The 229508-nt window shown below is 64.8% G+C and carries 213 protein-coding genes, 4 tRNA genes and 1 riboswitch (1 of these 218 only partly in view); of the genes, 73 read left to right on the top strand and 144 right to left on the bottom strand.

Annotated features, from left to right (window positions below):
* Window positions 1–320, top strand: partial view of a DUF4383 domain-containing protein gene (locus AC3CD9_RS12535; protein ID WP_488364172.1) — the 3' portion only. It extends 139 nt beyond the left edge of the window; only the last 320 of its 459 coding nucleotides appear in the window; its start codon lies beyond the left edge, outside the window; it ends in the stop codon at window positions 318–320.
* Window positions 321–423: 103 nt separating this feature from the next.
* Here the strand turns inward: AC3CD9_RS12535 and AC3CD9_RS12540 are convergent, their stop codons facing one another.
* The 3 genes from AC3CD9_RS12540 to AC3CD9_RS12550 form a co-directional block, all read right to left on the bottom strand.
* Window positions 424–1437, bottom strand: a complete 1014-nt coding sequence (locus AC3CD9_RS12540) for an inorganic phosphate transporter (RefSeq protein WP_488364173.1) — start codon at window positions 1435–1437, stop codon at window positions 424–426.
* 3 nt (window positions 1438–1440) lie between these two features.
* On the bottom strand, window positions 1441–2106 hold the full coding sequence (locus AC3CD9_RS12545; protein WP_244195224.1) for a DUF47 domain-containing protein: 666 nt from the start codon (window positions 2104–2106) through the stop codon (window positions 1441–1443).
* Between the two features lie 295 nt (window positions 2107–2401).
* Window positions 2402–2989 (bottom strand): hypothetical protein, encoded by a 588-nt coding sequence (locus tag AC3CD9_RS12550; protein WP_488364175.1) that lies wholly within the window; start codon window positions 2987–2989, stop codon window positions 2402–2404.
* 175 nt (window positions 2990–3164) lie between these two features.
* Between AC3CD9_RS12550 and AC3CD9_RS12555 the strand changes: the two genes are divergently transcribed.
* From AC3CD9_RS12555 to AC3CD9_RS12565, 3 genes are all read left to right on the top strand, one after another.
* The gene (locus tag AC3CD9_RS12555; protein ID WP_488364176.1) at window positions 3165–4103 is read left to right on the top strand and encodes a hypothetical protein; all 939 of its coding nucleotides are present in this window, start codon (window positions 3165–3167) and stop codon (window positions 4101–4103) included.
* Between the two features lie 143 nt (window positions 4104–4246).
* Window positions 4247–4319: transfer RNA gene (locus AC3CD9_RS12560), tRNA-Lys, on the top strand.
* A gap of 221 nt (window positions 4320–4540) precedes the next feature.
* Entirely contained in the window at window positions 4541–5020 is a 480-nt protein-coding gene (locus AC3CD9_RS12565; protein ID WP_488364177.1) for an RDD family protein, read from the top strand.
* 20 nt (window positions 5021–5040) lie between these two features.
* On the opposite strand, the gene AC3CD9_RS12570 is transcribed toward AC3CD9_RS12565, so the two are convergent.
* The 5 genes from AC3CD9_RS12570 to AC3CD9_RS12590 all read right to left on the bottom strand — a co-directional run bounded on the left by AC3CD9_RS12570 (window position 5041) and on the right by AC3CD9_RS12590 (window position 9221).
* Window positions 5041–5271 carry a hypothetical protein gene (locus AC3CD9_RS12570; RefSeq protein ID WP_488364178.1) on the bottom strand — a complete coding sequence of 77 codons (231 nt, stop codon included), beginning with the start codon at window positions 5269–5271 and terminating at the stop codon, window positions 5041–5043.
* A gap of 47 nt (window positions 5272–5318) precedes the next feature.
* Window positions 5319–5570: a PspC domain-containing protein gene (locus AC3CD9_RS12575; protein ID WP_139468021.1), complete on the bottom strand. Its 252-nt coding sequence runs from the start codon at window positions 5568–5570 to the stop codon at window positions 5319–5321.
* Between the two features lie 10 nt (window positions 5571–5580).
* Window positions 5581–6150: a GNAT family N-acetyltransferase gene (locus AC3CD9_RS12580; RefSeq protein ID WP_488364179.1), complete on the bottom strand. Its 570-nt coding sequence runs from the start codon at window positions 6148–6150 to the stop codon at window positions 5581–5583.
* Window positions 6147–7424: an FAD-dependent oxidoreductase gene (locus tag AC3CD9_RS12585; protein WP_488364180.1), complete on the bottom strand. Its 1278-nt coding sequence runs from the start codon at window positions 7422–7424 to the stop codon at window positions 6147–6149. Before AC3CD9_RS12585 ends, AC3CD9_RS12580 begins: the two co-directional genes overlap by 4 nt.
* Before the next feature lie 156 nt (window positions 7425–7580).
* Window positions 7581–9221, bottom strand: coding sequence for a glycosyltransferase family 2 protein (locus AC3CD9_RS12590; RefSeq protein ID WP_488364181.1), 1641 nt, complete (start codon window positions 9219–9221; stop codon window positions 7581–7583).
* A 279-nt stretch (window positions 9222–9500) separates the two neighbouring features.
* Here AC3CD9_RS12590 and AC3CD9_RS12595 point away from each other — a divergent pair, with 279 nt between their 5' ends.
* A complete protein-coding gene (locus AC3CD9_RS12595) occupies window positions 9501–10019 on the top strand; it encodes a GNAT family N-acetyltransferase (RefSeq protein ID WP_488364182.1) in 519 nt (172 codons plus the stop codon).
* Window positions 10020–10026: 7 nt separating this feature from the next.
* Here AC3CD9_RS12595 and AC3CD9_RS12600 read toward each other — a convergent pair whose 3' ends face one another.
* The 6 genes from AC3CD9_RS12600 to AC3CD9_RS12625 all read right to left on the bottom strand — a co-directional run bounded on the left by AC3CD9_RS12600 (window position 10027) and on the right by AC3CD9_RS12625 (window position 17456).
* Window positions 10027–11136 carry a BadF/BadG/BcrA/BcrD ATPase family protein gene (locus AC3CD9_RS12600; RefSeq protein ID WP_488364183.1) on the bottom strand — a complete coding sequence of 370 codons (1110 nt, stop codon included), beginning with the start codon at window positions 11134–11136 and terminating at the stop codon, window positions 10027–10029.
* The gene (gene murQ, locus AC3CD9_RS12605) at window positions 11133–12200 is read right to left on the bottom strand and encodes an N-acetylmuramic acid 6-phosphate etherase (protein ID WP_488364184.1); all 1068 of its coding nucleotides are present in this window, start codon (window positions 12198–12200) and stop codon (window positions 11133–11135) included. Before murQ ends, AC3CD9_RS12600 begins: the two co-directional genes overlap by 4 nt.
* Complete coding sequence (locus AC3CD9_RS12610) at window positions 12197–13705, bottom strand: sodium:solute symporter (protein WP_488364185.1); 1509 nt, start codon at window positions 13703–13705, stop codon at window positions 12197–12199. The genes murQ and AC3CD9_RS12610 overlap by 4 nt, the downstream gene beginning before the upstream one ends.
* A gap of 116 nt (window positions 13706–13821) precedes the next feature.
* Window positions 13822–15045 (bottom strand): anhydro-N-acetylmuramic acid kinase, encoded by a 1224-nt coding sequence (locus AC3CD9_RS12615; protein ID WP_488364186.1) that lies wholly within the window; start codon window positions 15043–15045, stop codon window positions 13822–13824.
* A complete protein-coding gene (locus AC3CD9_RS12620) occupies window positions 15042–15818 on the bottom strand; it encodes a GntR family transcriptional regulator (protein WP_488364187.1) in 777 nt (258 codons plus the stop codon). Before AC3CD9_RS12620 ends, AC3CD9_RS12615 begins: the two co-directional genes overlap by 4 nt.
* A gap of 252 nt (window positions 15819–16070) precedes the next feature.
* Window positions 16071–17456, bottom strand: coding sequence for a GntP family permease (locus tag AC3CD9_RS12625; RefSeq protein WP_488364188.1), 1386 nt, complete (start codon window positions 17454–17456; stop codon window positions 16071–16073).
* A gap of 95 nt (window positions 17457–17551) precedes the next feature.
* Between AC3CD9_RS12625 and AC3CD9_RS12630 the strand changes: the two genes are divergently transcribed.
* On the top strand, window positions 17552–18214 hold the full coding sequence (locus AC3CD9_RS12630) for a VOC family protein (protein ID WP_488364189.1): 663 nt from the start codon (window positions 17552–17554) through the stop codon (window positions 18212–18214).
* Window positions 18215–18253: 39 nt separating this feature from the next.
* Entirely contained in the window at window positions 18254–19294 is a 1041-nt protein-coding gene (mgrA, locus tag AC3CD9_RS12635) for an L-glyceraldehyde 3-phosphate reductase (protein WP_488364190.1), read from the top strand.
* Between the two features lie 3 nt (window positions 19295–19297).
* Here mgrA and AC3CD9_RS12640 read toward each other — a convergent pair whose 3' ends face one another.
* The 9 genes from AC3CD9_RS12640 to AC3CD9_RS12680 form a co-directional block, all read right to left on the bottom strand.
* Window positions 19298–20437: an aminoglycoside phosphotransferase/kinase family protein gene (locus AC3CD9_RS12640; protein WP_488364192.1), complete on the bottom strand. Its 1140-nt coding sequence runs from the start codon at window positions 20435–20437 to the stop codon at window positions 19298–19300.
* Entirely contained in the window at window positions 20428–21693 is a 1266-nt protein-coding gene (locus AC3CD9_RS12645; protein ID WP_488364193.1) for a phosphotransferase family protein, read from the bottom strand. The genes AC3CD9_RS12640 and AC3CD9_RS12645 overlap by 10 nt, the downstream gene beginning before the upstream one ends.
* A complete protein-coding gene (locus AC3CD9_RS12650) occupies window positions 21690–23582 on the bottom strand; it encodes an ABC transporter ATP-binding protein (protein WP_488364194.1) in 1893 nt (630 codons plus the stop codon). The genes AC3CD9_RS12645 and AC3CD9_RS12650 overlap by 4 nt, the downstream gene beginning before the upstream one ends.
* Window positions 23579–24886: a glycosyltransferase family 4 protein gene (locus AC3CD9_RS12655; RefSeq protein ID WP_488364195.1), complete on the bottom strand. Its 1308-nt coding sequence runs from the start codon at window positions 24884–24886 to the stop codon at window positions 23579–23581. Before AC3CD9_RS12655 ends, AC3CD9_RS12650 begins: the two co-directional genes overlap by 4 nt.
* The gene (locus AC3CD9_RS12660; protein ID WP_488367550.1) at window positions 24883–26130 is read right to left on the bottom strand and encodes a glycosyltransferase family 4 protein; all 1248 of its coding nucleotides are present in this window, start codon (window positions 26128–26130) and stop codon (window positions 24883–24885) included. Before AC3CD9_RS12660 ends, AC3CD9_RS12655 begins: the two co-directional genes overlap by 4 nt.
* Window positions 26131–26236: 106 nt before the next feature.
* Window positions 26237–27577: a glycosyltransferase family protein gene (locus AC3CD9_RS12665; protein ID WP_488364196.1), complete on the bottom strand. Its 1341-nt coding sequence runs from the start codon at window positions 27575–27577 to the stop codon at window positions 26237–26239.
* Between the two features lie 75 nt (window positions 27578–27652).
* Entirely contained in the window at window positions 27653–28312 is a 660-nt protein-coding gene (locus tag AC3CD9_RS12670; protein WP_488364197.1) for a response regulator transcription factor, read from the bottom strand.
* Window positions 28309–29808: a sensor histidine kinase gene (locus AC3CD9_RS12675; RefSeq protein ID WP_488364198.1), complete on the bottom strand. Its 1500-nt coding sequence runs from the start codon at window positions 29806–29808 to the stop codon at window positions 28309–28311. Before AC3CD9_RS12675 ends, AC3CD9_RS12670 begins: the two co-directional genes overlap by 4 nt.
* Window positions 29798–30226 (bottom strand): hypothetical protein, encoded by a 429-nt coding sequence (locus AC3CD9_RS12680; RefSeq protein ID WP_488364199.1) that lies wholly within the window; start codon window positions 30224–30226, stop codon window positions 29798–29800. Before AC3CD9_RS12680 ends, AC3CD9_RS12675 begins: the two co-directional genes overlap by 11 nt.
* Window positions 30227–30355: 129 nt before the next feature.
* Here AC3CD9_RS12680 and AC3CD9_RS12685 point away from each other — a divergent pair, with 129 nt between their 5' ends.
* Window positions 30356–31207, top strand: coding sequence for a DedA family protein (locus tag AC3CD9_RS12685; protein WP_488364200.1), 852 nt, complete (start codon window positions 30356–30358; stop codon window positions 31205–31207).
* A 51-nt stretch (window positions 31208–31258) separates the two neighbouring features.
* Here AC3CD9_RS12685 and AC3CD9_RS12690 read toward each other — a convergent pair whose 3' ends face one another.
* Genes AC3CD9_RS12690 through AC3CD9_RS12700 form a run of 3 tightly spaced genes read right to left on the bottom strand, consistent with a single transcriptional unit; the run spans window position 31259 to window position 33365 of the window.
* Entirely contained in the window at window positions 31259–32119 is an 861-nt protein-coding gene (locus AC3CD9_RS12690; RefSeq protein WP_488364201.1) for a shikimate dehydrogenase, read from the bottom strand.
* Window positions 32116–32613 carry a type II 3-dehydroquinate dehydratase gene (gene aroQ, locus AC3CD9_RS12695; RefSeq protein WP_488364202.1) on the bottom strand — a complete coding sequence of 166 codons (498 nt, stop codon included), beginning with the start codon at window positions 32611–32613 and terminating at the stop codon, window positions 32116–32118. Before aroQ ends, AC3CD9_RS12690 begins: the two co-directional genes overlap by 4 nt.
* A gap of 2 nt (window positions 32614–32615) precedes the next feature.
* Window positions 32616–33365: an IclR family transcriptional regulator gene (locus tag AC3CD9_RS12700; protein ID WP_488364203.1), complete on the bottom strand. Its 750-nt coding sequence runs from the start codon at window positions 33363–33365 to the stop codon at window positions 32616–32618.
* 241 nt (window positions 33366–33606) lie between these two features.
* Between AC3CD9_RS12700 and AC3CD9_RS12705 the strand changes: the two genes are divergently transcribed.
* Together AC3CD9_RS12705 and AC3CD9_RS12710 are read left to right on the top strand one after the other, a co-directional pair.
* A complete protein-coding gene (locus AC3CD9_RS12705) occupies window positions 33607–34932 on the top strand; it encodes an MFS transporter (RefSeq protein WP_488364204.1) in 1326 nt (441 codons plus the stop codon).
* A complete protein-coding gene (locus tag AC3CD9_RS12710; protein ID WP_488364205.1) occupies window positions 34929–36830 on the top strand; it encodes a bifunctional sugar phosphate isomerase/epimerase/4-hydroxyphenylpyruvate dioxygenase family protein in 1902 nt (633 codons plus the stop codon). The genes AC3CD9_RS12705 and AC3CD9_RS12710 overlap by 4 nt, the downstream gene beginning before the upstream one ends.
* Window positions 36831–36854: 24 nt before the next feature.
* Here AC3CD9_RS12710 and AC3CD9_RS12715 read toward each other — a convergent pair whose 3' ends face one another.
* Window positions 36855–37652 (bottom strand): hypothetical protein, encoded by a 798-nt coding sequence (locus AC3CD9_RS12715; RefSeq protein ID WP_488364206.1) that lies wholly within the window; start codon window positions 37650–37652, stop codon window positions 36855–36857.
* A 269-nt stretch (window positions 37653–37921) separates the two neighbouring features.
* On the opposite strand from AC3CD9_RS12715, the gene AC3CD9_RS12720 reads away from it, so the two are divergent.
* On the top strand, window positions 37922–38239 hold the full coding sequence (locus AC3CD9_RS12720) for a transcriptional regulator (RefSeq protein WP_092010600.1): 318 nt from the start codon (window positions 37922–37924) through the stop codon (window positions 38237–38239).
* 223 nt (window positions 38240–38462) lie between these two features.
* Here AC3CD9_RS12720 and gap read toward each other — a convergent pair whose 3' ends face one another.
* From gap to AC3CD9_RS12785, 13 genes are all read right to left on the bottom strand, one after another.
* Entirely contained in the window at window positions 38463–39458 is a 996-nt protein-coding gene (gene gap / locus AC3CD9_RS12725) for a type I glyceraldehyde-3-phosphate dehydrogenase (RefSeq protein ID WP_488364207.1), read from the bottom strand.
* 242 nt (window positions 39459–39700) lie between these two features.
* The gene (locus AC3CD9_RS12730) at window positions 39701–40792 is read right to left on the bottom strand and encodes a GlxA family transcriptional regulator (RefSeq protein WP_488364208.1); all 1092 of its coding nucleotides are present in this window, start codon (window positions 40790–40792) and stop codon (window positions 39701–39703) included.
* 45 nt (window positions 40793–40837) lie between these two features.
* Window positions 40838–41206, bottom strand: a complete 369-nt coding sequence (locus AC3CD9_RS12735) for a carboxymuconolactone decarboxylase family protein (protein WP_488364209.1) — start codon at window positions 41204–41206, stop codon at window positions 40838–40840.
* 149 nt (window positions 41207–41355) lie between these two features.
* Window positions 41356–43275, bottom strand: a complete 1920-nt coding sequence (locus tag AC3CD9_RS12740) for a serine hydrolase domain-containing protein (protein WP_488364210.1) — start codon at window positions 43273–43275, stop codon at window positions 41356–41358.
* Between the two features lie 301 nt (window positions 43276–43576).
* Window positions 43577–45067, bottom strand: a complete 1491-nt coding sequence (locus AC3CD9_RS12745; RefSeq protein ID WP_488364211.1) for a YncE family protein — start codon at window positions 45065–45067, stop codon at window positions 43577–43579.
* Between the two features lie 194 nt (window positions 45068–45261).
* Entirely contained in the window at window positions 45262–45882 is a 621-nt protein-coding gene (locus AC3CD9_RS12750) for a response regulator (RefSeq protein ID WP_488364213.1), read from the bottom strand.
* Window positions 45879–47204 (bottom strand): sensor histidine kinase, encoded by a 1326-nt coding sequence (locus AC3CD9_RS12755; RefSeq protein ID WP_488364214.1) that lies wholly within the window; start codon window positions 47202–47204, stop codon window positions 45879–45881. Before AC3CD9_RS12755 ends, AC3CD9_RS12750 begins: the two co-directional genes overlap by 4 nt.
* A gap of 126 nt (window positions 47205–47330) precedes the next feature.
* Window positions 47331–49604 carry an MMPL family transporter gene (locus AC3CD9_RS12760; protein ID WP_488364215.1) on the bottom strand — a complete coding sequence of 758 codons (2274 nt, stop codon included), beginning with the start codon at window positions 49602–49604 and terminating at the stop codon, window positions 47331–47333.
* 138 nt (window positions 49605–49742) lie between these two features.
* Window positions 49743–50309 (bottom strand): isochorismatase family protein, encoded by a 567-nt coding sequence (locus AC3CD9_RS12765; protein ID WP_488364216.1) that lies wholly within the window; start codon window positions 50307–50309, stop codon window positions 49743–49745.
* Between the two features lie 108 nt (window positions 50310–50417).
* Entirely contained in the window at window positions 50418–51308 is an 891-nt protein-coding gene (locus AC3CD9_RS12770) for a siderophore-interacting protein (RefSeq protein WP_488364217.1), read from the bottom strand.
* A 147-nt stretch (window positions 51309–51455) separates the two neighbouring features.
* On the bottom strand, window positions 51456–52142 hold the full coding sequence (locus tag AC3CD9_RS12775; RefSeq protein WP_488364218.1) for a GrpB family protein: 687 nt from the start codon (window positions 52140–52142) through the stop codon (window positions 51456–51458).
* Between the two features lie 3 nt (window positions 52143–52145).
* Window positions 52146–52634 (bottom strand): DoxX family protein, encoded by a 489-nt coding sequence (locus AC3CD9_RS12780; RefSeq protein WP_139467985.1) that lies wholly within the window; start codon window positions 52632–52634, stop codon window positions 52146–52148.
* A gap of 69 nt (window positions 52635–52703) precedes the next feature.
* Window positions 52704–53852 carry a CPBP family intramembrane glutamic endopeptidase gene (locus AC3CD9_RS12785; protein ID WP_488364219.1) on the bottom strand — a complete coding sequence of 383 codons (1149 nt, stop codon included), beginning with the start codon at window positions 53850–53852 and terminating at the stop codon, window positions 52704–52706.
* Between the two features lie 209 nt (window positions 53853–54061).
* Between AC3CD9_RS12785 and AC3CD9_RS12790 the strand changes: the two genes are divergently transcribed.
* Window positions 54062–55609 (top strand): APC family permease, encoded by a 1548-nt coding sequence (locus AC3CD9_RS12790; protein ID WP_488364220.1) that lies wholly within the window; start codon window positions 54062–54064, stop codon window positions 55607–55609.
* Window positions 55610–55636: 27 nt separating this feature from the next.
* On the opposite strand, the gene AC3CD9_RS12795 is transcribed toward AC3CD9_RS12790, so the two are convergent.
* On the bottom strand, window positions 55637–56149 hold the full coding sequence (locus tag AC3CD9_RS12795) for a GNAT family N-acetyltransferase (RefSeq protein ID WP_488364221.1): 513 nt from the start codon (window positions 56147–56149) through the stop codon (window positions 55637–55639).
* Window positions 56150–56279: 130 nt separating this feature from the next.
* Between AC3CD9_RS12795 and argG the strand changes: the two genes are divergently transcribed.
* The 14 genes from argG to AC3CD9_RS12865 all read left to right on the top strand — a co-directional run bounded on the left by argG (window position 56280) and on the right by AC3CD9_RS12865 (window position 72407).
* Window positions 56280–57701: an argininosuccinate synthase gene (gene argG / locus AC3CD9_RS12800; protein ID WP_139467983.1), complete on the top strand. Its 1422-nt coding sequence runs from the start codon at window positions 56280–56282 to the stop codon at window positions 57699–57701.
* Window positions 57702–57959: 258 nt separating this feature from the next.
* Complete coding sequence (locus AC3CD9_RS12805) at window positions 57960–58766, top strand: DNA alkylation repair protein (protein ID WP_488364223.1); 807 nt, start codon at window positions 57960–57962, stop codon at window positions 58764–58766.
* 222 nt (window positions 58767–58988) lie between these two features.
* Window positions 58989–60173, top strand: coding sequence for a Gfo/Idh/MocA family protein (locus AC3CD9_RS12810; RefSeq protein ID WP_488364224.1), 1185 nt, complete (start codon window positions 58989–58991; stop codon window positions 60171–60173).
* Window positions 60170–61171 (top strand): sugar phosphate isomerase/epimerase family protein, encoded by a 1002-nt coding sequence (locus AC3CD9_RS12815; RefSeq protein WP_488364225.1) that lies wholly within the window; start codon window positions 60170–60172, stop codon window positions 61169–61171. Before AC3CD9_RS12810 ends, AC3CD9_RS12815 begins: the two co-directional genes overlap by 4 nt.
* A gap of 166 nt (window positions 61172–61337) precedes the next feature.
* Entirely contained in the window at window positions 61338–62105 is a 768-nt protein-coding gene (locus AC3CD9_RS12820) for a GntR family transcriptional regulator (RefSeq protein ID WP_181270821.1), read from the top strand.
* Window positions 62106–62389: 284 nt separating this feature from the next.
* Window positions 62390–63406, top strand: a complete 1017-nt coding sequence (gene iolC, locus AC3CD9_RS12825; protein WP_488364226.1) for a 5-dehydro-2-deoxygluconokinase — start codon at window positions 62390–62392, stop codon at window positions 63404–63406.
* Window positions 63407–63471: 65 nt separating this feature from the next.
* Window positions 63472–64362: a class I fructose-bisphosphate aldolase gene (locus AC3CD9_RS12830; RefSeq protein ID WP_488367552.1), complete on the top strand. Its 891-nt coding sequence runs from the start codon at window positions 63472–63474 to the stop codon at window positions 64360–64362.
* Window positions 64363–64366: 4 nt separating this feature from the next.
* Entirely contained in the window at window positions 64367–65353 is a 987-nt protein-coding gene (gene iolB, locus AC3CD9_RS12835) for a 5-deoxy-glucuronate isomerase (RefSeq protein WP_488364227.1), read from the top strand.
* Between the two features lies 1 nt (window position 65354).
* Entirely contained in the window at window positions 65355–67259 is a 1905-nt protein-coding gene (gene iolD, locus AC3CD9_RS12840; protein ID WP_488364228.1) for a 3D-(3,5/4)-trihydroxycyclohexane-1,2-dione acylhydrolase (decyclizing), read from the top strand.
* Between the two features lie 87 nt (window positions 67260–67346).
* Window positions 67347–68261, top strand: a complete 915-nt coding sequence (locus tag AC3CD9_RS12845) for a sugar phosphate isomerase/epimerase family protein (RefSeq protein ID WP_488364230.1) — start codon at window positions 67347–67349, stop codon at window positions 68259–68261.
* A 72-nt stretch (window positions 68262–68333) separates the two neighbouring features.
* The gene (locus AC3CD9_RS12850; RefSeq protein ID WP_488364231.1) at window positions 68334–69362 is read left to right on the top strand and encodes a Gfo/Idh/MocA family protein; all 1029 of its coding nucleotides are present in this window, start codon (window positions 68334–68336) and stop codon (window positions 69360–69362) included.
* 35 nt (window positions 69363–69397) lie between these two features.
* The gene (locus AC3CD9_RS12855) at window positions 69398–70282 is read left to right on the top strand and encodes a sugar phosphate isomerase/epimerase family protein (protein WP_488364232.1); all 885 of its coding nucleotides are present in this window, start codon (window positions 69398–69400) and stop codon (window positions 70280–70282) included.
* Between the two features lie 254 nt (window positions 70283–70536).
* A complete protein-coding gene (locus AC3CD9_RS12860; RefSeq protein WP_488364233.1) occupies window positions 70537–71952 on the top strand; it encodes a sugar porter family MFS transporter in 1416 nt (471 codons plus the stop codon).
* A 95-nt stretch (window positions 71953–72047) separates the two neighbouring features.
* On the top strand, window positions 72048–72407 hold the full coding sequence (locus AC3CD9_RS12865) for a universal stress protein (RefSeq protein WP_488364234.1): 360 nt from the start codon (window positions 72048–72050) through the stop codon (window positions 72405–72407).
* 94 nt (window positions 72408–72501) lie between these two features.
* Here AC3CD9_RS12865 and AC3CD9_RS12870 read toward each other — a convergent pair whose 3' ends face one another.
* From AC3CD9_RS12870 to AC3CD9_RS12880, 3 genes are all read right to left on the bottom strand, one after another.
* Complete coding sequence (locus tag AC3CD9_RS12870) at window positions 72502–73293, bottom strand: phosphotransferase (RefSeq protein ID WP_488364235.1); 792 nt, start codon at window positions 73291–73293, stop codon at window positions 72502–72504.
* Between the two features lie 66 nt (window positions 73294–73359).
* A complete protein-coding gene (locus AC3CD9_RS12875; RefSeq protein ID WP_488364236.1) occupies window positions 73360–74079 on the bottom strand; it encodes a hypothetical protein in 720 nt (239 codons plus the stop codon).
* Window positions 74080–74192: 113 nt separating this feature from the next.
* Window positions 74193–74265: transfer RNA gene (locus AC3CD9_RS12880), tRNA-Arg, on the bottom strand.
* Window positions 74266–74639: 374 nt separating this feature from the next.
* Here AC3CD9_RS12880 and AC3CD9_RS12885 point away from each other — a divergent pair.
* On the top strand, window positions 74640–76472 hold the full coding sequence (locus tag AC3CD9_RS12885) for a phosphoenolpyruvate carboxykinase (GTP) (RefSeq protein WP_488364238.1): 1833 nt from the start codon (window positions 74640–74642) through the stop codon (window positions 76470–76472).
* Between the two features lie 211 nt (window positions 76473–76683).
* Here AC3CD9_RS12885 and AC3CD9_RS12890 read toward each other — a convergent pair whose 3' ends face one another.
* The 5 genes from AC3CD9_RS12890 to AC3CD9_RS12910 form a co-directional block, all read right to left on the bottom strand.
* Window positions 76684–77346, bottom strand: a complete 663-nt coding sequence (locus AC3CD9_RS12890) for a hypothetical protein (protein WP_488364239.1) — start codon at window positions 77344–77346, stop codon at window positions 76684–76686.
* 512 nt (window positions 77347–77858) lie between these two features.
* A complete protein-coding gene (locus AC3CD9_RS12895) occupies window positions 77859–78092 on the bottom strand; it encodes a hypothetical protein (RefSeq protein ID WP_172171696.1) in 234 nt (77 codons plus the stop codon).
* A complete protein-coding gene (locus AC3CD9_RS12900; RefSeq protein ID WP_488364241.1) occupies window positions 78089–79468 on the bottom strand; it encodes an inorganic phosphate transporter in 1380 nt (459 codons plus the stop codon). Before AC3CD9_RS12900 ends, AC3CD9_RS12895 begins: the two co-directional genes overlap by 4 nt.
* 344 nt (window positions 79469–79812) lie before the next feature.
* Window positions 79813–81228, bottom strand: coding sequence for an aminotransferase class III-fold pyridoxal phosphate-dependent enzyme (locus AC3CD9_RS12905; RefSeq protein ID WP_488364242.1), 1416 nt, complete (start codon window positions 81226–81228; stop codon window positions 79813–79815).
* A gap of 78 nt (window positions 81229–81306) precedes the next feature.
* A complete protein-coding gene (locus AC3CD9_RS12910) occupies window positions 81307–82791 on the bottom strand; it encodes a CoA-acylating methylmalonate-semialdehyde dehydrogenase (RefSeq protein ID WP_488364243.1) in 1485 nt (494 codons plus the stop codon).
* 113 nt (window positions 82792–82904) lie between these two features.
* Here AC3CD9_RS12910 and AC3CD9_RS12915 point away from each other — a divergent pair, with 113 nt between their 5' ends.
* Complete coding sequence (locus AC3CD9_RS12915; protein ID WP_488364245.1) at window positions 82905–84602, top strand: PucR family transcriptional regulator; 1698 nt, start codon at window positions 82905–82907, stop codon at window positions 84600–84602.
* 70 nt (window positions 84603–84672) lie between these two features.
* Here the strand turns inward: AC3CD9_RS12915 and AC3CD9_RS12920 are convergent, their stop codons facing one another.
* The 3 genes from AC3CD9_RS12920 to AC3CD9_RS12930 all read right to left on the bottom strand — a co-directional run bounded on the left by AC3CD9_RS12920 (window position 84673) and on the right by AC3CD9_RS12930 (window position 87614).
* Entirely contained in the window at window positions 84673–86154 is a 1482-nt protein-coding gene (locus tag AC3CD9_RS12920; protein WP_488364246.1) for an alanine/glycine:cation symporter family protein, read from the bottom strand.
* Entirely contained in the window at window positions 86151–86594 is a 444-nt protein-coding gene (locus AC3CD9_RS12925; protein ID WP_488364247.1) for a universal stress protein, read from the bottom strand. The genes AC3CD9_RS12920 and AC3CD9_RS12925 overlap by 4 nt, the downstream gene beginning before the upstream one ends.
* A 474-nt stretch (window positions 86595–87068) precedes the next feature.
* Entirely contained in the window at window positions 87069–87614 is a 546-nt protein-coding gene (locus AC3CD9_RS12930) for a CGNR zinc finger domain-containing protein (protein ID WP_488364249.1), read from the bottom strand.
* 119 nt (window positions 87615–87733) lie between these two features.
* On the opposite strand from AC3CD9_RS12930, the gene AC3CD9_RS12935 reads away from it, so the two are divergent.
* Window positions 87734–89023 carry a diaminobutyrate--2-oxoglutarate transaminase gene (locus tag AC3CD9_RS12935; protein ID WP_488364250.1) on the top strand — a complete coding sequence of 430 codons (1290 nt, stop codon included), beginning with the start codon at window positions 87734–87736 and terminating at the stop codon, window positions 89021–89023.
* Window positions 89024–89065: 42 nt separating this feature from the next.
* Here AC3CD9_RS12935 and AC3CD9_RS12940 read toward each other — a convergent pair whose 3' ends face one another.
* Entirely contained in the window at window positions 89066–90103 is a 1038-nt protein-coding gene (locus tag AC3CD9_RS12940; RefSeq protein ID WP_488364251.1) for an Ldh family oxidoreductase, read from the bottom strand.
* Between the two features lie 258 nt (window positions 90104–90361).
* Here AC3CD9_RS12940 and AC3CD9_RS12945 point away from each other — a divergent pair, with 258 nt between their 5' ends.
* From AC3CD9_RS12945 to AC3CD9_RS12955, 3 genes are read left to right on the top strand one after another with little or no spacing between them, the layout of a single operon-like run.
* Window positions 90362–91204 (top strand): substrate-binding periplasmic protein, encoded by an 843-nt coding sequence (locus tag AC3CD9_RS12945; protein WP_488364252.1) that lies wholly within the window; start codon window positions 90362–90364, stop codon window positions 91202–91204.
* Between the two features lie 25 nt (window positions 91205–91229).
* Entirely contained in the window at window positions 91230–91961 is a 732-nt protein-coding gene (locus AC3CD9_RS12950) for an amino acid ABC transporter permease (RefSeq protein WP_420097605.1), read from the top strand.
* Window positions 91958–92806 (top strand): amino acid ABC transporter ATP-binding protein, encoded by an 849-nt coding sequence (locus AC3CD9_RS12955; RefSeq protein ID WP_488364254.1) that lies wholly within the window; start codon window positions 91958–91960, stop codon window positions 92804–92806. Before AC3CD9_RS12950 ends, AC3CD9_RS12955 begins: the two co-directional genes overlap by 4 nt.
* Before the next feature lie 99 nt (window positions 92807–92905).
* On the opposite strand, the gene AC3CD9_RS12960 is transcribed toward AC3CD9_RS12955, so the two are convergent.
* The 10 genes from AC3CD9_RS12960 to AC3CD9_RS13005 all read right to left on the bottom strand — a co-directional run bounded on the left by AC3CD9_RS12960 (window position 92906) and on the right by AC3CD9_RS13005 (window position 102273).
* Window positions 92906–93673, bottom strand: a complete 768-nt coding sequence (locus AC3CD9_RS12960; protein ID WP_488364255.1) for an SDR family NAD(P)-dependent oxidoreductase — start codon at window positions 93671–93673, stop codon at window positions 92906–92908.
* Entirely contained in the window at window positions 93670–94416 is a 747-nt protein-coding gene (locus AC3CD9_RS12965; protein ID WP_488364256.1) for an SDR family NAD(P)-dependent oxidoreductase, read from the bottom strand. Before AC3CD9_RS12965 ends, AC3CD9_RS12960 begins: the two co-directional genes overlap by 4 nt.
* Window positions 94417–94425: 9 nt before the next feature.
* A complete protein-coding gene (locus tag AC3CD9_RS12970) occupies window positions 94426–95517 on the bottom strand; it encodes a proline racemase family protein (RefSeq protein WP_488364257.1) in 1092 nt (363 codons plus the stop codon).
* Window positions 95518–95540: 23 nt separating this feature from the next.
* Window positions 95541–96443: a dihydrodipicolinate synthase family protein gene (locus AC3CD9_RS12975; RefSeq protein WP_488364258.1), complete on the bottom strand. Its 903-nt coding sequence runs from the start codon at window positions 96441–96443 to the stop codon at window positions 95541–95543.
* Window positions 96444–96548: 105 nt separating this feature from the next.
* A complete protein-coding gene (locus tag AC3CD9_RS12980; protein WP_488364259.1) occupies window positions 96549–97796 on the bottom strand; it encodes an NAD(P)/FAD-dependent oxidoreductase in 1248 nt (415 codons plus the stop codon).
* A gap of 356 nt (window positions 97797–98152) precedes the next feature.
* Window positions 98153–98866, bottom strand: coding sequence for a GntR family transcriptional regulator (locus AC3CD9_RS12985; protein WP_488364260.1), 714 nt, complete (start codon window positions 98864–98866; stop codon window positions 98153–98155).
* A 268-nt stretch (window positions 98867–99134) separates the two neighbouring features.
* A complete protein-coding gene (locus tag AC3CD9_RS12990; RefSeq protein ID WP_488364261.1) occupies window positions 99135–99728 on the bottom strand; it encodes a short chain dehydrogenase in 594 nt (197 codons plus the stop codon).
* Window positions 99729–99900: 172 nt separating this feature from the next.
* A complete protein-coding gene (locus AC3CD9_RS12995; protein ID WP_488364262.1) occupies window positions 99901–101277 on the bottom strand; it encodes an NAD-dependent succinate-semialdehyde dehydrogenase in 1377 nt (458 codons plus the stop codon).
* A gap of 193 nt (window positions 101278–101470) precedes the next feature.
* Complete coding sequence (locus AC3CD9_RS13000; RefSeq protein WP_488364263.1) at window positions 101471–101983, bottom strand: OmpA family protein; 513 nt, start codon at window positions 101981–101983, stop codon at window positions 101471–101473.
* 86 nt (window positions 101984–102069) lie between these two features.
* Window positions 102070–102273 carry a hypothetical protein gene (locus tag AC3CD9_RS13005; RefSeq protein ID WP_488364264.1) on the bottom strand — a complete coding sequence of 68 codons (204 nt, stop codon included), beginning with the start codon at window positions 102271–102273 and terminating at the stop codon, window positions 102070–102072.
* A gap of 1048 nt (window positions 102274–103321) precedes the next feature.
* Between AC3CD9_RS13005 and AC3CD9_RS13010 the strand changes: the two genes are divergently transcribed.
* The gene (locus AC3CD9_RS13010; RefSeq protein WP_488364265.1) at window positions 103322–103516 is read left to right on the top strand and encodes a hypothetical protein; all 195 of its coding nucleotides are present in this window, start codon (window positions 103322–103324) and stop codon (window positions 103514–103516) included.
* 9 nt (window positions 103517–103525) lie between these two features.
* Here AC3CD9_RS13010 and AC3CD9_RS13015 read toward each other — a convergent pair whose 3' ends face one another.
* On the bottom strand, window positions 103526–103795 hold the full coding sequence (locus tag AC3CD9_RS13015; protein WP_488364267.1) for a hypothetical protein: 270 nt from the start codon (window positions 103793–103795) through the stop codon (window positions 103526–103528).
* Window positions 103796–103817: 22 nt separating this feature from the next.
* On the opposite strand from AC3CD9_RS13015, the gene AC3CD9_RS13020 reads away from it, so the two are divergent.
* A complete protein-coding gene (locus AC3CD9_RS13020; RefSeq protein WP_488364269.1) occupies window positions 103818–105788 on the top strand; it encodes a glycosyltransferase in 1971 nt (656 codons plus the stop codon).
* Between the two features lie 100 nt (window positions 105789–105888).
* Here the strand turns inward: AC3CD9_RS13020 and AC3CD9_RS13025 are convergent, their stop codons facing one another.
* The 44 genes from AC3CD9_RS13025 to AC3CD9_RS13240 all read right to left on the bottom strand — a co-directional run bounded on the left by AC3CD9_RS13025 (window position 105889) and on the right by AC3CD9_RS13240 (window position 140249).
* A complete protein-coding gene (locus AC3CD9_RS13025; protein WP_488364270.1) occupies window positions 105889–106449 on the bottom strand; it encodes a hypothetical protein in 561 nt (186 codons plus the stop codon).
* Window positions 106450–106461: 12 nt separating this feature from the next.
* The gene (locus AC3CD9_RS13030) at window positions 106462–107505 is read right to left on the bottom strand and encodes a peptidoglycan recognition protein family protein (RefSeq protein ID WP_488364271.1); all 1044 of its coding nucleotides are present in this window, start codon (window positions 107503–107505) and stop codon (window positions 106462–106464) included.
* Between the two features lie 32 nt (window positions 107506–107537).
* Window positions 107538–108293, bottom strand: a complete 756-nt coding sequence (locus tag AC3CD9_RS13035) for a hypothetical protein (RefSeq protein ID WP_488364273.1) — start codon at window positions 108291–108293, stop codon at window positions 107538–107540.
* Window positions 108290–108577, bottom strand: a complete 288-nt coding sequence (locus AC3CD9_RS13040; protein ID WP_488364275.1) for a hypothetical protein — start codon at window positions 108575–108577, stop codon at window positions 108290–108292. Before AC3CD9_RS13040 ends, AC3CD9_RS13035 begins: the two co-directional genes overlap by 4 nt.
* 14 nt (window positions 108578–108591) lie before the next feature.
* Window positions 108592–110169: a right-handed parallel beta-helix repeat-containing protein gene (locus tag AC3CD9_RS13045; RefSeq protein ID WP_488364276.1), complete on the bottom strand. Its 1578-nt coding sequence runs from the start codon at window positions 110167–110169 to the stop codon at window positions 108592–108594.
* Between the two features lie 3 nt (window positions 110170–110172).
* Window positions 110173–110775, bottom strand: a complete 603-nt coding sequence (locus tag AC3CD9_RS13050; RefSeq protein WP_488364277.1) for a hypothetical protein — start codon at window positions 110773–110775, stop codon at window positions 110173–110175.
* Between the two features lie 80 nt (window positions 110776–110855).
* A complete protein-coding gene (locus AC3CD9_RS13055) occupies window positions 110856–111734 on the bottom strand; it encodes a hypothetical protein (protein ID WP_488364279.1) in 879 nt (292 codons plus the stop codon).
* Entirely contained in the window at window positions 111727–112878 is a 1152-nt protein-coding gene (locus AC3CD9_RS13060) for a DUF5047 domain-containing protein (RefSeq protein ID WP_488364280.1), read from the bottom strand. Before AC3CD9_RS13060 ends, AC3CD9_RS13055 begins: the two co-directional genes overlap by 8 nt.
* Before the next feature lie 10 nt (window positions 112879–112888).
* Window positions 112889–113761, bottom strand: coding sequence for a hypothetical protein (locus AC3CD9_RS13065; RefSeq protein ID WP_488364281.1), 873 nt, complete (start codon window positions 113759–113761; stop codon window positions 112889–112891).
* Window positions 113762–114360: 599 nt separating this feature from the next.
* Window positions 114361–120609 carry a phage tail tape measure protein gene (locus tag AC3CD9_RS13070; protein ID WP_488364282.1) on the bottom strand — a complete coding sequence of 2083 codons (6249 nt, stop codon included), beginning with the start codon at window positions 120607–120609 and terminating at the stop codon, window positions 114361–114363.
* A gap of 27 nt (window positions 120610–120636) precedes the next feature.
* Window positions 120637–120843: a hypothetical protein gene (locus AC3CD9_RS13075; RefSeq protein WP_488364284.1), complete on the bottom strand. Its 207-nt coding sequence runs from the start codon at window positions 120841–120843 to the stop codon at window positions 120637–120639.
* A 149-nt stretch (window positions 120844–120992) separates the two neighbouring features.
* Complete coding sequence (locus AC3CD9_RS13080; RefSeq protein ID WP_167199496.1) at window positions 120993–121532, bottom strand: hypothetical protein; 540 nt, start codon at window positions 121530–121532, stop codon at window positions 120993–120995.
* Window positions 121533–121630: 98 nt separating this feature from the next.
* Window positions 121631–122140: a phage tail tube protein gene (locus tag AC3CD9_RS13085; RefSeq protein ID WP_488364285.1), complete on the bottom strand. Its 510-nt coding sequence runs from the start codon at window positions 122138–122140 to the stop codon at window positions 121631–121633.
* A 9-nt stretch (window positions 122141–122149) separates the two neighbouring features.
* Window positions 122150–122434: a hypothetical protein gene (locus AC3CD9_RS13090; protein WP_488364286.1), complete on the bottom strand. Its 285-nt coding sequence runs from the start codon at window positions 122432–122434 to the stop codon at window positions 122150–122152.
* A gap of 62 nt (window positions 122435–122496) precedes the next feature.
* Window positions 122497–122919 (bottom strand): hypothetical protein, encoded by a 423-nt coding sequence (locus tag AC3CD9_RS13095; protein WP_488364288.1) that lies wholly within the window; start codon window positions 122917–122919, stop codon window positions 122497–122499.
* On the bottom strand, window positions 122916–123323 hold the full coding sequence (locus AC3CD9_RS13100; RefSeq protein ID WP_488364289.1) for a hypothetical protein: 408 nt from the start codon (window positions 123321–123323) through the stop codon (window positions 122916–122918). Before AC3CD9_RS13100 ends, AC3CD9_RS13095 begins: the two co-directional genes overlap by 4 nt.
* Before the next feature lie 11 nt (window positions 123324–123334).
* Window positions 123335–123730: a DUF6093 family protein gene (locus tag AC3CD9_RS13105; RefSeq protein WP_488364292.1), complete on the bottom strand. Its 396-nt coding sequence runs from the start codon at window positions 123728–123730 to the stop codon at window positions 123335–123337.
* The gene (locus AC3CD9_RS13110) at window positions 123730–124134 is read right to left on the bottom strand and encodes a Gp19/Gp15/Gp42 family protein (protein WP_488364293.1); all 405 of its coding nucleotides are present in this window, start codon (window positions 124132–124134) and stop codon (window positions 123730–123732) included. Before AC3CD9_RS13110 ends, AC3CD9_RS13105 begins: the two co-directional genes overlap by 1 nt.
* 18 nt (window positions 124135–124152) lie before the next feature.
* Window positions 124153–124515, bottom strand: a complete 363-nt coding sequence (locus AC3CD9_RS13115) for a hypothetical protein (RefSeq protein ID WP_488364294.1) — start codon at window positions 124513–124515, stop codon at window positions 124153–124155.
* Window positions 124515–125495 carry a major capsid protein gene (locus AC3CD9_RS13120; RefSeq protein ID WP_488364296.1) on the bottom strand — a complete coding sequence of 327 codons (981 nt, stop codon included), beginning with the start codon at window positions 125493–125495 and terminating at the stop codon, window positions 124515–124517. The genes AC3CD9_RS13115 and AC3CD9_RS13120 overlap by 1 nt, the downstream gene beginning before the upstream one ends.
* A gap of 19 nt (window positions 125496–125514) precedes the next feature.
* Complete coding sequence (locus AC3CD9_RS13125; protein ID WP_488364298.1) at window positions 125515–126114, bottom strand: hypothetical protein; 600 nt, start codon at window positions 126112–126114, stop codon at window positions 125515–125517.
* Between the two features lie 80 nt (window positions 126115–126194).
* Window positions 126195–127166: a hypothetical protein gene (locus AC3CD9_RS13130; protein ID WP_488364299.1), complete on the bottom strand. Its 972-nt coding sequence runs from the start codon at window positions 127164–127166 to the stop codon at window positions 126195–126197.
* Window positions 127117–128517, bottom strand: a complete 1401-nt coding sequence (locus tag AC3CD9_RS13135) for a phage portal protein (protein ID WP_488364300.1) — start codon at window positions 128515–128517, stop codon at window positions 127117–127119. The genes AC3CD9_RS13130 and AC3CD9_RS13135 overlap by 50 nt, the downstream gene beginning before the upstream one ends.
* 22 nt (window positions 128518–128539) lie before the next feature.
* Window positions 128540–129646 carry a hypothetical protein gene (locus tag AC3CD9_RS13140; RefSeq protein ID WP_488364301.1) on the bottom strand — a complete coding sequence of 369 codons (1107 nt, stop codon included), beginning with the start codon at window positions 129644–129646 and terminating at the stop codon, window positions 128540–128542.
* 522 nt (window positions 129647–130168) lie between these two features.
* Entirely contained in the window at window positions 130169–130645 is a 477-nt protein-coding gene (locus AC3CD9_RS13145; protein WP_423058696.1) for a hypothetical protein, read from the bottom strand.
* Between the two features lie 764 nt (window positions 130646–131409).
* Window positions 131410–132174 carry a hypothetical protein gene (locus tag AC3CD9_RS13150; protein ID WP_488364304.1) on the bottom strand — a complete coding sequence of 255 codons (765 nt, stop codon included), beginning with the start codon at window positions 132172–132174 and terminating at the stop codon, window positions 131410–131412.
* 2 nt (window positions 132175–132176) lie between these two features.
* The gene (locus AC3CD9_RS13155; RefSeq protein WP_488364305.1) at window positions 132177–132509 is read right to left on the bottom strand and encodes a VRR-NUC domain-containing protein; all 333 of its coding nucleotides are present in this window, start codon (window positions 132507–132509) and stop codon (window positions 132177–132179) included.
* Window positions 132506–133681: a hypothetical protein gene (locus AC3CD9_RS13160; protein ID WP_488364307.1), complete on the bottom strand. Its 1176-nt coding sequence runs from the start codon at window positions 133679–133681 to the stop codon at window positions 132506–132508. The genes AC3CD9_RS13155 and AC3CD9_RS13160 overlap by 4 nt, the downstream gene beginning before the upstream one ends.
* Before the next feature lie 526 nt (window positions 133682–134207).
* A complete protein-coding gene (locus tag AC3CD9_RS13165; protein WP_488364308.1) occupies window positions 134208–134501 on the bottom strand; it encodes a hypothetical protein in 294 nt (97 codons plus the stop codon).
* Between the two features lie 217 nt (window positions 134502–134718).
* Window positions 134719–135009 carry a hypothetical protein gene (locus tag AC3CD9_RS13170; RefSeq protein WP_488364310.1) on the bottom strand — a complete coding sequence of 97 codons (291 nt, stop codon included), beginning with the start codon at window positions 135007–135009 and terminating at the stop codon, window positions 134719–134721.
* Window positions 135002–135520 (bottom strand): hypothetical protein, encoded by a 519-nt coding sequence (locus AC3CD9_RS13175; protein WP_488364311.1) that lies wholly within the window; start codon window positions 135518–135520, stop codon window positions 135002–135004. Before AC3CD9_RS13175 ends, AC3CD9_RS13170 begins: the two co-directional genes overlap by 8 nt.
* Window positions 135521–135731: 211 nt before the next feature.
* Window positions 135732–135875, bottom strand: coding sequence for a hypothetical protein (locus AC3CD9_RS13180; protein WP_441450190.1), 144 nt, complete (start codon window positions 135873–135875; stop codon window positions 135732–135734).
* A 2-nt stretch (window positions 135876–135877) separates the two neighbouring features.
* The gene (locus tag AC3CD9_RS13185; protein WP_488364312.1) at window positions 135878–136231 is read right to left on the bottom strand and encodes a hypothetical protein; all 354 of its coding nucleotides are present in this window, start codon (window positions 136229–136231) and stop codon (window positions 135878–135880) included.
* The gene (locus AC3CD9_RS13190) at window positions 136228–136353 is read right to left on the bottom strand and encodes a hypothetical protein (protein WP_488364314.1); all 126 of its coding nucleotides are present in this window, start codon (window positions 136351–136353) and stop codon (window positions 136228–136230) included. Before AC3CD9_RS13190 ends, AC3CD9_RS13185 begins: the two co-directional genes overlap by 4 nt.
* Window positions 136354–136648: 295 nt before the next feature.
* Window positions 136649–137077: a hypothetical protein gene (locus tag AC3CD9_RS13195; RefSeq protein ID WP_488364316.1), complete on the bottom strand. Its 429-nt coding sequence runs from the start codon at window positions 137075–137077 to the stop codon at window positions 136649–136651.
* Complete coding sequence (locus AC3CD9_RS13200; protein WP_488364317.1) at window positions 137071–137595, bottom strand: hypothetical protein; 525 nt, start codon at window positions 137593–137595, stop codon at window positions 137071–137073. The genes AC3CD9_RS13195 and AC3CD9_RS13200 overlap by 7 nt, the downstream gene beginning before the upstream one ends.
* Window positions 137592–137819, bottom strand: coding sequence for a hypothetical protein (locus AC3CD9_RS13205; RefSeq protein WP_488364318.1), 228 nt, complete (start codon window positions 137817–137819; stop codon window positions 137592–137594). Before AC3CD9_RS13205 ends, AC3CD9_RS13200 begins: the two co-directional genes overlap by 4 nt.
* The gene (locus tag AC3CD9_RS13210) at window positions 137816–138028 is read right to left on the bottom strand and encodes a hypothetical protein (protein WP_488364320.1); all 213 of its coding nucleotides are present in this window, start codon (window positions 138026–138028) and stop codon (window positions 137816–137818) included. The genes AC3CD9_RS13205 and AC3CD9_RS13210 overlap by 4 nt, the downstream gene beginning before the upstream one ends.
* The gene (locus AC3CD9_RS13215; protein WP_488364321.1) at window positions 138025–138813 is read right to left on the bottom strand and encodes a phage antirepressor N-terminal domain-containing protein; all 789 of its coding nucleotides are present in this window, start codon (window positions 138811–138813) and stop codon (window positions 138025–138027) included. Before AC3CD9_RS13215 ends, AC3CD9_RS13210 begins: the two co-directional genes overlap by 4 nt.
* Window positions 138814–138930: 117 nt before the next feature.
* Complete coding sequence (locus AC3CD9_RS13220; protein ID WP_488364322.1) at window positions 138931–139200, bottom strand: hypothetical protein; 270 nt, start codon at window positions 139198–139200, stop codon at window positions 138931–138933.
* Window positions 139200–139553 (bottom strand): hypothetical protein, encoded by a 354-nt coding sequence (locus AC3CD9_RS13225; protein WP_488364323.1) that lies wholly within the window; start codon window positions 139551–139553, stop codon window positions 139200–139202. Before AC3CD9_RS13225 ends, AC3CD9_RS13220 begins: the two co-directional genes overlap by 1 nt.
* Before the next feature lie 41 nt (window positions 139554–139594).
* Window positions 139595–139819: a hypothetical protein gene (locus AC3CD9_RS13230; protein WP_487489311.1), complete on the bottom strand. Its 225-nt coding sequence runs from the start codon at window positions 139817–139819 to the stop codon at window positions 139595–139597.
* The gene (locus AC3CD9_RS13235) at window positions 139816–139995 is read right to left on the bottom strand and encodes a hypothetical protein (RefSeq protein WP_488364324.1); all 180 of its coding nucleotides are present in this window, start codon (window positions 139993–139995) and stop codon (window positions 139816–139818) included. Before AC3CD9_RS13235 ends, AC3CD9_RS13230 begins: the two co-directional genes overlap by 4 nt.
* Complete coding sequence (locus AC3CD9_RS13240; RefSeq protein ID WP_488364325.1) at window positions 139992–140249, bottom strand: helix-turn-helix domain-containing protein; 258 nt, start codon at window positions 140247–140249, stop codon at window positions 139992–139994. The genes AC3CD9_RS13235 and AC3CD9_RS13240 overlap by 4 nt, the downstream gene beginning before the upstream one ends.
* A 278-nt stretch (window positions 140250–140527) precedes the next feature.
* Between AC3CD9_RS13240 and AC3CD9_RS13245 the strand changes: the two genes are divergently transcribed.
* From AC3CD9_RS13245 to AC3CD9_RS13265, 5 genes are all read left to right on the top strand, one after another.
* Window positions 140528–141151, top strand: a complete 624-nt coding sequence (locus AC3CD9_RS13245; RefSeq protein ID WP_488364326.1) for a hypothetical protein — start codon at window positions 140528–140530, stop codon at window positions 141149–141151.
* A 31-nt stretch (window positions 141152–141182) separates the two neighbouring features.
* Window positions 141183–141611: a hypothetical protein gene (locus tag AC3CD9_RS13250; protein ID WP_488364327.1), complete on the top strand. Its 429-nt coding sequence runs from the start codon at window positions 141183–141185 to the stop codon at window positions 141609–141611.
* Window positions 141612–141626: 15 nt separating this feature from the next.
* On the top strand, window positions 141627–142412 hold the full coding sequence (locus AC3CD9_RS13255) for a DUF1828 domain-containing protein (protein ID WP_488364328.1): 786 nt from the start codon (window positions 141627–141629) through the stop codon (window positions 142410–142412).
* Window positions 142413–142487: 75 nt separating this feature from the next.
* Window positions 142488–142889 carry an ImmA/IrrE family metallo-endopeptidase gene (locus tag AC3CD9_RS13260; RefSeq protein WP_488364329.1) on the top strand — a complete coding sequence of 134 codons (402 nt, stop codon included), beginning with the start codon at window positions 142488–142490 and terminating at the stop codon, window positions 142887–142889.
* A gap of 31 nt (window positions 142890–142920) precedes the next feature.
* Entirely contained in the window at window positions 142921–143988 is a 1068-nt protein-coding gene (locus AC3CD9_RS13265) for a site-specific integrase (RefSeq protein WP_488364330.1), read from the top strand.
* 95 nt (window positions 143989–144083) lie between these two features.
* Here the strand turns inward: AC3CD9_RS13265 and AC3CD9_RS13270 are convergent.
* Window positions 144084–144172, bottom strand: a tRNA-Ser gene (locus tag AC3CD9_RS13270).
* A gap of 375 nt (window positions 144173–144547) precedes the next feature.
* On the opposite strand from AC3CD9_RS13270, the gene AC3CD9_RS13275 reads away from it, so the two are divergent.
* Together AC3CD9_RS13275 and AC3CD9_RS13280 are read left to right on the top strand one after the other, a co-directional pair.
* The gene (locus AC3CD9_RS13275) at window positions 144548–147070 is read left to right on the top strand and encodes an LCP family protein (protein WP_488364331.1); all 2523 of its coding nucleotides are present in this window, start codon (window positions 144548–144550) and stop codon (window positions 147068–147070) included.
* Window positions 147067–149439: an FAD/NAD(P)-binding protein gene (locus tag AC3CD9_RS13280; protein ID WP_488364332.1), complete on the top strand. Its 2373-nt coding sequence runs from the start codon at window positions 147067–147069 to the stop codon at window positions 149437–149439. Before AC3CD9_RS13275 ends, AC3CD9_RS13280 begins: the two co-directional genes overlap by 4 nt.
* Before the next feature lie 495 nt (window positions 149440–149934).
* Here the strand turns inward: AC3CD9_RS13280 and AC3CD9_RS13285 are convergent, their stop codons facing one another.
* A complete protein-coding gene (locus AC3CD9_RS13285) occupies window positions 149935–152325 on the bottom strand; it encodes a YhgE/Pip family protein (protein ID WP_488364334.1) in 2391 nt (796 codons plus the stop codon).
* Entirely contained in the window at window positions 152322–155282 is a 2961-nt protein-coding gene (locus tag AC3CD9_RS13290) for an MMPL family transporter (RefSeq protein ID WP_488364337.1), read from the bottom strand. Before AC3CD9_RS13290 ends, AC3CD9_RS13285 begins: the two co-directional genes overlap by 4 nt.
* Window positions 155283–155351: 69 nt before the next feature.
* On the opposite strand from AC3CD9_RS13290, the gene AC3CD9_RS13295 reads away from it, so the two are divergent.
* The 3 genes from AC3CD9_RS13295 (at window position 155352) to AC3CD9_RS13305 (ending at window position 157262) form a co-directional block, all read left to right on the top strand.
* A complete protein-coding gene (locus tag AC3CD9_RS13295) occupies window positions 155352–155489 on the top strand; it encodes a hypothetical protein (RefSeq protein ID WP_488364338.1) in 138 nt (45 codons plus the stop codon).
* A 2-nt stretch (window positions 155490–155491) separates the two neighbouring features.
* A complete protein-coding gene (locus tag AC3CD9_RS13300; RefSeq protein WP_488364340.1) occupies window positions 155492–156148 on the top strand; it encodes a TetR/AcrR family transcriptional regulator in 657 nt (218 codons plus the stop codon).
* 97 nt (window positions 156149–156245) lie between these two features.
* Complete coding sequence (locus AC3CD9_RS13305; RefSeq protein WP_488364341.1) at window positions 156246–157262, top strand: hypothetical protein; 1017 nt, start codon at window positions 156246–156248, stop codon at window positions 157260–157262.
* 15 nt (window positions 157263–157277) lie between these two features.
* On the opposite strand, the gene AC3CD9_RS13310 is transcribed toward AC3CD9_RS13305, so the two are convergent.
* The gene (locus AC3CD9_RS13310; RefSeq protein WP_488364342.1) at window positions 157278–158525 is read right to left on the bottom strand and encodes a C45 family autoproteolytic acyltransferase/hydrolase; all 1248 of its coding nucleotides are present in this window, start codon (window positions 158523–158525) and stop codon (window positions 157278–157280) included.
* Between the two features lie 44 nt (window positions 158526–158569).
* Window positions 158570–159652: an MBL fold metallo-hydrolase gene (locus AC3CD9_RS13315; protein ID WP_488364344.1), complete on the bottom strand. Its 1083-nt coding sequence runs from the start codon at window positions 159650–159652 to the stop codon at window positions 158570–158572.
* A 99-nt stretch (window positions 159653–159751) separates the two neighbouring features.
* Between AC3CD9_RS13315 and AC3CD9_RS13320 the strand changes: the two genes are divergently transcribed.
* The 3 genes from AC3CD9_RS13320 (at window position 159752) to AC3CD9_RS13330 (ending at window position 162195) form a co-directional block, all read left to right on the top strand.
* Window positions 159752–159985 (top strand): hypothetical protein, encoded by a 234-nt coding sequence (locus tag AC3CD9_RS13320; protein WP_488364345.1) that lies wholly within the window; start codon window positions 159752–159754, stop codon window positions 159983–159985.
* A complete protein-coding gene (locus AC3CD9_RS13325; RefSeq protein ID WP_488364346.1) occupies window positions 159964–161400 on the top strand; it encodes an APC family permease in 1437 nt (478 codons plus the stop codon). The genes AC3CD9_RS13320 and AC3CD9_RS13325 overlap by 22 nt, the downstream gene beginning before the upstream one ends.
* 255 nt (window positions 161401–161655) lie before the next feature.
* Complete coding sequence (locus tag AC3CD9_RS13330; protein WP_488364348.1) at window positions 161656–162195, top strand: MOSC domain-containing protein; 540 nt, start codon at window positions 161656–161658, stop codon at window positions 162193–162195.
* A gap of 10 nt (window positions 162196–162205) precedes the next feature.
* On the opposite strand, the gene AC3CD9_RS13335 is transcribed toward AC3CD9_RS13330, so the two are convergent.
* The 5 genes from AC3CD9_RS13335 to AC3CD9_RS13355 all read right to left on the bottom strand — a co-directional run bounded on the left by AC3CD9_RS13335 (window position 162206) and on the right by AC3CD9_RS13355 (window position 168461).
* Entirely contained in the window at window positions 162206–163315 is a 1110-nt protein-coding gene (locus AC3CD9_RS13335) for a phenylacetaldoxime dehydratase family protein (protein ID WP_488364350.1), read from the bottom strand.
* Between the two features lie 2 nt (window positions 163316–163317).
* Window positions 163318–164316, bottom strand: a complete 999-nt coding sequence (locus tag AC3CD9_RS13340) for a carbon-nitrogen hydrolase family protein (protein WP_488364351.1) — start codon at window positions 164314–164316, stop codon at window positions 163318–163320.
* A 207-nt stretch (window positions 164317–164523) separates the two neighbouring features.
* A complete protein-coding gene (locus AC3CD9_RS13345; RefSeq protein WP_488364353.1) occupies window positions 164524–165453 on the bottom strand; it encodes an AraC-like ligand-binding domain-containing protein in 930 nt (309 codons plus the stop codon).
* Between the two features lie 133 nt (window positions 165454–165586).
* Window positions 165587–165677: transfer RNA gene (locus tag AC3CD9_RS13350), tRNA-Ser, on the bottom strand.
* A 174-nt stretch (window positions 165678–165851) separates the two neighbouring features.
* Window positions 165852–168461, bottom strand: coding sequence for a maltokinase N-terminal cap-like domain-containing protein (locus AC3CD9_RS13355; RefSeq protein ID WP_488364354.1), 2610 nt, complete (start codon window positions 168459–168461; stop codon window positions 165852–165854).
* Between the two features lie 265 nt (window positions 168462–168726).
* Between AC3CD9_RS13355 and ilvA the strand changes: the two genes are divergently transcribed.
* The 5 genes from ilvA (at window position 168727) to AC3CD9_RS13380 (ending at window position 173105) form a co-directional block, all read left to right on the top strand.
* The gene (gene ilvA / locus AC3CD9_RS13360) at window positions 168727–169998 is read left to right on the top strand and encodes a threonine ammonia-lyase IlvA (protein WP_488367553.1); all 1272 of its coding nucleotides are present in this window, start codon (window positions 168727–168729) and stop codon (window positions 169996–169998) included.
* Between the two features lie 103 nt (window positions 169999–170101).
* Window positions 170102–171106, top strand: a complete 1005-nt coding sequence (locus tag AC3CD9_RS13365) for an NAD(P)H-quinone oxidoreductase (RefSeq protein ID WP_488364355.1) — start codon at window positions 170102–170104, stop codon at window positions 171104–171106.
* A gap of 3 nt (window positions 171107–171109) precedes the next feature.
* Complete coding sequence (locus tag AC3CD9_RS13370) at window positions 171110–171697, top strand: proteasome activator (RefSeq protein ID WP_488364356.1); 588 nt, start codon at window positions 171110–171112, stop codon at window positions 171695–171697.
* Window positions 171694–172266 carry a hypothetical protein gene (locus AC3CD9_RS13375; RefSeq protein ID WP_488364357.1) on the top strand — a complete coding sequence of 191 codons (573 nt, stop codon included), beginning with the start codon at window positions 171694–171696 and terminating at the stop codon, window positions 172264–172266. Before AC3CD9_RS13370 ends, AC3CD9_RS13375 begins: the two co-directional genes overlap by 4 nt.
* Complete coding sequence (locus AC3CD9_RS13380) at window positions 172263–173105, top strand: HAD family hydrolase (RefSeq protein WP_488364358.1); 843 nt, start codon at window positions 172263–172265, stop codon at window positions 173103–173105. The genes AC3CD9_RS13375 and AC3CD9_RS13380 overlap by 4 nt, the downstream gene beginning before the upstream one ends.
* A 68-nt stretch (window positions 173106–173173) precedes the next feature.
* On the opposite strand, the gene AC3CD9_RS13385 is transcribed toward AC3CD9_RS13380, so the two are convergent.
* A complete protein-coding gene (locus AC3CD9_RS13385) occupies window positions 173174–174034 on the bottom strand; it encodes an HAD family hydrolase (protein WP_488364359.1) in 861 nt (286 codons plus the stop codon).
* Window positions 174035–174145: 111 nt separating this feature from the next.
* Complete coding sequence (gene serS / locus AC3CD9_RS13390; RefSeq protein WP_488364360.1) at window positions 174146–175426, bottom strand: serine--tRNA ligase; 1281 nt, start codon at window positions 175424–175426, stop codon at window positions 174146–174148.
* 81 nt (window positions 175427–175507) lie between these two features.
* On the opposite strand from serS, the gene AC3CD9_RS13395 reads away from it, so the two are divergent.
* From AC3CD9_RS13395 to AC3CD9_RS13405, 3 genes are all read left to right on the top strand, one after another.
* Window positions 175508–176623 carry a diacylglycerol/lipid kinase family protein gene (locus AC3CD9_RS13395; RefSeq protein WP_253903879.1) on the top strand — a complete coding sequence of 372 codons (1116 nt, stop codon included), beginning with the start codon at window positions 175508–175510 and terminating at the stop codon, window positions 176621–176623.
* A 222-nt stretch (window positions 176624–176845) separates the two neighbouring features.
* Window positions 176846–179017, top strand: coding sequence for a hypothetical protein (locus AC3CD9_RS13400; RefSeq protein ID WP_488364361.1), 2172 nt, complete (start codon window positions 176846–176848; stop codon window positions 179015–179017).
* A gap of 241 nt (window positions 179018–179258) precedes the next feature.
* Window positions 179259–180587 carry a lipoprotein 17-related variable surface protein gene (locus AC3CD9_RS13405; protein WP_488364362.1) on the top strand — a complete coding sequence of 443 codons (1329 nt, stop codon included), beginning with the start codon at window positions 179259–179261 and terminating at the stop codon, window positions 180585–180587.
* A gap of 145 nt (window positions 180588–180732) precedes the next feature.
* On the opposite strand, the gene AC3CD9_RS13410 is transcribed toward AC3CD9_RS13405, so the two are convergent.
* From AC3CD9_RS13410 to AC3CD9_RS13440, 7 genes are all read right to left on the bottom strand, one after another.
* Window positions 180733–181608: a DUF1206 domain-containing protein gene (locus AC3CD9_RS13410; RefSeq protein ID WP_488364363.1), complete on the bottom strand. Its 876-nt coding sequence runs from the start codon at window positions 181606–181608 to the stop codon at window positions 180733–180735.
* Window positions 181609–181757: 149 nt separating this feature from the next.
* On the bottom strand, window positions 181758–182198 hold the full coding sequence (locus AC3CD9_RS13415) for a heat shock protein transcriptional repressor HspR (protein WP_101543907.1): 441 nt from the start codon (window positions 182196–182198) through the stop codon (window positions 181758–181760).
* 14 nt (window positions 182199–182212) lie between these two features.
* A complete protein-coding gene (locus AC3CD9_RS13420) occupies window positions 182213–183229 on the bottom strand; it encodes a DnaJ C-terminal domain-containing protein (protein WP_488364364.1) in 1017 nt (338 codons plus the stop codon).
* A 180-nt stretch (window positions 183230–183409) separates the two neighbouring features.
* Entirely contained in the window at window positions 183410–184084 is a 675-nt protein-coding gene (locus AC3CD9_RS13425; RefSeq protein WP_139467937.1) for a nucleotide exchange factor GrpE, read from the bottom strand.
* The gene (gene dnaK / locus AC3CD9_RS13430; RefSeq protein ID WP_139467936.1) at window positions 184084–185946 is read right to left on the bottom strand and encodes a molecular chaperone DnaK; all 1863 of its coding nucleotides are present in this window, start codon (window positions 185944–185946) and stop codon (window positions 184084–184086) included. The genes AC3CD9_RS13425 and dnaK overlap by 1 nt, the downstream gene beginning before the upstream one ends.
* Window positions 185947–186169: 223 nt before the next feature.
* Complete coding sequence (locus AC3CD9_RS13435) at window positions 186170–186820, bottom strand: AAA family ATPase (protein ID WP_488364365.1); 651 nt, start codon at window positions 186818–186820, stop codon at window positions 186170–186172.
* A 78-nt stretch (window positions 186821–186898) separates the two neighbouring features.
* A complete protein-coding gene (locus tag AC3CD9_RS13440) occupies window positions 186899–187927 on the bottom strand; it encodes an ABC transporter substrate-binding protein (RefSeq protein WP_488364366.1) in 1029 nt (342 codons plus the stop codon).
* A gap of 136 nt (window positions 187928–188063) precedes the next feature.
* Between AC3CD9_RS13440 and fepB the strand changes: the two genes are divergently transcribed.
* A complete protein-coding gene (gene fepB / locus AC3CD9_RS13445; RefSeq protein WP_488364367.1) occupies window positions 188064–189095 on the top strand; it encodes a Fe2+-enterobactin ABC transporter substrate-binding protein in 1032 nt (343 codons plus the stop codon).
* Between the two features lie 143 nt (window positions 189096–189238).
* Here fepB and AC3CD9_RS13450 read toward each other — a convergent pair whose 3' ends face one another.
* Together AC3CD9_RS13450 and AC3CD9_RS13455 are read right to left on the bottom strand one after the other, a co-directional pair.
* A complete protein-coding gene (locus AC3CD9_RS13450) occupies window positions 189239–190507 on the bottom strand; it encodes an alpha-hydroxy acid oxidase (protein ID WP_488364368.1) in 1269 nt (422 codons plus the stop codon).
* 88 nt (window positions 190508–190595) lie between these two features.
* On the bottom strand, window positions 190596–192284 hold the full coding sequence (locus AC3CD9_RS13455) for an L-lactate permease (RefSeq protein WP_488364369.1): 1689 nt from the start codon (window positions 192282–192284) through the stop codon (window positions 190596–190598).
* Window positions 192285–192523: 239 nt separating this feature from the next.
* On the opposite strand from AC3CD9_RS13455, the gene AC3CD9_RS13460 reads away from it, so the two are divergent.
* A complete protein-coding gene (locus AC3CD9_RS13460; RefSeq protein ID WP_488364370.1) occupies window positions 192524–193309 on the top strand; it encodes a FadR/GntR family transcriptional regulator in 786 nt (261 codons plus the stop codon).
* A gap of 81 nt (window positions 193310–193390) precedes the next feature.
* On the opposite strand, the gene AC3CD9_RS13465 is transcribed toward AC3CD9_RS13460, so the two are convergent.
* Window positions 193391–197050, bottom strand: a complete 3660-nt coding sequence (locus tag AC3CD9_RS13465) for an efflux RND transporter permease subunit (RefSeq protein WP_488367554.1) — start codon at window positions 197048–197050, stop codon at window positions 193391–193393.
* 335 nt (window positions 197051–197385) lie between these two features.
* Window positions 197386–198543, bottom strand: coding sequence for a CobW family GTP-binding protein (locus AC3CD9_RS13470; protein ID WP_488364371.1), 1158 nt, complete (start codon window positions 198541–198543; stop codon window positions 197386–197388).
* Between the two features lie 227 nt (window positions 198544–198770).
* On the opposite strand from AC3CD9_RS13470, the gene AC3CD9_RS13475 reads away from it, so the two are divergent.
* The gene (locus AC3CD9_RS13475) at window positions 198771–199172 is read left to right on the top strand and encodes a Fur family transcriptional regulator (RefSeq protein ID WP_488364372.1); all 402 of its coding nucleotides are present in this window, start codon (window positions 198771–198773) and stop codon (window positions 199170–199172) included.
* Between the two features lie 105 nt (window positions 199173–199277).
* Here the strand turns inward: AC3CD9_RS13475 and AC3CD9_RS13480 are convergent, their stop codons facing one another.
* On the bottom strand, window positions 199278–200324 hold the full coding sequence (locus AC3CD9_RS13480) for a GTP-binding protein (RefSeq protein ID WP_488364373.1): 1047 nt from the start codon (window positions 200322–200324) through the stop codon (window positions 199278–199280).
* A 69-nt stretch (window positions 200325–200393) separates the two neighbouring features.
* Between AC3CD9_RS13480 and ykgO the strand changes: the two genes are divergently transcribed.
* Window positions 200394–200516 carry a type B 50S ribosomal protein L36 gene (gene ykgO, locus AC3CD9_RS13485; protein ID WP_488364375.1) on the top strand — a complete coding sequence of 41 codons (123 nt, stop codon included), beginning with the start codon at window positions 200394–200396 and terminating at the stop codon, window positions 200514–200516.
* Between the two features lie 17 nt (window positions 200517–200533).
* Here ykgO and AC3CD9_RS13490 read toward each other — a convergent pair whose 3' ends face one another.
* Window positions 200534–201187 carry a GntR family transcriptional regulator gene (locus AC3CD9_RS13490; RefSeq protein WP_488364377.1) on the bottom strand — a complete coding sequence of 218 codons (654 nt, stop codon included), beginning with the start codon at window positions 201185–201187 and terminating at the stop codon, window positions 200534–200536.
* A gap of 520 nt (window positions 201188–201707) precedes the next feature.
* On the opposite strand from AC3CD9_RS13490, the gene AC3CD9_RS13495 reads away from it, so the two are divergent.
* Entirely contained in the window at window positions 201708–203378 is a 1671-nt protein-coding gene (locus tag AC3CD9_RS13495) for an APC family permease (RefSeq protein ID WP_488364378.1), read from the top strand.
* A gap of 102 nt (window positions 203379–203480) precedes the next feature.
* Here the strand turns inward: AC3CD9_RS13495 and mobA are convergent, their stop codons facing one another.
* Window positions 203481–204092, bottom strand: coding sequence for a molybdenum cofactor guanylyltransferase (mobA, locus tag AC3CD9_RS13500; protein WP_488364379.1), 612 nt, complete (start codon window positions 204090–204092; stop codon window positions 203481–203483).
* Window positions 204093–204235: 143 nt separating this feature from the next.
* Between mobA and AC3CD9_RS13505 the strand changes: the two genes are divergently transcribed.
* Entirely contained in the window at window positions 204236–205960 is a 1725-nt protein-coding gene (locus AC3CD9_RS13505) for an amidase (protein WP_488364381.1), read from the top strand.
* A 4-nt stretch (window positions 205961–205964) separates the two neighbouring features.
* On the opposite strand, the gene AC3CD9_RS13510 is transcribed toward AC3CD9_RS13505, so the two are convergent.
* Window positions 205965–206699, bottom strand: coding sequence for a DUF998 domain-containing protein (locus AC3CD9_RS13510; protein ID WP_488364382.1), 735 nt, complete (start codon window positions 206697–206699; stop codon window positions 205965–205967).
* 99 nt (window positions 206700–206798) lie between these two features.
* On the opposite strand from AC3CD9_RS13510, the gene AC3CD9_RS13515 reads away from it, so the two are divergent.
* The 4 genes from AC3CD9_RS13515 (at window position 206799) to AC3CD9_RS13530 (ending at window position 209445) form a co-directional block, all read left to right on the top strand.
* Entirely contained in the window at window positions 206799–207572 is a 774-nt protein-coding gene (locus AC3CD9_RS13515; protein WP_488364384.1) for an isocitrate lyase/PEP mutase family protein, read from the top strand.
* A 66-nt stretch (window positions 207573–207638) separates the two neighbouring features.
* Window positions 207639–208400, top strand: a complete 762-nt coding sequence (locus AC3CD9_RS13520) for a VOC family protein (protein ID WP_488364386.1) — start codon at window positions 207639–207641, stop codon at window positions 208398–208400.
* Between the two features lie 69 nt (window positions 208401–208469).
* On the top strand, window positions 208470–208955 hold the full coding sequence (locus AC3CD9_RS13525; protein WP_488364387.1) for a hypothetical protein: 486 nt from the start codon (window positions 208470–208472) through the stop codon (window positions 208953–208955).
* A gap of 193 nt (window positions 208956–209148) precedes the next feature.
* The gene (locus tag AC3CD9_RS13530; protein WP_139467910.1) at window positions 209149–209445 is read left to right on the top strand and encodes a hypothetical protein; all 297 of its coding nucleotides are present in this window, start codon (window positions 209149–209151) and stop codon (window positions 209443–209445) included.
* Window positions 209446–209447: 2 nt separating this feature from the next.
* Here the strand turns inward: AC3CD9_RS13530 and AC3CD9_RS13535 are convergent, their stop codons facing one another.
* Window positions 209448–211586 carry a RecQ family ATP-dependent DNA helicase gene (locus AC3CD9_RS13535; RefSeq protein WP_488364389.1) on the bottom strand — a complete coding sequence of 713 codons (2139 nt, stop codon included), beginning with the start codon at window positions 211584–211586 and terminating at the stop codon, window positions 209448–209450.
* Between the two features lie 51 nt (window positions 211587–211637).
* Window positions 211638–212111 carry a hypothetical protein gene (locus AC3CD9_RS13540; RefSeq protein ID WP_488364390.1) on the bottom strand — a complete coding sequence of 158 codons (474 nt, stop codon included), beginning with the start codon at window positions 212109–212111 and terminating at the stop codon, window positions 211638–211640.
* A gap of 148 nt (window positions 212112–212259) precedes the next feature.
* On the opposite strand from AC3CD9_RS13540, the gene AC3CD9_RS13545 reads away from it, so the two are divergent.
* Window positions 212260–212844 (top strand): TetR/AcrR family transcriptional regulator, encoded by a 585-nt coding sequence (locus tag AC3CD9_RS13545; RefSeq protein ID WP_488364392.1) that lies wholly within the window; start codon window positions 212260–212262, stop codon window positions 212842–212844.
* A gap of 37 nt (window positions 212845–212881) precedes the next feature.
* On the opposite strand, the gene AC3CD9_RS13550 is transcribed toward AC3CD9_RS13545, so the two are convergent.
* A complete protein-coding gene (locus tag AC3CD9_RS13550) occupies window positions 212882–213781 on the bottom strand; it encodes an ArgP/LysG family DNA-binding transcriptional regulator (protein ID WP_488364393.1) in 900 nt (299 codons plus the stop codon).
* A gap of 70 nt (window positions 213782–213851) precedes the next feature.
* On the opposite strand from AC3CD9_RS13550, the gene AC3CD9_RS13555 reads away from it, so the two are divergent.
* Complete coding sequence (locus tag AC3CD9_RS13555; protein WP_488364394.1) at window positions 213852–214451, top strand: LysE/ArgO family amino acid transporter; 600 nt, start codon at window positions 213852–213854, stop codon at window positions 214449–214451.
* A 63-nt stretch (window positions 214452–214514) separates the two neighbouring features.
* Window positions 214515–215234: an AAA family ATPase gene (locus AC3CD9_RS13560; RefSeq protein ID WP_488364396.1), complete on the top strand. Its 720-nt coding sequence runs from the start codon at window positions 214515–214517 to the stop codon at window positions 215232–215234.
* Window positions 215235–215551: 317 nt separating this feature from the next.
* On the opposite strand, the gene AC3CD9_RS13565 is transcribed toward AC3CD9_RS13560, so the two are convergent.
* On the bottom strand, window positions 215552–217729 hold the full coding sequence (locus AC3CD9_RS13565) for a YhgE/Pip family protein (protein ID WP_488364399.1): 2178 nt from the start codon (window positions 217727–217729) through the stop codon (window positions 215552–215554).
* A 40-nt stretch (window positions 217730–217769) separates the two neighbouring features.
* Window positions 217770–218627 carry an ATP-binding cassette domain-containing protein gene (locus AC3CD9_RS13570; RefSeq protein WP_488364401.1) on the bottom strand — a complete coding sequence of 286 codons (858 nt, stop codon included), beginning with the start codon at window positions 218625–218627 and terminating at the stop codon, window positions 217770–217772.
* 388 nt (window positions 218628–219015) lie between these two features.
* Between AC3CD9_RS13570 and AC3CD9_RS13575 the strand changes: the two genes are divergently transcribed.
* Window positions 219016–220095 (top strand): tellurite resistance/C4-dicarboxylate transporter family protein, encoded by a 1080-nt coding sequence (locus AC3CD9_RS13575; protein WP_488364402.1) that lies wholly within the window; start codon window positions 219016–219018, stop codon window positions 220093–220095.
* Between the two features lie 308 nt (window positions 220096–220403).
* Here the strand turns inward: AC3CD9_RS13575 and AC3CD9_RS13580 are convergent, their stop codons facing one another.
* The 3 genes from AC3CD9_RS13580 to AC3CD9_RS13590 form a co-directional block, all read right to left on the bottom strand.
* Window positions 220404–221003, bottom strand: coding sequence for a DUF805 domain-containing protein (locus AC3CD9_RS13580; RefSeq protein WP_488364403.1), 600 nt, complete (start codon window positions 221001–221003; stop codon window positions 220404–220406).
* 283 nt (window positions 221004–221286) lie between these two features.
* Window positions 221287–222600 (bottom strand): MFS transporter, encoded by a 1314-nt coding sequence (locus tag AC3CD9_RS13585; protein ID WP_488364405.1) that lies wholly within the window; start codon window positions 222598–222600, stop codon window positions 221287–221289.
* A gap of 88 nt (window positions 222601–222688) precedes the next feature.
* A complete protein-coding gene (locus AC3CD9_RS13590) occupies window positions 222689–223177 on the bottom strand; it encodes a MarR family winged helix-turn-helix transcriptional regulator (protein ID WP_488364406.1) in 489 nt (162 codons plus the stop codon).
* A gap of 126 nt (window positions 223178–223303) precedes the next feature.
* Window positions 223304–223432, top strand: a riboswitch (FMN riboswitch).
* Between the two features lie 114 nt (window positions 223433–223546).
* On the opposite strand from AC3CD9_RS13590, the gene ribD reads away from it, so the two are divergent.
* The 4 genes from ribD to ribH all read left to right on the top strand — a co-directional run bounded on the left by ribD (window position 223547) and on the right by ribH (window position 227289).
* A complete protein-coding gene (ribD, locus tag AC3CD9_RS13595) occupies window positions 223547–224641 on the top strand; it encodes a bifunctional diaminohydroxyphosphoribosylaminopyrimidine deaminase/5-amino-6-(5-phosphoribosylamino)uracil reductase RibD (RefSeq protein WP_488364408.1) in 1095 nt (364 codons plus the stop codon).
* 52 nt (window positions 224642–224693) lie between these two features.
* On the top strand, window positions 224694–225341 hold the full coding sequence (locus AC3CD9_RS13600) for a riboflavin synthase (RefSeq protein ID WP_488364410.1): 648 nt from the start codon (window positions 224694–224696) through the stop codon (window positions 225339–225341).
* Entirely contained in the window at window positions 225334–226755 is a 1422-nt protein-coding gene (ribA, locus tag AC3CD9_RS13605) for a GTP cyclohydrolase II (RefSeq protein WP_488364411.1), read from the top strand. The genes AC3CD9_RS13600 and ribA overlap by 8 nt, the downstream gene beginning before the upstream one ends.
* Window positions 226756–226818: 63 nt before the next feature.
* On the top strand, window positions 226819–227289 hold the full coding sequence (gene ribH, locus AC3CD9_RS13610) for a 6,7-dimethyl-8-ribityllumazine synthase (RefSeq protein ID WP_488364412.1): 471 nt from the start codon (window positions 226819–226821) through the stop codon (window positions 227287–227289).
* Window positions 227290–227484: 195 nt separating this feature from the next.
* Here ribH and poxB read toward each other — a convergent pair whose 3' ends face one another.
* A complete protein-coding gene (poxB, locus tag AC3CD9_RS13615; protein WP_488364413.1) occupies window positions 227485–229200 on the bottom strand; it encodes a ubiquinone-dependent pyruvate dehydrogenase in 1716 nt (571 codons plus the stop codon).
* Window positions 229201–229508 lie beyond the last annotated feature (308 nt).

Consider the following 229508-nt stretch of genomic DNA (forward strand, 5'->3'; position numbering starts at 1 on the left):
TCGGCTCGATCAGCTTCGCCGGACACCACACCGACGCGGCACTGCTCGGCCTCTTCCAGGTCACGGTGCTCCACAACATCGTCCACCTGCTCTTCGGAGTCGTCGGGATGCTCGGACTCCGCTCACGTGCACTGGCGAAGAACTACCTCGTCGTCGGCGGAATCATCTACGCGGTGCTGTGGATCTACGGAATGGTGATTCCGATGGAGTCGATGGGCAACTTCGTCGGACTCAACACCGCCGACAACTGGCTGCACTTCGTCCTCGCCGCGGCCATGATCACCACCGGCTTCGTCTTCGGGCGGAAGCCTCGGGGCTGATTCGTCGGCCCCGTGGTCAGCGATTTCGTCAGAGCCGAGCCCGGGCTCCCCGCGCTCTCGGACTCGGCTCAGGCGTCAGCGAACAGCAGGAACCGGGTGGCAGTCAGAGCCCGACGGAGGCCTTGACGATCCACCCGAGCACCACCGCCAGCAGAGCAGCGGCCGGGATCGTCAGGAGCCAGACGGCGAACATCGGCACGAAGTACCGGGCTCTGGCGTGGCCCTTGCGCCCGGTGTATTGGGTGCCGAGGATCGATGATCCGAGGACGAAGGTCAGCGACACCGGAACCCGCATGATCAGGGCTGCGGTGTACATGAGGATCGTGGCCGCGCCATCGGCGATGGAGGATTTGAGGGGATCGAGGCGGACCATGCGCACGGACAGCGTCTGGACCACTCGCCACCCGCTCAATCCGGTGCCCAGAGCCAGAGCCGCGGCGATGAGGAGGCGCACCGGCCAGGAGATGTCGACCACGGAGAGGACATCGTGCTGCTGCGTGTCGACGGCGAGGACGGCGACCATGACGAGTGCCGCGATCTTCTGCGCGTCCTGGACGCCGTGGACGAGCGACAGGGCCGCCGTGAGCACCGAGTCCACCATGCGCGCACCCCGGAACAGCGGCTTGGGCGGAGTGGACGCGAGCGACTTCGACAGGATGAGCGTGAGCACCCACGCGAGAATGAACCCGAGGATCGGTGAGAGCACCAGCGGCCACACCACGGAGTCCATTGCTTCACCGGTATTCACGGAGAACCCGAACACGACTCCCGCGCCGAGCAGACCGCCGATCAGACAGTGGGTCGATGACACCGGCAGCGCGAGATAGTAGGTGAACAGGCTCCATGTCGTCGCCGCAACGAAGGCGATGATGAGGCTGGTGAGGATGAGGTCGGCCGAACCGGAGAAGAGCACGATCTGGTTGGCCACGACGATGGCGATTCCCTCACCGAGGAGCGCACCGATGAAGTTGAAGATGACGGCCAAACTGAGCGCCCAGCCCGGACGCATCGCTCGTCCGACGATCGCGTTGCCGACGGTCAGGGCGGCGTCGTGGAATCCGTTCGAGCCGGCGAAGATCACCGCGGCGATGACGACTGCCGCCAAGAGCAGCTCCACGGACTATGATTCCTTGATCGCGATGGCTGCGACGACCTTGCCGAGTTCGGTGAACCCGTGGGCGGCCCGGACGAAGGCCTGCCCGAGTTGGGACACGGCCGCCATATAGGTCAGTCCCCGTTTGGAGTTCGGCACCGCGTCCGACATCCGCCACTGCAGGCTCTCGACCTGGTAGGTCAGCCGGTTGATCGCGTCGACGTAGTCCCACTGGTCGAGTTTGCCCGGCAGGCGGGTGATCATCCGCGAGGTGTGGTCAGTCTGATTCGACAGCACGGCCAGGGTCTCGGGGACTCCGGAGGGCAGCGGGTCGAAAGCTCCGGAGGCGAGAACGTATCCGACTCCGTGCAGCCGGTGGCAGATATCGCGCATGTGATGGCTGAGCAGGTAGAGATCGTTGCGGTCGAACGGGGTGATGTAGTTCTCGCGCAGTGCGCGGAGCATCGCGCCCATGTCCTCATCGGCCCTGTCCCCGATCTCGCGGAGGCGGTCGGCAACATCGCGTCGTTCGCTGATTTCGATTCCGGAGAGTTCGGCGAGCACCAGGTTGCACTGCCGCATCTGTGAGACGAGATCGGACAACCGCTCATAGAACACTTTGTCCTGCGGTACCCGCTTGAGCCGCATGCGCTCCTCCTGCCCGGGGCCCGGACAAGCCGGACGAATATGCATGATGCCTCAATGATATGTGCCGGACGCTGAACCGAGAGCGCCTCTCGGCGGAAGGCCGCTCGAAGCGGCTGAATTTGGAGCCCGGGGCTTCAGCGATCCAGCGTCCGGTGGCCCGAAGGCCACCCCCTACGATACTCGTTCATGCTCATGAATCCACCGCCGAGGCGGCTCTTCGTCCGTTGAGAATCTCACAGTCGATGTCGTGGTCGGGCGGGAATATCCCGTCCCGACGGGGACCGTGCTCATTCGGTCGGGCGGTGCCGTCTCGGCGAGGGGATTGCCGGCGGGCTGGGGATCAGTCGAGGCCGCCTCGGCGATGGGCGACTGCGGCGTCGGACAGGTCTTGGGAGAGTTGGCGCAGGCGGACGGCGGTGTCGTGGTCGTCGGTGCCTGCCGCGCAGATGCCGACGAAGGCGGAGGCGCGCAGCAGCGCGATGACGACGTCACCGCGGAAGGCGCCGACGAGGATCTCGTCGATGGCGTGGGCCACCTCGTCGGGTCCGGCGGGCAGTTCGACGCCGGCAAGGATCTCGTCATAGCCGATGCCCTCGGTGACGCGGCGTTGGCCGTCGGAGAACATCTCGGCGAGTTCGCGAGGTGAGGACTTGATCCATTGGCGCAGGGCGTAGAGGCGCCACAGTGCGCCGGGTGCGGAGACGGCGGGAGCGGCCGACCACATCTCGGCGATGATCTCGAAGCCGATGTCATCGGCGAGTTCGACGAAGCGACTGGTGGCAGCCTCGTCGCGGTTTCCCTCTGAATCGCCGAGCAGCAGTGCCGCGGTGGCGTGCGAGGTCTCCGACCGGGCGACAGGATCGTCGACGGCACCGACGGAGTCGAGGTCGGCCAGGGGAACGGGACGGTGGAATGCGCGCTGTGACATGGTCAGGGCAGTTTAGTCCCTGTCAGGGTGCGCGGACTAGGACGTGGAGCACATTCGGGTTTTCGCCGCACGGTCAGGTTCTGCTCCCGGGACTCACAACGGACGCTATTAAACTTGGGTCTGATTCGTGACTGCGACCGGCAGTCGCGAGTGACCGAAACGAGGAGGAACTCTCGTGGCAAAATCATCAGTGGCGAAGAAGGGTCTCGACAAGGCTGCGAAGTTGGCAGTCAATGACGATGGGACCCTCAATCCCCGCGCCCAGTCGATGTTGTCGCGTCTGCTGTCCGTGCAGCGGCCCGTCTCCCTGGCTTATGTGCGCAGTCTGCGCCGCCGGCATCCGGACGCGACCCCCGAAGAGCTCATCACGATCATTCGCCGGCACTATCTGACCCTGACGACCTCCGGCGGAGCCGCGGTCGGTGCGACCGCGGCCGTTCCGGGATTGGGCACGACGGCGGCGCTGGGTGTCGCCAGCGTCGAGACCGCGGGCTTCCTGGAAGGCACTGCACTGTTTGCGCAGGCCATCGCAGAGATCCACGGACTGCCGGTGGCCGACGCCAAACGGGCGAACGCCCTAGTCCTCGGCCTCATGCTGGGCAAGGACGGGAAGAACCTCATCCAGAAGTTCGGCAAGCAGAACGGCGGCGTGGAGTCGATGTTCGGCAGCTGGGGCGCCACCGTGACCAAGCAGCTGCCGGCCCCGCTGGTCGATCTGCTCGTGCGCAAGCTGCGCAAGACATTCATCCGCAAGTTCGCCGCCCGTGCCGGCGGTTCGCTGGTCGGCCGGCTGCTGCCCTTCGGCGTCGGTGCGGTCATCGGTGCCGTAGTGAATGCACAGATGGCGCGGAAGGTCGCCGGGGAATCGAAGGAGGCCTTCGGCGCTGCGCCGACGGTCTTCCCCATCGAGACAGACCCCGAGTACGTTGCGCCGAAGAAGGATCGGAAGCTGCTGTCGAACCTCAAGCACGTGTCGGCTCTGCTCGGGAAGGTCAAGAAGAACAAGGCCGTCGAATCCTCCGTCATCGAACCCACGGATCCCGAGGAGCTTGAGGCTCCGGACGGTCTGCCTCGTACCTACACCGCTGAGGATCGGCGCGGCCTGGAGAAGTGAGCCGCGGGGCTTCGTCGGGAGGGAGTCGACGGACTCCCTCCCGACGGCGGGTTCTGGTTTGAGTAATTCGGGCGCGAACCTCTACTATTGGTTCGTCTCCATCATGCGTCAGCAGGCCTGTGTCCTGCGTTTGTGATGAGGCGGGGCCTCTAGCTCAGTTGGTAGAGCAGCGGACTTTTAATCCGCGGGTCGTGGGTTCGATCCCCACGGGGCCCACCTAGCCTGACCAGGCATGATACATAGCACCCCCGAAGCTTCGGGGGTGCATCATTTTCAACAGAATTTCAGCAGACGATTCAGTTCTCCCTCCGACCGCGGACCGTCGGGAGAGCTGTACCGGGACTGACACAGGATGTTTCCTGACGAACACCCCTGCAGGCGGGCGACCGCATAGAGTCGGAGTCGTCGACCGATCAGCAGCGAGAAAGATATACACAATGAGTTCGAACTACCGTGCCCAAGCTGGGCTTGCCGTCCACGGCCCCGGGACCTGGCGCAACCGCGGTCCGCTGACTCCGGCTCCGTCCGGCAGGCGCTGGTGGGCGAGGGTCCTCGACGCGATCTTCGTCCTCTTCTGCACCGGTACGGTCGTCGGTGTCGCCATTGCCCTCGCCGGGATCAACATCATCTCGCTCGATGCTGCTACTGGAGTTGCTCTCGCCAGCTATCCGCTGATGGCATTGGTGTTCGGAGTCCTCTACCGCTGCACTGTCTCCCCCGGCCAGGCGCTGTGCGGAGTCGTCACGCTCAAGCACAGCGGCAGACGCGTCGGATTCTGGAGGGGCATGACCCGCTATCTAGCGGTCGCGTTCTTCCCGATCACGGTCGTTCTCCTCATCTGGACGATCCTCGACGCCCCGACGTTCGATCTGGATCCGATCGACGTCTACTACCGCAGGTCGCCGCAGGTCTGGTAGTTCCGGCTCTAGGGTACGGTTCACCGTCGTCGCGCGATGATGAGCCCGAGGAACGCTCCTTGGTTGGCTGTGACCTCGGCATTGGGCATTGACGTCGCAGCACCTGACCTGCGCGCTGCGATGAGCGCGTCGTCTTCACCGACGAGAGTGTCAGTGAAGTACCTGTCGACCGCCTGCCATTCGTCGGCGGCTGGATAGCAGTTAGCCGGTGCGGAGGATTCGCTTTCGCCCATGCCCTCATTCTTGCGCATCGAGCGATCGCAGTCAGGGAGTCAACCGAGCGACCGTCGACCCGCTGTCACTCGATCGAGCGACCGCCGAAGACCTGCTGCAGCGGGATCGAATTGTCCTGCCACGGTGTGAGGATCCATGCGACGAGGTAAGCGCCGATCCCAAGCACAGGGAGGAGGAACGAAGCGAGGACGATGAGCCGCATGATCCAGACGTTGATGCCGGTCACCTCGGCAAGGCCCCCGGCAATACCCCCGAGGATGCGGTCGGGACCGCGACGGAAACCGATTCTGCGGATGGAGTCGAATAGTGAGTTCATGTCTTCGACTCTACGGATCCGCCGTCACCGCGGCACTAGTGCTGACCGTCGAGGCCGATTGAGGAAAACCGGAATCCGCGCCGATCCAGTAACGCCGCTTCGGCGGTCCATCACTGTTCTCGCGCACGTCCTCGAGGACTCCCCCGCACCGTTCGATCACACTTGCCGAAGCAATGTTCGTGTCATCGCAGGTGACGAGCACGCTCTCGACTCCGGCCGATCGCAGACGTTCGACCGAACGTGACAGAATCTGCCGGGCGTATCCTCGGCGACGAAAATCCGGGGCTACCGCATATCCGACGTGCCCGCCGAGATCGAACAGGAAGTCGTTGAGTTCGTACCGGATGGAGGTGCGACCGACGGGTCGACCGTCCACCTCGGCGACGAGGAATTCCGCGCGTACTCGACCCGGTGGGAGATCGATTCCGCGGGCCTCGCGCTCGTGGGTGGCGATGATGTCGTCCCACGTGCCCTCGGCTTGAAGGAATGCGAAGTCGTCGGCGCGCAGCTGCTCATGGAAGTCCCTCATCACCGCTTCATCGGCGGGAGCCAAGGGTCGCAGTTGGAGGATCTGGCTCATCGTGCTCCTTCGAATGCCGGTTCCTCGCGTCTCGCGAAATCCGGGGCGTGTTCTGCGGTGATTCCCATGCCGAGGATACGCGCCGGCACCACGGTGAGCGCGGGAAAGGTCCTCAGCAGCCATTCCAACGGCGCCGGCGGGCGGACGTCGCCGCCGTGGTGGACGACGGGTTCGATCATCCGGTGGATGCCGCCCTGCAGCAGTTCGACGGCCTTCGTCGTCAACAGGCGTCTGCGCTGGACCCGTCTCAGCTGCCGTATCGGCACTTCACCGGTGCGCAGCGAGTCGGCGAGCAGCCGAGCCGTGGCCACGCCGTCCTGGACGGCGAGATTGACGCCGACACCGCCGAGTGGACTCATCGCGTGCACCGCGTCGCCGATGCACAGCAGACCGTCGACGAACCACCTCGGTGCCTCGTTTCGACGCACGTCGAGCAGCTTCACCTCGTCCATCTCGATTCCGGCGACATCCTCGGCGAGGACGGGGAAGGTTCCGGCTACAGCGCTGCGGAGCGCCTCGGCACCCTCCGCCCGGAATCGTGCGTCCTCACCCTTCGGAATGAGCCGGGCGATCTGCACGTGCCCGTCCCGCGGAATCGCGACGAAGACGCTGCCGTCGTGTGAGCGGGGTGCCACGGAATCGGGGAGCTCGGCCTCGGTGTCGATCCGGAACCACCACACGTCGATCCCGGAATGCAGTTCGCGGACCGGCAGTCGCGCCTCCTCCCGCGCCTTCGACCAGCGACCGTCGGCGGCCACGACGAGTGGCGCCCGGAACTCGATCTCGCCGTCGACCCCGACCGCGCGGACGCCGATGACACGGTCGCCCTCCCAGATCAGGGACAACATCTCTGTGCCCATCCGCAGGTCGAATCCCGGTTCGTCCTCTCCGGCCTCGGCGAGCAGGTTGAGGAAGTCCCACTGCGGGGCGATGGTCATGAAAGGGTGCGTGGTGTTCAGCCGCGACAGGTCGCCGAGGATGAAATCCTCACCTTTCCGATCCTGGAGGCAGATATTGCTCACTCGACGGTGGGTGATGCGGGCGAACCGATGGTAGAGGCCCAGCTCGTCGAGGAGGCGCAGAGTGGACGGGTGGATGGTGTCGCCGCGGAAGTCGCGGAAGAAGTCCCCGTGCTTCTCGAGAACGACGACTCTCACCCCACCCCGGGCCAGCAGCAGGCCGGCCACGATTCCGGCAGGTCCGCCTCCGCTGATGATGCAGTCGAAATGCTCGATGTCGTGTCGGGCGGCGGGTGTTCTGTCGGTGTCGGCCATGACACTCTCCTCGGCTCGACGGCACTGCGGCTCCGGGAACCGGCGGCACCGTTGACTCTGTGAACGCTGGGGCTCAGTTCCCAGCGTAGACCTCGAACCGGGCGACGGAAATGGGGAACGTGCTCCGGTCACCCGGCTGACTGCCTCGGCGACGGGTCAGTTGGACCGTCCGCCGGCCATCTTCTCCGTGACGTCGAAGCGCTCACGGTAGCGGCCGGTGAGCAGGCACCACTGCGAATACAGCGCCGTCGAGGAGTTGAACACGAGCAGAGTGAGCGGATAGAGCAGCCACTGCAGCCACATCGTCACCCGGCGTTCGCGCGGAACGTGGATCGGCCGCGGCGGCAGCAGCGCATTGAACACGACGATCGAGACGATGAGTCCGATCATGCCGATCTGCTGAATGATGCCCACGGTCATCGGCATCCGCTCCACCAACGAGGTGGCCTGCCCAGTCTGTGTGGCCACGACGAAGGGGATCCAGCCGCCGATGGCGATGATGATTGAGATCGAAGCGAGGCTGACGTGCCCTTCGAGCAGGGAGAAGAAGCGCAGCACGCCCGGCCAGAACGATGCGCGGGCTCCGGGAGCGAAGACGCGCACACCGACATAGGGAACGTCGGAGGCACCGTACGACCAGCGGCTGAGCTGTTTGAACTGGGCGACCATCGTGGCCTTGAACGTTCCTGCCTGCACAGCGTCCTGGAAGATCGGGACGTGGATGGGTACGACTCGGTAGTCCCCGTCGAAGTGGAACCAGCTGCGCCAGTACTGGTGACCGTCCTCGACGATGGTCCGCTTCGACCAGAAGCCCATCTCGACCAGAGCAGTCAGCGGCTGCGCATGGGAAGCGAAGTTGCGCAGAGCGAGCCTGCGGACAGTGGTCGTGAGATTCCAGAAGCAGTTCGCGCTGGCGACCACTCGCGATGGTGCGGGCACGTCCCAGATGTTCGTGATGTAGAGGCTGATCGGCTGAAACGACAGACGCTCTCGGTCCGGCGCGGTCGCATATTCGTAGGCGACACAGTCGAAGTAGGACTCGTGCGGAATGTTGTCGCAGTCGAGGCTCGTGACGATCACCCGGCGTGGGTCGATGGCCTCGTCACGGACCCATTCGGCCAGGCGGTGACCGGCGTACGTGATGTTCGCTCCCTTGCCGGCGATCTCGTCGGGCAATCCGGCTGGATGTTCGACGAGGACGAAGGCGCCGAAGCGGTGGCCGTACTCGGCTTCGAGCCGCCGAGCCGTCTCGGCCATGGCCGGGCCGCCGCGTTCCTCATGAGCAAAGAAGACGAGGACCTGTTCGGGCTTCGTCGAGGTGTGCAGCAGGGTCCGAATGGTGTCGGCGATGACCGGATAGGGCTCGTTGAACGCGGCCACGATGACCGCGTGGAGCAGGGTCGATGGACGCATGATCGAGGCCGGATCGGCGCTGACTTGAGCGACGAGAGCGGCGTGGTCGGCAGCACGGAACCCACCCCGAGGATGCGCCAGGGAAGGGCGACCGTCCAGGGCCCGCTCGAGGTCGGTCAGGCGTGCCGCCCAGTCGACGCGAGCGCTGCGTCGGTAGCGGACGAAGCCGCGGGCGACATCGATCGCGCCGAGCATCGCCCGGACGAACATCAGCCCGACGATCGAGAGCACATAGACCGCTCCGAGCATCGCGTCGACGAACGGGAGGATGAATACGAGCCCGACCGCGGTGAAGCTGATCGCCGCCGGCAGGGCTTCGAAGAATCGATACAGCCGGGTACGCGGGCCCATCGGCAGTTCGAGGTCAGCGGGCGGTGGTGCCATCGGCTCGAACGAGAAGGCTCCCCCTCCGGAGCTCCGAGGACCGGGTGGTGACGGCCGGAGCGGTTGCGGAAGTGGGTGGCCCGAGGTTGGTGATTCGACGGCGGTGACTGGTTCGCGGTTCGCTCTCACTCTCTCGATCCTGGGTGCCTCGACTGGACAGCTGTTTGTCGGCAGGTGCAGGTCAGGTGAATATTTCGTGCCGGCGGCCGATCCTCCAGCATGTGTTGTGAATGGTCGTAGGCCCGGCGAATGATCGGCACCCGGGGGTAGAGTCGGTTCATGACACTTGAAGTCCGCCCCGCAGTCATCGCCGACGTCGCCGGAATGGCGCGCGTCCACGTCGACACCTGGAATGAGACCTACCGCGGGATCATGCCCGACGAACTCCTCGATGCTCCCGACCTCATCGACCGACGCCGACAGATGTGGACGCAGATCCTCGACGAGGCGGCTCCGTCGAAGTACACCAGCGCCGTCGCCGAATCCGATGGTCGGATCGTCGGCATTGCGATGGCGGGCCCCCCGGAAACCGACGGAAGCGTCGAAGACCGGCACCTCTACGTTCTCTACGCCTATCGATCCATGCACGGCACGGGCGCCGGCCAGGGCCTCTTCGACGCCGTCATCGATCCGTCCGTGACGACTGCGCTGTGGGTGGCGGAACCGAATCCCCGTGCCCAGGCGTTCTACTCAAAGAACGGGTTCGTCGCCGACGGCACGGTCAAGACCGACGAGTACGACGGGGTGCGCGAGGTGCGGATGGTGCGAGAGGACCGGGCTGAGGATCGCGCCACCTGATGGCCTGTCAGGCCCAGATGACCCGGTCCTGCGCGCTGAGTTTCCCACCGGCACCGAGGTGACCGAGCGTGAGTGCCCCATCCAACGGTCCGACTGCGGGCTCGACGATGGTGATGGTCGGATCCAGTCGTGCGGCTTCGGCGCGGAATCCTTCGACGAGGTGATCGCCCGCGGCCGCGACTCCCCCGGTGAGTGCGATGCGCACGGACTTATCCGTGGCCCGGTTATCTTCAGATCTGACGGCAGAGGATGGGGTGCCGTCGGCAGGGTTCGAGGCCGACGAAGTGTCGACACAGAGGGCTGCTCGAGCCGCGACGGCGCTGCGGGCCGCTTCCTGACCAGCTTCGCGGAGCAGGTCGGCAGATGCTGTGTCGCCGGTTCGAGCAGTCTCGGCGATGTCGACGACGAATTCGGCAAGCAGGCCTGCCCGGTCATTGCGCGTATAGAACTGTCCCGGCCAGGAGGCCGGTGGTCCGAAGCGTCGGGTGGCTGCCTCGAGCAGCGCACGGCCGTGTTCGTCGATTCCGTCGTGAGAGCGCAAAGCGAGTTCGAGACCATGGCGACCCAACCACGCTCCTCCCCCGCGGTCACCGAAAAGGTGCCCCCACCCATCGGCTCGTGACCATTCGGCTGACCAGTGGCCGGCCTCGTCCGGACCCGGATGGGCGATGGCGATCGCTCCGGTGCCGAGCACGGTGATCGCTCCTCCGGTACCGCCGAGGGCGCCGAGGTGGGCCGTCACGGCATCGATGGCGGCGACCGCCGGCACGCCGTACTCGGCCGAGATCTCGGCGAGGATTTCGGCAGGATCCTCGGCGAGAGAGGCGATCCCGGTCGCACCGATGCCGATTCCGCCGACCTCGGAGAAGCGATCGGGCCACGTCTCTGCGGCAGATTTCACGAGATCGCGAACGATATGAAGGACGTTGCTGCCGCTCGGCCCGATCTCGATCCGCGGGCCGGTGAGTTGGTCGATGATGCGTGGGACGAAGCCCCCGCCGTCAGCGATGCCCGGTCTGCTGGCGGCATTGCCACGATGGTCAGCAGCATCGCCGACGTCACCGAGTGCGGCCCGGCTGCCGGTGCCGCCGATGTCGATGCCGAGGATCAGGCTCATGCGCCCACGGTACCCGGCCCGGGGTTGTCCTGGGCGGAGTCGTCCGGTCCGGAGCCGGCTCCAGCATCGGACGATGCACCCACCCGGACAAGCTCCGCGATCGCGGCTCTGACCGATCCGTCATGGGACTCCAGAGTCGACCCGGCCAGGGCGGGGGCCGCCTCGGTGAAGGAGACGACGATGGCGGTCTTGAGATCGCCCTCGCAGCGCTCGAGCAGAGCTCGCGCGTCGGCATCGTCGAGGTCGGCGGCCTCGCGGAGGATGCGCACGGTGCGTTCGCGCAGCTTTGCGTTCGTCGCGACGACGGAGACCATGAGGTTGTCCCAGGTCCGTCCGAGAGCGACCATGAGCGCGGTCGAGAATCCGTTGAGCGTGAGCTTCTGGGCGGTGCCGGCCTTGAGCCTGGTCGATCCGGTAATCACCTCGGGGCCGGTGTCGAGCACGATGTGGTCATCGGCCTTGTCGGCCAGAGAGGCGTGCGGGTTGTTGGAGATGAGCACAACGTGGGCGCCGTTGGCTCGCGCCGCGTCGAGCGCCCCGCCGACGTACGGGGTCGACCCGCTCGCGGCGATGCCGATGGCCACATCGTCGAGTCCGAGCTCGGCACCGGCCGCGGACCCGTCGGCCCCGGAGTCCTCGGCGTTCTCCACCGCATTGACCAACGCAGCCTGTCCGCCGGCGATGTGCCCGATGACCCGACCCGGCTCGAGGTTGAACGTCGGCAGGAGCTCGCTCGCATCGAGGACGCCCAACCTCCCCGAGGTACCTGCGCCGAAATAGTGGACGCGGCCGCCTCGGCGCATGCGGTCTGCGGCAAGGTCGACGAGTTCGGCCAGCTGCGGCAGGACCGCGGCGACCGCATCGATGACGGCGTGGTCTTCGGCGTTGAGGACCCGCAAGACTCCAAGCGTGTCGAGGTCGTCGAGTCCGGAGCTCGCCGAATTGCGCTGCTCGGTCGGCGATAGCGGCCGGCCGGCCGCCAGCGGTGCCGTTTCAGACGTCGGCGGGGTCGGTTCCGACGTCGGCGAGGTCGGGTGGGCTGAGCCCGGCTGGGAGGAGGTCATGGACGGGGGCTTCCTTCCGCCTCGGCGATGGTGGGTTCTTCGACTGTGGTCGTGTGGCGCAGACCGAGCAGGCCGCCGACGATGAAGGTGACGATGACGCCGAGCAGCGGGTACCACTGCCACGCCACCCACACCTCACCGGTGACGTACTTCTCCATGACGAAGAAGAACGCGTTGACGGCCACGGCCAGGGCGAAGGCGATGTTCGCGTCGACGGCCCGGGCCCTCTTGTTGACGATGCCGAAGACGAACGCACCGAGCAGACCGCCGTACGTGATGCCGGCGATGCCGAGCGCCAGGATGACGATGTTGCCGGAGTCGGATTCGAAGACCGTGGCGGGCAGGATGAACGCGATGCCCCAGCCGATCGTCGCCCAGCGACCGACCCTGAACCCCTGCTCGTCGGTCATCGGGGTGCGCTTGAGCTTCGCGTAGACGTCGTTGACCGTCGAGGACGACAGGGCCGACAGCGACGAGGACAGCGTCGACATCGCAGCGGCGAGGATGCCGGCCAGCAGCAGTCCGGAGATTCCCGTGGGCAGTCCTTCGATGATGAACAGCGGGAAGATCTCGTCGTCGCGGGTCAGGCCGAGGTCCGCGGGCAGCGCGTGATCGTAGTACGCCCAGAGAGCCAGACCGACGGCGAGGAAGATCGCGAACTGGACGACCACGACGAATCCGGAGGTGATGAGAGCCTTCTGCGCCTCGAGCTTCGACCGGCACGACAGCAGGCGCTGAACGATGAGCTGATCGGAACCGTGGGAGGCCATCGCGAACACTGCGCCGCCGAGAACCGACGGGATGAACGAGGTGTCCGCGGAGATCGGGTTGCCCTCGAAGACGAAGATGTTCGTCTTTCCGGCCTCGACCGCCTCGGCGAGCCACCCGCCGCCGATCGATGCGGAGATGATGATGATCGCGAGGATCCCGCCGAGGACGTAGAGGATCATCTGCGCGACATCGACCCAGACGACAGCCTTGATGCCGCCGATGAACGTGTACACGATCGTCACCAGCGAGAGGACGACGATGATGACGAAGTAGTTCGTGTGGATGCCGAGTCCGTCGAGGATGACCTTGAGCGGGATGGCCGCGGCGAGCACGCGGATGCCGTCGGCGAGCAGTCGGGTGAAGAGGAAGGTCACGCCAGCCGTGGTCTGCGTCGACTGGCCGAAACGTTTGCCCAGGTAGGCGTACGCAGTGATCATCTCACCGTCGTAGTAGCGCGGCAGCATGAAGTAGGCGACGATGACGCGGCCGAGGATGTAGCCGAGTCCGAGCTGCAGGTAGTTGAGGTCGCCGAGGTAGCTCATGACGGGGATGCCGATGACGGTGAGCGCGCTCGTCTCGGTGGCGACGACGGACAGGCAGACGGCCCACCACGGCAGGTCGCGCCCGCCGAGGAAGTAGCCCTTGAGGCTGCTCTGTTTGCCGCTCAGTGCCAGTCCCAGCCACGCCGTTGCGACGAGATAGGCGATGATCACCAGGAGGTCGATGATCTGCATTGGTCTCTCCTTGTTGGGGGTGTGAAGTGTGTCGGGTGGTCGGTGGTCAGGAGGTGCGTTCGTTTGTGTGGCCGGGCGGGCGCGGCGGGTGGCGGCCGCGGTTCAGTCGGCCAGTCTCAGTCAGCCAGTCTCAGTCGGGTGGGTCGTCGGTGGAGGGGTTCGGGCAGACGGAGCGGCCCGTCACCGGGAGTGAACCGGCCCGCGATGCGCGGTCCGATCGCCCCGGTCAGACTCGGCTGCGTGCCGTCGAGTCCGTGCCAGCTCAGCCACCCGAGGAGCGCCATGAGCAGCGCTTCCTTGCTGCCTTCCGGCAGCCCGAAGGCCTCATCTGTGCTCGTGAAAGCGATGCCCTCGCCCAGTTCCTCGCCGAGGCGGCGCATCAGCTCTGGATTCCTCGTCCCACCTCCCGAGGCGATGACGGTGGTGACATTGTGCTCCCGGACCGCCTCGGCGATGGTGCGCGCGGTCAGCGCGGTGACCGTGGCGATCTGATCATGCTCGCCGAGGTGGGGGTGGGATTCGAGGTATGAGTCGAGGTAGGAGGCGTGGAAGAGTTCCTTGCCCGTCGATTTCGGGGCGGGGCGCGTGTAGAAGGGTTCGGTGAGGAGCGCGGTGAGCAGGTCCTCGTCGACGGTGCCGGCAGAAGCGAGCGCACCGTCGCGGTCATAGCCCTGCCGGCCGTCGGTGATGCGGCGGGCGAGGATGTCGATGAGGGCGTTGGCCGGGCCGGTATCGAAGGCGATGGGATCGTGGCCAGGTGCGATGACGGTGATGTTCGCGATTCCGCCGAGGTTGAGCACCGCGGTCGGCGCCTCGGCGTCGGAGAGCAGGAGGGAGTCGAGCAGCCCGACGAGCGGGGCGCCCTGTCCCCCGGCAGCGACGTCACGGGAGCGGACGTCGGAGAGGACGGGCGCACCGAGTCGTTCTGCGATGAAGGCCGGCTGTCCCAGCTGGAGAGTCGAAGTGACCTGTCCGTCGGTGATGTCGTGGCGGACGGTCTGTCCGTGGGAGACGACGAGGTCCGGAGCCAGATCGTGGTCGGTGCAGAGTTCGGACAGGGCGTCGGCGCAGAAGCGTCCGAGCCGGGCTTCGACGCTGCTGACCAGTGACAACGGCAGATCTGCCGGTTCGAGGAGGCGAAGGATGTCAGCGGAGAGCCGGTCGTCGAATGGGGTTTCGCGTTCGGCGAGGATCCGCACGGTCAGGGTGGTGGGGTCCGCGCCGACGAGGTCGAAGCTGGGGGTGGGTTCCGTGTCGCTGATGGGGTCGGGTCGGAACTCGGCGATGACGAGGTCGAGGCCGTCGGCGGAGGTTCCGGTCATGAGTCCGGCGATGATCATGGCTGCACTCCTCCTGTGTGGTCGGGAACTGTGGTGGGAGCGGTGTCGGTGGGGGCGGCTCCGGATGCCGCCGGGGCGGGGACGGTTAGTTCGGTGCGGACCTTGTACCGGTCGCCTCTGTAGACCGAGCGGACGAACTCGAAGGGGCGGTCATCGGCACCGCGGGAGATGCGTTCGAACAGCAGCGCCGGTGAGAGCTCTTCGACGCCGAGGTGTTGAGCCTCGCCGGCGTCGAGGAGGGTCGGTTCGATCGTCTGCACGCTGTGGTTGAGGCGGATGCCGAAATTTCGGCGCAGCAGTTCGTAGAAGGACTGGTCCTCGAGGTCGCCTGGGCTCAGCCCCGGGACGAGAGCCGAGGGGACGTGGAGTTCTTCGAGAGCGATCGGTTCGTCATCGGCCAGGCGCAGGCGCAGGATCGCGATGACGTCGTCGTCTTCGGAGATGTGGAGTCGACGAGCGATGTGCGCGCCCGCCTCGGCGACGTCGAAGCTGAGGATATGGGACCCGGGACGCATTCCGCGGGCGAGCATATCCTCGGAGAAGGAACTCGCAGCCAGCGGTTGGTCGAGTTTCGGCCCGAGTGCGAAGACGCCCGTGCCGTGACGCCTGCGGACCATGCCCTTGGCGACGAGTTCGTCGATGGCGCGGCGCAGGGTCATCCGCGAGATGCCGAGAGTCTCGGCGAGCTGTCGTTCCGGAGGGAACTGCTCACCGGCGGCCATGTCCTCGAGGCGGTCGAGGAGCTGGTCGCGGATGGCATGGAATTTCGTCACACCACCATTGAGGCACAGGACACACTGCGAAATCAAGACCACTGGTCTATTTTGTGGTGCCCGGCCCCTCGGCCAGCGTTTCACTCGCGCCTTCGATCAAGCGTTCCCTCGCTTTCAAGCGCTCCCTCCCCTCGATCAAGCGGGGCCGCGAACATGGCGTCGTCGACCACGACATATCCGCGCCCCGGCTTGAATGGCGGAAACCGGGCGAGCTGAAGTCGGGCGGACGGAGACCGGGCGGGCGGAGACCCGTCAGACGAAGAGCAGTGAGAGCAGGAAGGCGAAGATCAGTCCGAAGACGCTGACGAGGGTCTGGACCATCATGTGAGTCTTGGTCGCCTGACCGATCGTCATGCCGAAGCTCTCCTTGACGAACCAGAATCCCGCATGGTTGACCCAGTTCAGACCGATCGATCCCGAGCCGATCGCAATGACGACCAGAGACACGTATGCCCCGGAGTGATCACCGATGAGCGGTGCGACGATTCCCGTCGCCGAGGTGATTCCCACCGTCGCCGACCCCGTGGCGAACGACAGCAGGATGCCGATGAACCAGCCGAGCAGGATGAGATTCATCTCCAGATGAGAGGTCGCGCCGACGACGGCGTCGCCGATGCCCGAGTCCTTGAGCACCTCGTTGAAGGCACCACCGCCGCCGATGATGAGGATGACTCCGGCGATCGACTTGAGGCTGTCGCCGAAGGAGCTGCGGATCCGCTCGCCGCCCATTCCCGAGGTCCATCCGAGTGCGATGGCGGCGAAGATGACTCCGGCCAGCATGGCGATGATCGGGTTGCCGATCACCTCGGCGATGGGTTCGAACGATGACTCCGGCGCCACGAGCTGAACGACGGTGTGCACGAGCATGAGCACGACGGGGACGAGGACGGTGACGAAGGCGAGCCAGACCGGAATCGTTCGCAGTTCCTTCTGGTCCACCTCGGCGCGGGCTCCGGTGTACTGGTCGATGAGGTCTGCGGTCGGTTCGAGTTTGACCCGTGGGGCGATCCAGCGGGCGTAGACCGGGCCGGCGAGGATGACGGTGGGAATCGCACAGACCAGTCCGAGGCCGATGGTCATTCCGACGTTCGCGTCGAGTCCGGACACGGCGATGAGCGGTCCCGGATGGGGCGGAACCATGCCGTGGAGGCAGGCGAGCGCAGCGATCGCGGGAACGAGGATGCGCAGGTACCACAGCTTCTTCTGCCCGGTCTTCTTCTCCAGCTGCGAGGCGACCGCGTAGATGACGGGGATGAGGACGACGAGCCCGACCTCGAAGAACATCGGGATGCCGATGATGAAGGCGACTCCCGTCATGATCCACGGCGCGGCTTTCGGCGAGGAGTGCTCGATGACGAGGTTCGCGATCCGCTGGATGGCTCCGCTGTCGGCCAGAAGCCGTCCGAGCATCGCTCCGAGGGCGACGACGACACCGGTCTCGCCGAGGGTGTCGCCGGCTCCGGCGGCGATCGTCTCCGGAATCTTGCCGATCTCCTCTCCGGCGGCCAGGGCCGTCACGGCGGAGGTGATGAGGAGAGCGAGGAACGGGTGCAGCTTCGTCTTCCAGTTGATGAGGAGGATGAGCAGCGCGATCGACGCGAAGAGAAGCGTCACGAGGTATGCGGTTGAGCCAATCACCGGGGCAACGTTACGCCCCTGACTGCTGGATCCGGGAACGAGGGGTTCGCACGCGAGGGGTTCACTCAGGACGGAGAAGTCCCTAGCATGAAGCCATGACTGCATATACCGGACAGAAGCTGCTCGACGCACTCGACTCCCAAGGGCTCGGCGACTGGCAGGGGCTGCCGGGCTGCATCGGCGCCCGTTTCCTCACCGGAGATTTCGCGACCGGCCTCGATCTCGTGGCTGAGATCGGGTCCCTCGCCGAGGCGGCCGGCCACCATCCGGATATCACCCTGACGTTCCCGCACGTCGACATCCGCCTGACCAGCCACGACACCGGTGCCGTGACCGAACGTGATCTCAACCTCGCGGGACAGATCAGCGAGGCGGCCGCCTCGGCGGGGGTGAAGTCGGACCCGAGCATTCCCGCACTTCTCGAGCTCGGCCTCGACACCGCGAACCAGGACGCCATCGCCCCGTTCTGGGCGGCGCTCCTGACCGGGGATGCGAGCAACGTCTCCGGACCCGATGTCATCGACCCTGCCGGACAGATGCCGCTGCTGTGGTTCCAGGACTGCGAGGAACATGAGGTGCCGCACCAGCGTCTGCACGTCGACGTCTCCGTTCCCGCGGCGGTCGCGCCGGAGCGGATCAGGGCCGCGGTCGACGCCGGAGGCACGATCGTCGACGAGTCTCAGGCACCGTCATTCACCGTCCTCGCCGACGCCGACGGCAATCGCGCCTGCGTGTGCACGCTGGCCGCTCGCCCGTAAGCTGGGACTCGACCTCATCCGCTCAGCCCAGGAGTCCGTGTGTACCTAGCCGCCGAGAACCGCTACGACTCGATGACCTATCGCCCCGTCGGTCGATCCGGGCTCGTCCTGCCTGCGTTGTCACTGGGACTGTGGCACAACTTCGGCGACGATGTCGCCTTCCAGAACCAGCGCGATATCGTTCGTCGCGCCTTCGACATGGGCATCACGCACTTCGACCTGGCGAACAACTACGGTCCTCCCCCGGGCTCGGCGGAGACGAACTTCGGTCGGCTGCTGCGCGAAGACCTCCACCCCTACCGCGATGAGCTCATCATCTCGACGAAGGCCGGTTGGAACATGCACCCCGGCCCTTACGGTGGCCCCGGAGGAAGCCGCAAATACCTCCTGGCCAGCCTCGATGCGTCCCTGCGCCGACTCGGCCTCGACTATGTCGACATCTTCTACTCCCACCGCCCCGATGCTTCGACGCCTCTCGAGGAGACCATCGGCGCGCTCGACTCGGCCGTGCGCTCCGGTCGCGCGCTCTACGCCGGGATCTCCTCATACTCCGCCGCCGATACGGCCCGGGCCTCGCAGATCGCCCGCGATCTCGGCACTCCCCTGCTCATCCACCAGCCGTCGTACTCGATGTTCAACCGGTGGATCGAAGACGACGGGCTGCTCGAGACCACGAACGACGAAGGGCTCGGCGTCATCTGCTTCTCCCCGCTGGCGCAGGGCCTGCTCACGGACAAGTACCTCGGCGGAGTGCCCGAAGATTCGCGCGCGGGCAAGGCGAAGCCATCGTTCAAGGACGGGTTCCTAAGCGCAGACAACCTCGCCCGGATTCGGTCGCTGGGCGACATCGCCGCCGCGCGCGGTCAGTCGTTGGCACAGCTCGCCCTGGCCTGGGCGCTGCGAGATGAGCGAGTGTCCTCGCTGGTCATCGGGGCAAGCCGTGTCGAACAGCTCGAGCACAATGTCGCGGCTCTCGATGCGGCACCGTTGAGCGATGAAGAACTCACGGCAATCGATGAATTCGCCGTCGATTCCGGTGTCGATATCTGGGGAGATGCTCGCCGCAGCACCGCGGAGTGAGATCTAGCGCGCCGCCTCGAGCAGCCATCCGATCCGGTCGCTCCACGCGGGGCGGAAAGCGTAGACGCAGGCGAGCCGAATGAGGGTGGCTCGTTCGTACACACTCACCCTGGCCGGTTCGATCCCCACCGCCGAGACGACCCGGGCGATCTCATCGATGACCGCGGCCGCCTCGGCGGGGGTCCACAGTCCCTGCTCGGTGCGCCACCGGGCATGCGCGCGGAGGTTGCCGAGGTCGAGCGCCCACTCACCCCGGCACGCCGTATCGACGTCGAGCAGCCCCGGCCCGGAGACCGGGTCCCACATGATCTGCTTATCGTGCAGATCCCGGTGGATGAGCCCGATCGATCCATCCCTCGCCGAGGCGGCCCCCTCGTCGAGTTCGGCCGCGACCTCTGCGATGAGTTCGTCCACGTCGGCGAGCAGAGTCTCCGCTTGTGCAGTCCGCGCGGTTTCGAGCAGGGGACGGGCGCGCTCACGCCATAAATGGAGGACCTTCACTTCGTCCGCGGCCCCATGAAACGGCATCGCGGTCGACAGTTTCGGCGCAGTCGCTGGCACGGTATTGGTCGGATGTGCCTTTGCCTGAGCCCAGGCGTCGAGGGACTCGGCCCAGGCGCGTGACCACTCTTCGCCGAGTTCGGCCGGATCGTGGAGTTCGACTCCGGGCACCACGCTGAGCACGACGGTCGAAGAATCCGAACTGAGCACCTGCGGGAGGGCGAAACCGGGAAGGAACCCAACCGCTCGGCGTTGTCCCGCGATGACGTTGGAGGCCTTTCCGTCGCGCACGCATTTGGCGAAGCTGCCGTCGCGCAGGCGGACGACGGCGCGTCTGCCCGGCCGATGGGAGACCAACCGGCCTCCGTCCTCGAGCAGCCTGGCAAGACCCGGCAACTTCGGGTCACGGTCAGCGTCGAGGACAGTCACGCCGCGTTCGTCGAGATAGCCGACCCGGATCCCCTGGCCAGGAAGAGAAGCCTCCCACGCGATTCGACTGTCTCCTGCGGGCCAGGCTCGGCGCACGTTCCAGTCCTGTCCGTCGATTGTGACTGCGTCGGGGATGTGCAGGGCTCCGCCCCACTTCGCTGCAGCCCTAGTCGCCGCAATCGGCTTCGTCACGGTCTGATTCGTCACGGCCATGGTGCGACCTCCGTCGTCGGGGCGTTCCGTTCCAGAGCGGAGCCCGCGAGGTCGATGATTCGCATCGTCTCGTCCCTCCAGCTCTCGGAGCAGCCGCGCCAGGGTTCCAGTCCGGCCACGAGCATCGCCCACGCCGTCCATACGCCCAGGTCGGTCGCCTCGCCGCCGGCGGAACGGTAGCCGTCGATGAAGGGTCGCTCGAGCTCGTGCAACCGGGAATCGATGCGGCAGGCCGCGATCCACCGCCCCAGATCCATCCCGATCGGCCCATACCCTGACCGATCCAGGTCGATGATCCGGCACTCGGAATTCGCCAGAAGCACCTGGTCGGGGCTGAGGTCCCCGTGGATCTCCCGCAGTTCCCGGCTCGGCCCGAGGCGTCGGCGCAGTTCTGAGAGCAAGCCGGCGATGTCCGCCTCTCGTTCCGGGAGCAGACGAACCAGCGACCGGCTGATGGTCTCGAGTTGGTCGAGCGGAGAGGCGAGCGAGCGGTCCGCCTTCGCCGAAGCGCTTACATTCTCTGCCGGTTCTCCGTCGGTCTCCGGCACACCGCTTCTGTGCAGTTCGGCGATGATCACGCCGACCTCTTCGGCGACGTTCGGATCCGGTCGATCGCTCAGGTCGCCGGTCCCCCACCACGGCGAACGCGTGGCGGTCTCACTTCCGCCGACGAACTCGACCGGCAAGCTCGGCAGCTGCGTGCGCTGCCAACGGTCGGCCGCCTCGGCGAGGTGGATCTGGGAGTCGGCGGCGATCCGCACGAATTCCGGCGCCCCATCGGCCGGGGTGTGTTTGAGCAGCAGCCGCCTGGCGGGGTTGTATCCGATGATCCGCAGATCCCCGCCGAGGTGGCCGAGTGTCCGTGCGGCGTGCTTGCCGATCCTGGGGTCGGCCAGCACACCGCCGGTGACCAGCACGGCACCGGTCGCACCTGCCGAACGCGGGTCGGCAGCCGCGTGGACGATCAGCTCCTGCCCGTGCCGGGCGGCCCGCCGCCGAGCGTTGGCGAGCTTGTCCGGGCTCGTCAACACCGCGGTGAATCCCCAACCATCGAATTCGCCGAGGTGACCGGGCTCCTCCCGCTGCCACGCGACGATGGCGCTCTGACCAGGTTTGACGCGGATACGCCGGGGCCGGACCGCAAAACCGAGGCGTCGGGAGAGACCGTCTGCCGATCGCAGTTCGTCGATATAGGGCAGCAGGGAGAATCGCTGGTCCACGACGTTGTTCACCGGGTCGGAAATCGAGACGGTCATGATGAAGCTCCTGCATAGGTGGGGGCGCTGCCGACGGTGGGCGGTTCGGACGGACGTGGCGCCGCCTTCACGGACCAGTTCGGCACGCTGTCGGCTTCGTCGGCCTGCGAACGGATCCACCGGGAGAAGCGCGAGTCCGCGGCTGCGGCCAGCTCGCTCGGTGTTCCGTCCTCGACGATCCGCCCGTCCTCGAGCCACACCACGCGGTCGAGTCCGCGGATCATCGCCACGTCGTGGCTGATGACGATGCTCGTGCGGCCCGTCGTCAGCGCGGACACTGAATCGGCCACCTCGGCGCGGGTCTGCGGATCGAGTCCTGTCGTCGCTTCGTCGAAGACGACGACCGGGGCGTGGCGGACGAGGGCGCGGGCGATGGCCAAACGCTGCCGCTGCCCGCCGGAGAGAGTGTCCCCTCGTGTGCCGAGCTCGGTGTCGTAGCCGTCGGGAAGAGAGCGGATGAACTCATCGGCACGGGCCGCACGGGCGGCGGCGACCACCTCGGCGTCGGTGGCGTCGAGCCGACCGTAGCGAATGTTCTCGCGCACGCTCGCGGCGAAGAGCACGGACTCCTGGAGGAGGACGGAGACGTTCTGCCGCAGGGAGGCGCGGGTGACGTTGTGGGTGTCGTAGCCGTCGAGGTAGATCGATCCGGAGTCCGGCTGCGACAGCCGCAGCAGGTAGCTCATCAGGGTCGACTTTCCGGCTCCGGAGGCACCGAGGATACCGACCTTCTGTCCTGCCGGAATGAGCAGGTCGAGTTCGTCGAACAGGGGCCTGCCATGCCCATCGGTCGAGGTGATGCGGTTGAAGACGACGTCACCGCAGACCGGGCCCATCGACACGGCGTCGGGGGCGTCGGCGATCTCGACGGGTTCGTCGAGGAGGTCGGCGATCCTCTCCCCCGAGGCGGCCGCGCGCGCGATCCGGCCGGTGTACTTGGCCATGTCCCGCAGCGGCTTCATCGCGATCTTCAAATAGAGGAGGAAGAGGACGAGGTCGCCCGGGGACATCGCCCCGCGCAGCACCTGCCACCCGCCGAAGGCGAGAACGAGGGCCTGCGAGATGCCGACGAGGACATCCGTGGAGCGCTCGAGCCCGGCGGCCAGGCGACGTGCCCTCACTCCCGCTTTGAGTGCGCGTTCGTTGCCATCGGCGAAGTCGCGGGCCACGGTCTTCTCGAGTCCATAGGCCTGGACGACGCGGATGGCACCGAGCGCCTCGGCGGCGGATCCGACCAGGCGGCCCTCGCCCTTGCGGGTGGACCGGGAGGCCTTCGTGATCTTCGGGGTCGCCACCTTCGACAGCAGTCCGTAGACCGCGGCGGTGACGAGCACGATGGCGCTGAGCACGGGGTCGAGGACGACCATGACTACGAGCAGGACGGCGAGGGTGATCACGTTGCCGACCAGCGGCAGCCCTGCGGTGACGGCGACTTCCTGCAGCCGTCCGATGTCACCGACGAGTCGCTGTGAGGTGTCTCCGATCGAGGCCTTCGAGTGGTAGCGCAGCGACAGGGATTGGACATGATCGAACACGCGTGAGCGCAGTCGGGTGGCCACACGGGCACCGACGAGAGCGAAGCAGATCGTCGAGGCGTAGTTCGCCGCTGCCCGTCCGCCGACGATGACGGCCATGCCGATGGCCACGACCGCAAGAGTCGTACCTACTCCGGCGTCGAGGCCGAACGTCGGGGCGATCTGGGCGCCCAGGGCCGCGGTGACGGCGTCGACGGCGATCTTGATCGGCCACGGTTCGAGGATGCGGAAGACGACGTCGGCCAGCAGTGCGGCCATCCCGCCGATGATCAGCCACGTGTGCCGACGCAGGTGCGGGCGGATGATCCGCAGGGTCCGCCGCAGCGCGGACGCCGTGAGCTTCTTGCCGCTCATGAGATCACCGCCGAGGCGGGGCGCCGTCCCGATCTGCCAGATCCCCTGTCGACGGGTGCGGCACTAGTGCCGACGCCGGCGGCTCCCGTCACCGGCGCGAGGATCTGTTGGCATCGACGCATCCAGGAGTGGTTGGTCAGGGCCTCGACGCGAGCGCGTGCTCCCATCGTCGTGCGCAGTTCGGCGTCGTCGATGAGTCTCTGCAGGGCCCGGGTGAGGTCCGCGGTGTCGGCCGGGTCGGTGAGGATCGCGGCTCCGGTTCCTGCGAGCACGCCGGGGATCGCCCCGACCCTCGATGCAACGACGGGCAGTCCGGCGGCCAGGTATTCGTAGACCTTGAGCGGTGAGAAGTAGTTCTCCCCTGCCGGGTACGGGGCGACAGCGATATCGAATTCGCGCAGCGCCTCCGGCACGGCTTCGGGTGCCAGCGCTCCGTGGAAGCGCACTCGCCCACCCAACCCGAGCGAGCGCACCTGGTTCTCGAGCGCCTCGGACTCGGGGCCATGGCCGACGATGTCGACGCGGAAGTCCCCGACAAGTCCGGCGCAGGCGGCGATGAGCCGATCCGTGCCGTGCCACGGTTTGAGCGTGCCGACGAACCCGATCTGCACCGGACCGTGAACACTCGGAGGTTCCCCACCGAGGCGGTCCTCACACATCGCGTCACCGCTGGGTGTCCCGATTCCTTCTCCGCCGACGCGGTCGTGATCTGGCCGTCGGGTGATCCGTTCCGTGTTCACTCCGTTCGGGACGACGCTCACGTCGTCGAGGCCGGGGTAGTCGGTGCGGACCCAGTCGGCGACGAGTTCGCTCACGCACACGATGCGCTCGGCTCCGGCAAAACTCACCGCCGTGGCACGGGCGGCGTGTTCGGCGTGGACGAGTCCGCGATGGGTCCGCTGCTCCTCCAGCAGAGGCGCATTGACCTCCATGATCAAAGGCACGTCGAGGCGCTGGCTGATCCGAGCACCGGCCGTGGAGAACAGCGAATACCGTTCGTAGACGAGGTCGAACCCCTGCCCCGAGGCGGCCACCGTGTCCGTGACCAGGTCGGCGAGCATGTCGGAGAGTCGCAGCAGTGCGATCTCACGCTGGGAGCGGTCGAGACCGCGCGGCACCTCGAGTCGGGTGATATCGAGGTCGGCGAGGTCGGAGGGCACGTCGTCATCGGTGCGGGTGCAGAAGACGCTGACCTCATGGCCGAGTGCTCGGAAGGTGCGCACGACCTCCTGGACGTGGACGCTGGCACCTTTCGTGCCGAAGACTCCGATGCCGGGGTCGAGAAGGACATAGGCGATTCTCATGACACTGACTCCATTTCACGGACTGTCGGAACGGCAGGGACCGCCCCAGGCACCGCCGCAGCGTCGGCCAGGCTCGCGAGCTGCCCGGCCTGGACGGCCGAGTCGTGCAGGCGGCACACCCGGTCACGGGCGGCATCGGTGACGGCACGGATACCGGCGGGATCCGTGCGGAGGGCGGCGGCCACCTCGGCGATGGTGGAGGCGATGCTCTGCTCATCGGTGCCGTCGACGAGCCACCCGGTCCGGCCGTGGTCGATGACCTCGGGCACGGCGGTGACGGCCCCGGCGATGCAGGGAATTCCTGTGGCCATGCCCTCGAGCAGCACGGTGGGCAGGCCGTCGGCGTTGCCGTCGGAGCCGATGACGAACGGGGAGACGAGGATGTCATGGTCGGTGAGCATGTCGCGGACCTCGGCCTGGGTCAGCGCTCCGTGGAAGGTGACGAGGTCGTCGAGTCCGAGTGTGTGGGACCGGGACCGCAGCACCTCCTCGAGGGGGCCGGTGCCCACGAGGTCCAGACGGCAGCTCATGCCTTCGGCCCGGAGGCGGGCGAGCGCGTCGAAGAGGTGGGCGAATCCCTTCTTCTCGACGAGGCGGCCGACGGCCAGCAGCGCGGGCATGTCTCCCGTCGCGCCCTGCTTGGGCCGGTAGGGGAAGCGGTCGATTTCGAGGCCGTTGCGCACGACGACGATCCGGTCGGCCAGCTCGGGGCCGAGCACCCGCGACAGGTAGCGGCGGTTGTAATCGCTGATCGCGATGACATGGTCGGCGTCCGCGGTCTTGCGGGCCAGATCGGTGAGCACGACATCCTCGTGGAAGATGTCCTTCGCATGCGTGGTGAAGGAGTAGGGAATCCCCGTCAGCGCCGAGGCGGCCCGAGTCACGGTCGTCGACACCGACGCGAAGTGCGCGTGCAGGTGGGTGACCTCGTGGTCGAGGGCCAACCGGGCGAGGGTGAGGGCTTGGATCGCATCATCGTGGCCAAGTTCCATAAGTTCGCCGAGGTGGTCCGGCACTGCCGCGGCCACGCGCGGTTCCGCTGCCGCCTCGGCGAAAGACTGCCAGAAGCTGCGGGCACTCGAGGGCCGGTCGATGTGGATGACCTCGGCGCGGACGCGGGCGAGTTCGGGGTGGAAGCGGGTGTCCGTGCTCGGGCGGAGGGAGAAGATGACGAGGTCCTCTCCGGCGGCTTCGCGGGCGAGGATCTCGGAGACGATGAAGGTCTCGGAGAACCGCGGGTACATCTTGAGCACGTAGGCGCGGCGGCCGGGATGTCTTTCCGGTGGAGCGGTCGGGGCTGCCGGTGGACGCGGTGTCGGTGTGGCCGGTGTTGAAAGGTTTGGTGTCTGTTCAGACAGCATGGCTGGTCTCCTCCAGGGTGATGGGCAGACGGGCGGACGGTGCTGTGCCGGCGGCCGCGGTCGCCGTCGCAGATGTTGACGCCGGTGCGGTTGTCGGCGTCGGTGCGGTTTCGGATCCGAGTGCCGTTGCCTCTGCGCGGACATCAGCGATGAGTTCGGCTGCCAGGCTGGGAACGTTGGCCAGTCCCGTGAGATCGATATGGGAGCGGTCTGTGGGTCGCCCGACCCGGCCGGCGAACCATTCGCTGAGCACATCGGCGTCGAGGCTGTCGATCGTCAGAGCGTCGACCGCTCCGACTGCGGCGAGGGCGAATGCCCGCCTGGGCTGTTCGGCCCGGTGTCCCTTGCGGGGGACGACAAGAGCAGGGGTATCGGTGGCCATGACTTCGGCCAGAGTGTTGTAGCCGCCCATGCACACGACCGCCTCGGCGGAGGCCACGAGTCCGGGGATGTCATCGCAGTGACGGATGACAGCAGTGGCCGCACCGGCACGCGCACGCAGTCGTTCGAACTCCTCGGTGTCCATCTGCGGACCGGTGACGACGAGGTGACGGTGGCCATCGGGCGGTTCGGCGTCCACAGCGATCGAGGCGAGGCTGCCACCGTCGGATCCCCCGCCGAGGCAGGTGAGAACGACGCGCTGGGTTCCGCCCCCTGCCGTCTCGACGTCTGCCGTCAGGCGACTCGCAGCCACGGTGCCCGCCGCCAGAACGCCGCCGTCATCGGGGCGGTCCTGTGACAGGTAGCCGGTGGTCACGGCCTTGACCGCCAAGGTCGCTGGCACTTCGCCTGTGGACCGGGGATCGTAGACGTCCGGGTCACCGTAGATCCAGACTTCGTCGAAGGATTCGGCCACGCGTGCGGGCCCGCCGACCTTCTCCCATTCGGCAGCGATGACGGACGGGGTGTCGAGGACTTCGCGCAGCCCGAGGACCGTACGGCAGCCGTAGCCGCGGACCTGGTCGATGGCCTCGGCGAGCTCGCCGCCGATGCCGAAGGGATGCCGGTCGACGATGAAGAGCTCAGGTCGCTGCTGATCGAGGATCGCCGAAATCGCCGCCGCCCGCAGTGCCCGCAGGCCCTGCATCGAGGAGGCGAGCGCCCGAGGCACGTAGCCGCCGGGGGCGGGGGTGACTCCGGGCAGGATCACCCAGTCCCACCCATCCGGCAGGTCGAATCGCGTGGCCTCAGGACTGCTGGCGATGAGCAGACCGGAGACCTCCCGGCCGGTCAATGCCGGCAGGTCCCGGGCCAGGGCAAAGGCCAGAGCCCTGTTGCGGCGGATGTGGCCCAGTCCCAGCGAGTCGTGGGAGAACAGTGCGATTCTCAATCGTCGTCTCATACATCTCAGCCTGTCGGCTGTGATTAAGATGAGGTTAAGACGCGGATGAGAAAGATCTTAGGTTCAGTCCACGCGGTACCCGAAGCCGCGGACCGTAGTGACGAAATCGGAGCCGAGCTTCTTGCGCAGGTACCCGATATAGACGTCGACGACGTTCGAGCCGGGGTCGAAGTCGAATCCCCACACGTGAGAGAGCAGCTGTTCACGTGAGAGGACGTTGCCGCGATTGCGCAACAGGATCTCGGCCAAAGACAGTTCCCGAGCCGAGAGTTCGACGAGACGGTCTCTGACCCACACCTGCCTCTTGAGCAGATCGATGCGCACCTCATCGCGGATGAGCTCCGTGACCTCCTGCTCCTGCGGGCTCTCCTTGAGCCGCAGGCGAACGCGAGCCAGCAGCTCCGCGAACCGGAAGGGCTTGATCATATAGTCGACCGCCCCGGACTCGAGAGCGTAGATCGTGTCGTCCGGGTTGTCCCGGGCGGTGAGCACGAGCACCGGCAGTTCGGGCCGCCGCTCACGCAGCTGTCCGAGTACGGTGAAGCCGTCGAGGACGGGCAGACCGATGTCGAGGATGACGAGCGCGAAGTCTCCCGTCAATGCCAGATCTCGCCCGGTGAGGCCGTCGGCGGCGGTCTGAGGACTGAACCCGGCGGCGGTCAGGCCCTTCGAGATGAAGGCGGAGATCCGCGCCTCGTCCTCGATCACGAGAATGCTCTTCACTTCTGTCCTTTCGGCAGGATCATGCGGAACTGTGCACCGATGGTGGTCCGGTCGAGCACGACCGTGCCTCCGTGCGCCTCGGCGATGGCGGAGATGATCGACAGTCCCAACCCGAACCCGGCCCCGTCGGTCGACCCGCGGCAGAAACGGTCGAAGATATCCTCGGCGATCTCGTCGGGCACCCCCTTGCCTTGGTCGCGGACCCAGATGTGCACGGATTCGGCGTCGTCCCGGGCACCGAAGACGATCTTCTGACCGTCCTCGGTGTGTTCGACGGCATTGGACGCCAGCTGCAGAAGCGCCTGCGTCAGGCGCTGTCGATCCCCGCGGAAGCTCAGCGATTCGGGCACCTCGAGGCCCCATTCCCGGTGGCCCAGTCCTTTGGCCTTCGCCAGGGAATCGGACACGACCCCGCTGAGGTCCACCTCCGCGAAACGCACGAAATCAGGGCGTCGGGCACGAGCCAGCAGGAGGAGCTCTTCGACGAGGCGGCCCATCCGATCCGTCTCGTCGAGGAGCATCGCCCGAGTCTCCTCGACGTCTCCGACGTCCTCGGCGTTCATCGTCTCGAGGTGACCGCCGAGGATGGTCAGTGGAGTGCGCAGCTCGTGCCCGACGTCGTCGAGGAAGCGCCGCTGAGCTTCGAAAGCCGCCTCGAGGCGATCGAGCATCTCGTTGAAGGTGTGCCCGAGTTCGGCGATGTCGTCATGGCCCTTCGTCTCCAGACGACTGCTGAGATCACCGCCGGAGATCGACTGCGCGGTCTGCCTCAGCTCGGTCACCGGTGACAGCAGCCGGCGCGCCAGAAGTGAGGAGAGTCCGGCGATGAGCAGAGTGGCGGCGAGCGCGACGACGACATAGATCTGCATGATCTGCACGAGGTCGGCATGGCTGGCCGAGACGTTGTGGACGACGACGAAGGCTCCCGCCCCGTTCGTCGCGGCCGCTCCGCCCGCCACCTCGCCGACGCCCTTCGTCCGGGACGTCGAATCGGTGGGCGCGGTCTGGGTGTCCGTGGCCGTGCCCGCTCCCGCCTCGGTGCCGGCGATGGACAGGACGAAGCCTTCGTATTCGACGTCACCGACGGTCAGGCGGATCTCCCCGCCTTTCTCGGCCGCCCCGGCGACGGCCTTCTCGAAGTCGCTCGAACTGCCGAGGAGGTCCTTCGGTTCACCCTGATAGAGCACGCGGCCGTCGGTGAGGAACGCGAACAGCACCTCGTCCTCGTCCGGCCTGTTCTGGGCGAGGAAATTGCTGAGGATCTCATCGACGGAGGCGAATGGTCTGCCGGTCTGCGGATCGATCCCGTTCTCGGAGAACGTCCGCATCTCGTCGACCTCTTGGGACATCGAGGCGGTGGTCCGGCTGGAGACGTTGTTCGACTCCACGGTGTAGAGGATGAGGCCGACGATGGAGAGCGTGAGCACGGACAGCGCGGCGACGGTGATGGTCAGCCGGTTCTGAACGGTCAGCCCGACGCGCCGTTCAGTCGTCATCGTCGTCCCCGTCATCGTCCTCGTCGCCGTCGTCGTCCCGGTCATCATCATCGTCGCCGTCGTCGTCCCCGTCATCATCGTCGTCGGGGACTTCGCGAGGCGGGTTGGGCACCGGTTCGTAGGAGTGCTCGATCTCCTCAGGTTCTCGCGAATCCTCGCCTCCGGAGCCCGCGGCACCTGAGTCCTCGGCAGCGGAGGCGCCGGCACCGGAGGCGCCAGTCGAGTCTTCGTCGGCAGAGCTGTCGGCGTCTGCATCCGACGTCTTGGACGTCTCCGTCGGTTCGGGAGTGACTTCCACCGGGCTGAGATCCGGCGGGTCCGTTTGGGTGGTGTTGCGCACGATGAGCACGGTCAGCAGTGCGAGCATGACGACGAGACCGGCCACAATCCAGCCGATGATCTTCGATCGTCCACCCATACCGTCCACATTGCCCAAGGCCTGCGGCAAAGTCGAGCCGGAGGCGATGAGAGTCTTCTTAGGTGGAGTGTTCGGGCGCCTGTGATACCGTAAGCGCCGACCGCCACGACGACCCGCAGGAGCCCACCGATGAGCGACGATCGCGCGGACCGCGACCAGGCTGAGCCCGTATCCGCAGACCCCTCATCGACGACGCCCGAGTCCACCGAGCCGGACGATGGTTCCGCGCAGGCAGACGGTTCCGCAACCACTGAGCCGGATGCCACCTCCGAGTCCGAGGCCAAGGAGAATCCGTGGGCGGCGATCAAACCCTGGCAGGGCAAGGCGGCCGGCCTCGACAAGCTGCTGCTGTTCATCATCATCGGCGTCCCGCTCATCTACCTCGGCCTCATGCCGCTGCGACCGTGGATGCTCGTCAATGTCCCGGTCGTCCAGGAATTCATCAACGGCGCGAAGACCTCGATCGTCGCTGCCGCCGCCTATGCCCGGGTCGGTGAGATCCCGCTGTGGCTGGTCATCGTCGCCGGCTTCGTCGGCATGGCCAAACTCGATTGGGCGTTCTGGCTGGCCGGGCGCCGGTGGGGCGACGGTGTGCTGCGGCTCTTCGCGCAGAACGAACGCCAGCTCAAACGCATCAACCAGCTGAAGAAGATCCCGAACTGGGCGCTGTTCCTCATGACGCTGATCTCGCGCTGCCCGGGAATCCCGGGCACCCTCGTCTACCTCGTCGCCGGGTGGACGCGGATGCGGTTGTCGCTGTTCCTCGTTGCCGACCTCCTCGGCTGCCTCATCTTCACGCTCATCTGGACATTCCTGGGCTATCAGCTCGGTGAGGCCGCCGTCGACATCCTCAAGGTCATCGACAAGTACGCCCTGTGGCTGACCCTGGCCCTGATCGTCGGCATCTTCGCCATCAGCTTCTTCAAGGAGTACCGCAAGCAGAAGAAGGCCGAAGCTGCAGGCGGCACCTCCGAGAACTGACCGTTTGCACCCGACCGAAAGCCGCTTCGGATCCCAGTCAGGGGCCTCGGATCAGGAACCGAAGGACAGGAAGGTCTCGCGCATGCGCTGCGGGTCGGCCTTCTGTCCGCTGAAGAGTTCGAACGCGTCGATGGCCTGATTGACCGCCATCCCCGATCCGTCGAGCGTGCGACACCCCTTGGCCCTGGCTTCCGCGAGCAGCTGCGTCTCGAGTGGGAAGTACACGACGTCGGCCACCCAGGTCTCCGACCCGAACACCGAGGTGTCGACAGGGGTACCCGGATACGCCTTCATCCCCACCGGGGTGGCGTTGACGATCCCCTGTGCCGAGGCGGCCGCCCCTTCCAGCTCATCGAGCCCGATCGCTCGCGCCCGGGTTCCGACCGATGACGTTTCGACGATGTCCGCGGCAAGTCCTTCGGCACGCTGCACATCGGTGTCAGCGATGATGAGGTCGCCGATCCCGAGTTCGGCGAGGGCGAACCCGACCGCACGCCCGGCACCGCCCGCACCGATCTGCACGACCTCCTCGGTGGCCGCACCGTCCAGTCCGGCACGGAATCCGGCGGCGAAACCGGTGACATCGGTGTTGTATCCCGTCGTCCGTCCGGCGCTGTCGATGACGACGGTGTTGACCGAATTGATGCGCGCGGCCACGGGATCGACCTCATCGAGGAGGCCGATGACCTGCTGCTTGAACGGGTGGGTGATGTTGAGCCCGTCGAAGCCGAGGCGGATCGCTGCGGTGAGCAGCTCCGTCAGTGTCGCCTCGGCGAGGCGGGGGCTGCTGATGTCGATGGTGCGGTAGATCGTGGGGATGGAATGTGCGGCACCTTCGTTCTCGTGCATCCGCGGGGTGCGGGAGGCGGAGATGCCGTCGCCGATGAGGCCGAGGAGGAGGGATGAGGTCATAGTCTCGCTTTCGCGTTCGTGAGGTAGTCGATGAGGATCTCGACCGCGTGGACGTAGCCTCTTGCACCGGCTCCGGCGATGACGGCTGCGGCCACGGGTGAGAGGTAGGAGTGGTGGCGCACGGCTTCCCGCGCATGCGGGTTGCTCAGATGCACCTCGATGATCGGGTGGTCATAGGATTTCAGCGCATCGTGCAGGGCCAGGGAGGTGTGCGTGTACGCTCCGGCGTTGATGATCGCACCGACCGTGGAGCGCCGGGCCGCATGGACGGCATCGATGAGCCCACCCTCATGGTTGCTCTGGATGCAGCGAACGCTCAGCCCCGCCTCGGCGGCGGTGTCGGCACACATGGCCTCGATATCGGCCAGCGTGGTGCGGCCGTAGATCTCCGGTTCGCGTTCCCCGAGGAGGTTGAGGTTGGGTCCGTTGAGGACGAGGATTTCGGGCCGGGGAGTCATTGGGTCAGGTGCAGCTTCGGCAGTGGTTGCGGGCATGGTCACCTCGGGAATCGGGCTGCGATGGAGGCCGCGGTCTCGGTCAGCTGGGGGACGAGCGCGACCAGTTCGTCGAGACTGCGGCGGAAGACCGGCGCGGCTAGCGCCAGTGAGGCCAGCAGACGGCCGTCGAGGTCGAATACGGGCACAGCCAGGGCGTTCATGCCGATGTCGTTCTCTTCGGACTGTCCCGCCCAGCCGTCGGCGCGTATCTGTTCGAGGCGTGTGTGCATCTGCGCCGGATCGGTGATCGAGTTCGGGGTGCGAGCGACGAGGTCGAGCGCGTCGACCGTGGCATCGACATGCGGATCATGGGCGAGCAGAGCCTGACCGATCGCCGAGGTATGCAGCGGAGATTCGTCTCCGGGGTCGGTAGTCGTGCGGAACTGCGGACCGTCGACGGTGAGCACGGTCAGTGCGGCATTGCCGCGGCGGATGGCGAGGATGCTCGATTCGCCGGTGGACTTCGTCAGTTCCTGCAGCAGATCCTTCGTCGCTCCGGACAGTCCCTGCCGGTGCGCGACCTTCTGCGCGAGGCGGAAGACCTCCATCCCGAGAGTGTAGATCTTCGTGCGCGCATCGAAGCTGGCATACCCGGATTCGACGAGCCCGCCGAGAAGGCGGTAAGCGGTCGAGAAGGGGTAGCCGGTCGTCTCGGCGGCCTGGGCGGCGCTGATCCCCTCGGGTGATTCGCCGAGGAGTTCGAGCATCTCGAAGGTCTTCGTCACCGAGTTCGAGCCCTTGGGCGGCATGCTTCGCCTCCTTGCGTTGCTGTGGCAGTTCGGTGGTGCTGGGGCAGTATGTGCGGGTGGTTCGTGAGTCCGGAAAGCAGAATTCGTGCGTTCCACGTTGACAGGCTATGTCATCTCAATCACACTGTAAACCACAATGTAACAATTATTGCCACACTATGGCAATGCAGTGTCGGTCCGATGAACGCGCGACAGCGCCGAGGCCGTTGATAAGTCCTGAGAGTGAGAAATGCGAGGAAGCATGAGCAACGCGATCGAGGAAGCTCGCCCCACGAAGAAGACACCGCTGCGCGCGGCCCTGTCGAGTTGGACGGGTTCGGCCCTGGAGTACTACGACTTCGCGGTCTACGGGACCGCGGCAGCGCTGGTGCTCAACACTCTTTTCTTCCCCGAGACCACCGCACCGGGGATCGCCATTCTGCTGGCGATGGGTACGGTCGGGGTCGCCTATGTCGTGCGTCCGCTGGGTGCGCTCATCATGGGACCGCTCGGTGACCGCTTCGGTCGCAAGTTCGTCCTCATGCTCACTCTGTTCATGATGGGCGTGTCGACGTTCGTCGTCGGCTGCCTGCCGACCTATGACCAGGTCGGAATGCTCGCTCCGATCCTGCTCGTGCTCTGCCGCATCATCCAGGGCCTGTCGGCTTCGGGTGAACAGGCGAGCGCAATCTCAGTCTCCCTCGAACATTCGGACGAGGAGAAACGGTCGTGGACGACGAGCTGGACCTTGCACGGCACTCAGGCCGGCACCCTGCTGGCCACAGCCGTGTTCATTCCATTCACTGCCTTCCTGCCTGACGAAGCACTCTTCAGCTGGGGTTGGCGTGTACCGTTCTGGCTGTCGGCACTCGTCGTGCTCACAGCCTGGCTCATCCGTCGCGGGCTCGAGGAGCCGCCGGCATTCAAGGAGTCGCGGGTTGAGAACCCACCGCTCATGCAGGTCTTCCGGTGGCACAAGGCCGCGGTCGTCCGCGTGGCCGTGTGCGCCATGGTCAACACCGTGAATATGGTCTTCACCGTCTGGTCGCTGTCGTTCGCCACGTCGATCGTCGGCCTCGAGCGTTCGACCATGCTGCTCGTCTCGGTCATCGCCAACGGTGTCGCCCTCTTCGCGATCCCGGCGGCCGCACTGCTCTCCGACCGATTCGGCCGGAAGCCGGTCTTCATCACCGGTGCCGTCGGCTCGGGTCTGATGATGTTCCCGTACCTGGGTGCGGTCTCGGCCGGGAACTGGCCGCTCATCTTCGTCTTCGGCGCCATCATGTCCGGCTGTGCGTACTCGCTGGCCAATTCCATCTGGCCCTCGTTCTACGCCGAGATGTTCCCGACGACGGCACGAGTGACAGGTCTGGCACTGGGCACACAGGTCGGATTCGCGGTCTCCGGCGGTCTGGCTCCGGTCCTCGCTTCCGCTGTCGCCGGCGCCGGAGGAGAGAATTGGGTCTCGGTCGCCGCGTTCACCGCGGGCGTCTGCATCGTCGTCGGCCTGGTCGCCATGACGGCGAAGGAGACGAAGGGACTGAGCCTGGAAGAGATCGATGTCGTCCATGAGGAAAGGTCACGATGAGAACTTCGATTGCCACGGTGTGCCTGTCGGGCACGCTCGAGGAGAAGCTGCAGGCTGCCGCAACGGCAGGATTCGACGGGGTCGAGATCTTCGAACAGGATCTCATCGTCTCGCCCAACTCGCCCGAGAAGATTGCCGAACTGGCCGCAGAGCTCGGACTGAGTCTTGACCTCTATCAGCCCTTCCGCGATTTCGAAGGAGTCGAGGAGGAGCAGTTCGCCGCCAATCTGGCCCGGGCCGAGGCCAAGTTCCAGCTGATGAAGCGAATGGGCATGACCACGATCCTGCTGTGCTCGAACGTCGCCACCGCAACCGTCGATGATGATGAAGTCGTCATCGATCAGCTGCGCCGCCTCGGCGATCTGGCTGAGAGATACGGCATCAATGTCGCCTATGAGGCACTGGCATGGGGTGGGTTCGTCTCCGAATACGATCGCGCCTGGGACCTCGTCAAGGCCGCCGACCATCCGCGAATCGGCACCTGCCTCGACAGCTTCCACATCCTCTCGCGCGGCACGGACCTCTCGCGCCTTGCCGAGATTCCGGGTGAGAAGATCTTCTTCCTCCAGCTCGCCGACGCCCCGGATCTGTCGATGGACGTGCTCAGCTGGTCCCGCCACCACCGAGTCTTCCCTGGCGAAGGCTCATGGGACCTCACTGACTTCCTCGCTCGCGTCGCCGGGACCGGTTATTCCGGACCGGTGTCGCTCGAAGTCTTCAACGACTCCTTTCGGCAGGCCGACACTCAGCGCACAGCCGTCGACGGCCTGCGTTCCCTGCGGTGGCTCGAGGCGGCGACCGCGGATCAGGTGTCTGAGGACAATGACCCGGGTTCGGCCAGCGGCACTCCTGCAGCCGCCGGTGCGGGACGAGTGCGTCTCGACCTGCAGCGACTGCCCGAGGTCGCCGAACCTCGCGGCGTCGACTACGTCGAGCTCGGCACCGACGACCTCGGGGCGCTGACCCGGCAGATCCACCAGCTCGGATTCCGCTTCGTCGGATTCCACCGCACGAAGCCGCACGTCCAGCTGTGGCGTCGCGGACAGGCACGCATCGTCGTCACCGAATCCGCTGGTGTCGACCCCGTGGAATCCGAGCCCTCTGGCGCACCCACCGGATCGGGAACCCATCTGCACGGCATCGGCTTCGCCGTGGCCGATGCCGACGCCGCGATCAATCGGGCGATTCTGCTCCAGGCGACCGAGGTCCCCCGCGACCAGGCCCATGACGAGGAGATCCTGCGCGGCGTCTTCGCTCCCGACGGGTCCGAGGTATTCTTCGGCAACGGAACCGGCATCGACCCCACGTGGACCGAGGAGTTCGGAAACGTCCCCGACGATCGCCGCTCGGCCATCGACCACGTCAACCTCGCACAGCCGGCCCACCACTATGACGAAGCGGTGCTCTTCTACACCTCTCTTCTCGCGCTCCACGCTCAGGTCTCGAACGATGTGCCCAGCCCCTCGGGTCTCGTCCGGTCGCAGGTGATGGCAAGCTCCGACGGGGCGATCCGCATGCCGCTCAACCTCGCGCCGCGTTCTGCCGAAACTTCGACGACCGGTGGCTACCCCGAGCACGTCGCTCTCGCCTGCGATGACATCTTCACGGCCGCAGAGACCGCGGTCTCACGAGGGTTGGACTTCCTGCCTGTTCCCGAGAACTACTACGAGGATCTCGAGGCTCGTTTCGATCTCGCCCCCGATCTGCTCGAACGGCTGCGGGCGAACAACATCCTCTACGACCGCGACGGCAGCGGCGAGTTCCTCCATTTCTACACCTCGACGATCGGATCGGTGTTCTTCGAGATGGTCGAACGCCGCAATGACTACCAGGGATACGGCGCCCCGAACGCGCCGGTGCGGCTGGCCGCACAGCACCGGCGCAACGTGGGTCGCTGAGCCGAGCGCACTGCTCGACTCGGTTCAGAAGGGCCTGCCCGCCACCGGTTCCGGGCTGAACTCCCAGACCGAACTGGACGTCTCAGGACCCTCGATCGGACCGTCAGCCGGCAGAAGGTCCTCGTCCTTGAGCAGTGAGAGGATACGGCCGTGCGAAGCCTGCCAGACGATCCTTCGGACGGCTGACACCCCGGTGTCGAGCACGCGGGCGACTGCGTGGATCTCATCGTGCACGTAGTCGACGGTGAGATCGGCTTCGGGGTCGGCCACCTCGGCGAGGTATCCGACCACCTTGTCGTCGACCTCGAACTGAGGGCACCCGGCGAGCATCAGCAGGTGGAGCCACGTGATGCCCGAGCTCTGGCTGGGCAGAGCTCGCCAGGCCTTCGAGACGTCGTTGGAGAACGCATCGTTGCCGACTCCCTCGCCAACCGCTTCAAGCAGATCACCGACATCATCGATCCCATAGTCGGCCATGACTCGGGTGGCGTCGTCGACGACCTCGGCCTTGAGCACCGCCCCCGGGCGGGTGCTGGCCGGTTTGAGGTTGCACGCCTCGAACTCAGCCCACGGACGTGCCCCACCTGCGGCGGCGATCGAGTAGCGCAGCGACTTCGCTCCATGGGCTTCTCCGTGCTGGGCGATGTACCGGGCGACGACTTTATCCACCGCCGTCGGGTGGGAGCCCGTCGAATAGATTGCGTCGAGGATGCACAGCGCGAGGCTCGCCGGGTAGCTCGGTGTCATCGTCTGGCCGAAGTCGCCGAGGAACTCTCCGCACCTCTGCGCCAAACGAGCGACGCTGTTGGTCGTGATCATCATTGTTCTGACCTTCCGTCGTGCGCCGCACCCTGCGACGCGTCACCTCCGACTCCGATGTCGGATGCGTGGACAGAACATTAGACCGCGGCACTGACATGACTTGCTCGGGAATGAATAGAACACCATTGGTCCGCAGTTTCACCTGCTTCTACGCACTGCACCAGGCTGAGATGTGCGCAGCGATCCCAATCCGCCGCCGGCGGCGAATCAGGTCAAGAGGCCGGTCGCCCGTCCTTGGCAGCCATCATGGCCTCTGGCAAGGTGGAGCCATGAGCACAGAAGAGATCATCATCGACGGCCCCCTGGCGCGCGCAACGCGGATCCTCTGCCAGGTCTCGGCCAAGCACGTGGCAGACAAAGCTGAGATCGACAAGTCCGAACTCAAGGACTACGAAAAGGGGACAGCGGACCTGACCGCCGAGCAGGAGCGTCGACTCATCCTCGCCCTCGAACAGTACGGCGCGCGGTTCATTCCCGACGGCAAGGAAGGCGGCTACGGCATCCGCCTGAAGTTCAGCCGCGCAAAGGTCCGCGCCATCGAACGCTGGGAAGACGAAGGCGGCACCCCCGGCGCCGACGACGTCTGAGCGCCGCGCGCAGACGCAGGGCCTCCTCGGTGAGGCGAAGCCCTGCCAGGGAGTCCCCTTGTGACTTCCGGGAATTCCGTTGCGACGACTGTGGCCTCGAATCCGCGCGGAGCGGATTCGAGGCCACAGGTGCATCCGTCGGCGCCGAGCAACCACCTCGGCGACGTTCGAAGTCACCGGCGGATATCGCCGATGAAGATCAGGCGAGTATCAGCGGAGAACGTCAGTTCTTGCCGATGAACTCGAGGTTGTCGACGACACGATTGGAGAAGCCCCACTCGTTGTCATACCAGGCAACGACCTTGACGTGGTTGCCGACGACGCGGGTGAGCGCGGAGTCGAAGATCGACGAAGCGGGCTGACCGACGATATCGGAGGAGACGACGGGCTCGGTCTCATAGTCGAGGATGCCCTTGAGCTCGCCCTCGGCGGCCTTCTTGTAGGCGTCGAGCACCTCGTCGCGGGTGACCTCGCGGGACACGGTCGTGTTGATCTCGACGATCGATCCGACCGGGACGGGCACGCGGATGGCATCGCCGGACAGCTTACCGTCGAGCTGCGGGAGGACGAGGCCGATGGCCTTGGCCGCACCTGTCGAGGTGGGGATCATGTTCTCGGCGGCGGCGCGGGCACGACGGGGGTCCTTGTGCGGGCCGTCCTGGACCATCTGGTCACCGGTGTAGGCGTGGACGGTGGTCATGAAGCCCTGCTCGATTCCGGCGAGGTCGTCGAGGACCTTGGCCAGCGGGGCCAGGGCGTTCGTGGTGCAGGAGGCGTTGGAGATAACGGTGTGCTCGGGCTTGTACGCCTCGTTGTTCACTCCGTAGGCGAGGGTGACGTCGGCACCCTTCGAGGGAGCGGAGACGAGGACCTTCTTCGCGCCGGCGGTGATGTGGGCGCTGGCCTTTTCGGCCTTGGTGAAGCGGCCGGTCGATTCGAGCGCGATGTCGATGTCGAGCTCACCCCAGGGCAGTTTGGCCGGATCCTTCTCGGCGAAGACCTTGATGGCCTTGCCGTCGATCACGATCTCATCATCCGTGGCCTCGACGTCATGGTTGAAGCGCCCGAGGGTGGTGTCGAACTTCAGCAGCCGAGCGAGATCGTCCACGGGGCCCAGGTCGTTGATGGCCACGACCTCGAGCTCGCTGCCGCGCTCGATCAGCGCGCGCAGGGTGCTGCGTCCGATGCGACCGAAACCATTGATGGCGATGCGAGTCAATGTCACTCCTTGTAGATGTTGAACACGGGATTCGTCTTGATATCTCCATCATGGGCGATCTCCACAAACGCCAACAGTGGCCAGCCAGACAATCTACGCAAGGTTCTCGCCAGTCGTATTGCCAAAGGTCGAAAGTTTCTGGCCACCATTGTCTTCGTGTGATCTGGGCCCCTGAAATGTGCCGAAAAATGCCTTAGCTCGGCCCGGAAGTGTCAGATCCTCGCCCTGGCGAGCGCCCGCTTTCAGCCCTGGAAGGAGTGACGGTAGTCGTTCGGGGAGGTCGAGAGGATGCGCTGAAAATGCATCCGCAGATTCGCACCCGTTCCGAGTCCCACCTGGTCAGCGATCTGTTCGATGCCCAGGTCGGAGTTCTCCAAGAGTTCCCGGGCGACATCGACTCGAGCTCTGAGCACCCACTGCATGGGCGTGTAGCCGGTGTCTTCGACGAAGCGGCGGGAGAAGGTGCGCACGGAGACTCCGGCATTGGCGGCGAGATCCCGCAGGGTGATCTTCTCCCCGATGTGCTGAAGCGCCCATTCGCGGGTGTCGGCGAAGTCGTCGCCGAGCGGGTCAGGCACGCTGCGCGGCACGTACTGCGCCTGGCCGGCGCTGCGATAGGCGGCGGCAACGAGTCGCCGGGCGACCTGGTTGGACAGTCCGACGCCGTGATCGCTGCGGATGAGGTGAAGGCACAGATCGATCGCCGAGGCGGCTCCGGCGGAGGTCAGCAGCTGCCCTTCGTCGATGAAGAGGACGTTTTCGTCGACCTTGATCGAGGGGAACCGTCGGGCGAGCTCCTTCGCCGTCGACCAGTGCGTGGTGGCGCGCCGCCCGACGAGGAGTCCCGTGCGCGCGAGGACGAAGGTGCCGGTGGAGATCGCAGCGATCCGCGCGCCGCGTTCGAATGCCGAGAGGAGCGCCCCGATGACCGAGGCCGGAGGTTCTTCTGCCACCGCCGAGGTGGCACCCGGCAGGATGATCGTGTCCGCGGTCTCCAGGGCGTGAAGTCCCTGGTCGACGGAATAGTCGAGCCCGTCCGAACCGGTCACCTTTCCTGCGGTGATGCCGCAGACTTCGACTTCATAGGGCCAGTTGCCTGCGGGCACGATCGTCGGCCGTCCGCCGGTAACGGCGGAAGCCGCCTCACCGCTCGGATTCGGCTGGGAGCGTGGGGCCGCCTCGGTGCGGTCTGTGGCTGCGTTCGACTCCCGGCCGAAGACCTGGACGGGGACGCCGAGATCCATGGCAGACACCCCGTCCAGTGCCAGCACGAGGATGCGGTGCGGGCGGGAACGGGGTGTTCTGCGCGGAAGGGTGCGGGGCTCGTCACTCATGATCGCCTTTCAGTCTAGGCAATCGGGACTCGCCCCGGGGCGAACTCAGTGCTCGTGGACCCCGGTGAGCTTGAAACCCAGACGACCGTGGGCATAGGCTCCACCGGCACGCAGCGCCGAGGCGGTCCAGGCGGTCTCAGCCAGTTCGGTCTCCGTGGCGCCGGCCTTGACGGCGGCATTCGAATGCGCATCGATGCAGTAGGCACACTGGGTGGTCAAGCCGACGGCGTAGGCGATCAGCTCACGGTACTTCAGCGGGATCTCACGACCTTCGGAGGCGAAGACGGCGTTGTTGAACTCGCCGAAGGCCTTGAGGATGTCGGGAGTGGTTTCCTTGTAGGCCCTGTCGTACTTGCCGTCGGTCTCGCGGTCGAAGAAGTCGGTCATGGTCATATCTCCTGTGATCGGTGTCATTCCGATCCTCACGCTACCGATCTCGCTCTTCGACCGCACGGGTTTCGTCTAAACATGACGTCCACTGTTCCCTGCGGGTGGATCCGCCTCGATATTCCGCGCTGTTTCGAGGTGGATCCGCTCGCAGGCGACACGCGAACCGCTGGACCTCAGTAGAGAGTGTTCTGGCCGATGAGTGGGGCAGGCTGCGCTCCCGGCAGAGGCGGTTCCTCAGTTGCGGCTGAGGCAGGCGGGGCCTCACGAGGTGCAACCGCGGCTTCATTCAGCGGAGGCACGGGCGCTGCAGATGCAAGGTCTGCAGCTGCTGGGGCTGCCGGAGTCGGGTCCGCGGGAGCCGGCGCTACGGGGGCATCTTCCGCCGCGGCGGGCAAGGTCTGCGCAGGGACCGATTCGACGGATTCCGCAGCCGCCTGCACCGCTTCGGCTGGTGACGCAGCCACCGGAATCGACTCCGCAGCCAGCGCCTCGGCGCTCTCCGCCTCGGGGCTGCCGATACTCGGGTCGGCGGGAGCAGCTGCGCTCGGCACTGCAGACGCGGGGCCAGGTACGGCGTTCCGGGGAGCCGCCTCGGTGGGGGCAGGACCTGCAGGCGTCTGACCAGCGGTCGGGACCGCCTCGGCGATGGCCTCGAACATGGCCAGGGTGCCGTGCTGGGCCGCGAGGCTCACCGGTTCCGGGTCGCTCGAGAGCTTGACGCCGACGGTCTGAGTGGCGCGGTCGATGTAGAGCATCTGACCGTGGATGCCGATGCCGATGACGACGTTGCGGTCGGCCGAGGGCATCCAGAACTGGCTGCGGTACATTCCGCCCGGGTAGGAGCGTCCGGACGGGGACGCGGCGAAGACCTCAGCGGAGTCCTCGGCACCGGTGAAGATGTCGTCGACCCATTCCGCCGAGAGCACGCGTTCGCCGTTGTCAGTGGTGCCGCCTCGGGCGATCATCTCGCCGAAGCGGGCGAGGTCGCGCAGGGTGGCACTGATGGCGCCGTCGGCGATCGATCCGCCCCACCGGTCCTGGCAGACCTGGGCGGCGTGGGCGGCGCCGATCCGCGACCACACGTATTCGCTGGCGACGATCGAGAACGGCTGGCCGGTGACCGTCTCGGCGATCCAGGCGAGCACGTCGGTTTCGCAACTGCGGTAGACGAAGGCAGAGCCGTGTTCGCGGTCGCTGGTCAGCCCGGTGAGGAAGTTCTTGATCCCCTTCGCCGAGGCGGCCGATCGGGGCGCGAAATCGACCGCTTCGAACAGGGCTCGGATCTCGGAGCCATCCTCGAGGTATTCCTCGGAGAACTTGATGCCCGAGCGCATGTCGAGCAGATCGCGGATGGTGGCTCCCGCGTATCCGCTCTCAGCCAGTGCGGGCACATGCGTGGTGACGAGGTCGGTGGGGCGCAGCAGTCCGGCGTCGGCGAGCGCACCGATAACGGTGGCGACGATGGACTTGCTCACGGAGAAGAGCATGTGCTGGCGGGCGGGCTTCATCGGCCAGGCGTATTCCTCGGCCAGCGCCACTCCGTTGCGTGTGACGAGCCAGGCGTCGGTGTGGGTGTTGGCCAGCACGTCGCCGACGGTGGTCCAGTCCTCGTCGGCGGCCGGCCATTTCTCGCGGTCGATCGTCAAGGACCGGAAGTCGTTGTCTTCGGTGACGTATTCGCGCACCGGCCCGATGCCGCGCGGGATGCCGCCGGTCGGGAAGATCTCCTGCATTCGGGTGAGCGCGAAGGCGAAGAACTCGGGCCATTTCCAGGTGTCGAGGTCGATGCTCTCGAGCACCGCTTCCGATGGGTCGACGATGGCGTCTTCACTGGCAGAGGTGAGTTCCCCGACGTGCGGCAGGGTGATGTCCAACGCCGAGGCGTCGACATCATCGACTCCGGACTGAGCGGTTACAGGGTCTTTGGAGACCGGGGGCCGCTGGGAGTCCGCGTCCGCGGATTGGCCGGGAGCTGCCTCGGTGGCGGTGTGCGTGGAGGTGCTGATGCCCTTGGTATTGCCGGACAGTGCACCGATGCGGCGGTTCGGCGGGGTCACCGGGCGGGGCGGAAACGTCTCGTCTTCGCCTGCCATGTCACCTCCGCTGTCTCGACCTGGACTGCGCTGCGCATGCGCGCGGCCGTCCCGATGTGCAGGGAACAGACTACCGGTAGGAGGTGAAACTCCGTAGTCGAAGCGGGCCGATTCGGGCGGTGCCGCGTTCTCCGTCCCGATCGTCTGCGCCTCTCACCTGGAGCGACGGTAAGGGTGATTACCAATCAGTTATTCACCTGACAGTCGGACAGGGCGTCGGTGGGGCCGGTTCGGGTCCTGGTCCAGCCGACATGGTCAGTCCGACCGGCTGGCTACCCGACCGAGCCGTCGCCCCGACTCTTCATCTGTCAACGACGGCCCACATCGTGCTCGTGTCCTCGTTCGTCGCGATGGCGAATCTCCCGCTCGAAGTCAGTTCGGCGTAGTCCCCGGCCGGATGGTCGCTGACAGGCTTGCCGGTCTTCGCATTGAAAAACGTCGTCTTCTTGTTGTCAGTGACGACGATCAACCCGAGGTCCGGCAACACACCCTGGCCGCCCCAACTTCCTGTTTCGCCCTCCTCACGCAGTTTGGTCCCGCTGGTCGTCCACACTGGTTTGCCGTTCGCAGCATCCAATGCAGCGATCCCACTTTCGGCTGCGGGAACGACGACGAGCGTTTGATCTCCGTGGTCGACGGGCTCCCACTGTGGACCGCCAAGACCGCCGATCCTGGCGACCGCGGCCTCCGGGGCGTCGGCATACCAACCGTCGACGGCCCCGTCGGACCCTTGGTATTTCACCGCTGACGCGAACAGCTGAGTTTGCAGGCACGCCGGCTTGCCGCCTGCGGTGAAGTGCAGTTCGGCGCTGCACACGTCATCGAAGCTGTCTTTCATGCTCACATCGACAGAATGCCCGGTGGCTGCCAATGTCGCCGAATCGGACGGCTTCAGGTCCGTGGGGACACTCAGTTTGGCCGCCCGGGTGACTGTCGAGCTCATCGGATCGTCGCCGTCCATCGACCCGTACACGTACGTCAGACTGCTGGGATCGGCGGTCGGAAGCACGGTGAAGTAATCGACTCCGGTGTCATCGATCTCGCGCGCCTCGGTGATGGGGATTGACGTGTGCGAGCCGTCCTTGAAATTCACTCGTGTGACCATCGACTCGGCCCCGTCCATCCACGACATGATCCCGGATTTGCGGTCGGGTGCCAGTTCGAGAAGGCGACCGCCGAAGGTCTCGCCGTCTTCGCCGACCGACAGTGCCGGCCACGCTTCCTTCCCTGTGTCCGGGTCGAGGGCGTAGAGGACTGTGTTCCCGTCGGCCGAGGGCTTGCAGTTCTCCTCGGCGTCCATCCAAATGTTCTCGATCAGAATGTGGTCCCCCTCGCCGAGGCGGCTGTTCCCACTCGTCGACTGTGACCCGAATGATTGGGCTGGGCGACAAGAACCGGCGGTGCTGGGGAGGTCGAAGGACCAGACTTCCTGCCCGTCGGCCCATGAGTAGGCGGTCGTCGCACCCGAGTAGTCGTGAACGATGACGTTCTCACCCGCAGAATAGGCTTCGGTGCCGCCGCCGTCGTCTTCATTGCCGTTGGAGTCGATGCTCCACTTCTCGTCGCCTTTGGCATCGACGACTCGCAGCTTCTGGCTCATCCAGTCACCGACGAGCGCCAGATCCGAGCCGTTGTCGGTGATCACTGAGGCGTAATAGTCGAGTTCGACGGGTTCAGCCAGGGTCGGGGTAGTCGTCGGCGACGGTGTTCCCTCCGGCTGGCCCGCGTCGTTGCTGCACCCGCTCAGGGTGACCAAGCCAGCTGCCACGACCGCCGCCCACATCCGCTTCATGACGCGTTTCTCCTGCTCATACCCCGATTCATAGCTTGATCATATGCGGCGGCAATCGTATTGGCACTTCGGGTGTGGTGAGCATAGAACCGCGCACTCGCCGAAAAACGGGCTGCGTGTCGAGAAACGGGGGTGCACATGCGTTTCTCGACGCTCAGCCCGTTTTTCGGCGGAGACTGCGAGAAGCGCGGCCTCTACACCAGCCCTTGGTCCTCGGCGACGCGGATGGCGCGGGCCCGCGAGTCCACCCCGAGCTTCGTGAACACGTTGACGAGGTGGCTCTTCACCGTCGCCTCGGTGACGAAGAGCTCCTGGGCGATCTGCGCGTTCGATGCCCCCGTGGCCAAGAGTCTGACGACGTCGCGTTCGCGCCGGGTGAGCTTCGGACTCGGGTTGCGCATCGCGGCGAAGACCTTCGACGAGATCTCCGGAGGCATATAGGTTTCACCCTTCGCCGCTTTCTCGATCGCCGTTGAGATGTCTCCCGGATCGATGTCCTTGAGCAGGTACCCCGAGGCCCCGGCGTTGATCGCGGCGATGATCTCGGAGTCGAGGTCGAAGGTGGTGAGGATGAGCACCGCCGGCGGGTTCGGCCGTGCCCGCAGTCGCTTCGTCACCTCGATGCCGTCGATCCCCTCCCCCAGCCGCAGGTCGCAGAGGACGACGTCGGGGTCGAGTTCGTCGACGACGGCGAGCGCTTCCTCGCCGCTGCCGGCCTCACCGATCACGGCGATGTGGTCCGGTGCGTCGATGACGGACTTCAAACCCGCCCGCACGACCGGGTGATCGTCGACGAGGATGACTCGGATGCTCATGCGTTCTCTCCTGTGTCGGTGCGCGTTTCTTCATCAGCGGTGCCGAGACCCTCACCCCGGGTGTGCAGCTGGGATTGGCTGGGCAGAGTCGCGGAGATCGCGAAGCCAGAACCCTGACTCGATTCGATGACGAGTTCACCGCCGAGTTCGCGCATCCTGGAGCCGATGAAGTCGAGACCGAATCCCGAATCGGGGTTCCGCTGCCGATTGTGCGGATCGGCCATGCCCACCCCGTCGTCGACGATGTCCATTCTGATTGCCCCGTCATGGTCCATAAGGCTGACCATCACGCGCGTGGCCTGGGAGTGTTGGCGGACGTTGGCGAGCGCCGACTGCGCGGTCCGCAGCAGCGCGACCTCCACCTCGGCGGACAGGGTCGGCAGGGTCTCGTCGACGTCGAGGCGGCCCCTGATGGCACTGTCCTCCTCGAGGCGGGCGAGCAGCCGACGGATGGCAGCGGTCAGTGCGCCGTCCTCAAGTTCGGCTGGGGCGAGCGCAGCGATGATGCGGCGGACGTCGCGGGAACTCTGCGCGGCGAGATCCTCGACCTGGGCGAGGACCTGACCAGCGTGATCATCGGTGGTGCGCTCCGCCTCGGCGTGGGCGATGAGGCGGATCGACGAGATCGACTGTGCGATCGTGTCGTGGATGTCGCGAGAGACGCGGGTGCGTTCCTGAATCTCGCCGGCATGCCGCTGGGTGAGCGCGAGCTCGTCCTGCAGATCGAGCAGATTCTGGTGGGCAAGCTCGAGGGAGCGAAGCAGTTCCTCACGGCGGCGCCCCTCGCGCAGGAGTTCGATATAACCGCGGGACAGCCCGAGAGCGAACACGGCACCGATGAGGGAGCCGATGATGCTCGGGGTCGGCACCTGCCCGTAGTGCGCGAGCGGGGCGACGATGGTCGCGATGTAGGTGAGTGCGGTGAAGACGACCGCGATTCGCAGGGAGAAAAGGTGACCGGCGAGCAGCCACAGGAGGAAGGCGACCCAGATGAACTCGGCGGAGACGAGCAGGGTGCACAGCCAGGCGGCGGCGAGGACGATGAGCCACCATTTCGCCAACACCAGTGCGCCGGAACGAGCGGCGCGGACGGCGCCGAGGGCGTACCAAGCGAGGAAGACGACACTCACAGCTACGGCGGCGAGCATCGGTGCACCGGCAGAGACCGAGCGGAAGCAGGAGATGAGTATGAGGACGAGCGCGATGGCGTGCTGACCGAACTCCATCGTGCGTTCCGTCCATTTGCGTGCGCCCACGCTGCCACCTTCCTGCAGATCGGCCTCAGCGGCCAGGCGGCCGAAGCGGTGATCCAGTGCTGTCATGATCTCCCTGCCAACTCAATCACATCCGGAACCCCGGTGGTATGACATCTGCACCGTCCGGTGCGGAAACCGAGTGGGCCCGGGCGACGATCTGCGTCGTCGCCCGAGCCCACCCAGCGTGACGGCTCAGTGCCTGCCGTGGTGAATCCCGGAACCGGAGTCCGCGAATTCCTTCTCGGCGAGCAGATGGGTGGAGTGTTCGTCACCGTCAGCCGCACCGGATGCCGCACGCTCGTGGAAGTGCGTGATCGCCTTGTTGGGCCACCACATCCTGTCGCCGACGAGTCCGAAGATCGAGGGCACGATGATGGTGCGGACGATGATCGTGTCGACGAGTACGCCGACTCCGACGATGAGGCCGAGCTGGCCGAGCACCATGAGCGGCAGCATGCCCAGTGCCGCGAACACTCCGGCCAGGACGATGCCGGCGCTCGTGATGACGCCGCCGGTGTGGGCGACGGCCTCGACCATGCCCTGGCGTCCGCCGTGGAGGACGGACTCCTTCTTCGCACGGTGGGCGAGGAAGATCGAGTAGTCGATGCCGAGTGCCACGAGGAAGAGGAACGCGAGGATCGGCACCTGTGCATCGAGGGCGGACTGACCGAAGATCGTCCGTGACAGGAACGCACCGAGCCCGATCGCCGCCGCGGAGGAGACCACGTTGACCAGCAGCAGGGTGAACGCCGCGATGGGTGCGCGGAGGATGCCGAGCAGGATGATGAAGCTGATCGCCAAGACCATCGGAACAATGGTCATGAAGTCCGTCTGGTTGCCGTCACGGGCGTCGAGCTCCGTGGCCGCGGCACCACCGACCTGAGCGTCGGCTCCGTCGATGGCGTGGACGTCGCCGCGGATGTCCTCAACGAGGTCGAGTCCCTTCGTGCTGTCGGGTGCATACTCGCCGGTGACCATGATCTTCGTGACCGAGGTGCCGTCGATGTTCGTGTCCTCGATCGCCGAGGCGCGGACGACGCCGTTCATATCGTTGACCGATTCGGCGACCTCATCGGCATGGTCGGTATCGGCGACGATCCAGATCGGCTGGGATTCCCCGGGCGGGAAATGGTCGGCGAGGACGTCGAGTCCCTGCGCCGATTCGGACTGGACCCGGAACTTCTCGGTCTGATCGAGACCGATCGAGGATCCGATGAACCCGGTGGCCATGACACCGAGGATGACGATCCCGGCACCGAGGTGGAGTCCCGGTCTGCGGACCACGCGGGTGGCGATGATCCGCCAGATCGAGGGCTTGGCCGCACCCGCACGTGCGGTCGCACCCTCAGGTGCGGTGGCACGGCCGACGGTGGCCGCCTCGGCGGGGGTGAGCTCTTCGTCGGCGGTGTCTTCGACCTTCGGGATGAAGGGCCAGAACATCTTCTTGCCGCAGATCGCGAGTACGGGCGGCAGCGCGAAGAGGACGGCGGCTGCGGAGATGAGCAGGCCGACGGCCGCGGTGATGCCCAGGCCGCGGGTGCCGGGGATGATCGCGAAGACGAGGCTGAGCAGGGACAGCACGACGGTGAGGTTCGAGGCGAGGATCGTCGTGGCGGTGTGCGTCCAGGCTTCGGCGAGCGCGCGGCGGTGGTCGGTGAATCGGCGCAGATCCTCACGGTAGCGGGAGATGAACAGCAGCGCGTAGTTCGCTCCGGCGCCGAAGACGAGGACGCTGATGATGCCCGCGTCGAACTGCAGATCGAGCCAGTCGCCGACGGCCGCGGTCACGGTCGAGGCGAGTCCGTCGGCGGTGCCGATGACGATGAGCGGCAGCAGCCACAGGATCGGTGAGCGGTAGGTGATGATGAGCAGGAGGGCGACGATGACGATGGTGACGATCAGCAGCGTGAAGTCCGCGCCGTTGAATGCCGAGGCGATGTCGGCGCCGATCGCGGGACCGCCCGTGACCAGCAGGGACATGCCATCATCAGTGAGTCCGGTGGCTGTCGGGTCGTCGGCGATGGCGGTGCGCAGGCCGTCGACGGTCTCGGCGGTGTCGGAGTTCGTCAGGCCGACCGTGATGGGCACCATGAGCAGCGCGGCCTGCTTGTCGTCGCTGAGGATCGGTCCGGTGACGGTCTCGGTGGATTCGTCGCCGACGGAGTCGCCCAGCGAGGAGCCGAGCTTCTTCAGCTCGGCCTGGTCGTCGGCGGACAGTTCGGATCCGTCCTCGTTCGAGGCCACGACCATGACGGACTGCTTGTCCGCCTCGGGGAATTTGTCGAGGATTGTCTGTGCTTGAGTCGATTCGGAATCGGCCGGCGCGGTTTCGTTGGCCCGGTCTTCCCCTGCCCCGGACAGGAGTCCGAAGAGCAGAGCGACGAGGACGACGATCCCGCCGAGGACGAGCCACGAACCGCGCTTCGATGTCAGCGTATGTGCGGTTTTCGCCAGTGGTGAGTTCATGACTCCAGTCCATCAATCTACGGAGTCACACACATCGCCTGTGAGTTCGGATTCGATCTGCAACTTTCGATGGAGAAAACGCGCTGACCTGGGGCGATAGTCTTTTTGAGGGTAGAGGTTCCGCGGAGAGTCGGCGACTCAGGCGAGTATGGCCCCCGCTTTCTCGACCTCCGCGAGGGCGGCCCTGCTCGACTCGTCTCCGACGCCCGCGACGAGGTCGGTGAGCACGCGAACGCTCAATCCCGCGCTCAGCGCGTCGAGTGCGGAGGCGCGTACGCAGTGGTCGGTGGCGATGCCGACGACGTCCACCTCGGTGATGGTGAGATCGCCAAGAAGCTCGCCGAGGCGGCTCCCCGTGTCCGTGATCCCCTGGAAAGCCGAATAGTCGGGTTTGCCTTGGCCCTTGCGGACCTCGTGGGTGATGGCCGCGGTGTCGAGGAGAGGGTCGAAGGCCGCACCGACGGTGTCTGCGACGCAGTGGACGGGCCAGGAATCGACGAAGTCCGGGGAGTCACTGAAGTGGCCGCCGTTGTCATTGTCGGCATCGTGCCAGTCGCGGGAAGCGATGATCGCGTCGTAGTCTCCGACATGGGCGGAGAGGTGAGCGGTGATGCCTTCGGCGACGGCGTCACCGCCGGTCACTCCGAGCGCGCCGCCTTCGGTGAAGTCATTCTGGACATCGACGATGAGGAGTGCCTTGGCCATACCTCGAGCATAGGCGTCTCTGCGCGGAATTCCAGGGGTGTGGCGAATGGGGACGGAAATCCAGTGCTGTGGCGGGTCGGAGGGTCGAGCGATTCGTGTCGGCGCGGCTCAGCCGGTGGGTTTGTCGGCGAACCAGTAGAACTGGGAGAACTGCTGCGAACGCCCCAGCCCCAGATCGCCCTTGGCGAAGCGGCGGACCTCTTTGACCATGTTCCTCTCCCCCGCCGCCCAGACGTACAGTCCGGCGGTATCGAGGTCGAGTCCGCGCAGGCGATCGGCCACGGATCGATCCGTGCGATGCTGCGGGGCCGCCTCGGCGCTCACACCCTGACTCGCCCAATGCCACGTCGCGTTGGGGTGCTCGGACTGCGGGAGCCCTGTCACCTCGGCCGGGTCGGCGGTGATCGCCACGGTGATGGCAATGTCGGCGGGGACGGCTTCGCAGCAGGAATTGATGGCCGGGAGCGCGGTGAGGTCCCCCGCGAGGAGGAGGTGGGAGGTGTCGTCGGGCAGGTCGAGGCGCGCAGGGGTGAGGGCGGCTTCGATGGTGTCACCTGGACGGACATGCGCCGCCCAGCGGGCCGCGGGACCGATGTCGGACGTGGATTCCGCCTCAATCGGGCTTACCGAGGCTGCCGGGCCCGCCTGGCCCGCAGAAACTGCCGGGTCCGCCGGAATTGCCTGGTTTGCCGGGCCGCCCGAATCGGCTTCCCCGAGGTCACCGTGGAGGACGAAGTCGAGGCTGAAAGTCCCGGCCTCAAGATCGATGGCCGAGAATGTGTAGCCGCGCTGACTCAGGTGGCCTTCGCCCTTCTCCGGGTGCGGGAACCACAGCCGGGTCCACAGAGTCGGGAAGACCTCATCGAGTTGGGCCAGCAGTTCGGCACCGGAGAAGTGAATCCGACGGTAGGTCGGGGTGAAGTCCGTGACCCCGGTGACGACCACTTCGTGATTCGTGATGCGCATCAGCCGCATCACGCCGCGTTGCCAGTTGACCATTCGCTCCACCCCTCGTTCGCAAGTCTTTACTTAGCCTACCCTAAGCAAACGGCGACGGGGGTGTGAGTCAACGGATCAGACGCTTCGAGACGGGAGTGTATGTGGAGTGGATCAGATCCATCGGAACTGGTGCATCAGTGGAGTGGGTCAGACCCAGCCTCGGGCTTCGAAGATGCGGTGGTAGATCTCGCGGACGACTACCTGCTTGCGGGCGTTGTAGCCCATGACCGTCTCCCCGACCGCGTTCGATTCCGCGGCCGATGTCCGCTTCACCGACTCGTAGGCCTCGCGCTCGACCGCATGCTCCCGCAGCCGATCTCGGAAGAGCCGCATCCGTGCCACTTCCGCGCACCGGGGTCCGAAGACGTGGAGATTGCACCCAGGCTGCCCAGGTTCCGGGTCGAGTCGTTTGAACATCCGATGCTCGTACCACGAGGGTTCGCGGAGGGTGAGATCGAATCCCGCTTCGGCGAGCGCGGGGGCATAGTCGTCTTCGGCCGTGGGGTCGGCGACGACGAGGGCGATGTCGATGATCGGTTTCGCAGGCAATCCCGGCACCGAGGTGGACCCGACGTGGTCGATGCTGACGAACGCACCGCTCGGGCTCAGTGCCCGACGGATCCGGTGGGCCGCCTCGGCGAAATGATCGGTCCAGGCGGGGTCGTGGTCGACGATGGCGATCACGGACGGCGGCGTGGTCGGTCGCGTCCAGAGCTCGGGATCTTTGACGTCATTGAAGGTGATGATGTCAGCGACCGCGGCTGACATCGGATCGGCGGACACACCGCCCGCGGCCTCCTGCGCGGAGGCATCACCGGCGGACGGCTGTGTCATGCCTCAGGCCTGTTTGAGGGCGTGCTTTTCGGCCTTCTTCGCGGCCTTCTTGGCAGCCTTGGCGGCCGCTTTGTCGATGGCCTTCTGGTTCTCACCGGCGCCGATGAGGAGCAGCAGTCCGCCGAGCGCGGCGAGGTTCTTCGAGAACTGGGTCTGGTGAGCCTTCGCCTCTCCGCCTTCCATCTCCCAGAAGGAGTGTCCGGCGAGCGTGGTCGGGATGAGGGACCCGGCGAGTGCGAGTGCCGAGAGGCGCGGCTTGATGCCCAGCAGAAGGGTGGTGCCGGCGAGGATCTGGACGCCGCCGTTGATGCGCACGAGCAGCTCGTTGTCGTCGGGCAGCCCGGGCACGTATTCGCGGATGGCGTCCAGGGTCGACTCGGCCATCGCTGCCTTGCCTGCCGGATCAGTGACGGCCGAGTATCCGCCGCTGATGAAGATCGGTGCGGTGAACACGCGTCCGGCGGTCTGCAGCAGCGAAGGTCCGAAGGTCATATGAGGCTCCTGTGGGTTTGGGATTCCGGTTGATCGGGTTTTGAGCCTAGCCGACGCCGGGGCCGAGCCTCAAGATTCGGGGCCGGCCTTCGCTTTGATGCCCAGTTCCGGTTGCTTGCGGAACTGGCCGGTGAAGACGAGGACGGCAATGACGATCGCTGAGACGATCCAGCCTGCGACTCCGAGGAACGCGACAAGCGCCGGATCCGGAGTCGGCGCACCTGCATCGACGAACAGGCCCAACAACATGGCCCCGCAGCCGTTGAGTGCGGCATGGGCGAACACGGCCGGCCATACGGATCCGGTGCGCAGGCGCAGCCAGCCGAAGAGGATGCCGACCATGATGCAGCCGCCGACCATGAAACCCACACCGGCGATGTCGGGGCGGCCGAAGTTGTAGCCGAGCAGGATGAGCGGTGAGTGCCACAGGCCCCACACGACGCCGATGATGAGCAGTGCGGGCCAGGTGCCCAGGGGACGCAGACTGGTGAGCAGCCATCCGCGCCAGCCGAATTCCTCGCCGATCGTGACACCGACATTGGCCACCGAGCTGACGAACATGAGCAGCAGGTAGATGGCGATGGCGGCGGCAGTCGGCAATGAGTCCGTGCCGGGAATCGTCTCCAACTGTGCCTTGAACCCGGACAGCCCGTCGAGATCGAGGGCGAGCCATCCGAAGGCCGCGCTGACCAGGTAGCCGAGGACGACGAGCACCATGATCCCGAAGAAGGCGGCGGTGGTCATCCCGATGACTCGGCCGAAGCTGCGCAGCGGCCAGAAGCCGAAGTAGCGCGGAGCACTGGCCAGGACCTCTCCCCTGGCACGGGCGCGGCGGCGCTGGACGATGGAGGCGATGATGCTCGCGATGAGCGGAGTGAACATCATGGCGCTGCCGCAGGCCAGAAGCAGAACGGGATCGCCGATCCCCTCCGCGGAGAACCACAGCGGCAGGCAGGCAATCCAAGCGAGCCCGAATGCGGTGACGGCGAAGATTCCGATCTCGAGCCACGGGACCCGAGCGGGCACGACCGCGAGCGGCCGTCCTTTCGCGTCGACATCCTCGGCGGGGGTGTGCGATCCATCCATCGCCGAGGCGGTCGGACCGGACATGGAATCCGTCGTTCCGGGCGGGTGGGGTTGGATGGCGGGCTGAGGTGATGGCTCGGCCGGGCCGGTCGCCTCGGCGAATCCGGATTGACTGTGCGTCTGCGTGTTCACGGTTCCTCCTCGTTCCTGCACTGTGCCCACCGGTTCGGCGGTGGTCCGTGCCTGTGATTCCACGCTATGACTCGCCGTCGTCGGGCACCTCCGCCGTGCGGATGAAATAGCAATCAGCCGCGCGGGCGAGAACGCTTCCGCAGGTGAGAATCGGAGATACGATGCGAACAGCACAGAATCAACGACGATTCGAATGAAGGAACATCACCATGTCCGAATATCCCCCGGACGCCCACCACCCCGCAGGCGTTCACAACTCCACCGGCAACCTGGCCGGCGACCACCTCTCCGATTCCGACCATCTGGCCGTCCTCGGCTACGAAGACTCCTTCGAACGGTCGATGAGTCCGTGGGCGAACTTCGCCCTCGGCTTCACCTACCTCTCCCCGCTCGTCGGTGTGTATTCGCTGCTGGCAGTGGCGCTCTCAACCGGTGGTCCGCCCTCTATCTGGTGGATCGTCATCGTCGCCTGCGGGCAGCTGCTCGTCGCCCTCGTCTTCGGCGAAGTCGTCTCCCAGTTCCCCATCGCCGGCGGGATCTACCCCTGGGCCAGACGACTGTGGAGCAAGCGGTATGCGTGGATGGCCGCCTGGGTCTACATCTGCGCCCTCATCGTCACGATCACCTCGGTGTCGGAGTTCGGGGCCGGATTCCTCGCGAGCCTCTTCGGGTTCGCTCTCAGCCGCAACACCACCCTCGTCCTCGCGCTGGCCCTGCTCGTGCTGGCGCTGGCGATCAACTTCTCTGGCACGAAGTGGTTGGCGCGCATCGCCCGCATCGGACTCTTCGCCGAACTCATCGGCGTCATCGGACTCGGCCTGTTTCTGCTCATCTTCGAACGCAAGCACAGCTTCTCCGTCTTCTTCGACACCATGGGCGCTGCCGGTGACGGCAGCTACCTGCCCGTGTTCATGGGAGCCGCCGTCGCCGGACTCTTCCTCTTCTACGGATTCGAAGCCTGCGGTGACGTCGCTGAGGAGGTCTCGAACCCCGCCCGCGGCATCCCGAAGGCGATGCTCATGACGATCTTCGTCGGCGCGGTCTCGGCCCTGTTCTCCTTCGGCGGCTATGTGCTCGCGGCACCGAATCTCGAGGAGATCGTCGCCGGTGAGGTCGCCGACCCGATTCCCGCGATCCTCGAGGGCAGCCTCGGTGCGGTGGGGGCGAAGATCTTCCTCGTCGTCGCTGTCCTCGCGTTCATCTCCTGCGTGCTCAGTCTGCAGGCCGCCGCATCGAGGTTGATCTTCAGCTTCGCCCGCGACGGGATGATGCCCGGGCACACATGGCTGTCGAAGGTCACCGACGGGACGAAGATCCCGCACAATGCGCTCATCGTCGCCTGCACTGCACCCGCACTGATCTGCGTACTCATCTGGTTCAACGACGGAATCCTCGTCGCCGTGACCTCGTTCGCGATCCTCGGTATCTACCTCGCATTCCAGATGGTCGTCCTCGGGGCACTGCGGCAGCGGCTGCGCGGGTGGAAGCCGGCGGGTCCGTGGTCGCTGGGCGGTTGGGGCATCATCGTCAATTTCGCCGCACTGGCCTACGGCATCTTCGCGATGATCCTGCTCTCCCTGCCCGGTGACTCCGGGTCGTTCTTCACAGACTGGATCGTGCTCATCGGCCTCGTCGTGGTGTTGGCGGTCGGGTTCATCTACCTGTTCACGGCACGTCCCGATCGGAAGTCCGATGCCCCGGAGGACGACGCCATCGCCGTCGCCGAGGCGATCCGGGCACACCGCGCGAAGCAGTAACTCACGCGGGCAGGGCGCGACCCCGGATCAGACCCCGAACTCTGGCGCGAAGGCCAGGGCGCCCGCAGGCACCTCGCCGGCCAGCGGCATCGCCATGAGCGCCTCGTCGGGAACGTCGACGTGCAGGGTGATGCCGAAGCCGGAGGCCGGTGTGAACCCGAAGCGCGGATAGTACTCGGCGTGGCCGAGGACGACGGCGAATGCCTCACCACGGCGGGCCGCCTCGGCGAGGAGCGTGTCGATGACCGCGGTGCCGGCGCCGGTCCGCTGGTGCTCGGGCCACACGGAACAGGGCGCAAGGCAGACCCCGGGAACCTCACCGACGAAGCACCGAGAGAGCATGGCGTGGGCGATGACTTCACCGTCGAGAACGCCGACGAACGACAGACCCTCGATCCCGCTGCCCGAGTCGCGGACGGCGTCGACGAGCTCTGCTTCGTCCACCTGGCCGAAAGCGGCTGCGGTCAGCGCGTGGATCGCGTCGATGTCGCCGGAATTCTCGGGGCGGATGATGAACTGAGGTGCGGGAGGATTCGTCACCGTCTCACGATAGCAATCGGCGGGGCCGCCTCGGCGAGACTCGAGCGCCTCAACCATCTCATTCACATAAAAATACATTCCCATGCATAACAATTCGACAATCGGCAGAGACTCACGTTACGCTTGTGACATGTCGAAAGTACTGTCTTCGCTCCCAGTCGGTGAGCACGTTGGAATCGCCTTCTCCGGCGGACTGGACACCTCCTGCGCGGTCGCGTGGATGCGCCACAAGGGCGCCATTCCGTGCACGTACACGGCCGACATCGGCCAGTACGACGAACCCGACCTCGAATCGGTGACCGATCGCGCCAAGGAATACGGTGCCGAAATCGCCCGCTTCGTCGACGCCAAGCGCCTGCTCGTCGAAGAAGGCTTCGTCGCACTCCAGTGCGGTGCGTTCAACGTCCGCTCCGGCGGCAAGACCTACTTCAACACCACTCCCCTCGGCCGCGCCGTCACCGGAACCATGCTGGTCCGCGCCATGAAGGAGGACGGCGTCGACATCTGGGGCGACGGCTCGACCTACAAGGGCAACGACATCGAGCGGTTCTACCGGTACGGCCTCATGGCCAACCCGAAGCTGCGCATCTACAAGCCCTGGCTCGACTCGGAGTTCGTCGACGAGCTCGGCGGCCGGCAGGAGATGAGCGAATGGCTCGTCGAACACGGCTACCCCTACCGCGATTCGGCCGAGAAGGCCTACTCGACGGATGCGAACATCTGGGGAGCCACTCATGAGGCGAAGACCCTGGAGTTCCTCGACGCCGGACTCGACATCGTCGAACCGATCATGGGCGTCGCCGCCTGGCGCGATGACGTCGAGGTCAAGTCGGAAGAGGTCTCGGTCCGCTTCGAAGCCGGCCGCCCCGTCGCCATCAACGGCGAAGTCTTCGACGATCCCGTTGCCCTGGTCTTCAAGGCCAACGAGATCGGCGGCCGCCACGGACTCGGCGTCTCCGACCAGATCGAGAACCGCATCATCGAGGCGAAGTCCCGCGGCATCTACGAGGCCCCGGGCATGGCCCTGCTGCACGTGACCTACGAACGCCTGCTCAACGCCATCCACAACGAAGACACCATCGCCCTCTACCACGAAGAGGGCCGCCGCCTCGGCCGCCGGATGTACGAGGGACGCTGGCTCGACCCGCAGTCGCTCATGCTGCGCGAGTCCATGCAGCGGTGGGTCGCCTCGGCGATCACCGGCGAGGTCACCCTGCGCCTGCGCCGCGGCGACGACTACACGATCGTCAACACCGAGGGCCCGAACCTGTCCTACCACCCGGAGAAGCTGTCGATGGAGCGTGTGGGCGACTCCGCCTTCGGCCCCGAGGACCGCATCGGCCAGATGACCATGCGCAATCTCGACATCGCCGATTCGCGTGCCCGCCTCGAGCAGTACGCGGCCATGGGCATCGTGTCCGGTCCGACCTCGGAGCTCGTGGGCTCGCTGGAGGCCGGAGGAGCCGAGGAGATCGCGAACTCCAACGCCGAGGTGGACGAGGCCAGCGACCTCGCCAACCTCTCCTCGGCCTTCGACGCCGGCACGGACTGAGGTCCCGCGTCGGACTGAGGTCCTGACCGGACACGGGGCCCGGACGGACTGGGGTCAGCCCGAACCGAAGGTCCCCAAAACTTCCGGAGACACTGCGCAGCATGAGACTCGCGGCCTCCGGTTGAGAACAGAAAACGGTCGACAGGCGCGCTCCTCGATCATCACGATCGACGGAGTCCGCCTGTCGGCCGTTTCGCATTCACTGCGATCTACAGCGCCTGTACCCACTGGTGGCGGGGCCATGGAATGATTCATTCCATGAATTCCGATTCCCGGAACAAGGCCCATACCCTCGCCGAGGCGGTCGACCGAGATCTGCGCGCCCGTGGCGGCAGCGAACGCGCCCAGAAGGAAAAGGCCTACCTCAAGAGCGAACTCCTCCATTACGGGGTGAGCGTCCCGTATACCCGAGCCGTCGTTTGGGCAATGCTGCGCGGGACGGCACTGGGCCACGATGAAGTCATCGAACTAGCCCGACTCCTCTGGGCCGCGCCGACTCCGCCAGATACCTCGGCCGCGAGCGCCGGGCCGACAGACACAGGTGAAGGGGCGACAAGCCACCTCACACCAGTCCACGAACGGCGCACCGCGGCGGCGATGGTGCTCATCCAGTCGAAGGACCGCCTCGGCGGCGGGGATGCGGATTTCATCGAGGGTATGCTCCGCGAGGCGAAGACTTGGGCGCTCGTCGACCCTCTGGCCGGGGACCTTGTCGGGCCGCTGAGCGAACGGGATACTGCCTTCGACCCCGTTCTCGAGCGCTGGGCGAGCGATGGGGATTTCTGGATTCGCCGCTCGGCACTATTGGCACATCTGGTCCCGCTGCGGCTCGGCCGCGGAGACTTCGACCGGTTCTCCCGATTCGCCGATGCGATGCTCGAGGAGAAGGAATTCTTCATCCGCAAGGCCATCGGCTGGGCACTGCGCGACACCTCGCGCAAACGTCCCGACCTCGTCTTCGACTGGATTCTCCCGCGCGCCCACCGCGCCTCTGGGGTGACGATCCGCGAGGCGGTCAAGCGGCTCTCACCTGAACAGAGGGAGTCTGTGCTCAACGCCAGGTGAACGACTGAGCAGATTCCCCGAGCACCGATGGCACGCCTCGCATCAGCTCTGTCGTGAATCTAAATGTCATGACAAATTGGTGCGCAGATTCTCTTTTGACATGACAAATTTGAGTGTAATGTGGTGAGCGCTTCAGACAGAAGGAAGCACAACGACCACCGTGTCAGGCGCACCTCGACCGATGCCCGACACCGTCCCCTCATGCTTCGAAGGAGAATCACCATGCCGCAGCGCCTCGGAATCGCTGTCATCGGAGCCGGAATGGCCGGACGCGCCCACGCCTCGGCCTGGCGCGCCGCGCCCACCGTCGGCACCGGCGAACTGCCGGACATCGAACTCGTCTCCGTCTGCGACATCGCCGGCGACCTCGCCGCCGCGACCGCAGCACGGTACGGCTATTCCCGTCACGACACCGACTGGCACGACATCGTCAACGCCACCGACGTCGACATCGTCAGCGTCGTCGTCGCGAACTCCCTCCATAAGGAGATCGTCGAGGCGCTGCTCGCCGCCGGCAAGCACGTCCTCTGCGAGAAGCCCCTGACCGACACCGTCGACGACGCCCGTGCGATGGTCGCCTCTGCCGACAGCGCCGACTCGATCGCCCGACTCGGCTTCACCTTCCGTCGCGCGCCCGGCCTCGCCGCGATCCGCGACCTCATCAACGACGGCACACTCGGAACGGTCAGTCACATCAACGCGTGGTACTGGACTGACTACGCCTGCTCCCCCACTGCTCCGATGAGCTGGCGTTACAAGGGCGAACTCGGCACCGGCGCCCTGGCCGATGTCGGCAGCCACCTCACCGACACCGTCGAATTCCTCGCCGGCCCCATCCAGTCGGTCTCCGGCGGACGCTTCCACACCGCGATCACCTCCCGCCCGCTGCCGCTGGGCCACGTCGTCGGCCACGACCACGTCGAGGTCAGCGACGAATACGAACCCGTCGGCAACGACGACTACGCGGGCTTCGGCGTCGAATTCCCTACCGGCTCGGGAGTCATCCAGGTCTCGCGCATCGCCGCCGGCCACCCCAACAGCCTCGGCGTCGAGGTCTTCTGCGCCAACGGATCGGCCAGCTTCGACTTCCGTTTCCCCGGCCAGATCGTGCTCAACCAGAGCATCGACGGCGCCGCCGCCACCGGACTGACGACGATCCAGCTCGGCCCCGACCACCCCTACATCGCCGACGGACTGCCCATGGCCGCCCCCGGCGTCGGAGTCGGACAGAACGACGGCTTCACCTTCCAGGCTCGCGCGTTCCTCGACGAGGTCGTCGGCCGTCCCGAAGCCGAATCGCTGCCGCGCTGCGCGCACTTCTCCGACGGCCTCCACGCCCTGCAGGTCCGCGATGCCGTCATCGCCTCGGCCAATGACAACGGAACCACGAAAGAGGTCACAGCATGAAGTACGGCGTCTACACGGCGATCCTCCACGATCGCCCGCTGCCGGAAGCTCTGTCCGTGATCAAGGGACTCGGTCTCGATGCTGCCGAGATCAACGTCGGCGGGTTCCTCCCGCCTGTGCACATGCCCACGATCGATGACATCCTCATCTCGGACGCTGCCCGAGACGAGTACCTCGGCACCTTCACCGAGGCGGGGGTCGAGCTGGCGGGTCTTAACGCCAACGGCAATCCCCTCCATCCGAATCCGGAGATCGGACCGCCGACTCTGGCCGACATCGAGCGGGCCATCAAGGTCGCGAATCGACTGGGCCAGACGCGCGTGGTGACGATGTCGGGTCTGCCCGGCGCCGAGTCCGCGGCCACCGTGCCGACCTGGATCGTCAACCCGTGGGAGTCGTCCTACCTCGACGTCCGCGACGCTCAATGGGAGGCCGCGACCCCGATCTGGCGCAACCTCGACCGCCTCGCCGCCGACAACGGTGTGAAGATCGCCATCGAGATGCACCCGCACAACCTCGTGTTCAACCCCGCCACCCTCGAACGCCTCGTCGAGACCATCGGCGCGACGAACGTCGGTGCGGAGATGGATCCCTCCCACCTCTTCTGGCAGGGTATCGATCCGGTCGCCGCGGTCGACCACCTCGGCGAGCTCGTTGTCCACGCCGCGGCCAAGGACGTGCGCATCAACGACGCCGCGAGGATCCACGGCGTCCTCGACGACCGCCACACCCGCTTCACCGGGGACCGGATCACGAACATCCGCGGCGGGGCGGCGATCAGCGCATGGCCCGAAGGTTCCGCGTGGGATTTCGTGGCGCTCGGCAAAGGCCACGACCAGGACTTCTGGAACCGATTCGTCGCCGCGCTGGCCCGAGTCGATCCGAACATGGCCGTGCACATCGAGCACGAGGACGAGTCCCTCGGACGGATCGAAGGACTGCAGACCGCCGCCGAGGTGCTGCTCACGGCCGCACACACCGTGCCGTCCCCCGTCTGACCGACACGGTCATGCAGTCTGCGTGCGACGCGCCCGACCGCGGCACAGCGACCGCGCCGACTGCGTGGCTGAAGAGTTCGGGGACCGCGACCCGCGCGGGTCACCGTCCCCGGACCCCGTCTGGCCGAGTAAGCTCGAGTCAGATTCCCCGACGAGGCAGGAGCCCATGGCACGCGAACCCGAGACCGAACTCCCTGCGGAGTTCTTCGGTCCCCTCGACCGCTCCCCCGGTGCCGCGCCGCTCTACACCCAGATCGCACGCAAGCTCGAAGGCGCCATCGCCGCCGGCACGCTCGTGGCCGGCACCCGGCTCGAGAACGAGGTCGCGATGGCCAAACGCATCGGGCTGTCCCGTCCGACGATCCGCCAGGCGATCCAGGACCTCGTCGACAAAGGTCTGCTGGTGCGCCGCCGCGGAATCGGCACGCAGGTGATCCAGCGCCCCGTTGCCCGGCCGGTCGACCTCACGAGTCTTTATGAGGACCTCGAGAAGTCCGGCAATCCGCCCTCGACTGTCGTGCTCTCGCATCGCGTCGAAGCCGCCGACGCCGAGGCGGCCGAACACCTCGGAGTCCCCATCGGCACACCCAGCCTCCACCTGCGGCGACTCCGTCTTGTCGGGTCGACACCGCTGGCGGTGCTGCACAATGTGCTGCCGGCTCCCTTCACCGACATCACCGCCGACGAGCTCGTGAGCACCGGTCTCTACGAGACCCTGCGGGCCCGCGGGGTCGTCTTCTCCGTCGCTCAGCAGCGCATCGGCGCGAAGGCAGCCGATTCCGCCGAGGCGGAACTGCTCGACATCGACACAGGCTCACCGCTGCTGACGATGAACCGCACGGCACTCGACCATTCGGGCACCATCGTCGAATGGGGCGACCACTGCTACCGGCCGGACCTCTACTCCTTCGAAACGACCCTCGTCTCGCGCTGAGACCTGCCGATCCGCGCCTCGGCGATGCCTGCGGCCGCGACATTCAGTCACTCCGCGTCCCGGCGCAGATGATTCAAAACCTCGTCGTCACGTTCACCATCGGCGCCCCACCCGCACACCCGCGTCGCACCCTCACACCCACCCGCCACCGCTGTGCCCGCGCCCGAGAAATTTCTCCCGCAAGGGGGTGACGGGGCACACGAACAGTGCTATTGTCATGACAAATACTTTGTCCTAACAAATACTCACAACGGCATCGCCGCCGTAGAGAAGGAAGCTCCACCATGACCTCCTCGCCGACTCCGGCTCCTCGGACCTCACCGTTCGACCTCATCACCATCGGGCGCATCGGCGTCGACATCTACCCGCTCCAGGACTCGGTCGGCCTCGAAGAGGTCGAGACCTTCGGCAAGTACCTCGGCGGGTCGGCCACGAACGTCGCCGTCGCCGCAGCCAAGCACGGCGTCGACGCTGCCGTCATCACCGCCACCGGCGACGACCCCTTCGGCCGCTACCTGCACAACGAGGTCGCCCGCCTCGGCGTCGACAACCGCTGGGTCGCCACGAACCCGAACTACAACACCCCCGTGACCTTCTGCGAGATCTTCCCGCCCGATGACTTCCCGCTCTACTTCTACCGCGATCCGAAGGCCCCCGACCTCGACCTCACCGAGGCCGACCTCGACCCCGAGCAGATCGCCTCGGCGAAGATCTTCTGGGCCACCGTCACCGGGCTGAGCGTCGAACCCAGCCGGGGCACCCACCATGCCGCGTGGGCGGCGCGGAATCGCGCCGGACACACCGTCCTCGACCTCGACTACCGCCCGATGTTCTGGGAGTCCCCCAAGATCGCCAGCGCCGAGGTGGCCCGTGCCCTCGAGCACGTCACCGTGGCCGTGGGCAACAAGGAGGAATGCGAAATCGCCGTCGGTGAGACCGAACCCGAACGCGCCGCCGACGCACTCCTCGAACGCGGCGTCGAACTCGCGATCGTCAAACAGGGCCCCAAGGGAGTGCTCGCGAAGACCGCCGACGAACGCGTCGAAGTTCCGCCCTACCCGGTCGACGTCACCAACGGCCTCGGCGCCGGAGACGGATTCGGCGGCGCCCTGTGCCGCGGACTGCTGGCCGGCTGGGACCTCGACTACCTGCTGCGCTTCGCCAATGTCGCCGGCGCGATCGTCGCCACCCGCCGCGAATGCTCGACCGCGATGCCCGCGACCGAGGAGATCACCGCCGTCATCGGCGAACCCACCGACTCCGCCGCCGTCGCGGCCGGCGCGAAGGGAGACCGCTCGTGACCACCGACGCCACCACGGCACAGACCTCGGCCTCGGCTTCCGCCTCGGCGACAGCGAGCCCCATCGTGACCACCGACGCCATCGCCGCACTCCGCGAGGCCCGCTTCACCGAGCCCGGTGCGATCACCCGCGCCTGGCAGTCCCGCTCCCGCCGCACGATCGCCGGTGACGACTCCCGACTCTTCATCGTCGCCGCCGACCACCCGGCCCGCGGAGCCATGAAGGTCGGCGACGACGCCCTGGCGATGGCCGACCGAGCCGACCTCGTCACCCGCCTGGCCACCGCGCTCTCGCGCCCGGGCGTCGACGGAGTCCTCGCCACCGCCGAGATCCTCGACGACCTCGCATTCCTCGGCCACCTCGAGAACAAGCTCGCCGTCGGATCGATGAACCGCGGTGGACTCGCCGGTTCGAGCTTCGAGATCGACGACCGCTTCACCGGCCACACCGTCGACCAGATGGCCCGCGACGGGATCGACCTGGCCAAGACGCTGCTGCGGATCAACCTCGGCGACCCGGCGACCGCCTCGGCGCTGGAAGCCAATGCCGACGCCGTCAATGCCTGCGCCGAGGCGAACCTGCCGGTCATGCTGGAGCCGTTCATGAACGAATGGGTCGACGGCAAGGTCCGCAACCAGCTGACCCCAGAGGCGGTCATCAACTCGATCGGCATCGCCCAGGGCCTCGGCGCGACGTCGACGCACACGTGGCTGAAGATCCCCGTCGTCGACGACATGGAGCGGGTCATGGCCGCGACCACGCTGCCCACGCTGCTGCTCGGCGGCGAACGCTCGAACGACCCCGAGGCGACCTTCCGCAGCTGGGCGAACGCCCTGGCCCTGCCCGGAGTCCGCGGACTCGTCATCGGCCGCTCGATCATCTACCCCGCCGACGGCGATGTCGTCTCGGCCGTCGACCGCGCCGCCGCTCTCGTCCACGGAGAAGAGAGGATCTGACATCATGATCAACGAATGGTTCCACACCGCAGGCTCCCTCGCCCGCGAGGGCTTCGACTCCGTCGTCGACGCCGACATCGACGGCTGGGCACACACCGGATTCCGGTCCGTGACCTTGGGTGATGCCTCCGCCCTCGCCGTCCCGTCCGCACCGCGCACGGCTGCCTCGGCGAATGACCAGCACCCCACCTCCATCGACCTGCCGGCCGCCGCGGTCGAACGGGTCCTCGTCCCACTCGCCGGTGAGTCCTTCACCGTCGACTACACCCTGGCCGACGGCACCACCGGCAGCCAGGCGCTGACCGGCCGGACCTCGGTCTTCCACGGCCCCGCCGACTGCCTCTATCTGCCCACCGGAGCGAGCGCCACCCTGACCTCCGCGACCGGGCGGATCGCCGTCGCCGAGGCGCCCACCACCGAGGCTCGCCCCGTCCAGTTCCTGCCCGCCGCCGAGGTGCCCGTCGAACTGCGCGGCTCGGGGATCTCGAGCCGCCAGGTCCACAACTTCGCGACCCCGGCCGGACTCGACTGTGTGAAGATCATCGCCTGCGAGGTGATCACCCCCGGCGGCAACTGGTCGTCCTATCCCCCGCACAAGCACGACGAGGCGATCCCCGGCTCCGAATCCCGACTCGAGGAGATCTACTACTTCGAGACCGCCGTCTCCAGGAACTCCCAGGCTCCGGCAGAGGCCGATCCGTTCTCCCTGTTCTCGACCTACTCCTCGGCCGCGGGAGAGATCACCACCTCGGCGACGGTGCGCACCGGCGACATCGCGCTCGTGCCCTACGGCTACCACGGCCCGCTGGCCGCAGCCCCCGGCTACGACAACTACTACCTCAACGTCATGGCCGGCCCCGATGAGGAACGGGTGTGGCTCATCAGCGACGATCCGGCCCACGGCTGGGTACGCGAGGAATGGGAGAACCTCGACTTCGACTCCCGCCTGCCCTACACGGCCGAGACATCCGCGACTTCGAAGGAGAAGTGACATGACGACAACGATGACGGTTGCACAGGCGCTCACGACGTTTCTGTCCCGCCAGTACACGGTCGACGGCGACGTCCGCCAGCGGACCATCGCCGGCATGTTCGGCATCTTCGGCCACGGCAATGTTGCGGGCATCGGCCAGGCTCTGCGCCAGCTCAGCCATGAGGAACCGGGCGCCATGCCCTACCACCAGGGCCGCAACGAGCAGGCCATGGTCCACCAGGCCGTGGGCTACGCCCGGATGAACCGCCGGCGTTCGACCTTCGCAGCGGCCGCCTCGGTGGGGCCGGGCGCGGCCAATATGCTCACCGGCGCGGCCCTGGCCACGGCCAACCGCATGCCGGTCCTGCTCCTGCCTTCGGACACCTTTGCCACCCGCGTCTCCGACCCGGTCCTCCAGCAGCTCGAACACCCTCATGACACATCACTGCAGGTCACGGATGCGTTCCGGCCGCTCTCCCGGTTCTTCGACCGGGTCGACCGTCCCGAGCAGCTCTTCTCCATCGCGCTGGCCGCGATGCGCGTGCTCACCGACCCGGCCGAGACCGGGGCCGTGACCATCGCCTTACCCGAGGACGTCCAGGCCGAAACCATCGATGTCCCGGAGGAGTTCCTCACCGAACGCGAATGGCACATCCGCCGCCCCCTGCCCGAACCCGGGCCGCTCGACCGCGCGGTCGAGGCGATCCGGAATGCGAAGGAACCGCTCATCATCGCCGGCGGCGGAGTCCTCTATTCCGAGGCCGAGAACGAACTCAAGTCCTTCGCCGAGGCGACCGGGATTCCCGTGGCCACCACCCAAGCCGGCGGCGGAGTCCTCGACCACGATCATCCGCTCAACCTCGGCGGGGTCGGTGCCACGGGATCGGCCGCCGCCAACCGGATCGCCTCCTCGGCGGACGTGATCATCGGCATCGGCACCCGGTACAGCGATTTCACGACCTCGAGCCGCACCGCCTTCGACAACCCGGACGTCAGCTTCGTCAATCTCAATGTCGCCGGTTTCGACGCCTACAAGCACGGCAGCCGGTACCCGCTCATCGCCGATGCACGGGCCGGTCTGCTGGGACTGCACGAGCGCCTCGGCGGCTTCCGTGTCGATGACGCGCTCACACGGAAGGCCGAGACGGAGAAGGCGAACTGGACCGCCGAGGTCGACGCCTCCACCGCGCCCACCGACGTCGAACTGCCCGGTCAGCCCGAGATCATCGGCGCCGTCAACCGCGCCACGGGACCGCGCGACGTCGTCGTCCAGGCCGCGGGCTCACTGCCCGGTGACCTGCAGAAACTCTGGCGGACCCGCGATGCGCTGGGCTATCACGTCGAATACGCGTTCTCCTGCATGGGCTACGAGATCGCCGGCGGACTCGGCGTGCGGCGAGCCATCGACGCCGCCGGGGATGACCGGGACGTCGTCGTCTTGGTCGGCGACGGGTCCTACCTCATGCTGCACACCGAGCTGCTGACCGCGGTCGCCGAAGGGCTCAAGCTCATCGTCGTCCTCATCCAGAACCACGGCTACGCCTCGATCGGGCACCTGTCCGAAACGGTCGGCGCGCCGCGCTTCGGCACCTGGTACCGCAAGTACGACGCCGACGACCCCGAGTTCCGCACCGACGAGATCCTACCCGTCGACCTCGCCGCGAACGCCCGCTCCTACGGCATCGATGTCGTCGAGATCGAGCCGGGAAACTCGGCCAGCACCCGACTCGCCGAGGCGGTCGAAGCCGCCCGTGCCTCCGAGTCCTCCACGCTCATCCACATCAACTCCGACCCCTTGGTCTACGCGCCGGACGGCGAGGGCTGGTGGGACGTGCCCGTCGCTGCCACCTCGACGATGGACGAGACACAGGACGCCCGCACCGCCTATGAGGAGGAGCGCAGCACGCAGCGTCCGCTGCTCTGACCGCGTTCAGATCACCTGCACATCACGCAACCCGACGCGGCCCCGCCCTCGATTCAGAACAACACCACCGACACCAAGGATTCACCCATGACGACGCAGTCACTTCGCATCGGCACCGCCCCCGACTCCTGGGGAGTCTGGCTGCCCGACCACCCCGGCCAGGTTCCCTGGCAGCGCTTCCTCGACGAGGTGGTCGAAGCCGGCTACACCTGGATCGAACTCGGTCCCTACGGCTACCTGCCCACTGACCCGAACCAGTTGCGCGAGGAGCTCGGCAGCCGGGGTCTCAAGCTCTCCGGCGGGACCGTGTTCACGGGGTTCCACAAAACCGATGACCAGTTCGACCGAGCCTGGAAGCAGGCCGAAGCAGTCGCTGCTCTGACCGCCGATCTCGGAGGCGAGCACATCGTCGTCATCCCCGACCTGTGGCGTTCGGACACGACCGGGCAGGCACTGGAACCGCGCACCCTCGACGACGAGCAGTGGGCCCGCATGGCCGCCGGCCACGACGCCCTCGGCAAGGCACTGCTGGAGGAGTTCGGTCTCCACCAGCAGTTCCATTCCCACGCGGACTCCCATGTCGGCACTCATTCCGAGGTCGAACGCTTCCTCGAGCTCACCGATGAGCGCTTCACGAACCTCTGCCTCGACACCGGACATTTCTCCTACTACGGAGGCGACAACCTGAAGCTCATCCAGGACCACCCGTCCCGGATCGGCTACCTCCACCTCAAGCAGGTCGATCCGGTGAAGATCTTCGACGTGCTCAAATCCGATGCTCCGTTCGGAGACGCGGTGGCCGACGGGATCATGGTCGAACCCGATCAGGGCATTCCGCCGCTCGACCCGATCATCGACGCCGTCGCCGCCCTCGATGAGAACATCTTCGCCATCGTCGAACAGGACATGTTCGGCTGCAGCGTCGATGCCCCCTTCCCGATCGCCCAGCGCACCCTTGAGACCATCCTCGGTTCGACGAAGGCAGCCGTCGTCGACCACTGAGCGTTCCTCGACGAACAGCACCCACAGCACCTCAGCACACAGACACACCACCACAGACACACAGGAGTGAGAATGACCGCTACGGACCAGCCGCAGGACTTCAGAGTCGGCGTCGTCGGCGCCGGAATGATGGGCGCTGACCACGTCAAGCGCATCACCTCGACGATCAGCGGCGCCCGCGTCTCGGTGATCGTCGACCCCGATGATGCCCGGCTCGCCGCGGCTCTCGAGAACGCTCCCGGCGCGGTCGGCTACACGCGGATCGAAGATGCTCTTGAGGCAGGTGCCGTCGACGGCGTCCTCATCGCCACCCCAGGCTTCCTCCACGAGCAGGTCCTCCTGCCCAGCCTCGAGGCCGGGCTGCCGATCCTCTGCGAGAAGCCCCTGACGCCGGATCCGGAATCGTCGTGGCGGATCCTCGAGGCCGAACAGGCCACGGGACGCCACCTCATCCAGGTCGGCTTCATGCGCCGCTTCGACCCCGAGTACCGGCAGCTGCGCGACCTCGTCGAGACTGCGGACGCCGGCGAGCTCCTTATGCTCCGCTGCGCCCACCGCAATCCAGCGGTTCCGGAGAGCTACGTGCAGGAGATGCTCATCAACGACTCGGTCGTCCATGAGTTCGATGTCGTTCCTTGGTTGGCCGGCTCCCCCATCGTCTCGCTCGAGGTCAAGCACGCTCGCCGCAACCGGCTCACGCCTGAACGTCTCAAGGAGCCGATCCTCGTGCTCATGGAGCTTGAGAACGGAGTGCTCGTCGACCTCGAGATGAACGTGAGCATCCAGTTCGGCTATCAGGTGACCACCGAGGCGGTCTTCGACTCCGGAATCGCCAGGATCGGCGAGGCTCACGGTCTGCAGCTGTGGCACCAAGGTCGCTCCGGCCTGGCCGAGCACGCCGACTTCACCACCCGCTTCGCCGCCGCCTACGACAACCAGGTGCAGTCCTGGGTCGACGCGGCCAGGCAGGGAACCATCGCCGGGCCTTCGGCCTGGGACGGCTACAGGGTGGCCGTGGCCTGCCAGGAAGGTGTCGCCTCTCTTCTCGACGGCAAACCCCGCACGCTCGACATCCCCGAGACTCCCGCTTTCTACCTCTGACCGACAACCCGCCCACTGGATCACCTGGAGCACCGATGAAGATCGCCTACGATCCCACCCCGCTGCATCACACGCACCGACTGCTCGACTTCCCAGCCGCCACGGCGGACCTCGGGTTCGAACACCTGCAGCTGACACCGCACCCGGATTTCGCGACCCACTTCCGCTACCCGAAGATGGACCGCGGCCTCATCCGCCGATTCGCCCAGGCCGTCGACGCCGCAGGCATCACAGTGCCGGCCCTGCTGCCGGTGCAGCGGATCTCCTGGCCCGACGAAGCCAAGCGCGTGGCAGCGGTGAAGAACTTCCGCCGCATCATCGAGATCGCCGTCGATCTCGGTGTGGACAGCATCAACACCGAGTTCAGCGGCCGGCCGGAAGCGTTCGAGGATTCCGAGGAATCGTTCTACCGGTCGATGGACGAGCTGCTTCCGGTCGTTGAGAAGGAAGGGCTGCGGCTCAACTTCGACCCGCATCCCGACGACTTCGTCGAAGACGGCCACGAGGCATGGCGGGTCCTGCGCGGACTCGACTCCGAATCCATCGGCTTCGTCTACGTCGCCCCGCATACGTTCCACTACGGTGACTGCCTCGAGACCCTCGTCGACGAACTCGGCGAGCGCCTCCGGGCGGTCTACATCTCCGATGCCTACGATCACCGGGCTTCACACGGACTGCGGTACATCGCGAACCCGCCGACCACCTCGGCGCGGGTGCATCAGCATCTCAAGGCCGGCGACGGGGACGTCGACTTCGACGCACTGTTCGATGTCCTCGACCGGACCGGATTCCTCGGACGTAAGGACGGACTCATCGTGTCAAACGTCTTCGCCGAGAACGAGAACAACGAAGCGGTCAGCCGCTTCCAGAAGCAGCGCATCGACGAACTCATCGCCGCGCGCGGAGGTGGCGCGAACTGACCACCGACTGAGCGAACCACCCCGACCCTGCCCCAATTCCCTACCCCCGCCAGCTCTTCAGGCGACTACGTTCCACCAGTTCTTCGCACCAGACCAGCCCCGAATCCCCGGGGAGGACAACCGACGAGGACCGCGGCGCTCACGCGCCCTCGGACAGTTCGACGATCAACCATCGAGACGAGCGGGCACCGACGCGATCAGACATCGCATCAACCCGTCCCCGAGGCGATCAGTCATTCAAAGGAGAGTGAACCATGAGCAGTCAACCCAAATCCCTGGTGGATCTGCCACCGGACACCAAAGGCCCGCACACCTCACGTCTGGGCATCATCGCCGTCGTCGCCACGTTCGGCGGCCTGCTGTTCGGATACGACACCGGTGTCGTCAACGGCGCGCTCGAGCCGCTCACCCACGACTTCGGCCTGACGCCGCGGACGGAGGGACTCGTCGTCAGCTTCCTCACGATCGGAGCGGCCTTCGGCGCCGTCATCGGCGGACGCCTCTCGGATGCGTTCGGCCGACGTTCGAATATCCTGCTGCTGGCCTGCTTCTTCATTGTCGGCACCCTGGCCTGCGCCCTGTCACCGAACTGGCAGTTCCTTGCCGGAGCACGCTTCGTCCTCGGTCTGGCTGTCGGAGCCGCCTCGACGACGGTGCCCGTCTACCTCGCCGAACTCGCCCCCTTCGAAAAGCGCGGATCTCTCGTCACCCGAAACGAGGTGATGATCGTCGTCGGACAGTTCGCGGCCTTCGTCATCAACGCCGTCATCTTCAACATCTGGGGCGAGCACGAGGGTGTGTGGCGCTATATGCTCTCCGTCGCGGTGCTGCCCGCCATCGCACTGCTCATCGGCATGCTCTTCCTCCCGGAGAGCCCACGCTGGCTGATCTCGAAGAAGCGCGAAGAGCAGGCCCTCGGCGTGCTCAAACAGGTGCGTTCGCAGGAACGCGCCGAGGCGGAGATGCGCGAAGTGGAGATCCTCGCCGAACAGGAGGAAGTCGCCAAGACCGGCGGCGTAACCGATCTCGCCTCGAAGTGGGTGCTGCGACTCGTCCTCATCGGTGTCGGTCTCGGCGTCGCGCAGCAGCTGACCGGAATCAACTCGGTGATGTACTACGGCACCCAACTGCTCACCGATGCCGGATTCTCCGCCGAATCCGCAATCATCGCGAACACCTTCAACGGACTGTTCTCCGTCCTCGGCGTGACGGTCGGCATCTTGCTCATCAACAAGCTGCCGCGCCGGTTCATGCTCCTCGGCGGATTCACGCTCACAAGCTCCTTCCATCTGCTCATCGGCCTCTCCGCAGTGTTCCTGCCCGAGGGAACCTTCAAGGCATATGCGATCCTCGTCTTCGTTGTGCTCTTCGTCTTCTCGATGCAGGGAACGCTCGGACCGTTGGTATGGCTCATGCTCGCCGAGATCTTCCCGCTGAAGATACGCTCGTTCGCCATGGGCATCTGCGTCTTCGCCCTGTGGCTGGCTAATGCCGCAGTCGCACAGTTCTTTCCGAGCGTGGTCAGCGGGTTGGGTATCGCGAACACATTCTTCCTCTTCGCCGGGCTCGGAGTGCTCGCGCTCATCTTCATCTACTGCTTCGTTCCCGAGACACGCAACAAGACCCTTGAGGACCTCGAAGCCGAGTTCCGCACGAAGTACGGTGAGTGACGTGAGAAGCCTGTTCTGCACCCCGCTTCCGGCGCTGCTCTGCCCGACGACCGCAGCAATCCCATCGCCCACCCTCTCCAATGAAGGAGTCCATCATGTCGATCCTCGTCGCCGTCACTGACCGCGCAGAAGGCGCGGCGGCCGTCGCAGCCGCCATCGCCGAAGCGAAACTCTTCGACACCGACCTCGTCATCGTCCCCCTCGGCATCGCAGCAGACTTCGACACGTCCGCGCTCGAGGACAGCGGAATCAGCTATACCGTCGTCGCCCGCAAGGGCCGCGGCGATCGTGATCCCGCCGAAGCGGTCCTCGACGAACTCGACGACCGTTCGGACGTCGACCGGCTCGTCATCGGAATGCGACGCCGGTCCCGGGTCGGCAAGATGCTCATCGGATCGATCAGCCAGAGGCTGCTCCTCGACTCTCCGGTCCCGGTCCTCGCCGTCAAAGGCTGAGACCACCGTCCGGCCTGCCCTGCTTCCTCGCCCCACATCTCAGGACGCTGATCAGTCGGGCAGGCATGTCCTTCAAGGGCGACGCGGCAAACCGCTACTCCGCGTTCCACAGTGCCCGGTAGTACCGGATCCGCTCAGCGTCAGGTTCGACTCCGTACGTTTCCCAGAACAGGGATTCGTCGTAGTCGACGTAGTTCCAGTTGAACGACATCGTGGCGACTGCCAGGTCGGCCCAGCGGTCAGCGACTCCCAATCTCTGCATGTCGACGTTGGCGAGGAAGCTCCCGTCCTCGTTGAGCAGGGTGTTCGGTGCGCAAGGGTCCCCATGGCACACGACGAGGCGATCGATGTCCGGGGCGAGGCCGAGCTCGCCGGCCGCGACTGGGCCGAACTCGGAAGCCGAGGTCGCTAGTCCCGTCGCAGCAGCCTCGGCGTCGATGGTCTGTAGTCGATCCTCGATCGACCACGTCCACGGGCATTCGTCGATGGGAAGGCTGTGCAGGGCACGCAGACCGTGGGCGATCGCCACGATGGTCCGGTTCGCCTCGGCGCTGTTGCGCGGGTGGACGGCATTCGTGCCGGACAGCGCTTCGGTGATGAGGTATTCGACGGTCCTGCCATCGAAGTTCCGACGCATGTGCTCGACGACCGTCGGCACCGGATGTCGGCAGTGAAGCCATCGCAGCTTCTCCGCTTCCAGTGCAAGATCCTCGGTGCTCGGCAGCAGGTTGCGTTTGAGGTACCTGGTGCGGTGGACGGTCTCGAAACGCACAGTCAGCCCACCCGTCTGGTTGAGCCACACCGGAGTAGGGTCGGACTCGGTCAGCTCGAGGACGTCCTCGGGGATCACATAGTCAGCGGGGACAGTGCTGGCTGGACGGATCATCATTCCTCCACCACCACTCCGACGTTCGTCACGTTCGCTGTCCTCATCGTTCAATCGGCAGACAGCCTACCGCCCTCTGTCTCCACCCCTGCCGACCGGAGGGTGGCCGGGCAGTTGTCGTGCCGCGTCCTCGGGGTTGCCGGTCAGCTCGACGACTCCGCGATCGAGCGCGGCCTTGGCCAGTTGCGGATACCCCGCCGCCGAGGCGGCCCGAGCGATCGCCTCGACCGCCGACCTCGCGGACTGCCGACCGGTCCCTGAGAACCAGATCCAGCGGCCGTCGATCGACCGTGGAATCGGGTCGAGGGCCAGTGTGAAACGTCTGCGTCCGCGCCTGGCGTCCTCGGCCGAGCAGGCGACGAAGTGGACACCGTTCTTCGTCCACCACGACGCTCGCAGAGTCGACTGAGCGATCTGTCCCTGGAGTCCGATCTCTTTGAGATATCTGTTCGCACCGGCGACCCCGGCGATGCTGCCGGGCGTGATCTGCTGATAGGGAATGGCGTAGGGACGAATCCCCGGGGCGATGGAGCCGACAAGGATCCCTCGTTCGCAGACGATGAGCCGCTCACCCGAGAGATAGAGAAGGATCAGACCGAACATCACCGCGAAGATGACGCCCGGAGCAATCGCCAGCAGCGGCGTCTCCCCGGGGTTGATGAATGTCAGAGCTGTGAAGAGCATCCACCCGAGGACGAACCCCGACACCGTCTTCGGCCCTGGGCGGTCGGCGAACACCTCGATGACCTCACCGAGTTCTTCACGATGGCGACGGGCTTTCCGCATCTCAGCACCCAACAGACCCCCAACCTTCGGATCGACGCCCGGATCAGCCTGACTCCAGGCACACGAAAAAGTCCCTCACCAGCAATCCTGCCAGGTGAGGGACTCTCCTTCTGTGCGCCACGAGGGATTCGAACCCCCAACCTTCTGATCCGTAGTCAGATGCTCTATCCGTTGAGCTAGTGGCGCATGTCGCTCGGACTCACGCCCTGCAACTCGAACAACTATACACACCAGTTTCACTGAAGCTCAAATCGCACCCACGTGCGCTTCGCCACATTCGCACTCACGGTCAGAGCCACCTCGGCGAGAGGGGATGAAATCGCAGATTTCAGCCGTCGATCATCGCCGAAACAAACCGTCAATCACTTGAAACGATACGTCATCCGATTGCTGCTTTTACGTCAATGACCCTCTGGCTGTGATCCAATGCACATCTTCGAGTGACCGAAACGCGCGTTTTTCGCTTCCGCTCCCATCCTACGGTGGATATGTACCAACCGCTCGACGGACGCCAGCCGCCGGAGACGAAACCCCACACCCGATTGACCAGGAGACCACTCATGACTGTCCTCGACCATGATGTCGTCGCTGACCAGCTGAAGAACGCACCGACCGAGAACAAGTCAGTGCTCTCGTTCGTCAGCCGGGTCGCCGCCCTGACCACCCCGGACGACATCGTCTGGATCGATGGTTCCGAAGCACAGAAGAACGAGATCGCTGAGAAGCTCGTCGAAGCCGGCACCATCCAGCGCGTCAACGGCACCAAGGACTCCTACTACGCGGCCTCCGACCCCGAGGACGTCGCCCGCGTCGAGGGCCGGACCTACATCTGCTCCGAAGACGAGAAGGATGCCGGTCCGCTCAACAACTGGGTCGCTCCCGCGGAGATGAAGGAGACGCTCAACGGTCTGTTCGAGGGCGCGATGCGCGGACGCACCATGTACGTCATCCCCTTCGTCATGGGCCACGCCGAGGCGGACCAGCCGATGTTCGGCATCGAGGTCACCGATTCGGCCTACGTCGTCCTCTCCATGCTCGTCATGGCTCGCTCGGGCAAGTACGCCCTCGATGCGATCGATGCCCAGGACGCGAAGTTCGTCGAGTGCGTCCACTCCGTCGGCGCTCCGCTGGAAGAGGGACAGGAAGACGTCGCCTGGCCCTGCAACACCACCAAGTACATCACCCACTTCCCCGAGGATCGCGCCATCTGGTCCTTTGGTTCCGGCTACGGCGGCAACGCGCTGCTGGGCAAAAAGTGCTACGCGCTGCGCATCGCCTCCGCAATCGCCCGCGACGAAGGCTGGCTGGCCGAGCACATGCTCATCCTCAAGCTGACGAACCCCGAAGGAGTCGTCAAGTACGTCGCCGCCGCATTCCCCTCGGCCTGCGGCAAGACGAACCTCGCCATGATCGAACCGACCATCCCCGGCTGGAAGGCCGAGACCCTCGGTGACGACATCGCATGGATGCGCTTCGGCGAAGACGGCCAGCTCTACGCCGTCAACCCCGAATTCGGACTCTTCGGAGTCGCCCCGGGCACCGGTTACACCACGAACCCCACCGCGATGCGCGCCATCGAGGCAGGCGGCAACATCTTCACCAACGTCGCGCTGACCGACGACGGTGACGTGTGGTGGGAAGGCAAGACCGACGAGGCACCTGCCCACCTCACCGACTGGAGGGGCAACGACTGGACCCCCGAGTCCGACACCCCGGCCGCTCACCCGAACTCGCGCTTCTGCACCCCGATCGCGAACGTGCCGACCCTGGCTCCCGAGTGGACCAACCCGAACGGTGTGCCGATCTCGGCCATCCTCTTCGGCGGTCGCCGCAAGACCACGATGCCGCTCGTGACCGAGACCAAGGACTGGACCCACGGAGTGTTCATGGGCTCGGTGCTCTCCTCGGAGACCACCGCAGCTGCCACCGGTGCCGTCGGCGTCGTCCGCCGCGATCCCATGGCGATGCGTCCCTTCATCGGCTACAACGTCGATGACTACCTGCAGCACTGGATCGACATCGGCAACACCGAGGGTGCCCAGCTGCCGAAGATCTTCTACGTCAACTGGTTCCGCCGCGACGACGACAACTCGTTCCTGTGGCCCGGATTCTCCGAGAACTCGCGCGTTCTCAAGTGGGTCTTCGAGCGCGTCACCGGCACCGCCGATGCTCAGGAATCCCCGCTCGGCCTCACCCCAGTCGAAGGCGGCCTGGACACCGAGGGCCTCGACTTCACCGACGAGCAGCTGCGCAAGGCTCTCGCCATCAAGCCCGAAGAGTGGGAGACCGAACTCGGCCTCATCGAGGAATGGTACGCCGAGCTCGGCGATTCGGTCCCGGCCGAACTCCGCGCCGAGGTCGACAACCTCCGCCAGCGCCTCGGCCTCGCCTGAGCCGTTTGGCTGAGTTGCTTAACTGTGTGGCGAGTCTGAGTCGTTTGGCTTCACCGCTGACAGTCTGAGCCGTCCGTTCATCGACAATCCCCCAACCGCCGCCGAGGTGGTTGGGGGATTGTCGTATTTCGTTGAGGGTGCGCGTTCGACCGTTTGGGCCCACCGCTGATCCGTCAGTGCCTCCGGGCTATAGGGCCGAAGCCGCGCAGACTCAGTAATGCGCCGCCTGCGCCCCGTGAACCTCACGGAGAAATACCAAGACATCACGCGGTTTCGCTTTGAGCTCCCTTAATACGCGATAGGTGACCTTCTCAAGCTTCCTCGGCTTGCCGATCGGTGCGTTCTGATGAGCGGTCGCGCCGCGGGCGGTGATCGTCACGAACAGGGCGTCAGGTAGCGGGTATTTCCTCCACTCGAACTCTCCCCCGATGTCGACGACGCCTGACCACGGCGTTGCGAACTGACTGAGGCGTCCGCCCGGTCTCCACCGTGAGGACTCCACGCCCCACCGCGAGATGACCAACTGTGGTCGCAAAAGGGGAAAGACGAACGTCCACAACACTGCGCCAGCGCCGAAGAGCACCAAGCCGACAGCGAAGACCACAAGGAGGAAGAAGGCCGGCCACCCGCCGAAGCCAGGGGACATCGGGTTCCAGGTCGAGGCGGGGGTGACGGTGAACGTGAGGATGATCGCTCCGACGAATAGCCAGCTGACGAGTGCAACCGCGAAAGTCTTGAACAGGTTCGTCCGCAGCACGACGCGTCCATCGCGCCGCATCGTTGCATGCCATTGTTCGATCCGCCGGCGATCGGCTTTGGCGATCTCCTTCTGCAGATCGGCGGTATGTCGCGGATTGTGCGGTCGAGTGCTCACATGTCGAGTCTAAGCCGAGGCGCCAGAGGCTCAGGAAAGCCACCCGCAGCTGCATTCACTGAGCCGCCCCCGTTTCCAACGCCGGGGTACCCCGCACCGTCAGCGGCATAACCACCTGGCAGTGGCGCTTCCTCTCGTGACGCAGGAATGTTCCGTGCATATACCCCCGAGCATCCCTCGCCGCTGCTGTCGCTAGGCACCGGTGGGAGCAAAACGCCGTCGCAGCGGCACGTTGCACCGTTGCAGCTGTAGGCACAGCAACTAAGGGCGAGGGATGGTGCTCTAGAGGTTGTACGTGACGCTACCGGTGAGTGATGGTCGCCCAAAAGCAGCTGCCGACGGCAAGCGATCGCCGCCCGAGCCGTCACGCGGTGAGCACCCAGAGAGCTCAAGCGAGCACTCCAGAAACGACACGTGGCCTGCACGGAGGCGTCAGGCGCCGTCGGAAGCGTCAAGCGCCGCCCGAGGTGTCAAGCGCCGTCGGAGGCGACAGGCGGTCGGCACTCGAAGTGTCAGGCGCCGTGGAGGGCCGGGACGATGAGGTAGACGCCGAGCAGCACGACTGCCCCGCAGATTCCGAAGACCGCCCAGTAGCCGACCGGCAGAGCCGAGCTGCTGCGGCCCTCCTCGACACGGTCGAGGTGCGCGGCGCGCATCCGCACTCCGACGGAGAACAGCGTGATGACGATGATGGCCGAGACCCATGTCGCGGCCGCAACGATGGCGAACGAACTCCACTCGATCATTTCGCGTCTCCCTTATCGCTCGCATCTGCCCGGCCGGCATCGGCTCCGGAAGCAGATCCGGTCGACGATGAACTCGTCTTCGCAGCCTCGGCGGGAACCGCCCCGTTCTTCTTCGCACCGCGGTGAGCACGGCGTTTCTCCTTCGCCGCCTGCTTCTCCGCCCAGGCCTCGTAGCGAGCTTCTCTCTTCTCCTGAGCACGCTTGCGGTTGCGGTCCTTGCGCAGCTTGCGCTTGCGGCCGCGGATGTTGACGGCTTCGCCGACGGTGTCGAAGTTCGAGATATCCGTCTCCTCGACCCGGCGGGAGCTGACGTAGATCCACAGCACCACGACCACGGCGATGACTGTGTCGACGACGACGCCGACCGTTCCCAGGTGAGCGATGCCGGCGGCGATGCCACCGACGATCGCGGCGGCCGGAATCGTCAGCAGCCAACCGGAGGCGATCCGACCGGCCGTCGACCACTGGACGTCAGCGCCCTTGCGACCCAGCCCCGAACCGAGCACGGAACCGGAGGCGACCTGCGTCGTCGACAGAGCGAAGCCGAGGTGGGAAGAGGCGAGGATGGCGGCCGCCGTCGACGTCTCGGCCGACAGTCCCTGAGCGGGCTTGACCGTCGTCAGCTTCGTGCCGAGGGTGTCGATGATGCGCCATCCGCCGACATAGGTGCCCAGCGCGATCGCCAGAGCACATGCGGTGATCACCCAGATATGGGGGCCGGTGCCGTGCTCCTGCAGGTTGGCGGAGACGAGCACGAGGGTGATGACGCCCATCGTCTTCTGCGCATCGTTCGTTCCATGCGCGAGCGCCACCAGCGAGGACGAGAAGATCTGCCCGTACTTGAACGGTGCTCGGCGAGCGGTCTTTCCCTCCTCGTTGCGGCGAGTGATCGCGTAGGCGATCTTCGTGCACAGATAGGCGCTGAACCCGGCGATGAGCGGGGCGGCCAGAGCCGGGATGACGACCTTGGACAGGAACACTCCGTAGTCGACGGAGTTGAGTCCGGCACCGACGATGGCCGCACCGATGAGGCCGCCGAAGAGTGCGTGGGATGAGGATGATGGCAGGCCGAAGCGCCATGTCGCCATGTTCCAGATGATGGCTCCGATGAGGCCGGCGAGGATGAAGTCGGGAGTGATCTGGACTCCCCCGCCGCCTTCCTTGATGATGCCGCCAGAGATGGTCTTGGCCACCTCGGTGGAGAGGAAGGCACCGACGAGGTTGAGGATCGCGGCAAGCGTGACTGCCGTCTTCGGTTTGATGGCCCCGGTTGCGATCGGTGTGGCCATGGCATTGGCCGTATCGTGAAAGCCATTGGTGAAGTCGAAGAACAGTGCCAGTGCGATGACGAGCACGACGACGAAGATGATTTCCACTAATCGACCTTGGGTGTAGACACTATTCGGACCGTGGATGATGCAGCTGACGGCCAGCCATCACTATCCCGCAGAAGTCTACCCACAGATTCAACCGCTCTTCACCCGCAATTCGACCCTACTCCACCTCGTTCACCTTTTGTTCACTTTTGACGTGCGCAAACGGGCCCCGCCCGGCTGAGAGTGCAATAGCACTCACATTCCGAACGGGGCCCGAAAACAGCAGTCCCTCGCCGAGGCGGCTCCTCGCCTCACGCAGTCATCCGCGGAAACCGTGGCCGACCCACCCGCGGAAACCGCGGCGGGACATCGCCGAGGCGACTCCTCCTTCACGCGGGACGAATCTACTCCGTGACGTACCGATCCGCGACGTCGAGTGCCCGATCCAGGGCGGCGAGTCCGAACCTGACGTCCTCATCCGGGGTGTTCAGCGGCGGCACGACGTGGATGCGGTTGAAGTTCGCGAACGGCAGCACGCCGTCGGCCTTGAGCGCTGCGATGACCTTGTTCATCTCCGGTGAGCTGACACCGTAGGCCGCCAGCGGCTCCTTCGTCGTCCGGTCCTTCACGAGCTCGACGGCCCAGAAGCAGCCGAGACCCCGGACATCACCAACCGAGGGGTGACGCTGCGCCATGTCCTGCAGAGCCGGACCGATGATGTCCTCGCCGAGGCGGTCCGCATTGGCGATCATCCCCTCATCCTCCATCGCGGTGATCGTCGCGACCGCTGCCGCGCAGGCGAGCGGATGTCCCGAGTAGGTCAGTCCGCCCGGGTAGGCCCGATCGCGGAAGGTCTCGAAGATCGCGTCCGAGATCGCGACTCCGCCGAGCGGGACGTATCCGGAGTTCACGCCTTTGGCGAAGGTGATGAGGTCCGGGGTGACGTCCCAGTGGTCGACGGCGAACCAGCGACCGGTGCGGCCGAACCCGGCCATCACCTCGTCGGCGATGAAGACGATCCCGTACTTCGCCGTCAGCTCGCGCACGCCTGCGAGGTAGCCGGCCGGCGGGGCGTAGATCCCCGCGGTGCCCGGAACGGTTTCGAGGATGAGGGCCGCGATGTTGCCGGGCCCCTCGAGGGTGATCATGTCCTCGAGGTGGGCCAGCGCCCGCTGCGTCTCCTCGGCCTCGGACGGTGAGTTGAAGTACGACCGGTAGGGGTAGGCGGGCATGAAGTGGACGATGCCCTCAGCGGAATAGTCGTTGGCGAACCTGCGCGGGTCGCCGGTGACGTTGACGGCCAGCTGCGTGCCGCCGTGGTAGCTGCGGTAGGCCGAGAGCACCTTCGTCCGACCGGTGTGCAGACGGGCCATCCGGATCGCGTGCTCGTTCGCATCCGCTCCCCCGTTCGTGAAGAACACGTGGTCGAGGTCGCCCGGGGTGCGTTCGGTGATGAGTCGGGCCGCCTCGGAGCGGGCGTCGTTGACGTGCTGCGGCGCGATCGTGCACAGGCGGCCGGCCTGCTCCTGGATGGCCGCAACGACGGCCGGGTGTTGATGGCCGATATTCGTGTTGACCAGCTGCGAAGACATGTCGAGCAGCTTTCGGCCCTCACCGTCCCAGACGTAGGGACCTTCGGCGTCGACGATCGTCATCGGCTGGAACGGCCCCTGAGCCTGCCAGGAGTGGAAGACGTGCGCACGGTCGAATTCGTGGGCACGTCGCCCGGCCTCGATCTGCTGCGCATCGATCCGATCAGCGCCCGAGCGATCAGCGTCGAGGTGCGATTCGGTGAGCTGGGAATCTGCGGTGGTGGTCATTTCTGCTCCTTCGCCGAGGTGGTTCGTCGTTGAGAGAACGTCCGCCCCTGGTCGGGGCGGACGTCCGTGGTGGTGTGTTCAGTCGTTGGTGGGGAAGCCGAGGTTGAGTCCGCCGTGGCTGGGATCGAGCCAGCGTGAGGTCACGACCTTCCCGCGGGTGAAGAAGTGGACGCCTTCGTCGCCGTAGGCGTGGGTGTCGCCGAACAGCGAGTTCTTCCACCCGCCGAAGGAGTAGTAGCCCACGGGAACGGGGATCGGGACGTTGATGCCGACCATGCCGACCTCGACCTCGTTCTCGTATCGGCGGGCAGCACCGCCGTCGTTGGTGAAGATCGCGGTGCCGTTGCCGTAGGGGTTGGAGTTGATGAGGTCGATGCCTTCGTCGTAGCCGGGGACGCGGACGACGGCGAGGACGGGTCCGAAGATCTCATCGGTGTAGATCGACATGTCGGGGGTGACGTCATCGAAGAGGGTCGGGTTGAGGAAGAATCCCTCGGCCGGGGTGTTCTCGCGGCCGTCGAGGACGACGGTGGCTCCCGCCTCGGCGCCGGCATCGATGTAGCCGGCAACCTTGTCGCGGTGGGCGGCGGTGACCAGCGGTCCCATATCGGGCTCGGTCGCCCCGTCACCCACGCGCAGGGTGCGGGTGCGCTCGGCGATCTTCGCGACCAGGTCATCGGCGATGGAGTCGACAGCGACGACCACGGAGATCGCCATGCAGCGTTCACCTGCGGCGCCGTAGCCGGCGTTGACGGCGGCGTCGGCGGCGAGGTCGAGGTCCGCATCGGGCAGGACGAGCATATGGTTCTTCGCTCCACCGAGCGCCTGGACGCGTTTGCCGGCGGCGGTGCCGTTCTCGTAGACGTATTTTGCGATCGGGGTCGACCCGACGAACGACACCGAGGCGACCTCGGGGCTCTCGAGGATTGTGTCGACGGCTTCCTTGTCACCGTGGACGACGTTGAACACGCCATCGGGCAGCCCGGCTTCCTTCCACAGCTCGGCGAGCCAGTTCGCGGCCGACGGATCCTTCTCCGAGGGCTTGAGCACGACGGTGTTTCCGGTCGCGATGGCCACGGGGAAGAACCACATCGGGACCATGGCCGGGAAGTTGAAGGGAGAGATGATCGCGGAAACGCCGATCGGCTGGCGCAGGGAGTGGACGTCGATGTTCGTCGAGGCGTTCTCCGTATGACCGCCGCGCAGGTGGCCGGCGATGCCGCACGCGAATTCGACGACCTCCTGGCCGCGGGCGACCTCGCCGAGGGCGTCGGAGACGACCTTGCCGTGTTCGGCGGTGATGATCTCGGCCAGTTCCTGCTTCCGAGAGTTGAGCAGTTCGCGGAAGTTGAAGAGGACAGCGGTCCGCTTGGCCAGGGACGTGTCGCGCCAGGCGGGGAACGCGGCGGAGGCCGCGGCGATCGCCGATTCCACGGTGGCCTTCGACCCCAGGGCCACCTGGCCGCTGACCACTCCGGTGGCCGGGTTCGTGATATCGCCGAGGCGGGTGTCGGTGTCCGCGGTGACGGTCCGTCCGTTGATCCAATGGGAGAGCGTTGGCATGAAGGGTCCTTCTGCGTCGTCGGTTCGTCGGTTGAGTCCATCCTCTGTCCGCTTTGCCGATCTCGGAAGTGTCAGAGTGTCAGAATCTTCACCCTCGGCTTTACACTGTGTCAATGGACACTGCACGGGAGTCGAGCGGGGCATCGCTGAGCATCGCCGGTCTGCTCGAGTTCGAGGAGATCAAGGCTGCAGAGCCTGCGGTACTTGCCGGCGAGGCAGGCCTCGACCGGGCGATCCGCTGGGTCCACATCGCCGATTCCGAGCATGTCGAGCGCTTCCTCGAGGGTGGTGAACTCGTGTTGACCACCGCCACGGCCTTCCGCCATTCGCCTGAGGCGATGACGGAGTTCCTCGACCAGCTCGAGCGCGCAGGTGCCGCTGGGACGATCATCGAACTCGTCGATGAGAACTCGACACACGATGAGCAGGCACGCGAGATCGCGGCCGCGGCCGCCTCGGCGAGGGGACTGCCTGTCATCGTCCTGCCGCGTCGGGTGAAGTTCGTCAGGATCACCGAGCTCGCACACCGCAGCCTTCTCGCACAGCAGATATCGCGGCTCGAGCATGCCCGGGAGATCCACGAGACGTACACGCAGCTGAGCCTCGATCGGGCCGTGGCGCAGACGATCGTCGATCGTACGGCCGAGCTGTTGGGCACTGCGGTGGTCCTCGAGGATGTGTCCCATCGGGTTCTCGCTCATTCCGGCCGTGGTTCGCGGGCTCTCGCGCAGAAGTGGGTCGATCTCGTCAGCGGTGCGAGTACGACACCCGGCGGTCACGCGCCGTCGCAGTGGCGGCAGACGCCGGTGGGGCTGCGTTCTCGCCGGTGGGGTCGGCTCGTCGTACCCGGCGCCGCCGAGTCCGTCGCCGATCTCGAGCAGGTCATCGAACGTGCGGGTGAAGCCCTGACGCTGACTCGAATGGCCGATCGCGATGAGCAGGATCTGCTGCTGCAGGCCCAAAGCGGCCTGATCCGAGAGATCACGGACTCAGAGGGCATCGACGAGCGTTCGGCAAGGGAGCGCGCCCGCTCTCTGGGATTCACTCCTGCGGAAGGAGCCGAGCTCACCCCAGTGGTCGTCCGCATCGATCGTGAGGCCGACACCGATCCGACTCGGGTGCAGCTGCAGGAGCGCGGCCTGACGCAGGAGATCGCCTCTGCCGCCTCACGCCTCAATCTGTGTCTGCTCATGACGAGCCTGCAGTCAGGCGTGTTCGGGTTCGTTGTGGGGCCCGGTCACGGGAGAAACCGACGATCGCAGCCGAGTCTGCGCGGTGCGGAGGAAGCCGATGAACGGCTCACCCGTCTGCTCGCCGAGCTCGATGGGCTTGCTGCGAGCTGGGTGGTCGGGGTCGGCCGTGGCAGCACTTCTCTGCTGCGCGCTGTCGCCGGTTTCGAAGCCGCTTCTCACGTCGCCGAGGTCGCGTCGACGCTCGATGTGCGTGAGCGTGCGTTCTACCGCTCCTCGGACGTGCGCATCCGCGGGCTGCTGTCTCTGCTGGCCGAGGACTCCCGGCTGCGTGCCTTCGCCGAGGGAGAGCTGGGGCCGCTGCTCGGCGAAGACAGGCGTCGGGACGGCGTTCTGCCGTCGACCGCGGACTCCGCAGACGACGGACTGCTCGACTTCCTTGAGCTCTACCTCTCCCATGGCGGCAACAAGTCCGCGATGGCGCGGGCCGGGCACCTGTCCCGACCCGCGCTCTACGCACGGATCAATCGTCTGCAGGACCGCCTCGGCGTCTCACTCGACGATGCGGAGTCACGCACGGCACTGCACGTGGCGCTGCTGTGGTGGCGGATGTACGGCTGAGGACCGTACTCGACGGAGTCGGCGAATCCCGCCAGCGGGGTCGTGTGCCGTTCGGGACAGAGCAGGCGCCTCAGGCCACTCGTTCGAAATCACCGGCGTGCAGCTTCTGCCAGTAGTCGTCAAAGTCTCCGCGAATGACCTTCGCGAGGAGGTAGAGGCCGATGCCGTTGCAGATCGCCGGCAGGAAGAACACCGAATCGGTGAAGACGATGACCGGGCCCAGCGACACCGATGCTCCGATGACGGTGAAGCAGAGGAAGACGATCTTGTAGACGTTCTCCGCGGACTTGCGATCGCCGAAGAGGTAGCCGAATCCTTTCATTCCGTAGAAAGTGTTGCTCAGCACCGTGGAGAAGGCGAAGAGGACGACGGCCACGGCGAGCACATAAGGGAACCAATCGGCGACTGTCGCAAAGGACTGCGAAGTCAGGGTGACGCCGCTGACGGTATCCGGGTCGGCCGTCTTCCAGACTCCGGTGATGACGACGACGAGCGAAGTCATCGTGCACACGATCACGGTATCGACGAAGGGCTCGAGCGAGGCGACGAAGCCTTCGGTCTGCGGACGGTTCGTCCGTACGGTCGAGTGCGCGATGGGAGCATCGCCCACGCCTGCCGAATTCGAGTACGCCGCCCGCTGGAAGCCGACGATGAGCGATCCGATGACTCCTCCGGCAACACCTTGCGGGTTGAAGGCGCCGGCTAGGATCTCGCCGATCGCCTGTGGGATCGCAGTGAAGTTCACGGCGAGGACGACGAGGCAGCCGACGATGTACAGGACAGCCATCGCTGGGACGAGGACTCCGGTGACCTTGGCCAGGGACTGGATACCGCCGATGATGACGAGTCCGGTGATGAGGGCCAGGATGACCCCGAGCAGCCAGCGGTTGTCCGACAGCCATGTGCCGAAGGTTCCGGTGCCGGAGACCTCGACGAGCTGGGCGACGGCCTGGTTCGTCTGGAAGGCATTGGTGCCCAGAGCTGCAATCATCATGAAGAACGCCCAGAGTGCGGCGAGGATCTTGCCCAGCCGGGCCTTGCCGAGCTCGGCAAGGCCGTCCCGGAGGTAGTACATCGGCCCGCCCGAGGTGGTTCCATCGGCGTGGACGCGGCGGTATTTGACCGCGAGGAAGCACTCGGCCATCTTCGTCGACATCGCGAAGAATCCTGCGACGATGAGCCAGAAGGCCGCGCCTGGTCCGCCGATACTGATCGCGACGGCCACACCGGCAATGTTGCCCAAGCCCACTGTCGAGGACAGCGCGGTGGCCAGGGCCTGGAAATGACTGACTTCGCCGACCGCATCGGCCGTGGTGTAGCGCCCGCGGACGAGGTCGATGGCGTGCTTCATCCCGCGGACGTTGAGGAACTTCAGCCACAGCGTGAAGAACACTCCGAGCGCCACGAGCCAGAGCACGATGATCGGGACTTCGGTGCCGAAGAGCGGCAGCGGGAAGAACACGACCGACTCGACCGCCTCGGCGAAGGGTCGGAAATACTGCTCGAGGAACGCATCGATCCCCGCGGGAGGAACACTGGAGGCCTGTATCACGGGACCACCACCACCGGCACAGGTGCGTGGCGGACGAGACGGTCAACGGTGGAGCCGAAGATCGCGTTTCGCAGATGGGACTCTCCGGTGCGGGCGACGACGAGCATGTCATAGTCACCGCTGTCGGCCAGATCGGTCAGCACCTCTGACGGTCGCCCGTGCAGGACTTTGGACACGAGTTCGATCTTGTTCAGGTGCCCTTCGACCTCGGCCCATTCGGCGATCGGGTCGAGTGTCTCCGCTTTCGCGCGCTCCCGCTCGAGGACGACCTGTCCGGGACGCGCTTCGTTCTCGACAGTGGTCGGAAACGCGAACTTCGACCAGTAGACGACGTGTGCGATGGCGACTCGGCCTCCGGTCAGTGCCGCACGCTCGATGGCGAATCGAGCCGCGCGGACCGAGTCCTGACTGTGGTCGACTCCGACCAGTATCGATTCCATGTTCACTCCCTGTCTCTTCGTCGAACACTGACGACGGCAAGTGCTGCCGACGTCCAGGTCAAGGAACCGGTAGACAGTTTGTCATACAATCAATTTGAAGGCGAGAGGAATCTGCAATGCGGAGGAATCACCCAGCATCCACCCGGCCACCACAGAGCGAGCACGTACTCGACCACACCGAGGGACTGCACTCTTCGAGCCTCGGCCTCGGTCGGATCTGAACAGGTCGTCGATATTTCAGGCAGCAGAAGGGGGAAGATACCCTGCGTCCGAATGCCACAAGCAGCCATTCGCGACACCACCCGACGCGAACGGTCGATCGATCGAGAGCTCGATCAGGGCGCGTCCAGGCGGGCCGGGATCGATGCCGGAACAATTTACTATTGTCCTACAATTGAACGTATTCGGCGATGGCGATCCAATGCCCGGGCGGCGCGGAGGTGACCGGTGGCCCACCTCACCGCCTTCGCCGACTCACCGTTGCACGCCAGCCCGTCGTCGATTTCGCGAGAGAACCTGATTGACTCGATTGGCACACTGCGTGCTGCAGAATCTCCGTGATTGGTTCTTCGTCAGATCAAGCACCAGTTTCGAACACCCAGCGGCCTCGCATACAGAGATCCGATGCATCTCGTCCCCACGGATGAGGTCGAACATCGCCATTGCCGCTTCAGTGCGAATCCGATCAGTCAACGACCTCTGCACCGGCACGGCATGAACATGCCAGTCCTGCCCGTCATGCTTCGTCAGCTGTGGAATCGCACGCGTATTGCGCAGCCAACGATTCGCCATCGCCGCCCCATTCTTCACGTCTGCGGTGAGGAGACTGCGCACTGGCCCACGCAGCGCCCGCACCGCGTCGAGCTCTCCCGGACTGCCCGCGTGCGGACCGGAGAATCCGAACTCCTCATAGAAATCCTGCAGCTGCGCTTGCGTGACCAGCCGATCCGGCGGGCCGACACTGTTGGCAAGCGTCACCATCGCTCGAAGACTGAACCTCGCATCCGTCGTGAGCACCATTCCTCCAGACTGTGCCGAAATCGCTCCCTGTCATAGTCTAACGTCCCAGTAGACCTTGACCGAAGTTCGCAGTGCCGCTGAGAGTGGAACAGGCCAACACGAACGATAAGGAGACCACCGTGACTCAAACCATGACCACGAACACACCCGGCAGCGAGAACAACGAGGCGAACACCGCCATCTTCGAACACCTGGAGACGAACTGCCGTGCGTACTGCCGCGACATTCCGTCCGTCTTCACGACCGCCCGGGGCTCAGTCGTGACCACGGAGGACGGAGCTGAGTATCTTGACTTCTTCGCCGGTGCCGGAGCATTGAACTACGGACACAATCATCCAGACATGACCGCAGCGATCATCGAGCATGTCCACCACAACGGGATTCTCCACGGACTCGATCTTCACACCTCGGCGAAGCGGGAGTTCCTCGAGACGATCGAGTCCGGCCTGTTGGTCCCGCGTGGACTCGATTACAAGGTTCAGTTCACCGGCCCCACGGGCACTGACGCCAATGAAGCCGCCCTCAAGCTCGCACAGCTGACGACGAAACGACGGGGAATCGTCGCCTTTCGCGGCTCGTACCACGGAATGTCGGTTGGTGCCCTGTCCGTCAGCGGCAGCAATCGTCTCCGTGCCGCAGGCGGACAGCTCTTCCATGAGGTCACCTTCGTCCCCTATGAATCGGGACCCGATGGCGACTTCGACTCGATCGACTATCTCGAGCGTCAGTTCGCTGACCCGAGTGGTGGAGCAGAATTGCCGGCCGCCGTCATCGTCGAAGGAGTCCAGATCCAAGCGGGCGTCTACGCTGCCTCAGCCGAATGGCTGGGCGGACTTCGCGAATGGACTCAGCGCAACGGTGTCCTCCTCATCGTCGATGAAGTCCAGACCGGGTGTGGTCGCACTGGCCGGTTCTTCTCCTTCGAAGACTCCGGAGTCGTGCCCGACATCGTCACCACAGCGAAATCGATCGGAGGATCCGGATTGCCGTTGGCGCTGATCATGTTCCGCAGAGAACTCGACGCCTGGAGCCCCGGCGACCACACTGGCACCTTTCGCGGCAACCAACTCGCGTTCGTCACCGGACGGATCGCTCTCCAGCTGTGGCAAGATCAAGGATTCCTCGACCTCATCGACGACAACTCCGCAGCACTCGCCGACTCTCTCGCCCGGATCGCCGAGGACCCGGCGGTAGTCGCTTGCCGACAGCACGGTCTCATCGCAGGAATCGACTTCGGCACCGACGGGACGGCCAACGCTGCAGAATTCCAGCAGGCCGCCCTCAGGCGGGGAGTCATCGTCGAACGATGCGGTCGCTACAGCGAAGTCGTGAAACTGATGCCACCCATCAACACACCGACGTCACAGCTGACCGAGGGTCTGCGACGGCTCGAGAGCTGCCACTCCTGAGCACGAACGCTCCCCCTCGAACGCCCCGTCACCGCCTGCGGATCACGCCAACAGAGCGCGAATCGTGTCGGTGACGGGGATTCCGCGTTCGGCCGCCTCGGCGCGATTGGCATAGCGACGATCACCGGGCTGACGATCCATGCCTGCGTCGCGGAGCATGTCGACGAATTCGCGGACGCGGCTCAGATAGGCGTCGTTGCCGCCGCGTTCGGGGTCGATGACGATGAAGAGCTGACCGGTCCGGAAGGTGTGGGCGCCCTCGGGAGCCTCCGCGTCGACCTCATAGGTGAAGGCACCGCCGGTCAGCCCTGCCGCGAGCGTTTCGATCATGAACGACAGCAGCGCACCCTTGTGCCCGCCGATCGGGCGGATGCCGCCGCCGTCGAGGATGGCGTTCGGATCCGTGGTGTCCGCGCCGGTCGAGTCGACCCCGGTCCCGACCGGAACGTCCTGGCCTTCTGCCCGCAGCAGCTGCAGATCCCCGTGGGACATCGACGACGTGGAGAAGTCGAAGACGATCGGGTCCGCGTCAGCCACGGGTGTGGCGAAACCGAACGGATTGGTACTGAAGACCGGACGAGTGGCCCCCTCGGGGACAACGGCGAGCTTGCCGCTGGCAATCATCCCCATCGCCACCCGACCGTCGCGTGCAAATGCCTCGAGGTCGGGCCACAGGGCACTGAAGTGATGGGTGTTGCGCAGAGCGATGACGGCGACACCGGTGTCGTCGAGCGCCTTGTCGATCGTCGGCCCCGCCTCGGCGAGTGCAGGTTGAGCGAAACCATTGTGACCGTCGATGCGGATATAGGAAGGGCCGACGACGTCGATGCTCGCTTCTGCTGCCCCATCTGCCCAGCCTCGATTCAATGAATCGAGATAGCCGGCGACCCTGAAGACTCCGTGGCTGAGAGTGCCGTCGCGTTCGCAGGTGGCACAGTTGGTCGCCAGCACTTCGGCGACTGATGGAGAGGCACCGGCTCCGATGAGCTCGGCTCTGATCGCATCGACGAGAGCATCAAAGGAGATCGCATCGGCAGCTGAGGCCTCATCGGCCGCGCCGTCCATTCCGCTGGCATTCATTCAAGCACCCTTCCCAAGTCGCCACACATATCGTTGATTGTCTGACAAAGCGCCGACACATTCGGGGCAGCGCCGTCAATATAACTGTTCTGCGACAAATTGTCCCATACGTGTCGCAAATCACGAACACTCGCTATAAAGTGAATTGTATGACACTTGACGGTCAGAGGTGTCGCTTCGCACCGACGCGGAGTCCCGTCGATACATCCGGCACCCCGGTCCGGTGACCGTACCGGGGCATGACAAAGAGAGACAACGATGTCCAAAACCAGTCAGATCATCATCGCCATCGTCGGGGTCATAGTCCTCGCACTCGTCGGCGGATACTTCGGAGCCGGCTTCCGCTCGGGCTCCGGAGCCGGCGGCACCGAAAATGGTGCGTGGATCCAGAAGATCAAAGATCAAGGCGAACTGCGGGTCGGGATCGCGTCTGCTCCCCCGATGACCGGTGAGCAGAAGAACGGGAAGATGGGCGGGCCGAATGTTCTGCCGCTGCAGAACCTCGCCAAAGAGATGGGCGTGAAATTCACCCCGGTGGCCGCCGAGTGGTCGAAGATGGTCTCCGGCCTCCAAGCCGACCGTTTCGACGTCGGTGCGTATCTCGACGCCACCTCTGAGAGGTCACTGGCCATTCAGTTCACCGATCCCGTCTACACCTATGAGGGAGTCTGGATCGTCAAGGCCGACTCCGGCCTCAAGTCCACCGAGGACATCGTCGATTCGGGCAAGGGCGTCGCGGTGGCCACCGGCACATCCTATGAGCGCCGGGTCGAGGACCTCGGCGTGGACATCGTCAACGCCGAAGCGATTCCGCAGTCGATCACGGCGATGGAAGCCGGTCGTGCAGTCGCCGCTTTCGGAGATCTCCCGACTCTCGCCGATGCCGCTCAGAAGAACAAGTCCCTGAAGATCGTGCGTCCGAAGCCGGTCATCTTCAAGAGCGATTCGAACTACGGAGTCAGCCCCGACATCGACAACCGTTCGCTGCAGGTCATCAACATCGCGATTCAGAACGCGAAGAACGACGGTTCCTTCCAAGCCGCTCTCGACAAGGCCGGAGTGGTTGACCCCAACGACCTCGGCGATCTTGAGATGAAGTGATCAGCAGGTTCGACGAGGAGTCATCATGAATTACCAATTCGACTGGACCGTCGTCACGAGCAACTTCCCCCGACTGCTCGATGGTCTGGTGCTCACCCTCGAGATCGCTGTCATCGTCATCGCTTTGAGCATGATCTTGGCGATCCCGGTGGCCTTCCTGCGGATGTCGAACATCGAAGTGGTGCGCTGGCTGGCCCAGCTCTACATCGAGATCTTCCGCTGCACGCCGCTGCTCGTCCAGCTGTTCTGGGTCTACTACGCCCTTCCGACGCTGACCGGCATCACCATCCCCGGGACGATCTCGGCCGTCATCGCTCTCACCCTCAACCTCACCGCCTTTATGGCCGAGGCCTATCGAAGCGGGTTCCAGGCGGTACCGCCCGAACAGGTCGAGGCGGGAAAGATGCTCCGGCTCTCCAGGTTCCAACAGATTCGGTACATCATCGTGCCGCAGGCACTCAAACAGCAGCTGCCCGTCATCCTCTCGCTCAACATCTCGCTGTTCAAGGACACGGCTCTGGTCTCGACCATCGCCGTCGCCGATCTCATGTTCACGGCGAACAAGATCTCGACCGAGTCGTACCGGGCTCTTGAGATCCTCACCGTGGCCGCGCTGATGTACTTCGTCATCGCGTTCCCGGCATCGCTCATCCTCAGCAAGATCGAACGGAATCTCATGGTCGGCAGCAGTGTCAGGAAGAAGAAGGGACTCGCAGTGCAGATGATGCCCGGCGGGAAAGTGAAGGTGAAGCCGTGAACGACACCACAGCTGCAAACGTGGGTTCGGCTCCGAGCGACAGCAGTCAGCCGAACAGCTCTCGTGCCAACGCCGGTCGAGCGATCTCCGCGAACATCGGCGATGTGCTCGTCTCCTGTCGTGGTCTGCGCAAGAGCTTCGGCGAGCGGGAGGTGATGAAGAGCATCGATTTCGACATGCGAGCGGGTGATATCACCGTCATCATCGGTCGTTCCGGTTCCGGAAAGTCGACTCTGCTCCGAGCGATCGCAGGGCTCACCGACCCGGACGACGGGGAGATGACCTTCGACGGGGAGGTGGTCTTCTCAGACCAGAAGCGAACACCAGCCTGGAAGCAGGTCGATTCCCATGTGGGCATGATCTTCCAGAGCTACACCTTGTGGCCGCATATGGATGTGCTCAAGAACCTCACACTGGCTCCGAGGAAGCGCCTCGGCATGGCCGAAAGCGAAGCTCTCGAGCGCGCTAAGAAGGCACTTGCCGAGGTGGGGATGTCCGATCACATCCGGTCGAAGCCTGTCCAGCTCTCCGGCGGCGAGCGTCAGCGCGTGGCGATCGCCAGAGCGTTGATGATGCAGCCGAAGCTGCTGCTCTGCGACGAGATCACTTCGGCGCTCGATCCACCGGTCGCCGCCGAGGTCCTCGATGTCCTCCGCCGGCTCAAGGAGGAGGAGGGCATCGCGGTCGCGCTGGTCACTCACGACATGGCCTTCGCCTCGAAGGCTGCGGACCGTGTGGTGTTCTTCCACGAGGGGGAGATCGCGGTGAATGCCACTCCGGACGAGGCGTTCAACCACACCGAAGATCCCGAACTGAAAAAGTTCGTCGAAGCGGTGCGGTTCTGAACAGACGACGGAGGCCCCCGGGACAATTCAGTCCCGGGGGCCTCCGTCGTCACAGCCTGGCAGAGCGTTCCAGCCGCGCTGGTCAGTGAAGAGTCGAGGTCACCGCACGTAGTCCGCACCAGTGACGTCGATGGTCGAACCGGTGAGGTGGCGAGCTCGACCCGAGGCGAGGAAGGCGACGAGCTCGGCCACGTCCTCAGGCGGGGTGACTTCGCGCAGGGGCAGCCCCGCCAGCACCTCGTCCGAGACGGCGCCGGCCGCCAGTCCCGTATCGACCCAGCCTGGAGCGATGGCGTAGGCACAGACGCCGAGGTGGCCATACCCGCGCGCAATTCCCTTCGTCAGGCTGAGCAGACCGGCCTTGGCCGCACCATAGGCGAGGTGTTCGGCATCGTCTCCGCGATGGGCGGAGCGGCTCGTCATGTTGATGATCGCTCCCCCACCTTGTTCGCGGAACGCCAGCAGCGCCTCTCGGCAGAGGTCGGCTGCAGAGATGAGGTTGAGCTGCATGTTCGCGTCCCATCCCGCTGCCCACGCATCCGTCCCATCGGCTCGCCCAGCGTCGTCCTCGAGCGGCGAGGCGATCCAGGCCCCGGCATTGTTGACCACGGTGTCGACTTCGCCCATCGCCGAGGATGCTGCGGACCAGACATGGGCCGCGGCTTCCCGGTCGGACAGGTCACCGTGGACGAGGTGGACCCGATTACCGAGTTCGGCGGCGAGCGCCTCGGCGCCGGATCGGTCGGAATTGAAATGGACAGCCACCTCAGCGCCGTCCCGGTGCATGGCACGGGCGATCGCGGCTCCGATTCCCTTCGACGCTCCGGTGACGAGGATGCGCCGACCGGTCAATGGCGACTCGCTCATGATCCCACCTGCTGAGCTCCGGCAATCTCGATCGCGGCACCGGAGATGAACGATGCCCGGTCGCTGAGCAGGAAGGTCGTGAGTTCGGCGACCTCGCTGGGCCGGCCCAGACGCCCCAGGGGGATCGTCGAGGCCAGGTCGGATTCGGCAATCCCGTTGTCATCGAGCTTCTGTTGCAGCATCGGGGTGAGGATCTCCCCGGGGCAGATCGAGTTCGCCCGGACGCCCCGGGAGCCGAAGTCCACGGCGAGACTTCGAGTCAGCGACGCGACTGCGGCCTTCGAGCTGTTGTAGGCGATATGGCCGACAGCCGGCTGCAGTCCCCACTGCGAGGCGATGTTGACGATCGCACCTGACTCGGCAGCGATGAGCGAAGGCAGGGCAGCCTGGCACAGTCGCATCACTGCGTCGACGTTGACCCCGAAAGTCACCGCCCAGTCGTCGTCATCGATCTCGAGCAGGTCGCCACGGCGCATCACTCCGGCGCAGTTGACCAGTCCGTCGATCTCTCCGAAGCTCTCGTTCACTTCCGCGACGAGGTCTGCGCAGGCCCGCGGCTCGGCGAGGTCCGCAATGAACGGGGTGATCGACTCGGCAGGGATATCTGCCTCGGGGCTGATCGCGGCTTCGACCCGATCGACCGCTGCGACGCGGGCACCCTGCCGAGCACAGGCGACGGCGATGGCCGAACCGATGCCGCCGGCAGCACCGGTGACGATGATTCGTCGACCTTGCAGTTCCATGTTCTCTCCTCAGTCTTCGTCTGCGAATTCCGCCGCGCTCGTTCCGCCGTTCCAGATGTCGCCGACGGTGAAGCCGACCGGGAACGGATCATCGGCCTCGCGCACGAGCTGCTGGAATCCTGTGATCCATCCGCGTCCTGTGATCGATGGAGTGACTGCCGCCTGTCCTCCGATTTCGGTCTCCTCCTTCACCACTGCAGTGAAGGTCGTGCCCATCATCGATTCGTGGACGAATCGCTGACCGACGGGCAGTTCGCCGCGGGCGTGCTTGGCCGCCACTCGACCGCTCGTCCCGGTGCCGCAGGGCGAGCGGTCGAGGGTCCCGGTCCACGTGGTCGGATCGTCGAGGTCGACGATGCCGGTGGGCAGGACGACCGCATTGCGTCCGTCGGTGCCCGCTGTTCGGGCGGGCCCGTGGATCATCGGAAGACCGATCGAGTCGATCTCCGGGATGAGCGGGTGCTGCACGTCAAAGGTCTCATTTGCGGCCTGCCGCATCACGCTGGCTGCCCGGATGATCTCCTTGGCATTGCCCGGATCAAGATCCACGCCGAGGTTGTCCGCCGCAGTCTGTACGTAGAACTGACCGCCGAAGACGATGTCGACGGGGATCGTCCCGTACCCAGGCACCTCGAGAGGCAGGTCGAGTCCGTGGACGAAAGCCGGGACATTGTCGAAGGTCACCGATTTCGCTCGGCCGGCCTCCACTTCGGCTCGGACCGTGACGACACCGGCGGCGGTGTCGACCCGCAGTTCGGTGACCGGTTCGCTGACATCGACGGACCCGGTCTCGATCAGCGCCGTGACGGTGCAGATGAGGTTCGATCCGGACATCGGCTTGAACCCGCCCTGCTCCATGACGAGCATTCCGAAATCGCAGCTCGGATCCGTCGCAGGCACGACGATCGGCGAGCACAGGCCGGGATAGCCGCGGGGTTCGTGGAGGATGAGGTTCCGGAAGTCGTCGAGGTGCTCTTCGCAGTATCGGAGCTTCTCGGCCATCGTCGCACCTTTGACCCGCAGTCCCGAGCCGATGAGCACGCGGCCGGGTTCGCCGGCCGCGTGGACATCGACGGCCTGGATGAGCTGTCTGTTCTTCACGTTTCCTCGTCTCTGTGCGGGTCTCAGCCCACGACCTCGACACCGGCATTGCGGAGCAGTCCACGGAATTCTTCGACGAACTCCTCGGCCAAGGGCAGGATGGGCGAGCGGGTCGGGCCAGCGTCGACGCCGACGAGTGCCGTACCTGTCTTGATGGCGCCAGCATAGTTGTGCGACTCGAGGAAGACACAGATCGGATTGATCTTCTCCCACAGTTCCCGTCCTCGGTCGAGGTCCTTGGCGACGGCGACCGCCTCATAGAGCTCGGCGCACAGGCCGGGGATGACGCTCGCGGCTCCCCAGACTCCCGCTTCTGCGCCCAGGGCGAAGGCGGCGAAGGTCAGTGTGTCCCATCCGTTGAGCGCCTGGATGTCATCGGCCTGGCCGTATCGGACTTCGGTGTACTTCGGGAAGTCTCCGCCGGTGTCCTTGTAGCTGGTCACTCCGGTGCGACGGCCGAGTTCGCCCAACTGTTCGGCGCTGAGTTCCACCCCGGTCGCGGCCGGGATGTTGTAGTACATGATCGGGATGTCGACAGCCTCGGTGACGGCCGCGTAGTGGGCGATGAGCGCGTCGAAATCGGGGGCATCGTAGAACGGAGGGACGATCATCACTGCGTCGGCGCCGGCGTCCTTCGCATCACGGGTGAGTTCGATCGTCTCAGCAGTGCTCAGAGCCCCGGTGCCGGCGACGACGGGTACGCGCCCGGCCGCTGCTTCGACATAGGCCCGGTTCGATGCCTTGCGCTCATCGATGGTCAGGGAGGTGAATTCTCCGGTGGATCCGCCGGGCACGAGTCCGTGGACTCCTCCTCCGACGATGTGGTCGACCTGGCGGCGGATTCCCTCGACATCGACGGCGGATCCATCGGCGGTGAAGGGAGTGACGACGGCGGCGAGGACGCCGGTGAACTGCTGTGTGGTCATTGGTCTTTCCTACTCTGTTCGGGATTGTGTGGTGCTGGATTCGGGTGATGCAGGGTTTGGGCACTGACGGCAGCGACGTCGCCGAGGAGGCGGCCGGGCCAGTAGTCAGAACCGGTTCGGTGACACCCGCGCGAGAAGGTCGTCAGGCAGTGTCGAGCTTCCGTCTGTCATGAGTCCCGCGAGCAGCCGGGCAGATCCCGGTGCCAGTGTCAGGCCGAGCATCGAATGTCCGGAGTTGATATAGGCATTGCTCACGGATTCGACCCGACCGATGACGGGAAGCCCGTCCGGGGTCATGGGACGAGATCCTGCCCACGGGGTCTGCTCGCCTGCGCCCTCACCCCAGTCGCGGAATGCCTCCTGCGCGGAGCGGCGGATGGCGCCGACTCGCACGTCATTGACGCGGTCGTCCTTGCTGCCGAATTCCATGGTTCCGGCCAGCCGGAGCATGCCGTCCAACGGAGTGACTGCGACTCGGGCGTCTTCGAGGGTCAGCGATGTGCGCAGCTTGATCGGGGCCGGTGAGTAATCGATGCTGTAGCCCTTGCCCGAATAGATCGGGATCTTCTGACCGAGTTCGGCCGCCATGGTCCCAGCTGGGACGCCCGCCGCGATGACGAGCGCGTCGGTGCTGATCACCTCGGCGTCTGCGGTGACAACGGCAGTCACAGCATCGCCGGAGCGGACGAAGCGTCCGACACTAGTGTTCTCTCGTACAACGACGCCAAGCTCGGAGAGTTTCGCGAGAAGGCCGGCGGTCAGGGAATCGGGTTCGATCTGCCGGTCGGCAGAGAAGAAGAGACCGTGGCGGATGCGGTCGCTCAGGGCCGGTTCGGCCTCGCGGACCTCGTCATCGTGAAGTCGCTGAGGTCGGTGGCCTGCGGCCTCGAACGCGGGCAGGCTGGCACAGTGCTCGTCGAAACGCTCCCGCGTCTCGAAGGCGAGCAGCACACCGCGGTCGTGCATTTCGAAGTCGATGCCTTGAATCTGGTACTCGTCGAAGAGGTCGTTCGCGTCCTCACCGAGGCGGAGGTGAAGATCGAGCCCGGCGTCGAAGTCACGCGCGTTGCAGTGCGTGGCCATCCGCAGCAGGAACTTGAGGTAGCCGGGCGCCAGCGACGGCCGGATCGACAGTGGGCTGTCGGGCTTGAGCATCCACCTGATCCCTTGGAGCAGGACTCCTGGTGCCGGAACAGGGCTGCTCTCGGCGATGGCGATCTTCGCGGCGTTTCCGTGGGAGGCGCCTGCACCGCAGCGTCCGGCTTCGATGACCGTGACCTCATGGCCGCGCAGAGCCAGCTCATAGGCGGTGGTCAGCCCGACCACGCCTCCTCCGACGACGACAGTCCTCATCCGGTTCCCTCCATTGGTGTCCTGGCTGTCATCCAGCCACACTGCCTACGTCATTATTGTATGACAATCTCTTGAAGAATACGCTACGCACAGTTCACAGCCGCGTCAATCCCTCTTACCTCTGTGAATGATGGGCATTATTCGGGTGACTCCCGTGCACCTCGGAAGACGACTGGCGGCCGGCGTCCGCCCGGCGGCGAAGAGCATGCGGTGGTGATCAACCTGAGCGCAGGAGGGTTTCCTCGGTGGAGTATGCGCGAGCTGGCGCCGAACCATTCGTCAGTAAGGAGATAAGGAACGGGAGGAAAAGGCCGCGGATCGCCGAGGCAGGAAACGGGCGATCGCGCAGTCAGGAGTCAGTCTTTGTCGGCGGCTCCGGAGACCAGGAGTGCGAGTTCCTGTGCACTGTCCATCGTGTGGACGTCGAGCGCGGTGCGGATGCGGTCGCGGTCGCCGCTGCGGATCGCGCGCATCAGTGCCGCATGGATGGCGTGGGCGCGCCCGGAATCTCGTCGGGTGAACTGATCATAGGCGAGGATGATCGTCATCTGAGCCTCGACTACCGGCCAGATGCGCATGAGCAGATAGTTGTCCGCGGCTTCCCAGATGCCGCGGTGGAAACGGACGTGAGCCTCATGGACGGCGAGTGGGTCGGCTTCACTGCTTTCGCTTTCGAAGCGCTTCCAGATCTCCTCGAGGCGAGCCATCCGCCGCCCCGTGCGATCATCGAGGATCTCGTCGATGGCTTCGGTGTCGAGGGCGACTCGGACGCGAGCGATCTCGAGCATCGATTCGACCTCGATGTTCGCCACACGCAGGCCCCGGTAGGCCTCTTGGATGAGGAAACCGTCGCGGGCCATCTGATTGAGCGCCTCGCGTGCAGTAGGACGGCTGACCTCGAGCGATGAGGTCAGATCGGCCTCGATGATCCTCTGACCGGGAGTGAGTTCCCCGAGAACGATGCGGCGTTTGATCTCGTCGATGACACGCTGCCGGCGCTCGGTGTTCGACGCAGGACGGCGCGACGGGGCGCGTTCTGTCGCGCCTCTCTCTGTCTCCAGCGGCTCCACTCTTCGACTGCTTTCTCGATAAGGCTGTTCCGGCTTCGGGCTGGTCTCGCCTCAGGAGAACGGCTCGACTCATCCGATCTGACTGTTCGTACACATTGTCTGACCGCCCGGTCTCAATTGTACTGAACCCGCGGTCGAAGGGACGGGAGCCGACGGATTCGCCCCGGCGCCGAGGCTGACAGCCTCAACGACGCCGAGGCGCTTCGCCGCCGTCAGAAGAGCCTGCAGATCGGGCGTGCAATGCCCTTTCGGCAGGAGACCGAACGACTCAGACCGTCAGGATCCGACCGGTGACGTTGCCTTCGACGGAGCGCACGAATGCGTTCGCCACGGCTTCGTCCGTCACCGGAGTCATGCCGGCGAAGGCGTCATGATAATGCGGTGAGTTCGCGAGGACGTTCGGGCTGACCGCGTTGATGCGGATGCCGCGCGGAAGCTCGGGCGCCGCAGACACGACGAATGATTCGACTGCACCGTTGGCCATGGCCGCGGCGGCTGCCGTCGGAATGGGCTCGCGGCTCAGCACTCCGGTGACGAAGGTGATCGACCCGCCGTCGCTGAGGTGGTCGAGACCCTGAGTGACGAACTCGATCTGACCGAGTGCCTTCGAGGTGAATGCCGCGCTGTAGTCATCTCGGGTGAGTTCGGTGACCGGCTTGAACGCCGCGGAACCGACGGCGACGACGATGGCGTCGACCGTGCCGACCGACCGCAGCAGGTTCGAGATCGATGAGGCATCCGATGTGTCGACTCCAGGGTCGGTCGACCTGGTGGCGCTGATGACCTCATGACCGCGCTTCTCGAATTCGTCGCGTGCCACGCCTCCGACGTGGCCGCCGGATCCCACCAACAGAATCTTCATCCTGACCTCCTTGCTCGTTTCGGACGGTTCATCAACCGGGCGGTCGATGCGATGCTTTGTCAGACATTGATCTATTGACTGACAATCCTGAGTGTAGGGGAAGCCTGGTAGTTCGACCACCCCTGTGCCCGGTCAGGGCGCACGCTGCCGACCGAGCGGCGGCCGCCGGAGGCTATTTCGCGATGAAGTGGAGGCGCTTATTCACGAACTCACCCATCCCGATCGGACCCATCTCACGACCGAAACCAGACCGCTTCACCCCACCGAACGGCAACTCAGCCGCCTCCGCCGCAATCGTGTTCACATGCGTCATCCCCACCTCGAGACGAGCAGCCACACGATCAGCACGCGCCTCATCAGTCGAGAACACAGACCCACCCAAACCAAGGGCACAATCATTGGCCAACTCGAGAGCTTCCTCGTCGCTGGAGACCTTGAAGACAGTCGCCACCGGTCCGAAGAGCTCCTCACCATACGACTCGGAATCCCGGGGCACATCAACCAACACAGTCGGCGAATAGTACGCAGCCGGGCCCTCGCCCAGCTCACCACCGACGAGCACCCGAGCCCCCTCAGCAACGGCTTTCTTCACCTGCGCATCAACGGTCTCCGCGGCGGCACAACTCGACAACGGCACATACTCACCCTCACCCAGATTCAGCGGATCCCCCGGAGCGAGTCCGGTCCCCAACTTCACGAGTTCGGCAACGAAGTCGTCATAGATGTCGTCCATAACGATGAGGCGTTTGTTCGAGTTGCACACCTGTCCGGCGTTATACGTCCGAAACTCCCACGCCTCACGCGCCACCGCCGCCACATCGTCGGCGTCGAGAACAACCATCGGATCGATCCCGCCGAGTTCGAGCACGGCCTTCTTCAGGTTCTGACCGGCCTGGGCACCGATGATCGCGCCCGCCCGCTCCGACCCGGTCAGGGACACACCCTGAACCCGAGGGTCAGCGATGAGCGCAGCGATCTGATCATGAGTGGCAAACAGGTGGGAGTATCCGCCGGCGGGGACCCCGGCGGCGTGGAAGATCTCCTCGATCAACAGTGCCGACCGTCCACAGATGTCGGCATGTTTGAGCATGATCGTATTGCCCAGCACCAGATTCGGGGCCGCGAACCGGGCCACTTGGTAGTAGGGGAAGTTCCACGGCATCACACCGAGCAGGGCACCGACCGGCAGGGATTCGATGCGTGCGGTACCGGGGATGGTCGACGGGATCTGATAATCCGTGACCAGACTGGGTCCGTGGACGCCGTAGTAGTCGATGATGTCGGCGGCGAACTCGACCTCGTCAACGGACTCGGCATACGACTTGCCCATCTCGACCGAGATCGTTCTGGCGAGTTCGTCCTTGCGTTCATGGAAGATCTCCGCCGCCCGACGCACAATCGACGCCCGCTCCTGAATGTCGGTGTCCTTCCACGTCAGGTACGTGGAGTGGGCGGCAGTCACTGTGGATTCGATCTCGGCATTCGTTGCCTCGGGGAAGGTCTCGACGATCTCGCCCGTGGCGGGATTCTGAACACGATAGTTCGACATTGAATTCGGCTCCTTCGGAAGTCATGGCGTTTGCCGACAACAGGAAAACGCTTCAGCTGATTCGGTGAGCACGACGGCACACCGTCCCAAATATTGTATGACAAAGCGAAACTTAAGGGAATCGGCTGCTCTTCTCCGCCGGCCGATCCCTCGGGCAGCCCGGCTGACTGCCGACGAGAGATCGGCGACGACGTCAGTCTTCGTAGCGGATTTCGACGCGACGGTTCTTCGCCCGGCCCTCGGGGTCGTCCTTGCCGTTCTTCTCGTTCGACTCGACGGGCTCGGACTCGCCTAAACCCTTTGCCGTCACGTCAAGGTCCGAGTCCTCCGAGGTGAGCACCTCGGCGACTGCCTTCGCGCGGTCTTCGGAGAGCTTCTTGTTGTAGTCGTCTTCGCCCTTGGAATCCGTATGCCCGCCGACCGTGATCTCGGAATCGGTCGGCAGATCCGTGACGAGCTCCTTGATCTTCTTCTTCGCCGTGTCGCTCAGTTCGGACGAGTCGAAGTCGAAGAGGATATCGGTGTCGAGCGTGACCACGGTATCGCCGCCACTGGCTTTGGTCGTTTCGACATCCTCGATGCCTTTGTCCAAATCATAGATTTCCGGTTCGAGTTCGACGATGCTGTTGTCGATCTGCGACTGGTCGGGACCGGTGAAGTCATCCGGCGTCGGGGCATTTCGGTTGGCGATGTCATGCGAAGTCACTGAGTCTGCGAACGCGAATGCGGATGGGCCCGCGACGACAATGCCGGCAGCCAGAATCACCGCTGCAGGACCGACGGCTGCCGGCTTCACGAGATCTTCACTCCGGTGGCGAGGTTCATACCGTCGACGACCGAGACTTCAACCTCGTCGACATCCGGCGGCGGGGCCGCGAAGACGGCGAAGGCATAGTGGGTCTGGCCGGGTTTGAACTTCGTCTGTTGGACATTCGTCTGCGCTCGCTGCGGGAACTTATCCAACACATTGTGCTTGCGCAGGTTCTGCGAGTCCACAAGGAACGTGCCCAGCTCCCACCAAGATAGCCGTAGAGATCGTCGCCGTCGTCATCCTCGTCGCTCTGATCAGAGTTCACGGTGAACGCGAACTGCGCCACGACAGTTTCGCCCTGACGTTTCAGAGGAAACAGCTCGACAGTCATCGTCGCTTTCTCGTCGCCGTCAACGGCGGCGGGAATCTCCTGGGAGGCGACAGGATCGGGGAGATCATTCGGGTCGAGGCCGGCCGCCTCGGCGGATCCGGATTCACCCTTCGAACCTGCGGCCTCACCTGACTCCTGCGCGGCACCTTGGGTTTCGGTGCCCTCGGCGTTCTGCTCCTCTGTGTCATCTCCGGACGAGCAGGCGGTCAGGGTCAGCGCCAGAGCGGCGGCGGCAGCGGACAGAGCTGTCCTGCGGATCAGGGGCATAGCGATGGGAGTTCTCCTCAGTACTCGCCGGAGCAGCATCTCTGCTGGTGAGCTCCGGTGACGCGGGGTCGGACGCGGATCAACTTACCCCGGACAGGTGAACTTTCACTACATCGAACGTAAGTCGAAACGAACAAAGGCGTCGGCACTCGCGGGCAAACGCGATTCTGTGGGAACGCCAAAACCCCTGCGCCCGAATTCTCATCGGATCGCAGGGGTTCTGCCTCACGCGGAGCCGGTGGGATTTGAACCCGATTGAACGCCCAGACCGGCAGGCGATCGGCGGAATCTCGGGGCTTGGCAACATCGGCGGGTGGTCTGGCTATTCCCAGATGTGCCCAAATTGTGCCCACGAAGTGCCCGCCACCATAGCTACACCCCCCTGTCAGACTCGAACTGATTCAGCGCCCCATATCAGCGGCTCGATCCGCTAGTTTTCGCGGATTCCTGGCACGTGGGGATTGTGTGGATTGGGCAGAATGTGGGCAAAGTGTGGGCACGGAATGGGCACACCCTCTCCCCCACCCACGTCTTTCTCAATAACGAAACAGCAACTAACCACGTAGTCGCGCGCTCGGGTATCACGGACGGGCCTAGGATCCGGGAAGGCGACACTTCACCGCACAGGAGAAACCATGGGACCAATAGCAGCACTCGTCATCTGGGCGCTCAGCCTTGTCATCCTCATCTTCGTCATCGGCGCCGGCGTGCGCGTCGGCATGCGATGGTCACGGATCGACGAACGCAAAGAGCAGGAGGCCCGCAATCAGCCTGCCTACCGAGACGGACAATCCGTCTTCAACTACAAGCCAAACAAGAAGTTCAAATAGGCACGAACACTAGACCGACTTCCCCTGCCACCACACGTCGTTCGGCATCAGCCATACACCGATCGTCTGCACGCGGCGGTCTTTGATCTCGACGAAGATCGCCCCGTCGAACCCCAGCCGAGTCGCCGTACCGTCGAGCCACACTTCACCGTCTCGTTCGAACACGACACGAGCACGTACCGGGACGGTCGGACGGCTCTGGAACGAACCGCGGGCACCGGCGTCATTGAGGACCTTCTGCCAGTACCGCCAGGTCGCGGTTCCATAGTCCTCAGTCATAGTTCGATTATGAAGCTAGTGCGTGACACAGGACGCTTCCGCCGCATGCGCAGACATAACGAAAGCATCACGGGGGTGTGGGATTTCCCGGTTCTCGACAACCACACGAATAGTCTTGATGACCATGCTCGACTCCTCGAAACTACATCCCCTCGCCCCACGCATCCGGCGTCAGTTTCCCCACAAAGGACTCCTCCCGGAAGGCCGCCACTATGCCTTGACGTGGGGCATCGCGTACGAATTCGGTGGAATGACAACAGTCGTTCTGGACAGAAGCTCAGCGTTTGCACGCCAAGACAATCGGCGAGTCGAGATCCTGACATTGAGCCCGGAAATGAAAACACAGGACCGGGACAAGGAACTCCACGCAGAGAAGCGAATTGACCGGCGGGTGAAGATCCGCAACCTGTGGAAAGACCTGACGAGCTGGCCGGATCGGAAGTTACGGCGAATGGTCGGCACGCTCGACGTCGAGGAAGGTGCGATCGACGACGCAATGCCTCGGACCGAGGACGATTGGTCTGAGTACCGTAAAACAGACGACGGAGTCCTTCTGCAAGCCGACCGCTACCACGACCGTGGCCACCTGCTCGTCATAGACAGACTAGACATGGGCAAGCGGGGGAAACGCAGCGGGCGACGGATCACACTGTTCGATCGGCAGCAGAATATTATCGGCCAGTGGCCGACCGCCCGAGCGTTCTATCATGCATGGCTTGACGTCGTCTTCGACGAGAAGCCCACCTACCTAATATCGGACTCTTCGTTCACCGGGGCGCTCATCCACGACTACCGTCGCGACAACGTCATCCTGTGCCAGGTGATGCACAACCCGTTCCTACAAGATCCACGAGACCATATCCACGGTGAACTGTCTCGGGGAAAGTCGGAATTCCTCAAACATCTCGATTCGTTTGACCTCGTGACCACACTGACCGAGCAGCAGCAGATCGACATGGCAAATGCTGGGCTTTCGGCGGGCCGATTGAGAACCGTCTCGAACCTCACCGCTGACCTGCACGGAGATCCGACAGCTCCCCGCGACCGGCACCGTGGTGCCATGATCGCTCGTCTCGCCGAGCAGAAGCGTGTCGAGGACGCAGTACGGGCAATCAGCACAGCCGTTTCCAGAGACCCGAGCATCCGTCTCGACGTGTACGGCGACGGAACCGACCGGACAATGCTTGAGAAGCTCATCGACGGTCTCGGAGTGAAACGCTCTGTGGTCCTCCACGGCCACACACCGGGAGCAAAGCAGGCCTTCCACACAGCCTCGTTCAGCCTCCTCACGAGCCGCTTCGAGGGTCAGGGCCTCGTGATCCTCGAAAGCATGTCTGCTGGGTGCATTCCGATCGCCTACGACATTGCCTACGGTCCGGGAGACATCATCGAGGATGGAGTCAACGGGTTCCTTGTCCCTCCTGGCGACACGGAGGCGTGTGCAGCTACGATCCTGCGCTTCGCGGACATGAGCGAAGGCGAGGTCGAGAAGATGCGGCGCGCTGCTATCGCTCGAGCCGCTGACTATTTTGAGCGGCCCATCGTCCAGAGGTGGGGTGAAGTCCTCGCCGAGAAAACCTTCGACCCGATCATTCAGCTGGACAATTCGCACGCGGGTATCTCCTCAGCGTCTGTCAGAGATGACTCGATAGTCATGGACATCAACGTGCATGGAATCGGGGACGCAACCCCCGACAGTCTGTTTGTCTCGTGGAGTTCCCGGGCCGGTGCCTACTTCGGCAGAGTCCACGCAACACTCGCTGGCCACAGAGCGCATGCGGCGATTCCCACCTCTCGTCTCGCAGCCATTCCGCCGGGCCTCGTCGATATTTCTATTGACTTGGTCCATGGACGCAGTTTCAACCGTGTGCGTCTCGCAAGCGACAATTCGGCAATCACGAATGAATCCGAATCGGTGAGCTTGTACACAACGGCTCATGGAAACCTCAGCGCACGCATCCTCGCTGCCTCAGGGAGCCCGTGCAAGGCCTAGAAACGACGAACGACCCCGGACTCACCATGAGGTGAGACCGGGGTCGAGCGTCCGGGGACGCATCTAGTCGGGGAACTAGGTGGGGTCGATGATACTCCGTTCAGTGCCGGGGCCGGTAGCCGTCCGGCGGTGGAGTGTCATCGATTTCGGCGGCGGCGAGCGCGTCGAGGGTTTCATCATCTGCCGGCCCTTCGGGATCAGCGTCGTCGTTCGCTTCCGAGACGATGATAGGTTCTGGGTCCTCTTCATCCGCGAGGCCCTCGGGTTCCGCGTCGTCTCCGTCTGCGACTTCCTCCTGCATGATGTCGTCGACGGGGATCACCTCGTCAGCGTCAGCCCCTGCCCAGTCTCCGAAGGTGAGTTCGGTGGGGGCTGCGCCTGCACCGATCTTGCGGAGGGCCTTCTCGACAGCGGGGATTGCCATGATGCGTGCGATCGCGCCGGCACCGGCGGCGAGGACGGTGGCCACGAGGAGCAGCTTGGTCCGTGCTTCGTCGGGGAGGAACGCGCCGAGGTCTTCGTCGATGATGTTGAGGATCTCGGGCAGGGCGAGGAACACGGGGTAGGCGAATAGTGCGACCTGCAGGACTGTGCGCAGTGCTGACCGCCAGGGGTGTTCGGTTTGGGTGGCGGAGGCGTTGTCGGTGGTGATGACCTTCATGGTGGGTGCCTTTCAGTCTGCGAGGACGTGGTGTTTGGTGTATTCGACGACACAGGTGTCGCCGGATACGTTCTTAACGACGACGTAGAGGCGGAGATCGCCTTTGTGCTTCGGGCTCATCCCGATCTTGTCGACCAACGGCACGGCAACGTGCACGTCCGCACCGCCGGCGCGGCCGTGCACTGTGACTCGGGGGTAGTTGTAGCGGGAGTAGGTTTTGCGAGCGGTCTTGACGTATTCGCCGAGGCGGAACCAGACCTCTGCGACTTGGCCTTCTCTCAGACCGGAGACGCGAAGGTGCTCGTCGACGAGGACGGTCTCTCCCTTCTTGACTGAGCAGAGGAACTTGTTGGCGTCCTTCTGCCGGGTCCGGAGTGTGATCTCCTTGCCCTTGGTGACCTTCTGGTTCTCGGTGCGGGAGTCAGCTGTTTTGAGTGCCATGCCAAACAGTCCTTTCGTTTCGGTGGGTTGGGGTGCGGTTCCGCCTTGTGCGAGTCGCACGATTTCGGGGATCTGGGAGATGCGTTTCTTGCCGGGGCAGACTTTCCCGGCGTACTTCGACCACTGGTAACGGGTGCCTCGTAGCGAGTTGGGGAGTTCGTTTCCTGGGACTCCCATGGCGTGATAGCCGATGCCGTGGTCGCGGACGGTCTTCATCTGCTGGATGGGGATGTCGTGGGTCTGACAGGCCCAGACGATGATCTTCACGATCGCGGCGATCTGCTTCGAGTTCCAGTACGGGACGTTGTCGCCGGCGGTGTTCCAGCGGCCGAACGAGCCGCCGTAGTCGGCGGTCTCGATGCTGATGACGTGGCCGGATCCGAGGTAGTTAGCGTCCGCGGTGTACTCGGTGTCGACCCACTGGTAGATCTCGCCGTGTTCGCCGACTCCGAAGTGGGATTCGGTGCCGACGGTTCCGTCCTTCTGGAACATGCTGTCGGTGCCTGCGAGGCTTCCGACCATGGTGTGCAGACACACGCCCTGGTAGGACTTCATCAGACCCTGTCGCGCTTGGTTTGCGAGGAGCCGATTCGTGGCTCCGGGCATCATGGCCATTACTGTCTCCTTGAATGAGGACAGCCCCGCGATTACGGGGCTGTGGTTGGTGCAGTCGTAGGTGCCGCCTGTTGAGCTCGACATGGGCCGGTGACTGTCACCGAGGTGCCGTCGGTGAACTCGAACAGCCAGTCACCGGAGCTGGTGCAGGTGACGTCCTGGATGCCTCGGCCTGCCTTGCCGTCGGCGCCGGGGCTTCCTGTGTCTCCCTTGTCGCCCTTGGGGCCGGGCGGGCCAGTGTCACCCTTTTCTCCCTTGCTGCCGGGATCACCCTTGCTCCCGGGCGCCCCGGCGGGGCCGGGCACTTTCGAGTCCTTGCCGGGCGCACCAGCCTGGCCTGCAGGGCCGGGCACAGTTGAGTCCTCACCCGGCTTGCCCTGCCCGCCGGGGATGCCGGCCGGTCCGGGAATGTTGGAGTCGTCCCCGTCCTGGCCGGGTTTGCCTGCAGGGCCGGGCACGGTGGAGTCTTGGCCAGGCTCGCCTTTCACCCCGCGAGGCCCGGGTGGACCCGCTGGACCAGGCAGGGACGGTTTTACGTCCTTCTTCACCTGGTTCGCTTTGGTGCAGATGTTGCGTCCGTTGACCTTCACCTCACCATTCGCGCATGCTTCGGCCACTTGGTCGGCGAGGGCGTTCGCGTTCTGTGATGCGTCTTCGGCTTCCTGCCGTGTCGAGTACTGCGCCCACATTGACCAGGCGGCGAAGAACACCAGCAGCAGGAGTCCGACCGCGATTGTCCACCGGGGCGGGAACTCTCGGTCGCGGCGGTTATCGTGTCTGTTCTTCACGGTGCACCGTCCTCTCGCCGTTGGACGTTTCGCAGCTGGTCTTCGAGAGCGATACGGCGAGCTCGCTCTTGGTCGCGTTCCGATTCAGCGGCGATACGTTTCGCTTTCTCATCGAGCAGCGCAGACCGTAGGTCCGCGTTGTCTCTCTGTTCGCGGTCGATGTCCTCGCGCAGTTCTGCGCGGCGTTCGGCGTTGAACTTGCGGTCGGAGAGGAAGAACCACGCTGCGACTGCGACGATGCCGCCGGGTCCGCCGTAGGTGGTGAGGAACGATGGGATATCCACACGTGGTTGCCCTCCTAGACGATGTTGCCGTTGGCGTCGACAGTGGAGTCGGTGGCGCCGTTGTAGATCGACTGATCACCCGTGATCTTGGGCCGGATGATGTTGTCGGCGACGCGCACCGCAGCGCACGAGCTCGTTACGTAGATCGCGGGTTTCGTGTTCGACGGGCGCATGTCGGTGATGACATTCGCGGATATTTGGACGCGTGTTGCACCGGAGACTGCAGTGATCGCTGATGACGCGTCGGTGCCGTTGGGGGCGAGTCCTTGCACGGAGTTGAGCGTGTTTCCCGTGATGATCGTGCCCGTACCTGCATCGATGACGATTCCGTGACTCGATGCTCCTTTGAGGTGGTTGCCCGTAAGGGTGATCCGGTCCCCACTTACACTGGAAATCATCATGAGGCAGGATGTGGCCACACAGTCGCGGACGGTCGCATCCGTGTACGCGAGGAGCTTCACTGCGGGGCCACGGCACTGGTCGAACGTGCATCCGTCGATGAGGACTCCGGTGTGCCGTTTCCCCGCCAACTGTGTATGCGACCCGATCGCGGACCCGATGCCGATGTCGGCCGGGTTGTCGGATCGTCCGAACACGCATGACCGGATCGTGATGTCACGGCAGGGTGTACCGTCGTCGGCACCGATGATCGTCGACCCCGGATAAGCCATGTCAAGTTGGATCGCTTCGTTGCCGGCGGTGCCCGTCGCATCAATGTAGCCGCGGAAAATGCAGTCGGTGATGAGTGCGTGTTGCGTGGAATTGAGCTCGATGTGGTGGGATTGGGCGACATCGCGGAATTCAGCGCGTTCCACGACGACGTTCGATGAGTGCGCGAGATGCATGATGGAGGCTTTCGACGGGAACTCGGCCCCGTTGCCGTCCCAGATGCCTCCGGTGATGCGAATGTTCCCTGCGCCGTTGTAGCCGGTGGAGGTGTCGATGCCTTGGATTCCGTTGGCCAGCAGGTAGTCGTCGGATGAGCGGATGATGTGGGCGCCGGGTTCGGCTTCTAGCCAGGTTCCGGCGCGCAGCAGCAGTTTCCCAACCCCGATCCGGTAGGTGCCTTTGGGGATGATGACGTGCGCACCGTAGGGGTTGGAGTCGATCGCGGCCTGGAATGCTTCACGATCATCTTTGATGCCGTCCCCTACTGCCCCGAACGCGGTGACGTCGGTGCGGATCTTCGTCGCCGTGTTGAACGCATGGTCCGCGGACTGTTTGGCCTCAGTGGAGGCCGCCAGTGCGTCCCCTGACTGGGTGATCGCGGTCTGTGACCGGGCGACTGCTTCTGCCACGATGACCGAGAGCCGATCGGAAGTGACCATCCACCGGTCGCCGTATCCCCTATCGAGGTAGAGGACCGTGTATTGGTCGGAGGCTTGGAACCGGATCCGCCCTTGATCGGGACCGCTGCTCGGATTGGATTCGACGACACCGGGCAGGGGCTGGCCCCCACTGTCGCGGAGGTCGGTGATCCTGGTTCCGCCGATCTGCTGGGACCACACTTGCAGGGTGATGCCGCCGACAATGTTGCCTTGGTCATCAGTGGTGACGTCAGCGGGGGAACTGCCGAAGAAGATGTAGGCCATGTGTCACTCCTGGATGAATGAGAACGCGAGTCGTACGTAGTGTCCGTTGGCCACGGTGGCCTGGCTGTGGAGGTCGGTGAACATGATCGCCCCGTGGTAGTAGAGGTCTGCTGTGCCGGCGGTGAGGTACGCACGAGCAATTCCCGGGATGCTGAAGTCAGTCTGTTGCGGTCGGAATTGTGGTGGGACGTCGAGGATCTTCACGTCCGCGATGTTCCCGCCCGCAGAGGCAGTGATGTCGTCGCCGGTGCGGGTGACTTGGGCACGGATGTCGATGACACCGTTGCGGTTGATGCCGCCGATACGGTCGATCGTCCACCCGGATGCCGCCACGAATCCTTGCGTCACCCACCCTGTGGATCCGTACACCTGCTCCCATTCGGTGGGGCCGGGTCCGGTTTTCATCCAGATCTTCTTCGACGGTCCCGCCACGCACAGGGATGAAGCTGGGGCGTCCGCGTATTTCGAATCACGGTCAGCTTCGTCGATGGCGGGCAGGATGAGTTTCGGGTCCATGTTCATGACGAGGGCCATCATGTCCGCGGCCGCTGCTGGTGCGTCGGATCCGGACGGGTACGGGATTTTCGAGAGCGGGGTGTTGGGCATGGTGGGCTCCTCGGTGGGTATGAGAAGAGCGCCCACACGGTGGACGCTCGAGTGATTGGGTGTGTGGGGTTAAGTGCTGATCAGCGGAACGTGATTTTCAGTTGGCCGCACCCTGCGGTGGCGATGAGGTACGTGGAGTTCGCCACCCCAGCACTGATGCCGACACCTTTCGAGGCACCTGATGCGAGGCGGGCCGCCTGGGAGGCGGGGATCGTCATCCACTTCGACGCCCCGAAACCGAGCCCGGCACCATCCCACCTGTTCGTCAGGGTCGGTGTGGTCTTCGGTGCGGAAGTTTCGTCGTGCAAACCGAGCTTCGGTTTCACCTTCTTCGACGTGCCGTGATACTTCGAGGTGCGGGCCACACGGATCTGCATGGTGTCCACAGTTTTCCCGGCGCAGGCGTCGGCGATGCGGTTGCCGAACGTCCAGATCGCCGCCCACGGTTTCGGGTAGTCCGGGGACGCCCCCTGGGCGAATCGTTGCGAGTCCTTCCGACCCGACCGGTACCCTTGCCGACCTGATGGGTCGAGGGTGACGGGTTTCGGTTTCGACTTCCGCGGCGGGTCACCCGGACCCGGTGCGGGGCCTTCCCCGATGAGTCCGTAGATCGCGCCGTCTTTCATGAAGATCGAGTTCACTTGCACGAAATCACCGGCAGGGAGTCCGTCGCCGAAGGACACGTCAACGGTTTCTGGCTGTTCGGGTTCGACGGGTCCCCCGATTTTGTCCATGACCCGCCACCCTGCTGCATGGTTGAGGACGAGCACCACGTCCCCCTCAGCTCGAGGGTTGTAGGAGACGTTCGCGGGAACATCGTTGATGATCGCCTCACCCCACTGCAGGTTGACTGTGCCCGATTCCTGCACACTGTCGACCTGCATGATTTGGAAGGGACTCATTTGTCGTTCGACTTCGGCGCGGATGAGGGCGGCGAGGTCGTTCTCTGCGTTAGTCAAAGGTGCCTTCTCCGTAGTCGTCTTCGTCGGCTTCCAACGTGATCCGGCCGCCCGCGGGCGAGGTGGTGGCCCTGGTTTGCAGGGCCATGGTGCCGCCGGTCAGTGGGTAGGTGATGGAGTCGATGATGTGGTTTTCGTCGTGCCCGTCGGGCATGGTCACGGTGATCACGTCGTCAGGTTCCAAGGCGTAATTGAGCAGGGTGGACACGGACACTTTCTGGGCTAGGCCGAGGCGGGGTGCCAGGAGTGCGAGTGCTGCTGATTGGCATTGCGCGAACGTGGTCAACAGTTTCGACGTGTAGAACAATGGCACTGCACCGAATGGCCCCTTGAAGTAGGTGGGGCTGACTGGGTCGTCGTCGGATGCGATCGCGGGACCGACTGGGGGTTGCCCGTTCTCGGTAGCTCCGGAGGCAACGATCTGGTTGTACACGCCCTCCCGCGACAGTGTCTGCTGTGGTTCGACCAGGGCACCTCCGGGGCCGGCCTGGAGCGCCCAGACTGGTGTGTCTTCGAGGGTGGGGACGGGGGCTGCGACGAAGGATCCGCGGGAGTCGCAGAACACCCGACCACCGAGGGACTTGGCAATGGACGGGTCGCGGGAGCGTCCGTCGATGAGGCCCCACCGGTCTTTTTCCTCGACGAGTTGCGGGACGAGGGAGTCACCGAGTCGCCAGGAGATGCCGATTTCGGGTAGGACTTCCTTGATGAGTTTGCGCACCCAGTATTCGCCGGGGCCGATGTCGAGGGAACGGGGTGTGTGGAACCGTTCGTCCTGCACCTGAGCCTCGAGTGACAGTCCGTCCACCTGTGCGCGTCCGGGCCGGAGTCCTGCCTGGGAGACTTCTTCGACTCGGTACACACCAAGTGGCACGGTCTCGACGGTGTGGCGGTCGTAGTGCATACGCATGAACACGCGGATCCGGGCACCGTATGGGGATAGTCCCCGACGGCCTATGTCTGCTCCGGAGATGATGAGGCCACGGGCGGTCCAGCGGACTTGTGAGGTGGAGGCGGCGGTGATGGACCCGTCGTGCAGGGTCAGGTCGTGCCAGGTGTTTCCGCGATCAGGTGACCATTGCACGACGGGTTCATACCGTGCCAGCGAGAGCGCTTCGAGCCATCGTTGGGAGACAGGGAACATGGGTGCCTCCTTATGGTTCGAGCAGCTGATTGTACGAATCGACGGTGGCCGCCAGCTGGTCGTAGGTGGTCCAGTCGCGGGCCACCGTGTCGTACGACAAGCCCGGGATACGCAACGGCGAATCGGTGGTGTCGGGGCGGTCGATCTGGATGACGTCCCACTGGTATCGCCGCCATGGCCATCCGTCCCAGTGGACGTGTTCGAGGTCGAGTTTCCCGCGGATGAAGTAGAAGTCCGGCAGACCTGCACAGGCCGGGAATTGCGCGAGGACTGGGCCTTCGTCCAACAGGGCCTTGAGTTGTTCTTCGACGTCCTTCTCTCGCACGAGGGACCTGAGTTGGGTGGTGAACCCTTCGAGCACATCCCAGGTTGCGGCGGGGCGGGGTGCCCCTGCAATGCTGGTGGTGTCGACTCGGCCGTCGTAGGACAGGTCTGGTGGTTCGACTTTCAGCAGCATGGCTTTGTCGGGGTCGGTGACGGGTTTCAACCATGCCCATCCGTCGGTGAGTGCGGGGATGACTGCGCCGACGTATTCGGAGGGTGTGCCTTCGGTGCCGTCGAAGCGGATGGGGACGGCTCGCCAGAGTGTGCCGCCGCCGAGTGTGGCTTCGTGGTCGTAGGCGTGCGCGTACCCGCCTGGCGCCCAGGCTGGGTTGCCAGAGCGGACAACGGTGCTGTCCTGCCGTTCGAAACGCACCTTCGCCACCGTCGAGCCGTGTCCGGGGACGAACGGTTTCGCCGGGGTGTACTCCTCGGATGATCCGTCGCTGGCATAGCGATAGCGCTTCTTTCCAGAAGCACCCGTAGATCCGTCGAAGTAGGTGGCAATAGCGGCGAGCGCTTCGGCTTCCGAGTTGGCGACCACGGCCATCGCCTGAGTCATCCACCATTTACGCCCAGAGGCCGCAGTCCCTCGGAACGAAAACCTTGGAGTGATGAGCGTAGCGCCTTCCCAGACTGGAAAGGCGCCATAGACCCTCTCTCCGGCCGAGGAAGCGACACCTCCCACGGTGTTGTATTTGTAGCCCTGCCCGGGGACACTCCACCGGAACTGAAACAGGCTATCGCTGTTGTCGTTAGAGGCGACAAGGGCGGCGAATGCCACCCACTGCCCAGGTTCGACCGCGAATGCTGGTGCGTCGATGTCCCCGTTGCCAGTCGATGCGGCTGGTGTGACTTCCAGCATCGGTCCCTGGTAACCGTTCCAGCGAGTTCCATCGGCCTGCACAGAGTTCAGTGTGTGCGTTGTCGGTGCGCGAACCCATGGGACGATTCCATCAGCGAATGACGGGTTGGAGATCATATTCCGTCGTAGTACCTTCTCCGGTTGTGCTGGGGTGTCTGGGACTGAATCATCGAAGTCAGCCCGCAGAAGCACCCCAGCATGCGCCGGATCCACAATCGCCGTCAGCCGCCCATCAGGAGACACCACCGGGTCAACCTCCGGCGGCCAAGAGAACCCCGGATCAACAACAATCGGCATCAGTGAGCCCTCCCAGCACCAACAGCAATGCCGCTGACGGTCGTAGAAATATGTGCTTGCATCTGTTTCCCATCCACCACCAACGACACCGGCACACCATCCAGAGCCGAGGCGAGCGCCTCGGGTGAGATCTCGGTTGCTTGGGTGATGAGCTTGGCTGAGGCTTCGTCGAGGGCGATGGAGCGTTGCTGTTTTGGGCGGAGCAGCTGGTTTTCGATGGAGACGGATTGCTGGTGTGGGATGACCTGCTCGCCGCCGCCGAAGTCGACGTACTCCCAGCCGGCCTCGCCGACCTTGTGCACGCCCTTTCGTGCCGACTTCGTGCCGTTGGCGTATCCGCCTCGGCGGTCGTATGCCTTGGCCAGTGATCCGTACCGTGCGAGGGCGTAGGACATTGAGGCGACGATGTTGGACATCGGGTCCCAGATGTCTTTGTTGTAGGGTGCGCGGGCGTAGGCGCGGAACGTGGGTGGGATGACCTGCATGAGGCCTCGTGAGGCCATGCCGGCGCGGGCGTTGGAGTCCCAGTTGTTGATTGCTCGCGGGTTGCCGCCGGACTCTTGGTTCATGCGGCGCAGGGTGCGGTTGACGTTGGAGAGCGGCTGGTTCATGAAGTTCAGCGCCGAGATGACCGTCGGCCGCCACCGCTCCACGCCGGCACCACCGGTGTCGCCGTCACCTTCGGCGAAGGTCTTCGCGTACTCCTTGGCCTGCTTGACGGACCCGGCGACGACCTTCTCCATGACACCGACACCGAGCTGCCCGGTGAGGGTGTTCCCGTCGAGCTTCTCGGAGTACTTCGCGATGAGTTCCTTGCCCTTGCGGCGTGCGGCCTTCTCGAGTTCCTTCGCGATGTCGCCGGAGTAGGAGATGTCGCCGAGGATGCCCTCGTCCATGGCCCCGCCGCCGACGGCCTTGCCGCGGTTGTCGGCGTGGAGGTGATCAAAGTGTCCGGCTGCTTTCCACAGGACGAACGCCCAGGGGAATGCCGCCTTGAACGCAGCCACGTTCGCGTCGAAGAACCGAGTCTCGATAGCGTTCTGGCCGCCGGGACCGTAGTTCACATCGATCGCGTCGCCGTTGTAGTGATGCGAGTTCGGAGAGTGAGTGCCGACTCGGCCCCAGTGCGGGTGTTCTCCGACTCGGGCGCCGCGCGCCTCCCACCACTTGCCGGCGGAGATGATGCCACCGCCGGCGTAGCCTTCGTCGCGGAACCGGTGCAATGGTTCACCGCGCAGCGCGGCCGCGTTGACCTTGTGGAGGCGTTCGCGCTCGTAGGGGTCGCGCATGGCTTCGGAGACGTACACGCCTTCGCCGGAGCGCATCGGGGTGAGCTGGTCGTCACCGGCAGAGTACGGGGTGAAGCCGGGGAGGATGCCGCCTCGAGCGAAACCGCCCTTGGGCTTCTTGACGCCGGTGAGCTTCACACCGACGGAGCCGAAGGACTTGTTGATCTCCTTCGCGAACGAGTTCAGCACATCGGCAGTGCTGTCGAGGGAGTTGCCGACGTCGCCGGGAACCTTCTCCATCGTCTTGTCGATGCCGGAACGCAGCCCGGAGAAGTTGGCTTTGCCGCCCTTCTCAATGGCACCGAACCCGGTGTCCGTGGTCTTGCCGAGGGTGGACAGCCGCGACGAGGCGTCCTTGTCCATGTTGCCCATCGTCTTATCGACCGACGTGCGCATGTCACCGACAGTCTTGCCCGTGTTCGTCTTAATCGACGACCACTCCGAAGACTGGGTGTCCTTCATCGACTTCAGATTCTTCGACTGATCGGCGGCCATGGTCTCGAGGTTCTTCACCTGGTTCGAAACCATCCCCGACAAAGCGGTCGACTGAGTGGTGCCCATCGTCGACATCTGAGTCGCAAGATCCAGACCCATAGCCGTGAGACCAGTGGTCATGGTGTCCTGCATGCCGGTCATCGCGGCCAGAGTGCCCTCCTGGCGGGCCAGCAGAGACGCATCCGTGTCCGCAGTCATCTGCAGATACGCGGCCTGCGTGAGAGCCTGCATCGACGTGAGCGCTTCCTCAGTCGTCGCGAGCGTGTCATCCCACGAACCACCAGCAACACCCATGTCACCGGCACTCATGTCGAACGACCCCGACGAGGCGAGCGCCGAGGTGTCGTCGAGTGTGGTGAAGTCGGTGGCGGAGCTGGTAGCCGGTTCGGTGCTGTACTCGGCGTTGAGGGGTCCGAACGCGGTGACGGGTGGGACTGCGGCGAGGCCGAGCTTCGCGGCGGTGTCCTGGATGCGGGTGATGCCGTCGAGGAGGCTGTTGTCGAGTCCGTCGACGGTGTCGATGCCGCGGGCGTACATGACGGTGGAGGGTGAGTGGATGCCGAGCGCCTTCTTGAGCGCGTTCTCCATGCCCTTGGCGATCTTCGTGATCGTCTTCTCGACAGCTTTCTGCTGGGATTCGAGTCCCTTCACCAGTCCGGCTGCGGCGTTGACTCCACCTGAGTAGAAGCCTTCAGTGACGTAGGCGCCTGCCTGGTCGGAGTACTTCGCGATGTCCTTATACGAGGCGTTGAGGGACTTCACGTCCCCACTGCCGCCGGCGAGGAGTTCCTGCGCCAGGGCCAGGCCTTCGTCGATGGATCCGGCCTGTGCGACTTCCTGCAGGATCGCACCCGAGTAGCCCTTCTTCGCGAGCTGCTTGAGCTTCTGGGCGAAGTCCTTGACCTTCGCCGCCGCAGTCGACGCCGAGGTACGGATGTGGCCGATGCCCGAGGTCTGCTGGAAGTTGCCGTCACCAGTGGAGACCAGCGACGAGCCTGACTCGAGTTCGAACGCTTTGTTCTGGATCGACGACGACACCGAGGACTGGATCTGCTTGAGCTCGTCGAGCTTGTCCTGTGCCTTCTCCGTCTTCTTCTCGAGCCGGTCCAGGGTGCCGTACAGCGACTTGAGGGACTTCTCGTACTGGCGAGCCTGGATGCCGGCAGTGCGGCGAGCGCCGCGGGAGAGGTCTGTGTTGTCGGCGAGGCCCTGCAGACGGTCGACTACGCCGTACGAGCTCGACAGGCCGCCCTTGACCTGTTCGATGACGTCACCACGGCGGACGTCGGTGCGCAGGTCGGTGCGGAGTTCTCCGACGCGGGCGCGGCGTTCCCGTTCTTCCTTCGCGCGTTGCTTCGCGGCCTTGGCTGCTTCCTCTGCGGCCTTCGCTTCGGCCTTGACGGCTTTGAGGTTCTTCTTCGCTGAGGCGAGTGCATCTTCTGCGACTCGGACTCGTTTCGAGGCGGAGGCTTTCGCGGACTTCGATTGTGCGTCCTGCTTGGCGCGGCGTGCGTTGCGGAGGTCGTCGGAGGCGAGGTCGACGCTGCGCTGGGCGGAGGGGATGCCGCCCTTGGCCATGCCGATTGCGAGGTTCGGCATGCGGCGGAGTGCTTCGAAGAGGATCTTCTTCGACCGTGCAGACCCGTCGAGTGGGATCCATGCTTCGTCGACGTCGTTGCGGTCGCCGGCGAATCGGATCTGTCCGGGTTTGACCATCTCGGCGACGTCCATGACTCCGCCGGCGGCCATGCCTTTGACGTCGATGCCGCCGTGGTAGCGGCCCATGGGGTTTCGGGAGTTATTGCCCTTGCTGTCGGTCTTTCCGCTCGAGGACTGCTTGGGGACCTTGGGGTCGAAGACCTTCTTGATGTTCTGGATCACCGTCATGGTGACGGTCGAGTGCTCCCGGAACCACTTCACGAACCCGTTGACGTCGTCCTTGGCCGGGTCTGTGTCGGCGTGGACAGACACGTTCGCCTTGTCGCCGTCGAGGTCCCGGACGGCCTTCTTCGTCTTATTCGTCTTCTTCGTCGCGGAGTCCGCGTTGGTCTTGACGTCAGTCTTCGCGTCTTCGGGAACGTTGAGGATCGAATCGGCGTAGAGCTCGGCTTCGTCCTTGCCCATTCCGAAGTTGCGGGCGGAACGGATGACAGCAGGGCGGAGCTTGTCGTCGATCTTCTTCTGGGCTTCTTCCGCCGACCCCGAGGACTCGACAATCTGGGCAGCCCAATCCCTGGCCGACGAAGTGAGACCATCCAGGGCGGCCTCGTTGTCGCGGCCCTTCTGAGTGGTGATGTCGAGGGTCTTGCCGTTCTTCTTCAACGCCTCATCTGCGTCGTCGAGAGCCTGCTCGAACTCACGTGCTGCCGATCGTTCGTCGAGGACGGTGGAGCCGAAGTTGCGGATCTCGTCAGCGAGGTCCTTGATCTTGTCCTCAGTGGTCTTCGCTTCCACGCCGAGGCCCTTGAGCTTCTCGGCCTGCTCGTCCGTAGTCGCACCGGCCTCGAGCATTTCAGGGGTGATCTCCCCCGTGGCGATTTTGAGCAGCGTCGCCTCGTCCGTGGCCAGGCCTGCAGCGGACGCAATGTTCGTCAGGTGGTCCTTGTACTGCGGGAACTGGTCGAACGTGTCCGCGAACTCGGTACCGGCGGCGTGGGCTTCCTCAGCGATCGCACGGAACCCGTCCTGCGCCGAATCGAGGGCACCACCGCTGGACAGGCCGACGAGAGCCTGGTCGGCGTTCTCGATGTTCTGGGCGATGATGTCGAACTGGGACCCGTCGTAGAAGTCCATCGTCTTGTTGAACCCGAACCACTTCGAGTTCGCTTCGCTGATCGCGTCACCCCACCCAGTGACGTTGTTGCCCCACTGGTCGAACTTCGCGAACCCTTCATTGGCGCCCTGCCAGATCGAAGGGTCGAGGATCGTGTCTTTGAGGTCTTTCCGGGTGCTGTTCTGCAGCTCAACGATCGCGGCCGTCATCTTCTCCGACGACGTGGCCGCCTTGTCCGCGTCATCAACGAACATGTTCAGCACAGTCGCGGTGCCACCGATCACGGCGACCGCGATACCGCCAGCCTTCGCAATGTCCTTGAGACCACCAGACAGGCGAGGATGTTCCTTGTTGAGCGTCTTGAACCCATCAATGACGTCGAACACGCGCGGGGCGAGGGTGAGGAACCCGCCCGCGGCGAGCGCGGCGGTGCCGCCCATGATGCCGAGGCCGGCGCCGAGTTCGCGGACGGGTTGCGGGAGGTCTCCGACCCAGCGGGCGAAGCCTGCGACACCGTCGGCGGCGTCTGCGACCTTGGGGAGGAATTCGTCGCCGAACGTGATCGCTGCGTCCTTGACTGCGTTGCCGGCGATGCGGACGCGGGACTCTGCTGTGTCGTAGCGTTTGTTCGCTTCCTCCATGAGGGCGATACCGCGGGAGTATTCCTCGTTGCCGGTGGCGAGCGCGTCTTTGAGGACGTCGGATGCTCCGGAGAGGCGGAGGAGTGCGTCGGATTCGCGGATGCCGGTGATGCCGAGGTCGGAGAGGGTCTTATTGACGTTCTCGCCGGAGGACTGGGCTTTGCCGAGGCCGGCAACGAACTCGGTGAGAGCTCCTGCTGCGTCGTCGCGCCAGGCGGTGGAGAACTCCTGGGAGGACATGCCGGCGGTGCGTGCGAATTCGTCGACGGACTTGCTGCCGTCGGCGACGGAGTTGCCGATCTTCTTCATCACCATGGAGATCGCGGTACCGCCGGCCTCGGCGTCGATGCCGACAGATGAGAGGGCGGTGGCGAGGCCGAGGACGTCGCCTTCGGTCATTCCTGCCTGTCGGCCTGCGCCGGCGATGCGCATGCCCATTTCCACGATTTCGCGTTCCGTGGTGGCGAAGTTGTTGCCGAGACCGACGACGGAGGCGCCGAGGCGGCCGATGTCCTTCTGGTTGGTTCCCATGATGTTCGAGAACCGGGCGAGGGAGGTGGCTGCCTCTTCTGCGGAGAGGTTCGTCGACTCGCCCATGTTGATCATGGTCTTCGTGAACGCGAGAACGTTGCCGGTCTTGATGCCCAACTGGCCGGCGGCCTCTGCGACGGCGGCGAGCTCCGTAGTGGAGGCGGGGAGTTCGTTTCGGGCGAGGCTACGCAAACCGCTTTCCAGCGCCGACATCTGCCGCTGTGTGCCGTCGACGGTCTTCGTGACACCCGCCCAGTCGGACTCCCACGTCATGGCGGCCTTGCCAGCCATACCAAAGCCGACGGACACGGCGGTGCCGAACCCGAGAGCGGCAGCACCGAGAGCTGACCATGCCTGAGGATGTGCCTTGGCTGAGGCTTCCAGCTTCGCGAGACCCACTCGCGCCTTGGAGACGCCATTGCGTTCGAGGTCCTGCATGGCACGCTGTGCCTGGCGGGACCCGGTGACGATTCCGTTGGAATCGAGAGTGAGTTTCCACGCTACGGAACGATCAGCCAAGGGGCACCTCCTCAGTGGTTGCGACGGTCAGGGTTTGATGGATGCGGACCACACGAGCGCTTCCGGATGCTCGTACTCGTTGTCCTTCTGGAACTGCTTGAGCGCGGTCGTGGCATGACACCTCGACGGTGGGTTCGCGACGAACCGGTTCGCGTTCTCCGCTGCTTGGCAGATCTCCTTCGGATACCCGCAGATCGGGCAGATACCCGCCCGGTACTCGGCGAGGGAGAGCATCCAGTTACGTTGCGCTTCGTCCCACTCGGGTTCGGCCTGGGACGAGAGAAGCCGACCATCGTCGTCGTAGACATAGGTGATGGTCGGCTCCCAGCCGTTGAAGCGTTTGACGCTGACGCCGAGGCGTTCAGCAGCTTCGACCTCGGCTCTTAGCTCCGGCTCACGGCGGAGGCGCTCTGTGAAAAAGGGACCGACGTGGCCCTCTGATTCAGGTTGAGCACCGCGGTGGAGAAGTCCGCGTACTGGGCGTCCGTGATCTCAGCGGACTCGGCTTCCCAGTCATCGCCGGTGAAGTCGATCTTCTCCTTCGAGTTCTTCCACCAAGCGGCGACGATCGACCTCGGGATGACCTCTTCACCGAACGTGTCCGTGTTGAAGCCGAGCGCCGCATCGACGTCGTTGTCCTCACGAGGCGGGTGCTTCGCAGTAATCTCGGCGTACTCAGTGCGTTTGAGGGCCTGCAGCTTGATGCAGACGGTGGAGTCTTCCATCTGCTTCTCGATGTCCTGCACCTTCTTCGCGGCGGCGCGGATCTCCTTCGAGTACGGGTTGTTCATCCGGTCAGCCGCAGACTGAGTGCGATTGAGGTGGGCGAGCTCGTCACTGGCAGCCTGGTGCTCAGCGAGCAGACCGAGGTTGGTGACGAGTTCGACGACGGACGTGGGGCGAGTGGTACCAAACTTCGACATGATTCTCTTCTCCTGTTTTCTCCTGTGATGGGTGGGGTGGGGCCTGGCCCCGCGTGGACAGGAGAATGAGCCACGCGGAGCCAGGGGTCGGGGATGCGTCAGGCAGCCAGAGCCACGTCGGTCTGCACGTCCGCGAAGATGAACTGCGGAATCGTGGACCGGGTGACCGAGTTCGCCTCAGGTGCCAGCACCTGCTTCTCACCAGCAGTGGCCGGGTAGATGGACACCTTCTGATCGGCGGCGAACGGTTCCTCGTAGGCGACGCCGATGCGCTCGACGAAGTAGCCGGAGGCTCCCTCGACGATCGTTTCGACAGCCTCGTTGGAGTCCGCGGCGTTCTCCGAGTTGGTGTTGTCGATGACGGTGATCGACAGGCCCGGAGTCTTCCGGCCGGGGCGACCGAACTCCTGGCGGGAGCACAGACGCGGATCCGGGATCGTCGCCTGCTCCTTCGTGGGGTTCCAGCCGTCACCAGTCAGGTAGCAGCTGATGTCGAGTGCACCAGCGGCTTCGAGCTCAGCAACGGTCGGAGCCTTCGTGTCCGCGATAGCCGGGACCCAGACGACCTTGAAGTTGCCGTCTGCCGGCGTCGATGGAATTTCAGCCATGACATGGCCTCACTTTCTTGAGTTGGCCCGAGCCGGCATCGACTCAGGGATTGCATGGGCCTCAGCGGTTGCCTTGGCCGGGGCGTCTTCCACCTCGGTGGTTTCAGACGGACCCTGCTCGACGGCGGGCGCCGGCCGGGCAGGGACGTGATGTTTCGGCGGTCGCGGATTGCGAGCGCGCGGGTAACGGTCGGAGTTGACCAAGGTGAAGGTCTTCCCGATCCGGGGATCGGTCTCTGGCACGTCGAACTGGTGGCCAGTCGATTTGTCCTTCACGCGGACGAAATAGGGCATGAGCGCCTCCGGGTATGCGAAAGGCCCCACCGATCGGTGAGGCCTTGTGGGTGTGGTCGGAATCAGGCCCTGGCGGCCGTGAGATCCCACTCGACAACGGTGTAGACCGGGTGTCGGTTCGCCGAAGTCAGAGTGATCGAGTCGTCCTCGACGATGTCGCGGACGTTGAGGCGACGCAGCGGCGACACCGACCACCCGTCCGCGATCGGGCGAGCGCCTTCGAGGAGCGGGTCGAGTTTGTCGGCGACGATGCGCACCGAGGTGAACGTGATGCCAGCGATGGTGACGCTGATGCGGACGCGTTGGGCGTGGCGGGTGCCACCGAGGGAACGTGAGAGGGTGTTCGGGATTTGAATGCGTGCGACTGTCCAGGGAAGCGCGTCCTCGACGTACTGGCCGTTCTCATTCGGCTTCACAGCCTCGAACAGTGTTCCGGTGGGGAACAGCTGCTCGATTGCGTCAGAGAGGGCGAGGATGCTGCTCACAGTGCGTCTCCGAGCTTCTTCAAGTGCTCGTCGATGACGGTGAGTTCACGTTCGACTGGTTCGTCGAAGTCGAGAGATCCGCCGCCACCGTTCGCGCCGCCGAAGTAGGCGATGTTCGCGATCGGTCCTGGCTTGTTTGGGCGGCCGGGTCGACCGCCGGCGTAGGCGCGTTCCTTGTCGGGTCCGATCTCGATCTCGGTGGTGTCGCGGCGCCGGATCGTTTCGTAGCTGATCGACTTGGCGACCTGGCCGAAGTGCTTTGATTTTCTAGCTTCGGTCTGCAGATTCTTCTTGATCTCGACAGCGCCTTTGACCAGCACGGCTGACGCTTGCGAACGCACATCGGTGTCGAACTTGCTGATCGCGTCGAGGAGCTTCTGTGTTTCTGAGGTGTCCAACGGCATGGTGTTCCTCCTCAGTCAGCGATGTAGTCGACGAACACGCGGTAAGCAGTGGCGAACGTCTTGAACGGTGCCTCCTGCGTGATGCGGAATTTCCGACCCACGAGCAGCGGGTCCAGGCGGGAGCCGGTGATCTCGACAAAGTCGCCCACGTTGATCCGGTACGCACCGACGGGCAGGTGAACAGACATGCGCTGGACCGTCAGAGCAGTCCCGGCAGTGTTCTTCTCCTGCTCGTATCCTTCGTAGGACTGCAGCTTGCACCGCCCGGTGTAGACCTCGACGTATGCCGGCACCACCTTCCCGGTCTCCCGGTCGGTAACCTCTCCGGCCACGCGGCGGATGATGCACTGGTCCTTCATCATCTGCTCGGCTCGGGCACGGCCGGCCAGCAACGCTCCGGCGTCCATCACCACACCCACCGCTCTGAGAAGCCAGGGGTGAGTGGCATCCGGATGGTGAATGCCTCGGACCCGGCTGAGCTGCCGGGCGCTAGCTCTTCCCACTCGTCTTCGGTCGGCTTCAAGTCCGCGCGCGCGGCTTCCGACCCGAGACCGTAGGAATAGTCGTCGATGCGTTCGTTCTGCTTGCCGTCTGGGTTCTTGACCTTCCGGCCGACAATCTGTGCGACGATCTTCTTCACCAGTGCCGCATACACCGGATCCAAGGTCACACGTTCTGGAAGGTCTTCGATCCGAGACTGGATGGTGGCCTCCACGTCACTGATCCACGCGTTGACCTGGTCGACCTCTGCAGCGTCCGTGATCGGACGCCCGAGGCGAGTCTGCACGTCGTTGAGATTCGCGTAAGCCATACCATCCAGTCCCTTCGGTCAGTCGGCGACGAGGTCGCGCAGCTCGTTGCGGTCGAGACCGTCGAGCTCATCGGCGTTGAACCCGTTGGCGAGCGCGTATTCGTACCACGCCTGCTTCGAGGCGTTGCCTGCCGGCTTCACGGCTGGGGTGTCCTCTTCGGGGTTCTCGGTGTGCTCTTCGTCGCCGGAAGCCTCGCTGGTAGGAGTCTCCGGGGTGTCTACGTCGCCGTTGTCGGGTTCGTGCTCTTCGCCTGTCAGGTTGTAGCCGTGGCGGGCGAAGTAGGCGAGCGCGGTCGGGTTGTTGGTGTCGCCGGCACCGTCGTTGAACTGAACGCCCACGACGGTGCCGGAGAAATTCTTGACAGGAGTCGTGACTCGCATCAGGCGCCCTGGACCTTGAGGCCGCGGAGTACAGCTGCGGACTTGGTGGCCTTGAGCGCGACACCTGCGGGTCCGAGTTCGACCTCACCCTTCTTCACGGCGCCGGCCTCTTCGAAGTTCGGCATCCAGGTGCGAACCATCTGGGAGCCGACGGTGGTGACACCGTGGAATCCGTCGAGTCCGACGCGGTATGCGTACAGGGAGGTGGTGCCGTCGGCCTCGATCGGGATGATCGGGTCGGTGGTGCCGGGCTTCGCGCCCGGGTCTGCGAAGAGGATTCCGCCGTAGGTCTCACGGACGATGGGGCGGCCGTCGGCTCCGACGAGGTCGTCGACGGGGTTCTTCACGTACTCACCGGCTCGGCGGACTGCTGCGCGGAGGCGTGCCAGGGCGCGGCGGTTGCCGAGGATGATGGTGGGAGTCCCGTCGAGGAGGCCAAGGAACTCGTCGATGAGGTCGAGTGCCTTGTGTTCGGCTCGGGGATTGGTATCGAAGTCCGTCCAGTCGGCGGTGCTGGTGAGTTCCGTGGACGATCCGGTGAGGGCCTTGTCGAGGCCGTCGAATCCGTTCTCGTCGGTGGCGGTGTCGCCGTTGATGACGAGGTCCTGGAACTTGGTGACCGCGGCCTTGATCTTCTGCTGCATGTTGAGCATGACAGCGTTGGACGCGGCCGGGCCGATGGAGGCGATGACGCGGTCGACCGTGAACGAACCACCGAGGACGGCGAGTTCGGTCGAGTGCTTCGAGGTCTCCACGTTGCCGGGAGTGTACTCAGTGTTGAGTGCACGAGTGGCAGCGTCGGCCTGGGTCTTGAGGCGGCGGTACCCGTAGGTGAGGGTTGCCCCACCTCCGGCTGGGTTGACGGCGTCGTCGAAGATGAGGCTGTCTAGGATCGCGGATTCCTTGCGGAACTCGTCGATCACCGCAGGATCGTAGTCTTCGACCGCGTTGTTCTTCGCTTCAGCGAGAGAAACTGGCATGGCGGTGTCCTTTCAGTGGTCAGCTGTAATGCAGGTTCACTGCATCAGCGAGATTCTTGGGTTTGGGTTTGGTCGACCCGGAGCCTTGTGACGGGTCGGGTTTCGGCGTGGCAGGAGCAGATGGGGCGAGGAGCTTCATCAGTTCGTCGGCATCGGCTTCGAGAGCTTCCTGCGTGTCACCGGTCAGCCTGGTTGCTGCGGAAAGGGGCAGGCCCTTGGCAGCGGCGACTTCGTACTGCATGACGCGCAGAGCGTTCTTCGTGCTCGACTCCTCGAGCTCGGCGAGACGTTCCGCCTGCTTCTCCTCCGCTGACTTCGAGGCGTCCTCGTACTCTTTGTTCTTGGACCGAAGATCAGCGAGCTCTCGTTCGAGCTGCTTGCGAGCTTCGCGCTCGGACTGCAGCGCCTTCTTCCCGCCCTCACCGAGTTCCTCATCCTCAGCGGTCTCCTTCGGGGCAGACTGGCCGGCGGCCGGGGCCTGTCCCGCTGGGTCGTCGTTCTGTCCCTGATCGCCAGGGTCAGATCCCGGTGTCTCAGCGTCCGCGGGGGCGGCGAAGAACCGGATGAACGGGTCGGTGGTGTACGGGTTGTAGGCAGTGAGCACACGAGAGTGCTTCATGGTTCCTCCTTGGTGGTGCCACGTCGCGTGGCAAACGCCCGTGTGCCTCGCGCAAACGGGGTGGTCTGTGATGGGTTCGGTCAGCGGCCGAACGCGATTGCACCGGTGGGGATCTGCCCCTGCTCGGTGATGTAGCCGTACTGGCGTAACAACCTGCGGGTTGTGGCCTTGTCGCCGCCGGATCGGCGGATGATCTCGGGGACGGACAGACGGCGAGTACGGGTACCGCGGCCGCCGGCCTCGGAACCCCACCGGAAGTAGCCTCGGCGGGTCGTGCCCTCCGACGTCCACATGCCCGAGGGGGTCATGCCCCGTCGGGCATTGACGACCTGGAAGATGTCGCCGCCTTCCCGGATCGCTTCGGCCTCGCTCTTCCCGAATGCCTTCGCCTGCTCGGCGGGATTCAGGGACTCGAAGTAGGCGTACGGGTCAACGGTCAAGTCCTCGGCCACAGCCTCCGACGCCGGTATCCCCCGGCAATCGCAACGCGGGTGCCTATCGAATCCGGCGTTCCACCGGTACCAACGTCCGGCGAGGATCGCGCACCGACTGCACGACGGAGGTGTGAGCATCCGAACGAACCCTGTCGCCGACGAAGCTGTGGTCGCCGCCTGCTCAGCCGCGCGCCCGGTGTCAGAGAGCGCGGTGCCGGCGGCCATCGTCAACCAGCGTCCACCTTTCGCCAGAGCAGCTGGCGGGGCCATACCGTCAGCGACAGCGGCCTTCGACACAATCGTCGACATGGCCAGCGCGGTCCCGAGGTCCCTACCGTCACCGTTCATACCGACGAACGCTTGCGGCACCAGGTCAGCGACAAGGTCCGGGTCCTGCCCGGTCTCATCCATCACCGTCGGAATGAACTCGGCGGCCGCCTCGGCAAGCGACAGCTGCGAACGGTGCATCACCCGCAACACCTGCGGGCCAATCCTGGCCCATCCTGCGTCGAAGTCGAGACCCATCTGAGACCACAGCCGCTTCACCGAGGCGAGCGCTACGGCGTTCTCACGCGTGATCTGGCTCTTGTACTGGATCGCGGAGGATGGAAGGTTCATTCAGTTCCTCCTTCTCCTGGATCCGTTGGAAGTACGGGTCGGATTCCTGCGCAATGAAGTACTGACGTTCGCGCGCCTTGCGTGCTTCGGACCAGCCGAGCTCGTCCCATGCGCCCTCGCGGGAGAGGATCGGGGTGCCGCCGGAGAGCTTCTGGATGGAGTCGGAACGTTGCGCCATGGTTGGGGTGCCGGCGTCGTACCATTCGAGGCGGATGCGGCCGTTGCGGGGGAACTCGCCGGTGCGGAACCGTTCGCGCAGCGACATGGACCATCCCCAGGAGGCACCGAAGCTGACCTGCTTGCGTTCGGTGTTCTTCACCAGTCGGGCCTCGTCGGCGCGGATAGCGCCCTCGGCGGCGGGGTTCACTGACTGCTGGCCCATGTACCGGACGGGCAGGCCGGTGATCGCGGCGGCGAGCGCCATGTAGTGGTTGACGGTGTCGTGGAAGTTCTTGAGGTCGGAGGGTGAGAACTGGCCGACCTTGGCTTTGTCGTTACCGTGTGCCCAGATGCCGGAGAAGTAGGACTCCCAGACGGGGATCGGGTCGCCGTTCGGGTCGACGAAGTCGCCCTTGGTCATGCCGAGGACGTATTTCTGGGGGACAGAGTGGGTTTCGGCGGCGATCTGCAAGTTCGTCAGCGAGCGTGCGATCGCGTCGGTGAGAGGCAGGACGTCGTGCATTTCGCTGGTGCCGAACCATGAGCCTGTGCGTTGGCGGTTGAGGAACATGACGACGGGGACGCGGCCGATGTTGTGGTCATCGCGGTCGGTGACGTCCCACCGGCTACCGTTGTTTCGGGTGAGCCAGATCGTGGTGTTCGGCAGGTACAGGGTCGCTGAGTCGGTTTTGCGTTCCGGGTCGATGTACTGACGTAGGGCCGCGGTCATTTGCCGGCGGCGGTTGTCGATCTTCACCGACATGTGGCGCGGTGATTCGACGGTCATCAGCGGTTGGTCGGGGTCTTCCTCGTTGCTTCCGACGGTGACGAATGACCGGCCGAAGATCATGGCTTCTTTGTGTGCCTGCGGGGCTTGGGCGTCGAGGTCGTTGTATTCCCAGCCGACGCGGAGGTCCTCGTTCGCGACCTGGTCGTCGGGGAGCATGAGGGACTTCACGTCGAGGCGGCGTTCGACCTCGTCGACGGCGATTCTGGGGAGGTTGACGACCGTTTCGAATCGGCGCAGTTCCGGGGGCACGGCGAGACCGATGTGCTCGAGTCTCTGCACGCCCTCGTAGTAGCGGTCCATCTTGATCATGACGGACCGGTGCTTCTCGTGTTCGTTGCGGAGTTCGGCGAACACGGCCTTCTCGTCATCCGAGAGGATCTTCGCGGTGGCAGGAGCAGCCATTGGTCACCTCCCTCGGGTGTGGTCAGCGGTATACGAACATGCGATTGTCAATGTCATCCCAGCCGGCGGCGCGGGAATCGGCAGCGGCCTCGTGAGCGAGGATGTCCGCCATGAGGAGGTCGATCTTCTGGTGCTCGGACGGTTTCCCGAGAATGTACTTGTCACCAGGCTTGGCGACCTTCCTGGCGGCGAGCGCGTTGAGTTTCGTCTGCTCGCAGTCGTCGTGGGTGGTCAGTTGCTCGGTGGTGTCCTCGAGGAACCGGACGAGTGCGTCGAACATGCGGTTGATCTGGTTCGTCGGCCACAGGATGACGACGTCGTCGCCGTAGTTCGACGCCCACGTATCGGCCTGTGTCTCCCAGTGGCGGGGGTCGACGTAGAAGCGGCTGACCTTGTACCTGGCCATGAGTTCGTCGACGGCTGAGGTGACTTCCGAGCGGGGGATGCGGCCACCCCACTCGTCGGGGTTCCAGTAGGTGGGGCGACGGTCGGGCCCGTAGGTCGGGGTGAACCGGTGTCCGTCGATCGTTTCGGCACGGAGTGCGGACCAGTCGCCCGAGCGGCTGCCGTCGAACGCGATCGCGATCTTCGCACCGTCGGGAACTGAGACGATTTCTTCGGTCGCGTCCCAAAGGGCTTCGAGCATGTAGGAGCCGAGGCCTTGGACGAGCCTGTTGCCGTAGAAACGTTCGGCTTGGGTGGGGTCTGTCTCGACCATTTCGTCCGCTTGTGGGTCCACTGCCGACGTTGTGTCGACCCATGGGGAGTCGAAGTAGACGTAGTGGTGGATCTTTGCTCGGTCGCGTTTCTTCTTGTAGTCCAGCTCGACCGGGGGTTTCCGGTAGTAGCGGAAGATGTCGGTCTGGCGGGACTGGAAGCCGCGCTGGGCGGCGGAGTTCTCCATCGGGTCCCATGGGTTCGTCAGCTCGATCGTCCGACCTTGCATGGCGAATACGCCGCGGCTGATCGTGTCCCAGGTGTCGAGCATCTTGTTCGTCTCGGTGTACAGGCCGGACTCGTCACCGATCGCTCCGGTGAGCGGTTGGCCGAGTTTCGACTTCGCCGCCGAGGACAGTGGCACGATCTTCCCGCGGTTCGGGAGGCGGATGAACCCCTCACGGACGAACACGAACTCCTGCAAGGGGCCGGATAGGATCATCGTCTGTAACGGTTCGTAGACGTTCAACGTCTGGGACTCAGCGAACGCCACCAGGCCTAGGAGTGCTTTGCTCCTCGGCCTGCCCTTCGCCTCACCAGGCTCATAGACGTATTCCCAGCCGCATCCGCAACCGTGGTCCTCGCACCGGTACACGTCGCCGGCTGTCGCCCACCCGTCGAAAAGGGACGGTCCGACAGCCTCGAGGAGCAGGATGCCGGCGCCCCACGGGCTTTTCCCGATTTCTGGGGCCCTACGACGATGGAGCGACGGTAATGGAACGGTGCGATCAGCCTGCGCCGGTCGACGACCGCGGTGGGCTTGATCCGGTAATGGTTGACGGTGCAGTACAGCTGCCAACCGTTGAACGACAGAGCCTCGCCCTCGTACACGCCGCCGGGGACTCGGCAGTGAGCTTCGATCCAATCAGTGCCGAGGAACCCGAGAGTGTGCCTCGGGTCGAAGTCAATCTCAAGCGGTGTGGGCAGGAGCAGGTCAGGAGCCGGCACGGGCTGCCTTCAATCGGTCTCGCGCCGACGACGCTGGCTTGTCCTTGGTCTCGGCTGCGGCCTCGGCCCTCTTGTCGGCGACCTCGTCGTCGGCAATGTCCCAGCCGAGCTCGCGCATCCCCGCATTCGTGAGACCGATCTGATCCCGGTAGCGGTGCAGCTGCGCGACGAGAGTGGCGTTCGCGTCTGGGGCCTTCTCGACGAGAGCCTTGAGCCGGCAGTACTCGGCGATGGACGGCCACAGCCACTGGTATCGCGGCGCTGACCAGGCCTTGCCCTGCGGCAGCGCCCACACCTCGCGCCAGATCTTCATCTCTCGCCGTCGCAGGGAGATCGTCGCCGAGTTGTCCGGCTTGACGGTGCGGACCTTGTCGATGACCTCGACGTATGTGCGGACCATCTTCGGCAGCGGAAACTCAGGCGGATTGCCGGCGTACCCCTCGGCGGGGAGCTGCTTGAACACGAGCCCACGACGATCAGAGCGGCCAGACTTCGGATTCGCAGCTGGACCGGAACGGTTTCGGGGTCCTCCACTGACCATTGTTCTACTCCATTTCTCGGCATCGCGCCGGGATGAGAAAAGCCCGCGAATCGCTCACGAGGCATGAAATCGAAGGGTCGAACACTGACAGTCACCAGCGAGTCAATATGGGTTCTGACCTGGGAATTTGGAAAGTTTTGAACCTGTTTTGGTTCTCTGAGGCCTCCCCAGCGGTACTGAATAAAGACAGGTTCGGTTGCACCCCCTGGGGGTGCAGAGAAGGCAAGTCATATTGCTGCCCAACCACCGGGCTGATGGCGGGCGGTCTCCTTCTTGTGACACGGTCCGCAGAGGCCTCGACCGTACTGCGGATCGTTCGGGTCGAGTCCTGCTGCCACGAGCTCGCGGCGAGAACGCGGGAAGTGGTCGGCGTCCCTCGACGGTCGGCGCTTGCAGATAACGCAGATGCGATCGCGGGCGAGGACCTTGGCACGGAAGGTGACCTCATGCTCCCGGTCATATCCCCGCTGGCGGGACGTGCCGCGAGTACGGTCGGCGGTACGCTCATGGGTCGGGCACCGTGACTTGGTGCCCTCGAACAGGACCGGACAGCCGGCCACCGAGCAGAGCTTCTTCACTAACTGCCTCCGAACATGACAGAAGGCCTGACCGGATGAACCGTGTCAGACCTTCATCGCCACCTCTGGTGACTCTACGAGAATTGTATGGGACAGATGGCTGAAAGTCTACGCTCGCAAGGATCGCGCCTTGCGGCGTGTCGTTCGCGTCAACACTGCACGAACATCACCGAGGCGATACAGCTTCGTGCCTCGTTGGTCCTGACCAACAGCGTTGAGCATCACGCGATCGTGAGCATCGCGACGACTCGTCCACTTGCGTGCTTGCTCATAGGTGATCTGCTCACCAGCTGCGCGCAGTGTGTCGACCACGCGAGACAGTGGTGCTTCGTATGCTTCGATGCGCCTGAGTCCTTCACGCCTTCGGGCACGCACATCGACCTGGGCCTTGCACCTCGGGCACACGGTCACGTCCTCACCCATCACCGGCCACAGCTCCACACCACAGCCGGCACTCGGGCACGAGCCAGCGAACACACGCTCGGGTGGAATGTCGATCTGCTCCAATGCCTTGAGACACTGCTCGAGCAGATGATCATGCCAAGCTTCAGCCTGCGCATGCTTGACCACCCAGTCACGCAACGGATCCAGGCTGGCCACGAGCTGCGGCACCGACAGCATCCGATGCAATGGCCGCGCCTGCTCTGACACCCAAGCAGCAAGCATCGACCTGAGCACCTCGGTGATCCGATCAGCCACCTCGGCGGCACCAATGCGGAACACCATCGGCACAGCATCCGACGACCGGCGCTCACCCTGCGGTGTGGTGGCATCCTGCCTCAGCTTCGTCACCTCCAACTGCTGCACGATCGGAGCACACATGTGCACCAGCTCAGGCAGTGAGGCAGACCGAACATCACGGGCATCCCACATCGTCAACGTCCTCTCAGTTCTTTCTCGACACGGCCACTCACCCAATCGCGGGGCCGCCACACATCCACGTCCTCACCGACCAGCAACAGGGTGGAGATCCACACCTTCTGCTCTGCCGATGTCGTGCCCGTCTCCGACTTCAACTCACGCCAGATCACACGCCGCTGCTTCGGATGCACCAACACCAGATCGGGGAACCCCGGTGTCGACCGACGCGAGTCGAAGGTGTGATAGCTGAGCCAGCCCATCTGCTTCGATAGCTCGATGATCTGATCCTGCAGTTGTCTCTCCGACATCGCCTTAGCTTGGAGAGCACGGTAATCCTGCACCTTCACCGCTTCCTCCTCTTCCGCTTCTTCTGAGCAGGAGAGTCCACAAGGGCAACAGGTGGCGCCGACCGTCCAGACCCAGCCCTGCCAGTACCGTCACGTACCGGACCCTTACCGTCCCGACCCGACCCGGCATATCCAGATCCTGGATGCACGCGACCTGCTGGAACCTGCTGGGACCTGCTTGGTGGCTCTGCGGGGTCACACTCCGACTGGTTGGTGTCGGGCGGTCCCTTCGGACCAGAGCCGGTGTCTGCGGGGTCTGACTCCGCCTGGGTTGCGGATAGTCCCTCGGACCAGACTGTGTTCACCGCGGGGTCATCACACGACGGGTTGCCGTGCGGTCCCTCGGGCCGGTGTACGTTTACCGCGGGGTCACGCTCCGCCTGGGTGGCGGGCTGTCCCTCGGACCGGGATGCAGGTGTCTCAGGTGTCCTCTGTGCTGCTGTGCCGGCGTCACGGCCGGGCGGTACACGCCCAGCTCTCACGTCCGCTTCGGCAGTGTCGGGAAGGACGATGTTGTGGGTGATCACGTACTCGTGGGTGCGCAACCACTCCAACGTCTTCGGTTTGAAGTAGGGCTTCTTCGGCGGGGGCATCATCTGCTTCTCGCGATGAGCCCTGGGCGCATCGAGCAGGGCCGCGTTGCATCTGCCGCAGGCGACCACCATGTCTTTTGGTGACTGCACCTGCCTGTCCAGATGGTCGTACGTTCCTGCCTTCTGGCCGCGCCGGTCGCCTTGGAAGTTGACGACGAGGCCGCAGTAGCGGCACGCGTCACCGTCGCGGAGGCGCACGGGGATCGTGAGTGCAGGGTTCGAGTTGTCGAGCTTGCGTTGGCGTTCCCATTCGATCTCCTCTCTCGTTCGCATGTGGATGAAGGTGTCGTCCTCGATGAGCTTGTAGGCGCGTCGGCCTTCCCCGTCAGCCACCTCGGAGAGGTAGCCGGCGGCAATTGCGACACTGATGAGCTCAGCGGCCCGGGAGTGGCCGGCCATCTGCACGGCGGTGCCGTGGCTGATGACGTAGTCGGTGAGATGGGCGGTGGATTGGAGTGCGCAGCGGAGGACGAACCCGAATACCTCGTTAACGAGGCGATCGTCGACCCTCGTGTCTTCGAGGACGCGGAGGACGACGGGGTGGTTAGCGGCGGTATCGCCAGTCCTGAGCCAAGGCATCCGGGTTGTCTCCTGTGGTGTTGTTCGTCAGTGGGTGGGTTCGATGTGGCAAGTACAGCCGCATGAGGCGAGCGCGTCGGTGGTGTCGTCCCATGCTTGGCCGTCGCACTTTCGGTGGTTGCCGTCTCGGCAGTCTGGGCTGCGTGGTGTTCGTGGTCTCATGTGGTCTCCTCTAGGTCAGTGAGTAGGCGATCTACTGTGGCGATGGTCAGAGGTGGAGCCGCAGCGAACTCTGCCGGGGTGGGCCTATCGCCGACCCTGGCCATTGCTCTACCTATCTGTTGCATCTGCCGAGCGGTGATGACTTGTTCGTGGGACATCACCCATGGCACGGGCTGGAGTGTTCTCTGTGCGGGCTTGCTTGGCTCAGTGCGGAGTCTGTGAGTCCACCGGTTGCATCTTCCCCACCAGCGTGCGATACCTCGTGTGCGACGGCCGGGAGTGAAGCTGGTGGCCGCCGGGAAGAGTGCGTGCATGATGCCGATACTGCTTCCGATGATGACGAGCACGCCGATGATGAACGCGATCATTCGTGACCGCATCCGGGCCAGTGGTGTTCAACGTCGGCGGCTGAACCTCGATGGTGTGGTGGCGGGTATGCGCGGTTGCCCAGCTTCACCAGTTCCGGTCCCGGCTCCCCGACGATCTTCCACCCGTATTTGCGGCCGGCGTCGGGGTCGCTGGTTTTGATGTACATTCCGCTGGACAGCAACCAGTTCCGGTGCCATTCGCCTCGCGTGTGCTTGGCGAGGTGGTTGTAGTACTTCCGGCCCGGTTCGGGGCGGACGAGTCGACGTGTCGGCTGCTCGTTCGGGTTCATGGCTTTCGTCCTGTCTGTGGTTTGCCCGACCTTTTCACATGTTGGGCGCGTACGGTGGGGCTACTCTCCACTTCCTGAACGATGCCCCTCGCGGGGTTTTCGTTTCGTCCTCTTAGAAAAACCTGAAATGGTGCACGGACGCGAAGTGGTGAGTATCTGCCTCGGGTGGTCGCGACTGCCCGAGGCACCATCCTGTCTCGCAGTTCCGTCTCGTTACTCATGCTTCTCCCTCGATCCGGTCGGCGCGGTTAGTCGCGAGCGAATCCACGTCCCAAGGGTCGAACACGCGCTGGTCTGTTTCCGGATCTGAGTTCCTAATCAGCGAACTGCCGAACTCCCTCAGCGCATCCGCCTTCACCTTCGCCGTGAACCTGTTGAACTCGGCGGTTATTTCTTCGCCTGTCATCGACTCTCGCCCAGACTTTGAGTACCTGGCGTTATCAATCGTTCGCACGTGGAACCGATACGCTTCGAGGACGGCCTTATCGTCTGGCGTGTAGTCACTCATCGTCGCCACCAGCCTCTGGTGCCTTCACGATCGAGGTCACGATCAAGGAGTCGCCAAACACGTCGCGATTGAACAGCTCCCCGTCGTCGAGCCGCACGAAATACGGCCCAGCGACGATGAACTCCCGCTGATCCTCTGCGCCGTCGCACCACTTCGGGCTGTAGGCGATGAAGCGCGCACCCTGTTCAGTTGGGATAGGAATCGTCGGCTCCGGGTCCGGGACGATACGCCCACCCGCATGTCTAAACCCGGCGAAGAACCCCGCAGAGAACCCGTCAAGCGCAGGATTTCCCACAGCCTTAGTGGGGTTCGATTCAGTGACCTCCCGTCCGGTGACTGGAACCCAGTCTTCTCTTGGCATCGAACTATCAGTTCGTAGCGCCGTGGTTCCTCTCGTCGTGACGAAGATCCACGACTTGTATTCGCCGGGGAACGCACGCATAGCGACCAGGCCGTCTTCCGTTCTGGCGAACTGTGCCTCACGGAAATCCGCTTCTGAATACTTACTCACTGTTGTGGTCCTTTCACATAGGTTTCGTCGACCCAGACGCGGCCGCAGCAGTGGCAGTGCCAGCCGACCGTCTCCGGGGACAGATCTTCATTGATGAAGATCGGGTCCTTGTGCTCGTGGTGGCATCGGAACGACACAAGACGTGGTTCTGCCTCGCACAGGACCTTCTCCGTGATCGCCTCGTGTGGGCATTCCTCGTGCCCGGATTGCATCACGATTGTTCGAGCTCTCTGCTGATGTCATCGCGCAGGCTTCGTGCTCTTCTGCTCTTGGAGTCGAGTGCTTCGTGGAAGCGGATCATGTTCTCGATCCGCTTCTGCCGAGCCAGCTCGGTGAGCGCTTCCGCCTCGGTCACGATCAGAGTCCTTTCGGGGTGATCTTGCGAGCATGGATGCCGTCAGTGGAGGGGCCGGGGTCGCCGTCGTACCCGGCGACGTAGTGCTGGTGGTTCGACCCGTCCGTCTGTCGCCAGCACACCTTGTCGCCGTACTTGATGTCCTCCACCCGGATCGGTTCAACGAGGTCAGCACCAGCCCGCGCTGCCAGTTGGGCGGCGAACCCTTTCCGCAGTTCCTCGGCCAGCTGGTGTGCCGCCAGCTTGTTCTGTAGCTCCTTCTCCTTGCGCTTGTGGTCACGCCGTTTGAGGTCTGAGATGAGGAACGCCATGAACATCACGACGACGAGCACGGAGAGGACGGTGGGGTCGTTCATTTGCGGGTCCTCCAATCCGTGAGGCGGTCCCACACACTGGTGGGGATGATGTTGTGGTTGATGACCCACACCCACAGGTGGGCGGGCAGGATGAGGAGCTTCTCAAGCAGAGACAGAATCACCGGTGTTCACCTTCTTGCGGATGTGGTTGCAGTTGGAGCAGCACCAGCCGCGGCCGTTCTTCTGCCCAGCCGTGCAGGCCATCGGTGTGGTGTTGCAGGACTGGCAGGGGAACACGGGGTGGTCGCAGTACCGGTGGGAACAGTTCTTAAGCAGTGGCATCGGTCTTCTCCTTATGCGTGCAATTCGGGCAGCAGCCGTAGCCGCGGTCTCGGGTGAGGGCCTTGCAGGCGACGGCAGTGCCACCGCAAGTGCAGCGCCCCCATTTGTCCCGGGCAGATTCGACTTTCGGGATCGTCATGCCGGCGCCTTCCCCCGATACTTCGGCGGTGCCATGCAGTTGGCAACGAACGCACGCCCTTCCGGGGTGAGTGCGTACTCGGCGGCGTCAGCCCAGGAGGCACGGTCGCTGTTCGGTTTGTGATGGGCCGGCACCGGGTCACCAACTGGCTGATGGTTCATGATCGCGTTGTAGGCAGTGTTCGTGATTCGGGAGGCGATCTCGCCCCGGTACACGCGGGCGATCGTGTTCCCCGCGACCCCGACCCGCTTCGCGACAGCACTCACCGTGCCGTAATGGGCGACGAGGTCGATCACGCGGATCTTCGCGTCACCGATCGGCCGCATGGTGGCGTCGAGGTGCTTTTTCCGGCAGACCCGGCACATGCCAGCCGCGTGAACTGTGCGTGTGCAACCGTCGGTCTTGCAGATGTTCTTCTTCACCATGTTCGTTCCTTCCATGCGTCTGATCCCCACACCTTCGTGGCGAGGCGAGCGCGATACTCGGCTTCCTCGGCGAAGTGGGACTGCGGGCACTTCTTCCGTTTCGTGGGGTGCTCGTGCTTGTGGCACTGGCGTCGCCACTCCGCGAATTGCGGGTTCTGCTCGGCGAGCATCCTGGCGAAATATGCGTGCATTGCGACGAACGACATGAGCATGCAGACGCCGTGCTCGGCCATGCGGGGGCCGCCGGGCAAGTACTGTTTGCCGTCTTCGTCGAACTGCACTCCGTGGCCGATTGTGAGTGCCTTCCGGGGTTCGACCTGGCGGCATCCGATGCATTCCTCTTCGCCGTACCACCAGTCGGTTGAGTGGCCCTCGTACCATTCGGCCAGGCCGGTCGGCCACTTCATCATCACGCGACCGGTCTGGCCGGACGCGGCATCGATGACCTTCCGTTCCTTGTTGTCGGCGGGCTTGCGGATCATCTCGAAGATGTCGATTTGCCCTGGTGTATTCGTCAACAGGGCACCTCCAAGGAGTCTTCGAGCTCACGGATGCGACGGCGGCGCAGCACCTCTTCGATGAGCGAGAACGCACGGTCACGGGTGAGGGTGAACAGGTAGTACTCATACTTCTCCTCTGCGTCGTTCCACTCCCAGATCACCCAGTACCGGTGGTGGAACTGGACATGGCCCTTCGGTTTCTCCTGCACAATGCGGAACGGCGCCGGAGTGATCCGCTTCATGGCCTGCTCCCGTCTTTGGCGGCGATGCCGACCCACCCGATGACCCACAGCATGGTGAGGACGGAGAGACCGTTCGCAGTGAGAGTGATCGAGTACGAGTAGAAGTAGCCGGCCATGCCGATCACGATCATCGGCAAGTAGATGGTGAGCAGCCGGCGGAGGAAGTACACCTCACGCGGGAACCGGCGCACCGTGGTCTCCGCGCTCATACCAGCACCCCTTGCTCTGCGAACTTCGCATTGAACACGTCGTCGAACAGGCCACGGTCCTGCTCGGTATAGGAATTGATCTGGCGGGCGCGGTGCCCCACCTCGCCGAACGCCTTCATCGGCTTCACCCCGTACCGGCGTTCGTACTCAGCAGACACGGCACGTCCGAACGTGGAGCGCATCGACTTAAGCGCCTTGCCCGAGACTCCCTGGTCTCGGAGATAGTCCTCCGTATAGAGAGGCCGATGCTCGAAGGGGATGTCGGGGCGGTTGTTCAGCCCCTTCTCCAACGCGAGAGTCGTCATCGTCGTCACGTACACCGGGTCGAGCTGAGCGATCGAGGTGGCCTGCTGAATGAGGTTCAGCTGCGCCTGCGCCAGTGCCATTCCACCGAGGTGCTGTGCCTGCTCGACGTTGACGCGGGGGTTCACCGCGCCGCCGTCGTTGAAGTAGGCGTCCAGTGCGTCGGCGGCTTCGTTCTGGAACTGCTCGATCATGGCACGAGCGCGGTCGTCTTTGACTCGGGAGGTTTCGATGGTGGCGAGCCACATGGTGAACGTCTTCCGGTCGACCATGGTGATCTCGTAGGTCTTACCGTCACGGCCAGTTGCGTCCTTGAGGGACACGACTGCCCAAGACTTCGTCTTGAGCTTCTGCAGCTGCTTCGAGAAGGCGATTCCGATGGACTCGCACACGTGGCGGACGCTGACCCAATGGGTGCCGTCTTCTTCGATCGCGATGATCTGTGTTTCGTGGAACGGGATTGATACGATGTTCGTAGACATTGGTTGATCACCTTCCTGGTGTCTCTGGCCCTCAGCACTCCACTGCTGGGGGCTTCTTCATGTGCAATGGCTGCGAGCAGGCCCCGGGGCTTCCCCCTCCACCGGGACCCACCCGGTTCATGGGGTCGGCTTCTGCCGGATCTTCGACACGACCTCGTCCTCAGTGATCAGGCGGAGCGCCGCGATGTTCGCGTCTGCTTCGTCGTAGATGTTGAGGAGCGTGTCGGCGACGGGGTCGATGTTGTCCGGGTCCATGTCGTAGGAGACCGGGGCGGCCATGACCTCGGCGGAGAGTGCTTCGACGCGGTGCTTCGTGGCGAGCTTCATGTTGAACAGTGCGTCGAGGCGGGACTGCTCTTGCTCGGTGGGGAATTCGGCGCGGGGCATCAGTCGCAGTCTCCTGTTGAGACGGAACGCAGCACTGCCGATTCCGGCAGGGTGGGTTCCGGTCGGAACCCAACCGGGCGGAGGGGCCACGCTGCGGCCAGGCGGAGGCGTTCGTCCTCCTCGGCGGCGATGCCAGCCTCGACGAGGTCTCGGCGTTCACCGGCGACCATGTCGAACACACTGTTCGTGACCTGCTCGAGGACGGCTTCGATGCGCGCCAGGTGCGACATTGGGAATCCGTCGCGCTGTGCGCCGCGGTACTGGCGGATGACTGCGGCGAGGCGCTCAGCGTCGGTGATCGCCTGGTTGATCGTGGAGTTCCTGCGGATGGTGGCTGGGGTGGGTGTGGTCATCGTTGAACACTTCCTGTCCTGGTCGGTAGCGGTGTAGCCGGTCATGCTGACTCGCTCTCTTCGAGCCATGCGTCGAGAGCTTCGAGCCGGTATCCGATGCACTTCTGCGCTGCACCGTTACGCGACTTGATCCACTTCGGCGAGCGCCCTCCCCCGTCGCCTCGGTCGAGGTATCGCCACGAGGCGAGTGTGTTGGCCGGTACTCCGATGTACTCGGCGGCCTCGGCGGGTTTGAGGACGCGCTTCATCACGGTCGAGTCGGTCATGAGTGCGTTGCCTTGTAGCGGGCGAGCGCGTCGCCGGAGACTTCGAACGGGTACGGGTCGTCGATAGGGCTGCGTTCTTCGAATCGGTTGAGGTCGTAGGCGCTGAGGTCGTGCATGATCGCGACGTCTCGGTAGGTGTCGTCGCGGTACTCTGCGAGCGCTGCATAGTCAGTCATGACGCCGTCCTCTGGTACTTGTTGATTCGTTTATCGCTGCTTGATATTTCGGGCACAAAATAGACGTCGATTGGGACATCGAGCGCTTCGCAGATCAGCTCCGCCGTCCTGCCACGGTTCACTGATTGCGTTCGCCCCACGACGAGGTTGTCGATCGTGCCCGGAGAGACCTCCGAGTATTTGGCCAATCGTCGATTGGAGAATCCCTTTCTCTCCATGCGGTCGATCAGCGAATCTCGGGCGACTAGTTTCATCCTCATTCCGGATGGCCACCTCTTCCTGGCTGTTCTTTGGTAGCTCAATTGAAACCCCCTCTAGGCAGTTACGTCAAGTGCTGATAGATAGATCATCTACTATTCCTAGGCACTATGTCAACAGCGAAGTTGCGCCCGCCGCCCAGTACTGGCGCGGGAGACGAAAAAACTTAATCGTGTTGTTAGGCATCTACTGCCGCAATATGGGAGATTTGCGGTTAGGCACTGCCTAAGATTGTGGAGTTGCCACCACCTGCACCCTCGCTGAAGCTGGAGACATGATGAACCCGCTGCTCGCCGATTTGATATCGGACGCCAAGACTCGACTCGGCTACAGCTATGAGTCGATGTCGAAGGCGTGCGGCGGAGTGCCCGGCGCCGGCCGTCTCCACCAGCTTGCAACCAAGCCACTGAGGACGTTCCCGGATCCCGACACCATCAACGGGCTCGCCCGCGGATGCAAGGTGTCACCGCTGGACATCATCAAGGCCTCGGCACGATCGCTCGGCATCAACGTGTCCGACGACGACCGAGACCAGGTCCGCATTCCAGGATTCGACAACCTCCCACCGACAGTCCGGGACACGTTCCGCGACCTCGGCCAGCAGGTTGGCGAACTAGCCAAGAGGGCAGGTGATGGCGATGGAAAAGCCACCCCACATACAGACGCCGGCGGGACGCCGGTCACAGGAGCAGACGACGGGCTCGGTGCATTCGGAGGCCGAGCCCGAGGAGACCTCGACCATGAATCGGTCAACGACGGCGCCGGCGACAACGTTCACCAGCTCCGCGGACCCTCTGCCGAGGCGAGCGCAGCTCAGGACGAGGGTGACGACGCATCGGTCGACGAGATCATGAAGCACGCTGCTTACGAGCCCTCAGACGACGGGGAGCGTGATTAGCTTGTCACCATTCGTGAAACTCTCTGGCGGCTTGGACGACTTCAAACTGGCGGAGCATATGGTGAAGAGCCCCTTGCGAATGATCAACAGCCGCGTGAAGTGGATCCAGCAGGCTCTCCCGAAGAAGAAGTGCACCCTCCCGGTTGAGGGCGCCCCTGATGGCACGGTTATCGAAATGACTGTCCTTGAGAAGCAGCCGTCCGAGCCGAGAGTCGTCTATCGGCACGCCAGTGGATGGGTCAGGCGGCTCTGCGTCAACGGCAGCCACGGAAACATCTTGGGAACCCACAAACACCGGATTGCGCTCGGCGGAGAAGATGCCTACGAGCCGGATGATATTCCGCTCATACCGCTTCAGCCCTATGTCCGCGCAGGAGCTTATCGTGAGATCATGGAAGCCTTCATTGCCGAGTGCAATATCGCAATCGGCGATGATTACCAATGGACAGATCCGTACTAGATCAGGAGGGACACAATGACTGATACAAAACTCAGGTCAGCCCTTCTGAGCTGCCTGAACGACAACACCCATCTGCACGCATACGGAGAGGCAACCCTCGTTGATCTTCCGTATGCCCGACTTGACGGTGACTCAGTTCGACTACTCGTTGAGCCTGTCGGCGACGGCTACAGAATTTCCGACCGCGGCGACGGGGCGGACCTTGCGTCGGAAGCGGGCCTGAACATTACTTCCGGCAATGCTGCCGCTTACCTCCGCGGCATTCAGCGATCCATTTCGGCCGACAAGATCGGAAGCTCCGACTCGGAATTGAGCATTCTGGTTTCGGCAGAACAGCTTGGCTGTGCGTTGCATCAGGTTGCAATTGCGTCGATTAGAGTCGAGGGGCTCTCGGTACTCACGCAGGAGCGATCGCCTCGCAAGTTCTCGACCACGGTGACGGAGCGCCTGTCGAACCTTTTCAGCTCCTCTGGGACTGTTCGCAAGCAACAACCAATGCCGCTGACTCGGTCGAGGTCGCGAAACGTAACCGCCACCGTCGCACGCGATCACCGGACCGTCTACGTCCAAGCGGTTTCGCAGTCGAACATCGACGTCTCATTCGCGAAGTGTTTCTCAACCTTCGCTATTGCAGAAGCTCCGCACGATAGCCTGATATCTGTGCTCCAAGGCGGTGCGAACGACTGGGATGGTGGGTACTCGGAAGACCTTGCCGATGTCTCTCAGGTCGTGTTCGAGCGAGATCCTGAGCAGACCCTTCGCGCTGCAGTGAATACCGGTTTAGAGTCCGCGCTGGTCTGACGACAGATTCGACTCCCGACTACATTCGAACTACTGTCCGAATGTATGAGCGTGTTTCCACACCCGTGGAAGGCGTTGCGCGAGCTCGACACTGTTGCCGTCTCGTGGCGTGATGACCTTCCCCCTCCCGTCCATGCTGTCACCAACGGCCGGAACATCATCTGGATGGCCAAGAATCTCCTGCAGGTCGAACGACGGTGCGCCTTGCAGCACGAACTGATCCACATCGAACATGGGCACACCTGCCGCCAGAACTCCCGAATCGAGGCGCAGGTGCGACAGATCACCGCAGAGCGACTAATCCCCGCCCGGCTCCTGTTCCGGGCGTGGAAGGCCGCACTGAGCATCGAGGAGTGGGCCGAGAACCTATGGGTGACGCCGGCGGTGCTCCACGACCGTCTCGACCACCTATCCCCCGACGAACGACGAACCGTAGAACAACTCAAGGCGAGCGCCAGGGAGCGCGGCGCCGACTGATTGCACCTCGTGGTGCTTGGAAGGACTAGCCATGGCGCAGGTGATTGCGTATGAGACGTCTGCTGGCCGGCGGTACATGGTGCGGTATCGGAAGCCGGACGGGAAGCAGACGAAGAAGCGCGGGTTCACGACGAAGCGTGAAGCGGGAGACTTCGCGTCGACGGTTGAGGTGTCGAAGCTGCAGGGCACGTTCATTCCCGAGGCTCTGGGCCGTGCGAAGGTCGGGGATCTGGGTCTCGCGTGGATTCGCCGGCAGTCGGACTGGAAGGAGTCGTACGACTACACGATGCGGTCGACTTGGTGGACGCACGTGGAGCCTCGGTGGGGGCAGACTGCGATCGCGGATGTGAACCGGGTCGACGTCGAGGACTGGGTGTCGAGCATGGGTCGGTCGCGATCGGTGGCTTCTCGGTGTGTAACGATCCTCAACGGGGTTCTCGATGATGCGGTGGCTAAGCGGCTGATCGTGGCGAACAATGTCGGGAAGGTGGCTCTGCCTCGGAAGGACGCGAAGCCTCGCCTGTACCTGTCTCACGAGCAGGTGGCGGCGTTCGCGGCCGCTGCGGGTGATCTGGGTGTGATTATCAACGTGCTCGCCTACACCGGGCTGCGGTGGGGTGAGCTTGCCGGTCTGCACGGTCCCGACATCGATCCGGTGGGGCGGCGGATCTCGGTGAATCGTAATGCCGTGCAGGTGGGATCTCGCGTCGTGGTTGGGACTCCGAAGACGCACGAGCTGCGGACTGTGCCGCTGCCGAAGTTCCTCGCCGCATCGCTGAAGAAGATCAAGGGGCCGGGGATCGCTTTCCCGGATGCCAAGGGCAACTATCGTCGGTCGCCGCGGGCGTCGACGTCGAAACGGTCGTGGTGGCGGACCGCCGTGCTCGAGGCCGGCATTCCCGAAGTGACTCCGCACGATCTGCGACACACGGCGGCGTCTTTGGCTGTGCAGTCCGGCGCCCACGTGAAGGCTGTGCAGCGGATGCTCGGGCACAAGTCGGCGGCGATGACGCTGGACGTGTACAGCGATCTGTTCGACTCGGATCTCGACCTCGTGGCCGATGCTATGGAGGCGGCACGCTTGTCCGCGTTGAAGTAGATTGTGCCCAAAACGTGCCCAGCGGACACTATCCGGGAATGAGAAAACCCCCGCGTTCCGCTTGTTCCAGCGGTACGCGGGGGCTACCCGTTCTGCGGAGCCGGTGGGATTTGAACCCACGGTCCCCCTATTGGAGGACTTCACCTTAGCAGGGTGACGCTTTCGGCCGCTCAGCCACGACTCCATCCGCAATGCTGCGATCCGCTCCGGAGAAATGCATACCGACAGACCCTCCAGCACTACGGGATACAGCCTAAGGGAAAGGAGCCATCCAGGGCAAAGCGCAACCGCGGAGAGTGGGCTTCGTCATAGTCGAACCGACCCGTGACGGGCGCAAATCCGGGCCGAACGTCCCCTTTGTACCGCTCCCCCACACCGGAATTCCAGCATTCATCAATGTCCAGGCGTAAAATCGGCGTGATGTGCTTTGCGGTCTGGTCTCAGATCCTCGCAGAAACACCGGTCGGAAAACCGATGGCCGCGGTGTGCCCTGTGCCGGAAACGAGAACGGCGAGCGGGCCGTATTGCACGAGTAGACAGTTTTTGAGGAGTAGACAACTTGCCAGAGTTTCCCCCTGACAAGCGCGGAACGCATGGGAGCGACCCCGATTCCCAGACAACAGGTCGTCGGCTCCGTGCCTCCTCTCGCCCCCGGTTCCGCGGCGACACCGCCGCCAGTGAAAGCGACTCGACACCGCAGTCGAGCTCGCCTCTGCAGAATTCTCGACCCTCTGAGCCTCGCCGCTCGGAGTCCCAGCGTCGTGACTCCCAGCAGCTGCCGACCTCGGCGGTGAGCCCTCGCCGGTCCCGCACGAACTCGGACCACAACCCCGACCAGAATTCTGGTCAGGACTCCACACGGTCCGCCGACGCCCGATCCGACTATTCGTTCCGCACAAGCTCTCGCGGATCCGGAGAGCAGTCGGACAACCGACTCGGCGACAGCACCCGTGACACAGGATCAGCGACCCGCTCGCCGCATGCACCGCCTCCGCGCCCGGTCGCCCCACGCACTCGCCGCGAAGCCCGCATGCTGCGAGCTGCCGCCGCCAGCGGAGCCTCCGCGGCCGGAGTGGCCGCGGCAGCAAGCTCGAACACACAGGACGATCCGGGCGCCGGCTCACGGCGCGATCCTGCCCACGATGCCCCACGCACATTCGCACGGGACGAATCGGCCGCCTCGGCGAGGGATTCCCGCGGTGACAGCCATGCTGACAACGACGCCGATACGGACACCGCTCCGACGACTCGCCGCGACGCCCGCGAACGGCACGCGGCCGAATCCCGCGGCCGGGGCCGGAAGAAGGCCTCCGGCACACGAGGCGCACGCAACGCCGCGGCTGCAGCAGCAGTCGGCGCGGGCGGCACAGCTGCCGCCGCAGGCGCATCGTCTGCCGCGAGAGGAGCCGACGACAACGGCTCCGCCCACGACGAAGATTCCACCGGTCACGGACCGGGACGGGCCCGCCGCCATTCCTCCCGCCTCGGCGAATCGTTCCCCAGCCTCGTCGGCTGGACCTCTCTGAGCACCCTGCTGCCCGGTGTCGGACTGCTGCGCACACGCTTCCGGCCCGCCGGGCTCATCGTCTTCGGTCTCTTCGTCCTCACTCTGCTCGTCGGGCTCGTCTACCTGCTGGTCAAGGGACCGGTGCGTGCGATCGCCACGATCGTCGCCAGCCCCTCGCTGCTCAACTTCCTCGCCATCGCCGCCGTGCTCGTGGCCGTGATCTGGATCCTCGTGATGGTCGTATCCCACCTCGGGCTGCGCCGCGGGCACCGATACCGGCCCTGGCAGAACAAATTGGCCGGCGTCCTCGTCGTCTCCCTCGCCCTCATCATCGGCATTCCGCTCGGCGTCGGCTCGGTCTTCGCCCGCGTGCAGTCCGACACGGTGGCCAGCCTCTTCGGCGACAGCACGGGCAAATCCCACAGCGCCGAAGAACTCTGGGCCGACAAGCCCTATATCAACGTCTTCCTCATGGGCCGCGACAACGGCGACGACCGAGAGGGCACCCGCCCGGACACAATGCTCGTGGCCTCCATCGATACGAAGACCGGCAACGCCGCGCTCATCTCCGTGCCCCGTAACCTCGCGTTCCCGGTCTTCCCCGAAGGCAGCGAACTCGAAAAGGCGTGGCCCGACGGATTCCGCCCCTCCGGTGACTCGTCAGAGGACCTCATCAACGCCGTATGGCAGTGGGGCGAACAGAACCCCGACAAGATCGGAAACCCGCACGGACTCGAACCGGGCATGTGGGCGACGATGCAGGCAGTCGAAGGCTCGTTGGGTCTCAAGCTCGACTATTGGTCCTCGGTCGACATGGCCGGATTCGAAGACGTCGTCGACGCCATCGGCGGAGTGAAGATCGACGTCGAACGCCCGATCCCGATGGGCGGCGGAAAATCGATGTCGGGTGTGAAGAACGAGATCTACGGCTGGGTCGATCCGGGCCCGCAGACGCTCAAGGGCAAGGACGCACTCTGGTACGTCCGCTCCCGCGAAGGCAGCGACAACTACGACCGCATGTGCCGTCAGCAGCGGATGCTCAAGACCACTCTCGAGCAGATCGACCCGCAGGAGATCGCCACGGCCTATCCGAAGCTCGCGAACTCAGCGACGCGGAACATCGCCACTTCGATCCCACAGAACGAGATCCCGGCCTTCATCGAACTCGCCATGATGATGCAGAAGGGCGACGTCACCACAGTCCAGATCAACAATGACGTCACCCCGACCTACGACCCCGATTACGATGTGCTCCACAAGTGGATCCTCGGCGAAGTCAAGGGTGCGTCCGACGGCGAGGAGACACCGAAGCCGACGAACGACGGCAGCAAGTCCCAGGAATCCGAGGACAGCACCGGCTCGACCGAGGACAGCACCGAAGACACCGCCACCGATGAACCTGCCGATTCCGCGGATGGATCCACAGATGAGGCCGGCGCCGAGGCGGACGCCACCGAAGCGGCAACGCCGGGTGAGCCCAACGCCGAAGGCAAGTGCTACCCGAAGGGCTTCAAGCCCGGTGACGACTTCCCCGGCTACCCCGGGCCCAACGGCGGAACCGGCGAGCAGGGGTGAGTCAGGCTTCACAGACTCCTGTCCCCGCGGTCGCGATCATCGGTGTCGGACCGCGGGGTCTCACCGTTCTGGAGAGGCTCGTGGCTCTGGCGGCGAAGCGATTCGCCGGCACCGTCGGCGTGTCCCGCAGCGCGGCTGACGCCACCACCGAGACCGCGCTGACAATCCACCTCATCGACCCGTACCCGCCCGGCGCGGGAATCGTGTGGCGCACCGACCAGCCCGAGTCTCTGCTGATGAACACCACCATCGCCGAGCAGACTGTCTTCCCCGACTCCAGCTGCAGCTTTCTCGGCCCCGAAGAAGCACCGACCGGACCGTCCATGGCCGAGTGGTACCTTGCCAACGGCGGCACCGAACCGCTGCACTCGACCTTCCCCAGCCGCAGCCTCTACGGCCGCTACCTCCGCGACGCCTACCGGCGCATCCGCGAGGGCGCACCGGACTTCATCGAGATCGTCGAACACCCGACGAAGGCCGAATCCGTCATCGACCTGCCAGCGATGGACCTCCCCCAATCGGTGGCAGAGAGTTCACGGGCAACTGTCCCCGAGCAGCTCGTGCGCTGCCAGAACGGCACGACGATCGTCGCCAGCGCCGTCGTGCTCGCCGTCGGTCACATCCCCAGCGCCCAGCCGGAGGAGCGCGCCCGCCTCGCCGCTTTCGCCGAACTGGGCGGCGGGCTGTACCTGCCGCAGGGTCTGCCCGCGGAAACCCCCGTCACCGAGGTGGCCCCGGGTGAGCGGGTCATCGTCCGTGGCATGGGGCTCAACTACTTCGACCTGCAGACTCTGTTCACTCATGAGCGCGGCGGTCGCTACGAGGCGCAGCCCGGCGGACTGCTGCGGTATGTGCCCAGCGGTGACGAACCGCGGCTGGCGCTGGGATCACGACGGGGAATCCCGTACCGCAGCAAACCGATCTGTCACGAACATCCTCGGCGGGACTGGCCCCTGCGGTATTTCACGAAGGACAATATCGCTCTGCTCGCCGGGATCGAGGACCTCGGCGGGGAACGCAAGGCCGGTGCCCGATTCAATGATCAGCTGTGGCCGCTCATCCTCGCCGACCTGCGTCTGGCGTACTATCACACGCTCTCCCAGGTCCGTCCCGAAGCGTTCGCCGATGACCCGGGCCAGCTGCGCGAGGCCATCGGCGAAGCCGTCTCACGCCACCTGACCCGACGCACCTGGCAGGAGACTCACCCGCAGTCGGGCGAAGTCGGTGCCGGCGAGGCTCGGACAGCTGCGCCCGCTCGCGCCGCGGCAAGCGCCACGGGCGCGACCAGTGCTGCACGAACAGCCAGCGGCACGACCACGCCCAGCGCTGCACGAGCAGCCAGCGGCACGACCGCCGAGGATCCCGCCCGTCAGGGCCGCGTCACCCGCGAGGCCTTCGCCTGGTCGGAGATCGAAGAGGCACTCGTGCCCGATCCCGCCGACCGCATGTCACTGCACACCCTGCTCAACCCGCTCGAAGGCGAGCTCTTCACCAGCCGCGAACCCGGCGAGCCAGGTTCCCTGCACGAGTGGATGCTCGACTTCCTGCGCACCGACCTGCGCAACTCCTTGGCGGGTCCGACCGGCAGCCCGGAGAAGGCGCTCTTCACCGTGCTGTGGCAGTCCCGGCTGCTGCTCAAGGAGCTCATCGTCGCTGGTCACATCGACCGCGTGAGCATCGACATGGAGATCCTCGGCTGGTTCGAGGGCTTCGTCTCCGGTATCTGCGATGGGCCTCCCCCGCAGCGGATCGCGGAACTCATCGCCCTCGCCGAGGCGGGAATCGTGTCCTTCATCGGCCCCGATATGCGCATCGAAGAGAATCCGGACGCACTCCGCGAGCCGATGCCGGACGCACTCCGCGAGAACCCGGAGGCGCCCGAAGCCGAAGCAGAGAACGCAAGTTCCGGCATTGCCGCACGCCCGGTCGAGTCCGAGAGCCCCGCTGCTGAAGCGCAGGGCCTCACAGATGAGGCGCAGCGGCCGCGCCCGGAGATCTTCACGGTCACCTCGGCGCAGGCCGCCGGAGCGATCACGGGCAGCGTCGTCATCGATGCTGCGTCCCCGACGAATTCCGTCTCGCGTGCCGCCGACGTCCTGCTGTACGGGATGCTCGAACGCGGGCAGCTCACCGCGGCCCGTCTGACCTTGGACGATGGCCGGGAGAAGTTCCTCAACGGACTCGCCCTCACGTCTCGGCCCTATCGCACGATCGATGTCGACGGCAACGTCCACCCCCGCCGGTTCGCGCTGTCGATCCAACTGTCGTCGAAGCAATGGGGCCTCGCGATCGCTGCAAACCCGGGCACGAACGCGGCCACGCTCAACGACTCGCACGCCGCCGCCGAGGCGATCCTCGACCTCCTCTGAGGCCGCGTACTCGTCCTCCTCTAGAGCTCAGCAGGCTCTCCCCGGAGGCCAGACGCCGACGGCTCTCGGCCCACCTCCACCTGCGGCCCCACGGACGCCAACGGCCCAGTTCCGCCAGCGCCCCACACCACCCGCGGACCACACCACCCGCGGGCAAGTGCCGAACTCTACGCCGCCCAGTGCACGAGGCGAGTTTCGGTACACCCTTCTCTGTAATGCACATGGAGGAAAGTGAGCATTTCAGAAAAGGATGTACCGAAGCGGACTCGGCGGCCGAGCACCGAACGCGAACAGCCCAGTCTAGGGTGAATAGCCCTGTTTCGAACATGGGCTATTCAACTCAGACTGGGCTGTTCGCAGAGGCGCCGTGGTGCGACGTGTTGGGCGCGCAGAGGCGCCGTGGTGCGACGTGTTGCGCGCGCAGAGGCGCCGTGGTGCGTGGCGCCAGGCCGGAAACGTGGCGTCGCGGCGCAGCCCCGCGGCCGCGAAGTGCGGCTACGCCATTTCGAGGGCGGCTTCGGGCTTCGTGGTCCGGGCCCGGACGATGGCCAGCAGCGACATCACAATGCCGATGACCGCCCAGGCCAGCAGTCCGCCGTATGCGGCAGCCTGCCCGCTGGTGCCCGCGGCGATCGCGGCGAAGCCGTTCATCGACGGAGTCAGCGGCAGGATCGGCGCGACGAAGTCGAAGAACTGCGGCACCGCCCCGATCGTCCGACCTGCCACGGCCAGCACGACCGCGATGACCGAGAGGAACCGGCCCACTCCCCCGAACCACGCCACGAGAGCGAAGTTCAGGATCATGAACACGATCGCTGAGACGAACGTGAGCACTGCGATGTCGAAGCCTTGGATCGCGTCGATGTCCATCACGGTGACCGCGAGGATCGAGAGCACGAGCGCCTGCAGCACGCCGACGACGAGGCCGGGCAGCAGTCCGCGCGCCCACACAGCGAACGAAGACTTCGTCGAGAGCAGAGCCCATGCCGGGATCGGCTTGAGCACCGTGTAGGTCACCAGTCCGCCGATCCACAGGGCGAGCATGATGAGCAGCGCGATCGTCGATCCCGCCAGCACATCCGTGACGCTGTCCGTGTCCGGGGATTCGATATTCGCCGAGGCGACCTTGGCCAAGCGGTCACGTTCCGGAGCCGTGTAGGACGGCACTTCGTCCGCACCGTCCTTGACGCCGTCGGAGAACTTGCTCACGCCCTTCGCATACTTGCCCGTGCCCTCATCGAGCTTGTCGAGGCCGGCTGAGAGTTCGGAGGTGCCGGTCGCGGCCTCGGAGACGCCGTCGGTGTACTTGCCGACACCGGTGCTGTATTCGCTCAGCCCATCGCTGAGCTGACCGGCACCGTCGGAGAGCTCCGAGGAACCGTCGGCGACCTTGCCGATGCCCTTGGACAGGGCCGGCATTCCGTCGGCGAGCTGCTGGTTGCCGTCGGCGACCCCGGCGGCACCGTCACGCAGTCCCTTCGAGGCCTCGAGCAGCTTCGGAGCGTTCTTCGAGATGTCCTCCATGCCCTTCATGAGGTCACCGAGGCCGTCCTCGAGTCCCTTGACGAACTTGGTCACACCATCGGAGAGCTCCGAAGCACCCTTGGCGAGTTCATCGGACCCGCCGAGGAGGGACGAGCCATTCTGCTCCTGCTCAAGCCCGTCGACGGCCTGGTTCAGGCCACCCGAGGTGCCGTTGAGCAGCCCCTGGGCATAGGCCTGCTCGATGCCCTTACAGACCTGATCGGGGGTGCCGGTCGGGCACATCTCGGCCCGTGCCTGCTCCGCCTCGTCCTTTGTCATGATGCCGGCAGCCACGAGCGCGTCGAGATCAGGCTTCGTCCCGGCCAGCTGATCGGCCTTGTCCGCGCCCTCTTTCAGCCCATCGCGGTACTGGTGCAGTCCGTCGGAGAGGCCGGAGGCGCCCTCGGACACACCGTCGGCGCCCTTCTCGAGCTCCTTGCCGCCCTTGGTGATGTCACCCAGACCGCCTTCACCCGAGTCTCCGGATCCGGCGAAGCCCTTGATGATCTCGTCGATGGACTTCGTGTACTCGTCGACACCGTCGGAGAGCTCACCGGAACCGTCGGCCAGCTTCTGCGTACTCGCGGGCAGCTTCGAGGTCTTCTTGTCGAGTTCGTTCAGGCCCCCGGACATCTCCGAGGCGCCCTTGGACAATTCTCCGGCGCCCTTCGACAGCTCAGTGGCGCCGGACTTGAGCTCGCCGCCGTTGTCACTGAGCTGGTTCATGCCCTTGGAGAGTTCACCGGCACCTTCGGCCGATTGCCCGGTGCCTTCCTTGAGGCCTTCGGCTCCCTTGTCGAGTTCCCCGGCAGCGTCGCCGAGGTCCTTCATCTGGTCGCCCATCTTGTTGAAGCCGACGTAGATGTTGTCGAGGTAGGTCTCGGTCATCTGCGTGTTGAAGGTCGTCCGCGCCACCTCGGCGACGGACCGGGAGATCTGCGTATCGAGCGCAGGAGCGGTCCCGGACACGTCGACGTCGAGCTGCGTCTGCGTCGCCGACTTCGCATCATCGACCGAGGTCACAGCGCGGGAGAACCCTTCGGGGATCGTCAGCTTCGCAGCGTATGTGCCGTCGGACAGCCCGTTCTGCGCATCCTCTTCGTCGGTGATGACCCAGTGGATGTTGTTCTCGTCCTCGCCCACCAGACCGCTGGTCAGCTGTCGCCCGATCGGCACGGTCTTGCCGTCGACCTTCGCCCCGTCGTCATTGTTGACGATGGCGGCTTCGATGGTCTCGAGCCGATCGCCGCTCTTCCACGTGGCGAGGATGAATCCGGCCGCCACGATGATCGGGATGAGGACCAGGCCGAGGAGGGAGAGCCAGTTCACCGGCTTCCTCGAGTTCGCACGTTCGAGTCTCACGACTGCACACCTTCCATGTTGGTGCTGTCGACGGCGTGCGTGTGTTCGCCGTCTGATTCGCTGTCGGTTCCGCCCCGCTCATCGGGTCGAGCCTCGTCGAGGTCGAGGTGGAAGTAGTTCGTTTCGGGATCGAAGATCCCTGTCACATCCCCGTCGGGCAGGCCGAGGATGACGGTGGTGCCGTCGGCGACGAGCTGCGGCAGCAGATCACGCAGGTCCCGTGCCGGTCCGGCCGATTCCCGTGCCCCGGCCGCGAGCTTCTCCGCCCCGTCGATGACGAGCAGATCCGGCGCCGAGGCGGCCATCCGAGAGATGTCGCGCGGACTGATCATCCGGTCGGCCTCACCCCGGTTGAGGTCGAGGTAGGGAACCTGTCGGCGGACCTGTCCGGCGTGTTCGGGCAGGACGTTCTGGCCGATCTTCATCTCCCCGGCCGTGAGTCCGACGCGGCCGGACACGGCGAGCAGGAGGGCTCGGCGGGAATCGCCGCTGGCGACGAGGATCTGGCCCGGCAGCAGGGAGATGTCGACGCGGGCGAAGCCGCGGTCCCCGGAGTACACGCCGATTCCGCGTCCGTAGACCCGGTAGTCCGAGTTCGGCTCCGGCCAGTCGCGCAGGGCCACTTCGTGGGCGAGGCCCTCTCCTTCGACGTCAAGGCGCGGCAGGATCCGATCGAGCCACTTCGGCAGCCACCAGGCCTTGTCGCCGAGCAGCTGCATGATCGCGGGCACCAGCGACATGCGCACGAGGAAGGCGTCGACGAAGATGCCGGCGGCCAAGGCGAGCGCGATCGATTTGATGATCGGTTCGCCGGCGGGCACGAAGGCCGCGAAGACGGAGAACATGATGATCGCTGCGGCCGAGACGACGCGGGCAGACGAGGCGAAGCCGGCCCTGATGGCGTCCTTGGCCGAGGAGCCGTGGACATAGGCTTCGCGCATGCCGGAGACGAGGAACACTTCGTAGTCCATCGCGAGGCCGAAGAGGATGCCCATGACGATGATCGGCAGGAAGCTGATGACCGGTCCCGTCCCGTCGATGCCCAAAGGGCCGGCGAAGAGTCCGTCGTGGAAGACGAGGACGACCGTGCCGAAGGAAGCGAAGACGGAGAGGAGGAACCCGCCGGTGGCCTTGATCGGCACCGCCACGGAGCGGAAGACCATCATGAGCAGGATGATGGAGAGTCCGACGACGAAGATGCCGAAGGGCACGAGAGCCTTGCCGAGCTGGTCCGAGACGTCGATCTGGATCGCGGTGGCACCGGTGACGGCGGTGTCGAAGTCGAAGTCGTCCTCGATCTCCGTGCTCAGGTCCCGCAGCCGATCCACCGTGTCGAGGGTCGCCGGGTCGTCGGAGGCGGTCGTCGGAATGATCTGGAAGAGTCCGACGGTCGCATCCCGGTTCGGGGTGGCCATGATGACCTGTTCGACGCCGTCGACCTTCTCGATGCGCTTCTCGATCTCCTCGACGTCTCCGAGCGGATCATCGCTTGTCACGATCTGGCTGGTCATGACCAGGGGTCCGTTGTAGCCGGGCCCGAAGTGCTCGTCGATGAGGTCGTAGGTCGCCCGCGCCGGAGTGCCCTGTTCCTGGTCGCCTGCAGTGGGCAGGGACAGCTGGAGCTGGGTGGCGGGGATCGCGAAGAGCGCGAGGCCGCCGACGATGACGACGATCGTCAGCAGCGGGATCTTCGTGACGACCTTGAGCCACCCGGCGAAGAACTTGTTCATGACCGTCGGCGGGTACGGGTCGCCGCCCTCGGCGCGCGCCTCGTCGGCGATCCTCTCCCGCAGTGCCGGGTCGGCCGCCTCAGTGGGGGTTCCTGTGGAACCGTCGCCCACCTCGGTGCCGGACGATGATCCCTTCGCCGAGGCGGTCGTGCCCGTCGTCGCCCGCTGAGCGGCCGCGGCGTAGGCCTTCCGGTAGCGCTTCGTCGGCTTCGGGGTGATCTTGGACTTCACGAGTCCCAGCAGGGCGGGGACCATCGTCAGGGAGATCATCACGGCCACGGCGACGGAGCCGGAGGCGCCGATGCCCATGATCGTCAGGAAGGGGATGCCAGCCAGGGACAGGCCGAGGAGTGCGATCATCACGGTCATGCCCGCGAAGACGACGGCGGACCCGGCCGTCGCGACGGCGCGTCCGGCCGCCTCGACGGGGTCGTGGCCTTCGGCGAGGAGGTCGCGGGCGCGGGAGACGATGAAGAGTGCGTAGTCGATGCCCACGGCCAGGCCGAGCATGAGCGCGAGCATGATCGACGAGGAGTTGATCGTCGCGAATGCGGTGCCGCCGACGATGAGCAGCACGGAGATGCCGACGCCGATGAGCGCGGTGATCAGCGGCATTCCCGCGGCGCGGAAGGAACCGAGGGTGAGCAGGAGGACGATGAAGGCGATGACGACGCCGATGCCTTCGACCCAGGAGATCTCGACACCGGTGATCTGGAAGAGCTCACCGCCGCCTTCGACCTGCGCGCCGGGCAGGGCATCGCGCAGCGGGTCGAGGGCCTCGATGAGGTTGTCGCCGGCGTCCTCCCCGACGTCCTGCTGAGTGCCGTCGTATTGGACGGAGATCATGGCCGCCGTCTCGTCCTTGCTGATGGCGCCCTCGACGAGGTCGGAATACGGGGAGGTCACCGTGTCAACGTGCGGGAGGTCCTCGATGCGGTCGATCTCGTCTTCGATCGCGTCCTTGTACTTCGCATCCTCGACCGAATCGCCGTCGTCGGCGACGACGATCACCGAGGCGGAGACGCCGGCGGCTTCGGGGAACGTCGACTTCATCGAGTCCAGAGCCGTCTGCGCCTCCGAACCCGGGAGTGTGAAGTCATTGTCGAAGTCCTTGGAGAAGGCGGCGACTCCGGCTCCGACGAGGACGAAGATCAGCAGCCACGCGGCGATGAAGCGCCACGGGGTCCGATACGCACGACGACCCAGGGCGTAGAGGAAAGTTGACACGAAAACCTCGATACAAAAGTGTATTGGATACAGTATTGTATTGTTGTGCAATACCCACCCTCCACGCAAATGGATCCCAGGTTGAGCGGGGATTCCCATGAGATGCTCAGGCGCCTCGCTCTCCGCCCCGCCGTCGCTGCCGGCTCCGATGCCGGCGCAGAGAACTGCACCACCTTGGCCATCGCCGACCACACCGCAACGAAATGACGATGAACACAGACGAACTCAGCCCACGCAGACGCCAGACCCGATCCACCCTCGTTCAGGCCGGCACCTCCGTCTTCGCCGTGCGCGGCATCGACGGCGCCTCGATCGAGGAGATCTGCGAGGCCGGCGGCCTGACCCGAGGGGCGTTCTATTCGAACTTCTCCAGCCGTGACGATCTGGTGCTCGCGATCATCGAGATGCGCACCTCCGAGAACCTCGATCGCCTCGACGACACGATCCAGCGGTGGTCTGAGCAGCTCATGGCCACTGCCGAGGTGCCGGAGATCAAAGCTCTGATGACGCAGTTCATCGACGATGTCTTCAATGAGAAGAAGCAGACCGTGGCCGAGACGATCACGGAACAGGAGATCGAGCTCTACTGCCTGCGGGTTCCGCATCTCCACGCCCGCTATGTCGAACTCAACGCCACTCAGCTCGACCGGCTGGCCGCACTCGTGACCACGGCCCTCGACGTCGCCGGCGCCACGACGAAGCAGCCGATCGGCGACTTCCTCACGGTCATCATCTCCGTGTTCAACCGGATCGCCCTGACTGCGGCGGCCGGGAAGAAGATGGACGAGCACGTCGACATCGATCCGAGCCTCATCGTCGAGGTCCTCATGCACCTCATCGACTTCTGTCCCGACAGCGATGGTTGAAGACTTCTGCCTCTATACCGAGGTCTGAATGCTTCTGCCCCTATGACAAGGTCTGAACGCGCTCGACGAACCGGTTCGAGGCACTAAGGTGGTGCCCGTGAACGAACTCCAGCGCGAATTCTCTGCTTTCATCAACAATATGGACGTCCGCCTCGGCGCGTTCGTCCTCGCCGACCTCCCCGAAACCTTCGAGAAGGAGGACGGGGAGACCATGAAGTTCCCGAAGGACTTCGGGCCGAAATCACTGCCGATGCTCGAACTCTTCGTGCTCTCGAAGTTCCCGAACACCGAAGAGATCCTCAAGCCGGAGAACCGCCGCTTCTTCGAAGGACTCATCCGCTACCTCGGCGAAACCTATCTGCGTGCGATCGGCGGCGTCTGGGACCACGACGAGTCGACGGGCAACGGGATGCCATTCATCCGCCCCGACAATGCCGACGGTCCGGCCGCCGGTGAGCCGATCCCGCTGGTGGGCATCGTGCTGGCCGCCGTCGATCAGCGCAGCGCCGAGGTGTTCACCGCAGTGCTCGACAAGGCCAGGGAGCTCCTCGGCGGGGACGGCCAACCGCGCCGCAAGTGCACGGGACTCTCCCTCGGCGTGCTCAATGCCGAGAACTCGAGCGAGGAGGAGGTCGAATTCCTCACCCGCTTCATCGGCACCGTCGAACCGGGCATCGCCGCCTGGACTCAGGAGCAGGCCGATCCGAGTTCGTGGGGCTTCGACCGGGAGAGCCTCGCCCGTCTGGGCAAGCAGGTCGCGGTCCGCTACGACGGCCCCGATGACATGATCGCCGAGGACGAGACCCCCTTCACCGCCGGCGCCATGCGCTTCATCGGTGAGACGGTGCGCCGCATCGCCTTCGGCCAGTGGCGCTACGGCGCAGAACTCGAAGCCGATGATCCGCGCAGCAAGCAGCCGTTCATCCGCTTCGTCATCGGCGATCAGAATCTCGACCTCGTGCCGTGGCGACTCATCCAAGCCGCACTGGAGAACGACGATGCGATCGCGTCTGCCCTCGACGCGGTCATCGAGATGCGCGAGCAGGAAGCCGCCGAGGCGGACGAGAGTTCCGATGATTCCGCCAGTGCGGCGGACGGAGCAGACGAGGACTGAGCGGCCGCTGCCGGTTCAGAGTTGGAAGCGGCGGTTGCCGTGCAGACCGTCGGCCGGTGACCCGGGTGCGAGGTCGATCTGTTTGCGCGCGGGGTCGATGCGCACGCTCACCAGGGTCGCCGAACGTTCCCCATAGGCGGCGCCGGGTGCCGGAGTGCAGCACACAGGTGCGTCTCCCGGACCCGTCGTCAGCAGCTTCGTGAGATCTCCGACCGTGACGGGCGCGTTCTTCGCACCGTCGGTCGAGGCGACGCTGTCGGGCTCAGCGGCACCGTCGGTATGGGCGGCGCTGTCGGACTCGGCGGCACCATCAGCAGGGGGCTCTCCGCCACGCGCCAGCGCACGTTCGGCTTCGAAGCGCACGACCGCCTCGGCGAGGTGACGGTATCGTTCCTGCGAGGTCGAATCGGGGCGCAGCTCGAGCGCACCGTCGAGCAGATCCGGGTGCAGGAAATGGTTCGTGTGGAGGAGGAACCCGGCCTCCCCCGTCTCCCCGTCGGCCCCACTGCCCGCGCGGGCCCGTCGCTCGCGCTTGAGTGCACCGGCGATCTCGACCTGGACGGCCGCCTCGGCGGTGATGACGGTGATGATCGACGATGATGACGTCGGGGCGGAGCCGATGATGTCGAGCGCCTCGGCGAGGGTGCCCGCTTCGGCCAGGACACGGGCGAGGATCATGTGGATGGGCACTCCCCCGGCCGCGTCGCCGGTGTGCTTGAGGATATTGAGCAGGACGCCGACGCCGCCCGCGTTGAGACCGATCTTGCCGAGCATTCCGAACTCGGCGATGCCCACATGCCGGTGCTGCCCGGGCACGGCACCGACATCGTTGAAGTGCCACAGAGTGGAGAAGTCCGCCGCCCAATCCCAGTTCTGCGCGGCCACGGAGGCGCCCGGGCTGGTGTGGCTCACGGTCGAGCATTCGGTCGGCGCGGCCGGTGCCTGGGTCATGATCTCGGTCCGGGCGACGATCTCCATGAGCTCCGTGACGTCGATGCCCGCTCCGGCGGCGACGGCTTCGACCTCCTCTGCGCCGGTCGGCCACCATTGCTGGAGTCGCTGCCAACTCGACACGGCCGCGGATTCCACGGCCGCCTCGGTGATGGACAGATGCGAGAAGTAGCGGCGATACGCGTCCACAGTGGAGGCGATTCCTGTGCGCAGCTCCTCACCGCGGCGGTGGCCGCGCTCGACATGGTCGCTCGCGTGCACGGCGAAGGTCACGGGCCGCACCTCGGCGGCGGGAACGAATTCGGTGCTCATGCTGATTCCTCCTTGCTGTCTCTCTTCTTCAGGCCGGGCCCGGCTCAATCCTTGCCGACGAGAGAGCCGACGCCGATGTCGATACCGAGATAATGCATGTGCGCGGCGGTTTCGGCAAGGGCGGCGAAGAGGTTGAAGTTGTGCAGGCTCTCGAATCCGCGGGACCAGTGCAGGCCCGCCGCGATCGAGTAGACGCTGTGGTCGTCGGTGGCCTCCATGCGGGCGCGGATCTCGCCGAGGCGCTCGTGATGGTGTTCGACGAGTTCGACCTTGCGGTCATGGAGTCCGCGGAAGCGGAAGCCGTGGGCCGGCAGCACCGCCACGTCCTCGTCGAGCTCGCCGATCTTCTCCAGTGAACGCAGATAATCGCCGAGGCTGTGCGTGATCGCCCCGGAATCGAGGCCGATGTTCGGGGTGATCGTCGGCAGCACATGGTCGCCGGAGAAGAACAGTTTGTCCTCGTCGCGGACGAACGCGGAGTGTCCGTAGGTGTGCCCCGGCGTCCACATGGCCGTCACTCGACCTTCGTCGAGCGGGAGTTCTGTGCCGTCATCGAGGACGTGGATGTTCTCGGGCAGCCGGCTCATCGCCTGTCTGTACAGGCTCATCGAGTCGCTCTTCGACCCGCCCTTGCTCGATCCGACCTGGAGGCTTTCGACTTCGGCCCAGCGATCTTCGGGGACACCATAGGCGCGGGCGATATTGAGGTTGGGGTCGATTCCGGTGCCGAGGTCGACGGCGTTGGTGTAGAAGCGTTTGATCGCGCGCAGGTCCTCGCCGTGCATGGCGACCCAGGCGTCGGGGTTCTTCGCGAGGAGTGCGGGCACGAGCCCGATGTGGTCGCGGTGGTAGTGGGTGATCGCGATTCCGTGGATGTCGGCGACCGTGAAGCCGAGGTCGGCCAGCGCCGAGGTGAGCGCCAGGTACTGATCCTTGCCGTCCCAGCCCGGGTCGATGAGGACGACGCCGGAGCCGTCGGCGAGGGCATAGCAGTAGGTGTAGACGAGAGGGTTGTTCGGGATCGGGACCGGGAGGGCCCAGACACCTTCGACGACCTGTTCGACCGGTGGCAGGACTCGGTCCTTCCATGCCGCCGACTGTCGGGAACTGAGCGTTTCGATCGCCATACTGCTCTCACACCTCTCGTGGGGCCACATTGTCCGTTGACTGCAATCTACTCTGTTTCGCGTCGGCGCTGACGGTTCGTTCGATAACTGGTCATCGTGATGTCCGCCGAGACTACCGATATCGTTGCATATATTGACGGTTTTCATCGGAAAGGTCACGATTTCACACTGATACCTGTCCCGATCCTCGGCGATGGTTTCGTTTTCAGTACCTTGGGCGTTAAGATCATGACGCACATCACTTCCGGGCCGATCATCGATGGCGACGTCGACGGCCCGGCTGGCGGCAAGACTCATTGGGGAGGATTGATATGGCTGCCTCTGGCTCACTGAAGCGCAACCTCGGACTGTGGTCCATCGTCGGACTCGGACTCGGCTACATGACGCCGACGGTCGTCTTCGACACTTTCGGAATCGTCTCCGAACAGACGAACGGAGCCGTTCCGGCGGCGTACCTCGTGGCTCTCATCGTCATGATCTTCACGGCCTTCAGCTACGGCAAGATGGTCAGGGTCTTCCCGACCGCGGGGTCGGCCTACACCTATACCCGGGAGACGATGTCTCCGGGGCTCGGCTTCCTCGTCGGATGGACCTCCCTCCTGGACTATCTGCTGCTGCCGATGGTCAACTGCCTCATCCTTCGGCTCTATATGGAATCGATGGTGCCCGACGCTCCCCCGTGGGTGTGGGTCGTTCTCTATACAATCGTCATGACCGGCATCGTCCTGTCATCGATGCGGGGAACGGCGAACCTCAACGGCGTCCTCCTCGTCTTCGCGGTCGTGCTCGTTGCCACGTTCTGCGTGCTCGCCGTCATGCAGCTCAACGCCGGCGAAGGGGCCGGAGTCGTCTTCAGTCCGGAGCCGTTCATCCATGAGGGCGTCCACCTCGGCGCGGTTCTCACCGGTGCGACCGTCGTGTGCTTCTCGTTCATCGGCTTCGACGCGGTGACGATGTACACGAATGAGGCGAAGCACGTCAGTCTCATGCCGAAGGCGATCATGCTCACCGTTCTCGCCGGAGGTCTCATCTTCCTCGTCGCCGGCTACTTCGCGCAGCTGCTCTTCCCCGACAATTCGCAGTTCACCATCGTCGACGATCCGCTGCCGGAGATCGGCATGATCACCGGCGGCCACGTGTTCCAACTGTTCTTCGTGGCTGCGGCATTCGCTGCGACCGCCGCCTCGGGGCTGGCCTCGCATGCGTCGGTGTCGCGGATGATGCTCGTGATGGGCCGCAACGGAGTGCTGCCGCGCAAGGCCTTCGGATACATCAACCCGAAGACGCACACTCCGGTGTTCAACATCGTGCTCGTCGGTGCGGTGTGCCTGCTGGCGATGTCGTTCAGCCTCGAGCTCATCTCGGCGCTCATCAACTTCGGTGCGCTCATCGCCTTCACCTTCGTCAACCTCACTGTCATTGCGCACTACGCCTTCCGGACCAAGCAGGTCAAGGACTTCAAGTCGGCGTTCAGCTACGTCGTGATGCCCGCCATCGGTGCGATCCTCACAGGAATCCTGTGGGTGAGCCTGCACGGGACCGCGCTCGTCGGCGGCCTCGTGTGGCTGGCGATCGGCATCATCTACCTGGCCGTGCTGACCCGCGGATTCAAGCGCTCGGTGCGCAGCTTCGACGACCCTGAGGCCGACGCCGAGATGTCCGAACCAGAGGCGCCTGAGGCCGGGGACGGCGCTGGGACGCCCGCTGGTTCCAGCGGTCCCGAACCGGGAGCGCCGGTCCGGGAATGAGACGGCGTCGGGACGCCCGGAGGTTCCGGCAGTCCTGAGCAGGGGGCGCAGGTCCGGGACTGAGGCCGCGCGACTCGGTCAGCGGCAGCGGCGGCAGCGCTCGGACCGTCGTTCAAGCGCTGCACCGCGGAAATTCCGTCGTTCAAGGCCAAGCGCGGTTATCGGTAGGTCTGCCCAGCGAAAAGCGCGCTCAGCCTTGAACGAGCGGAAGCAGAGTCTCTGTCGCGGGGCTGGCCCCATGGGAGAATCAGTTCCATGGAGTCCTCGGTCCGCGCAGTCCACTCCAGCCCTACGCATGAGTTCAGCAAAGAGCCGATGCCCTCGATCACGCTCGTCGAAGGTATCGGCGTCTCCGGTGACGCTCATGCAGGCACGACCGTTCAGCATCGCAGCAGAGTGGCCAGGGACCCGAGCGCACCGAACCTCCGACAGGTCCACCTCATCCACGGCGAACTCTTCGAGCACCTCGACGAGGTCGGGTTCACCGTGGAGCCGGGCAGCCTCGGGGAGAACATCACCACGCGCGGAGTCGATCTGTTCGAACTGCCGGTCGGCACTCGACTGAGAATCGGTGAGGCAACAGTGACCGTCACCGGTCTGCGCAACCCGTGCCGTCAGATCGATGGCCTGCAGCCTGGCCTGATGAAGCGCCTCGTGTTCAAGGACGACGATGGCCATGTTCGCCGGCTTGCCGGAATCATGGGCATCGTCGCCCGAGGCGGAGTCGTCCGTCCGGGTGACTCGATCGCCGTCGAGCTTCCACCCTTGCCGCATCATCCGCTCACCACCGTCTGATGACGGGGTCCTAATCGATCCCATCGGAGACTCCGGCCGCGGCTGAGTCGGAAACGCGCCCAGCCGCAAGTAGCCCGGTCCCTGGGTGGCAGTTGCGGTATTCGAAGCGCCCGCGAGCGCGCTCGATGACGAATACCTCATGGGTGAGTTTGAGGTGGCCAGAACCGCCGTGCTCGCCGAGGTAGCGCATCGCTACCCCGAAAATTGCCTTGTGCGTCGGGTGATCTTTCGCCCAGGCGTCGAGCTCGGCCATGCTCCGCCACCAGCTCAGCCCGAAGCTCTGGTTAATTGCGCGCCCCGAATCGTCGAGGACCCTCGCATACCGATTGGCGATGCACCCGATCTCCGTCCCTGCGGAAGTAAGGTAGTCCATTCCCGCCCGCAACGTCGGTTCGACCTCATCGAGGTACATCTCTCGCTCCTTACCGGAGGTCTCGGACCAGTCCTGGCCCGACCGGATCAGGCAGAGATTCTCGACCTCATGGACAACGAGGCTTCCCGCCAAAACATCGGTGACTCCGGGTTTCGGATCGAGTCGGTCCCGCTGCGCGGCCGGCATCCTATCCCGGGCGCTCCCCCAATACCCGTGTTCGCGGATCTCTCCACTGAGAGCGTCGGCTAGGTGTCCGACTCCCTGCACATAGTCTGAGGAGTAGAGAGTCTCGACCCGATCGAGCGAGGGGCGGATCTCTTCGACGAAGAATCCCCAATCGGGTCGGGATTCAGAACCTTCCAACCATCGGCGACGGAGACGATCGGCACTTCCGTCCGCCCACCCGTCGAGATAGCAGATGATCATCCGGTTGAGCGCGCCAGTCTCGTCGACACACTCCGACTGATCCCGAAACACCACCGCCTTGGCGCGGTCGGTTCCTTCCAAGAAGGCGGTGCAGTGCTTGTCGAAAGCAGCCTTCGTCGTCTGCCGCCCGCGTGCCTGACCGGACGACGCCGAAGCCGCAGGTGCCTGGACACCGAGTATGAGCAGCGTCAGGTCGGTTCGTGACGGATCGAACCGCGCGGAGTAGGAGGGGTAGGGCGGCTGCCACGCTTCCTTCATCGCCATCGGGCACGTCCGCTCGCGGACGAGGTGCTCGGGGATCGCCGATTCGAAGGCAACCATGATCAGGCCTCCACGGCAAAGAGGTCCGCTGCCGGCTCCACATCCGCCTGGGTGGCTACGTCCACAGTCCGAGGCAGGGGGTTGCGGTTGATGAGGAGCCGGAAGACATCGGGACGCGAGTAGTGGCCGACAGGGTCGGCCGCGGACTTCGCGATCGCGATGAGGGCCGGATCCAGTTCGGCGTAGAGGATGCCTTCTTCGTCTGGACGAAGCGGCGCGGCGAGTTCGGAACCCTCTGGTCCGTAGATCCTCGCGTGGCCGCCGCCAGAATTGAGCAGATGCCGCTTCGTCTCCGTGTCGCAGAAGGTCTCGATCGCCGACTGTCCGACGACGGCGCAGGGAGCGAGCACGAAAGCCTGTCCTTCGGCAGCGTAGACGCGACTGGCCGCAGTGTTCACTTCTGGACTGAGCGCCTCAGCAGCTCCCTCGTAGATGGAGAAGGACGGCCAGGCGCCGACGTGGATCTCCTCGTTCTGGGCGTACAACGAGTATTTCGTCAGCGGCTGGAGATGCTCCCAGCAGTTCAGCGCTCCGATCCGACCGAGTGGCGTTTCATGGACCTGCAGGTCGGAACCGTCGCCTTCTCCGAAAACGGTCCGCTCGACGTGGGTGGGCTTGAGTTTGTGCCTGACTGACTGGAGTTCGCCGTCCGCGTCGATGAACGCTTGTGCCATGTAGAGGCTGCCCCCAGCCTTCGCACTGTAGCCGAGGACGACGTATACGCCCGCCTCACGGGCGGCGGCGCGGATGCGCTCCATCTCGCGACCGTGCGTGTCCATCGAGTTCTGCGCGTAGCCGGGGACGAATCGCATGCCGTCGGCAGGCGAGTCCAGCCAGATCCACCAGGGATATCCGGGCACGAAGGTCTCGGGGAAGGCGACGAGTTCGGCTCCATTGGCCGCGGCCTCGCGGATGAGCGCGATGGTTTTCTCGACCGTCGCATCGAGATCGAGCCAGACCGGTTCGGCCTGGACTGCTGCGGCGGTGATCGTCCGTTCCATAATGACTCCTCAACTGATGTGATGTATGCCACTTCAGTCTCTGAGCCGATGCGGGTGCGGTGCTGACCAAACCTGCCGCGGTCAGTGACGAAATCTGCCGACCCGCCGAGGTGGTCCTCCGCAGCGCTGGCGTGCGAGCCTAGCCGACGCGTGAGGTCGAAATTTCAACCCTGGGTCGGAAACGTCAAGTACTGTCTGCGGCCACGGTCAGTTTTCGGCGAGGAACCGCCTCGGCGTCGTGCCCGTCTCCGCGCGAAAGGCACGAATGAACCCGGATTCGCTGTCGAAACCACACCGCCCCGCTACGGCTGCGACGGTGACGTGCGGATTTGTGCGGAGGAGCTGCTTGGCGGCCTCGATGCGCATCCCGCGCATCACGCTCGAAACCCCAGCTTCGGGGAACAGACGATAGAGGGAGCGCACTGACAGATGCGCGTCCGCGGCGAGACGTTCGACAGTCCAGGCAGGGTCGGAGAGTTCGCGTCGCATCGCCGCCTCCACGCGCTGACGCAGGAAGCTGTCGGGCAGAGGGGTCTCGGACCCTTGGGCGTGTGGATGCAGCATCTCCGACAGGGCGCCGAGGACGTGGTCGACCATCGGGTCGAGACTTGATCCGCCCTCGCTCAGCTGGTCGCTCATCGTCAGCAGCAGCTGGGCGATGACTCCTCCGGGGCTGCCGCGACCGTGAGCATCGGCAGTGATCGCTCGAGTGTCGTCGACGCCGACGGCGGTCTTGGGGAGCTGGACGACGAGTTGACGGAACTCGCCGGGGAAGCGCAGGCGGTAGGGCCGGGCGCTGTCGTACAGCGCGATTCCACCGGGCACGAGGCGAGCGACGCGACCGTCCTGTTCAACGAAGCCTTCACCCTCGCGTTGGATCGAGAAGAGAAGGAATTCGTCCGAGGCGCTGGCGGCGAACCGGCGGGTGCGGACCACGTCCTGCGGGGAAGCGCAGACGGTCGAGAACTCGAGTTCACCCAGGACTTCCCGGTTGATCTCACCGTGGAACGGAGCGTCGTTCCGGTGTCGCGCGGAGAGTTTGACGAAGGTCTCGCAGATGAGGTCGGTCCACACCTCGGCAGCGTCGTCCGGCGACGCCTCGGCCGTAGACAGGGTCTGTGCGGTGTAGGTTCTCACTACTCGTCCCCTGTTGCGTTCGGCGCAGACTCCGTTGCATGCGTGTGATTGAGGGAATCATAGCCTGAGTCGACGTCGACGCAGAAGCCCCCGAACTCTTCGCTGTTGACGATGAGTTCGGGGGCTTGTCATTTGGCGGAAGCGGTGGGATTCGAACCCACGGTGCGGGGTTGCCGCACAACGGTTTTCAAGACCGTCTCCTTCGGCCGCTCGGACACGCTTCCCTCGGTTCCTCCACGCCTGTGACAGCGATGGAGCGAACCCGGCCTGCTCGACGCGAGGTCGAGCCACCATAGTTTCTCACAACCGCAACAGCATCTGCCAATTGGCGGATGCGCGCACGGACGTCACCGCCTCGGGGCTCAGCCGAGGCCGAGGCGAAGTGTCCCCGGAGGCGCTCAGTCCTTCTTGCGCTTCTTCATCCGGTTCCGCTTGCGCTCGGTGCCCAGGAGGTCATCGAACACGGAACCGCCGGCAGGTTTCGAATCGTCGCCGGACTTGTCTGATGATTCGTCGGGCCGTGCCGCGGCGTCGTCGCGGCTCTTGTCTGAACGGTAGGAGACCTGCTCGCCGAATGTTCCGCGGTCGCTGCCGGAGTTCTGCGAACGTTCGCTCCACGTATGGCCGAGCTTCGGTGCGTCCTTAGGCTTGGCCGGCTGCGATTCGTGTCCGGTGCTGTCGGCGTCCTCCGAGGTGGCGCCGCGCGCCGCGAACGAGGCCGGGACTCGTCGGACCGGAGCTTCCGGCTCTTCCTCGTCGACGAACTCTTCGTCTTCTGCAGGAGCCGGAGCCGCTTCGGGTGCATCGTCCTGGGGCGGGACCACGGTGGAGTCCTCGACATCGTCGATGTCGGGATCCGCGACCGCGTCAACGGTGTTCTCCGCGGTATCGGCGACCTCGACCTCGTCGGCTTCGGTTTCACTGGCTCCGGTCTCGTTGGTCGCGGAACCATCGGCTGCGGACTCTGCCGCAGAAACTGCGTCGGCCGCGCTCTCCATGCCGGGCGACTCAGAAGCTTCGGAATCTGCCGAGGCAGATTCGTCCGCTCCACTCGTCGCAACTGGTACGTCTGTGCCGCTCGCCGCATCTGGCTCTTCGGAGCCTGAGTCATCGGAGTCTGAGTTCGCGATTGCGGCCGCGACGGCACCGGAGGTTCCACGGGGCGCCGCAGAGACCGACTCTGAATCGGCGGCGGTCGCCTCGTCGGCGGGTGGAGCCACGGCGAACGCATCGCTCGACGCCACTTCCGAATCCGAGCTCTCGGCACCGGCACCTCCGTCAGCACCGGCTGCATCGCCGGAAGCTGGAGAGTCCTCGGCCGCATCGGACCCCGCCTCGCCGGAATCAGACCAGTTGAGGCGGGCCTCAGCAGCCTCCTCGGTGCGGGCGGGCTTGCCCTTGAGGACGAGGGTGAGCGTGGCCAGCGGCACGGACAGCCAGTTCGGGCGGTTGCGCAGCTCGGTGACGACCTCGACGAGAAGCCGGTCGACCAGCGCCGCGCGCAGCACGGGATCGCTCAGCCCGATGCTGTCGCCGCGCGCCCGCGAATATCCGGACAGCAGCGAGTTCTGGACCTGCGAGGCCCACAGGTACTCGGGCGAATCGAAGATCGCGCGCAGCGCTCCCGGATCGTTGCCGAAGCCGCTGACGACCAGCGAGCCGTCCTCGGAGTCGAGCGCGTCGGTGCGCTGCAGACGAGCGAAACCGGCAGCGTAGTCGATGCTGCGCAGCAGAGCCACGAGGTCGAAGGCGGCGGGCTTGGGGTCCGAGTCCGTCGAGTCCGTGAACTTCACGACCGAATAGCCGTCGGTGGACGAGCTGATCACATGGTCGAGCGTCAGCTCGCCGTGGATCTTCTGCAGGGTGCCGATGGTCTCCATGCTCTGCAGCCTGGCACGGTGGCCGCGCAGCTCCGGCACCAGCGAATCCAGGGCCAGGGGTGCCCGGCCCAGCGCCCAGTCGATGCGTTCGACCCACTTCTGCACCAGCTGCTTCGTCGGTTCGCCGGCGCCTTCGACGACTCCGAACTCGGCGGCCATGTCCGTGTGCAGTTCGCCGATGCGCCGACCCATCTCTGCGGCGTGGGCGTTGTAGGCCCCGATCGAACCGGAGTCGACGGCGCACACCGTGTTCACGGCTTCTCGCCATGCGGGTTCGGCGTCGACATCGACGTGGGAGAGCAGCGCCATCGGCGCCTCCATCTCCTGGACCTCGAACATGTCGTACCAGCGGCCCGAACCCCAGCCGATGACCTCGGGCACGCTGCGCGAACCCGCCTCGGTGAGCAGAACCGGAATCGTCAGCGACGACGGCATTCCGTTCTCGAGGACGCGGAAGAACGAGAGCTCCAGCGGCTCGTATTCGTCGTGGATGATGACGGTCGACTTGTGCTGCCCGGAGTCCGAGACCTCGATCGGGCGGATCTCGACGGGCATGACGTCCTCCGCTCCCACCGTGAGGTCTCCGATCGATGGCTTCGGTGGGACCGCCTCGGCGGCGGTGTTCGTCGATCCATTCGCCGAGGCGGCCGCGCCGTTCGCGGTCACCGGGAACGGCATCGGCGCACGGTCCCGGGCCTCGGTCTTCTCCTGGCTGTGGCGCAGGGACTCGGTGGACAGCTGCCCGCCGTCGAAGACCTTGCGCTTCGTGATCGCGTCGGCCATGAGGTTGACGAAGACGGGATCGGCGGCGCCGTCGTAGACGTAGACGGTGCCGAGCGCGAGGTCGTCGACGCGGCCGATGAGGGCGTGGCGCAGGTGCATGTCCTCGGCACCGCGCAGGGTCAGGGGGATGTTGAGGCGACGCAGGGTGGGGCCGTCGCCGACGGAGATGACGGTCACGAGACCGGCGAAGCCCCCGAGCTCCTCGGCGGTGTAAGTGAACGCGCGGGCCACCGACATGGGGGTGATGTCGGGGTCGGTCCCGAAATCTGCTGCGAGCTTGGGAAACCACGGCTGTCGGGGTATCCAGCTGGCTAACAGTTGTTCGAGCTCACTGCTGATGGCCATGACGTCTCCTAGAAGGGATTACGGGCATCCTCCATCCAATCATGATATGGGGTGTTCGCGGTCCAGGGCGCACCCGAAACCCCGAAGTCGGGAGCCGAATCACGGGGTTCGGGTAAATGCGAGGCGGGGACGGGAGGGATTAGGGACGGTCATAGCGGGGCGGACCGGGGCGGGTTCTCAGCGGCCCCGCGGCTGTCCTCATATCGATACGAGTTGCCAAATAGCAAGACAAAGGGCGCACAATAGTCTGGTGGTTGAAACAGATATGGCACCCCAGAAGCTCACACTCGCCGGCGAGGTCGAGGCGGCTGCGCTGCGAATTTCCGATTCCGTCATCCTGTCGCCACTTCAGATCTGCGAGCGGCTGACGGCCGCAACCGGTTCCACGGTCTACCTCAAGCGTGAGGACCTGCAGATGGTGCGGTCCTACAAGATCCGCGGCGCCTTCAACTTCATGCTCCAGCTCGATGCCGACGAACGCGCCCGCGGTGTCGTCTGCGCCTCGGCGGGCAACCACGCCCAGGGCTTCGCTCGCGCCTGCAAGGAACTGGGCATCCAGGGCACGATCTTCGTGCCGAAGACGACGCCGAAGCAGAAGATCGAACGCGTCCGTCACTTCGGCGGGGAGCAGGTGACGATCGAGATCGCCGGCTCCACCTACGATGACGCCTCGGCGTTGGCCCACCGGTTCGCCGAACGCAATGAGGCACTCCTGGTCTCGGCCTTCGACGATATGCGCACCATCGCCGGTCAGGGCACCGTGGCCGCGGAGATCCACGCTCAGCTGGAAACCGACCCGGATTACATCATCGTTCCCGTCGGCGGCGGCGGAGTGCTCGCGGGAATCGCCGCCTATGCGGCCGAACGGATGCCGAACACGAAGGTCATCGGCGCCGAACCTGCCGGAGCCGCCTCGATGATCGCAGCGCTCAAGGCCGGCCACCCCGTGACCTTGGAGAACATCGACCGTTTCGCCGACGGCACCGCCGTGCGCCGGGCCGGCAACATCACCTATGACGTCATCGCCGACCTCGGCCTCGACATCCGCCCCGTCGCCGAGGGCGCGGTGGCCACCGAGATGCTCGATATGTACCAGGTCGACGGCATCATCGCCGAGCCCTCCGGCGCCCTGGCCTCGGCCGGGATCGGCGGCCCGGACTCGGACAAGCCGATCACGATTGAACCCGGTTCGACCGTGGTGTGCCTGGTCTCCGGCGGCAACAACGACATCTCCCGCTACCCGGAGATCCTCGAACGCTCACTCGTCCACGAGGGCCTCAAGCACTACTTCATCGTCGACTTCCCGCAGGAGCCCGGTGCCCTGCGCCGGTTCCTCAACGAGGTGCTCGGGCCCGAGGACGACATCGCGATGTTCGAGTACGTCAAACGCTCCGACCGGGAGACCGGACCGGCGTTCGTCGGCATTCAGCTCGGCTATGCCGAAGACCTGCCGAACCTGCTCGAGCGGATGGAGGCCTCGAACATCGAGGTCGAGCGCGTCCACCAGAACTCGCCGATGTTCCGCCTCTTCGCCTGAGCGGCGTCGCTGTCGCCCTCCCTCATCCCGAGTTGCCCTTCACCGAACCCCCACCGCGCGGATGCCCCTGCCCACTCGCGCACCCAGCTACTAGAGTGGACGCATGCGCGCTATCACGATCTCCTCCCCCGGTGAGCCCGAGGTCCTGCAGGTCACCGACGAACCCACACCAGACATCGCCGCCGACGAGGTCCTCGTCCGCGTCCATGCCGCCGGCGTCAACAGGGCCGACCTGCTGCAGCGCCGCGGCTTCTACGATCCCCCGCCCGGGGCCACCACGATTCCTGGTCTCGAGGTCTCCGGGACGATCGAAGAGCTCGGCGCCGACGTCACCGGCTGGTCCGTCGGCGACCGGGTCGCGGCTCTGCTCTCAGGCGGCGGATACGCCGAATACGTGCCCGTTCCCGCTGGTCAGCTGCTTCCCGTCCCCGCCGGCTTCGACCTCACCGAGGCGGCCGCCCTGCCCGAGGTGCTGTCGACCGTCTGGTCGAACATCGTCGGCCGCGGACAGGTGCAGGCCGGCGAATGGCTGCTCGTCCACGGCGGCGGCTCCGGAATCGGCACGGCCGCGATCCAGATCGCGCGCCACCTCGGCGTGAAGATCGTCGTGACCGTCGGCTCAGAGAAGAAGGCCGAATTCTGCCGCGAACTCGGTGCCGATGCCGTCATCAACTACCGCGAAGAGGACTTCGTCGAACGCGTCCGCGAGATCTGCACCCACGACGACGGGTCGACCGGAGCCGATGTCATCCTCGACATCATCGGCGCGAAGTACCTCGAGCGCAATATCAAGGCGCTGGGCACCGACGGCCGTCTCGTCATCATCGGCATGCAGGGCGGAACGAAGACCGAGATCAACCTCGGCTGGCTCATGCAGCCGCGCAAGTCAGTCTCCGCCACGACCCTGCGGGCGCGGCCGAAGGACCAGAAGATCGCCATCGTCGCCGAGGTGGCCGACCGTCTCTGGCCGGCCGTGGTCTCGGGCGACATCCGCCCCATCATCCACGAGGCCATGCCGTTGACCGACGTCGTCCGTGCTCATCAGACGCTGGAGGACGGGGCGAACATCGGAAAGGTTCTGCTCATCGTCGATGAGGAAGGTGCATGAGCAATGGCTGAGATTCCCGAGTCCGCAGACGGCGTCCAGAACTCCGCGGGTGAGACGAGCGCCGCGGACGCACCGACCACAGACGGTGCGTCGAACGCCGACAGTGTGCAGTCCGGACTCGCCAAGGCGCAGCACGATCAGGCGGATGTCTCGTCACCGGCGAAGGTGATGCGCATCGGCACCATGGTCAAACAGCTGCTCGAGGAGGTCCGCGGCACCGAGCTCGACGAGAAGGGACGCGAGCGCCTCGCCGAGATCTATCGCCGCTCCATCGACGAACTCGAAGATGGGTTGTCGAAGGACCTCATCGAGGAGCTCGAGCGCCTCGACCTGCCCTTCGACTCGGCCGACGGTCCCCCGACGACCTCGGAGCTGCGGATCGCCCAGGCTCAGCTCGTCGGTTGGTTAGAAGGTCTCTTCCACGGTATCCAGACCGCGATCATGGCACAGCCGGCCATGGCCCAGCAGATGGCCGGTCGCGGCCAACTGCCTCCGGGAATGGTTCCGCCCGGAATGACGCCGGCTGACGGGCAGCCCGGCGAAAAGCAGGAGTCGGACCGCGACGATCGCGGCACCGGCAACTATCTGTGAAGCGCTTCTTCTCCGGTCTGCGCAAGAAGGCGATTCCGACCGCGGTCAAGGACGATGACCGGTTCGGCACCGGTCTGTGGCGCCACAACCGCGACCGCTTCATCCGCGCCGTCGACCGGTACTACACCACCGCGGTGGCCCTCCACGAGGCACGGGACTCCGGTGGCAGCACCGCCTCGGGAGCCGCCTCGGCGGGATCATCCGACGGCTCGGTCACGGCCGCCTCGGCGAAGGATCCGATCGACGTCATCGTCGACGGCACCCACCGGCTCAACCCACTCGTCGACGTCGTCGACGACCTCACCGCGACCCTCCACGCCCGCCACCCCGTCACCGGTCAGGTGGTGCCCGGACCCGCTCGGCAAGCCGTCGGCGACGCACCGGAGCTGCTGACGAAGGCCTCATCGAAGGTCGGCGAGGCAGTGCTCGCGGCATCGATGGCACGGTCGGACGAGTCGTCGGGACGGTCGATCGACTCGAGCGCGGAGGCCACGGTTCGGTTCATCACGGATGCCGAGGAGCTGCTGGGGCGGGCGCGGGAGATTCTCGCTAGGGTGGAGGTATCATGAGACCTCCGATCAGCCCCGATATCCTGCCGCCGGATGACTTCGACCTCGGCCTCGTCGCCAGCGATATCGACGGCACGCTGCTGCTGAACTGGAAGCCGATCTCGACGGCCACGATCGATGCGATCCACCGCTGTCAGGATGCGGGAATCCCGTTCGTGCTCGTCACCGGACGGCCCGTCCGATGGTTGGCGCCGATCGCTGAGCAAATCCCCGACCTCGGTCGAGTCGTCTGCCTCAACGGTGCGGTCGTCTACGACATCGCATCGCAGTCCGTCGTCGATGCGCACACTATCGACTCACAGACGCTGGCGGAGATCACCGCGGCGGTCCGCGTCGATCATCCCGAGGCCCGGTTCGCCTACGAGACGCTCAACGGCGGCTTCATCGACCGGGAGTTCGTCACCGGCCGACCGCGTGAGGCCAGGATCATCGACGATGTCTCCGAACTCGACGGCGAGGACGTCGTCAAGGTGCTCGTGCGTCTGGAGACGAGCGATTCGCAGGCGATGCACAACCTCATCGATCCGCTCGTCGACGGCACCTGTCATGCCTCGTTCTCCGAACCGGACAACGGCCTCGTCGAACTGGCACCACATGGGATCACGAAAGCGAAGACGCTGTCCGACCTGTGCGACCACCTCGGGGTGGCACAGTCGCAGGTGATGGCGTTCGGGGATATGCCCAATGACATCGAGATGCTGTCGTGGGCCGGGCACGGGGTCGCGATGGGCAATGCGCTGGGATCGGTCAAGGCGATCGCTGCGGCCGTCACCGACGAGGTCGACGACGATGGCGTCGCCCGCTACCTCGACGCCGTCTTGGACACCCGCGCCAACTAGTCCCAATTGCTACCTGACGGCGGCCCAGCTACCTCGCGCGAGGTTGCTGGGCCGCCGTCAGGTAGTAATTAGGGGCGGGTGTTGGTGGTGCCCTCTGCCTCGAGGAGCGCTGAGTCGAGGCTGAAGTAATCGACCAGTGCTACTGCCAGTCCGTCGTCGTCGACCGAGTCGGTGACCACGCTCGCGAGCACCTTGAGTTCGTCCTTCGACTGCCCCATGACGATGCCGTGTTCGACCCATTCGATCATCTCGAGGTCGTTGAGTCCGTCTCCGGCCCCCACAGTGTGGGCGTGCTCGACTCCGAGTTCCTCGGCCACGATCTCCAGACCGCTGGCCTTCGAGACCCCGTCCGGGGCGATGTCGAGCCAGTTGCTCCAGCCCACCGAGTAGCTGACCTCATGCAGTCCGAGCGAGTCCACTGCGGCAGCGAACTCCTCGGCGGTGCCGTTGACTTCGCGCATGACGATGCGGGTGGCTCGCTTGGTCAGCAGCTCGTCGAAGTCGACGATGTCGAGGGTGTCGGATTCGGCGAGTTCGCCGACCGGGAACGCCCCGGACGCCCATCGGTGCAGGTCCGGATCCTCGACGAGGAACAGCGCCGTCGGCAGCGCCGCGTGCATCTGCTCGAGCGCATCCTTCGGGTCGAAGGACACGACATGGTGCAACTCCCACCCCAATGGCAGCTCCGGGTCGAGGCGGACGACGACGGATCCGTTCGAGCACACGACGAAACCGTGTTTGAGGTCGAGCGCATGGACGACCTCGAGCGCGCCCGGCAGGGCACGGCCGGTGGAGATCACAAGATGGTGGTCCTCCTCGGCGAGCCGATCGAGCACCTGCTTCACCGACTCCGACAGGGTTCCGTCGTAGCCGACGATCGTGCCGTCGACATCGAGTGCGATGAGGTGCGGGGTCAATGTGTCTCCCAACGTATGCGTGAATCTTCTTGTCGTCGTTCTTCCCGGCGCCGAGGCGACCGAACCCAACCGAGTCCCGCCGAGTTCCGCCGCACGGTCAGTTCCCCGCGTCCCGGCACAGGCTCAGTAGCGCGGTCCTTCCGGTCCCTGTGCGGTCATCCCGCCGAGGTAGGGCCGCAGTGCCTCGGGCACCGTGACCGAACCGTCCGCCTGCTGATGGTTCTCGAGGATCGGCACCAGCCAGCGGGTGTTGGCCATGGTTCCGTTGAGGGTGGCGACGGGGCGGGTCGATCCGTCGCGGCGTTCGCGGATCTGCAGGCGGCGTGCCTGGAACGTCGTGCAGTTCGACGTCGAGGTCAGTTCCCGGTAGGTGCCCTGCGTCGGCACCCAGGCTTCGCAGTCGAACTTGCGGGCAGCCGAATCACCGAGGTCGCCGGCAGCTGTGTCGATGACCCGGTACGGCAGTTCGCACAGTCCGAGCATCTTCTCCTGCAGCGACAGCATCCGCTCGTGTTCGGCTTCGGCATCCTCGACTGGGACGTAGGCGAACATTTCGACCTTCTGGAACTGGTGGACGCGGATGATTCCGCGGGTGTCCTTGCCGTAGGAGCCGGCCTCGCGGCGGTAGCAGGAGGAGATGCCGGCGTAGCGCAGCGGACCGTCGGAGAGATCGATGATCTCGTCCATGTGGTAGCCGGCCAGGGGCACCTCGGAGGTGCCGACGAGGAACAGATCGTCGGCTTCGAGACGGTACACCTCATCGGCGTGCTCACCGAGGAACCCGGTGCCGCGCATGACCTCGGGACGGACCAGGGTCGGGGTGATGGTCGGGCTGAACCCGGCCTCCTCGGCGACGTCGCGGGCGAGGTTGAGCAGAGCCATCTCCAGCTTCGCGCCGAAACCGGTGAGGTAGTGGAAACGCGATCCGGAAACCTTCGTTCCCCGCTGAGTGTCGATGGCCTTCAGCTTCTCACCGATCTCGAGATGATCGAGCGGTTCGAAGCCGTCCGGGGTGAAGTCGCGGGGTTCGCCCACGGTCTTGAGCGTCACGAAGTTCTCTTCGCCGCCGGCAGGGATGCCGTCGATGATGAGGTTCGGGACCTTCGACACGAGCTGGTCGAAGGCGAAAGTGGCTTCTTCGGATTCCGCGGACAGCGACTTCACGGCCTCGGACTTCGCCTTGCCCTCCGCGATGAGTGCCGGCTTGTCCTCCTTCGGCGCCTTCGCGATCTGAGAGGAGAAGGATTTCTGATCCGCACGTGCGTCTTCGAAGGCGGTGATGGCCGCACGACGAGCGGAATCGGCGGCGATGACCTCGTCGATGAGCTCGACGGATGCCCCGCGAGCCTCCTGCGATGCCTTGAACAGGGCCGGGTTGTCTCTGAGAAGCGCTAGATCGATCACCCTCTCAGCTTAACGGGCCGGGCGTGTTTTCGATATTCGGCACTCAGCCTGCACACGACCGGGGCACTGTAGATTTGGGACATGATCATCGAGTTGGACCCCCTGATGACATGGGTCATCGTCATCGGTGCCCTCGCCGTGCTCGTGGCCGCGTTCCTCATCGGCCGCCGCAACGGCGTGCGACGCACGCTCAACACGATGAGACGCTACGCCCACCCGGCGAACCTCTCCGACGAGGCGGTCGATGATGCGGCCAGATACCGTGCCGCGCTCATCGTCAATCCCACGAAGACCGATGTGCGCAAATTGGCCGCCACCGCCGAGGCGATCTGTCGTTTCGAGGGATGGAACCCTCCGCTCGTGCTCGAGACCACCCCCGAGGATTCCGGTGAGGGGGCCACGGTCCGTGCCCTCGACGAGGGGGTCGACGTCGTCATCGCCGCCGGCGGGGACGGCACCATCCGCGCGGTCGCCTCGGCGCTGGCGGGAACCTCCACTCCGCTGGGGATCGTGCCGTTGGGGACCGGGAATCTGCTCGCCCGCAATATCGATCTCGTCCTCGACAAGACGGAGTGGGCGCTGCGGATCGCCCTGTGGGGTCGCAACCGGGAGATCGACGTGGGGAAGGCGAAGATCGCCCCCGACGGCGATACCCATGTCTTCACCGTGATGACCGGACTCGGCTTCGACGCCGCGGTCATGGCCGATACCAACGACGATCTCAAGGCCCGCCTCGGATGGCTCGCCTACGTCGAGGCGGGATCGCGGAAGCTCACCGGCAAACCCAGTCATGTCAAGGTCACGTTCGACGACGAATATCGGATTTCGGCAAGGGTGCGTTCGGTGCTCGGCGGCAACTGCGGCCGATTGCAGGGAGGCATCCAGCTGCTGCCGCAGGCCGTCATCGACGACGGCATGCTCGACGTGCTCATCGTCAGCCCGAAGAACCTCGGCCAGTGGGTCGGCGTGCTCGCATCGATCGCCGGCCGCCGAGCCTCGCGCGGGCTGCACACGAACATCCGGAAGTGCCGAAAGGTCGTCATCGAAGCCGGTGACGAGGTCGATATCCAGATCGACGGGGACCCGCTGGGACAGTCGTCCTACCTCGAGATGGAAGTCGACCCCTCCGCCCTGACCGTCCGCGTGCCCACCGTCGAACAGCGCAAGCAGATCCGCGCCGAGGCGTGGCCGGTCTAGTTCGGAACCGCTGAATTCGCGCGGCCGACGCGTCCTTTCGCCGAGGCGGCACTGACAGCCATTCTTTTACCGACGAGTAGGTCACGAAACGGTTAAAGGAATTCACCTAAGTGTTACCGCTTTTAAACCTGAACAAAACGTACAGAAATAGTTTGGAAAACCCTTAGAACCTAGGATGAGTGCCGTATCACACCCCTCGCCACAGAGATTGAAGGCACTCCAATGAAGAAGATCATCCTCGCGCCGGCAGTCGCGCTCGCGTTCACCGGGCTTGTCGCCAGCCCGGTCGCTGCTGCGGAATCGACGTCTGCCCAGGCGGCGTCCACGCAGAAGGCCGACCAGCAGAAGAAGGTTGAAGCCGAAAAGGCCGAAGCCAAGAAGAAGGAAGAGGCCAAGAAGGCCGCGGCTGAGAAGGCTGAAGCCGAGAAGAAGGCAGCTGCAGAGAAGGCGGCAGCCGACAAGAAGGCCAAGGAAAAGGCCGAGGCTGCCAAGAAAGCCACTGACAAGAAGAAGGCGGACGAGAAGAAGGCCGCCGAGGAGAAAGCGGATAAGAAGGACGAGGCAAAGACGCCTCCGAAGAAGGTCGATCCGAAGCCCGCTCCTGCCCCCAAGGACGAGGACAAGGACTCCAACGACGACGACAAGTCCGAGGACAAGGCCAACCCCATCAACGCCTCGGTGCAGGTCACCTCGGGTGAAGTCACCGCCGAGGAGCTCCACGAGGACGGTGTGACCGTCAAGGTCACCGGCCTCGAGAAGGGCGACAAGGTCGCCGCCAAGTCCGGACTGACCGGTCCGGCCGTCACCGCTCAGGGGTCGACCGCGACTCTGAAGCTGCGCTCCTCCTCGGAGGTCTCGCAGGAGTCGGTTTCCTTCGCAGTCCAGGTGCAGCGTGCAGCCACACCGTCGGCCACCGAGAACGGTACTGTCAGCCTCCTCTCGGCGCCCGAGGTCGACCCGAAGGTCTCGCTCAGCACCGCCAAGATCTCGCAGAGCGACTTCGCCGAGAACGGCATCAAGGTCTCCGGCGAGGGCTTCACCCCGAATGGCAAGGTCACCGTAGTCGGCGGCAACGCAACGTCGCCATTCGCGACCAAGGAAGTCGAAGCCAACGCCGACGGTGAGATCTCCGCAACCCTGAAGTTCGAGGGCGACGAACCGCTTCCGGCCGGCGACTACTCGGTCTGGGGTGTCGACCAGGAGTCCGAGACCAACTCCCCAGCTCAAGACTTCACTATCACCGAAGACTCAGAGGTCGACCCGACCGTCAAGGTCGACTCGAAGGAGATCTCCCTCGAGGATTTCAAGAAGGATGGGCTGAAGTTCAGCGGATCCGGGTTCTCTCCCGGAGGCACCATCAGCGTTCAGGGCGAGGCCGTCTCAACGCAGCGTGCCGCCGCACCGCAGGCTGACGAACTGCGCGCTGACGAGAACGGTGATGTCGATGGCGTTGTGACCGCTCCCGAATCTCTCGAAGCCGGCACCTACTCGCTGACCTTCATCGACGATGAGACCAGCACCGCCAGCAACTCCGTCGAGGTCACCGTCACCGACGAAGACGAGGACGCCGTCGATCCGATCGACGCTTCGCTCAAGGTCGATCCTAAGGAGATCACCGCCGAGGACCTCGCCAACAAGGACAAGGGCGTGACAGTCACCGTCTCCGGCGTGAAGAAGGGCGACACGATCACCGACTCACTCACCGGCAAGAGTGAGACCGCAGAGGCTGACGGTGACTACAAGCTCCACCTCTGGTACGAGGGCAACCCCGCGAACCTCGAGGTCGGCAAGGTTCCGTTCACCGTCACCATCGACCGGGAAGGCACCGAGTCGGAGACTCTCAACGGCAACATCAACGTTGTCGGCGAAGACGACGGTGAGACCGAGGCTCCCGCCGAGGCGACCTTCAAGGTCTCACCGAAGACGATCGAGGCGGCGGACTTCGCCAACGAGAAGAAGGGCGTCACCCTCGCCGTCGAGAACTGCGAACCCGGCGCAGACGTCCACTTCGAGGTCAACCCGAAGGGCATCAACGTCACGGCCTACGAAAACACCGTCAAGGCTGACGACGAAGGCAATGCCTCCGTCAACGTCTTCGGCACCTCCTCAGATGTCTCGGCCTACGTCGGTGCGTACACTGCGACCGCGACCTGCGGCGATGACACCATGAAGGACTCCTTCACGGTCACTGAAGGCGCCAACGGCGGCGGATCTGACGGCGGAGACAACGGCAATGCCGGCAACGGCGGCGGAGATGACGGCAGCCAGTTGCCTCGCACCGGTGCCGACCTCGGTGGACTGACGACGGGAGCCCTGCTCCTCCTCGTCGGTGGTGCCGCGATCGCGCTGACCGGCCGCAAGAACAAGTTCGGACAGACTCCGACGAGCTTCTGATCCGAGCCCGGCGGACAGCCTGAATCGAAAGGGAGGGGCGGCTCAGCACTCGCTGAGCCGCCCCTCCTTCTGTTCTGCAGTCTGTGACGAATCGGGTGTTCAGGATGAATGGAGAATGAACTCTGCAACAGGGCCGAAGCCAGCACTGAACAAAACGAACACAACTATGCGTGTGGTGAATGTTGCATTACTGTTACATTCGTAATACTTCACACCCAGCTGTAATTTTCTAAGGAAATACATGAAGAAGCTCGCCCTCGCCCCCGCGGTGGCCATCGCCATCACCGGCCTGGCCGCATCCCCAGTCATCGCTGCCCCCGGTTCGGACAGCTACTCGCAGACTGTCGTCAAGAACTCCGGCGACACCCAGGAGAGCACTCCGTCTGAATCACCTGAAGCTGAAGCGCAGGCTATCGACGCAAAGGTGACGACTTCTCCCAAGGAAATCACCGCCGAAGATCTCGCCAACAAGGAAAAGGGAATCGTCGTCACGATCACCGGCCTTGAAGCCGGCGACAAGATTTCGGACACTCTCACCGGCGAAGCCGGCACGGCTGAGGGCGATACCTTCGAATACAACATCTACTCCACTCAGCCCGCCGAGGACATTGAGAACGGTACGGTTGACTTCTCCGTCACGATCACTCGCGATGGCGAGGAGCGCACCTATGACGGGCTGAGCTTCTCCGTCGTCGACGACACCGACGAGCCCGAGGCTCCCGAAGTCGACCCGAAGGTCTCGCTCAACGCCGACAAGTTCACGGAGAGCGAGTTCGCAAAGAACGGCATCAAGGTCACCGGTGAGGGCTTCACCCCGAACAGCAAGGTCACCGTCGTCGGCGGCAACGCAACGTCGCCGTTCGCGACCAAGGAAGTCGAAGCCGACGACGAAGGAAAGATCTCCGCAACCCTGAAGTTCGAGGGCGACGAAGCGCTTCCGGCCGGCGACTACTCCGTCTGGGGCGTCGACCAGGAGTCCGAAACCAACTCCCCGGCCCAGGCCTTCGTCATCACCGAAGACGAGACCGAAGAGCCCACCGCTCCGGTTGAAGAAGCCAAGCTGACCGTCTCCCCCGAGTCGATCACGCCTGCTGACTTCGTCAAGGAAGACAAGGGCGTCACCCTCGCCGTCGAAAACTGCGAACCCGGTGAAGATGTCCGCTTCCTCGTCAACCCCAAGGGCGAGTCGAGCGTCACCGCCTTCGACAAGACCGTCCAGGCTGACGACGAAGGCAAGGCCAACGTCAACGTCTACGGCACCAGCGCCTCCAACGCCTCGGCCTACGTCGGCGATTACGACGTCACCGTCACCTGCGGCGATGACGAGCTCACCGGTGACTTCTCGGTCGAGGAAGATCCGAACGCCGGTGGCGGCGACGGCAATGAAGACGGCAACGGCGGAAACGACGATGGCGACAACGGAGATGCCGGCAACGGCGGCGACCTGCCCCGCACCGGTACCGAGCTGACCGGCCTCGTCGGCGGCGCCGGCCTCCTCCTCATCGGTGGAGTCGCAGTCGCCATGACCATGCGTCGCAAGAAGGTCGCCCAGGATCCCGCTGAGATCTGATAGCCACTGACCTGAGAGCGTGCCGGCTCGACTGAGCCGGGCGTGAGTCGAAGAAGGGCGCGAACCCAGTTGGGTTCGCGCCCATCTTCGTATCTCAGCGGCCAAACATCAGCGGCCAACCATCTGCAGCCGGGCAGACTACAGCTCAATCCATGCGGTCGTACCTCGAGCGCAGAGCGAGGAAGACTCCGTAGAGGACCAGGCCGAGGCCGACTGCCAACAGCAGATACGGCCCGAACGGCTGATCTCGCATACCCTTGAGCGCACCGTCGATTCCGGTGAATTCCTCCGGATCACCGGCCGCCGCGGACACTACGATGAGGGTGCCCACCGACAGCAGCGTCGCGCCTTTTCCCAGATACCCGACGACACCGGTGAACCCGACGAGGAAGCGGGTGAACGCGCTACGCGGCCGACGAAGCTCATCTTTCCACTTCCGGCGCAGACCATTGATGCAGAACACGATGCCGATGATCGCAATCACGGCGCCGACAGCCATGAGGATATACAGTCCGCCCGGGGCCTTCGCCACGGTCGTCGAGGCCTGAGAGCTCGCCTTGCCCGAGTCCGGTCCTCCGCCGAAGACGAATTGGGAGAAAGTCGCGGCAACCACCACATAGGCAATGGCAGAACCGACCGTTGAGAAGAAGTCGATCCACTGCTTCCTCCCGTGCTTCTCCTGCGGGTCGCGAGTTCCGGCACCGCGCAGCGACGACGAGCCGAAGAACGCGTTGACCAAGCACCACAACGCCATCAGCGCACAGCCGAGGAAACAGATGACGATCAGCACCATGCCGAAGGGCTGTGAAGCGATCTGCCCGACCGCTCCCGCCTGGTCCGCTTCGCCGCCGCCCTGCCCCAGTCCGATGGTCACGGCCGTCGCACCGAGGATGGCGTGGACCAGTCCGTTCGCAATGAAGCCCGCACGGGCAACCCGCTCGAACCAGCGGCTGTCCGCGGCTTCCTGAGCCGCCGAATCAGCACTGTCGGCGACTTGTCGAACTATCTCTTTCTCGTTCACAGAGTCAGTGTCGCACAGCACCTGTACTTTTCTGCGCCGCAATGAACTGGATTCGTCGAGTAACGCGAAAAGGCGGAGTGCGCACCGAAAGTTCGGTTCGCACTCCGCCTCGGCGCCGTTCTCAGCGTCCCAGTCAGGCCTCGTCAGGCTCAGCCGCGTCGGTACCGGTTGTACAGCACCAGGGCTCCCGGTTCAGGGCGACCCTGTGGGCGTCGTCCCCTTGAGATCGAGACGACGTCTCCGCCCACGGTGCCGGCTGCAAAGACGCGCGCATCGCGTTCCTGTGCCGACCGGCGTGCCCGAACCTCGTCCTCAAGCTCCTCGTTGCGGCTCCTGAGCGCATCGACCTGATTCTGCAGGTCGATGATCTTCTTGATCCCGACGAGGTTGACTCCCTCGTCCTGCGACAGCTGCTGGATCAGTCGCAGCTTGGCGATGTCCTTCCCGGAATAACGCCTGCCCCGGCCCGCAGTGCGTTCCGGAGTGACGAGACCCAGTCGGTCATACTGCCGCAGCGTCTGCGGGTGCATGCCCGCCAGATCCGCGGCCACCGAGATGACATACACCGCCGCACTAGATGAAATGTGCATTGTGATTCACCACCTCAACTGGCCTTGGCTTTGTCCAGCAAGCCGGCGCGTGGATCCTCACCTTCGGTGGCGGCCTTGAACGACTCGACCGCTTGCTTGGCTTCTTTGGACAGGTTCTTCGGCGCCACGATCTCGACTGTCGCCAGCAGATCGCCGGTGCCCTTCTTCGTCTTCACACCTTTGCCCCGCACGCGCAGGGTCCGTCCCGACGGTGTCCCCGGTGCGACCTTGACCTTGACGGGCATTCCGCCCAGGGTCGGCACCTTGACCTCGGCGCCGAGGGCCGCCTCGTCGAAGCTGATCGGCAGATCCATCCGCAGATTGTCACCATCGCGGGTGAAGACCGGGTGCGGGCTCACGTGCACGGTGAGGATGACGTCACCGGGCTCGCCTCCGTTGGGGCTGGTCTTGCCCTTGCCGGCCAGGCGGATCTTCTGTCCGTCCTTGACCCCGATCGGGGTGCGCACGGTCAGCGGCTTCCCGCCGGGCATGTTCAGCTTCACCGAGGCCCCGTCGATGGCTTCGGTGAACGACAGCGTCGTGCTCGACTTGATGTCGCCGCCCTTGACCGGAGGCTGGTAGCCGCCATAGCCGCCGCCACCGCCGAAGCCTCCGCCGAATCCGCCGAGCAGATCCGCCAGGTCCGGGGGAACATCTCCCCCACCGCCGTAGGTCGTGCGGGTCCGGGTGCGTCCGCCGCCTCCGAAGAGGTCGGAGAACACGTCGTCGAATCCGCCGCCGGCAGCCCCGCCGGGTCCGCCGGAACCGGCGCTGAACCTGGCACCGCCGCCCATGGCGCGGACCTGATCGTACTGGGCCCGGGATTCCTTGTCGGAGAGCACCTGGTGGGCCTGGCCGATCTCCTTGAACTTCTCCTCGGCCTTCTCATCACCGGGGTTGGCGTCCGGGTGATACTTGCGCGCGAGCTTGCGATAAGCCTTTTTGATCTCGGCATCGGAAGCATCCTTGGAGACGCCGAGGGTTTTGTAGAAGTCCTTGTCGAACCAATCATTCTGAGGTCCGGTATTCACCTGGCACCTCCTTTCCTTCCAATCAATCCTGTCATCAGGGTATTCACTTGTCCTCTCACAATCCGCACCCCCGGGGCAATGCCCCGAAGATCCGGACCGCCGCCGAGGCGGTTCCCGGCCCCGTACGTCGGTGAACCGGCGTGCGGGGCGGGCGACCGCCTCGGCGATCATGATCGCTGCTCAGTCCTCCGGCTGCTGGACACCGACGCGGGCGGCGCGGATGATGCGCTCCCCGATCCGGTAGCCCGGCTGCATGACCAGGAAGAGCGTCGGATTCTCGACCTCATCCGAAGGCTGCTGCATGAGCGCTTCGTGGATGTTCGGATCGAACTCGTCGCCGACCTCTCCGTACTGTTCGACGCCGAGCTTGTTCAGCGATTCGACCAGCTTGTTCACGTGGGTCTCGAAAGGCCCGGTGACATCGCCGTTGTCGCGAGCGAGCTTGACCTCGTCGAGCACGGGGATCAGGGCCTCGACGACCTTGATCGTGCCGCCGAGCGCCGCACGCTCACGTTCACGGTCGGCGCGCATCCGGTAGGCCGCATATTCGGCGTTGATGCGCTTGAGGTCGGCCAGGTATCCCGCAGCCTCCGAACCCGGTTCGGGCTCGGCCTCCGGCTCGATGTCCTCGAGACCCGAGGCATCGGACGGGATGTCCACGCCGAGGTCGCTGGCATCGGCTGCGGCAGCCTGTTCGGCGTTCGGGTCCGCGGTCGGCTCCTCGCCGGCCCCGGCCGAGGCCGACTGGGCGTCGGCCTCGGGACGGACCTCACCGGTGTTCGGATCGACCCGGCGCTTGTCACTGAAGGTGAAGCCTGGCTCCTCGGACGACTTGTCGTTGCCCTCGGCAGTCATTACTTCTTCTCCTCATCCTCATCGTCGACAACTTCGGCGTCGACGACATCGTCGTCTGCGCTCGCATCGGCTGCGCCTTCACCGGCAGCTTCGGCGCCTTCGGCACCGCCCTGCTGGCTGTAGATGGCTTCGCCGATCTTCTGCTGGTTCTCCACGAGCTTGTCGTAGGCGCTCTTCACGGCGTCGTCGTCTTCACCCTTGAGGGCTTCCTTGACGGCGTCGACATCGCCCTGCATCTCGGTCTTGAGCTCTTCCGGCAGCTTGTCGGCATTGTCGGTCAGCAGCTTCTCGGTCTGGTAGGCGAGGTTCTCCGCATTGTTGCGGACGTCGGCAGCCTCACGGCGCTTCTTGTCCTCTTCTGCGTGCTCCTCGGCCTCGCGGACCATGCGGTCGATGTCTTCCTTCGGCAGTGCCGAACCGCCGGTGATCGTCATCGACTGCTCGGTGCCGGTGCCCTTGTCGGTGGCCGACACATGGACGATGCCGTTGGCGTCGATGTCGAAGGCGACCTCGATCTGCGGCACACCGCGCGGAGCCGGAGCGATACCGGTCAGCTCGAAGGTGCCGAGGTTCTTGTTGTCGCGAGTGAACTCACGCTCACCCTGGAAGACCTGGATCGACACGGAGGGCTGGTTGTCCTCAGCGGTGGTGAAGGTCTCCGAACGCTTGGTCGGGATCGGGGTGTTGCGCTCGATCAGCTTGGTCATCACGCCGCCCTTGGTCTCGAGTCCGAGCGAGAGCGGGGTGACGTCGATGAGCAGGACGTCCTTGCGCTCACCCACGAGGACACCGGCCTGAACGGCGGCGCCGATGGCGACGACCTCATCGGGGTTGACGCCCTTGTTGGGCTCCTTGCCACCGGTGAGTTCGGTGACGACGGCGGAGACGCCGGGCATACGGGTCGAACCGCCCACGAGGACGACGTGGTCGATGTCGCTGACGGAGACACCGGCGTCCTTCATGACTGCGTGGAACGGAGCCTTGGTGCGCTCGAGGAGGTCCTTGGTCAGGTCCTCGAACTTCGCACGGGTGAGGGTCTCATCCAGGTGGATGGGTCCGTTCTCGCTCATCGACAGGTACTGCAGCGAGATGTTCGTGCTGGTGGCCGAGGACAGTTCCTTCTTGGCCTGCTCTGCGGCTTCCTTGAGGCGCTGCAGAGCGGTGGCATCCTTGGTCAGGTCCACGCCGTAGTTGTTCTTGACCTGCTCGACCAGCCAGTCGACGATGCGCTGATCCCAGTCGTCACCGCCGAGGCGGTTGTCACCGGAGGTCGCACGGACCTGAATGGTGGAGAAGTCGTCTTCGTCCTTGCCGACTTCCAGCAGGGAGACGTCGAAGGTACCGCCACCGAGGTCGAAGACGAGGATGAGCTCGTCTTCCTTGCCGCGCTCGAGGCCGTAGGCCAGAGCGGCAGCGGTGGGCTCGTTGATGATGCGCGAGACGTTGAGGCCGGCGATCTCACCGGCGTCCTTGGTTGCCTGGCGCTCAGCATCGTTGAAGTATGCGGGAACGGTGATCACCGCGTCGGTGACCTTCTCCTGCAGGTACTCCTCGGCGTCGTGCTTGAGCTTCTGGAGGATGCGGGCCGAAACTTCGGGGGCCGTCATCTTCTTGCCACCGATCTCGGTGGACCAGTCGGTGCCCATGTGGCGCTTGACCGAAGCGACGGTGTTCTTGATGTTCGTGACGGCCTGGCGCTTGGCGATCTCACCGACGAGGGAGTCGCCGTTCTTGTTGACTGCGACGACGGACGGGGTGGTGCGACCGCCTTCCGCGTTTGCGATGACCTTCGGGTCGCCGCCCTCGAGGACGGTGACGACGGAGTTCGTGGTTCCGAGGTCGATTCCGACTGCACGTGCCATAGTTTTCTCTCCTTACAGATCGTGAGTTCCTGCGACTCGAATGTGTGCGATCGGGCGGCTCCGGTTCTTGAGTCAGAACCACTCGACCGCACACATTGAGCCAACCGGACTCAAGTATTCTCTTCGAGGTTCCGACCGTCAAGTCGGCCTCATCAAAGTTGCGTACACCAGACTCAACTTTGCTGAGGATGGTTTTATTCCGGCGGGAAAGAAACTATTCTTTTCAGACTGCTGCTGCGGTATCGAGCAGGCCGAGAACATCATCGACAACAGCGTCCCGACGCGACAGCACGACACGATCCCAGGGTTCACCGTCACCGAGGCTGTCACCACGAAGGATGCGTTCGCGCAGTTCGACCCAGCGCCTCCAATGTCGGTCGAAGGCGCGTCGTCTGACGACCCTCTTCCGCTGTGCCTGACCGCGAAGCGCGGAATCTCGATCCGTATCGATGAAGACGATCATCGGTCGATATCCGAGAATTCCTGCAAGGCTCACAATGAGTCGGCGACTCCACCGGCGGGCGCCCGGATCATGGACGACCAGCGGTCCGCGACCCTTGTTGAGCATGAGCGCAAGCACGCGGAGGTGGGCAATCGTGTGAAGAATCGGTCGAACGAGCGCGTACGGCAACCACGGCATCCGCTGACGCAGCCGACGTCGCATGCCCTCCGGGTCCGCCGACCGTACCCGAGGCGATCGGCCCCGTAATACTCTGAGCGCTTCGGTCTTACCTGCCCCGGGAACCCCGGCGACGACAACGAGAGGAGTCGCGCCAGCACTGCCCGATGAGCCGCCGCATTCGCGCCCTCCTGCGTTACGGTCGAGTTCCCCGACGCACCCGTCGTCGCCTCTCGCAGGGGCTGCTGATCCCATGGTGACCTCTCCGAGTCAGATGATGAGAGTCAGCATAGAGGCGAAATCTTCGCCGTCACTGCGAAGTCTCTCGGAGAATCACTCGCCGAGGCGGTCCTCCAGATCGTCGAGGATCTGGCCGGCCCCGGTCGGACCGAGTCCGAGGAACCAGACATCGTCATTGACGCGGATGGCCTTTTCGTCCTTGACCGCATCGAGACCCTTCCATTGGCTCGACTCGAGCGCCTTCTTCTCCCCAGTCGCCTCCGGATCACCGTAGCTGGTGTAGAAGACATAGTCGCCGGCCGCCTGGTCGAGGTTCTCCGCAGAGATCTCGACGGCGAGCTCGTCGACGTCCTGGTTCTTCGGACGTTTGAACCCGGCATCGTGGAGGATGACTCCGATGAGCGACTGATTCGCATACAGGCGGAGGCGATCAGGCATGAAGCGCACGAGCGAGATCGTCGGATCGCCGTCGACGGAGTCCTTGAGCTCTCCAACCTCGCGAGCGTATTCCTCAAGCTCCTTCGTCGTCTCGTCTTCCATGCCCATCGCCTCACCGACGAGGCGGAAGTTCTCCTTCCACGGGAACCCTGGACGGATCGAGAACACCGTCGGAGCAATGGAGTCGAGTTCGTCATAGAGTTTGTCGGCGCGCAGCTGGCTGCCGAGGATGAGGTCGGGTTCGAGTGAAGCGATCTTCTCGAGATCAAGCTCCTGAATCGTGCCGACCGTCTCGACTCCCTTGACCTGGTCTTCGAGGTAGCTCGGCACCGGGCTGGTGCCTTCGGTCGTCACCATGCCGACGGGCGTGATGCCCAGCGACAGGACATCGTCGAGCTCTCCCGTGTCGAGGACGACGACGCGCTCGGGCTTCGCCTCGATCTCCGTGGTGCCATTCGCATGCTTGACCGTCCGCGGGAAGACCCCGGCCTCGGCATCGCTGCCGAGCTTCGCAGTCTCCTCATCAGCAGTCCCGAAGGCCTCGCCTCCGGTCGCAACGTGTTTGTTGCCGGCGGCCCCATCGGCGCCCTTGTCGTCTTCAGCGGCACAGCCGGCAGCGAGGAGGGCAATGGTCAGAGCTGAGGCGGCCACAACGACAGCCCGATTCTTCAGAGTCGATTTCACGAAGTTGAGCCTACCCTAAGTGTTCACCCCCACTCGACACGCCGAACCTTCCGCTGAATCGCACCACGAATGCAGTTTCCCGGGCCTACTTAGGTTAGGCTCATCTTCGCAAGCGAACATTCTCGAAAGGTCCCCTATGTCCCGCGTCAAACCCGGCAGCACACGCGTATTTGCCGCAATCACCCTCGCCACCGCTCTCAGCCTCAGCGCCTGCGGCGGGTCCGGCTCTTCCGACTCCGGCGATGGCGACACCGCCGCCGACGGTCAATGGCCCCTGACGATCACGGACGACGCCGGCCACGAAGTGACCATCGACGAAGCGCCCGAATCGATCGTCTCCACCTCGGTGACTCTCACCGGCAGCCTCCTCGCCGTCGACGCACCGGTCACCGCCTCCGGTGCCACCATGCCCAATTCCCCCGTTGCCGACGACCAAGGCTTCTTCACGCAGTGGAGCGACGTCGCGAAGGAGAAGGACCTCAAGGCCCTCTACCAGGGCGACCCCGATGTCGAGGCCGTGCTCGCCGAGGAACCTGACCTCATCGTGGTCTCGAAGACCGGCCAGGACTCGGCAAACGCCATCTACGATCAGCTCAGTGACATCGCTCCGACCGTCGTCATCGACTACGGCGACAAGGACTGGCAGGAGGTCACCACCAAGCTCGGTGAGATCACCGGCCACGAGGATGAGGCGAAGAAGGTCAACGACGAATTCGGCACCCGCGCCGAGGAGGTCAAGTCCGCCATCGACGCCCCGAAGCAGCCGGTCACCGGCATGATCTTCAACGAGAAGGCCAAGGGCGGAGGATCCGGAGCCAGCGCGAACATCTGGACACCGGAATCCGCTCAAGGCAAGCTCCTCCAAGAGGTCGGCTTCGAACTCGCCGAGGTCCCCGAAGGCACAGCCGGCCAAGGCGAAATGGGCAAACGTGCCGATATTGTCGAAGTCACCGGTGAGAACCTGTCGAAGGCCGTCACCGGCGAATCCGTGTTCCTGTTCAACGCGAACGAGAAGACCGCCGCGTCATATGCGAAGAACTCGCTGGTCGAGAGCACACCGGCGGTGAAGAACGATGCCGTCTATCCGATGGGCCTCGACTCATTCCGCCTCGATTACTACTCCGCCACGAACGTCCTCGACCGCATCGAGGACGAATTCGGCAAGTGAACACCTGAACACGAAACGGACGGCCGGCAGCGACGATACTTCTCGCTGCCGGCCGTCCGTTCTCTGCCTATGGAGCCATCTGGGCGACCCCGGCGGGGCCGCCTCGGTGAGCAGATCGACCTCCGCCGGGCCACCTCGGCGAATCAGCCCTTGGCCGGACGGGAGCTGATGATCTCCGCGCGCTCGTCTCGGTTGAATTGACGCAGCTGGGTCACATGAGCCGGATTGAGCTCGGAGACATCGGCGACCTGGAGCAGGCGCATGGTGCGCTCGACCTGCTCGCCGAGGATCTCGATCGTCCGGTCCACTCCTGCTCGACCGCCGGCCATGAGGCCGAAGAGGTAGGCGCGGCCGATGAGTGTGAAGTCCGCGCCCAGCGCCAACGACGCGACGATGTCGGCGCCGTTGCGGATTCCGGTGTCGATGATGATCTCCACGTCCTTGCCGATCTCACGAGCCACCTCGGGGAGGAGTTCGAAGGGTACGGGCGCGCGATCGAGCTGGCGCCCGCCGTGGTTGGACAGGACGATCGAATCGACGCCGAGGTCGGCGAGCTTCTTCGCGTCCTCGAGCGTCTGCACGCCCTTGACGGAGAACTTGCCGGGCCACATGGCGCGGATTTCGGCGAGGTCATCGAAGTCGATGGAGGGGTCCATCGCCGAATCGAGGAGCTCGCCGACGGTGCCGCCGGTCTCAGACAGGGAGGCGAACTCGAGCTTCGGGGTGGTCAGGAAGTCCCACCACCACCAGGGACGCGGGATCGCGTTGAGGATCGTCTGCGGGGTCAGCTGCGGTGGAATCGAGAAGCCGTTGCGCGTATCGCGCAGTCGGGCACCGGCGACGGGGGCGTCGACGGTGAAGAATAGGGTGTCGAATCCGGCGTTCTTCGCCCGCTCGACGAGGCCGTAGGAGATGTCGCGCTGCTTCATCACATAGAGCTGGAACCAATTGCGCCCGTGCGGGTTGGTCTTCTTGACGTCCTCGATCGAGGTCGTGCCCAGCGTCGAGAGCGTGAACGGGATTCCTGCAGCCCCGGCGGCTCCGGCGCCGGCGGTCTCACCCTCGGTCTGCATGAGTCGGGTGAAGCCGGTCGGCGCGATGCCGAAGGGCATGGCCGAGCTGCCGCCCATGATCTGGGTCGAGGTGTCGACGTTCGTGACGTCCTTGAGGATCGAGGGGTGGAACTCGATATCGCGGAAGGACTGGACCGAACGTTCCATCGAGATCTCACCCTCGGCGGCACCATCCGTGTAGTCGAACGCGGCGGCCGGGGTCCGGCGTTTCGCGATCTTGCGCAGGTCCTCGATCGTCAGCGCATTCTCCAAGCGGCGCTTCTTCGGGTCGAGTTCGAACTTCTTGAACTTCATCAGCTCGAAGATCTCGGCCGGCTGAGGAATCTGCCTCTTGACCATGTTTTTCGCTCCTTTGATTAGGCGGTGGTTGAGAAGTGCGTGGTGGCTGGTGCGGGTGGTCCGATCGGCAAGACGGCGCCGCGCGGATTCAGGAGCCGGGGACCATCCAGGACAGCACCGTCGACTGGAGTCCGACGAGCAGACACATGGCGACGAGCATGCCCAGGGACCAGCCGATGACGCGGCGGAGGATCGACGCCTCCTTGCCGAGCAGGCCGACGGCGGTGGCCGCGATGGTGAGGTTCTGCGGGCTGACCATCTTGCCGAGGACACCGCCTGAGCTGTTGGCGCCGACGAGCAGCAGCGGGTTGAGCCCGGCCTCGTGTGCGGCGGTCTGCTGCAGGGTCGCGAACAGTGCGTTCGCCGAGGTGTCCGAACCGGTCACAGCAGTGCCCAGCCAGCCGAGGATCGGCGAGAGGAAGGCGAAGAAGGCTCCGGTGCCTGCGATCCAGGTGCCGATGGTGATCGTCTGGCCCGAGAGGTTCATGACATAGGCCAGTGCGAGAACGGAGCCGACGGTGAGGATCGAGAACTTCATCTTCACGACGTTGACGATGAAGACATCGACGGCGTCCTTCGGCGACATCTTGTATACGATCGCGACGATGATGCCGGAGATGAGCAGCAGGGTGCCCGGGGAAGACAGCCATTGGAAGTTGTAGACCGTGCTCGTTGAGACTTCGCCGGCGGCGTTGAGGATGTTTCCATCCAGTCCAGGCCAGGAGATCTTCACATCGGTCGAAGCCAGCCAGTTGTTGAGTACCGGCACGAGTTTGGCCACGGAGAAGATGACGATGACGAGCAGATAGGGGAAGAGAGCGAGGAAGACTCGGGACCCCGTCAGCGGCGCGGTCTCCTTCTTCACATCGGTGGCCACGGCGGCAGAGGCACCGCCGGCATCGGGAGCATCGGCGCCTTCGTGTTCGCGCTCATCGGCCATGCGGTCGAGTGCGTCCTGACCGCCCTTCGGCTTCCAGAAGCGCAGCATGATGACGACGGCTGCGAGGCCGACGAGGGAGGCGATGATGTCGGTGAGTTCGACGGAGAGGAACGTGGCGGAGACCCACTGGGCGAGGCCGAAGGCGATTCCCACGACGAGGGCAAGCGGCCAGATCTGCTTCAGCCCGCGACGCCCGTCGACGAGCAGGACGAGGAAGAGCGGCACGACTGCGGCGAGGAACGGGGTCTGGTGACCGACCATGGCGCCGATGTCCTGGTAGTCGATTCCCGTCAGAGTGCCGGCGGTGATGATCGGGATGGCGATGGCACCGAAGGCCACGGGCGCGGTGTTGGCAACGAGGACGACGACGGCCGCTCGCATTGCGGTGAAGCCGACGGCGACGAGCATGACACCGGTGATCGCCACCGGGGCACCGAATCCGGCGAGCGCTTCGAGGAGGCCGCCGAAGCAGAAGGCGACGATGATGGCCTGGATGCGCGGATCATCGGAGATGACATTGATGACCAACCGCAGGTCCTCGAAGTGGCCCGAGCGCACGGTCAGTTCATAGAGCCAGATCGCGGTGATGACGATCCACATGATCGGGAACAGTCCGAAGGCGAACCCCTGTGTCGCCGAGAGCGCGGCGAGTCCGACCGGCATTCCGTAGGCGGCGATCGCGACGATGAGAGCGACGCCGACGGCGGTCAGTCCGGCCCAGTGGGCCTTCCATTTGAGCGCGCCGAGGGTGACGAAGATCGTCAACAGCGGCAGGATCGCCAGCAGGGATGACCACAGCAGGCTGTCGGCCACCGGTGCGATTTCAGGTGTGTACATGGCTTCTCCAAATCGGCCGGGCCTGCCCACATCGGGTCTGTTCCCCTGTGAACGCGCTCCGAACTCGAACGATCAGAATGTTCAGTATGGCCTTTATGAGGTCAGACCATTAATCTGAGCATAGGACGAGGGTGTGATCTGCGTCAACTGTTTTCTTCCGGCGGCGGTTCCGGTCGCATCCCCACGAGCAGGACGATGAGCAACGAGAGGCATGACATGATGGCGCGGTGGAGACGACCATGAACGATGACACGAACGAGGTCCGCCCGGAACAGACAGGCAGCGCCGAGGCGGCCGCCGGTCCCGAATGGAAACCCGTGAACCGGGCGAGCACCTATGAGCTCGTCATCGACGCCGTCGAAGAGCAGATCATGACCGGATCGCTGGGCGTCGGAGATCCTCTGCCTGCCGAACGCGACCTGGCGACGAAGCTCGGTGTCAGTCGCGCCAGCGTGCGCGAGGCGCTGCGCGTGCTCGACAGCCTCGGAGTCGTCCGGTCCTCGGGCGGGTCCGGCCGCGGTGCCGGCACGTTCATCGCCGCCATGCCCTCGGCAGCGCTCACCCGGTTCCTCCGCCTTCATGTTGCGCTCACGAACTTCAGCATCGATGACGTGACGGAGACGCGCATCCAGCTCGAACGCTCGAGCGCGGTCCTCGCGGCGACCCGAGCCGATAAGGACGCACTGGCAGAGGTGAACGCGCAGCTGGCGATGATGGACACTCCCGGGATCAGCTTGGAGACCTTCAACGACGCGGACACAGCCTTCCACGTCGCCATCGCTCAGGCGGCTGGAAATCAGCTGTTCTCCGACCTCACCGGGGCCATCCGCACCTCTCTGCGGAAGTCGATCTTCTCCTCGTTCAGCCGCGTCGACGACCAGCAGGCGCTGATGGCGAAGCTGCAGGCCCAACACCACGGGATCATGGACGCCATCACCGCCGGTCACGCTGAGGAAGCTGCGGTCCTGACCGAAGAGCACATCCGCTTCGCCGCCACCCGCTTACCCGGCCTCTCCGACACCTAACCCACCCCAATTGCTACCTGACGGCGGCCCAGCAACCTCGCGCGAGGTTGCTGGGCCGCCGTCAGGTAGTAATTGAGGGGCTTACTGGTCGTCGGAGTGCAGGGCCACCTCGGCGGTTTCCGCTTCGATCCGCGCTTGGTTCTCGGCCCGTTTCCTGGCGCGCTTCTCCTCCTTATGTGCCGCCCGGACCTCTTTGCGCCGTTCGACGAGGAGGTAGAGAGCGGGGACGAGGATGAGCGTGAGCACCGTCGACGAGGTGAGCCCGCCGATGACGACGATCGCCAGGGGCTGCGAAATGAACACTCCACCACCGGTCAGCCCCAGCGACATCGGCACGAGGGCGAAGATCGTCGCGGCCGCGGTCATGAGGATCGGGCGCAGGCGCAGTCGGGTGCCGTGGACGATCGCGTCCATGAGGTCGAGTCCGTCCTCCCGCAGCTTGTTGATGAGGTCGATGAGCACGATCGCGTTCGTCACGACGATGCCGATGAGCATGAGCAGACCGATGAGCGAGGGAATGCCCAATGGTGTGCCGGTCGCCAGCAGGAGCAGCACGGCTCCGGTCGCGGCGAAAGGAATCGACACCAGCAGGATGAGCGGCTGGACGAAGCTGCGGAAGGTCGCGATCATCACGAGGAACACGAGCACGATCGCCACGGCCATCGCCATTCCGAGCTGACCGAAGGATTCCGCCTGCTCCTGGCTGGCACCGCCGACGTCGAAGCTGACTCCGTCGGGCAGATCCATGGTCTCGGTCAGGTCAGTGGCCGCGGCGGTGACCGTTTCGAGCTGGCCGCTGGACGGGGTTGCGAACACGGTGACCTTCCGGTCGCCGTCGGCACGGTCGATCGTCGCCGGGGTCTCGGTCTTCTTCACCTCTGCGATCTCGTCGACGGTGATCGGCTCACCCTTGATGTCGGGGATGGCGGCCTGCTCATCGGCAAGCGCCTCTTCCTCCTCCTGGCTCTGCTCCTGTTCACGCTGGCCGTCAACGAGGTCGTCGATGGCGTCGTTGGCTTCCTTCAGTCCCTTCTCTGCCTGTTCGACCCCTTCGCGGGCCTGTTCCACCTGGTCGGCAGCCATGTCGCCCGGGCTCGGAGCCGGCGGCGGATTCTCGGCATCGCGCAGGGCCTTGCGGGCCTGTTCGAGCTGGTCGGCCGCGTTGTCACGAGCTTCACGGGCAGACTCGAGCTGCTCGGCCGATTCGTCAGCGGCCTTGCGCTTGGCCTCCTCGGCGCGGGCATCGGTCTTCTCCTCGACCCGATCGGTCGCATCCTCCTGGGCGTTCTGCGTCTGCACCTCGGTGACGGGCAGTTCGAGAGCACGGATCTCGTCCGGGGTCGCATTCGGATGAGTCGGGGCGAGGGTGATGTCGCGCTCCTGGCCGTTGAGGGTGATGGTGCCGGCCTCGACGCCGTGGAGTGCGGCGGCGATGGCCTGACCGACCTCGGCCTGGCTGAATCCGTAGTCGGCGGCTTTCTCCCGATCGACGTCGACCTCGATGACCGGCTGATCGGCGGCGAGGTCGTTGCGGGCGGACTGGACGCCGTCGGTGTCCGCCATCTTCTTCGTCACCTCATCGGCGGCCTTTCGCAGCGCACCCAGGTCGGCGCCCGAGAGGGTGACCTCGACATCCTCGCTGACGGAGCCGCCGGCATCCTGGACGTCGATCTCGCCTGCGTCCTTCCCGAGGTCGTCGAGTTGGGTGCGGATGCGGTTCGTCGCAACCTCGGCCTCGGAGTCTTCGGCCAGGGTGACGTTGAACTGGTTCTCCGCTCCGGATTCCGGGCCGTTGACCGTCGTCGAGTAGGTGTCGACGTCTGGATCATCGCCGAGCACGGCCTCCACACGCTTCGCGGCCTTGTCACCGGCTTCGAGCGAAGCGCCGGCGGGAAGGGTCTGCGTGATGTACACGGAGTTCTGCCCGGCCGAGCCCAGAAGATCTGTCTTGAGGAAGGTCGCACCCATCATCGTGACAATGAAGATGACGACGGAGAAGGCGATTGTCCTCCAGGGGTGGTGCAGGGCGGAGATGATCGCCGGCAGGCTGCGCTGCTGGAGGCGATCGACTCGGCCGGAAGCCTCACCGTTTCCAGGGGCAGGGGCGACGACGGGTTCGACGGTCGCGTCCGGCAGCGGGTCCTTGCCCTTGGCTGCGCGTTTGGCGTTCTTCTTCTCGATCGTCTTCTGGCGGCGTTCGGCACGGGCCACCGAGCGGCGGTGCTGCTTGGCGGCCCACAGCTCATAGCTGCGGTCGGTGGCGGCTTGCCGCTTGGGCGAGAGCGGTTTGGGGCTGCGGCGTAGGACCCAGTAGCTGAACACGGGGACGATCGTCAGCGCCACGACGAGGGAGGCCAGCAGTGCCAAGGACACGGTGACGGAGAAGGGCCGGAACAGCTGTCCGGCGATGCCGTCGACGAACGCGATGGGCAGGAACACGGCGACGGTGGTCAGGGTCGAGGCAGTGATGGCACCGGCGACCTGTTTGACGCTGGCGACGATGTCTTCGACCGTCAGGTCGCTCGTGCCCTGGCGTCTCCGGATGTTCTCGATGACGACGATGGAGTCGTCGACGACGCGGCCGACGGCGATCGTCAGGGCACCCAAGGTGAGGATGTTGAGCGTGTAGTCGCCGACCATGAGGCCGATCATCGCGATGAGCAGCGACATCGGGATCGAGATCGCGGCGACGATGGTCGAACGGAACGAGCCGAGGAAGGCGAGGATGACGAAGATCGCGAAGATCAGGCCGAGTCCGCCTTCGACGGAGAGGTCGTGGATCGACTTCTCGATCTCCGGGGCCTGATCGAAGATCGTCGAGAATTCCGTGTCCTCGCCGAGCTTCGGACCGACCTTGTCGAGGGTGTCGGCGACCTTGTGGGAGACATCGACGACATTGGCGTCCTGGTCTTTGGTCACCGACACGGTCACGGAGTCCTTGCCGTCGGCACGGGACAGGGAGGTCTTCTCGATCGAGTCGAGGTCGACGTCGGCGACCTCACCCAGCAGCACGGTGCCGTCTGTGGTGCGCAGTGGCGTCTTCTCGATCTGCTCGACGGCGTCGACCTCGGTGCCGACCTCGACGGCCATCGACGTGTCGCCCTGTGAACTCTGCCCAGCGGGAACGACGGTGCCGGCGGCTTCGAGCTCATCGGGCACGGAGGATTCGACAACGTTCTTCTCCGCCACGTCCTCGGGGCGGAACGTGATGGAGACTCGCTGCTCGTCCTGGCCGGTGACCTCGACGTTCGAGACTCCGTCGAGAGCGCGGAGTTCGGGGACGAGGTCGGTCTCGAGACGGTCGCCGAGGGTGGCGGAGTCTCCGCCGGAGACGGCGAACATCGTCACCGGGACCTCATCCATCTGATACGACAGCACTTCGGCTTCGGCATCGGCGGGCAGGTCGGACTTCACTCCGTCGACGGCCGAGCGGACGGCGTCGGTCATCTCTTCGGAGTCCTTGCCGAAGGGCCAAGTCACCTCGGCGGTCATCATCCCCGATGAGGTGGAGGTGGTCACCGATTCGAGCTCTCCGACCCCGTCGAGCGCGGTCTCGAGGGGCTTCGTCACGGTCTCCTCGATCACCTCCGGTGAGGCGCCGGGGACGGTGGCCTGCACCGAAGTGCCGGGCAGGTCGACCGAGGGCATCGTCTCCTGGTTGAGCGAGGTGGTCGCGACGATGCCGAAGACGGCGATCACGAGGGTGAGCAATCCGACGATGAGGCGGTTCTTCAGACTCATCCGAGTGATCAGGTGCACGGGGTTCCTCCGGGTTCGGGGGTGTGAGCAGGGCGCTCCAGTCAGTCTTCCAAGCGGATCGCCTCAGCGGATCGCCCAAAAGTAGGCAACGGTGTCCCCCAAAAGGATGATTTCTCACTGCTGTTCCGGCAGGTCGATCACGGCCGTTCGGTGGGGCACGTTCCGACCCTAGAAGCGGTCACGCTTACCCGGCACGGGAGTTGTCCCCCAGACCACCCTCAGGAAACACGGAGGGAAACCGGAGGATCCCCTCCCTTACTACCTGACGGCGGCCCAGCAACCTCGCGCGAGGATGCTGGGCCGCCGTCAGGTAGCAATTAGGAGTGGAGGCGGATGTGGTGGAGGAAGCGTTCGGAGCGGTCCGTCCGGTCCGCGGCGTCGCTGTTGAGGGCGGCGGTCAGAGTGGCTTCGGCCGCCTCGGTGTCGAAGTCCTCGCCGATGACGACGAGGACGCTGTCGGCATCCGGCCCATCACCAGTCCCCGCGCTTAAAGACGGGGTCTTCGGGACAGGTCGGGCCGCCTCGGCGACGTAGACGTTCGGACCCACTGCCTGCACATCGAAGCTGCGCCGGCGGGATCCCACGGCCGCGAGCACGGTGCCTTTCACTCGGTACACCCCGGGCGGGAGGTCCTCGACGAAATCCATCACCGCATCCGGATCGACAGGGCCGCTTCCGGTGACGGTCACCGACTGGGCATGGCGGTGGGGCAGGGATTCCGCGTCGGCCTCGTCGTCACCGAGCTCGTCGGCTGCCGCCTCGGCGTAGGCCTGACGCAGCAGTTCCCGGATCGGCAGCTCAGGTTGGATCGGGTCGTCACCGGCGTCGGAGCCGCCTCGGCGAGGGTCCTGCTCTCCTTCGCCCGGGTCGAAGATCAGTGTGGGGTCGAGGCGGGCGCGGTGGGAGCCGATGACGATGACGCGCGGATTGCGTTCGTGGACGCGGGCGCGCACGGCCTCGACCGTGTTCTCACGGTCGGCGGCGGGCACCTGATCGAGCTTGTTGACCAGCACCAATGTCGTCGCGGCGAAGCGCAGGGGTGGCAGATTCGAGGTGTCGACGGTGTCGAAGTACATGGTGGCGTCGACGACGTCGATGACCCCGCCGAGGTGGAATCGGTGGTGGCCCATGCGGGTGATCATGCGAGCAAGGGTCAGGGGCTCGGCGAATCCGCTAGCCTCGACGATGATCGCGTCGAGGCGCAGCTTGGGATTCGTCATCGCCACAAGCGCGTCTTCGAGCTCGGAGTCGTCGGTCAGGCAGCACACGCATCCGCCCGAGATCGACAGCGGTTCGTCGACTTGGCCGACGACGAGTCCGGCGTCGATGTTGAGGTCGCCGAAGTCGTTGACGATGACGCCGATGCGGGCGTCAGGGTGGCGCAGGAGGTGGTTGAGCAGGCTCGTCTTTCCGGCACCGAGGTAGCCGGTGAGCAGGATGACCGGGATCGCCGGTCTGCGGGCGGGTCCGCTCATTGCGCCTCCTCGGTGGTCGTGCTCGCTTTTCGTGCTCGGTGGCTCGACAGCGCGGGTTCCGCTGTGCGTGCGGGCCCCGTTCTCGGTACGGGGTCAATCGTAGAGGTGTGGGTGAACCGCCCGTTAATGGTAACGTGTTTCATTATTTCTCTTGCATATGCACGTTCATGCATGTGCCCCTGTGGCGTCGACGATGAGTTCGACAGAGACGATAAGGGAGGACTCCCATGGCAGCTCCGCAGAAGAAGACGCGCAGCACCGCGCAGAAGGCGCTCATCAGCTCTGCTTTGGAAACGGAGACCCGCTTCGTCTCCGCCAAACAGCTTCACCGCCGCCTCGAGGACGAAGGGGCCAGCGTCGGCCTCGCCACCGTCTACCGACAGCTCAATGCTCTCGCACGCGGCGGCGATGCCGATACGATCACCATCGCCGAGACCCAGCTCTTCCGCGCCTGCGCACAGACCGAGCACCATCACCATCTCGTCTGCGAACGCTGCGGCACCGCCGTCGAGATCGACCCGCCGAGTGAGGACTGGATGCGTCGGATCGCGGCATCGAACGGCTTCGAGATCACCCACCACGTCTTCGAGATCTTCGGCCTGTGCGCCGAATGCCGGGCGACCGGCTGAGCTCAGCTTCAGCTATCAGCCAGGTGAAACCGCAACAGCCTGGCGCAGGGACCGAACTGCTGCCGGTTCACCAAGCCGACATTTCGCCACCGAGCCGGTGAGGCGTCATCCGCGGTGCGCAGAGTCCCACGCGGGGAACTCGTCGTGATACTCCAGCCAGGCCATCGGCCCCGCCAGAAGCTCAGCATCGGTGAGGACCGCGCGCTCCAATGCCTCCCGCAGCCCCGCCTCATCGAGGTCGATGCCGATGAAGGCGAGATCCTGTCCCAGCGCCAGCAGTTCGGCACCTTCGCCGAGGTAGGGTCCGGCCGCCAGCGGCGCGAGCATGAGACGGGTGCCCGCCTGGTCCCAGTGGGCGGTCACGTACGGCCGCGACGCCAGCCGCGCGAACCCCGCCGAGCGGATGATGCGCCCCCAGCAGCCCTCGCCGAGCGCAGCAGTCAACACCATCTGGAGCCGCTGCGGGTGGAAGGGGCGAGCCTGCTCGTAGCGGAAACCGGAGGCGGTTCCGGGTCGTGCCGGCGCAAGGAATTCCTGGTTGAGCAGCGCCGCCCACCCGGCCGACGGCGGTCGGTGGCTGAAGTCCCAACACATGTGCTCGTGGACCGCGGCACCATCGAGGACGAACCGGTGGGCCTCGGGCGCGAGGTGGGCGATGAGGTCGACTGCCTCGGCGAATTCGTCGGGGAGGTGCTCACTGTCGGCCCCGCTCCCGGCGTCGGATCCTGCTCCGGTCGGCGCCAGCAGAGCCAGAGTCGAGGCGAACTCGACCTGGTTGATCAGCCTGACGCAGCGATCCTCGGCCGCAAGGTCGGCATGCAGGCAGGCAAGGTCGAGCACGCAGACGAGGTCGGTGAGCACGGCTCGCGTCTCGGGAGCACTCAGGGCTCCGATGATCTCCGGGCAGACCTCGTCGTCTGCATACTCGAGGACGAAGCCGCGGACTCCGGAAGTCAGAGAGAGGAGTCCGACGAGGCGGTCGATCGCCTCGATTCCCTGTTCCGTCTGCTCCGCGGGCACGAAGACAAAACCGCGATCTCTGGCCAGACCCATCGCATAGCGCCTGCGCTCGGCAGCGCAGAGTCCGACGACGGCGATCGCTTCGATGCCGTCGACGATGGTACTCCGGCCGCGTTCATCTGCTCCCTGCATTCGCTTCCCTTCGCTCGAGAACATAGTATTGAATCTAATGATACTCATTCTCAGTAAGGAGTCGCACCCATGAAAGTTCGTCGTTCGCTGCGTTCACTGAAGTCCCAGCCCGGTTCGCAGGTGGTCCGCCGCCGCGGCCGCGTCTACGTCATCAACAAGAAGAATCCTCGGTTCAGGGCCCGCCAGGGCTGAGCCGCAAACACTGCCGCTCAACCGCGCTCGAACAGCTCCGGCGCGGATTCGACGAGCAGTCGGGTGTGGCGGATATGGGCGGCCATGACCGCCTCGGCGGATTCGACATCACCGATCTCGATCGCCCGCAGAATCATCCGATGCTCGGCGAAGATGTCGCCCCTCCGGCCGCTCACGTGCGGGGTGACCAGCCGGCGGCGGTAATAGTGACTGAGGTTCCACAGGTGGTCGACGGTCCGGCTCAGCCGACCCGCGCCGGCCCCAGCCATGATGGCGCGGTGGAAGTCCCGATCGCGCTCGAGGAACTCACCGGGCGAACGTGCGGCCTCGACCGCCTCGGCGAGGTCGACGAATTCCGTGAGCGATTCCCGAGTGTGCGTGGGCATCGCCAGGGACAGCAGAAGGGGTTCGAGGCGTTCGCGCATGAGATAGACTTCGCGGCATTCCTCGAGGCTGAGCTCGGTCACCCAAGCACCCGTCGACGGAACGAGTGTGACGAGTCCCGCATCGGCAAGGGCGCGCAGAGCCTCGCGGATCGGGATCCGGCTGACGCCGAACTCGACGGCGATCTCCTCCTGTCGGATGCGGGCGCCCGGCTGCAGCTGACCGGCGATGATGCGCGAGCGCAGTTCGGCCGCGATGGCGCCGCTGCGCGCTGGATCATGCGACATCGTCTGACTCCCCTATCTCACCGAGGCGGCTCCCCGCCCCGGTCGTGCATTGCGCGGTTCCGTACGCCGTGGCTGCTCAGCCTGCGGTCAAGCGCGCCATGGCTGCGCAGGCCCCCAGCGCACAACGTCCTTCGCTGTGAAGCATAGACGGAAGCAGCGACGCGCGGGAGGTCCCAGAAATCGCAACCCAATTGCAATCCAACCGAATTCGGCAGCTTTCGGGTCGAATGGCCCTGAAAAGAATCTGTGAACATAACCGAGGATTGGATCCGATCAGCCATTCATCCTTGTTTCGATTGACCGTTCTTCCTGCATTCGGATCAACTGCGTGACCACGATTGGATCCAATCCTTCCCGGCTCATTCCAAAACTGTGAGATGCGGCTATCTGCCCTGGTCATCAAGTGTATATAGGACCGAGCCGATTTGGCGTCGGAAGCCCCGAACGGTCGTTGACATCACTATTTCGGCGGCGCACACTTCAACAGTCGAAAACTGAATTCGCAATCGAAAGGCCGATGATGTCCGTTTTGAATCCCCCGACGTCCGGAGCTGCGGCCTCCGGATCGGGCCGACCGATGAGGGTCGACGTCCGCAATGACAAAGGTCTCAAGAGAGATATCGGCAAGATCGGCCTGCTGTTCACCGGGGTCGGTTCGATCATCGGATCCGGGTGGCTCTTCGGTGCCTTCAACGCCTCGGTGATGGTCGGCCCCGCCTCGTTGATCTCGTGGGCGCTGGGTGCCGTGATGATGATCTTCGTGGCGCTCAACTATGCCGAGCTCGGCGTCATGTTCCCCGTCGCCGGCGGCGTCATCCGCTTCCCGCACTTCTCCTTCGGATCCTTCGCGAGCTTCACCTCCGGCTGGATCACCTGGCTGTCGGTCGCAGCGACTGTGCCGATCGAGGTCATGGCCGCCGTGCAGTACGCCTCGAGCTACCTGCCCTGGCTCATGCACACCGTCGACGATGTCGCCGTCCTCACCGGTCCCGGCATCGCAGTGTCGATCGCGCTCATGCTCGTCTTCAGCGTCATCAACCTCTACGGCGTCTCACTGTTCGCTCGTTTCAACAATGTGCTCGTGTGGTGGAAGCTCGCCGTCATCCTGCTCGTCATCGTCGTGTTCTTCGCGCTGGCGTTCAATCCCGGACACTTCGCTTCCCAGCAGTTCGGCGGCTTCGCCCCGAACGGGGTCGCCCCGATCCTCGCCGCACTGCCGGCAGCTGGCATCGTCTTCTCCTATCTCGGCTTCCGTCAGGGTGTGGAATTCGCCGGTGAGACGACGAATCCGCAGAAGAACGTGCCCTTCGCCGTCGTCGGGTCGATCCTCGTCACCGGCCTCATCTACATCCTGCTGCAGGCCGCTTTCATCGGCGCTCTGCCCAGCGACCTGCTCAAGGACGGCTGGGCGAACCTCGCGTTCACCAACGATGCCGGGCCGCTGGCCGAGATCTCACTCCTGTTGGGCGCCGTGTGGCTGGCGATCATCCTCTATGGCGATGCGATCATCTCCCCCGCAGACACCGGCCTCATCTACACCGCTCTGGCTCCGCGTCTGTCGTATTCGCAGGCGAAGGTCGGCAACGCTCCACGCGCCCTGGCCAAGCTCAACAGACACGGCGTGCCGTGGGTCTCGCTGCTCGTCGTCTTCATCGTCTCGTGCATCATGTTCCTGCCGTTCCCCTCATGGGCGAAGCTCGTCGGCTTCATCACCTCGGGAACTGTGCTCTCCTTCGCCACCGGTCCCGTCGTCGTCGCCGCCCTGCGTCGTCAGCTGCCCGAGCAGGAGCGCCCGTTTCGACTGCCCGGCGGTGACGTGCTGCCGATCATCGGCTTCGTCTGCGCGAACCTCATCGTCTACTGGACGGGCTGGGAGACGAACTGGAAACTCTTCCTCGCCGTCGCCATCGGCTACGTCGTGATGATCGCCCACCACATCTTCGCCAAGGACAAGTCGCGCCTGCCGGATCTCAAGATGCGTTCGGGCTGGTGGATGATCCTCTGGATGGCAGGCCTCGTCGTCCTCAGCCTCATCGGCCACTACGGCGGCGGACTCGATCTCATGGGCTTCATCGTCGGCGAAGTCGTCACCGTGATCTTCTCGATCGTCGTCTTCTACGTCGGCATCGCCTGCCGTCTGACTCCCGAGGAGGCCGTCGAAGCCGTCGAACAGACCCAGATCGACGACTGAGGAATCCCCTCGCCGAGGCGGCCGTCACCATTCGCGGTGACGGCCGTTTCCGGTCCGCCTCGACACCATCGCCGAGGCGGGCCGGATCGACCGTGGCATCCCCTACTGCAGCCGGGCTCGAATCGCTTCGAGCTCGGCTGCGGTGTCGAAGTCGCTCACTACCTCCGGGTCCACGGCGACCACCACCGGGTCGAGACCGTCGAACAGCAGTTTCACTGCCCCATCGGTGGGGTCGCCGATCTCAGCGAGACGGGCACGCAGCAGTCGAGTCGGCCAGGCCGCGCAGAGGAACTGCGTCTTCCCCCGATCGTCGGTGCCCGTGGCCGGACGTCCGGTGGCCCGGCACGTAGAGATGAGCTCACCGAGGTGGCCCGCCGTGATCAGCGGCATGTCCCCGGCCAGGACAAGGGTGACATCGGCCGTCTCGGCCGGGAATTCCACCTCAATCTGCATCGCCGCGACTGCGGCCGCAATCCCGGCCAAAGGGCCCGCGAACTCGGGTTCTTCCCGCACGACGCGGACGCCTTTCTGCTCCGCCTCCGAGAGACCGTCTGCGGGTCCGGCCACCCACACCTCGGCGTCGGCTGCCGCACCGCGGATGCTCTGCAGGATCCGGGAGATCGTCGAGCGTCCGTCGACCTCGACGCCGGGTTTGTGCACGCCGTCGAGGCGTCGCGAACGACCGCCGGTGAGAATGATCGCGTTGACTGTCATGCCTCGATCGTACAGACCGCGAATACCGCGCTCAGTGCCCGGCAAACAACGAAATCCGCAGCCCATCCTCGACGAATCGGCGCTACTCTGGGCAGGAACACACCCACATCGCGCACGCACCGTCGAGTGCCCGGAGGAAGATCATGTCGAAGTTCGATGTCGTCGAAGCGTCCATCGCCGATCTGCGAGCCGCCCTCGAGGACGGCCGCACCACCTCGGTGGAGCTCGTCGAAGCTTATCAGGACCGGATCGCCGCATTCGACGGCCCCGACACCGACACGAAACTCAACTCCGTGATCGTGAAGAACCCGCAAGCCCTCGCCGAGGCGGCCGCCTCCGACGAACGACGTGCAGCCGGTGAGACGCTCGGCCCCCTCGACGGGATTCCGTACACCGCGAAAGACAGTTACATGGTCGCGGGCCTCACCGTTGCCTCCGGGGCACCGGCCTTCGCTGACCTCATCGCGCAGAAAGATGCGTTCACGATCGAACGGCTGCGCGCCGGCGGCGCCATCTGCTTGGGCCTGACGAACATGCCGCCGATGGCCAACGGCGGAATGCAGCGCGGACTCTATGGTCGGGCCGAAAGCCCCTACAACGCCGACTGGCTGACCAGCGCCTTCGCCTCCGGATCCTCGAACGGATCGGGCACGGCCACGACGGCGAGCTTCGCAGCCTTCGGCCTCGGCGAGGAGACTTGGTCATCGGGCCGAGCCCCGGCGTCGCACAATGCGCTCATCGCCTACACCCCCTCGCGCGGGGTGATCAGCGTGCGCGGAAACTGGCCGCTCGTGCCGACCATGGACGTCGTCGTCCCCCACACTCGCACGATGGCCGACCTGGCCGAGGTCCTCGACGTCATCGTCGCCGACAACGAGCAGACTCGCGGGGACTTCTGGCGCGTCCAGCCGTGGGTGGATATCCCGAAGGCGAGCGCGGTGCGCCCTGACTCCTATGCCGCGCTGCTGCCGGAATCGGTTGCGGCGGCGCAATCGGTGTTGGCCGGCAAGCGCCTTGGGGTGCCGCGGATGTACATCAACGCCGATGAGGCGGCCGGAACGAACCCGGACGGCGGTATCGGCGGGCCCACGGGACAGCGAGTCGAGACGCGCGCCTCTGTGATCGAGGCTTGGCAGGCGGCGCGAGCCGATCTCGAATCCGCAGGCGCCGAGGTGGTCGAGACCGACTTCCCGGTCGTGAGCAACTACGAGGGCGACCGACCCGGTGCGCCGACGATCGCGACGCGGGGGTTCGTCACCGCCGCCTACCTCGACCGGGAGATCAACGACCTCTCGTCGTGGGGGTGGGATGACTTCCTCGCCGCGAACGGCGACCCGAAACTGAACACCCTCGCCGAGGTGGACGGAGCCTTGATCTTCCCCCACCCACCCGGTGCGCTGCCGGATCGCTACGTCGGGTTCGACGATGACATCGCAACCTACCCGGAGCAGGTGCGCACGAATCGCTACGCCTCGGTGACGGAGATCCCGGAGCTCGAATCCGGTGTGCGCGGGCTCGAGGAGACCCGCCGGGTCGACCTCGAGGAATGGATGGACGAGCACGGCCTCGATGCGGTGATCTTCCCGGCGATGGCCGATGTGGGACCGGCCGATATGGATGTCAATGAGGCTTCGGCCGACCTCGGTTGGCGCAACGGCACATGGGTGGCAAACGGCAACCTCGTGCCCAGGCATCTGGGCATTCCCTCGGTGACGGTGCCGATGGGCACCATGTCAGACACCGGGATTCCCGTGGGCCTGACGATCGCCGGACGGGGCTGGGACGATTCCGCGCTCATCGAGATCGCCGCGGCGTTCGAGGCGACGGGCGACCGTCGCCAGGTGCCGCCGCGGACTCCGCGGCTGTAGAGCCTCAGCGCCCGGAAGCGAGTTCGCGCTTTCGCCTGGAGGCGTCACGCAGCTGCATCCATCCGGCGAGGATGAACCAGATGAGGAACGGGTAGGACGCGGCTCTCTCGACAATGCCGACGGGCAGGTTCCAGGTCTCGGGAGCAGCCAATAACAGTGCTCCGGCGAGACCGAACGCGCCCAGTCCGAGCGTGAGCCCGCCGAATTCGACGGGACCGATCCAGCGCTTCTCGGTCCAACGAGTCAAGGCGATGCCTGCGGCGAGCAGACCGAGATTCTGGATTCCGGATCCGCCGAAACCGAAGACAGCATGCAGAGTCGGATCGATATCGGCGGGGACCATCCCGGTTCCGGCCAACAGCATTCCGCCGGCGGCGAGCAGGAAGGATCCGCACCTGCCCCAGCGACTCGGGGCGATCCAGTCGTGCCAGATGAAGGCGATGATCGCGAGCATCGATCCGGCGATGATGGAAACACCGTTGACGAAGGGATGGGCCGGTGAGCAGACCTCGATCGGGGTTCCGACGTCTCCCCAGTCCCCGCATCCGGTCATCCCCAGATGACTGATGGGCTGCTGAGTGAACGAATAGCCGCCTTCGGACATCAGTGCCGCGGGAATCTCGATGAGGATCGTGGCCATGCCGGCAAGCACGGCGAGGAGTGCCCATACCCGCTCGGGTTTGGGCGAAACGCGGATGGCGCCCGAACCGGCCACCTCTGCTCCTCCGTACGGCGACATCGGATGTTGTTCACGCTATCACTGCGCCCGCCTGAAACCTTCTGGTGAACCAGTCCGACCCCTGGCGTGTCGAGGCACAACAGTGGAAAAGTATTGACCATGGTCGATTACACGGTTCTCGCCGAACGCGCTTTCACCCTCCTACAGGGACATCACCAGGACGAACCTCTCGTGCTGCCGACCGTCTGGGATGCCTGGTCGGCTCGTGCGATGGTCGACGTCGGTTTCAACGCTCTGAGCATCGGATCGCACCCCTTGGCCGATTCACTCGGCCACGGCGACGGTGAGCAGATGACGCTCGAGCAAGCGCTCGAGGGGATCTCACGGATCACCTCGGCGGTGGATGTTCCGGTCACCGCTGATCTCGAATCCGGATACGACACCCCTGCTCCCGAGCTCATCGCCGGTCTCCTCGATGCCGGAGCGGTCGGCGTGAATATCGAGGACACGGTGCACAGTCGCGGCAGCATGCGCAGCCCCGAGGAGCATGCCGAATACATCTGGAGTCTGCGCCAAGCGGCCGAGGCTCAAAGGGTCCACGTCGTCATCAACGCCCGGACAGATGTGTTCAAATATCCCGGCGACTTCGAGGATCCCACCGCCGAGGTGGTCCGACGTCTGCGTCTGTGCACCGACGCCGGCGCGGACTCCGTCTACCCTGTCCGTCTGCCCGATGTGGGCACCCTCAAGTCGATCCTCGCGCAGATCACTCTGCCGCTCAATGTCACCGCGCACCCGATCAAGGGCGCGGTACCCGAAGAACTCGACCTCTCACAGCTCGCTGAGCTCGGGGTCGGGCGCGTGACCTTCGGTCCGCTTCTGCAGGCGGCGCTGACCGACTGCTTCGCGGATTTCACGCGCGCTTGGCAGTAGGGTCATCCCCCTGCCGTCGGCACCATTCACTGCAACTCACCTCCACCCATCACAAGAGGAGACGCAATGCCTGCCAACCCCCGCGAAGGCCAGCCGATCTGGATCGACTATGTCTGCCAGGACTTCGAGGCCGCCCAGAACTTCTACAATCAGCTCTTCGGCTGGGAATTCACCGACATGGGTGAGGACTTCGGCCACTACAACATGATCACGAAGGACGGAGGCAACGTCGGCGGCGCCATGCGAGCCATGAACATGGACGGCGCTCCGAGCCCGGAGATGCCCACGGCTTGGTCGACCTATTTGCACACTGGGGACATCGCCGGAGTTCACCAGGCAGCGTTGGGTGCCGGTGCGACGGACGTCGTCGGACCCATGCCCGTCGGCCCGCTCGGCCAGATGGCTGTCGTCGTCGATCCGACGGGATCACCTATCGGCATGTGGCAGCCCGGTGAATTCTCCGGCTTCGACACTCCGCTCTCACCGGGAACTCCCGTGTGGTTCGAACTCATGACGACGAACTACCAGGCAGCGAATGATTTCTACGCCAAGGTCTTCTCATTCGACATCACCCCTATGGAGGGCTTCCCGTACTCGACGCACGGCGACGGCGACGATGCCGTGGCCGGAATCTGTGACGCCAGCGAGTGGGCACAGAATTCCTATTGGCGCACCTACTTCAACGTCGAAGACGCCGATGCCTCGGCAGCGAAGGTGACCGAGCTCGGCGGCAAGGTGCTCGCCGGTCCGGAAGACTCCCCGTACGGACGCATCGTCACGGTCACCGACCCGGAAGGCGCGACGTTCCAGCTCCAGCAGAATCTGTGACCGTCTGCCTCGCCGAGGCGGCCCGGCACTGTTCTGGTCGACTGCCCTTCGGCAGTCGCTGATCCGGCTGTGACTGACACCGATCGTTTTGCACCGCTGCGGCGACGAATCCTCAGCCTGGGGCTCGGGGAGATCGTCGCCGCGGCGGTCTTCGCTGTCGTTCCGACGCGGCTCGCTTTCGTCACGGCCGATCGAGCCGAGGCCGCACTGTGGTCAGCGCTGATCCCTCTGCTCTTCATCCTCGTCCAGGCCGGAGTCTATTGGCTGGTCGCTCGACATCATCTGCCGGCCCCGATTCCAAGACCGGTCGCTCGAATCTATCGGTTTCTGCGAGTCATCAACCCGCTCGTGCTTCTCGCCTCACTCATCGGCATCGTCATCGCTTGGCCCGGCGTTTCGCTCAGCGCGGTTCTCATCATCGTCATCTGGCTGTTCGCTGTGGCCGAGTACATCAACTATTTCCATGTCCGACTCTCCTACCCGTGGTCGCAGTGGGCAGGTCACGTCGGCCGCCGGTCAACTCCGCGCCTGGTCAGAGACCTGCAGAGGAGTTAGAGCTACCGCTGCAAGTCATCCAGCACGCTTGATGGTGAGCTTTGAAATCATGCGGTCGCTGAATAGTCTCAGAATGAACATCGCGACAGTCTCTGTATTTATGGCATCTTCATTCGCCGACGTTTAAGCTCGAAACCAACAAGCCGACGGCCGAGAGTGTCGCACGACTGGAAGTCAAAGAGGGCGGATCCATTTGGACATCAGCACGGAACTGAACGGCAGGATCGAATACATAGTAATTCCAGCGATTCAGAAGCTGCTCACTGATGCCGAATTCGAACAACTTACTATCGAATCTGAGGGGTCTAGGCTCGATCGATTCGTAGCGTCTATTCAGGCATGCGGAGAGACTCTCAGCGTCATCGTTTCAGATTCCTATATGCACGAAAGCATGGATGAGGCGCGAGATCGATTCTTCGAAGATCTTCGAGATGAAATATCGGAGACCGAATTCGGCTGGGGTCAGCTCCGGGATGGCTCGTCGAATTGACCTCAGGCCCGGAGGGCCAGCGCGAAGGGCAGCACCGAGGTGGCTCCTGCCCGCCGCAGCAATCGTGCACAGACCGTCATCGTCCACCGCGAGACGACCTCGTCGTCGACGAGCAACACTGACTTCCCGGCCACTGCCTCCTCGACCTCCGGAGGAACAACGAAGGCCTCATAGAGGTCCTTGACGCGGAAGGCACTGTTGACATCAGGGGTGCCGTGGTCGCCGACCTGCAGCAACTCACCCCCATCGACAAGACGGCCGGCCGCGGCGAGATTCGCGGCCAGAGACCGCACCGTCACTGGACGGCGGTTGCTCGGGATCGATACGACCACCTCGGGCCGTGTTTTCCAATTCCACTGTGCCAGGACTTCCAGGCACCATTTGCCGATCTGGCCGGGCACCTCTGCATCGGGAGCATCAGGGGCGAGAAACGAGCGCAGACTCTGCCCCTGACCTAGGTCGGACAGGCGGGCGATGGCACGTCCCTCCTCGGCGAGTTCTTCTGCCGGGATTCGGCCCTTGAGCGGAACCCCGATGTTGGCGAGTCCGCTGGGCCAGGTGCTGCGCGGCTCGATGGGCAGGCCGATCTTGTGCAGGTTCCCGGCCGCGACTTGGCGCTGTTCGTCGGAGATCTCGACAGAAAACCACACGCCGGCACAGTTGTCGCAGCGACCGCAGGGTTTCGGGTCGGGATCGTCGAGCTGGCGGATGAGGAACTCCATCCGACACTGCCCGGTCGCCTCATAATCGAGCATAGCCTGGGCCTCTTCGGCTCGGACGGCCGCGACCTTCTCATAGCGTTCCCGGTCATACGTCCACCCGAACCCGGTCGAGACGTACCCGCCCTTGACCTTCGACACCGCGTCTTCGACTTCGAGGGTCTTGAGCAGCAGGGTGAGTCGGGAGCGTTTGGTTCCGACCAAGGTCTCCAAGCGGGCCACGGACAGGGGGCCGTCCGCCTCGGCGAGGGCTGTGAGTACGGCGTTCGCGTCCGCCTGGTTCGGCATCGACGCAGTCGCGAAGTACTCCCAGATCTGTTCGTCTTCCGCTCCGGGCAGCAGGAGGACATCGGCAAAGTCCGTGGCGCGGCCGGCGCGACCGACCTGCTGGTAGTAGGCCACGGCTGAGGAGGGCGCGCCGATGTGGATGACGAATCCGAGGTCGGGCTTGTCGAATCCCATGCCCAGCGCCGAGGTGGCCACGAGTGCCTTGAGGCGGTTGTCCTTGAGCTGCTGCTCGAGTTCGGCGCGTTCTTCGGCGTCGGTCCGGCCGGTGTAGGCACGGACCTCGTGGCCTTGTTCCCGCAGCATCCGGGTGATGTCCTCGGCGGCGGAGACGGTGAGTGTGTAGACGATGCCGGATCCGGAGAAGTCGTTCAGGTGCGAGGCCAGCCAGGCGATGCGGGCACTCGCGTCGAGTCCGGGCAGGACGCCGAGGCGCAGGGAATCACGGGCGAGTTCACCGCGGACGACGGTGGTGTCGTCGCCGAGCTGCTCGGCGACATCGGTGACGACGCGGGAGTTCGCGGTCGCGGTCGTCGCGAGCACCGGGGTGTTCTGGGGCAGTTCGGACAGGATGTGGCCGATGCGGCGGTAATCGGGGCGGAAATCGTGGCCCCAGTCGGAGATGCAGTGGGCTTCGTCGACGACGATGAGTCCGAGGAAGGCCAGCAGCTGGGGCAGCACTTCGTCGCGGAACTGTGGGTTGTTCAGCCTCTCCGGGGAGACGAGGAGGACGTCGAGGCTGCCGGCCTTGAGGTCCTCGAGCACGGAATCCCATTCGGTGACGTTCGAGGAGTTGAGGCTGGCCGCGCGGACTCCGGCGCGTTCGGCGGCGGCGATCTGGTCGCGCATGAGCGCCAGCAGCGGGGAGATGATGAGGCTCGGCCCGGTACCCGAGGCCCGGAGCATCCGAGTGGCCACGAAGTACACCGCGGACTTGCCCCACCCGGTGCGCTGGACGACGAGGACACGTTTCTTCGCCTGCACGAGGTCACGGATGGACTCGAGCTGGCCGTCGCGGAACTGCGCGTCCGTATTCGCGGTGAGCTCGGCCAGGATGCGCTGCGCCTCGATCGCGAAGCCATCAGGGGTTCCGGGCGACTCGGCAACGGGTGGGGATGTCGGGGTGGATTCCGTCATGGTGCCAGTCTAGGTGGAGGGTGTGACACGGCCCGACCGAGCGGCCCTTCCTCAGCGCAGCGCGAGCTCGATGCCCAGGGTGGCGAGCACTCCGAAGAGGACGCCCCAGAGGATGATCGAGATGACCTGCCAGAACGCCACGGCGTTGCGGTTCGCACCGAAGCCGACCATCGCGGACGAGGTGATCTGCGAAGGCAGGAGTGTCTGGCCGAGCAGCGAAACACCCGGCACGCCGAATTTGTCGAACATGCGCTTGAGCCGCTGCCGTTTCGGCTTCTCCTCGGTCTGTTTGTTCTTTGTGGCTTTGTCGCGGATCGCACCGGCGCCGTAAACGAAGGCGAGCATCGAGATGACGTTGCCGATGATGGCCATGAGGATGGCGACCACGGGGTGGAGTCCGATCGCGACGCCGATGACAGCGCCGAAATACGACTCGACGAAGGGGATGGCCGAGACGAGCAGAATGCCCGCCCACTGCAGCCAGTCGGGGATGTTTCCGGCGAATTCCTGCAGACTGTCGATCATGAGGGCTCTCTCTTCTTCCGTTCGGGTCCTCTGGTCGGGTCAGCACACTGTTCCTGCCGCGCCGTTTCAACGCTTTGGCACACCGTACTAGTACAACGTACTATACACTGAGTTAAAGCGTCGTTGTCAATGAAGCGAGGAGTCACGGTTGTCGAAGCGAGACGAGATCGTCACCGCAGCCATCCGCCTGGCTGAGGGGTCACAGCCGGGGCATGCGAACCTCAGCGTGCGCGCCGTGGCCAAGGAAGCAGGAGTCGGGCCGTCGACCCTGCGCCATTACTTCCCCACCCAGGCAGACCTCCACGAAGCAGTCGCGAGGCGCTCCATCGACACCGTCGTCAAGGACTTCTCCATCGCCGATGCGACGATTGATCCGGCCGACCGGCTCTATGAGTGCAGCGCCCAGTTCCTGCCGACCCATGAGCATCGGGACATGCAGCTCGAAACCTGGTTCTCCATGCACCTGCATGCCCTTGGGGCTGAGAAGCGGGCAGTGTCCCGGCGCCTCCTCGAACACGGTCACCGCGTCACCTACGACAGCCTGCATCGCTGGCTGAATCTGCTCGCCGAGGAGGGGCATCTCGACCCGACTGAGGTGGCATCGACCGCCACAGCGCTCTTCACCACCGTCGACGGCATCGCCTTGCATTCGATCATCTCGCCCGAAACCATGACCGTCGACGCCGCACATGAGCAGGTCAAGTGGACGATCAGCAAGCTCCTCAGCTCCTGAGCGGATCAACAGAGGGCAGTTCAGCTCCGCCCCCGAATCACCGCATGACGGCGGCCGCGCGACGCAGCGCGTCGGTCAGACGAGAGAGCTTGTCCGAAGCCAAAGTCCAGTGGTGCCAGTACAGCGGCACGTCGATATGCGGCTCCGCGCCGATCTCGACGAGGTCGGCTTCGAGCCCGTCGAGCTGCATAACCGGCACCATCCCCCACCCGAGGCCTGCCTCCACTGCGGCCGCGAACTCCGCTGACCCCGGCACGACCGACATCGGCGGCCGACCGTCGACACCGCAGCGGCGGAGGAACTCAAACTGCAGGTCGTCGTCCTGCCCGAAATTTACCATCGGCAACCTGGTCAGATCCGCCTCGGCGCCGGTGGAATGCCGACCGAACAGGGAACGTTCGGCCACGGCGGTGTAGCGCATCGCCCCGAGCTCCGCGACCGTTGTCCCGTATCCGCCGGTCGCCGTCGAGGTGATCGTGCCGAGCACCTCCCCCGATGCCAAGAGCGGCAGCGCTTTGTCCTGGTCGACCATCTCGATGCGGAGGACGACGTCGTCCCAGCCGGCCGCCTCGGCGAAGATCGGGCGAAACCACGTCGCCATCGAATCGGCGTTCACCCCCACCCGGAGCACCGTGGGCTCACGACCCCGGTCACCGGATCCGCCCGCCCCGAGGGAGTCGGCGTCGATGCCGTGCAGTCGGTCGAGCGCTTCGGACTCGAGCAGCTCAACTTGCCGGGCGTAGCGGAGGATCGCCTGCCCCGCCTCGGTGACGGTGATCGGATTCGTTCGTCGGATGAGCACCTGCCCGAGGCGGGACTCGAGTGTGCGGATGCGCTGACTCGCCGCCGAGGCGGTGATGCCGAGGACGAAGGCCGCCCCTTCGACGGTGCCTTCGTCGACAGCGGCGGCGAGCGCTTTGACGTGATCGATGTTCATGAAGCAATTGTGCATCAGATGCATATTCTGTTGTTTTTCTTCTGTTCCGTCAGTCTCTACTGTTGAGTCCGTGCTCACTCATCTCGTCACCGGACTCCTCACCGGCTGGTCCCTCATCATCGCCGTCGGCCCGCAGAACGCACTCCTGCTGCGGCAGGGAATCCGGCGCGAGCACCTCGGCGTCGTCATCACCATCTGCATCGTCGCCGACGTCCTGCTCATCGCGGCGGGCACGGTGGGGATCGGGGCGATCGTGCTGCTCGCGCCGTGGGCGCTCGAAGTCCTGCGGTGGCTGGGCGTGGCCTACTTGCTGTGGTTCGCATGGACGAGCCTGAAATCGGCGCGCGAAGCCACCGGGCTGAAGGCTGACACTCATCAGCGGTCCCTCAAGTCCATCATCGTCACCACTCTGGCGTTGACGTTCCTCAACCCCGGCGTCTACATCGACACCGTCGTTATGCTCGGCAATCTCGCGAATCAGCAGGGTCCGGACGGGGTGTGGCCGTTCACATTCGGGGCAATGCTCGGCTCGATCAGCTGGTTCCTCGTCATCGGCTACGGCGCCCGTGGACTCTCCCGATACCTAGGGCGGCCGAGGGTCTGGCAGGTCCTCGACGTCATCATCGCCGTCGTGCTCGTGCTGCTGGCCGCGCGGCTGGCGCTGGGGTAAGACGCTGCGCCGAGGCGACCGACGTCGTCGCCGATGTCAGTGCCCATCGATACCGTCGCAGACATGGATCCTCGAGTCGACCTGCCGCTGCGTTCTGTGGCCGAGCATGCCCTGTCACCTCCGGAGCTGAGCCCTTGGCTACGCGAACTGCCGGCCGCGCGCGACGTTCTGTCCGGCTTCGAATTCGATCGGACGACCGTCTTCGTCGGCGAGAACGGCTCGGGCAAGTCGACCATCATCGAGGCCATCGCTACGGCTCTTGACCTCCCGCACGGCGGCGGCTCCGGCTGGGAGGTGCGCGATCACGTCGAGGCTCCTCCCGAGCTGAGCGAACACCTGCAGATCGTCCGTGGAGCGACGACGAATCGCAGCGGCTTCTTCCTTCGCGCCGAGACGATGCACGAGAACATGGCCTATCTCATGAGCGTCGGCTCGATGCGCGGCCATCACTATGCGCAGCGATCGCACGGCGAGATGTTCGTCGACATGCTCACAAGCCGTTTTATGGAGCTGGGGCTGTGGATCCTTGACGAGCCGGAGAGCGCGCTGTCGTTCACGGCCTCGCTCACTCTTCTTCAGCTCATCCGCGATCGCCAGCGGAAGGGCCTGCAGACCGTCATGGCCACCCACTCCCCCATCCTCGCCCGAGCCGACAAGGCGAAGATCGTCGAGGTCGGCGACTGGGGCTTGCGCGAATCCACGTGGGAAGACCTCGACATGGTCGATCACTGGCGTCGTTTTCTCCACGACCCGCAAAGGTACCTGCGCTACCTCGACGACTGAGGAGGTGCGGCCTACGCTCGCGACGCCGGCAACGACCCCACTCCTAGTTCTGGTGACACCCGCAGCTTGCACCCGGGAGGTTCCCAACACCTCGGCGGCGCCTGTTTGAGCACCTCCCCACTGCGTTTCGCTAGATTGTTGGGTCGATCCACGGCGTTTCAAGCAGCGAAAACGCCGTGGATCGACCAAACAATGCGCCGACAGCGTCTGGCACCCGCAATGGGCCATGTCCGCGCTGCGATCAGGCCTGTAGTCCGCAGCAGCCCTGTGCCCCGCAACGACTCTGCGGCCCGCACCCAAGGCACGACCCGCCCGGCCTACAGCTGCAGGCTCGGGTGGAGCTGAGTGAGCGTGACCATACGCTTGCGGCTGCAGACCACGGTTGTGGCGACCAGACAGATTGCCGTCATCAGCAGCAGCACCACTGCCGCCTGCGCGGCGATGAACATGTCACCACCGGCAACCAGTGTGCGCAGGCCGCTGACCGCGTGCGTCATCGGCAGGAACGGCGAGATGATCTGGAAGACCTTCGGCGCCGTCTCCACCGGATAGGTTCCGCCTGCCGATGCGATCTGCAGCATCAGCAGAACCAGGGCAATCAGCCTGCCGACACCGCCCAAGGCCGCGACACACAACTGGTGCACGGAGTGGAAACAGGCCGCCACGAGCATCGAGAACAGCAGTGTCCACAACCACGATCCGGCCGAGAAGTCCAAGGTGAAGGCGAGGATCGCATAGAGGACCGCAACTTGGGCGATGCCGAACAGCAGCCCGGGAACGTAGCCGGCCCATGCGATGCGCGACGAGGTGGCCGATGAGAACAGTGCTCGGTATGGGATGGCGTTGAGCACCATGTAGGTGATCATTCCGCCGATCCACAGAGCCAGGGAGACGAAGAACGCAGACAGACCTTCGCCATAGGCATCGACGGCATTGTCCTTGACCTTGTCTGCATCAACGGGAACCGCCACGACATCCGAACGGTTCTCCCGGTCCTTCTTGTCGTAGGTCGGGATCTGCTCGAGTCCTTTCTCCAGCCCGTCGGCGAGTTCTCCGGAACCGTCATCAAGCTTGCCCGCACCCTTATCGAGTTCGGTTGCCCCGTCGACGAGCTGTTCCGATCCGTCCTTGAGGTCACCGGCTCCGTCCTTGGCCTTCGCCGTGCCGTCCTTGAGCTGGACGGCCCCGTCATGCAGGTCACCGGCACCCTTGGCGAGCTTGCCCGCTCCGTCGTCGAGCTTGATCAGTCCGGAGTGGAGGTCGTCGGCACCGGTCGCGACCTTCTGCGCTCCGTCGTCGAGCTGACCGATCTTCTTATCGGCCGTGCGGATCTTGTCCATCACGCCGTCGACCGCGTCGGTCAGCTTGTCCTCGAGGCTCTTGGCTTCATCCTTGGCATCGGAGGCGCGCTTGTGCGCGGAATCGAGGTCCTCGCCGAGGCCGTTGGCATCCTCGGCGAGCTTCTTGACGTTCGGGTCGTCCGGATAGTCCTCCTGCAGCTGCTTGATCCGGTCGTCCATGTCCCCGCGCACGGTGGTCCGGGCATCGTCGAAGTCCCCTTCGGCGCGCTCGAGCTTCGGTCGCGCTCCGTCGACGACGTCATCGGCCTTGCGTTTGACGTCCTCGGCTTTCTTCGTCGCCTCATCGGCGGTATCGCGCAGCTCGGAGGTGCCGTCAGCGACCTGCCCGGCGCCGTCAGCGAGTTTCTTCGAGCCGTTCTTCGCCTCGGTGGTGGATTTCGCCAGGGTATCGGCCCCGTCGGCGAGGTCGCCGCTGCCCTTCTTCAGCTCACCCGCGCCCTTATCGAGGTCGATGAGTCCGGAGTGCAGCGTTCCGATGCCCTTGTCGAGCTTCGTCGCCCCGTCGACGAGCTCTCCGGTGCCGTCGTGGAGCTGGCCTGCTCCGTCGTGCAGGTCGGACGCACCGTTTGCAGCTTTCTCAGTCTCCGAATGGATGTCGTTGAATCCGAGATACACCTGGTTGACGTACTCGGCGGTCGTCGTCTTGCTCAATCCGCCCTTGATCTCGGAGAGGATGGTCCCTGCCACCTGTCCGACGATGAAGTTGTGGGCGTCGTCGGTGCGCAGCTTGAGCCCTGCCTGCTCCGGATCGTCACCTCCGGTCGACACGAGCATCTCGGAGAAGTCCGAGGGGATCTCGAGGACCGCGAAGTACTTCCCTTCGGCCAGTCCCTCGTCGGCTTCTTTCTGGCTGGTCTCCTGCCAGTCGAATCCGCCTTCGCCCTTCGGCGTGATCTCGTCGACGAGTTCCTGACCGGCGTTGAGCTTCTCCCCGTCCGAGTCGGGCTTCTCCGCGCCGGTATCCTCGTTGACGATTGCCGCCTGCAGCTTGTCGAGGTGCTCGGTCGGGTTCCAGTTCGAGGCCAGGTACAGCCCGCCGTAGATCGACGGGATGACGATGATGACGATCATCGCCAAGCGCGTGATCGTGTGGCGTTTGAATCGTGAGAGTTCTAACCAGGGCAGGGAGAACATTCGGGAATCTCCTCGGATTCGTATACGTGGGGCAGGTAGTTCAGTGTTTGGACCCGCGATGAGCGGGAGGGTGGGGCGGCAGTTCGAGTTCGACCAGCGACGGCTCCGCGCGAAAGCCGAGCGATCTGGTGGCGATGTCGAGTTCGCTCGAGTCCTCGCAGGAGACGATGACCGTGAGCGGGTTCTCGGGATCCCGTGATCTGCGGAGCTGCTGGTAGATGAGGATCCCGGCCCAAGCACGGGCTCGGTCGGCGGATTCGCGCAGGTAGTCGATGTTGTCGATGACGACGACGGGTGGACGGCTGAGGCTCGCCAGCCCGAATTCGAGGAAGAATTTCTGCAGCTCACTCAGCTCGGAGACGAATACCTCTCCGTCATCGTCGATGAGGAAGTCGGCGCGCTGGGCGTCCTGCTTCGAGAACGTCCCCGGCGGGAGTTCGTCGATGATCTCCGTAGCCGTGGTGAAGGTGTCCCGGATGAGACCGATGACCTCACGCAGAGTCGATTTCGACGCCCACGGCTTGTACCAGGGCTGGAGCATGATCTGTCGTTCGGCGACGTGCTGCGCAACCGTGAAATCGTCCTCAAGGTCGGTTAGCCCGCCAATATGTCCGACCGCAACCTGCCCGCGCACGGTGCGGGCCTGCTTGCGGATATCGATATCGCCGAGGCGGCCCTCCCCCGCGGAGACCCGCATCCTTCCAGCCAAGGACAGGAGGAGAGAGGTCTTTCCGCTGCCGGCGGGTCCACGGACGACAGCGATGGCCCCGGTCGGCACCTCGAGGTCGATATCGGTGAACACATCGCCTTGTTTGCCGGACAGCGACCAACCGCGCAGCGCGACCGCTGGCGCGTCGATGTCGGCGTCCTCGGCGAGAGTGTCCGTTGTGCTCTCCATAGCCATCGCTCCCAATCGTCTGTGCCCTCGTCGATCCGGTCAGTGCCGGAGAATTCTGCACCGCGCAGGTGACTGCAGACTACGCCACCACCGGCGCGTGAGGGTGTGGAGCGGGCGACTCCACGTGAAGTTACTGGTTGGTAACACCAGTGAATTCTCTCATGAAAATGACGCGAGAGTGACTCGAGAAGACCCAGATGTCACGAATTGCACATCGATTCTCTGCACAGAGGCCATCGGGCGGCTCCTCGGGCGGCCTCTCGGCGGCCTCTCGATGGGGACCGCGGCACGGTTCAGGAGGCGGGGCTGCACCGCGGTTTCAGGGGTGGGGTCGTACTATCGAAGACGTCGATGTCCCTCGACACACGACGACGAGAATGAGGAGCGGATGAGCACGGCAGATCGCAACCTCACCGGACTGCACAGACGGTGGGGGCTGAGCCCTTCGACGCTGGCTCCCGGATGTTTCGCCTCGGTGATGGCGACCGGGATCGTGTCGATCGGTGCCGAGCTCAAAGAGCTGCACTCGCTGTCCGTGGGTCTGTTCTGGCTAGCCGTCGCCCTGTATGTGTTCTTCACCGCACTCACCGTGGTGCGGATCCTCCTATATCCAGAAGCTGTTCGCGCCGATCTGCATGATCCCTCCCGGGCGTTCGGGTTCTTCACCGCTGTGGCCGGCACGAATGTCCTGGCGACGGGGCTCGTCGGTTTCGGCATGATCCCGCTTGCCCTCGCCTTCTTCGCTCTCGGCGGTCTGCTCTGGCTGGTGCTCGGGTACGGGATTCCCTTCACTGCGATCCTCGGGTCGAGCACACGGCCGGTATCTGCAGGGGTGAACGGCACGTGGCTTGTGTGGGCGGTGGCCGCTCAGTCAGTGGCGGTGGTCGCCGCGAGCCTGGGGATCGAGCTTCCGAACACCGCATATTTCGCGCCCGGTCTGGTCGCATTCCTCGCGCTCGCGGCGGTGGTCATGTGGGCCGTTGGACTGGCGCTCTACGTCGTCTGCGTGATTGCGATCGGCGTGCGCGTGCTTCAACATCGGTTCGGACCCAAGGACCTCGATGCTCCGTATTGGGTGACGATGGGGGCACTGGCAATCACGATCGTTGCGGGTTCGCGGATTCTCGATCTCAGCGACGCCCCCCTGCTCGAGGCGACACGCGTACCGGTCGGCGCTTCCTCGGCGCTGCTGTGGGCGATCGCCACGTGGCTCGTCCCGGCGCTCGTCGCCGCAGGAGTCTGGAGGCATGCCGTCCGCCGGGTGCCGATGACCTATTCGGCCGGACTGTGGAGCATGGCGTTCCCTGTCGGCATGTACGCAGTGGCGAGCATCTACCTGGGCCGGTCGGATCATGTGCCGGCGATCGAATGGATCGGGCTCCACTGGTACTGGATCGCCCTAACCGTCTGGGCGATCGTCTTCGTCGCCATGGTCACCTCATTCGTCAGAACCCTCCGTCGGCCCTGACCGGTCAACCCGCCTCGGCGGGCATGTCAGAAAATCGGCAATCGGCGCCGACGTCGGGCTGCCTCGGCGAGGGGATTGCAGTCGCGCATCAGGCACCGCCGAGCTCAATTCGCGCCACACGTCGCACCTCGCCCCGGTCCTCGCAAGGCACCCTCCCAGCAGCACAACGCCCCGCCGGCGGCATCTCGCACCCTTGCAATGGTGCGAGATGACACTGACGGGGCGTGATGGCCGCGCAGCCGTAGGACGTGTCAGCAGCGGTAGGTGATGCTCCGGCCAAGCACAGGCGCCGCAGTCAGACCTCGAAATCAGACGTCGAAGCGCTGACCCTCGGGCTTGGGCGGCATAATGTACAGCACGAGCACGATGATCCCCCCAACGCCTGGGATGAGCCCCAGGAACCACATGGGACCAGGGAAGTTCCCGTCATGGAGCCGGCGCCACGAGATAGCGAGCTGCGGCAAGAGGACTGCCAGCCCGATGATGCCCATGAGGATTCCTCCGATGGCGGTCAGAGCAATCGATCCGCCGGAGGGACCTGCGGCCGCAGACATACCGTATGGGTCGGCCACCGCCATCGATGCGGAGGCGCCCATCATCCCCAGTCCGATGGAGTACAGGATGACAGGAACAATCATCAGCAGACCAACGAACAAGTAGGCGAACCAGTACTCGCTGCGCGAGGCGCGTCCCTTGAAGTTGACGTAGTTCTTGAAGAAGCGCTTGACGGCCTGGCCGAAGGAAGCGCCGTAGAGCGGCAGTGAGAGGTCATCGGGGCTGGCGGCACCGCGTGGCGCTCCACCCAAGCCCTGCCCTCCATAGCCCTGGCCGGCGGCACCGGGAGCTCCTTGACCGGGTGAGCCGGAGTTGTATGCTGCATTCGCGTCGTAGGACATGATGACCTTCATTTGTAGGTGACGTTTCCGATCGCGCTCCGACGTCGATGGGCCGAAAATGCTCAGCCGATCTTCAGGAAGCGCGCACTCTATTCTGCACCAGGCATTCCATCGATCATGTGTCGAACCGGTTTCAGATCTGCAACACAGCGCATGATTCACTCATTTGTCATGGTCCGGACACGGAAACGGCGCCCGAGGAATGATTCCTCGGACGCCGTGATCCGCGAGCCGCTGCCGCTTCGAAAAGGCTCGACCTCGTCGACGATCGGCACTGCCTGCAGGCGAGTTCGCCTCAGGCATCGCCTCCGGTGAGGGCATAGGCCTCGTCGACCGGTGACTCATCGATATGCCCGTCGACGCGACGCAGCTTCTTCCAACCGAGCGAGATGACGACGACCGACAGCAGCACGGCCCCCGCGCCGAAGAGGTACGGAGAACCCGCACTGATCGATTCCGACACCGCACCGGCGACGATCGGCGCAACGGCACCGCCGATGAAGCGCACACCCGAATAGGTCCCCGAGGCGACCGGACGAGGCAGGTCGCTGACCTCCATCGCCGATTCGGTGAACACCGTGTTGAGCACGCCCAGAAGCATGCCGGCCACGATGATGCAGACGATGATCCCGGCCAGCGATTCGACGAGGAAGGACATGACGCCCAGCAGCACGGCCAGTGCGACCAGGGTGACGATGAGGCTGCGACGACGCCCGATCCGCTTGGTCAGCACGGGAGCTCCGAACACCGAGGTGATCGCCACGCAGATGCCCCAACCGAAGAAGACGTAGCCGAGGCCCATGGCGCCGAAGTCCTCCATGCCCAGCTTCGCGGCGGCAGCCTCGACGGGGAACGGGCTGTAGGCCAGCAGGATGAAGAAGCCGAAGTTGTAGAGCAGAGCGGAGACGCCGAGGATGGCCACCCCCGGACGGGCCAGTGCACGGAACGTAGCGCTGAGCTTGATCGGCTCCGCCGAGGCCCCGTGCGAGCTCGTGCCTCCCGGCAGCAGCACAACGATGGCGATGAAGCCGATGGCCATGAGGACTGCGGTGCCGAAGAACGGTCCGCGCCAGGAGATGCCGCCCAGCATTCCGCCGAGCAGCGGGCCGGTGGCGATGCCGACGCCGAGAGCCGCCTCGTAGAGGATGATCGCCTTCTCAGCACCACCGGACGCAGCACCGACGATCGTCGACAGAGCGGTGGAGATGAACAGCGCGTTGCCCAGACCCCAACCGGCACGGAAGCCGATGATCTGGTCGACGGAACCGGAGAATCCAGCCAGAGCCGCGAACGCGACGATGAGCACGAGACCGATGAGCAGCGTGGTCTTCGCACCGATGCGGGATGACAGGAAGCTCGTGAAGAACATCATTCCGCCGGTGATGAACAGATAGCTGGTGAACAGCAGCATCGATTGGGCGGGGGTGGCGTCGAGCTCGGCCGAGATGGCCGGCAGGATCGGATCGACCAGGCCGATGCCCATGAAGGCGATGACCGCGGCGAACGCGACCGCCCAGACGGCACGCGGCTGGCGAAGGATCGACGCTCCCGCCCCGGAATCGCCGGGTGTTTCGTCCCCTGTTGTTTCGTTGTCTGCTGACGCTCTCATCTGCTGGTCGCGTCCCCTTTCCTCTGGTGCGTTCCGCTCCGAAGTCCGCTTCGGAAACGTGATTGAAAAACTGAAATGTGTGCTGCGGCTAGCCCGCAGTCGATTCCGGATCCGATTCGTCGGCGGGTTCGTCGACGCCGTCGACCGGGTGGCGGTCCTTGAGGAAGTCCGAGACCAGTCCGAGCGCACGATCGACGCTCTGGCGCTCCTCGACACTCAGCGACTCGAAGTAGGGCTGCATCTGCTCGATCATGATCGATCGGTTCTCCGCCAGCCTCGCCCGTCCGGCATCGGTGAGAGAGAACTGCGACGCGCGGCCGTCCGTGGGACTGGGTTCGCGCACGACGAGTCCGGCTTCTTCGAGTTTGGCGAGGAGCTTCGTCGCCGCGGGCTGAGAGCTCAGATATCCTTGCGCGAAATGGCCTACCCGTACGGGCTGATACTGCTCGACGACAGCGAGCGCACGCAGCGCCGCCAGCGAGTTCTCATTGCCGATCACTCGTCGAAACGCTCTGGTCAGGCGCGACGAGACGACAACGAGCCGAGAGACGAGTTCGGCCGAATCCACATCATCCATAACTTATTTATATACCCAGGTTATGCATTTCGGCAAATCACGGTCACCGCGAGCGCCACCCCGCCGAAATCTCACAATGTGACGGATCTCACGGACGCCTCGGCGATGGTCATGCTACTCTGGCCTCACATGTTCCGGGGACGGTGAAATTCCGTACCGGCGGTCATAGTCCGCGAGCCGCCCGCATTCGTGCAGGCGGTTGATTCGGTGAAATTCCGAAACCGACAGTCAGAGTCTGGATGGGAGGAGCATGGCGGCCTCGGCCGCTGTGTTTGGTGCATTCGACCGCACCGTCGCACGCGACTGAGACGCCCTGATGGTTGCACCCGCAATATCCTCCCTCCCGGCGAAGGCTCGGGAGGTTTTTTCATGGGCGCGCAGCCAGGCGACGCAGCGGAATTCACGGACCTCGAATCCGCGGCGATGACCGCTGCCCTCAACGCGGCCCGCGAAGGTGTTCGCGGAGCGAATCCGCTGGTGGGCGCGGCAATCCTGACAGCCGACGGGCAGATCGTCACCGGTCACCACGGAGGTGAGGGCACGCCCCACGCCGAGGTGGACGCGATCACCACCGCCCACGACCTCGACATCGATCTGACCACCTCGACGCTGTTCGTCACGCTCGAGCCCTGCGCCCATCACGGCCGGACCGGCCCCTGCACCGAGGCGATCATCAACGCTGCGATCCCCTCCGTCGTCTTCGCCGCCCCCGATCCGAACCCCTTGGCCGCGGGCGGTGGAAAGACCCTCGCCGAGGCGGGGCTGACTGTCCGTTCGGGACTGCACGAAGAGGACTCCCGCGCTCTCAATTCCCGCTGGGTCCGGTCGACGGCCGAGGCCCGCCCGTTCGTCACAGCGAAGATCGCACAGAGCCTCGACGGGGCCGTCGCCGCCGCCGATGGAACCAGTCAGTGGATCACCTCCGCGGAGTCTCGCGCACACGCTCACGAGGTCCGGGCCCGAGTCGACGCCATCCTCGTCGGCATCGGCACCGCCGTGGCCGACGATCCGCGTCTCAATGCCCGCGGCCCGGACGGAATCGCACTCGACGATCAGCCGCGGCCCGTCGTGCTCGGCACCTCGGAGCTGCCTGTCACATCGTTTCTCGCCCTCAATCCGAACACTCTGCAGCTGCGCACCCACGATGTCCGTGCGGCCCTGGACGAACTGTACGCCGCAGGAGTGCGCCACCTCCTCGTCGAAGGCGGGCCGACGGTGCTGGGCGCGTTCTTCGCCGCGTGGGTCGTCGACGAGGTCTTCTGCTATCAGGCTCCGATGCTCATCGGCCCCGGCCGCAGCAGCGTCGACGGCTTGGACATCGGCACACTGTCCGATGCGCTGCAGCTGATCCCCGACGACACGGAGACGCCGGCGGTCTCGCGGCTCGGCCCGGACTTCCTGCTGCACTTCGCAACTGCGGATCCGGAGCCGGCCGCAACCGGCTCCCCCGAATCAAGAACATAGCCGCCACCCTCCCCCAGCCATCACCGACCACCGCCTCAGAATCTGGAGTCACATGTTCACCGGAATCATCGAAGAACTCGGCACCGTCGAGTCCATCGAGCACACGAACGATTCGGCCGAGATCACCATCGACGCCGGCCCCCTCGTCGCCGACCTCGACCTCGGCGGCTCACTGTCCGTCAACGGAGTCTGCCTGACCTCGACGAGGCGGCCCACCGAGCAGCGTCCCGGCCTCTTCACCGCCGAGGTCATGGGCGAGACCCTGCGCCTGACCGGACTCGGCACCTTGACCACGGGCGACCGCGTCAACCTGGAACGCTGCACGCCCGCCTCGGGGCGCTTCGACGGCCATGTCGTCCAAGGACACGTCGACGGACGCGGCGAACTCCTCGACCGCATCGACCGACCCGACTGGTCGACCCTGCGCATCGGGATCCCGAACGACCTCGCACCGCTGACCGCGATCAAAGGCTCGATCGCCCTCAACGGGGTATCGCTGACACTGACGGCCGTGTCCGAACCGAGCGCATCCTCGGCGTGGGTGGAGGTCGGCCTCATTCCGGCGACCCTGGCGCACACGACGTTCGGCGAGCTGCCGGTGGGCGCGGCCGTGAACGTCGAGGTCGACGTGCTCGCGAAGTACACCGCACGCCTCCTGTCCTTCCGCACCAACACCCAGCAAGGAGTCGATCATGACTGATCCCATCGCTCACGCCAGCCGCCTCGATCCCATCGATGCAGCCATCACAGCCGTCGCCGCCGGCCGGCCCGTCCTCGTCGTCGATGATGAGGACCGGGAGAACGAGGGTGACCTCATCATGGCCGCCGAGTTCGCCGATCCCACGACGATGGGCTTCTTCGTCCGGCACACCTCGGGCGTCATCTGCGCACCCATGACCGCCGACCGAGCCGCCGCCCTGCGTCTGCCGCCGATGGTCACCGACAACGAGGATCCGAAGGGCACCGCCTACACGGTCAGCTGCGACGCGGTCGGGGTGACCACGGGCATCAGCGCCGCCGAACGCGCCGAGACCGGTCGAGTCCTCGCCACCGCCGATCCGGATCCGGCGGCGATCTCGCGGCCCGGCCACATCTTCCCGCTCATCGCGAAGGACGGCGGGGTCCGGGAACGTCCAGGTCACACTGAAGCGGGAGTCGAGTTCGCGCGCCTGGCCGGTGCGCAGCCGGTGGCGATGATCGCCGAGGTGGTCCACGACGACGGGTCGATGATGCGCTTCGACGCGGTCCGCGACTTCGCCGACGCCAACGACCTCGTCATGGTCTCGATCGAACAGCTCATCGCATACCTCGAGTTGCGGGACGCGGATGAGTCGAACGACTCCGCGGCGGCCGTTGCAGCGGTCCCGGGCGTGTCTTCGGCCCCTGCCGTGTCGTCGGCTTCGGACGATTCCCGCACTGAGGCGGCCGCCTCGGTGAACGTCGCCGGTGTCCCTGGTGGGGACGAACCGGTTGAGGCGACCGCGGAGGTGGCTCTGCCGTCGGAGCACGGTAGCCTGCGGGCCCGCGCGTTCACGATCAACGGGCATGACCACCTCGGCGTGTTTGCGGGGTCCCCGGGTTACGACACAGCGGGTCCGGCACCTCTCGTGCGGCTGCATTCGGAGTGCCTGACCGGGGATGTCTTCGGTTCGCACCGGTGCGACTGCGGTGAGCAGCTCGACCTGGCGCTCGGCCTCATCGCCGAACACGGCGGGGCGGTGCTCTATCTGACCGGACACGAGGGTCGCGGAATCGGGCTGAGCAACAAGCTGCGCGCCTACGCTCTGCAGGATCAGGGGCGGGATACCGTGGATGCGAACCGGGAGCTCGGGTTCACCGACGACGCCCGCGACTACCGTGCCGCGGCGACCATTCTGCGCTCACTCGGGCTGACTCGCATCCGCCTGCTCACGAACAACCCGGCGAAGACCTCGGCTCTCGAAGAGCTGGGCATCACGGTCGAAGCTGTGGTTCCGCTCGAGGTCGCGGCGCGGCCGGAGAACACGCACTACCTGGCCACGAAGCGCGAACGCATGCACCATGTGCTCTCGCTGCCGGAGGTCACAGGCACATCCGGTACTGGCTCGGGCACAGCCGGGGCCGTCGCCAGCTGAACCTCGGCCCCACACAGAGACACGAACCAGGCTCTGCGGAGCCTTCGAACAAAGGACACGATCATGGCTCATTCCGGAGCACCAGAACTCACCGTCGACGCCGCTGACCTGCGCGTCGCCATCGTCGCCGCCTCCTGGCACACCCAGATCATGGACGGGCTCGTCGACGGGGCCCAGCGCGCCGCCGCCGAGGGCGGAGCCGACGCCACGCTCATCCGTGTGCCCGGCAGCTTCGAACTGCCCGTCGCCGCGGCCCGCCTGGCACCGCACTTCGACGCGGTCGTCGCCCTCGGAGTCGTCATCCGCGGCGGCACCCCGCACTTCGACTACGTCTGCCAAGCCGCCACCGACGGCCTCAACCGGGTCGCCATCGACTCCGGCAAGCCGGTCGGATTCGGCGTCCTGACCTGCGACACCGAACAGCAGGGACTCGACCGTGCCGGGCTCGAGGGCTCGGTCGAGGACAAGGGCCATGAGGCGATGACCGCAGCCCTCGTCACCGCTCAGGCACTGGCGCCTTACACGTTGGGTTGAGCGGCGGGGGCCTCCTCGGGCGAGCGGGTCGGCCGACCCCGGCTTCCTCAGACCGATCGGACCGCAGAACCTGCTTCCCCACAGATAAGTGTGCGCAGATTGCCCGTTTGGGTGTCCCAAATGGCAATCTGCGCACACTTATCGTGCTGTGCCGCAGGTTGCGCCGGCGGCGCAGGCCCCGCGACCTTACTCAGCTCAGAAGAGCTGACGGATGTTCGTCCGGGCGAGGTCGATGAGTTCGTCGCCCTTGCCCGAGAGCACTGTGCGGATCGCGTAGAGAGCGAAGCCCTTGGCCTGCTCGACTGTGATCGACGGCGGCATCGACAGCTCCTGACGTTCGGTGACGACGTCGAGCACCGCAGGCCCAGGGTAGGCGAGGAATTCCTTGACGACCTTCGGCAGGTCCTTGGACTTCTCGACACGGAATCCCTTGATCCCGACCGCCTCGGCGATGGTGGAGAAGTCGGGATTGTCGAGGTCGGTACCGAAGGTGACGAAACCGGCCGCCTTCATCTCGAGCTCGACGAAGTTGAGCGAGGAGTTGTTGTACACGACCGTCTTGACCGGCAGCTTGTTCTGCGTGAGCGTGATGAGCTCACCGAGCAGCATGGCCAGTCCGCCGTCACCGGCGAGCGCAATGGTCTGCCGGTCCTCGAACGCCGACTGCACGCCGACGCTCTGCGACAGGGCGTTGGCCATCGACCCGTGGCTGAAGGACCCGATGAGGCGGCGTTTGCCATTCATCGTCAGGTAGCGGGCCGCCCACACCACGGGTGATCCGACATCGGGGATGAAGACGGCGTCGTCATCGGCCATCTCGTCGAGGAGCCGGGTCAGGTACTGCGGGTGGATCGTCCGCTTCGACGGTGTGGCCAGCTCGTCAAGGTCCTTGCGGGTCTTCTGATAGTGCTTGGTCAGGGACTTCAGATGCGTGCTGCTGCGGTTGGCCTTGATCTTCGGCAGCAGCGCCGCAACTGTGTCGGCGACCGTTCCCACGAGCGGAATGTCGACCTTCGTGCGCCGCCCGATCTGGGATCCGCGCACATCGACTTGGATGACGGTGGCGTCCTCGGGATAGAACTGCTGGTAAGGCAGGTCGGTGCCGAGCATGAGCAGGGTGTCGCAGTCCTTGAGCGCGGCGTAGCCGGAGGAGAATCCGAGCAGGCCGGTCATGCCAACGTCGTAGGGATTGTCGGGTTCGACGAATTCCTTGCCGCGCATCGTATGGACGATCGGGGCCTGGAGCTTCTCGGCGATGGCGAGCAGCTCATCATGGGCGCCTTCGGTGCCGGCACCGGCGAGGATCGTCGTCTTCTTGCCCTTGTTGAGCGCCTTGGCCGCGGCTTCGACCTGGGACTCCGCGGGGATCATGTGCGACGGGTAGGCCCGGACCTCCTCGGCGGCGGCATCGATGTCGGCCAGGCCGACGTCACCGGGGATGACGAGGACGGCCACGCCGCGCTTCTCGATGGCTTCTCGCATGGCGATGCGCAGCAGGCGGGGCATCTGCTCGGCCGAGGAGACGTTCTCGACGTAGACGCTGCAGTCACGGAACAGCTCGGTCGGGTGGGTCTCCTGGAAGTAGTTCGAGCCGATTTCGTCGCTGGGGATCTGTGCCGCGATGGCCAGCACGGGAACTCGCGAACGCTGGGCGTCGAAGAGACCGTTGATGAGGTGGAGGTTGCCGGGCCCGCAGCTGCCGGCGCAGACCGCGAGCTCACCGGTCAGGGCGGCCTCGCCGCTGGCGGCGAAGGAAGCGGCCTCCTCGTGGCGGACATGGACCCATTCGAGCTGCGGGTTCACACGGAGGGCATCGGTGAATCCGTTGAGCGAGTCTCCCGGGATGCCGTAGACGCGCTTGACTCCGCTCGCGACGAGGGTATCGACGATGTTTCTGGCGACGGTGGGCATTGACTTCCTTCCGTTGAACCATGGCACCGGGGTGCATTCACAGCCCCGGCAGGGGGCGGCCCCGCTCTCGGGGCCGTGACCGCGCTTTCAGTCTAGCCCCGAAGTCCACCAGGGCGGCTGTCCGATTCCTCACCCTCCAGTGCGGGAATAACCTCCTTTTCGGTCAGGGAAGAACCTCGCCGAGGCGGCGCTGACGGATGGGTTCCCATGCACGGAATCCTCCGACGAGGTGCTTGCCAGGAGGGTCGCAGATGTGCCCGGATGATGTGTCAAGCAATTTTCCATATCTCCGAAACGTGTAAAAAATT

The sequence above is a fragment of the Brevibacterium sp. MGP-B1 genome (assembly GCF_057766545.1).

Bases quoted from the DNA above. Each gene is read 5' to 3' on its own strand.
- AC3CD9_RS13185 (WP_488364312.1), bottom strand. From the start codon at position 136,231: ATGAACGACCCCACCGTCCTCTCCGTGCTCGTCGTCGTGATGTTCATG.
- AC3CD9_RS12845 (WP_488364230.1), top strand. From the start codon at position 67,347: ATGACGACGCAGTCACTTCGCATCGGCACCGCCCCCGACTCCTGGGGA.
- AC3CD9_RS12775 (WP_488364218.1), bottom strand. From the start codon at position 52,142: ATGACACAGCCGTCCGCCGGTGATGCCTCCGCGCAGGAGGCCGCGGGC.
- AC3CD9_RS13245 (WP_488364326.1), top strand. From the start codon at position 140,528: ATGATGAACCCGCTGCTCGCCGATTTGATATCGGACGCCAAGACTCGA.
- AC3CD9_RS13340 (WP_488364351.1), bottom strand. From the start codon at position 164,316: ATGGAACGGACGATCACCGCCGCAGCAGTCCAGGCCGAACCGGTCTGG.
- AC3CD9_RS13600 (WP_488364410.1), top strand. From the start codon at position 224,694: ATGTTCACCGGAATCATCGAAGAACTCGGCACCGTCGAGTCCATCGAG.
- AC3CD9_RS13310 (WP_488364342.1), bottom strand. From the start codon at position 158,525: ATGAGCACCGAATTCGTTCCCGCCGCCGAGGTGCGGCCCGTGACCTTC.
- AC3CD9_RS13435 (WP_488364365.1), bottom strand. From the start codon at position 186,820: ATGGGATCAGCAGCCCCTGCGAGAGGCGACGACGGGTGCGTCGGGGAA.
- AC3CD9_RS13355 (WP_488364354.1), bottom strand. From the start codon at position 168,461: ATGGCCATCAGCAGTGAGCTCGAACAACTGTTAGCCAGCTGGATACCC.
- AC3CD9_RS12715 (WP_488364206.1), bottom strand. From the start codon at position 37,652: ATGATGATCACGACCAACAGCGTCGCTCGTTTGGCGCAGAGGTGCGGA.
- AC3CD9_RS12760 (WP_488364215.1), bottom strand. From the start codon at position 49,604: ATGAACTCACCACTGGCGAAAACCGCACATACGCTGACATCGAAGCGC.
- AC3CD9_RS12735 (WP_488364209.1), bottom strand. From the start codon at position 41,206: ATGACACCGATCACAGGAGATATGACCATGACCGACTTCTTCGACCGC.
- AC3CD9_RS13255 (WP_488364328.1), top strand. From the start codon at position 141,627: ATGACTGATACAAAACTCAGGTCAGCCCTTCTGAGCTGCCTGAACGAC.
- AC3CD9_RS13110 (WP_488364293.1), bottom strand. From the start codon at position 124,134: ATGGCTTACGCGAATCTCAACGACGTGCAGACTCGCCTCGGGCGTCCG.
- AC3CD9_RS12980 (WP_488364259.1), bottom strand. From the start codon at position 97,796: ATGAGGACTGTCGTCGTCGGAGGAGGCGTGGTCGGGCTGACCACCGCC.
- AC3CD9_RS12770 (WP_488364217.1), bottom strand. From the start codon at position 51,308: ATGGTCAACTGGCAACGCGGCGTGATGCGGCTGATGCGCATCACGAAT.
- AC3CD9_RS13165 (WP_488364308.1), bottom strand. From the start codon at position 134,501: ATGAACCCGAACGAGCAGCCGACACGTCGACTCGTCCGCCCCGAACCG.
- AC3CD9_RS12860 (WP_488364233.1), top strand. From the start codon at position 70,537: ATGAGCAGTCAACCCAAATCCCTGGTGGATCTGCCACCGGACACCAAA.
- AC3CD9_RS13240 (WP_488364325.1), bottom strand. From the start codon at position 140,249: ATGAAACTAGTCGCCCGAGATTCGCTGATCGACCGCATGGAGAGAAAG.
- AC3CD9_RS13010 (WP_488364265.1), top strand. From the start codon at position 103,322: ATGGGACCAATAGCAGCACTCGTCATCTGGGCGCTCAGCCTTGTCATC.
- AC3CD9_RS12650 (WP_488364194.1), bottom strand. From the start codon at position 23,582: ATGAGCGGCAAGAAGCTCACGGCGTCCGCGCTGCGGCGGACCCTGCGG.
- dnaK (WP_139467936.1), bottom strand. From the start codon at position 185,946: ATGGCACGTGCAGTCGGAATCGACCTCGGAACCACGAACTCCGTCGTC.
- AC3CD9_RS13325 (WP_488364346.1), top strand. From the start codon at position 159,964: ATGGCTGCCTCTGGCTCACTGAAGCGCAACCTCGGACTGTGGTCCATC.
- AC3CD9_RS12820 (WP_181270821.1), top strand. From the start codon at position 61,338: ATGGCACGCGAACCCGAGACCGAACTCCCTGCGGAGTTCTTCGGTCCC.
- AC3CD9_RS13085 (WP_488364285.1), bottom strand. From the start codon at position 122,140: ATGGCTGAAATTCCATCGACGCCGGCAGACGGCAACTTCAAGGTCGTC.
- iolD (WP_488364228.1), top strand. From the start codon at position 65,355: ATGACGACAACGATGACGGTTGCACAGGCGCTCACGACGTTTCTGTCC.
- AC3CD9_RS12720 (WP_092010600.1), top strand. From the start codon at position 37,922: ATGAGCACAGAAGAGATCATCATCGACGGCCCCCTGGCGCGCGCAACG.
- AC3CD9_RS13015 (WP_488364267.1), bottom strand. From the start codon at position 103,795: ATGACTGAGGACTATGGAACCGCGACCTGGCGGTACTGGCAGAAGGTC.
- AC3CD9_RS12910 (WP_488364243.1), bottom strand. From the start codon at position 82,791: ATGCCAACGCTCTCCCATTGGATCAACGGACGGACCGTCACCGCGGAC.
- AC3CD9_RS12990 (WP_488364261.1), bottom strand. From the start codon at position 99,728: ATGAAGATTCTGTTGGTGGGATCCGGCGGCCACGTCGGAGGCGTGGCA.
- AC3CD9_RS12930 (WP_488364249.1), bottom strand. From the start codon at position 87,614: ATGGTGCTCACGACGGATGCGAGGTTCAGTCTTCGAGCGATGGTGACG.
- AC3CD9_RS13520 (WP_488364386.1), top strand. From the start codon at position 207,639: ATGCCTGCCAACCCCCGCGAAGGCCAGCCGATCTGGATCGACTATGTC.
- AC3CD9_RS13105 (WP_488364292.1), bottom strand. From the start codon at position 123,730: ATGGACGCCGGAGCGTTGCTGGCCGGCCGTGCCCGAGCCGAGCAGATG.
- AC3CD9_RS12850 (WP_488364231.1), top strand. From the start codon at position 68,334: ATGACCGCTACGGACCAGCCGCAGGACTTCAGAGTCGGCGTCGTCGGC.
- AC3CD9_RS13495 (WP_488364378.1), top strand. From the start codon at position 201,708: ATGTCCGTTTTGAATCCCCCGACGTCCGGAGCTGCGGCCTCCGGATCG.
- AC3CD9_RS12675 (WP_488364198.1), bottom strand. From the start codon at position 29,808: ATGACGACTGAACGGCGCGTCGGGCTGACCGTTCAGAACCGGCTGACC.
- AC3CD9_RS12660 (WP_488367550.1), bottom strand. From the start codon at position 26,130: ATGTACCCGCGGTTCTCCGAGACCTTCATCGTCTCCGAGATCCTCGCC.
- AC3CD9_RS12700 (WP_488364203.1), bottom strand. From the start codon at position 33,365: ATGCCGCCCAAGGGCTCGAACTCGGTGACGAAGACCTTCGAGATGCTC.
- AC3CD9_RS12780 (WP_139467985.1), bottom strand. From the start codon at position 52,634: ATGACCTTCGGACCTTCGCTGCTGCAGACCGCCGGACGCGTGTTCACC.
- AC3CD9_RS13045 (WP_488364276.1), bottom strand. From the start codon at position 110,169: ATGGCCTACATCTTCTTCGGCAGTTCCCCCGCTGACGTCACCACTGAT.
- poxB (WP_488364413.1), bottom strand. From the start codon at position 229,200: ATGCCCACCGTCGCCAGAAACATCGTCGATACCCTCGTCGCGAGCGGA.
- AC3CD9_RS12615 (WP_488364186.1), bottom strand. From the start codon at position 15,045: ATGATCATCGCCGGACTCATGACCGGAACCTCCGCCGACGGCCTCGAC.
- AC3CD9_RS13585 (WP_488364405.1), bottom strand. From the start codon at position 222,600: ATGAGAGCGTCAGCAGACAACGAAACAACAGGGGACGAAACACCCGGC.
- AC3CD9_RS13465 (WP_488367554.1), bottom strand. From the start codon at position 197,050: ATGAGTCTGAAGAACCGCCTCATCGTCGGATTGCTCACCCTCGTGATC.
- ribD (WP_488364408.1), top strand. From the start codon at position 223,547: ATGGGCGCGCAGCCAGGCGACGCAGCGGAATTCACGGACCTCGAATCC.
- AC3CD9_RS13025 (WP_488364270.1), bottom strand. From the start codon at position 106,449: ATGAAGGTCATCACCACCGACAACGCCTCCGCCACCCAAACCGAACAC.
- AC3CD9_RS13125 (WP_488364298.1), bottom strand. From the start codon at position 126,114: ATGAAGCACTCTCGTGTGCTCACTGCCTACAACCCGTACACCACCGAC.
- AC3CD9_RS13230 (WP_487489311.1), bottom strand. From the start codon at position 139,819: ATGACCGACTCGACCGTGATGAAGCGCGTCCTCAAACCCGCCGAGGCC.
- AC3CD9_RS13365 (WP_488364355.1), top strand. From the start codon at position 170,102: ATGCGCGCTATCACGATCTCCTCCCCCGGTGAGCCCGAGGTCCTGCAG.
- mobA (WP_488364379.1), bottom strand. From the start codon at position 204,092: ATGACAGTCAACGCGATCATTCTCACCGGCGGTCGTTCGCGACGCCTC.
- AC3CD9_RS12745 (WP_488364211.1), bottom strand. From the start codon at position 45,067: ATGAAGCGGATGTGGGCGGCGGTCGTGGCAGCTGGCTTGGTCACCCTG.
- AC3CD9_RS12790 (WP_488364220.1), top strand. From the start codon at position 54,062: ATGTCCGAATATCCCCCGGACGCCCACCACCCCGCAGGCGTTCACAAC.
- AC3CD9_RS13455 (WP_488364369.1), bottom strand. From the start codon at position 192,284: ATGTACACACCTGAAATCGCACCGGTGGCCGACAGCCTGCTGTGGTCA.
- AC3CD9_RS12765 (WP_488364216.1), bottom strand. From the start codon at position 50,309: ATGGCCAAGGCACTCCTCATCGTCGATGTCCAGAATGACTTCACCGAA.
- AC3CD9_RS12565 (WP_488364177.1), top strand. From the start codon at position 4,541: ATGAGTTCGAACTACCGTGCCCAAGCTGGGCTTGCCGTCCACGGCCCC.
- AC3CD9_RS12975 (WP_488364258.1), bottom strand. From the start codon at position 96,443: ATGACCACACAGCAGTTCACCGGCGTCCTCGCCGCCGTCGTCACTCCC.
- ykgO (WP_488364375.1), top strand. From the start codon at position 200,394: ATGAAAGTTCGTCGTTCGCTGCGTTCACTGAAGTCCCAGCCCGGTTCG.
- AC3CD9_RS13060 (WP_488364280.1), bottom strand. From the start codon at position 112,878: ATGTTCCCTGTCTCCCAACGATGGCTCGAAGCGCTCTCGCTGGCACGG.
- AC3CD9_RS12885 (WP_488364238.1), top strand. From the start codon at position 74,640: ATGACTGTCCTCGACCATGATGTCGTCGCTGACCAGCTGAAGAACGCA.
- AC3CD9_RS13450 (WP_488364368.1), bottom strand. From the start codon at position 190,507: ATGGTCAAGAGGCAGATTCCTCAGCCGGCCGAGATCTTCGAGCTGATG.
- AC3CD9_RS13535 (WP_488364389.1), bottom strand. From the start codon at position 211,586: ATGACGGAATCCACCCCGACATCCCCACCCGTTGCCGAGTCGCCCGGA.
- AC3CD9_RS12995 (WP_488364262.1), bottom strand. From the start codon at position 101,277: ATGTCGAACTATCGTGTTCAGAATCCCGCCACGGGCGAGATCGTCGAG.
- iolB (WP_488364227.1), top strand. From the start codon at position 64,367: ATGATCAACGAATGGTTCCACACCGCAGGCTCCCTCGCCCGCGAGGGC.
- AC3CD9_RS13135 (WP_488364300.1), bottom strand. From the start codon at position 128,517: ATGGCTGCTCCTGCCACCGCGAAGATCCTCTCGGATGACGAGAAGGCC.
- AC3CD9_RS12750 (WP_488364213.1), bottom strand. From the start codon at position 45,882: ATGAGCATCCGAGTCATCCTCGTCGACGATCACCCGGTCGTGCGGGCG.
- AC3CD9_RS13380 (WP_488364358.1), top strand. From the start codon at position 172,263: ATGAGACCTCCGATCAGCCCCGATATCCTGCCGCCGGATGACTTCGAC.
- AC3CD9_RS13370 (WP_488364356.1), top strand. From the start codon at position 171,110: ATGGCTGAGATTCCCGAGTCCGCAGACGGCGTCCAGAACTCCGCGGGT.
- AC3CD9_RS13065 (WP_488364281.1), bottom strand. From the start codon at position 113,761: ATGACTCAGGCGATGGCCGTGGTCGCCAACTCGGAAGCCGAAGCGCTC.
- AC3CD9_RS12550 (WP_488364175.1), bottom strand. From the start codon at position 2,989: ATGTCACAGCGCGCATTCCACCGTCCCGTTCCCCTGGCCGACCTCGAC.
- AC3CD9_RS12585 (WP_488364180.1), bottom strand. From the start codon at position 7,424: ATGGCCGACACCGACAGAACACCCGCCGCCCGACACGACATCGAGCAT.
- AC3CD9_RS13590 (WP_488364406.1), bottom strand. From the start codon at position 223,177: ATGGATGATGTGGATTCGGCCGAACTCGTCTCTCGGCTCGTTGTCGTC.
- argG (WP_139467983.1), top strand. From the start codon at position 56,280: ATGTCGAAAGTACTGTCTTCGCTCCCAGTCGGTGAGCACGTTGGAATC.
- AC3CD9_RS12945 (WP_488364252.1), top strand. From the start codon at position 90,362: ATGTCCAAAACCAGTCAGATCATCATCGCCATCGTCGGGGTCATAGTC.
- AC3CD9_RS12940 (WP_488364251.1), bottom strand. From the start codon at position 90,103: ATGAATGCCAGCGGAATGGACGGCGCGGCCGATGAGGCCTCAGCTGCC.
- AC3CD9_RS12815 (WP_488364225.1), top strand. From the start codon at position 60,170: ATGAAGTACGGCGTCTACACGGCGATCCTCCACGATCGCCCGCTGCCG.
- AC3CD9_RS13300 (WP_488364340.1), top strand. From the start codon at position 155,492: ATGAACACAGACGAACTCAGCCCACGCAGACGCCAGACCCGATCCACC.
- AC3CD9_RS13330 (WP_488364348.1), top strand. From the start codon at position 161,656: ATGGAGTCCTCGGTCCGCGCAGTCCACTCCAGCCCTACGCATGAGTTC.
- AC3CD9_RS12690 (WP_488364201.1), bottom strand. From the start codon at position 32,119: ATGACCTCATCCCTCCTCCTCGGCCTCATCGGCGACGGCATCTCCGCC.
- AC3CD9_RS13080 (WP_167199496.1), bottom strand. From the start codon at position 121,532: ATGTCGAAGTTTGGTACCACTCGCCCCACGTCCGTCGTCGAACTCGTC.
- aroQ (WP_488364202.1), bottom strand. From the start codon at position 32,613: ATGCCCGCAACCACTGCCGAAGCTGCACCTGACCCAATGACTCCCCGG.
- AC3CD9_RS12865 (WP_488364234.1), top strand. From the start codon at position 72,048: ATGTCGATCCTCGTCGCCGTCACTGACCGCGCAGAAGGCGCGGCGGCC.
- AC3CD9_RS12915 (WP_488364245.1), top strand. From the start codon at position 82,905: ATGGACACTGCACGGGAGTCGAGCGGGGCATCGCTGAGCATCGCCGGT.
- AC3CD9_RS12655 (WP_488364195.1), bottom strand. From the start codon at position 24,886: ATGAGAATCGCCTATGTCCTTCTCGACCCCGGCATCGGAGTCTTCGGC.
- AC3CD9_RS12855 (WP_488364232.1), top strand. From the start codon at position 69,398: ATGAAGATCGCCTACGATCCCACCCCGCTGCATCACACGCACCGACTG.
- AC3CD9_RS13090 (WP_488364286.1), bottom strand. From the start codon at position 122,434: ATGCCCTATTTCGTCCGCGTGAAGGACAAATCGACTGGCCACCAGTTC.
- AC3CD9_RS12755 (WP_488364214.1), bottom strand. From the start codon at position 47,204: ATGACAGCACTGGATCACCGCTTCGGCCGCCTGGCCGCTGAGGCCGAT.
- AC3CD9_RS13335 (WP_488364350.1), bottom strand. From the start codon at position 163,315: ATGGTTGCCTTCGAATCGGCGATCCCCGAGCACCTCGTCCGCGAGCGG.
- AC3CD9_RS12685 (WP_488364200.1), top strand. From the start codon at position 30,356: ATGAGCGACGATCGCGCGGACCGCGACCAGGCTGAGCCCGTATCCGCA.
- AC3CD9_RS12740 (WP_488364210.1), bottom strand. From the start codon at position 43,275: ATGGCAGGCGAAGACGAGACGTTTCCGCCCCGCCCGGTGACCCCGCCG.
- AC3CD9_RS13515 (WP_488364384.1), top strand. From the start codon at position 206,799: ATGGTCGATTACACGGTTCTCGCCGAACGCGCTTTCACCCTCCTACAG.
- AC3CD9_RS13295 (WP_488364338.1), top strand. From the start codon at position 155,352: ATGGATCCCAGGTTGAGCGGGGATTCCCATGAGATGCTCAGGCGCCTC.
- AC3CD9_RS13160 (WP_488364307.1), bottom strand. From the start codon at position 133,681: ATGCCTTGGCTCAGGACTGGCGATACCGCCGCTAACCACCCCGTCGTC.
- AC3CD9_RS13315 (WP_488364344.1), bottom strand. From the start codon at position 159,652: ATGGCGATCGAAACGCTCAGTTCCCGACAGTCGGCGGCATGGAAGGAC.
- AC3CD9_RS13130 (WP_488364299.1), bottom strand. From the start codon at position 127,166: ATGAACCTTCCATCCTCCGCGATCCAGTACAAGAGCCAGATCACGCGT.
- AC3CD9_RS12875 (WP_488364236.1), bottom strand. From the start codon at position 74,079: ATGCGGAAAGCCCGTCGCCATCGTGAAGAACTCGGTGAGGTCATCGAG.
- AC3CD9_RS13075 (WP_488364284.1), bottom strand. From the start codon at position 120,843: ATGCTCTCCCTCGCCGAGTACCGGGCGGGTATCTGCCCGATCTGCGGG.
- AC3CD9_RS13395 (WP_253903879.1), top strand. From the start codon at position 175,508: ATGATCATCGAGTTGGACCCCCTGATGACATGGGTCATCGTCATCGGT.
- AC3CD9_RS13215 (WP_488364321.1), bottom strand. From the start codon at position 138,813: ATGTCTACGAACATCGTATCAATCCCGTTCCACGAAACACAGATCATC.
- AC3CD9_RS12600 (WP_488364183.1), bottom strand. From the start codon at position 11,136: ATGAGCCTGATCCTCGGCATCGACATCGGCGGCACCGGCAGCCGGGCC.
- AC3CD9_RS13475 (WP_488364372.1), top strand. From the start codon at position 198,771: ATGGCAGCTCCGCAGAAGAAGACGCGCAGCACCGCGCAGAAGGCGCTC.
- AC3CD9_RS13170 (WP_488364310.1), bottom strand. From the start codon at position 135,009: ATGAGTGACTACACGCCAGACGATAAGGCCGTCCTCGAAGCGTATCGG.
- iolC (WP_488364226.1), top strand. From the start codon at position 62,390: ATGACCTCCTCGCCGACTCCGGCTCCTCGGACCTCACCGTTCGACCTC.
- AC3CD9_RS13415 (WP_101543907.1), bottom strand. From the start codon at position 182,198: ATGCACATTTCATCTAGTGCGGCGGTGTATGTCATCTCGGTGGCCGCG.
- AC3CD9_RS13030 (WP_488364271.1), bottom strand. From the start codon at position 107,505: ATGGCCATGATGCCCGGAGCCACGAATCGGCTCCTCGCAAACCAAGCG.
- ribA (WP_488364411.1), top strand. From the start codon at position 225,334: ATGACTGATCCCATCGCTCACGCCAGCCGCCTCGATCCCATCGATGCA.
- AC3CD9_RS13210 (WP_488364320.1), bottom strand. From the start codon at position 138,028: ATGAGCGCGGAGACCACGGTGCGCCGGTTCCCGCGTGAGGTGTACTTC.
- AC3CD9_RS12610 (WP_488364185.1), bottom strand. From the start codon at position 13,705: ATGCAGATCATCGACCTCCTGGTGATCATCGCCTATCTCGTCGCAACG.
- AC3CD9_RS13570 (WP_488364401.1), bottom strand. From the start codon at position 218,627: ATGGAGAGCACAACGGACACTCTCGCCGAGGACGCCGACATCGACGCG.
- AC3CD9_RS13580 (WP_488364403.1), bottom strand. From the start codon at position 221,003: ATGAAGGTCATCATGTCCTACGACGCGAATGCAGCATACAACTCCGGC.
- AC3CD9_RS12960 (WP_488364255.1), bottom strand. From the start codon at position 93,673: ATGAGCGAGTCGCCATTGACCGGTCGGCGCATCCTCGTCACCGGAGCG.
- AC3CD9_RS13540 (WP_488364390.1), bottom strand. From the start codon at position 212,111: ATGATCGACAGTCTGCAGGAATTCGCCGGAAACATCCCCGACTGGCTG.
- ribH (WP_488364412.1), top strand. From the start codon at position 226,819: ATGGCTCATTCCGGAGCACCAGAACTCACCGTCGACGCCGCTGACCTG.
- AC3CD9_RS13195 (WP_488364316.1), bottom strand. From the start codon at position 137,077: ATGGTGAAGAAGAACATCTGCAAGACCGACGGTTGCACACGCACAGTT.
- AC3CD9_RS13560 (WP_488364396.1), top strand. From the start codon at position 214,515: ATGGATCCTCGAGTCGACCTGCCGCTGCGTTCTGTGGCCGAGCATGCC.
- AC3CD9_RS12710 (WP_488364205.1), top strand. From the start codon at position 34,929: ATGAGAACTTCGATTGCCACGGTGTGCCTGTCGGGCACGCTCGAGGAG.
- AC3CD9_RS13100 (WP_488364289.1), bottom strand. From the start codon at position 123,323: ATGCCGTTGGACACCTCAGAAACACAGAAGCTCCTCGACGCGATCAGC.
- AC3CD9_RS13115 (WP_488364294.1), bottom strand. From the start codon at position 124,515: ATGCGAGTCACGACTCCTGTCAAGAATTTCTCCGGCACCGTCGTGGGC.
- AC3CD9_RS12705 (WP_488364204.1), top strand. From the start codon at position 33,607: ATGAGCAACGCGATCGAGGAAGCTCGCCCCACGAAGAAGACACCGCTG.
- AC3CD9_RS12580 (WP_488364179.1), bottom strand. From the start codon at position 6,150: ATGAGCCAGATCCTCCAACTGCGACCCTTGGCTCCCGCCGATGAAGCG.
- AC3CD9_RS13120 (WP_488364296.1), bottom strand. From the start codon at position 125,495: ATGCCAGTTTCTCTCGCTGAAGCGAAGAACAACGCGGTCGAAGACTAC.
- AC3CD9_RS12575 (WP_139468021.1), bottom strand. From the start codon at position 5,570: ATGAACTCACTATTCGACTCCATCCGCAGAATCGGTTTCCGTCGCGGT.
- AC3CD9_RS12545 (WP_244195224.1), bottom strand. From the start codon at position 2,106: ATGCATATTCGTCCGGCTTGTCCGGGCCCCGGGCAGGAGGAGCGCATG.
- AC3CD9_RS12640 (WP_488364192.1), bottom strand. From the start codon at position 20,437: ATGGCCGTGACGAATCAGACCGTGACGAAGCCGATTGCGGCGACTAGG.
- AC3CD9_RS13050 (WP_488364277.1), bottom strand. From the start codon at position 110,775: ATGCCCAACACCCCGCTCTCGAAAATCCCGTACCCGTCCGGATCCGAC.
- AC3CD9_RS13425 (WP_139467937.1), bottom strand. From the start codon at position 184,084: ATGACTGCCGAGGGCAACGACAAGTCGTCCGAGGAGCCAGGCTTCACC.
- AC3CD9_RS13460 (WP_488364370.1), top strand. From the start codon at position 192,524: ATGAACGATGACACGAACGAGGTCCGCCCGGAACAGACAGGCAGCGCC.
- AC3CD9_RS12570 (WP_488364178.1), bottom strand. From the start codon at position 5,271: ATGCGCAAGAATGAGGGCATGGGCGAAAGCGAATCCTCCGCACCGGCT.
- fepB (WP_488364367.1), top strand. From the start codon at position 188,064: ATGTCCCGCGTCAAACCCGGCAGCACACGCGTATTTGCCGCAATCACC.
- AC3CD9_RS12810 (WP_488364224.1), top strand. From the start codon at position 58,989: ATGCCGCAGCGCCTCGGAATCGCTGTCATCGGAGCCGGAATGGCCGGA.
- AC3CD9_RS12950 (WP_420097605.1), top strand. From the start codon at position 91,230: ATGAATTACCAATTCGACTGGACCGTCGTCACGAGCAACTTCCCCCGA.
- AC3CD9_RS13235 (WP_488364324.1), bottom strand. From the start codon at position 139,995: ATGACTGACTATGCAGCGCTCGCAGAGTACCGCGACGACACCTACCGA.
- AC3CD9_RS13400 (WP_488364361.1), top strand. From the start codon at position 176,846: ATGAAGAAGATCATCCTCGCGCCGGCAGTCGCGCTCGCGTTCACCGGG.
- AC3CD9_RS12630 (WP_488364189.1), top strand. From the start codon at position 17,552: ATGACTGCATATACCGGACAGAAGCTGCTCGACGCACTCGACTCCCAA.
- AC3CD9_RS12905 (WP_488364242.1), bottom strand. From the start codon at position 81,228: ATGACCACCACCGCAGATTCCCAGCTCACCGAATCGCACCTCGACGCT.
- AC3CD9_RS12870 (WP_488364235.1), bottom strand. From the start codon at position 73,293: ATGATCCGTCCAGCCAGCACTGTCCCCGCTGACTATGTGATCCCCGAG.
- AC3CD9_RS13480 (WP_488364373.1), bottom strand. From the start codon at position 200,324: ATGCAGGGAGCAGATGAACGCGGCCGGAGTACCATCGTCGACGGCATC.
- AC3CD9_RS12805 (WP_488364223.1), top strand. From the start codon at position 57,960: ATGAATTCCGATTCCCGGAACAAGGCCCATACCCTCGCCGAGGCGGTC.
- AC3CD9_RS13490 (WP_488364377.1), bottom strand. From the start codon at position 201,187: ATGTCGCATGATCCAGCGCGCAGCGGCGCCATCGCGGCCGAACTGCGC.
- AC3CD9_RS13565 (WP_488364399.1), bottom strand. From the start codon at position 217,729: ATGTTCTCCCTGCCCTGGTTAGAACTCTCACGATTCAAACGCCACACG.
- AC3CD9_RS13575 (WP_488364402.1), top strand. From the start codon at position 219,016: ATGAGCACGGCAGATCGCAACCTCACCGGACTGCACAGACGGTGGGGG.
- AC3CD9_RS12645 (WP_488364193.1), bottom strand. From the start codon at position 21,693: ATGACCGTCTCGATTTCCGACCCGGTGAACAACGTCGTGGACCAGCGA.
- AC3CD9_RS12965 (WP_488364256.1), bottom strand. From the start codon at position 94,416: ATGGAACTGCAAGGTCGACGAATCATCGTCACCGGTGCTGCCGGCGGC.
- AC3CD9_RS12925 (WP_488364247.1), bottom strand. From the start codon at position 86,594: ATGGAATCGATACTGGTCGGAGTCGACCACAGTCAGGACTCGGTCCGC.
- ilvA (WP_488367553.1), top strand. From the start codon at position 168,727: ATGGCACCCCAGAAGCTCACACTCGCCGGCGAGGTCGAGGCGGCTGCG.
- AC3CD9_RS13505 (WP_488364381.1), top strand. From the start codon at position 204,236: ATGTCGAAGTTCGATGTCGTCGAAGCGTCCATCGCCGATCTGCGAGCC.
- AC3CD9_RS12730 (WP_488364208.1), bottom strand. From the start codon at position 40,792: ATGAGTGACGAGCCCCGCACCCTTCCGCGCAGAACACCCCGTTCCCGC.
- AC3CD9_RS12590 (WP_488364181.1), bottom strand. From the start codon at position 9,221: ATGGCACCACCGCCCGCTGACCTCGAACTGCCGATGGGCCCGCGTACC.
- AC3CD9_RS13220 (WP_488364322.1), bottom strand. From the start codon at position 139,200: ATGCCCCGCGCCGAATTCCCCACCGAGCAAGAGCAGTCCCGCCTCGAC.
- AC3CD9_RS13225 (WP_488364323.1), bottom strand. From the start codon at position 139,553: ATGACCACACCCACCCCAGCCACCATCCGCAGGAACTCCACGATCAAC.
- AC3CD9_RS13320 (WP_488364345.1), top strand. From the start codon at position 159,752: ATGTCCGCCGAGACTACCGATATCGTTGCATATATTGACGGTTTTCAT.
- AC3CD9_RS13550 (WP_488364393.1), bottom strand. From the start codon at position 213,781: ATGAACATCGATCACGTCAAAGCGCTCGCCGCCGCTGTCGACGAAGGC.
- AC3CD9_RS13265 (WP_488364330.1), top strand. From the start codon at position 142,921: ATGGCGCAGGTGATTGCGTATGAGACGTCTGCTGGCCGGCGGTACATG.
- AC3CD9_RS13510 (WP_488364382.1), bottom strand. From the start codon at position 206,699: ATGTCGCCGTACGGAGGAGCAGAGGTGGCCGGTTCGGGCGCCATCCGC.
- AC3CD9_RS13405 (WP_488364362.1), top strand. From the start codon at position 179,259: ATGAAGAAGCTCGCCCTCGCCCCCGCGGTGGCCATCGCCATCACCGGC.
- AC3CD9_RS13150 (WP_488364304.1), bottom strand. From the start codon at position 132,174: ATGTGGGATGCCCGTGATGTTCGGTCTGCCTCACTGCCTGAGCTGGTG.
- AC3CD9_RS12595 (WP_488364182.1), top strand. From the start codon at position 9,501: ATGACACTTGAAGTCCGCCCCGCAGTCATCGCCGACGTCGCCGGAATG.
- AC3CD9_RS12895 (WP_172171696.1), bottom strand. From the start codon at position 78,092: ATGATCGAGTGGAGTTCGTTCGCCATCGTTGCGGCCGCGACATGGGTC.
- AC3CD9_RS13205 (WP_488364318.1), bottom strand. From the start codon at position 137,819: ATGAAGCGGATCACTCCGGCGCCGTTCCGCATTGTGCAGGAGAAACCG.
- AC3CD9_RS13470 (WP_488364371.1), bottom strand. From the start codon at position 198,543: ATGAGCGGACCCGCCCGCAGACCGGCGATCCCGGTCATCCTGCTCACC.
- AC3CD9_RS12680 (WP_488364199.1), bottom strand. From the start codon at position 30,226: ATGGGTGGACGATCGAAGATCATCGGCTGGATTGTGGCCGGTCTCGTC.
- murQ (WP_488364184.1), bottom strand. From the start codon at position 12,200: ATGACCTCCTCCCAGCCGGGCTCAGCCCACCCGACCTCGCCGACGTCG.